Origin of the sequence: Ottowia oryzae, assembly GCF_003008535.1 — a bacterium.
Taxonomy (GTDB): domain Bacteria; phylum Pseudomonadota; class Gammaproteobacteria; order Burkholderiales; family Burkholderiaceae_C; genus Ottowia; species Ottowia oryzae.
In genome coordinates this window covers 2,466,940-2,697,625 of record NZ_CP027666.1, presented here as the reverse complement: position 1 = coordinate 2,697,625, position 230,686 = coordinate 2,466,940, and the positions used below count along the sequence as shown (strand labels likewise).

General features: G+C 66.1%; 196 protein-coding genes, 1 tRNA gene, 2 pseudogenes and 3 other annotated features (2 of these 202 running past the window's edge). Of the genes and pseudogenes, 108 read left to right on the top strand and 91 right to left on the bottom strand.

Annotation, left to right across the window (positions count from 1 at the left end):
- Positions 1-408 carry the 3' portion of an FMN reductase gene (gene msuE / locus C6570_RS12290; protein WP_106703472.1) on the top strand. 162 nt of this gene lie to the left of the window's left edge, so 408 of the gene's 570 nt are visible here — the last part of the coding sequence; the start codon falls outside the window, past its left edge; it ends in the stop codon at positions 406-408.
- 115 nt (positions 409-523) lie between these two features.
- Here the strand turns inward: msuE and C6570_RS12285 are convergent, their stop codons facing one another.
- The 4 genes from C6570_RS12285 to C6570_RS12270 form a co-directional block, all read right to left on the bottom strand.
- The gene (locus C6570_RS12285; protein WP_106704673.1) at positions 524-1,477 is read right to left on the bottom strand and encodes a CysB family HTH-type transcriptional regulator; all 954 of its coding nucleotides are present in this window, start codon (positions 1,475-1,477) and stop codon (positions 524-526) included.
- 257 nt (positions 1,478-1,734) lie between these two features.
- A tRNA-Ser gene (locus tag C6570_RS12280) sits at positions 1,735-1,825 on the bottom strand.
- 162 nt (positions 1,826-1,987) lie between these two features.
- Entirely contained in the window at positions 1,988-2,926 is a 939-nt protein-coding gene (locus tag C6570_RS12275; protein ID WP_106703471.1) for an SPFH domain-containing protein, read from the bottom strand.
- A gap of 72 nt (positions 2,927-2,998) precedes the next feature.
- Positions 2,999-3,430, bottom strand: a complete 432-nt coding sequence (locus C6570_RS12270; protein WP_106703470.1) for an NfeD family protein — start codon at positions 3,428-3,430, stop codon at positions 2,999-3,001.
- A 135-nt stretch (positions 3,431-3,565) separates the two neighbouring features.
- On the opposite strand from C6570_RS12270, the gene C6570_RS12265 reads away from it, so the two are divergent.
- Positions 3,566-5,920 carry an arginine/lysine/ornithine decarboxylase gene (locus C6570_RS12265; RefSeq protein ID WP_106704672.1) on the top strand — a complete coding sequence of 785 codons (2,355 nt, stop codon included), beginning with the start codon at positions 3,566-3,568 and terminating at the stop codon, positions 5,918-5,920.
- Positions 5,921-5,968: 48 nt separating this feature from the next.
- Positions 5,969-6,193 (top strand): HP1242/YdcH family protein, encoded by a 225-nt coding sequence (locus tag C6570_RS12260; protein WP_106703469.1) that lies wholly within the window; start codon positions 5,969-5,971, stop codon positions 6,191-6,193.
- Between the two features lie 179 nt (positions 6,194-6,372).
- Here the strand turns inward: C6570_RS12260 and C6570_RS12255 are convergent, their stop codons facing one another.
- Both C6570_RS12255 and fabI read right to left on the bottom strand, forming a co-directional pair.
- Positions 6,373-7,284, bottom strand: coding sequence for a DNA ligase (locus C6570_RS12255; RefSeq protein ID WP_245896184.1), 912 nt, complete (start codon positions 7,282-7,284; stop codon positions 6,373-6,375).
- A gap of 66 nt (positions 7,285-7,350) precedes the next feature.
- On the bottom strand, positions 7,351-8,142 hold the full coding sequence (gene fabI, locus C6570_RS12250; protein ID WP_106703468.1) for an enoyl-ACP reductase FabI: 792 nt from the start codon (positions 8,140-8,142) through the stop codon (positions 7,351-7,353).
- Between the two features lie 92 nt (positions 8,143-8,234).
- Here fabI and C6570_RS12245 point away from each other — a divergent pair, with 92 nt between their 5' ends.
- The 5 genes from C6570_RS12245 to C6570_RS12225 all read left to right on the top strand — a co-directional run bounded on the left by C6570_RS12245 (position 8,235) and on the right by C6570_RS12225 (position 15,345).
- The gene (locus C6570_RS12245) at positions 8,235-10,052 is read left to right on the top strand and encodes an extracellular solute-binding protein (protein WP_106703467.1); all 1,818 of its coding nucleotides are present in this window, start codon (positions 8,235-8,237) and stop codon (positions 10,050-10,052) included.
- A gap of 18 nt (positions 10,053-10,070) precedes the next feature.
- Positions 10,071-11,102 carry a microcin C ABC transporter permease YejB gene (locus C6570_RS12240; RefSeq protein ID WP_106703466.1) on the top strand — a complete coding sequence of 344 codons (1,032 nt, stop codon included), beginning with the start codon at positions 10,071-10,073 and terminating at the stop codon, positions 11,100-11,102.
- Positions 11,103-11,148: 46 nt separating this feature from the next.
- Positions 11,149-12,285: an ABC transporter permease gene (locus C6570_RS12235; RefSeq protein ID WP_245896183.1), complete on the top strand. Its 1,137-nt coding sequence runs from the start codon at positions 11,149-11,151 to the stop codon at positions 12,283-12,285.
- A 174-nt stretch (positions 12,286-12,459) separates the two neighbouring features.
- Positions 12,460-13,608, top strand: coding sequence for an acyltransferase family protein (locus C6570_RS12230; protein WP_164675539.1), 1,149 nt, complete (start codon positions 12,460-12,462; stop codon positions 13,606-13,608).
- 126 nt (positions 13,609-13,734) lie between these two features.
- Positions 13,735-15,345 (top strand): ABC transporter ATP-binding protein, encoded by a 1,611-nt coding sequence (locus C6570_RS12225; protein WP_106703463.1) that lies wholly within the window; start codon positions 13,735-13,737, stop codon positions 15,343-15,345.
- Positions 15,346-15,463: 118 nt separating this feature from the next.
- Here C6570_RS12225 and chrA read toward each other — a convergent pair whose 3' ends face one another.
- Entirely contained in the window at positions 15,464-16,747 is a 1,284-nt protein-coding gene (gene chrA, locus C6570_RS12220) for a chromate efflux transporter (protein WP_425437883.1), read from the bottom strand.
- Positions 16,748-16,915: 168 nt separating this feature from the next.
- Here chrA and C6570_RS12215 point away from each other — a divergent pair, with 168 nt between their 5' ends.
- From C6570_RS12215 to fabG, 6 genes are read left to right on the top strand one after another with little or no spacing between them, the layout of a single operon-like run.
- Positions 16,916-17,770, top strand: a complete 855-nt coding sequence (locus tag C6570_RS12215) for a polysaccharide deacetylase family protein (protein ID WP_106703461.1) — start codon at positions 16,916-16,918, stop codon at positions 17,768-17,770.
- Positions 17,767-18,633: a class I SAM-dependent methyltransferase gene (locus C6570_RS12210; protein WP_245896182.1), complete on the top strand. Its 867-nt coding sequence runs from the start codon at positions 17,767-17,769 to the stop codon at positions 18,631-18,633. Before C6570_RS12215 ends, C6570_RS12210 begins: the two co-directional genes overlap by 4 nt.
- A complete protein-coding gene (locus tag C6570_RS12205; RefSeq protein ID WP_106703460.1) occupies positions 18,630-19,844 on the top strand; it encodes a beta-ketoacyl-[acyl-carrier-protein] synthase family protein in 1,215 nt (404 codons plus the stop codon). The genes C6570_RS12210 and C6570_RS12205 overlap by 4 nt, the downstream gene beginning before the upstream one ends.
- Positions 19,841-20,713: a beta-ketoacyl synthase chain length factor gene (locus C6570_RS12200; protein ID WP_106703459.1), complete on the top strand. Its 873-nt coding sequence runs from the start codon at positions 19,841-19,843 to the stop codon at positions 20,711-20,713. Before C6570_RS12205 ends, C6570_RS12200 begins: the two co-directional genes overlap by 4 nt.
- Positions 20,710-21,195, top strand: a complete 486-nt coding sequence (locus C6570_RS12195; RefSeq protein ID WP_106703458.1) for a hotdog family protein — start codon at positions 20,710-20,712, stop codon at positions 21,193-21,195. Before C6570_RS12200 ends, C6570_RS12195 begins: the two co-directional genes overlap by 4 nt.
- Complete coding sequence (fabG, locus tag C6570_RS12190; RefSeq protein ID WP_106703457.1) at positions 21,192-21,947, top strand: 3-oxoacyl-ACP reductase FabG; 756 nt, start codon at positions 21,192-21,194, stop codon at positions 21,945-21,947. Before C6570_RS12195 ends, fabG begins: the two co-directional genes overlap by 4 nt.
- A 114-nt stretch (positions 21,948-22,061) precedes the next feature.
- On the opposite strand, the gene C6570_RS12185 is transcribed toward fabG, so the two are convergent.
- The 10 genes from C6570_RS12185 to C6570_RS12140 form a co-directional block, all read right to left on the bottom strand.
- Positions 22,062-22,886 carry a glycosyltransferase family 2 protein gene (locus C6570_RS12185; protein WP_106703456.1) on the bottom strand — a complete coding sequence of 275 codons (825 nt, stop codon included), beginning with the start codon at positions 22,884-22,886 and terminating at the stop codon, positions 22,062-22,064.
- On the bottom strand, positions 22,879-23,682 hold the full coding sequence (locus C6570_RS12180; RefSeq protein WP_106703455.1) for a lysophospholipid acyltransferase family protein: 804 nt from the start codon (positions 23,680-23,682) through the stop codon (positions 22,879-22,881). The genes C6570_RS12185 and C6570_RS12180 overlap by 8 nt, the downstream gene beginning before the upstream one ends.
- A gap of 282 nt (positions 23,683-23,964) precedes the next feature.
- Positions 23,965-24,636, bottom strand: coding sequence for a phosphatase PAP2 family protein (locus C6570_RS12175; RefSeq protein ID WP_123812258.1), 672 nt, complete (start codon positions 24,634-24,636; stop codon positions 23,965-23,967).
- Entirely contained in the window at positions 24,633-26,933 is a 2,301-nt protein-coding gene (locus C6570_RS12170; protein WP_211297594.1) for an MMPL family transporter, read from the bottom strand. The genes C6570_RS12175 and C6570_RS12170 overlap by 4 nt, the downstream gene beginning before the upstream one ends.
- A gap of 133 nt (positions 26,934-27,066) precedes the next feature.
- The gene (locus tag C6570_RS12165) at positions 27,067-27,552 is read right to left on the bottom strand and encodes a LolA-related protein (RefSeq protein ID WP_245896181.1); all 486 of its coding nucleotides are present in this window, start codon (positions 27,550-27,552) and stop codon (positions 27,067-27,069) included.
- An 85-nt stretch (positions 27,553-27,637) separates the two neighbouring features.
- Positions 27,638-28,426 carry a lysophospholipid acyltransferase family protein gene (locus C6570_RS12160; protein ID WP_245896180.1) on the bottom strand — a complete coding sequence of 263 codons (789 nt, stop codon included), beginning with the start codon at positions 28,424-28,426 and terminating at the stop codon, positions 27,638-27,640.
- Between the two features lie 128 nt (positions 28,427-28,554).
- A complete protein-coding gene (locus tag C6570_RS12155; RefSeq protein WP_106703451.1) occupies positions 28,555-28,857 on the bottom strand; it encodes an ApeI family dehydratase in 303 nt (100 codons plus the stop codon).
- A 14-nt stretch (positions 28,858-28,871) separates the two neighbouring features.
- Positions 28,872-30,224 carry an AMP-binding protein gene (locus tag C6570_RS12150; protein ID WP_106703450.1) on the bottom strand — a complete coding sequence of 451 codons (1,353 nt, stop codon included), beginning with the start codon at positions 30,222-30,224 and terminating at the stop codon, positions 28,872-28,874.
- Positions 30,214-30,804 (bottom strand): COG4648 family protein, encoded by a 591-nt coding sequence (locus tag C6570_RS12145; RefSeq protein WP_123812257.1) that lies wholly within the window; start codon positions 30,802-30,804, stop codon positions 30,214-30,216. The genes C6570_RS12150 and C6570_RS12145 overlap by 11 nt, the downstream gene beginning before the upstream one ends.
- Before the next feature lie 115 nt (positions 30,805-30,919).
- Positions 30,920-31,204 carry a phosphopantetheine-binding protein gene (locus C6570_RS12140; protein ID WP_106703448.1) on the bottom strand — a complete coding sequence of 95 codons (285 nt, stop codon included), beginning with the start codon at positions 31,202-31,204 and terminating at the stop codon, positions 30,920-30,922.
- Between the two features lie 248 nt (positions 31,205-31,452).
- On the opposite strand from C6570_RS12140, the gene rimP reads away from it, so the two are divergent.
- The 6 genes from rimP to typA all read left to right on the top strand — a co-directional run bounded on the left by rimP (position 31,453) and on the right by typA (position 39,834).
- Positions 31,453-32,019, top strand: coding sequence for a ribosome maturation factor RimP (gene rimP / locus C6570_RS12135; RefSeq protein WP_106703447.1), 567 nt, complete (start codon positions 31,453-31,455; stop codon positions 32,017-32,019).
- A gap of 79 nt (positions 32,020-32,098) precedes the next feature.
- Positions 32,099-33,583: a transcription termination factor NusA gene (gene nusA, locus C6570_RS12130; protein ID WP_106703446.1), complete on the top strand. Its 1,485-nt coding sequence runs from the start codon at positions 32,099-32,101 to the stop codon at positions 33,581-33,583.
- A 24-nt stretch (positions 33,584-33,607) separates the two neighbouring features.
- Positions 33,608-36,562: a translation initiation factor IF-2 gene (gene infB, locus C6570_RS12125; RefSeq protein WP_106703445.1), complete on the top strand. Its 2,955-nt coding sequence runs from the start codon at positions 33,608-33,610 to the stop codon at positions 36,560-36,562.
- A gap of 70 nt (positions 36,563-36,632) precedes the next feature.
- Entirely contained in the window at positions 36,633-37,010 is a 378-nt protein-coding gene (gene rbfA, locus C6570_RS12120) for a 30S ribosome-binding factor RbfA (protein WP_106703444.1), read from the top strand.
- The gene (gene truB, locus C6570_RS12115) at positions 37,007-38,008 is read left to right on the top strand and encodes a tRNA pseudouridine(55) synthase TruB (RefSeq protein WP_106703443.1); all 1,002 of its coding nucleotides are present in this window, start codon (positions 37,007-37,009) and stop codon (positions 38,006-38,008) included. Before rbfA ends, truB begins: the two co-directional genes overlap by 4 nt.
- Positions 38,005-39,834, top strand: a complete 1,830-nt coding sequence (typA, locus tag C6570_RS12110) for a translational GTPase TypA (protein ID WP_106703442.1) — start codon at positions 38,005-38,007, stop codon at positions 39,832-39,834. The genes truB and typA overlap by 4 nt, the downstream gene beginning before the upstream one ends.
- Before the next feature lie 362 nt (positions 39,835-40,196).
- On the opposite strand, the gene C6570_RS12105 is transcribed toward typA, so the two are convergent.
- Positions 40,197-40,616, bottom strand: a complete 420-nt coding sequence (locus C6570_RS12105; RefSeq protein ID WP_106703441.1) for a COG4315 family predicted lipoprotein — start codon at positions 40,614-40,616, stop codon at positions 40,197-40,199.
- A gap of 173 nt (positions 40,617-40,789) precedes the next feature.
- On the bottom strand, positions 40,790-41,269 hold the full coding sequence (smpB, locus tag C6570_RS12100) for an SsrA-binding protein SmpB (protein WP_106703440.1): 480 nt from the start codon (positions 41,267-41,269) through the stop codon (positions 40,790-40,792).
- 92 nt (positions 41,270-41,361) lie between these two features.
- Here smpB and C6570_RS12095 point away from each other — a divergent pair, with 92 nt between their 5' ends.
- Complete coding sequence (locus tag C6570_RS12095; protein WP_106703439.1) at positions 41,362-41,814, top strand: type II toxin-antitoxin system RatA family toxin; 453 nt, start codon at positions 41,362-41,364, stop codon at positions 41,812-41,814.
- Positions 41,811-42,239 carry an RnfH family protein gene (locus tag C6570_RS12090; RefSeq protein WP_106703438.1) on the top strand — a complete coding sequence of 143 codons (429 nt, stop codon included), beginning with the start codon at positions 41,811-41,813 and terminating at the stop codon, positions 42,237-42,239. The genes C6570_RS12095 and C6570_RS12090 overlap by 4 nt, the downstream gene beginning before the upstream one ends.
- A 240-nt stretch (positions 42,240-42,479) precedes the next feature.
- Here the strand turns inward: C6570_RS12090 and C6570_RS12085 are convergent, their stop codons facing one another.
- Complete coding sequence (locus C6570_RS12085; RefSeq protein ID WP_106703437.1) at positions 42,480-44,474, bottom strand: sigma-54-dependent Fis family transcriptional regulator; 1,995 nt, start codon at positions 44,472-44,474, stop codon at positions 42,480-42,482.
- A 318-nt stretch (positions 44,475-44,792) separates the two neighbouring features.
- Here C6570_RS12085 and C6570_RS12080 point away from each other — a divergent pair, with 318 nt between their 5' ends.
- Positions 44,793-46,646, top strand: coding sequence for a flavin-containing monooxygenase (locus C6570_RS12080; RefSeq protein ID WP_106703436.1), 1,854 nt, complete (start codon positions 44,793-44,795; stop codon positions 46,644-46,646).
- A 181-nt stretch (positions 46,647-46,827) separates the two neighbouring features.
- Here C6570_RS12080 and C6570_RS12075 read toward each other — a convergent pair whose 3' ends face one another.
- Positions 46,828-47,346 (bottom strand): DUF4124 domain-containing protein, encoded by a 519-nt coding sequence (locus tag C6570_RS12075; RefSeq protein ID WP_106703435.1) that lies wholly within the window; start codon positions 47,344-47,346, stop codon positions 46,828-46,830.
- 267 nt (positions 47,347-47,613) lie between these two features.
- Here C6570_RS12075 and guaB point away from each other — a divergent pair, with 267 nt between their 5' ends.
- The 5 genes from guaB to C6570_RS12050 all read left to right on the top strand — a co-directional run bounded on the left by guaB (position 47,614) and on the right by C6570_RS12050 (position 51,475).
- Entirely contained in the window at positions 47,614-49,083 is a 1,470-nt protein-coding gene (gene guaB / locus C6570_RS12070; protein ID WP_106703434.1) for an IMP dehydrogenase, read from the top strand.
- 20 nt (positions 49,084-49,103) lie between these two features.
- Positions 49,104-50,177: a ParA family protein gene (locus C6570_RS12065; RefSeq protein ID WP_211297593.1), complete on the top strand. Its 1,074-nt coding sequence runs from the start codon at positions 49,104-49,106 to the stop codon at positions 50,175-50,177.
- A 169-nt stretch (positions 50,178-50,346) separates the two neighbouring features.
- Positions 50,347-50,571, top strand: coding sequence for an AbrB/MazE/SpoVT family DNA-binding domain-containing protein (locus tag C6570_RS12060; protein ID WP_106703433.1), 225 nt, complete (start codon positions 50,347-50,349; stop codon positions 50,569-50,571).
- A 28-nt stretch (positions 50,572-50,599) separates the two neighbouring features.
- The gene (locus C6570_RS12055; RefSeq protein ID WP_245896179.1) at positions 50,600-51,019 is read left to right on the top strand and encodes a putative toxin-antitoxin system toxin component, PIN family; all 420 of its coding nucleotides are present in this window, start codon (positions 50,600-50,602) and stop codon (positions 51,017-51,019) included.
- A gap of 3 nt (positions 51,020-51,022) precedes the next feature.
- Positions 51,023-51,475 carry a DIP1984 family protein gene (locus C6570_RS12050; RefSeq protein WP_106703431.1) on the top strand — a complete coding sequence of 151 codons (453 nt, stop codon included), beginning with the start codon at positions 51,023-51,025 and terminating at the stop codon, positions 51,473-51,475.
- A 697-nt stretch (positions 51,476-52,172) separates the two neighbouring features.
- Here the strand turns inward: C6570_RS12050 and C6570_RS12045 are convergent.
- From C6570_RS12045 to C6570_RS11980, 14 genes are all read right to left on the bottom strand, one after another.
- Complete coding sequence (locus tag C6570_RS12045) at positions 52,173-52,682, bottom strand: hypothetical protein (RefSeq protein WP_123812256.1); 510 nt, start codon at positions 52,680-52,682, stop codon at positions 52,173-52,175.
- Positions 52,683-52,768: 86 nt separating this feature from the next.
- On the bottom strand, positions 52,769-53,905 hold the full coding sequence (locus tag C6570_RS12040) for a hypothetical protein (protein WP_106703429.1): 1,137 nt from the start codon (positions 53,903-53,905) through the stop codon (positions 52,769-52,771).
- Between the two features lie 311 nt (positions 53,906-54,216).
- On the bottom strand, positions 54,217-54,768 hold the full coding sequence (locus tag C6570_RS12035; protein WP_106703428.1) for a hypothetical protein: 552 nt from the start codon (positions 54,766-54,768) through the stop codon (positions 54,217-54,219).
- 328 nt (positions 54,769-55,096) lie between these two features.
- Positions 55,097-55,645 (bottom strand): (2Fe-2S)-binding protein, encoded by a 549-nt coding sequence (locus C6570_RS12030; RefSeq protein ID WP_106703427.1) that lies wholly within the window; start codon positions 55,643-55,645, stop codon positions 55,097-55,099.
- On the bottom strand, positions 55,642-57,888 hold the full coding sequence (locus tag C6570_RS12025; protein ID WP_106703426.1) for a xanthine dehydrogenase family protein molybdopterin-binding subunit: 2,247 nt from the start codon (positions 57,886-57,888) through the stop codon (positions 55,642-55,644). The genes C6570_RS12030 and C6570_RS12025 overlap by 4 nt, the downstream gene beginning before the upstream one ends.
- 12 nt (positions 57,889-57,900) lie before the next feature.
- Positions 57,901-58,701 (bottom strand): FAD binding domain-containing protein, encoded by an 801-nt coding sequence (locus tag C6570_RS12020; protein WP_245896178.1) that lies wholly within the window; start codon positions 58,699-58,701, stop codon positions 57,901-57,903.
- A gap of 3 nt (positions 58,702-58,704) precedes the next feature.
- A complete protein-coding gene (locus tag C6570_RS12015) occupies positions 58,705-59,226 on the bottom strand; it encodes a nucleoside deaminase (RefSeq protein WP_106703425.1) in 522 nt (173 codons plus the stop codon).
- A 21-nt stretch (positions 59,227-59,247) separates the two neighbouring features.
- Positions 59,248-60,012 (bottom strand): ABC transporter permease, encoded by a 765-nt coding sequence (locus tag C6570_RS12010; RefSeq protein WP_106703424.1) that lies wholly within the window; start codon positions 60,010-60,012, stop codon positions 59,248-59,250.
- A 56-nt stretch (positions 60,013-60,068) separates the two neighbouring features.
- Positions 60,069-60,842, bottom strand: coding sequence for an ABC transporter ATP-binding protein (locus tag C6570_RS12005; protein WP_106703423.1), 774 nt, complete (start codon positions 60,840-60,842; stop codon positions 60,069-60,071).
- A 96-nt stretch (positions 60,843-60,938) separates the two neighbouring features.
- Positions 60,939-61,928, bottom strand: a complete 990-nt coding sequence (locus C6570_RS12000) for an ABC transporter substrate-binding protein (RefSeq protein WP_106703422.1) — start codon at positions 61,926-61,928, stop codon at positions 60,939-60,941.
- 48 nt (positions 61,929-61,976) lie between these two features.
- A complete protein-coding gene (locus tag C6570_RS11995) occupies positions 61,977-62,795 on the bottom strand; it encodes an alpha/beta fold hydrolase (RefSeq protein ID WP_106703421.1) in 819 nt (272 codons plus the stop codon).
- A gap of 11 nt (positions 62,796-62,806) precedes the next feature.
- On the bottom strand, positions 62,807-63,778 hold the full coding sequence (locus tag C6570_RS11990; protein ID WP_106703420.1) for an isopenicillin N synthase family dioxygenase: 972 nt from the start codon (positions 63,776-63,778) through the stop codon (positions 62,807-62,809).
- 169 nt (positions 63,779-63,947) lie between these two features.
- On the bottom strand, positions 63,948-64,325 hold the full coding sequence (locus C6570_RS11985; protein ID WP_106703419.1) for a LysR substrate-binding domain-containing protein: 378 nt from the start codon (positions 64,323-64,325) through the stop codon (positions 63,948-63,950).
- An 85-nt stretch (positions 64,326-64,410) separates the two neighbouring features.
- Positions 64,411-65,628 carry an IS256 family transposase gene (locus tag C6570_RS11980; protein ID WP_106703418.1) on the bottom strand — a complete coding sequence of 406 codons (1,218 nt, stop codon included), beginning with the start codon at positions 65,626-65,628 and terminating at the stop codon, positions 64,411-64,413.
- Here C6570_RS11980 and C6570_RS11975 point away from each other — a divergent pair.
- Positions 65,627-66,861 (top strand): IS3 family transposase gene (locus tag C6570_RS11975; protein WP_106701051.1). Its coding sequence is split into 2 segments (ribosomal slippage): positions 65,627-65,915 and positions 65,915-66,861, totalling 1,236 coding nucleotides; the frame shifts between segments, so codons are not numbered across the junction. The genes C6570_RS11980 and C6570_RS11975 overlap by 2 nt on opposite strands.
- Positions 65,905-66,021, top strand: a sequence feature (AL1L pseudoknot). Its footprint overlaps the gene before it by 117 nt.
- On the opposite strand, the gene C6570_RS11970 is transcribed toward C6570_RS11975, so the two are convergent.
- From C6570_RS11970 to C6570_RS11945, 6 genes are all read right to left on the bottom strand, one after another.
- On the bottom strand, positions 66,853-67,563 hold the full coding sequence (locus C6570_RS11970) for a LysR family transcriptional regulator (protein ID WP_106703417.1): 711 nt from the start codon (positions 67,561-67,563) through the stop codon (positions 66,853-66,855). The two genes, C6570_RS11975 and C6570_RS11970, sit on opposite strands and share 9 nt — an antisense overlap.
- A 127-nt stretch (positions 67,564-67,690) precedes the next feature.
- A complete protein-coding gene (locus C6570_RS11965) occupies positions 67,691-70,528 on the bottom strand; it encodes a [protein-PII] uridylyltransferase (RefSeq protein WP_245896177.1) in 2,838 nt (945 codons plus the stop codon).
- Positions 70,529-70,600: 72 nt separating this feature from the next.
- Positions 70,601-71,425, bottom strand: a complete 825-nt coding sequence (gene map / locus C6570_RS11960) for a type I methionyl aminopeptidase (protein ID WP_106703416.1) — start codon at positions 71,423-71,425, stop codon at positions 70,601-70,603.
- Positions 71,426-71,508: 83 nt separating this feature from the next.
- Positions 71,509-73,008 carry a c-type cytochrome gene (locus C6570_RS11955; protein ID WP_106703415.1) on the bottom strand — a complete coding sequence of 500 codons (1,500 nt, stop codon included), beginning with the start codon at positions 73,006-73,008 and terminating at the stop codon, positions 71,509-71,511.
- Positions 73,009-73,020: 12 nt separating this feature from the next.
- A complete protein-coding gene (locus C6570_RS11950) occupies positions 73,021-74,808 on the bottom strand; it encodes a GMC family oxidoreductase (protein WP_106703414.1) in 1,788 nt (595 codons plus the stop codon).
- Between the two features lie 5 nt (positions 74,809-74,813).
- Positions 74,814-75,353 (bottom strand): gluconate 2-dehydrogenase subunit 3 family protein, encoded by a 540-nt coding sequence (locus C6570_RS11945; RefSeq protein WP_106703413.1) that lies wholly within the window; start codon positions 75,351-75,353, stop codon positions 74,814-74,816.
- Positions 75,354-75,850: 497 nt separating this feature from the next.
- Here C6570_RS11945 and purL point away from each other — a divergent pair, with 497 nt between their 5' ends.
- From purL to C6570_RS18165, 3 genes are all read left to right on the top strand, one after another.
- Positions 75,851-80,020, top strand: coding sequence for a phosphoribosylformylglycinamidine synthase (gene purL, locus C6570_RS11940; RefSeq protein ID WP_106703412.1), 4,170 nt, complete (start codon positions 75,851-75,853; stop codon positions 80,018-80,020).
- Between the two features lie 74 nt (positions 80,021-80,094).
- Positions 80,095-81,084, top strand: a complete 990-nt coding sequence (locus C6570_RS18170; RefSeq protein WP_164675538.1) for a hypothetical protein — start codon at positions 80,095-80,097, stop codon at positions 81,082-81,084.
- A 67-nt stretch (positions 81,085-81,151) separates the two neighbouring features.
- On the top strand, positions 81,152-81,721 hold the full coding sequence (locus C6570_RS18165) for a GNAT family N-acetyltransferase (RefSeq protein ID WP_164675537.1): 570 nt from the start codon (positions 81,152-81,154) through the stop codon (positions 81,719-81,721).
- Between the two features lie 296 nt (positions 81,722-82,017).
- Here the strand turns inward: C6570_RS18165 and C6570_RS11930 are convergent, their stop codons facing one another.
- The 4 genes from C6570_RS11930 to C6570_RS11915 form a co-directional block, all read right to left on the bottom strand.
- Positions 82,018-82,470 (bottom strand): universal stress protein, encoded by a 453-nt coding sequence (locus tag C6570_RS11930; protein WP_106703410.1) that lies wholly within the window; start codon positions 82,468-82,470, stop codon positions 82,018-82,020.
- Positions 82,471-82,605: 135 nt separating this feature from the next.
- Entirely contained in the window at positions 82,606-83,757 is a 1,152-nt protein-coding gene (locus C6570_RS11925; RefSeq protein ID WP_106703409.1) for a type II asparaginase, read from the bottom strand.
- Positions 83,758-84,192: 435 nt separating this feature from the next.
- Positions 84,193-86,178 (bottom strand): peptidase U32 family protein, encoded by a 1,986-nt coding sequence (locus C6570_RS11920; protein ID WP_106703408.1) that lies wholly within the window; start codon positions 86,176-86,178, stop codon positions 84,193-84,195.
- A gap of 272 nt (positions 86,179-86,450) precedes the next feature.
- Positions 86,451-88,604: an AsmA family protein gene (locus C6570_RS11915; RefSeq protein ID WP_106703407.1), complete on the bottom strand. Its 2,154-nt coding sequence runs from the start codon at positions 88,602-88,604 to the stop codon at positions 86,451-86,453.
- 203 nt (positions 88,605-88,807) lie between these two features.
- Between C6570_RS11915 and C6570_RS11910 the strand changes: the two genes are divergently transcribed.
- On the top strand, positions 88,808-89,761 hold the full coding sequence (locus C6570_RS11910) for a hypothetical protein (RefSeq protein WP_123812255.1): 954 nt from the start codon (positions 88,808-88,810) through the stop codon (positions 89,759-89,761).
- Positions 89,762-89,938: 177 nt separating this feature from the next.
- Positions 89,939-90,721, top strand: a complete 783-nt coding sequence (locus C6570_RS11905) for an acetyltransferase domain-containing protein (RefSeq protein ID WP_106703405.1) — start codon at positions 89,939-89,941, stop codon at positions 90,719-90,721.
- A 263-nt stretch (positions 90,722-90,984) separates the two neighbouring features.
- Here the strand turns inward: C6570_RS11905 and C6570_RS11900 are convergent, their stop codons facing one another.
- The 5 genes from C6570_RS11900 to C6570_RS11880 all read right to left on the bottom strand — a co-directional run bounded on the left by C6570_RS11900 (position 90,985) and on the right by C6570_RS11880 (position 94,619).
- Positions 90,985-91,803, bottom strand: a complete 819-nt coding sequence (locus C6570_RS11900) for a peptidylprolyl isomerase (RefSeq protein WP_106703404.1) — start codon at positions 91,801-91,803, stop codon at positions 90,985-90,987.
- A 69-nt stretch (positions 91,804-91,872) separates the two neighbouring features.
- Positions 91,873-92,148 (bottom strand): BolA family protein, encoded by a 276-nt coding sequence (locus C6570_RS11895; RefSeq protein ID WP_106703403.1) that lies wholly within the window; start codon positions 92,146-92,148, stop codon positions 91,873-91,875.
- Positions 92,145-92,714, bottom strand: a complete 570-nt coding sequence (locus C6570_RS11890) for a septation protein A (protein ID WP_106703402.1) — start codon at positions 92,712-92,714, stop codon at positions 92,145-92,147. Before C6570_RS11890 ends, C6570_RS11895 begins: the two co-directional genes overlap by 4 nt.
- A 13-nt stretch (positions 92,715-92,727) precedes the next feature.
- Complete coding sequence (gene msrB, locus C6570_RS11885) at positions 92,728-93,135, bottom strand: peptide-methionine (R)-S-oxide reductase MsrB (RefSeq protein ID WP_106703401.1); 408 nt, start codon at positions 93,133-93,135, stop codon at positions 92,728-92,730.
- The gene (locus C6570_RS11880; RefSeq protein ID WP_106703400.1) at positions 93,132-94,619 is read right to left on the bottom strand and encodes a protein adenylyltransferase SelO; all 1,488 of its coding nucleotides are present in this window, start codon (positions 94,617-94,619) and stop codon (positions 93,132-93,134) included. Before C6570_RS11880 ends, msrB begins: the two co-directional genes overlap by 4 nt.
- Positions 94,620-94,840: 221 nt before the next feature.
- Here C6570_RS11880 and C6570_RS11875 point away from each other — a divergent pair, with 221 nt between their 5' ends.
- The 17 genes from C6570_RS11875 (at position 94,841) to C6570_RS11795 (ending at position 115,198) form a co-directional block, all read left to right on the top strand.
- Positions 94,841-96,469 carry a 3-(methylthio)propionyl-CoA ligase gene (locus C6570_RS11875; RefSeq protein WP_106703399.1) on the top strand — a complete coding sequence of 543 codons (1,629 nt, stop codon included), beginning with the start codon at positions 94,841-94,843 and terminating at the stop codon, positions 96,467-96,469.
- Positions 96,470-96,601: 132 nt separating this feature from the next.
- The gene (locus C6570_RS11870; protein ID WP_106703398.1) at positions 96,602-97,834 is read left to right on the top strand and encodes a branched-chain amino acid ABC transporter substrate-binding protein; all 1,233 of its coding nucleotides are present in this window, start codon (positions 96,602-96,604) and stop codon (positions 97,832-97,834) included.
- A 165-nt stretch (positions 97,835-97,999) separates the two neighbouring features.
- A complete protein-coding gene (locus C6570_RS11865) occupies positions 98,000-99,034 on the top strand; it encodes a branched-chain amino acid ABC transporter permease (RefSeq protein ID WP_106703397.1) in 1,035 nt (344 codons plus the stop codon).
- A 4-nt stretch (positions 99,035-99,038) separates the two neighbouring features.
- Positions 99,039-100,346 carry a branched-chain amino acid ABC transporter permease gene (locus C6570_RS11860; protein ID WP_106703396.1) on the top strand — a complete coding sequence of 436 codons (1,308 nt, stop codon included), beginning with the start codon at positions 99,039-99,041 and terminating at the stop codon, positions 100,344-100,346.
- Positions 100,343-101,137 carry an ABC transporter ATP-binding protein gene (locus C6570_RS11855; protein ID WP_106703395.1) on the top strand — a complete coding sequence of 265 codons (795 nt, stop codon included), beginning with the start codon at positions 100,343-100,345 and terminating at the stop codon, positions 101,135-101,137. Before C6570_RS11860 ends, C6570_RS11855 begins: the two co-directional genes overlap by 4 nt.
- 2 nt (positions 101,138-101,139) lie before the next feature.
- On the top strand, positions 101,140-101,835 hold the full coding sequence (locus C6570_RS11850) for an ABC transporter ATP-binding protein (RefSeq protein WP_106703394.1): 696 nt from the start codon (positions 101,140-101,142) through the stop codon (positions 101,833-101,835).
- 303 nt (positions 101,836-102,138) lie between these two features.
- Positions 102,139-104,253 carry a 3-hydroxyacyl-CoA dehydrogenase NAD-binding domain-containing protein gene (locus tag C6570_RS11845; protein WP_106703393.1) on the top strand — a complete coding sequence of 705 codons (2,115 nt, stop codon included), beginning with the start codon at positions 102,139-102,141 and terminating at the stop codon, positions 104,251-104,253.
- Positions 104,254-104,310: 57 nt separating this feature from the next.
- Positions 104,311-105,486, top strand: coding sequence for an acetyl-CoA C-acyltransferase (locus tag C6570_RS11840; protein WP_106703392.1), 1,176 nt, complete (start codon positions 104,311-104,313; stop codon positions 105,484-105,486).
- Positions 105,487-105,671: 185 nt separating this feature from the next.
- Positions 105,672-106,154 carry a hypothetical protein gene (locus tag C6570_RS11835; RefSeq protein ID WP_106703391.1) on the top strand — a complete coding sequence of 161 codons (483 nt, stop codon included), beginning with the start codon at positions 105,672-105,674 and terminating at the stop codon, positions 106,152-106,154.
- Positions 106,155-106,314: 160 nt separating this feature from the next.
- A complete protein-coding gene (locus C6570_RS11830; protein WP_106703390.1) occupies positions 106,315-108,138 on the top strand; it encodes an acyl-CoA dehydrogenase in 1,824 nt (607 codons plus the stop codon).
- A 40-nt stretch (positions 108,139-108,178) separates the two neighbouring features.
- Positions 108,179-108,970 (top strand): SDR family oxidoreductase, encoded by a 792-nt coding sequence (locus tag C6570_RS11825; RefSeq protein ID WP_106703389.1) that lies wholly within the window; start codon positions 108,179-108,181, stop codon positions 108,968-108,970.
- Positions 108,971-109,052: 82 nt separating this feature from the next.
- On the top strand, positions 109,053-109,490 hold the full coding sequence (locus tag C6570_RS11820; RefSeq protein ID WP_106703388.1) for a PaaI family thioesterase: 438 nt from the start codon (positions 109,053-109,055) through the stop codon (positions 109,488-109,490).
- A gap of 86 nt (positions 109,491-109,576) precedes the next feature.
- Positions 109,577-110,593, top strand: a complete 1,017-nt coding sequence (locus C6570_RS11815; protein WP_106703387.1) for an NADP-dependent oxidoreductase — start codon at positions 109,577-109,579, stop codon at positions 110,591-110,593.
- Positions 110,594-110,608: 15 nt separating this feature from the next.
- Positions 110,609-112,255, top strand: coding sequence for an isovaleryl-CoA dehydrogenase (locus C6570_RS11810; RefSeq protein WP_106703386.1), 1,647 nt, complete (start codon positions 110,609-110,611; stop codon positions 112,253-112,255).
- A 42-nt stretch (positions 112,256-112,297) separates the two neighbouring features.
- Positions 112,298-113,203, top strand: coding sequence for an SDR family oxidoreductase (locus C6570_RS11805; protein ID WP_106703385.1), 906 nt, complete (start codon positions 112,298-112,300; stop codon positions 113,201-113,203).
- A 244-nt stretch (positions 113,204-113,447) separates the two neighbouring features.
- The gene (locus tag C6570_RS11800) at positions 113,448-114,395 is read left to right on the top strand and encodes a diacylglycerol/lipid kinase family protein (protein ID WP_106703384.1); all 948 of its coding nucleotides are present in this window, start codon (positions 113,448-113,450) and stop codon (positions 114,393-114,395) included.
- Complete coding sequence (locus C6570_RS11795) at positions 114,392-115,198, top strand: metallophosphoesterase family protein (protein WP_106703383.1); 807 nt, start codon at positions 114,392-114,394, stop codon at positions 115,196-115,198. Before C6570_RS11800 ends, C6570_RS11795 begins: the two co-directional genes overlap by 4 nt.
- Positions 115,199-115,216: 18 nt before the next feature.
- On the opposite strand, the gene C6570_RS11790 is transcribed toward C6570_RS11795, so the two are convergent.
- The 4 genes from C6570_RS11790 to C6570_RS18430 form a co-directional block, all read right to left on the bottom strand.
- Complete coding sequence (locus tag C6570_RS11790; protein ID WP_106703382.1) at positions 115,217-116,455, bottom strand: tetratricopeptide repeat protein; 1,239 nt, start codon at positions 116,453-116,455, stop codon at positions 115,217-115,219.
- 73 nt (positions 116,456-116,528) lie between these two features.
- Complete coding sequence (locus C6570_RS11785) at positions 116,529-118,331, bottom strand: DUF4384 domain-containing protein (RefSeq protein WP_245896176.1); 1,803 nt, start codon at positions 118,329-118,331, stop codon at positions 116,529-116,531.
- A 120-nt stretch (positions 118,332-118,451) separates the two neighbouring features.
- Positions 118,452-118,862 (bottom strand): hypothetical protein, encoded by a 411-nt coding sequence (locus tag C6570_RS11780; RefSeq protein ID WP_106703380.1) that lies wholly within the window; start codon positions 118,860-118,862, stop codon positions 118,452-118,454.
- A 75-nt stretch (positions 118,863-118,937) separates the two neighbouring features.
- Positions 118,938-119,948, bottom strand: a complete 1,011-nt coding sequence (locus C6570_RS18430) for a hypothetical protein (protein WP_245896175.1) — start codon at positions 119,946-119,948, stop codon at positions 118,938-118,940.
- A gap of 480 nt (positions 119,949-120,428) precedes the next feature.
- Between C6570_RS18430 and C6570_RS11770 the strand changes: the two genes are divergently transcribed.
- From C6570_RS11770 to C6570_RS11745, 6 genes are all read left to right on the top strand, one after another.
- Entirely contained in the window at positions 120,429-121,211 is a 783-nt protein-coding gene (locus C6570_RS11770; protein ID WP_106703379.1) for a LuxR C-terminal-related transcriptional regulator, read from the top strand.
- Between the two features lie 93 nt (positions 121,212-121,304).
- Positions 121,305-122,540 carry a sensor histidine kinase gene (locus C6570_RS11765; protein ID WP_164675536.1) on the top strand — a complete coding sequence of 412 codons (1,236 nt, stop codon included), beginning with the start codon at positions 121,305-121,307 and terminating at the stop codon, positions 122,538-122,540.
- A gap of 152 nt (positions 122,541-122,692) precedes the next feature.
- A complete protein-coding gene (locus C6570_RS11760) occupies positions 122,693-125,092 on the top strand; it encodes a Tex family protein (RefSeq protein ID WP_106703377.1) in 2,400 nt (799 codons plus the stop codon).
- A gap of 97 nt (positions 125,093-125,189) precedes the next feature.
- A complete protein-coding gene (locus C6570_RS11755) occupies positions 125,190-126,482 on the top strand; it encodes an alpha/beta hydrolase family protein (RefSeq protein WP_106703376.1) in 1,293 nt (430 codons plus the stop codon).
- Between the two features lie 55 nt (positions 126,483-126,537).
- Positions 126,538-127,191: a glutathione S-transferase N-terminal domain-containing protein gene (locus C6570_RS11750; RefSeq protein WP_106703375.1), complete on the top strand. Its 654-nt coding sequence runs from the start codon at positions 126,538-126,540 to the stop codon at positions 127,189-127,191.
- A 52-nt stretch (positions 127,192-127,243) separates the two neighbouring features.
- Positions 127,244-128,038, top strand: coding sequence for a hypothetical protein (locus C6570_RS11745; RefSeq protein ID WP_106703374.1), 795 nt, complete (start codon positions 127,244-127,246; stop codon positions 128,036-128,038).
- Positions 128,039-128,138: 100 nt separating this feature from the next.
- Here the strand turns inward: C6570_RS11745 and C6570_RS11740 are convergent, their stop codons facing one another.
- Both C6570_RS11740 and C6570_RS11735 read right to left on the bottom strand, forming a co-directional pair.
- Positions 128,139-128,795 (bottom strand): hypothetical protein, encoded by a 657-nt coding sequence (locus C6570_RS11740; protein WP_123812254.1) that lies wholly within the window; start codon positions 128,793-128,795, stop codon positions 128,139-128,141.
- A gap of 255 nt (positions 128,796-129,050) precedes the next feature.
- Positions 129,051-131,408 carry a heavy metal translocating P-type ATPase gene (locus C6570_RS11735; RefSeq protein WP_425437878.1) on the bottom strand — a complete coding sequence of 786 codons (2,358 nt, stop codon included), beginning with the start codon at positions 131,406-131,408 and terminating at the stop codon, positions 129,051-129,053.
- Between the two features lie 100 nt (positions 131,409-131,508).
- On the opposite strand from C6570_RS11735, the gene cadR reads away from it, so the two are divergent.
- The 7 genes and pseudogenes from cadR (at position 131,509) to C6570_RS11700 (ending at position 139,152) form a co-directional block, all read left to right on the top strand.
- The gene (gene cadR, locus C6570_RS11730; RefSeq protein WP_106704664.1) at positions 131,509-131,973 is read left to right on the top strand and encodes a Cd(II)/Pb(II)-responsive transcriptional regulator; all 465 of its coding nucleotides are present in this window, start codon (positions 131,509-131,511) and stop codon (positions 131,971-131,973) included.
- A 219-nt stretch (positions 131,974-132,192) separates the two neighbouring features.
- Positions 132,193-132,558: a DsrE/DsrF/TusD sulfur relay family protein gene (locus tag C6570_RS11725; RefSeq protein ID WP_106703372.1), complete on the top strand. Its 366-nt coding sequence runs from the start codon at positions 132,193-132,195 to the stop codon at positions 132,556-132,558.
- 175 nt (positions 132,559-132,733) lie between these two features.
- Positions 132,734-133,923: pseudogene (locus tag C6570_RS11720) on the top strand (phospholipase).
- 196 nt (positions 133,924-134,119) lie between these two features.
- Positions 134,120-135,769, top strand: a complete 1,650-nt coding sequence (locus C6570_RS11715; RefSeq protein ID WP_164675534.1) for a TolC family protein — start codon at positions 134,120-134,122, stop codon at positions 135,767-135,769.
- Complete coding sequence (locus tag C6570_RS11710) at positions 135,766-136,773, top strand: HlyD family secretion protein (protein WP_106703370.1); 1,008 nt, start codon at positions 135,766-135,768, stop codon at positions 136,771-136,773. Before C6570_RS11715 ends, C6570_RS11710 begins: the two co-directional genes overlap by 4 nt.
- A gap of 23 nt (positions 136,774-136,796) precedes the next feature.
- Positions 136,797-137,975 (top strand): ABC transporter permease, encoded by a 1,179-nt coding sequence (locus C6570_RS11705; protein WP_106703369.1) that lies wholly within the window; start codon positions 136,797-136,799, stop codon positions 137,973-137,975.
- Positions 137,962-139,152: an ABC transporter permease gene (locus tag C6570_RS11700; RefSeq protein WP_106703368.1), complete on the top strand. Its 1,191-nt coding sequence runs from the start codon at positions 137,962-137,964 to the stop codon at positions 139,150-139,152. Before C6570_RS11705 ends, C6570_RS11700 begins: the two co-directional genes overlap by 14 nt.
- On the opposite strand, the gene C6570_RS11695 is transcribed toward C6570_RS11700, so the two are convergent.
- Entirely contained in the window at positions 139,122-140,258 is a 1,137-nt protein-coding gene (locus tag C6570_RS11695; protein ID WP_106703367.1) for an iron-containing alcohol dehydrogenase, read from the bottom strand. The genes C6570_RS11700 and C6570_RS11695 overlap by 31 nt on opposite strands.
- Positions 140,259-140,319: 61 nt before the next feature.
- Between C6570_RS11695 and C6570_RS11690 the strand changes: the two genes are divergently transcribed.
- The 7 genes from C6570_RS11690 (at position 140,320) to C6570_RS11660 (ending at position 146,876) form a co-directional block, all read left to right on the top strand.
- Entirely contained in the window at positions 140,320-141,279 is a 960-nt protein-coding gene (locus C6570_RS11690) for a 2-keto-4-pentenoate hydratase (RefSeq protein ID WP_106703366.1), read from the top strand.
- A gap of 153 nt (positions 141,280-141,432) precedes the next feature.
- Positions 141,433-142,200, top strand: a complete 768-nt coding sequence (locus C6570_RS11685) for a DUF3011 domain-containing protein (protein ID WP_106703365.1) — start codon at positions 141,433-141,435, stop codon at positions 142,198-142,200.
- Between the two features lie 93 nt (positions 142,201-142,293).
- Complete coding sequence (locus C6570_RS11680) at positions 142,294-143,250, top strand: alpha/beta hydrolase (protein ID WP_245896174.1); 957 nt, start codon at positions 142,294-142,296, stop codon at positions 143,248-143,250.
- A gap of 114 nt (positions 143,251-143,364) precedes the next feature.
- The gene (locus C6570_RS11675; protein ID WP_106703364.1) at positions 143,365-144,234 is read left to right on the top strand and encodes a YbgC/FadM family acyl-CoA thioesterase; all 870 of its coding nucleotides are present in this window, start codon (positions 143,365-143,367) and stop codon (positions 144,232-144,234) included.
- A 341-nt stretch (positions 144,235-144,575) separates the two neighbouring features.
- A complete protein-coding gene (locus tag C6570_RS11670) occupies positions 144,576-145,388 on the top strand; it encodes an amino acid ABC transporter substrate-binding protein (protein ID WP_106703363.1) in 813 nt (270 codons plus the stop codon).
- A 68-nt stretch (positions 145,389-145,456) separates the two neighbouring features.
- Complete coding sequence (locus C6570_RS11665) at positions 145,457-146,107, top strand: amino acid ABC transporter permease (RefSeq protein ID WP_106703362.1); 651 nt, start codon at positions 145,457-145,459, stop codon at positions 146,105-146,107.
- Between the two features lie 16 nt (positions 146,108-146,123).
- Positions 146,124-146,876: an amino acid ABC transporter ATP-binding protein gene (locus tag C6570_RS11660; protein WP_106703361.1), complete on the top strand. Its 753-nt coding sequence runs from the start codon at positions 146,124-146,126 to the stop codon at positions 146,874-146,876.
- A gap of 79 nt (positions 146,877-146,955) precedes the next feature.
- On the opposite strand, the gene ygfZ is transcribed toward C6570_RS11660, so the two are convergent.
- Positions 146,956-147,948, bottom strand: a complete 993-nt coding sequence (gene ygfZ / locus C6570_RS11655) for a CAF17-like 4Fe-4S cluster assembly/insertion protein YgfZ (RefSeq protein WP_106703360.1) — start codon at positions 147,946-147,948, stop codon at positions 146,956-146,958.
- Positions 147,949-148,009: 61 nt separating this feature from the next.
- Here ygfZ and mltG point away from each other — a divergent pair, with 61 nt between their 5' ends.
- The 11 genes and pseudogenes from mltG (at position 148,010) to C6570_RS11600 (ending at position 158,049) form a co-directional block, all read left to right on the top strand.
- Positions 148,010-149,050: an endolytic transglycosylase MltG gene (mltG, locus tag C6570_RS11650; RefSeq protein WP_106703359.1), complete on the top strand. Its 1,041-nt coding sequence runs from the start codon at positions 148,010-148,012 to the stop codon at positions 149,048-149,050.
- Positions 149,050-149,706, top strand: a complete 657-nt coding sequence (gene tmk / locus C6570_RS11645) for a dTMP kinase (protein ID WP_106703358.1) — start codon at positions 149,050-149,052, stop codon at positions 149,704-149,706. The genes mltG and tmk overlap by 1 nt, the downstream gene beginning before the upstream one ends.
- Positions 149,703-150,746 (top strand): DNA polymerase III subunit delta', encoded by a 1,044-nt coding sequence (locus tag C6570_RS11640; protein ID WP_425437877.1) that lies wholly within the window; start codon positions 149,703-149,705, stop codon positions 150,744-150,746. The genes tmk and C6570_RS11640 overlap by 4 nt, the downstream gene beginning before the upstream one ends.
- A gap of 64 nt (positions 150,747-150,810) precedes the next feature.
- Positions 150,811-151,179 (top strand): PilZ domain-containing protein, encoded by a 369-nt coding sequence (locus C6570_RS11635; protein ID WP_106703357.1) that lies wholly within the window; start codon positions 150,811-150,813, stop codon positions 151,177-151,179.
- A 100-nt stretch (positions 151,180-151,279) separates the two neighbouring features.
- A complete protein-coding gene (locus C6570_RS11630; RefSeq protein WP_106703356.1) occupies positions 151,280-152,086 on the top strand; it encodes a TatD family hydrolase in 807 nt (268 codons plus the stop codon).
- Entirely contained in the window at positions 152,083-152,799 is a 717-nt protein-coding gene (locus tag C6570_RS11625; protein ID WP_106703355.1) for an ankyrin repeat domain-containing protein, read from the top strand. The genes C6570_RS11630 and C6570_RS11625 overlap by 4 nt, the downstream gene beginning before the upstream one ends.
- Positions 152,800-152,879: 80 nt before the next feature.
- On the top strand, positions 152,880-154,193 hold the full coding sequence (locus C6570_RS11620) for a sensor histidine kinase (protein ID WP_106703354.1): 1,314 nt from the start codon (positions 152,880-152,882) through the stop codon (positions 154,191-154,193).
- Positions 154,178-155,514, top strand: a pseudogene (locus C6570_RS11615) (sigma-54-dependent transcriptional regulator). Before C6570_RS11620 ends, C6570_RS11615 begins: the two are co-directional and overlap by 16 nt.
- A 186-nt stretch (positions 155,515-155,700) precedes the next feature.
- Positions 155,701-156,384 (top strand): hypothetical protein, encoded by a 684-nt coding sequence (locus C6570_RS11610; RefSeq protein WP_106703353.1) that lies wholly within the window; start codon positions 155,701-155,703, stop codon positions 156,382-156,384.
- 66 nt (positions 156,385-156,450) lie between these two features.
- Entirely contained in the window at positions 156,451-156,798 is a 348-nt protein-coding gene (locus C6570_RS11605) for a DMT family protein (RefSeq protein WP_106703352.1), read from the top strand.
- A 12-nt stretch (positions 156,799-156,810) separates the two neighbouring features.
- The gene (locus C6570_RS11600) at positions 156,811-158,049 is read left to right on the top strand and encodes an MFS transporter (protein WP_106703351.1); all 1,239 of its coding nucleotides are present in this window, start codon (positions 156,811-156,813) and stop codon (positions 158,047-158,049) included.
- Between the two features lie 156 nt (positions 158,050-158,205).
- Here the strand turns inward: C6570_RS11600 and C6570_RS11595 are convergent, their stop codons facing one another.
- A complete protein-coding gene (locus C6570_RS11595; RefSeq protein ID WP_106703350.1) occupies positions 158,206-159,225 on the bottom strand; it encodes an FHA domain-containing protein in 1,020 nt (339 codons plus the stop codon).
- Between the two features lie 358 nt (positions 159,226-159,583).
- On the opposite strand from C6570_RS11595, the gene C6570_RS11590 reads away from it, so the two are divergent.
- A complete protein-coding gene (locus tag C6570_RS11590; RefSeq protein WP_123812253.1) occupies positions 159,584-159,817 on the top strand; it encodes a hypothetical protein in 234 nt (77 codons plus the stop codon).
- 88 nt (positions 159,818-159,905) lie between these two features.
- Here C6570_RS11590 and C6570_RS11585 read toward each other — a convergent pair whose 3' ends face one another.
- The 7 genes from C6570_RS11585 to C6570_RS11555 all read right to left on the bottom strand — a co-directional run bounded on the left by C6570_RS11585 (position 159,906) and on the right by C6570_RS11555 (position 165,786).
- A complete protein-coding gene (locus C6570_RS11585) occupies positions 159,906-160,880 on the bottom strand; it encodes an LD-carboxypeptidase (RefSeq protein ID WP_106703348.1) in 975 nt (324 codons plus the stop codon).
- Positions 160,881-161,025: 145 nt separating this feature from the next.
- The gene (tadA, locus tag C6570_RS11580) at positions 161,026-162,483 is read right to left on the bottom strand and encodes a tRNA adenosine(34) deaminase TadA (protein ID WP_106703347.1); all 1,458 of its coding nucleotides are present in this window, start codon (positions 162,481-162,483) and stop codon (positions 161,026-161,028) included.
- Between the two features lie 72 nt (positions 162,484-162,555).
- Entirely contained in the window at positions 162,556-162,783 is a 228-nt protein-coding gene (locus C6570_RS11575) for a hypothetical protein (protein WP_106703346.1), read from the bottom strand.
- Positions 162,783-163,454 (bottom strand): FMN-binding negative transcriptional regulator, encoded by a 672-nt coding sequence (locus C6570_RS11570; RefSeq protein WP_106703345.1) that lies wholly within the window; start codon positions 163,452-163,454, stop codon positions 162,783-162,785. The genes C6570_RS11575 and C6570_RS11570 overlap by 1 nt, the downstream gene beginning before the upstream one ends.
- Positions 163,455-163,628: 174 nt before the next feature.
- On the bottom strand, positions 163,629-164,249 hold the full coding sequence (locus C6570_RS11565; protein WP_106703344.1) for a 2-hydroxychromene-2-carboxylate isomerase: 621 nt from the start codon (positions 164,247-164,249) through the stop codon (positions 163,629-163,631).
- A 175-nt stretch (positions 164,250-164,424) separates the two neighbouring features.
- Positions 164,425-165,183: an SDR family oxidoreductase gene (locus C6570_RS11560; RefSeq protein WP_106703343.1), complete on the bottom strand. Its 759-nt coding sequence runs from the start codon at positions 165,181-165,183 to the stop codon at positions 164,425-164,427.
- Between the two features lie 63 nt (positions 165,184-165,246).
- Positions 165,247-165,786: a GNAT family N-acetyltransferase gene (locus tag C6570_RS11555; protein ID WP_106704661.1), complete on the bottom strand. Its 540-nt coding sequence runs from the start codon at positions 165,784-165,786 to the stop codon at positions 165,247-165,249.
- Between the two features lie 398 nt (positions 165,787-166,184).
- Between C6570_RS11555 and C6570_RS11550 the strand changes: the two genes are divergently transcribed.
- On the top strand, positions 166,185-167,933 hold the full coding sequence (locus C6570_RS11550) for a Na+/H+ antiporter (protein ID WP_106703342.1): 1,749 nt from the start codon (positions 166,185-166,187) through the stop codon (positions 167,931-167,933).
- A gap of 67 nt (positions 167,934-168,000) precedes the next feature.
- Here C6570_RS11550 and poxB read toward each other — a convergent pair whose 3' ends face one another.
- The 3 genes from poxB to C6570_RS11535 all read right to left on the bottom strand — a co-directional run bounded on the left by poxB (position 168,001) and on the right by C6570_RS11535 (position 171,743).
- Complete coding sequence (poxB, locus tag C6570_RS11545; protein ID WP_106703341.1) at positions 168,001-169,728, bottom strand: ubiquinone-dependent pyruvate dehydrogenase; 1,728 nt, start codon at positions 169,726-169,728, stop codon at positions 168,001-168,003.
- A gap of 409 nt (positions 169,729-170,137) precedes the next feature.
- Positions 170,138-171,478 carry a type II toxin-antitoxin system HipA family toxin gene (locus tag C6570_RS11540; RefSeq protein WP_106703340.1) on the bottom strand — a complete coding sequence of 447 codons (1,341 nt, stop codon included), beginning with the start codon at positions 171,476-171,478 and terminating at the stop codon, positions 170,138-170,140.
- A gap of 1 nt (position 171,479) precedes the next feature.
- Positions 171,480-171,743: a helix-turn-helix domain-containing protein gene (locus C6570_RS11535; RefSeq protein ID WP_164675533.1), complete on the bottom strand. Its 264-nt coding sequence runs from the start codon at positions 171,741-171,743 to the stop codon at positions 171,480-171,482.
- Positions 171,744-172,002: 259 nt separating this feature from the next.
- On the opposite strand from C6570_RS11535, the gene C6570_RS11530 reads away from it, so the two are divergent.
- Positions 172,003-172,791, top strand: a complete 789-nt coding sequence (locus C6570_RS11530; protein ID WP_106703338.1) for a hypothetical protein — start codon at positions 172,003-172,005, stop codon at positions 172,789-172,791.
- A gap of 47 nt (positions 172,792-172,838) precedes the next feature.
- Positions 172,839-174,073, top strand: a protein-coding gene (locus tag C6570_RS11525; protein ID WP_106701051.1) for an IS3 family transposase whose coding sequence is annotated in 2 segments (ribosomal slippage) — positions 172,839-173,127 and positions 173,127-174,073 — 1,236 coding nt in all. Because the reading frame shifts where the segments join, the coding sequence is not laid out codon by codon here.
- Positions 173,117-173,233 (top strand) — a sequence feature (AL1L pseudoknot). Its footprint overlaps the gene before it by 117 nt.
- A 124-nt stretch (positions 174,074-174,197) precedes the next feature.
- On the opposite strand, the gene C6570_RS11520 is transcribed toward C6570_RS11525, so the two are convergent.
- Positions 174,198-174,518, bottom strand: a complete 321-nt coding sequence (locus tag C6570_RS11520; protein ID WP_106703337.1) for a helix-turn-helix domain-containing protein — start codon at positions 174,516-174,518, stop codon at positions 174,198-174,200.
- Positions 174,518-174,880 (bottom strand): type II toxin-antitoxin system RelE/ParE family toxin, encoded by a 363-nt coding sequence (locus C6570_RS11515; RefSeq protein ID WP_106703336.1) that lies wholly within the window; start codon positions 174,878-174,880, stop codon positions 174,518-174,520. Before C6570_RS11515 ends, C6570_RS11520 begins: the two co-directional genes overlap by 1 nt.
- Before the next feature lie 424 nt (positions 174,881-175,304).
- Between C6570_RS11515 and C6570_RS11510 the strand changes: the two genes are divergently transcribed.
- Both C6570_RS11510 and C6570_RS11505 read left to right on the top strand, forming a co-directional pair.
- Positions 175,305-176,564, top strand: a complete 1,260-nt coding sequence (locus tag C6570_RS11510; RefSeq protein ID WP_106703335.1) for a hypothetical protein — start codon at positions 175,305-175,307, stop codon at positions 176,562-176,564.
- Between the two features lie 102 nt (positions 176,565-176,666).
- Complete coding sequence (locus tag C6570_RS11505; RefSeq protein WP_106703334.1) at positions 176,667-177,086, top strand: helix-turn-helix transcriptional regulator; 420 nt, start codon at positions 176,667-176,669, stop codon at positions 177,084-177,086.
- Between the two features lie 450 nt (positions 177,087-177,536).
- Here C6570_RS11505 and C6570_RS11500 read toward each other — a convergent pair.
- The 7 genes from C6570_RS11500 to C6570_RS11465 all read right to left on the bottom strand — a co-directional run bounded on the left by C6570_RS11500 (position 177,537) and on the right by C6570_RS11465 (position 190,025).
- Positions 177,537-178,771 (bottom strand): IS3 family transposase gene (locus C6570_RS11500; RefSeq protein WP_106701051.1). Its coding sequence is split into 2 segments (ribosomal slippage): positions 177,537-178,483 and positions 178,483-178,771, totalling 1,236 coding nucleotides; the frame shifts between segments, so codons are not numbered across the junction.
- Positions 178,377-178,493: a sequence feature (AL1L pseudoknot), on the bottom strand. Its footprint overlaps the gene before it by 117 nt.
- A complete protein-coding gene (locus C6570_RS11490) occupies positions 178,671-184,958 on the bottom strand; it encodes a hypothetical protein (protein ID WP_211297592.1) in 6,288 nt (2,095 codons plus the stop codon). Before C6570_RS11490 ends, C6570_RS11500 begins: the two co-directional genes overlap by 101 nt.
- Positions 184,959-184,979: 21 nt before the next feature.
- Complete coding sequence (locus C6570_RS11485; RefSeq protein ID WP_106703333.1) at positions 184,980-185,504, bottom strand: helix-turn-helix transcriptional regulator; 525 nt, start codon at positions 185,502-185,504, stop codon at positions 184,980-184,982.
- Positions 185,505-185,508: 4 nt separating this feature from the next.
- Entirely contained in the window at positions 185,509-185,784 is a 276-nt protein-coding gene (locus C6570_RS11480) for a hypothetical protein (protein WP_106703332.1), read from the bottom strand.
- A gap of 206 nt (positions 185,785-185,990) precedes the next feature.
- Entirely contained in the window at positions 185,991-187,247 is a 1,257-nt protein-coding gene (locus tag C6570_RS11475) for a tyrosine-type recombinase/integrase (protein ID WP_106704660.1), read from the bottom strand.
- Between the two features lie 310 nt (positions 187,248-187,557).
- On the bottom strand, positions 187,558-189,174 hold the full coding sequence (gene guaA, locus C6570_RS11470) for a glutamine-hydrolyzing GMP synthase (RefSeq protein ID WP_106703331.1): 1,617 nt from the start codon (positions 189,172-189,174) through the stop codon (positions 187,558-187,560).
- Positions 189,175-189,389: 215 nt separating this feature from the next.
- Positions 189,390-190,025: a CDGSH iron-sulfur domain-containing protein gene (locus C6570_RS11465; protein WP_106703330.1), complete on the bottom strand. Its 636-nt coding sequence runs from the start codon at positions 190,023-190,025 to the stop codon at positions 189,390-189,392.
- 356 nt (positions 190,026-190,381) lie between these two features.
- Between C6570_RS11465 and C6570_RS11460 the strand changes: the two genes are divergently transcribed.
- On the top strand, positions 190,382-191,770 hold the full coding sequence (locus C6570_RS11460) for an NAD-dependent succinate-semialdehyde dehydrogenase (RefSeq protein WP_106703329.1): 1,389 nt from the start codon (positions 190,382-190,384) through the stop codon (positions 191,768-191,770).
- A gap of 40 nt (positions 191,771-191,810) precedes the next feature.
- Here C6570_RS11460 and hrpA read toward each other — a convergent pair whose 3' ends face one another.
- Complete coding sequence (gene hrpA, locus C6570_RS11455) at positions 191,811-196,178, bottom strand: ATP-dependent RNA helicase HrpA (RefSeq protein ID WP_106703328.1); 4,368 nt, start codon at positions 196,176-196,178, stop codon at positions 191,811-191,813.
- 122 nt (positions 196,179-196,300) lie between these two features.
- On the opposite strand from hrpA, the gene C6570_RS11450 reads away from it, so the two are divergent.
- The 3 genes from C6570_RS11450 to C6570_RS11440 all read left to right on the top strand — a co-directional run bounded on the left by C6570_RS11450 (position 196,301) and on the right by C6570_RS11440 (position 198,917).
- Positions 196,301-197,659: an NAD(P)/FAD-dependent oxidoreductase gene (locus C6570_RS11450; RefSeq protein WP_245896172.1), complete on the top strand. Its 1,359-nt coding sequence runs from the start codon at positions 196,301-196,303 to the stop codon at positions 197,657-197,659.
- 204 nt (positions 197,660-197,863) lie between these two features.
- On the top strand, positions 197,864-198,292 hold the full coding sequence (locus C6570_RS11445) for a cupin domain-containing protein (RefSeq protein ID WP_106703327.1): 429 nt from the start codon (positions 197,864-197,866) through the stop codon (positions 198,290-198,292).
- Between the two features lie 376 nt (positions 198,293-198,668).
- On the top strand, positions 198,669-198,917 hold the full coding sequence (locus C6570_RS11440) for a hypothetical protein (protein ID WP_106703326.1): 249 nt from the start codon (positions 198,669-198,671) through the stop codon (positions 198,915-198,917).
- A 258-nt stretch (positions 198,918-199,175) separates the two neighbouring features.
- Here the strand turns inward: C6570_RS11440 and C6570_RS11435 are convergent, their stop codons facing one another.
- On the bottom strand, positions 199,176-200,147 hold the full coding sequence (locus tag C6570_RS11435) for an NAD(P)H-dependent flavin oxidoreductase (protein ID WP_106703325.1): 972 nt from the start codon (positions 200,145-200,147) through the stop codon (positions 199,176-199,178).
- 413 nt (positions 200,148-200,560) lie between these two features.
- On the opposite strand from C6570_RS11435, the gene argA reads away from it, so the two are divergent.
- Complete coding sequence (argA, locus tag C6570_RS11430; protein WP_106703324.1) at positions 200,561-201,907, top strand: amino-acid N-acetyltransferase; 1,347 nt, start codon at positions 200,561-200,563, stop codon at positions 201,905-201,907.
- 259 nt (positions 201,908-202,166) lie between these two features.
- A complete protein-coding gene (locus C6570_RS11425) occupies positions 202,167-202,412 on the top strand; it encodes a GlsB/YeaQ/YmgE family stress response membrane protein (protein WP_106703323.1) in 246 nt (81 codons plus the stop codon).
- A gap of 56 nt (positions 202,413-202,468) precedes the next feature.
- On the opposite strand, the gene C6570_RS11420 is transcribed toward C6570_RS11425, so the two are convergent.
- From C6570_RS11420 to C6570_RS11410, 3 genes are all read right to left on the bottom strand, one after another.
- On the bottom strand, positions 202,469-202,720 hold the full coding sequence (locus C6570_RS11420) for a hypothetical protein (RefSeq protein ID WP_106703322.1): 252 nt from the start codon (positions 202,718-202,720) through the stop codon (positions 202,469-202,471).
- A 36-nt stretch (positions 202,721-202,756) separates the two neighbouring features.
- Entirely contained in the window at positions 202,757-203,281 is a 525-nt protein-coding gene (locus tag C6570_RS11415; RefSeq protein WP_106703321.1) for a disulfide bond formation protein B, read from the bottom strand.
- 343 nt (positions 203,282-203,624) lie between these two features.
- Positions 203,625-204,179: an NADPH-dependent FMN reductase gene (locus tag C6570_RS11410; RefSeq protein ID WP_106703320.1), complete on the bottom strand. Its 555-nt coding sequence runs from the start codon at positions 204,177-204,179 to the stop codon at positions 203,625-203,627.
- Between the two features lie 184 nt (positions 204,180-204,363).
- On the opposite strand from C6570_RS11410, the gene C6570_RS11405 reads away from it, so the two are divergent.
- The 3 genes from C6570_RS11405 (at position 204,364) to C6570_RS11395 (ending at position 207,272) form a co-directional block, all read left to right on the top strand.
- Positions 204,364-205,266 (top strand): IclR family transcriptional regulator, encoded by a 903-nt coding sequence (locus C6570_RS11405; RefSeq protein WP_245896171.1) that lies wholly within the window; start codon positions 204,364-204,366, stop codon positions 205,264-205,266.
- Between the two features lie 389 nt (positions 205,267-205,655).
- Positions 205,656-206,297, top strand: coding sequence for a superoxide dismutase (locus C6570_RS11400; RefSeq protein WP_106703318.1), 642 nt, complete (start codon positions 205,656-205,658; stop codon positions 206,295-206,297).
- 51 nt (positions 206,298-206,348) lie between these two features.
- On the top strand, positions 206,349-207,272 hold the full coding sequence (locus C6570_RS11395; RefSeq protein ID WP_106703317.1) for a ZIP family metal transporter: 924 nt from the start codon (positions 206,349-206,351) through the stop codon (positions 207,270-207,272).
- Positions 207,273-207,377: 105 nt separating this feature from the next.
- Here the strand turns inward: C6570_RS11395 and C6570_RS11390 are convergent, their stop codons facing one another.
- Entirely contained in the window at positions 207,378-208,382 is a 1,005-nt protein-coding gene (locus C6570_RS11390) for a bile acid:sodium symporter family protein (RefSeq protein ID WP_106703316.1), read from the bottom strand.
- Positions 208,383-208,568: 186 nt separating this feature from the next.
- On the opposite strand from C6570_RS11390, the gene C6570_RS11385 reads away from it, so the two are divergent.
- The 5 genes from C6570_RS11385 to C6570_RS11365 all read left to right on the top strand — a co-directional run bounded on the left by C6570_RS11385 (position 208,569) and on the right by C6570_RS11365 (position 214,530).
- Positions 208,569-209,483 carry a LysR family transcriptional regulator gene (locus C6570_RS11385; protein ID WP_106703315.1) on the top strand — a complete coding sequence of 305 codons (915 nt, stop codon included), beginning with the start codon at positions 208,569-208,571 and terminating at the stop codon, positions 209,481-209,483.
- Between the two features lie 85 nt (positions 209,484-209,568).
- Entirely contained in the window at positions 209,569-210,540 is a 972-nt protein-coding gene (locus C6570_RS11380) for an MBL fold metallo-hydrolase (RefSeq protein WP_106703314.1), read from the top strand.
- Between the two features lie 262 nt (positions 210,541-210,802).
- Entirely contained in the window at positions 210,803-212,566 is a 1,764-nt protein-coding gene (locus C6570_RS11375) for an FAD-dependent oxidoreductase (RefSeq protein ID WP_106703313.1), read from the top strand.
- Positions 212,567-212,577: 11 nt separating this feature from the next.
- The gene (locus C6570_RS11370; protein WP_106703312.1) at positions 212,578-212,802 is read left to right on the top strand and encodes a DUF2783 domain-containing protein; all 225 of its coding nucleotides are present in this window, start codon (positions 212,578-212,580) and stop codon (positions 212,800-212,802) included.
- A gap of 396 nt (positions 212,803-213,198) precedes the next feature.
- Positions 213,199-214,530: a hypothetical protein gene (locus C6570_RS11365; RefSeq protein WP_106703311.1), complete on the top strand. Its 1,332-nt coding sequence runs from the start codon at positions 213,199-213,201 to the stop codon at positions 214,528-214,530.
- A gap of 109 nt (positions 214,531-214,639) precedes the next feature.
- Here the strand turns inward: C6570_RS11365 and C6570_RS11360 are convergent, their stop codons facing one another.
- On the bottom strand, positions 214,640-216,163 hold the full coding sequence (locus C6570_RS11360; protein ID WP_106703310.1) for a rhomboid family intramembrane serine protease: 1,524 nt from the start codon (positions 216,161-216,163) through the stop codon (positions 214,640-214,642).
- A gap of 224 nt (positions 216,164-216,387) precedes the next feature.
- On the opposite strand from C6570_RS11360, the gene aspT reads away from it, so the two are divergent.
- Together aspT and C6570_RS11350 are read left to right on the top strand one after the other, a co-directional pair.
- Entirely contained in the window at positions 216,388-218,070 is a 1,683-nt protein-coding gene (gene aspT, locus C6570_RS11355) for an aspartate-alanine antiporter (protein WP_483870164.1), read from the top strand.
- A 213-nt stretch (positions 218,071-218,283) separates the two neighbouring features.
- Entirely contained in the window at positions 218,284-219,882 is a 1,599-nt protein-coding gene (locus C6570_RS11350) for a bifunctional aspartate transaminase/aspartate 4-decarboxylase (RefSeq protein ID WP_106703308.1), read from the top strand.
- 117 nt (positions 219,883-219,999) lie between these two features.
- Here C6570_RS11350 and C6570_RS11345 read toward each other — a convergent pair whose 3' ends face one another.
- Positions 220,000-221,298, bottom strand: a complete 1,299-nt coding sequence (locus C6570_RS11345) for an O-acetylhomoserine aminocarboxypropyltransferase/cysteine synthase family protein (protein ID WP_106703307.1) — start codon at positions 221,296-221,298, stop codon at positions 220,000-220,002.
- Positions 221,299-221,536: 238 nt separating this feature from the next.
- Here C6570_RS11345 and C6570_RS11340 point away from each other — a divergent pair, with 238 nt between their 5' ends.
- A complete protein-coding gene (locus C6570_RS11340) occupies positions 221,537-223,399 on the top strand; it encodes an NHL repeat-containing protein (RefSeq protein ID WP_106703306.1) in 1,863 nt (620 codons plus the stop codon).
- A 254-nt stretch (positions 223,400-223,653) separates the two neighbouring features.
- Here C6570_RS11340 and C6570_RS11335 read toward each other — a convergent pair whose 3' ends face one another.
- Together C6570_RS11335 and C6570_RS11330 are read right to left on the bottom strand one after the other, a co-directional pair.
- Positions 223,654-224,760, bottom strand: a complete 1,107-nt coding sequence (locus tag C6570_RS11335; protein ID WP_106703305.1) for a DUF6817 domain-containing protein — start codon at positions 224,758-224,760, stop codon at positions 223,654-223,656.
- A gap of 56 nt (positions 224,761-224,816) precedes the next feature.
- Positions 224,817-225,242, bottom strand: a complete 426-nt coding sequence (locus tag C6570_RS11330) for an MAPEG family protein (protein WP_106703304.1) — start codon at positions 225,240-225,242, stop codon at positions 224,817-224,819.
- A gap of 154 nt (positions 225,243-225,396) precedes the next feature.
- On the opposite strand from C6570_RS11330, the gene C6570_RS11325 reads away from it, so the two are divergent.
- The 3 genes from C6570_RS11325 to mnmC1 all read left to right on the top strand — a co-directional run bounded on the left by C6570_RS11325 (position 225,397) and on the right by mnmC1 (position 228,435).
- Positions 225,397-225,669 carry an oxidative damage protection protein gene (locus C6570_RS11325; RefSeq protein ID WP_106703303.1) on the top strand — a complete coding sequence of 91 codons (273 nt, stop codon included), beginning with the start codon at positions 225,397-225,399 and terminating at the stop codon, positions 225,667-225,669.
- Positions 225,670-225,695: 26 nt separating this feature from the next.
- Positions 225,696-226,133, top strand: coding sequence for a hypothetical protein (locus C6570_RS11320; protein ID WP_211297591.1), 438 nt, complete (start codon positions 225,696-225,698; stop codon positions 226,131-226,133).
- Positions 226,134-226,257: 124 nt separating this feature from the next.
- The gene (gene mnmC1 / locus C6570_RS11315; RefSeq protein WP_106703302.1) at positions 226,258-228,435 is read left to right on the top strand and encodes an FAD-dependent 5-carboxymethylaminomethyl-2-thiouridine(34) oxidoreductase MnmC1; all 2,178 of its coding nucleotides are present in this window, start codon (positions 226,258-226,260) and stop codon (positions 228,433-228,435) included.
- Between the two features lie 220 nt (positions 228,436-228,655).
- Here mnmC1 and C6570_RS11310 read toward each other — a convergent pair whose 3' ends face one another.
- From C6570_RS11310 to C6570_RS11300, 3 genes are all read right to left on the bottom strand, one after another.
- A complete protein-coding gene (locus C6570_RS11310) occupies positions 228,656-228,853 on the bottom strand; it encodes a hypothetical protein (RefSeq protein WP_106703301.1) in 198 nt (65 codons plus the stop codon).
- A gap of 433 nt (positions 228,854-229,286) precedes the next feature.
- Complete coding sequence (locus tag C6570_RS11305; RefSeq protein ID WP_106703300.1) at positions 229,287-230,420, bottom strand: branched-chain amino acid ABC transporter substrate-binding protein; 1,134 nt, start codon at positions 230,418-230,420, stop codon at positions 229,287-229,289.
- A 122-nt stretch (positions 230,421-230,542) separates the two neighbouring features.
- On the bottom strand, positions 230,543-230,686 hold the final stretch of the coding sequence (locus tag C6570_RS11300) for a hypothetical protein (RefSeq protein ID WP_106703299.1). The gene runs 237 nt beyond the window's last position; the window shows 144 of its 381 coding nt (coding positions 238-381); its start codon lies beyond the right edge, outside the window — the gene reads right to left on this strand; its stop codon occupies positions 230,543-230,545.

Genomic DNA, 230,686 nt, shown 5'->3' with positions numbered 1-230,686 from the left:
GCGGTGTATCGCAGCCACCTGAACGCCATCGCCGAAGCAGAGATCAGCGCCATCGAGTCTGCGGACATGCTGATTGTGGCCAGCCCTGTGTACCGCGGCTCGTACAGCGGCCTGTTCAAGCACCTGTTCGACTTCGTGGGTCAGGATGCGCTGGTGGACAGGCCCGTCCTGCTGGCCGCTGCGGGCGGAAGCCAGCGTCATTCGCTGGTGATTGACCACCAGCTTCGCCCGTTGTTCAGCTTTTTCAGGGCGCTGACGCTGCCCGTGGGCGTGTACGCCATCGACGCGGATTTCAGTGGCTACGAGATCACAGACCAGGCGCTGCTCGATCGCATTGCCTTATCGGTCGAAAAGTCCTTTCCATTCTTGCCCAACCGCGCGGCACTGCCGGAGGTGATCGGCTTGTAGGACAACGCGCTGGGCGGGCCGGCGCGGCGCAGCCCGTCATCGGTGGCCGTCGCGTTGACAGCGACCGCTGGGCCTGTGGCCCGAGCAATCGGCCGCCATCGCCGATCCGTCCGGATCAGATGTGGTCGCCCCAGGCGTCCGGGCCCTCGCTTCGTAACGCTTGCTCGACCAGAGCACGTGTCAGCGTAGGCACAAACAGCTCGATGAATTCATAGCCGTAGCCGCGCAGCCACGCGTCCCGGCGCAGCCCAAGGCGCGTGGTGTTGGTTTCGAACAGGTGGCGGGCATCCAGCGTCCGCAGTTGCCGATCGCGCTCGGGGTCAAAAGCGATCGCCGCGATGATGCCCACGCCCAGCTCAAGCTCCACATAGGTCTTGATCACGTCGGCGTCCAGGGCCGTCAGCACGATGTCGGGGCGAACGCCGGCACGCGCGAAGGCGGTATCGATGTGCGAACGCCCGGTGAAGCCAAGGTCGTACGTGATGATGGGGTGCTGTGCCAGCTGGGCCAGCGTGATCGGCGCTGTTTCGTTCAGCAGCGGGTGTGCTGGCGGCAACACCCGCACGTGCGTCCAGCGGTAGCAGGGTAGGGTGACCAGCCCGTCGAAGCCTGCCAGCGCCTCGGTGGCGACGCCGATGTCGGCGGCCCCCGAAAGCAGCATCTTCGCCACCTGATCGGGTGAGCCCTGGTGCAGGTGCAGCGCCACTTTGGGGTAGCGCACGCGGAAGTCGCGCACCACCGGCGGCAAGGCGTAGCGCGCCTGCGTGTGCGTGGCGGCGATGGACAGGCGCCCTTCCTGGCTGGCGCTGAAGTCCTGCCCCACACGGCGCAGGTTTTCGGCCTCCAGGAGCAGGCGCTCGACGACAGGCAGCAGCGTGGAGCCCGGTGGTGTCAGGCCCGTCAGGCGTTTGCCAGCGCGCACGAAGATCTCGATACTCAGCTCATCTTCCAACTCACGGATCTGGCGGCTTACGCCGGTCTGAGAGGTGTGCAGCGCCTCGGCCACTTCGGTCAGATTGAAACCACGGCGCGCGGCTTCGCGAACAGAACGCAGTTGTTGGAAATTCACAATCACCCGGAGAGTGCCAGCAATTGCATTCAAGGCGAACGATTGAATTGGCTTGAGCTTATGACCGCAGTGCGCAGTGAAGCGGCAGGGTCGAGCTGGCCGGTGAGAGTCGGCGCCCTGCAGCGCGATCAACCATGGATGCTGTCGCGCCACCGCGGAGGGCGGCGAGCGGGCGAACACCCTCTCGCAGACCAAGTTTGAAGGCCAGGACCAACAAGAAAAGCCCTAAGTAGATCGACTACTTAGGGCTTTGGTTTTGGCGGAGCAGGCGGGATTCGAACCCGCGGTGGGCTATTAACCCACACACGCTTTCCAGGCGTGCGACTTAAACCACTCATCCACCGCTCCGAAGCCGCGCATTGTAGCGGGTCTTGGCAGCGCTTTCGGCTCAGCGTGGATCGAACTGGCGACTGATCTCCGCTTTCAACCGATGGTTTTGAATGAAATGGGCTGCTAGCGCTGGACCCACAAGCGCTGACAGCTATCAAATACGTAGTAACTAACCCGCCGTCACAAGCGCCTCGCTGCATCCGCATCGCCGCCGCGGGTGGCTTGAACCATCTTCATTGCGGACGAGACGAGGGCAGACACCTCGGTCATGTTGCTGGGCACGACGAGGGTGGTGTTGGCGTCCTGCGCGAGGTTGGCGTAGGCGTCCACGGCCTTCTCGGCCACTTTCAGTTGCACGGCTTGTTCGCCGCCGGGCTCGCGGATAGACGCACCAATGCGTGCGATGGCCAGCGCGGTGGCGTTGGCCACTTCGGTGATGGCAGCGGCTTCGCCCTGGGCGGTGTTGATGGCCGCCTGCTTTTCGCCTTCGGATTTGGCGATAGCGGCCTGCTTCATGCCGTCGGCCAGGTTGATCTGCTCTTGCCGCTTGCCTTCGGAGGTGGCGATCACCGCGCGCTTCTCGCGTTCGGCGGTGATCTGCGCCTGCATCGACCGCAAGATTTCGTTGGGCGGCGTCAGGTCCTTGATTTCGTAGCGAAGCACCTTCACGCCCCAGTTCAGCGCGGCTTCGTCGATCGCCTCGACCACCTTGGCGTTGATGATGTCGCGCTCTTCAAAGGTCTTGTCCAGCTCCAGCTTGCCGATCACGCTGCGCAGCGTGGTTTGCGCCAGTTGCGTGATGGCGGTGACGTAGTTGCTGGAGCCGTAGCTGGCGCGCATCGGGTCGGTCACCTGGAAGTACAGGATGCCGTCCACCTGCAGCTGCGTGTTGTCGCGCGTGATGCAGACCTGGCTGGGCACGTCCAGGGGAATTTCTTTCAGGCTGTGCTTGTAGGCCACGCGGTCGATGAAGGGCACCAGAAAGTTCAAGCCCGGCGACAGCGTGGCGTGGTACTTGCCCAGCCGCTCGACCACCCAGGCGTTTTGCTGCGGTACCACCTTGACTGAACGCACGATGAAGATGGCCACGATGATGACGATGATGAGTGCAATTTCCAAAACAGGCCTTCCTTTCGGGGTGATGGGCGCTGGCCTTTGCCGGCGGGCCCAGGGGCAGGGTAAGCAGGGCGCTCAGAGCGGATCGACCAGCAGGCGGCTGCCCACCAGTTCGGCCACGCGGTGCGGGCCGGTGCGGGGCGCCACGCCCGGGCGGTGGATGGCCGTCCAGGGCGCGCCGCGGTAACGCACGCTGGCGGTGCCGTCGGCGTTCCAGCGGTCGATGTGCACGGTTCCGCCCACGTCCAGGTTCACGCTGCGCTGGGCGCGCGGTGAAGGGTCGCCAGGGCGCGGGCGGCGGATCAGGTAGCAGGCGACGACGGCCGCACCGCCTACGACGGCGGCGGCGATCAGCTGCGCGCTCAACGGCGCGCCCAGGTGCGCAGCGATGGCACCGGCGGCGGCGCCCAGCGCCAGCATGAGCAGGTAGAAGGTGCCCACCAGCAGCTCCAGCGCCACCAGCGCGCCGGTCACGATCCACCACCAGGTCGATTGGGAGAGGTCCATCTTTACCGAGTCCTTCAGGGTTTCTGGCCTATCACACGCCCATTGTGGTGCATTGCCCGCAGGCCTCCGCGTTGTGACATGCAGATTCCGTACACTTGCGCGCAGATCGCCGCCCGTCGGCAGGAGTGTGACCGCATGAAATTCCGTTTCCCCATTGTCATCATCGACGAAGACTACCGCGCCGAGAACACGTCCGGCCTGGGTATCCGCGCGCTGGCCCAGGCCATCGAGGCGGAGGGCTTCGAGGTGGTGGGCGCCACCAGCTACGGCGATCTGGCGCAGTTTGCGCAGCAGCAAAGCCGCGCCAGCGCCTTCATTTTGTCGATCGACGACGAAGAGCTGGGCAACGATCCCGAGGCCGACACGGCCGTGCAGAACCTCCGCACGTTCATCCAGGAAGTGCGCCGCAAGAACGCCGACGTGCCCATCTACCTGCACGGCGAGACCAAGACCAGCCAGCACCTGCCCAACGACGTGCTGCGCGAGCTGCATGGCTTCATCCACATGTTTGAGGACACGCCGGACTTTGTCGCCAAACACATCATTCGCGAGGCCAAGAGCTATCTGGAAGGCATCCAGCCGCCGTTTTTCAAGGCCCTGCTGGATTACGCGGACGACGGCTCCTACAGCTGGCATTGCCCTGGCCATTCGGGCGGCGTGGCCTTCCTGAAGTCGCCCATCGGGCAGATGTACCACCAGTTCTATGGCGAGAACATGCTGCGCGCCGACGTGTGCAACGCCGTGGAAGAGCTGGGCCAGCTGCTGGACCACAACGGTGCCATTGGCGAGAGCGAGCGCAACGCCGCGCGCATCTTCAACGCCGACCACTGCTTTTTCGTGACCAACGGCACCAGCACCAGCAACAAGATCGTGTGGCACCACACGGCGGCGCCGGGTGACGTGGTGGTGGTCGACCGCAACTGCCACAAGAGCAACCTGCACGCCATCATCATGACGGGTGCGATTCCCGTCTTTCTGAAGCCCACGCGCAACCATTTCGGCATCATCGGGCCCATCCCGAAGAGCGAGTTCGAGCCCGAGGCGATCAAGGCCAAGATCCGCGCCAACCCGCTGCTCAAGCACGTGGACGCCGACAAGGTCAAGCCGCGCATCCTGACGCTCACGCAATCGACCTACGACGGGGTGCTGTACGACACCGAGGCGATCAAGGGCATGCTGGATGGCTACGTCGACAACCTGCACTTTGACGAAGCCTGGGTGCCGCACGCGGCCTTCCACCCGTTTTATGGCACCTACCACGCCATGGGCAAGAAGCGCGCGCGGCCCAAGCAGTCGGTGGTGTATTCCACCCAGTCTATCCACAAGCTGCTGGCGGGCATCAGCCAGGCCAGCCAGGTGCTGGTGCAGGATTCGCAGAACGTCAAGCTGGACCGCTACCTGTTCAACGAGGCGTACCTGATGCACACCTCGACCAGCCCGCAGTACAGCATCATCGCCAGCTGCGACGTGGCCGCCGCCATGATGGAGCCGCCCGGCGGCACCGCGATGGTGGAAGAGAGCATCTCCGAGGCGCTGGATTTCCGCCGCGCCATGCGCAAGGTGGAGGCCGACTTCGGCAAGGGCGACTGGTGGTTCCAGGTGTGGGGCCCCGACAAGCTGGCCGACCAGGGCATTGGCCGCTCGGACGACTGGATCATCAAGAACGGCAGCAAGACCAAGAGCTGGCACGGCTTTGGCAAGCTGGCGCCGGGCTTCAACATGCTCGACCCGATCAAGGCGACCATCGTCACCCCGGGCCTGAACCTGGACGGCAAATTTGACAAGACCGGCATTCCCGCCAGCATCGTGACCAAGTTTCTGGCCGAGCACGGCGTGGTGGTCGAGAAGACGGGCCTGTACAGCTTCTTCATCATGTTCACCATCGGCATCACCAAAGGCCGCTGGAACACGTTGCTGACGGCGCTGCAGCAGTTCAAGGACGACTACGACCGCAACCAGCCCATGTGGCGCATCATGCCGGAGTTCTGCCAGCAGCACCGCCGCTACGAGCGCATGGGCCTGCGCGATCTGTGCCAGCACGTGCACGCCCTGTACGCGCGCTACGACATCGCCCGCCTGACCACCGACATGTACCTGTCGGAGCTGACCCCTGCCATGATCCCGGCCGATGCCTACGCCTGCATTGCCCGCCGCCAGGTCGAGCGTGTGGAGATTGACAAGCTGGAAGGCCGCGTGACCACCGCGCTGATCACGCCTTACCCGCCCGGTATTCCGTTGCTGATCCCGGGCGAGGTGTTCAACAAGAAAATCGTTGACTACCTGAAGTTCGCCCGCGATTTCGCCATTGAATGCCCTGGCTTTGAAACCGACATCCACGGCCTGGTGGAAGTCAAGGACGACGACGGCAAGGTGCGCTACTTCGCGGATTGCGTGGCCACGAACCACGCGCCCAAGGCGCTGGCGCCCGTGACCACGATCAACGACATGATCGAGACGGCCTCTGATTCGCCGTACCAAAGCAACTTTTAGTTAACCTATCGGGTCAATCCCACTGTTCAATCACTGAAAGGAGAAACGATGTTTCCTGAATACCGCGAGCTGATTACGCGTTTGAAGACGGAAGGAACCAACAACCGGTTCTTGCACCTGTTCGAGAAACACAACGAACTGGATCACAAGATCTCGGGGCTGGAAGCGCTGGACGCTGGCGGCGTGCACAGCGAAATCGAGGCGCTGAAGAAAGAAAAGCTGCGGATCAAGGATGAGCTGTACAACCTGCTGAAGCAAGAAGCCTCTGCCTGATCGTCGATGTAGCGCGCACCGCCACGGCGGTGTGCAGCCGCCTCATCGCTTGAAAGCCCACTTCGGTGGGCTTTTTGCTGACTGAATCGGCCGCCGGCGCCCGCTGATCCTGCGCTGGGCGCTATGAAAAATGTAGTTTTTGCCGCCGCATCCGCCGTGCCAGGGCCTTCGCAGGCGCTTCAGCGCGGGGCGCGGTACTGCGGCTCGTCCGCGCGCACGCGCACGAAGGTGGCAAAGCGCGGCAAGCCGCTGCCTGCATGCAGCCCGCGGTAGCGGTAAGTCACCCAGCTGCCGACCGGTGGCGGCGCTGCGCGCTGCGCATCGCTGAAGCCTGAGCCCAGGCGAAAGCGCTGGCCGTCTCGCGTTTCGACCAGCAGCGCGCCCATCATGCCTGCGTACTTGCCCTGGCCCGGCAGGTGGGCGACGACGCGCGCCTCGGCATCTTCGTGCGGCTTGAGCTTGAGCAGCTCGTCGCCGCGCCCGGTGCGGTAGGGCGAATCGGCCTTGTGCAGCATCAGCCCCTCACCGCCGCCGCGCACCACGGCGCGCAGCAGCGCCTGCAGTTGCGCGTCATCGACCAGGCGCTGCTGCGGCACGGCTTGCAGTGTCGCGGGGCGGTTGGCCTGGGCGATGGCGGTGTTCAGCGCCTTCAGCCGCGCGTCAAAGTCGCCGGGTTGCGCGGGCATGTCGAACACCATGAAGCGCATGCGGCGCCAGGCCGCGTCGTCGGGCTGCTGGCGCAGCACGGTGGATTGGGCGTGCTCAAACGCGCCGCGGCCCGCCCACAGCTCGCCATCCATCGCCTCGGTCGGCCAACCTGCGGTAAACCACGCCGGCGCGTGCACCGTTTCGCCGCCGCGCGTGCGCAGGGTGCGCCCGTCCCAGACGCCACGCACGCCGTCGTACTTTTCGCTGACCCAGTAGTCGCGCACATCCAGCCCGGCGCGCCAGCGCCCGGCCAGCTGCAGGGCGGGCGCCGAGGTGGCAGCGGGTTGGGTGGCGGGGTTGGCGGCGGATTGCGCGGCGCCGAGGGCTGGCAGCGCCGCCATACCCAAGCATGCCAGCAGCAGGGCGCGGCGCTGGATGCTCATGATTCAATAGCTGCCAGCGCTGGTGGGGCGGGCGCTGGCAGTCATTTCGGCTTGGAAAGCTGTCGGTCAGCCGACCATCTCGGCCGACAGGCCCGCCGTCTGGCTGAAGCCGCCGTCCACGTAGGTGATCTCGGCCGTGACACCTGCGGCCAGGTCGCTCAGCAGGAAGGCCGCCACGTTGCCCACGTCTTCAATGGTGACGTTGCGGCGCAGGGGCGACGCGCTGGCCACGTAGCCCAGCAGCTTGCCGAAGTCCTTGATGCCGCTGGCCGCCAGCGTCTTGATCGGACCCGCGCTGATGCCGTTCACGCGAATGCCCTGGCCGCCCAGCGCCTCGGCCATGTAGCGCACGCTGGCTTCCAGGCTGGCCTTGGCCAAGCCCATGGTGTTGTAGTTGGGAATGCTGCGCAGCGCGCCCAAGTAGCTCAGCGTGAGCAGGGAGGCCTTGTCGCTCAGGTAGGGCAGGGCCGCCTTGGCCATGCCGGGGAAGCTGTACGCGCTGATGTCGTGGGCGATGCGGTAGTTCTCGCGGCTCAGGCCGTCGAAGAAATTGCCCGCGATGGCCTCGCGCGGCGCAAAGCCGATGGCGTGCACGAAGCCATCGAAGGTGGGCCACACGGCCGACAGGTCTTTGAACATCGCCTCGATCTGCTCGTCGCTGCCCACGTCGCAGTCGAAGACCAGCTTGGAATCGAATTCGGCGGCGAAATCGGTGATGCGGTCCTTGAAGCGCTCACCCACGTAGCTGAAAGCCAGCTCGGCGCCCTGGTTGCGGCAGGCGCGCGCAATGCCGTAAGCGATGGATCGGTTGGACAGCACGCCGGTGATCAGCAGTTTTTTGCCGGTCAGAAAGCCCATGTGGTTCTTCTCGTTCGTTGCAGAAAGGGCCTGCCGCCGGCACCCGTTCGGCGCGGCTCTGTTGGGCAGGGCGATTGATGCAGAATTGTCGCATGCGGATTCTGTGGCTTTGGCTGGCGTTTCTGTCGGCGGCGCCGGCTTGGGGTGCCCACGCGTACGCGCAGTTTGGCGACATCAAGTACCCGCCAGGCTTCACGCATTTCGACTACGTCAATCCCAATGCGCCCAAGGGCGGCGAGTTCCGCATGGTGCCGCCTACGCGGCCCAGCAACTTCGACAAATTCAACCCCTACACGCTCAAAGGCAACGCGCCATACGGCCTGTCGTCCGGCGGGCTGGGCTATTCGCTCGTATTCGAATCGCTGCTGACCGGCAACAACGAGGAGCGCACCACCGCCTATGGCCTGCTGGCCGAAGACGTCACCTCGGCGCCGGACGACCTGTCGGTGACATTCCGGCTGAACCCGAAGGCCCGGTTCAGCAACGGGCAACCGGTGCTCGCTGCCGATGTCGTGCACTCGTTCCAGACGCTGACCAGCAAGTACGTCACGCCGTCCTACCCGGCGGTGCTGTCGCAGGTCAAGCGTGCCGTGGCGCTGGACCAGCGCACCGTGCGCTTTGACTTTGCCGCGCCAGACCGCACGCTGCCGCTGATCGTGGGTGGCCTGCCCATCTTCAGCCGCGAGTGGGGCAAGGGCAAGCCTTTCGACCAGGTCACCAATGAGCTGCCGATCGGCTCAGGGCCGTACCTGATTCCCACGCCAGCGCTCGGGCGCGACATCACCTACGTGCGCGACAAGAACTACTGGGGCGCCGACTTGCCGGTGCGCAAGGGGCAGTTCAACTTCGACCGCATCACCTTCAAGATCTACCTCGACCAGACTGCACAGTTCGAGGGGCTGAAGGCGGGCGAGATCGATTTCATGCGCGAGTTCACTTCCCGAAACTGGGCGCGCCAGTATTACGGCCGGGTGTTCGACCGGGGCGACGTGGTCAAGCGCGCCTTCGAGAACCAGAACCCCGCCATGTACCAGGCGACGCTCTTGAACCTGCGCAACCCCAAGTTCAAGGACATCCGCGTGCGCCGCGCGCTGGGGCTGGCCTTTGACTTCCAGTGGTTGAACCGGCAGCTGTTCTACGGCATTTACTCGCGCACCGAGGACTTCTTTCCGAACAGCGAATTCCAGGCCAAAGGGCTGCCCGGCCCGGACGAGCTGGCCCTGCTGGAGCCGTGGCGCGCCAAGCTGCGGCCCGAGGTGTTCGGCCCGGCGGTGGTGATGCCCAGCACGGACCCACCGTCCAGCCTGCGCGACAACCTTGTCAAGGCACGCGCGTTGCTGGCCGAAGCGGGCTGGACGTACCGCGACGGCGCCTTGCGCAACGCCAAGGGCGAGGCGTTCACCATGGAATTCCTGAACGACCAGCCCTCGTTGGCGCGCGTGCTGGCGCCCTACCAGGCGGCGCTGCGCAAGCTGGGCATCACGTTGAGCATCCGCACGGTGGACTACGCCCTGTCGCAGCAGCGCATGGACAACTTCGACTATGAGGTCACCAGCATCAACATGCCGCCGCTGGCCGACATGCCGGCCAGCACGCTGCGCGATGTGTTCGGCTCACAGGCGGCCAAGACCCCGGGCTCGTCCAACTACTCAGGCATCAGCGACCCGGTGGTCGATGCGCTGATCGTCAAGGTCGGTGCGGCGCGCACGCACGACGAGCTGACCGCTGCCATGCGCGCACTCGACCGTGTTTTGACGCACGGGTACTACACCATCCCGCAGTACTACGGCAAAGCGTTCCTGATCGGTTACCGTCCCCGGCCATTCGTGCTGCCGCCGACGGTGCCGCCGTACTACGAAGCCGACGGCTGGGCCATTGCCACCTGGTGGGCCAGCCCCAGCAATCCCTAGCGCCAGCGGACTGCCGCCATGTTCCAGTACATCCTCAAGCGACTGCTGCTGATGATCCCCACACTGCTGGGCGTGTTGACGGTCACGTTCGCCATCATCCAGTTCGTGCCCGGCGGCCCGGTTGAGCAGATGATGTCGCAGCTGCGTGGGCGTGGCGCGGGCGGTGAGGCGGGCATGGTCGCCTCCGACGTGCGCGGCACGCGCGACCTGAGCCCAGAGCGCGTGGCCGAGATCAAGGCGCTCTATGGCTTTGACAAGCCGGCACACCAGCGCTTCTGGCAGATGCTCAAGTCGTTCGCGCGCTTCGACCTGGGGCAGAGCTTTTACCAGCGCAAGGGCGTTTGGGATCTGATCAAGGAAAAGATGCCCGTCTCCGCCAGCCTGGGGTTATGGACTTTCTTCATCAGCTACTTCATCGCCGTGCCGCTGGGCGTGGCCAAGGCGGTGCGTGCCGGCTCGCGCTTTGACTTCGTCACCACGCTGCTGGTGCTGGTCGGCTATGCGATACCGGGCTTCGTGCTGGGCGTGGCCTTGCTCGTGGTCTTCGGCGGGCAGCTGCAATGGTTTCCGCTGCGCGGGCTGACCTCGTCCAACTGGGCGCAGCTGAGCTGGGGCGCGCGCATCGTCGACTACCTGTGGCACATCACGCTGCCCGTCATCGCCATGGTGCTGGGCAGCTTTGCGGTGACCGCGATGCTGACCAAGAACGCGTTCCTGGAAGAAATCCGCAAGCAGTACGTGCTGACGGCGCGCGCAAAAGGCCTGGACGAGCGCCGCGTGCTGTGGCGGCACGTGTTCCGCAACGCGCTGATTCCGATCATCACCGGCTTTCCGGCGGCCTTCATTGGCGCGTTCTTCACCGGCTCGCTCTTGATCGAAACGCTGTTCTCCCTGGATGGGTTGGGCCTGCTCAGCTATGAAAGCGTGATCCGGCGCGACTACCCGGTGGTGCTTGGCACCTTGTTTTTCTTCACGCTGATTGGCCTCGTGACCAAGTTGATCAGCGACCTGTCGTATGTGCTGGTCGATCCGCGGGTGAAGTTTGACTAGCGCCGCCACGCCCCCGAGCCCGCCCGTGCCGGATGAGGCCGGTAACTTGGCCGCAGCCGATCAGCCGGGCAGGGCGCAGTTGCCCGAAGCCGCCCCTGCCTCGCCCGGCCGTCGCGCCTGGCGGCGGTTTAGGCGCAACAAGCTGGGCTTTTACAGCCTGGTGGTCTTCTGCACGCTGGTGCTGCTGAGCCTGTTGGCCGAAGTGTTGTCTACCGACAAGCCGCTCATCGTGCGCTACGAGGGGCAGACGTACTTCCCGGTGCTTCAGGACTATTCTGAGAAGGTGTTTGGCGGTGATTTCGAAACGCCCGCCGATTACCTTGACCCGTTCATTCGCCAGCGCATCACCGAGGGCGACAACTGGGCCGTGTACGCGCCCAACCCGCACGGGCCACGCACACTGAACTACTTTGCCACCACGCCCAACCCGGCAGCGCCGTCGGCTGCGAACTTCTTGGGTACCGATGACCGCGGCCGCGACCTGCTCGCCCAGCTGATCTACGGCTTTCGCCTGAGCGTGCTGTTTGCCATGGCGCTGACCGCCATCGGCGTGGTGCTGGGCGTGGTCACGGGCGCCATCCAGGGTTACCTGGGCGGCAAGACCGATTTGGCTTTCCAGCGCTTCATCGAGATCTGGGGTTCGATGCCCGAGCTGTATCTGCTCATCATCTTCAGCGCCATCTTCGCGCCCAGCGTGGCCTTGCTGCTGGTGCTGCTCTCGCTGTTTGGGTGGATGGGCCTGTCCGACTACGTGCGCGCCGAGTTCCTGCGCAACCGCCAGCTGGACTACGTGCGCGGCGCGCGCGCCCTGGGCGTGTCCAACCTGCAGATCATGTGGCGGCACATCCTGCCCAACAGCATGACGCCGGTGGTTACCTTCCTGCCGTTTCGCATGAGCGCGGCCATCCTGGCGCTCACCTCGCTCGACTTCCTTGGCCTGGGCGTTCCGGCCGGCACGCCCAGCCTGGGCGAATTGCTCAATCAGGGCAAGGCCAACGTCGATGCATGGTGGATATCGCTTTCCACCTTCGCCGTGCTGGTCGTCACGCTGCTGCTGCTGACCTTCATGGGCGACGCACTGCGCGATGCGCTGGACCCGCGCAAGGCCGACGTCGGGCCGAAGGCAGACGACGCGCTTGCGCCCGCACCCAGTGAGAGCAGCCTGATGGTGTCCACCCGTTGAGCCAGCTGGCCACTGACCTGCACGGGCAGACGGCGCCACGCCAGCAGGCGGGCGCCGCGGGATGCGCGCAGGCGCACGCGGCTACTGCCAAGTTGCTGCACGCCGGGATCCCAGCAAGCCTGCGCCTGCCTTCGCAGCGCCCAACGCAGTGCGCCCTGCAGAGGGGGTACTACCGTGTCCGCTAGCCCGCCCACCACGGCCGCCGACCGACTGGTTGGCCTCGATACCTTGCGCACGATCGCCATCGTGCACGTGGTGCTGGCGCATGGCGCGATGACGTTCATGCCTGCGCTGCCCGGCGTGGGCGGCCGGGTGGTGTGGTGGTTGATTGCCGCCAACTTCGGTGTGCCCTTGTTCTTTGTGTTGAGCGGCTTTCTTATCACACGCCAACTGGCGGACGGCATGCCCACCGGCACTTTCTACCGCCACCGTCTGGCCAAGATCTACCCCACCTTTGCGCTGGCGGTGGTGGTCTTCGGGCTGATTGCGGGCGTGACCGATCTCAAGGCCTGGCTGCTGCACCTGACTGCGTTGCACAACTTTGCCTACAGCATGTCGGGCCGCATGTCTGGGCACCTTTGGAGCCTGGCGGTGGAGTTGCAGTTCTACGCGCTGGCCCCCTTGCTCTTCGCTCTGGGGTACCGGCGCTTGAGTGCGCCTCGCATGGCGGCATTGGTCGCGCTGGTCTGGGCCGCGCATGCCTGGCTGTTGGTCGGGGCGACGCCGCCGGTGCAGGCGGCGCGCTTGGCCGCATTGCTGAACATCTACCAGTACACCAGTTTCAACATCGTGGCATTGCTGCTCGGCGCGCTGCTCTACAAAGCCTACGCCACGGGCGCACGCTGGCCCGGTGCGGCCCCGCTGGGGCTGGCGGCGGCGTTGGGCATGCCCGCCATCTGCGCGATGGTGTTGCCCAGCCTGCAGGTCAACAGCGCGGACCTGACGCGCAATGGCGATGCGCTGGCGCTGCTGCTGCTGATCTGCCTGCCGCCGGTCGCTTCCGTCTGTCTGGGTCATCTGACGCTGCAACGGCAGTGGTTCACCGGGCCAGCTTGGCGCCGCTGGTCTGCTTTTTTCGCGGCGATCAGCTACCAGTGGTACCTGTGGCACCCCTTGGTGCTTTTGGGCTTTCACCGGGCAGCGACGCGCTGGGCTGGGGTGGATGCATGGGTGCGCGCCTGGCCCTGGCTGGCCTTGGCGGCGTATGGCGCTCTCTCTGCGTCGCTGGCGTGGCTGGCCTACCGCTTTGTGGAGCAACCGCTGCATGCGCGCTTACGGGCGTCGCTTGGCGGTCCGGGGCGGCTACCCGGGGCGAACGCATGAGGCTGACAGAATGACTGAAACGCTGCTGGATGGAATGCATGTCATGGATGGCGCTTTGACCACACGGGCAGTTGGCCTTCGCCATGCCTCAGCCACGGTTGCGGCGCCGGTTGCCGGGGGCTGCGCATGACGGCCCCGCTGCTGGATGTGCGCAACCTCACGGTCGCCTTTGGCCGCAAGACCGTGGTCGACCGCGTCAGCTTTCAGATCGCGCCGGGCGAAAAGCTGGCGCTGGTGGGCGAATCGGGTTCAGGCAAGACGGTGACGGCGTTCGCGCTGCTGCGTTTGCTGGAGGATGCGCGCCTGTCAGGCCAAGCGCAGTTCACCGCCGGGGGCACCACGCGCGACCTGCTCGCGCTGCCCGCGCGAGCAATGCGCGGCCTGCGCGGCGACGACATCGCCATGATCTTTCAAGAGCCGATGACGGCGCTGAACCCGCTGATGCCGGTGGGCGAGCAGATCGCCGAGGTTTTAAGGCTGAAAAGGGCATTCACGCCCGCCCAGTCAGCGCAGGCAGCTATTGAACTGCTAGCGAACACCGGCATCCCCGAGCCCGCCCGCCGCGCGGGCAGTTACCCGCACCAGCTGTCGGGCGGGCAGCGCCAGCGCGCGATGATCGCCATGGCGCTGGCGTGCGAGCCCAAGCTGCTGCTGGCCGACGAGCCCACGACCGCGCTGGACGTCAGCCTGCGCGGGCAGATCCTGTCGCTGCTGGAAGACCTGCGCCGCCAGCACGGCATGGCGGTGCTGATGATCACGCACGACTTGAACCTGGTGCGCCGCTTTGCCGACCGCGTGGCGGTGATGGAACACGGCCGCCTGGTAGAGCAGGGCGCCACCGAAGAAATCTTTGCCCACCCGCGGGAGGCATACACCCAAAAACTGATGGCCAGCCAGCCCGTGCGCGACGTGATCGAGGCGCCGGTGCAGCCCGACGCCGCGCCCGTCATGGCCGGGCAGGCGCTGGGCGTGACCTACCCCACGCCGCTTCCGGGCGTGCAAGGCTGGTTTCGCAAAGGCAGCTTTGTGGCGCTGAAAGATGCCAGCTTTGCGCTGCCGCCGGGGCGCACGCTGGGGGTGATTGGCGAATCCGGCTCGGGCAAGTCCACGCTGGCGCAGGCGGCGCTGGGCTTGCTGCCTGCGCGGCAGGTCAGCGGCAACCTGCTGGTCAACGGGCGCGGCTGGGCGCATCGGCACTCTGACGATCAGCCCTTGCGCCGCACCGTGCAGGTGGTGTTTCAGGATCCGTTTTCGTCGCTGTCGCCGCGCATGACGGTGGAAGAAATCGTGGGTGAGGGCCTGCGCGTGCACGCGCCCGAGTTGGACGCCGCCGCGCGCGCCACCCGCGTGCGCGATCAGCTGGCCGAAGTCGGGCTGGACGAAGCGCGCTTTCCGCAGCTGCTGTCGCGCTACCCGCACGAATTCTCGGGCGGGCAGCGCCAGCGCATCGCCCTGGCGCGCGCCTTGATCGTGCAGCCCGACCTGCTGGTGCTGGACGAGCCCACCAGCGCGCTCGACGTCACCATCCAAAAACAGGTGCTGGCCCTGCTGCAACGCCTGCAGCGCGACCGGCGCTTGAGCTACCTGCTCATCACCCACGACGTGGCGGTGGTGGGCGCCATGGCGCACGAGGTGATGGTGTTGAAGGATGGCGAGGTGGTCGAGTCTGGCCCCGTGGCCGACGTGCTGGGCGCGCCGCAACACCCGTACACGCAGCGCCTGCTGGCCGCGGCTTGAGGGCGGGGCACGCCGGGCAGCCTTTGTGTTCAAGCAAGCGACGGGAATCCGCGCGGTTGCGCTATCAACGCAGTAGCGGCGGGGCCAATACCGGCGCAGGCTCAGACCGTAATCTTCTTTACTGAGGCGCCCAGCCCGCCAGCGCCCCACCGGCCAGGGCACACCCCAGCGCCACCAGCCAGGGCGGTACGCGTGCGCCAATCAGCGCCAGCGCGGCCACCAGGGCAATCAGCACGTCGGCGGCGCTGCCGATGCTGGGCCGCAGCAGGCCCAGCCAGGTCGCCAGCAGCAGGCCGACCACCGCCGCGTTGACGGCGGCCAGCGCGCTGCGCGCGCGGGCCAGGTGACGCAGCCGGCTCCACGCGGGCAATGCCGCCAGCAGCACCAGCATGGCGGGCGCAAACACGGCCACCAAAGCCATCAGGCCGCCAGCCCAGCCGTTGGGCGCGACGGTCCGCGCCGCGCCGACGAACGCTGCAAACGTGAACAGCGGCCCCGGCACCGCCTGCGCTGCGCCGTAGCCCGCCAGGAAGGTGTCCAGATCCAGCCAGCCGCGCGGCACCACTTCGGCCTGCAGTAAGGGCAGCACGACGTGCCCGCCGCCGAAGACGAGCGCGCCAGCGCGATAGAACACCGCCACCAGTTCGGCGGCTGCACTGCCCGTCGCCCGCGCCAACACCGGCAGGCCGATCAGCAGCAGGATGAACGCGGCGAACCACCCGGCGGCGGCGCGCAGCGATTGGTGTGCGCCATTGGCCGGGCCGCGCGCGTCATTCGTCTCGGCAATCGCCTGGGCGCTAGGTTGGCCGGCGGCGTGTCCGATACGCCCCGTGGCACCCCACGCGGCAGCGGCAACGATCAGCCACCACTGCGCCCACGGCCCGCTCCAGGCCAGGGCGATGGCGGTGGCCAGCGCTGCCAAGGTGCGGCGCGGCGCATCCGGGCACAGCGTGCGGGCCATGCCCCACACCGCGTGGGCCACCACCGCCACGGCGGCCAGCTTGAGCCCGTGCAGGGCGCCGGCCAGGGCGGGCTGGCGCAGATCGAGCTGCGCCAGGCCCAGCGCCAACGCGATCAAGAGCAGGGCCGATGGCAGCGTGAAGCCCAGCCAGGCGAGCACCGCGCCCGCCCAGCCGCCGCGCTGCAGGCCAATGGCAAAGCCCACCTGGCTGCTGGTCGGGCCGGGCAAAAACTGGCACAGCGCCACCAGCTCGGCATAGGCCGTATCGGTCAGCCAGCGGCGGCGTTCGACGAATTCGGTGCGGAAGTAACCCAGGTGCGCCACCGGCCCGCCGAAAGACGTTACCCCAAGGCGCAAGAAGACCCCAGCGATGTCGGCCAGCGTACGCGGCGAGCGGCGCGGCGGGGGGGCCGTGTGGCTTGAATCAAACGGGTCGTACACCGGGGCAGGATAGCGCGCGTGTGTGACAGTGTGAAACGCGCTTGATCTCATCAAAAGTGATAGCTTGCAGCGCCGGTGGGGTCTGCGCTGGAGGCGCTTTTGCTTGTGAGGGGGTTGACCAGGTCAAGTGTCAGCCGCGCGTTACACCTGCTGCACCATAATCGCCCCATGGCTTTCCCGCTCCCACCCGCCACGCCGTGGCGGCCCAGCCTGTTTTTGCGCCTCAGCGCCGCTCTGCACGGGCTGGCGCTGCTTGCCGTGCTGGCTTGGCCAAGCCAGTGGCCGGTGTGGCTGGGCTGGGTGGTGGCCAACCACGTGATCCTGGCCACGGCCGGCCTGTGGCCGCGCAGCCGCCTGCTGGGCGCCAACCTCACGCGCCTGCCGCCCGAGGCCGCCGCGCGCGGCGAAGTGGCCCTGACTTTTGACGATGGGCCAGACCCGCTCGTCACCCCGCAGGTGCTGGCCCAGCTGGACGCCGCGGGCGCGCGCGCCACCTTCTTCTGCGTGGGCGATCAACTGCGCCGGCACCCCGATCTGGCGCGCGACATCGTGCGGCGCGGCCACCATATCGAAAACCACACCGACACCCACCCCAATCTTTTTGCCGCCATGGGCTGGCGGCGCATGGCCCAGCAGGTGGCGGGCGGGCAGGCGGCGGTAGAGGCGGTGACGGGCAGAGCGCCGCGGTTTTTTCGCGCCGTTGCCGGGCTGCGCAACCCTTGGCTTGACCCGATTCTGGCGCGGCAAGGCCTGCGCCTGGCCGCCTGGACGCGCCGCGGCTACGACACGCGCACCGGCGACGCCGAGGCGGTTTACCAGCGCCTCACACGCGGCCTGGCGGCGGGCGATGTATTGCTGATGCACGACGGCCACGCCGCACCCACGCCGAGCGGCCAGCCTGTCGTGCTGGCGGTGTTGCCGCGCGTGCTGGCGGCGTTGCAGGCCCAGGGCCTGCGCTGCGTACCGCTGGCGGACGCAGTGCCAGAGACAACAACTATGGAGTGGCGAGGGATCACCGTATGAACAACGAATACGGCGGCGCCGTAATGGGAGGCGGCTCCACCACCGTGTTTGACGCTGCGCCTGCGCGTGCGCGCCACGCCAGTCGCGGCGCACCCGCGGCGGGCTCGGCGCCGGTGCGCGCGCTGCAGCGCCAATTGGTCGATCTGGCCAGCCAGCGCTACCGCAGCAACGGCCGGTTTGCCTACCACTTCGCGCGCGGCAAGCTGGGCGGCGACCCGATGTTCATCGAGCTGCTGCGTCTGGGCGCTTTTTCAGGCCAGCGCGGCGTGGGCACGCGGTTTCTGGATCTGGGTTGCGGGCAGGCGGTGTTTGCGTCGTGGATGGTCGCTGCGCGCGACCTGGCCGATGAAGGCCGCTGGCCCGAGGGCTGGCCCGAGCCGCCCCGCGTGGCCACCGTCCGCGCGCTGGAATTGATGCCCGCCGACGTGGCGCGCGGGCAGGCTGGTTTTGCCGACGAGCCGCGCGTGCAGGTCGAGCACGCCGACATCTGCCAGGCCGATTTCGGCCTGGTGGATGTGGTCACCATCCTGGACGTTGTTCACTACATCCCGCCAGACGCGCAAGACGGCGTGCTGCAGCGCATCCGCACGGCGCTGGCGCCCGGCGGGGTGCTGGTGATGCGGGTGGGCGATGCCTCGGGCGGCTGGCCTTATCGACTGAGCCGCTGGGCCGATCAGACCATCACGCTGGGCCGCGGCCACGGCTGGGCGCGCCTGCACTGCCGGCCTGTCGCGGATTGGTCTGCCGCGCTGCACGCGCTGGGTTTTCAGGTGCACGCCGTTCCCACGCCGGGCGGCCTGCCTTTCGCCAATGTGCTGCTGATCGCCCACGTGCCCCATTCGCCCGCTGAGGGCGCGGCATGACCCAGCCATTGGTACTGAGCGCTTTCACCGCCACCACCGCTCTGGGTGTGGGCAACGCGCCGCTGCTGGCGGCACTGCAGGGCGGCACTTCGGGCCTGAAGCACTGTGACTTCGAAACTGCGCAGATCGCCACCTGGATCGGTGAAGTGCCGGGCGTGAACGGCGTGAAACTGCCGCCCGAGCTGGCCGCCTACGATTGCCGCAACCATCGCCTGGCGCTGCTGGGCTTGCAGGCCGACGGCTTCGAGCAGGCCGCGCGCGCGGCAATCCGCCGCCATGGCGCCGACCGCGTGGCCCTAATTCTGGGCACCAGCACCTCGGGCATCCTTTCGGCCGAAGCGGCGTACCACGAACGCGACGCCGACGGTGCGCTGCCCGCGTGGTTCGACTACCGTGCCACGCACAACACCGGTGCGCTGGCCAGCTTTGTGCGCGATGGGCTGGGCCTGCGCGGCCCGGCGTTCACCATTTCCACCGCCTGCTCGTCATCCGCCAAGGCGTTTGCGGCGGCCGACCGCCTGATCAGCGCCGGGCTGGCCGACGCGGCCATCGTGGGCGGGGTGGATTCGCTGTGCCTGACCACGCTGTACGGCTTTTCGTCGCTGGAGCTGACTTCGCCCGAGCCGTGCCGCCCGGGCGATGCGCACCGGCAAGGCCTGTCGATCGGCGAAGCCGCTGCCTTCGCGCTGCTGGAGCGCGCCGACGCGGCCCCTGAGCAACCCGGCCCCCGCATCGTGCTGGCGGGCTGGGGCGAATCCAGCGACGCGCACCACATGTCGGCACCGCACCCCGAAGGGCGTGGCGCGCGTGCGGCCATGGCGCAGGCGCTGCAGCGCGCGGCGCTGTCGCCCCAGGACATTGGCTACATCAACCTGCACGGCACGGCCACCCCGGCCAACGATTTGTCCGAAGGCCGGGGCGTGGCCGCCGTGTTTGCCGACCATCCGGCCGTGCCCAGCAGCTCCACCAAAGGCATGACGGGCCACACGCTGGGCGCGGCGGGCGCGGTGGAAGCGGTGGTCAGCGCGCTGGCGCTGCAACACGGCCTGCTGCCCGGGAGCGTGGGCATGCAAACGCCTGACCCGGCCATTCCGCTCAACATTGTTTCAGTGCCCCAGCGCTTGCCCAGCCTGCGCCACGTGCTATCAAATTCATTCGGCTTTGGCGGCAGCAACGCCAGCCTGGTGCTGTCGCGGCAGGAGGTGGCATGAATACCGATTGCCTCAGCGTCTGGGTGGAAGGTGTCGGCATCGTGGCGCCGGGCCTGAATGGCTGGCCCCACGCCGCAGCGGTGTTGAAGGGCGAGGAGGCGTACGTCGCCGCCGCTACCGTCTTACCCGCGCCCGAAGTGCTGCCCGCAGCCGAGCGCCGCCGCGCCAGCCGCATCGTCAAGGCCACGCTGGCCGCTGGCCTGCAGGCCTGCCAGATGGCTGGGCGCGACCCGGCCAGTCTGGCCAACGTGTTCGCCGCATCAGGCGGCGACGGCCACAACTGCCACGCGCTGTGCGAACAGCTGGCCAGCGGCGATGGGCAGATCTCGCCCACGCGCTTTCACAACTCGGTGCACAACGCGGCATCGGGCTACTGGTCCATCGCCACCGGCGCCACCCCCGCCGCGCAGGTGCTGGGCGCGTACGACGCCAGCTTTGGCGCGGGTTTGCTAGAGGCGATCGTGCAGGCGCACACCTCGCAGGCCCCCATCCTGCTGGTGGCCGGTGACAGCGAATACCCGCCGCCGCTGCATGCCAAGCGGCCTATTGCAGATACGTCAGCGCTGGCGCTGGTGCTGTCGCCCACGCGCGGCCCGCGCGCGCTGGCCGAGCTGCGCCTGCCGCGCCGGGGCGCACTGCGCGATGGCGAAGCTACCGCGCTGGCGGCTGTGTTGAGCGGCGCCAACCCGACCTTGGTGGCCGCCACCGCTGGCATACCGCCCTTGTTGGGCTTGCCCTTGGTGGCGGCGATGCTGCGCCCGGCAAATCAACCGCTAGAGGTCAACGTTGAATACCTGCCGCCGCAGGTGCTGCAAGTCACCGTAGTGCCGATGGCGGGCGCCGTGCATCCAGCACCTGCGCACGCATGAGCGCCGACACCGTTTTTGACGCCGCTGCCGGCCAGGGCCGCGACTGGATCGCAGCGCGCATCCCGCACCAGGGCCGCATGTGCCTGCTGGACCGGGTGGATCGCATGTCGGCGACCGAATCCGTCTGCAGCGCCATCAGCCACACCGACGCCGACAACCCGCTGCGCGAAGGCGGCCGCCTGGGCGCCGCCTGCGGCATCGAGTACGCCGCGCAGGCCATGGCGCTGCATGGCGCTCTGGCGGCGCAGGCGCGCCAGGTGCCTGCGCCCACCATGGGTTTTTTGGTCAGCGTGCGGTCGGTTGCGCTGCACGTGCCGCGCCTGGACGACGTGCCCGGCCGGCTGACTGTGCAAGCCCGCAGCGATGCCGACAACGGCGACCACAGTGTCTATACGTTCGCGATCAGCGCCGAGGATGGTCGCCCGCTGGTCGATGGCCGCGCCGTGGTCATGCTGGACGCTGCCCCTCTTGTTTCGTCATGACAGCTTCTGAACACCTCAAAGCGCCCGCGCGTCGCAAGGCCTTGGTCACGGGCGCCAGTGGCGCCCTCGGCGGCGCCATTGCGCGCACGCTGGCGGCAGACGGCTTTCATGTGCTGGCGCACGCCAACACGGGCCGCGCCGCGGTGGAGGCGCTGGTGGCCGAGCTGCAAGCGGCTGGCCACTCGGCCGAGGCGCTGGTGTTCGACGTGACCGATGCCGCTGCCTGCGCGGCCGCGCTGGCCGAGGTGTTGGCGCGCGGCCCGGTACAGGTGCTGGTGGCCAACGCGGGCGTGCACGACGATGCGGTTTTCGCGGGGATGACGCCGTTGCAATGGCAGCGCGTGATCGACGTGAACCTGAACGGTTTTTACAACGTGGCCCAGCCCCTGATGCTGCCCATGCTGCGCACGCGCTGGGGGCGCATTGTCGCCATCACGTCGGTGGCCGGGCAGGCGGGCAACCGGGGGCAGGTCAACTACGCGGCGGCCAAGGGCGCGCTGCACGCGGCCGTGAAATCGCTGGCGCTGGAATGCGCCAGCCGAGGCGTGACGGTGAACGCGGTGGCGCCGGGCATCATCGCCAGCGACATGAGCGCGGGTGCGTTCGACGCCGACGCCATCAAGCGCATGGTGCCCATGCAGCGCGCTGGCCAGCCGCAAGAGGTGGCCGATCTGGTGGCGTTTTTGGCTTCAGACCGCGCCGCCTACATCAGCGGGCAGACCATCGGCATCAACGGGGCGCTGTATCAGTAAGCGTGGGGCTGGCGCCGCTGCGGCGTGACGAACGTTTGACGCGAAGACAAACGAAGTTTGATGCTATTATATAAATAGCTGCCGGCGCTGGTGGGTAGGGCGCCAGAGCCGTTTTTAATGCTTCATGTTCGGCCGCTCTGAAGGCAGCAGGCGGCGCCCCAGCAGAACCGGCAGACGCACCAGAAAACCCAAAAACAGGCGCGCGTGCATCCATGTCAGCAAGGTGTTGTCGCGCAGGTATTTGAAGTGCGACACACCGCCTTCGTCGGCTGAAAAGTAGCGCACGCGCGCCGGCAGGTTGACCGGCGGCACGCCCGCCCATGCCAAGCGCACGGCGGCTTCGGGGTCAAAGTCAAAGCGGCGCATGAAGCGCTGGCCGCGCATCACGCGGATCAGCGGCGCGATGGGGTAGACGCGAAACCCGAAGAGCGAATCGCCAATGCCTGCGCCCAGCGTTTCCAGGTTAGCCCAGCCGTTCGACACCTTGCGCCCCAGCACGCGGATGCGCGGCGCCTCGGCACCGAATTGCGGCACGCCCAGCACCATGGCTTGCGGCGCTGCCTGCGACGCGTGCATGAACTGCTCGATCAGCTCGGCCGGGTGCTGGCCGTCAGAATCCATGGTCAGGGCGTGGGTGAAGCCTTCGCGAGCCGCCAGTTCAATACCATGCAGCACGGCCGCACCTTTTCCGCGGTTTTCGGGCAGCACGATCACGCGCAGCCCAGGGTCTTGCGCGGCCTGTGCGCGCAGCCAGTCGGCGCTGCCGTCGGTGCTGCCGTCCACCACCACCCACACGGGCGACCAGTGCGCGCGTGCAGCGTGCAGGGTGTCGCGCAACTTGACGCCTGGGTTGTAGCTGGGAATCAGCACCATGTGCGTGGCGGAGGCGGCTGGTGCCGCGCCTTCCGTCTGGGCCTTGGGGCGTTCAGGTTCAGCCATGGCCGTTGATTTCTTCGTTGATCGCAGCGTGCCCGGTGGTTTCGGGGGCGGTGCCCAGTGCACGGGCCAGCACGTCGCGCACGTCTGTGCCAAAGCGTTGGGCGTCGGCGGTGGCGATGTGCATCTGCCCCGCGTGGCGCACGCGCACGTGCAGTGGCAGCTGGGGCGGCCGGGTCAGCGGCCAGTGTTTGCCCAGGTAGGGCGAACTCATCTCGATCACGACGACATCAATGGGCACGTCCGCGCGCGCTGCAATCACGCCTGCGGTAGCCGCGCAGGGGCCGACCGGCGGCGCCGAGGTGCGCGTGCCCTCGGGAAAGATGATCAGCCGCGCGCCGTCGCGCAGTTCGGCAATGGCGCTGCGGATCATGGGCAGCGGCGCGTCGTTGACGATGTAGCGGGCCATTCGGGCGCCCGCGCCCAGGAACAGGTTGTGCATCAGCAGCGCCTTCATGATGCACACCGCGTTGGGCAGGTGCGAGACGAGCAGCACGGCGTCTAGCAGGGAAGGGTGGTTGGCCACCACGATCATCGGCCCGGGGCGGCGCGCCAGCTCGTCCAGCGCTTTGAGGTCAAAGCGGCAGCTGCAAAGCAGTTGTAGCAGCTCGACGTAAAGCCGAAACCCGGTTTGAATGGCGCGCCGGCCGATGCGCTTGCCAATGGGCTGTGGCAGCAGGGGGCCGAGCACCATGGCGAAGGGCGTCCACGTCAGGCAAATGACCGCCAGCAGGCCGAGGCCCAGCACCATGGCCGCACCTTCGGCAGCGCGGCGGAAAATCGCGAGGGGGCGGGTCATAGTGGCTGTGGCATGCCCAGGACTGCACAGGGCGCTACTTGCAGCGCGCACCCTCGGGCCCGACTCATTCCGACGCGGCACCCTCGTGTTGGGCGCCAGCGGGGCGGCGATCTGAAGCCCGTCGCGCGGCGCAGCCAACCACCACGCTGCGGCGGTCGCCACGCGGCAGTGAGGATGCGCCGATGAGGGCATGCGGAGAAAGACGGGTCATAGTGATCGGCCGGCGGGTGGCGCGGGCCGTTGCTCCTAGGGTTGCAATTGATTATTGCATCGCCACCCAGCTCAAACTGGCTTGGCGCGGCGCAACGAAGCCCAGCCGATGCCAATACCCAACGCCACACCGGCCAGCACATCCAGCAGCAAGTGCTGTTTGGTGGCCAGGGTAGAGAAGACAATGCCCAGGCACCACGCCACATTGACGGCATTCAGCCACGCTGGGGCGCGAACCTGCGTCAGGATGGCCTGGAGCCACATGCACGACATGACCGAGGCCGCCACATGCAGCGACGGGCATGCGTTGCCGGTGCTGTCGACGGCGTAGAGCATCGCAAACAGCCCGTTGCTGGCTGGCCGAACGCCCACGGCGTCAGACACCGAGGTGGGCCAGACCAAAAATACCAGCAAGGCGATCAGGCACAGCACGCTGATGGCGCCTGTGTAACGCAGCAGGCGAGGTTTGTCCGGTTGCAGCGCGACCGGCAGCGCGGTGTACACCCACAGGGACAGGTACAGGGTGATCGTCCATGGCTGAAAGCCGATCCAATCGTCCAGCGCCGTGGCGGGAATCTGAGTGACCGCAAACAGGGGGTTCTTTTGTAGCCACAGATACAGCTGGAAGAACACCACCAAAAACACGGTGTTGCCCAAGGCCTTGAGCCACCAGAGCGTGGCCACTCGGGTGCGAAGAGAGCGCAGCCAGCCGCGCGAATCGGCGCCGTATGGGGCGGAATTCAAGCGGCCACCTCAGGTGTGCGCCCCTCACGTGCGCCAGACCACGCCATCGCCAGCAGCAAAGCGAGCAGGGCGCCGGGCCCAACCGTGGCGCCGATAGCGTGCAGCACCGGCACTTGCGACCAGGCCAGAATGCCAAACCCGATCATGGTGGAAACGTTGGCCAGGGCCAGCGAAGCCAGGGCCGCGGCCTGCGTGCGGCTCAGGCCGCGCTGGAGCGCGCCTTGGGTCAAGGCCGAGGCAGGGCCGAAGCTCTGATCAAAGAAGAGCGCGTAGTTGGAGCCCACCGCCACGATCAGGAGGAGGCCCACCAAGTGCAACAGCGTCAGCGCCGTACCCGCCAGAACGTGCGCCGCCATCACGATCACCACAGCACCCACCAGTGGCATAAGCACCCGCGCGATCCGCGCCGGTTGCCGCAGTGCCAAGGCCAGCAGCAAAACCACACCGACTACGCCGGCCACCGAGAAGACCAGTGCCTCGTTCAAGTACTGGCCAAACATTTCGGTGGCCTGCCGGTCCATGTCCAGAAAGTAGGCTTGTTGACGCGGTTCTGCGTGGCCAAGGGCAGCTTCGATGGCTGATCGGGCCGCTTGTGCCTTGGCTGCGCCTTCTGGCAGGGCGACGGGCATCAGCACGGCCCAACCGCTGTCACGATGAAGCAGCAGCGACTGAAGCAGAAACTCGAAGCTGGTGCCCTTGAGCGTTTGCAGGGTAATGGGCGCCGCCGCCTTGGCCGCTTGAACATCCTCGACGAACGGCTGAAACCGATCTGCCTTGACGGGCAGCGCGGCCACCGCCTGCCGTAGGCGGTCAGATAGCTCGGCGCTGTCGGGCAGCGCACTGCGTCGGCTTTGCTGCGCGGCGGTGCTCGGCAGAAAGTGCGCGGGATTGTCGATGCGTGCGATGGTCCCGCTCTGTACGAGCGGCGCGAGGCTGGCCTCAACCTGTTCCCCAGCTTGCAGCGCCTGATCGGCCGTGGGCGCGGACACCACGAGCATGTGGCTCAAGTCGGGCGCACCCGCTTCGCGCCGCAGGCGTTCGTCGAGCTTTTGCAGATTCAGGGGCGCAGGGTTCAGGCCGGAGAGGCCCTTCGCCCAAAGGCGATCGTGGTTGACCAGAACGATGGCCAACGAAGCCACGGCCAACAGCGCGGCCAGCCACTTGAGCCGACGCACCTGCAGGCTTACGCCGGCCATCTTTCCGCCCAGCCAATGGATGCTGGAGTCCGGCACGGGGCGCGCCGGAAGCACGGGCAGCACGAAGCGGGTGACCGCCGCCGCAGTCAGCAGACCCGCGATCGAATACACCCCGAGCTGTGCCAGACCGGGAAAGCTGGAGAAGAGCAGCGCCGCAAAGCCGCAGATCGAAGTGGCCACGCCCAGGCGGATGGTCGGCCAGTATTCGCGTCGCCAGTTCGCGTTGTTGCCCGACTGCACAAGGTAGTAGATGCTGTAGTCCAGCGTTTCGCCCAGCAGGGTCGTGCCAAATCCCACGGTGATGGCGTGCACGGTTCCAAAGCCCAGCGACACCGCCACCACGGCCACCACAATGCCTGTCAGCACGGGGATCAGGCCGATGACCACGTTGCGAGCGGACCGATAGAAGGCCAGCATGATCGTGAGGATGGCCAGCCCGCCGACCAGCGAGAGGCGCTCAATCTCGGCGCGGATGGTGCGACGCGCATCGACCGAGAAGACGGGCGTGCCCGACATCAGCAGGCGCACGTCGGCGCCCTCGCGCGCCGCGTCAAAAGCCGAGCGGATGCGTGCCAGCACCTGCTCTTGTGCGTCGGTATCTGTCCCGGGCGCCGCCGTCATCGCCACCAGCAGGGCGATGTCGCCAGAGGCGGACGTCCACACGCCGTCTTGTGACGATGGCATGCGGCCGTTGGTCATGCGTTCGATCAGCGCCGGCAGTTCGCCCGTGGGGTCTTGCGGAAAGATGGCTTTCAGCAACAGACCGGCCGAGCCGCCCAATGCGTTGATGGAGCCCTGGATGGCGCCACGCAATCCCTCTGCACTGAAGCGCTCTGCCGTGACCCGCGGGCTGAGCAGGTAGCGCGACTGCATCAGGTAGTGTTGATCGAGCTCGCGGCTGGCGGCGTCACCATTGACCACGCTGGCGAAAGCGCCGTCGGCTCGCATCGCCTTGGCCAGGCGCTCGGATGTGGCGGCCCGGGTGGCCGAGTCGCCACCCTCGATACCCATCAACACCATGCGCGACAGGGCACCATCCTTGATCTGGTCGACCAGAAGGCGCTGATGCTCATCCGGGTTGCTTGGGAGAAACGCCGACATGTCGGTGCTAAGGCGTGCGCCTTTCAACACCCACAGGCTCACCACAACCAGGATCAGCCAGACAGCGATAACCGCGTACCGGGCTGGCGCGCTGACAGGTCGATCGAGGGGAAAGCCGGGCGATCCGGAACCTTCAGCGCGCATCGGGCGTGATCGCGATCACAGACTTGTCGCCATCCGCTTGCAAGGTCTCGACCGTGCTCAGCCCCTTGTCCGATCCTTGAACCTTGATCTGCTTGACCCAGCGTTTCATGCGGTCGTCCAACGGGGTCAGCACGAGGCGCCAGTCGCGCTCGGTACCGGACAAAGCCAGCGCGTAGTGCTGCTCCAGCAGACTGCGGTTGCCCACGAGGGTGCCCCGCAAGGCCTCGACGAAGGCCAGTACCTCGGGGTACTGTGGCAACCTGAGCTGCCGCTTGACGCCATCGCGCACCACAGTCAGATCATTGCCCCGAATGACCAACGACTCTGGAACGGGCTTGAGCGTGTTCTTCTCAAGCCGATCAGGCGGGCTGTAGATCAACTCACCGCTGCTGACCACGGGCTGGTCCAGCACGGACAAGGTCTTGGTTTCCGTGAAGTTGACGCGCCCGCCGGGGTGCTTGGCCAACTGCTGCATCAGCGATGAGATGTCCCACTCAGCCCATGCCGGCCCGCAGAGCGCCAAGGCCAGCGCAGTGATCGCCCAACGGCGGTCGAAAATTCTATGGCTTCCAAAAATCATAAAAATTGAACCAGTTCCAGGGGGCTTCAAGACATTTTTCCTGAAGCAGCTGCACATAGCGCGCCTGTGCATTGCGAATGGCGGCGTTGCGTTCAGCGGGCGGCACGTCTTGAAAATCAGCCACCGGCGCAAAGAAAAGATGGTACCGGTTGCCACCGAGGTAAACGCCCGCCATGAAAACCACGGGCGCCCGCAAAAGCGCGGCCAGCCGGAAAGGCCCTTCGGGAAACTCGGCCGGCGAACCCAGGAAATCCAGCGACGTGGTGCCGCCTTCTCCGGCGACGCTGCGGTCGGCCAGAATGCCGACGCACCCACCTTCAGCCAACTGGTCGCGCACCCGCAGGATGGAGTCAGACCGCCCCAGGGCAATCACGCTGTCCGTCAAGGCTGGGTTGATGGCCGCCAGAGTCTGCGTGACCATGCGCGCGTTGTCGGGGTACATCAGCATGCGCACGTTCAGGCCGTTGCGCTGACCGAGCACACGCAGCGCCTCAAAGCTGCCGAAATGGGCGCCCATGAAAATCACCCCGCGCCCGGCGGCCTGGTACGCCTGCACCATCGCCTCACCCGTGATGCGAATATCGAAGAGTTCGTGTTGATCGCTGAGCCAATAGACGCGGTCGTGCACGACCGAGGCGAACGACATGACGTGGCGGAAGCCGTCCTTGATCCGCGCTTCACGACCCAGCGCTCGCGTCAGATACTGCTTGCTTGCCCGCTTGGCTGCCGGCGCAAACAAAACAAAGTAGGCAGCGATGGGGTAAAGCACCCAGCGGCTGACGCGCCTGCCCAGGTTCAGCGAAAGCCAACGCATCAGGCGCATGACCGCGAAGGAGCTTCGCTCGGGGCGCTGCGCCCACTCGCTGGCTTGCCGCTCGTCTGGCGGCGACAGGGGGGTCAAGCTGCTGGCCCCAATGCGAGGGAGCCGGTGCACACCGTGCGCGTGCCGCTCGTCAAATCAAAGCGGACGGTCGCGCCAGTCACTGTCGCACGCAGGGCGAAAGCATCGTCCGGTAGCGCCGCATTCAGAAATTTCACCTGCTTGACCGCCAAGACGCGCTCGTGCATGGCGCCCTCGACTTCCAGGATGACCCTATCAAGCAACGCCGCACCTGGTACGACAACCTGCCGCAGGAAATGCCCGGCAAACCGTGCCGAGGCGTGTTGGCAAGTGAAATTGACGGTGAGCGTCTGATCCATAGGCGGTAATGCGCTCATGGTGCTGGCGCCGCGGCTCTGGCGCGTTGAAAAAGCGCTTGCAACTCGTTCGCGAGCACCTTACCCGTGGCGTTGCGCGGCAGCGCATCCACTTTCAGCAGCGGACGTGGCAAGAACGCCGGATCAACGGCATGGCGAAGGGCTGTGGTGATGTCGTTCACGCTCAACGCCGGTGCGACGACGAGCGCGGCCAAGCGTTGAATGCTCTCAGGCGGCGACGCGGATGACGCATGCGGCAACAGATAGCAAGCATCCACCACACCCGGCAACCCGCGCAAGGTGGCAGACAGCGCCGCCAGCGACGCGCGTTTACCAGCGATGTTCACCATGTCGCTGTGCCGATCGCCCAGCCGGAACAAATCGCCGCCAAGGTGTGAGATCTGGTCTGTCAGCGCGACGCGACCCTCGACATGCCCGCCACTGACCCAGGCGCCGCTCTCATCAGACGCCATGGAAAGGCCGGGAAGCAACTGCCAAACTGGGCCGGACACCGTGCGGCGGCTGGCGACTTGGCCGCTTTCAGTACAGCCATAGATCTCAAAGAGCGGGCTTGAAAACAGCGCCTCGGCCGTGGTCGCCAACTCGGTGGACAGTGGCGCCGTAGCGCACAGCAGCAGGTCGCACTCAGGCACTTCGGTGCCCGAGCCCACCAGGTTGGATAGGTGGTAGGGCGTGGTTACCAACATGCGTGGGCGTGGCGAAGCCGCCAGCGCTGCCGCAATGTCGGCTGGATAAAAAGGCTTGCCACGCCAAACGGATGAGCCTCCGTGCATTGCCAGCAGCACGCTGGATTCAAAGCCGTACATGTGCTGCGCTGGCACCGTAGCCACGATGGTGTGGCCTGCGGAGCCCAGCCGAGCGGCCTCAGAGGCGCCGTTGACGCAAAGGCGCCCCCAGGTCTTGGCGTGTGCGGTGGGTTCGCCCGTGCTGCCCGACGTGAAGACGATGGCTGCGATCTGGTTGACGTCGATCTCAGGGGCGGTCACCTCACCTGCGTCAAGTGGCTCTTGCGTGTCCGAAATGCGCCACTCGCGCAGGCCTTCGGCCCGTTGGGTGCCGTCATGAAGGCAAATGATGTCGGGATACCGATCTTGTATCTGCTGGAGCGTGCCCGCAGTGAAGCTGGACGGCATCAGCGTCGGTCTGCCGCTGATCAGCGCTGCCGCGAATCCCAGCATGAATAGGTAACGATCCTGGCAGGTGTTGACCACGTACCGGCTTGGCGGAAGCGATTGCGCGATCCGCACCACGCTGCGATAGAAGGCGTCGACGGTGACCGCGCCGCTTTCATCCCATGCCAAAGCGTCGCCATTGGTATGGCTGGTCAGTGGGCGTGTCTCAACACTCATGCCGTACCTTGCTCGGGGTGGGGGCTTTGCTCTGGGTACGGGCCTGGACTGCGCGCCATGTGCCAGCGAGCCCAACGCGATCCTTTGGCGGCAAAAAGCGACTTCTGCATAGGTTTTCAATCAAGAAGAAGCACGCCGTCAACGCCGGGCCGACCATCGTCGAGAAAGCAATCCAGGTCGTGAACTCCGCCAGCGCGAACAAAACAATAGAAGTCAGGACGATCAAACCAAAGAACAACGCCCAAGCCTTGGTGACCTGCCGGGTGTACCAAAGCAGTTGCGGGGTCATGTCTTCATGAACCCAACTGGCAAACTCGGTGCACAGCGGCGTTCGGCCCGGCAGCAGCGTTCTCGCAAAGAGCCAGCACAAGGTCGTATGCACACCCAGATGGTCCGCAAGGTAGACCAGGCGCACATTGTTGAGCAACGGCTGCCATGCAATGGCCAGAAACAATACGACAGCGACAAGCGGTAATGCGCGGACAACGCGTTGCACAACAGGCGCCTCACCTTGTACGGCCCCTTTGGCCACCACGGCGGTCAGCGAGACAAAGGGAACCGCCGCCAGAATGAGGGTCAACGCGGAGGGGTGTCTGCTGCTCCAGAACACCGCGATGGCGTACGCACAAACGCCAAGCCCTGTCAGAACAAGTGGCAGAGGCAACCCTGTACTGCTGGCACGGTGATGCATTGACTCAGGTTTTCCGGTGCGCAGCGATATGGCGCGCCAGATTGCGCAGTGAAGAATAGATGGCCTCGTTGTTCTCGTCGTCAGCACGGAGTTGAAACCCGTACTTCTTGGAGACTGCCAGTGCCACTTCAAGAATATCGATGGAATCCAGACCCAGCCCGTCGCCGTACAGCGGCGTGTCGGGAGCAATGTCTTCGGGCGCCATGTCCAGGTTCAGGGATGTGACCAAAAGTTGGGCAACTTCGCGGATGAGGAGGTCTTCAGAGGGCGCGGGCGCAGTGCTGTTCATGGGAATGTTGTCGTACTAACTTAAGCAAAATTATCGCCCAAGCGAAAAGGCAGTTCCGCTGCTTGCGCCTCTGACGGTATCAACAGACGCGAGCCGCGATGTACAGTCCTCGCCACACAGAAGCTTCGAGTGACATCAAGGCGCGTTTGTGGTAGAATAATCACAATTCACGACCAAATGGGCGGGTTTATACCGTCCTTTTTTTTGCCTGTCGTTTTTTGAGCGGCGGGCCGAGGTGGCTTCTTTCAGTGGCGCTGCAGCAGACAATAGACGATACCGTGCGGGGGTTGGGTTACGACCTGGTGGAAATCGAGCGTTCCGCCGGTGGATTGCTGCGCGTCACTATCGATTTCCCGTGGTCTGCGGACGCCCAGCCCGCCCCCATTACCGTGGAAGACTGCGAACGTGTCACACGGCAGCTGCAGTATGTGCTCGAGGTGGAGGGGGCCGATTACCGCCGTCTGGAGGTTTCGTCCCCCGGCATCGATCGGCCTTTGCGCAATGCGCAGGATTTCGAGCGCTTCACAGGCGAGGTGGTTGATCTGACGCTCAAGGCGCCCATCGGCACCAGTGCAGAGGGATTGGTCAGTGCCAACCGCAAGAAGTTTCGTGGCGCCTTGCAAAAAGGGGTGGATGGCGGCTGGCAGATCGTCTGGCGCGATGAGGCGCCGGTCAAGCCTGGTCAGCGCGTCAGCGCCAAGCGCCCGCAAGCGCCCGAGCAAGTGCTCGGCTTCACGTTGGACGAACTGAGTTCAGCGCGCCTGGCGCCGCTGGTGGATTTCAAGGGGCGCAAGCCTGCAGAAGGCCAATCCTGAGCGCGAGCAGGGTTCGCCTGTGGTTGAAGGCGCGTCAGGCGCTCTCATTTCAAGAGTTAAAGAACGAGTTGACAGACATATGAACCGCGAAATGTTGATGCTGGTTGAGGCAATCTCGCGCGAGAAAAACGTGGAGCGCGACGTCGTGTTCGGCGCCGTCGAAGCCGCACTGGCCCAGGCTGCCAAGAAGCTCTATCAGGGTGAAGTCGATATGCGCGTCGCGGTGGACCGCGACACGGGCGACTACGAAACCTTCCGCCGCTGGCACGTGGTGCCTGATGAGGCGGGCCTGCAGTTGCCCGAGCAGGAAATCCTGCTGTTCGAGGCCAAAGAGCAGATTCCCGACATCGAGGTGGACGAATACATTGAAGAGCCGGTGGAGTCCGTGCCCATCGGGCGCATTGGCGCGATGGCCGCCAAGCAGGTCATCCTGCAGAAGATCCGCGACGCCGAGCGCGAGATGCTGCTCAACGATTTCATGAGCCGTGGCGAGAAGATCTTCACCGGCACCGTCAAGCGCATGGACAAGGGCGACATCATTGTCGAGTCTGGCCGTGTGGAAGGGCGCCTGCGCCGAAGCGAGATGATCCCCAAGGAGAACCTGCGCAGTGGCGACCGCGTGCGCGCCATGATCATGGAAGTCGATCTCACCCTGCGCGGTGCGCCGATTCTGCTGTCGCGCTCGGCGCCCGAGTTCATGGTCGAGCTGTTCACTCAGGAAGTGCCTGAGATCGAGCAAGGTCTTCTCGAGATCAAAAGCTGCGCCCGCGACCCAGGCAGCCGCGCCAAGATCGCGGTGATCAGCCACGACAAGCGTGTCGATCCGATTGGCACTTGCGTTGGCGTGCGTGGTACGCGCGTCAATGCGGTCACCAACGAGCTGGCTGGCGAGCGAGTGGACATTGTGTTGTGGTCCGAAGACCCGGCTCAGTTCGTGATTGGCGCCTTGGCGCCTGCCAACGTGTCTTCCATCGTCGTGGACGAGGAAAAGCACGCCATGGACGTGGTTGTGGACGAGGAAAACCTGGCCATCGCCATCGGGCGTGGTGGGCAAAACGTGCGTCTGGCGTCTGATCTAACCGGTTGGAAGATCAACATCATGGACGCGAACGAATCGGCGCAAAAGCAGGAAGAAGAGACTTCTTCGCTGCGCAAGCTGTTCATGGAAAAGCTGGATGTCGACGAGGAGATCTCCGACATCCTGATCGAGGAAGGTTTCACCAGCCTGGAAGAAGTGGCCTATGTGCCTATTCAGGAAATGCTGGACATCGAGAGCTTCGATGAAGAGACCGTGAACGAACTGCGCGCACGCGCCAAGGATGCGCTGCTCACCCAGGAAATCGTGCGTGAGGAAAGCGTTGACTCGGTTTCGCAGGATCTGCGCGACCTGGAAGGGCTGACGCCCGAATTGATTGCCAAGCTCGCCGAAGCCGGCGTGCAAACCCGTGACGACTTGGCCGACCTGGCGGTGGACGAACTCACCGACATCACTGGCCAGTCCGAGGACGATGCCCGCGCCCTGATCGTGAAGGCGCGAGAGCACTGGTTCACGGACCAAGAGTAAAGATCATGGAGACTACGGAACCCTATGTCGAACACCACAGTTGCAGAACTCGCCAATGAACTGAAGCGCCCGACCGAAGCGCTGCTGGAGCAGTTGCAGGCCGCCGGCGTCAGCAAGCAATCCGCTTCCGACACCCTGACAGAGCAGGACAAGCAGCGGCTGCTGAGCCACCTTCAAGCCAGCCACGGCACATCCAGCGCCGCACGCAAGAAGATTGTCTTGACCAAAAAGTCAACCAGCGAGATCAAGCAGGCGGACGCCAGCGGCCGCGCACGAACCATCCAAGTGGAGGTGCGCAAGAAGCGCACCTTCGTCAAGCGCGACGACGAAGTCGCGACGGCGCCCGTTGCCGAACCGCCGGTAGCCGAGGTTGCGCCGCCGCCTCCACCGCCGCCTCCTGCACCCGCGCCCGCTCCCGTAGCACCGCCAGCGCCTGTCGAAGCGCCAGCACCGGCACCGGCCCCGATCCCTGCCGAAGTCGCGCCAGCGCCGGCTCCCGTTTCCATCATTGACGACGCTGAACGCGCCCGTCGCGAAGAGGAAGCGCGTCGCCACGCCGAGTTGCTGCGCCGTCAGGAAGAGGATGCGGCCGAACGTCGCCGTGCGCGTGAAGAGGCTGCCGAGCGCGCCAATGCCAAGGCTGCCAAAGATGTTGCCGCCACGCCTGCGCCTGCGCAAGCGCCCGCCACGCCCGCCGCAACTGCACAGGCTCAGGACGCTGCCGAACCTGCGAATGTTTCTGTGTCTTCCGCTTCCGCTCCCGCGGACGTGGCACCTGCGGCGCCGGCGCCTGTGACTGCCGCCGCTGCGCCCACCGAGGCTGAGGACGAAGCCGCCCGGGCCCGTGAGCAGGAGGCCAGCCGCCGCAAGGCGCTGGCCGAGGCCGAGGCCATTCGCGCCATGATGAGCGCGCCGCGCAAAGTATTGGTCGCCAAGAAGCCGGACGAAGCGAAATCCGCCGATGCCGCCAAAGGTACGGCTGCCAAGCCGGCGGCCGGTACTGCCGCCAAAGCGGGCGCGCCGGGCGCCGCCAAGGAAGTCAAATCCGCCAAGCTGTCTTCCAGCTGGGCAGGCGATCCCGCCAAGAAAAAAGGCATTCCCACCCGTGGCGACAGCTCGGGTGGTGTGGGCCGCAACAACTGGCGCGGTGGCCCGCGTGGCCGCCGCGGCGAGCGCGATCGCGATGACCGCCACGTCGCATCGGCGCCGGTCGAACACCGTGCCATCGAAGTGCACGTGCCCGAGACGATCACCGTGGCGGAGCTGGCGCACAAGATGTCGATCAAGGCATCCGAGGTCATCAAGGCGTTGATGAAGATGGGCCAGATGGTCACCATCAACCAGCCGCTGGACCAGGATACGGCCATGATCGTGGTCGAGGAAATGGGCCACACCGCCGTGGTTGCCGCTCTGGACGATCCCGAGGCATTCACCGACGAGGAAGTGCAAGCACAGGCGGCTGACGCTTTGCCGCGCCCGCCGGTCGTTACCGTCATGGGTCACGTCGACCACGGCAAGACCTCGTTGCTGGACTACATCCGCCGCGCCAAAGTGGCGTCGGGTGAAGCCGGCGGCATTACGCAGCACATCGGCGCCTACCACGTCGAAACGCCGCGCGGCGTGGTGTCATTCCTTGACACCCCTGGCCACGAGGCCTTTACGGCCATGCGTGCCCGTGGCGCTCAGGCCACCGACATCGTTGTCCTGGTCGTGGCTGCAGACGACGGCGTGATGCCGCAGACGAGGGAAGCCGTCAAGCACGCGAAAGCGGCTGGCGTGCCCATCGTCGTGGCCATCAACAAGATCGACAAGCCAGAAGCCAACCCGGATCGCGTCAAGCAGGAGCTGGTGGTTGAAGAGGTGGTGCCCGAAGAGTACGGCGGCGATTCGCCCTTCGTCTCCGTTTCCGCCAAGACCGGGCAGGGCGTTGATGATCTGCTGGAGCAAGTGCTGCTGCAGGCCGAGGTGCTGGAACTCAAGGCCCCGGTCGACGCCGCCGCCAAGGGTCTGGTGATCGAGGCCAGCCTGGACAAGGGCCGCGGCCCGGTCGCCACCGTGCTGGTGCAATCCGGTACGCTGAAAGTGGGTGACGTGGTGCTGGCGGGCCAGACCTCTGGCCGCGTGCGCGCCATGCTGGATGAAAACGGCCGACCGACCAAAGAGGCAGGCCCGTCCATTCCGGTGGAAATCCAGGGTCTGACCGAAGTGCCGCAGGCCGGTGACGACTTCATGGTCATGGTCGACGAGCGCCGCGCGCGTGAAATCGCCACCTACCGTGCAGGCAAGTTCCGCAACACCAAGCTGGCCAAACAGCAGGCTGCGAAGCTGGAGAACATGTTCACCGACATGACGGCCGGCGAAGTCAAGACGCTGCCGATCGTGCTCAAGGCCGACGTGCAGGGCTCGCAAGAGGCGCTGGCCGCTTCGCTGCTCAAGCTCAGCAACGACGAGGTCAAGGTGCAGATGGTCTACACCGGCGTGGGCGGCATCAGCGAGTCCGACATCAACCTGGCCATCGCATCGAAAGCCATCGTGATCGGCTTCAACGTGCGCGCCGATTCCGGTGCGCGCAAGCTGGCCGAAGGCAACGACGTCGACATCAAGTACTACAGCATCATTTATGACGCAGTGGACGAGCTGAAGACCGCCATGGCCGGCATGCTGGCGCCCGAGCGCCGCGAGGAAGTCATCGGCCACGCCGAGATCCGCACCGTGTTCGTCGCATCGAAGATCGGCACCGTGGCTGGTTCGTACGTGCTCGACGGCGTGGTGCAGCGCAATGCGCACTTCCGCCTGCTGCGCGACAACGTAGTCATCTACACGGGCGAGATCGAATCGGTCAAGCGCATGAAGGACGACGTCAAGGAAGTCAAGGAAGGCTTCGAGTGCGGTATCAAGCTCAGGAACTACAACGACATCAAAGAAGGTGATCAGTTGGAGATCTTCGAGATCAAGGAGATCGCCCGTACCTTGGCATGAAATCGGCTGCCAGCGCAGGTGCAACCAGCGCTGGCAGCTACTACTTTCATAGCTTTGGAGGCCTGAAGTCATGGCCCGTAAGAGTTCAGTTCCCAACCGGGGTTTTCGCGTCGCCGACCAGATCCAGCGCGATCTGGCCGAGTTGATCGCGCGCGAGGTCAAGGACCCGCGCGTGGGCATGATCACGCTCAACGCGGTTGAAGTCACGCCCGACTACGCGCACGCCAAGGTGTTTTTCAGCGTGCTGACCGGCGACCCGCAAGAGACCCAGGAGGCGCTCAACCATGCTGCGGGCCACTTGCGCAACCTGCTGTTCAAGCGCCTGCACATCCACACCGTGCCCACGCTGCATTTCATGTTCGACCGCACGACAGAGCGCGCATCGGACATGAACGCGCTGATCGCCAAGGCGGTGGCCTCTCGTTCGAAGGACGACGACGCGTCATGACCGCCACCCCACGTGCACGGGTGCAGCGGCGCCCGGTGCATGGGGTGTTGCTGCTCGATAAACCGCTGGGCCTGTCCAGCAACCAGGCGCTGCAAAAGGCCAAGTGGTTGCTGCGCGCTGAAAAAGCTGGGCACACAGGCACGCTCGACCCCTTGGCCACCGGCGTGTTGCCGCTGTGCTTTGGCGCGGCCACCAAGTTCAGCGGCCTGCATCTCGATGCCGACAAGCGCTATGAGGCCACGCTGCGCCTGGGCGTGACCACCACCACGGGCGATGCCGAGGGCGACGTCGTGCAAGAGCGCCCTGTGCCCTCCATCACGCCTGAGCAGCTGGATGCCGTGCGGGCGCGCTTCACCGGCGCCATCGGGCAGATCCCGCCGATGCACAGCGCCTTGAAGAAGGACGGCAAGGCTTTATACGAATACGCGCGAGCGGGCGTTGAAGTGGAACGCGCGCCGCGCCAGGTCGTCATTCATGCATTGAAACTGGCGCTGGCGCAGGACCACGCTGCGGCGCCAGCTATCATTATTGAAGTGACCTGCAGCAAGGGCACCTACATCCGCACGTTGGGCGAGGACATTGGCGCCGCGCTGGGCTGCGGCGGCCACCTGACGCGCCTGCGCCGCGTGGCTACCGGGCCCTTTATGCAATCGCAGTGCGTCACGCTCGAATCGCTTGAGGCGATGCCCGAGCCGCAGCGTCACGCTGCGCTGCAACCGCCCGAAGTGCTGCTGCCCGATCACACGGCCGTCACGCTCGGCAGCGAGGATGCCGGGCGCTTTCTGTCCGGCATGCGCCGGCGCGGTGCGTGGCCCGATGCTGCGCAGGTCGCCGTTTTTGGCGACAGCCCGCGTGCGCTGTTGGGCACCGCCCACGTCATGGCAGGCGAATTGATTCCCAACCGTTTACTCAGCCCTCTCGAAATCCAGCAGATCCTGCAAGCCGCCACGGCGCCACAAGCGCCCGCCGCGGCCCTTCACACAGAAACCTCCGTATGAGCAACCAGATTCGAAACATCGCCATCATTGCCCACGTTGACCATGGCAAAACCACCATGGTTGACCAGCTGCTGCGCCAGTCGGGCACCTTCGCCGACCACGAAAAAGTGGTCGATACCGTGATGGACAACAACGCCATCGAGCGCGAGCGCGGCATCACCATCCTGGCCAAGAACTGCGCCGTGAGCTGGGAAGGCACGCACATCAACATCGTCGACACCCCCGGGCACGCGGACTTCGGTGGTGAGGTGGAACGTGCGCTGTCCATGGTCGACGGCGTGGTGCTGCTCATCGACGCGCAGGAAGGCCCCATGCCGCAGACGCGCTTCGTGACCAAGAAAGCGCTGGCGCTGGGCCTCAAGCCCATCGTGGTGGTCAACAAGGTGGACAAACCCGGCGCCAACCCCGACAAGGTGGTCAACGCCGCGTTCGACCTGTTCGACAAGCTGGGCGCCACCGACGAGCAGCTGGATTTCCCCGTGGTCTACGCCTCGGGCATCAACGGCTGGTCTTCGCTGGAAGAGGGTGCGCCGGGCGAACAGTGGGGCCCCGACATGTCGGCCCTGTTCAACACGATCTTGAAGCACGTGAAGCCGCACGAAGGCTCGGCCGACGCGCCGCTGCAGCTGCAGATTTCCGCGCTCGACTACTCCAGCTTTGTCGGCCGCATCGGCGTGGGGCGCATCAACGCCGGCACGCTCAAGCCCATGCAGGAAGTGCTGGTGATGGAAGGCCCTGATGGCAAGCAGTTCAAGGGCCGCGTCAACCAGGTGCTGACGTTTGAAGGCCTGGACCGCGTGCAGGTCAAGGAAGCGCGCCCCGGCGACATCGTGCTGATCAACGGCATTGAGGAGATCGGCATCGGCGTCACCCTGACCGACCCGGCCAACCCGCAGCCGCTGCCGATGCTGAAAGTGGACGAGCCGACGCTGACGATGAACTTCTGCGTCAACACCAGCCCGCTGGCCGGGCGTGAAGGCAAGTTCGTGACAAGCCGCCAGATATGGGACCGCCTGCAAAAAGAGCTGCAGAGCAACGTGGCCCTGCGCGTGAACGAAACCGACGAAGAAGGCGTGTTCGAGGTCATGGGCCGGGGCGAATTGCACCTGACCATCCTGCTTGAGAACATGCGCCGTGAAGGTTACGAGCTGGCGGTGTCCAAGCCGCGCGTGGTCTTCCGCGACGTCGACGGTGAAAAGCACGAGCCCATCGAGCTGGTGACGGCCGACATCGAAGAAGGCCACCAGGGCGGCGTGATGCAGGCGCTGGGCGAACGCAAGGGCGAGCTGGTCAACATGGAATCGGACGGTCGCGGCCGCGTGCGCCTGGAATACCGCATCCCAGCGCGCGGACTGATCGGCTTCAGCAACGAATTCCTGAACCTGACGCGCGGCTCTGGCCTGATCAGCAACATCTTCGACAGCTATGAGCCGCACAAAGGCGACATTGGCGGTCGCAAGAACGGCGTGCTGATCTCGATGGACGACGGCGAGATCTTCACCTACGCGCTGGGCAAGCTGGACGACCGCGGCCGCATGTTCGTCAAGGCGAACGACCCGGTGTACGAGGGCATGATCGTCGGCATCCACAGCCGCGACAACGACCTGGTGGTGAACGCCACGCGCACCAAGCAGCTGACCAACTTCCGCGTGTCGGGCAAGGAAGACGCGATCAAGGTGACCCCGCCGATCGCGCTGACCCTGGAATACGGCGTGGAATTCATCGAGGACGACGAACTGGTCGAGATCACGCCCAAGAGCATTCGCCTGCGCAAGCGCCACCTGAAAGAGCACGAGCGCAAGCGCGCCAGCCGCGAATCGGCTTGAGCGGCATTTGAGGCAAGGGTTAGGCGGCGCGTGCAGGCGCGTTGCCGGCCGCCGGGGTGCCGCTGCGGCGTGGGCGCTTGGATTCGAGGTGCCTCGCTGTCTGATCGGGCCTCGTCTGAGTTGCGAGTCAAATACAGATCTGGCGCTCGTCCAGCCTGCGTGAGTAGCTCTGAAAAAATGAGTAAATCGTGCAGTGCCAGTTGACGAACTGGCGTCCCAGTGCCCAATGACACATCCCGTGATCAACGGGTGCCCAGCGCCACGCAAACACCAACGCGCACAACAAAAAAGCCGTGGCGAACCACGGCTTTTTTGTTGGCCGGGCCGCCCGGTCAAGGGCCCCGGCATTTCGGTGCTGCCGATCAGGGACGTGCCACGGCCCAGACGCCGCCCACACCCTGGCCGAGCTTGTCGCCTGGCTTGGCGTCTTTGGCGAAGTAGTACAGCGGCATGCCCTTGTAAGCCCACTGCTTGTTGCCATCGGCGCGGGTGATCACGGTGTATTCACCGATCGACTGCGCGGTGCTGGCCACGCCCAGCGGCGGCCAGTTGGCGGCGCACTGGTCCACGCATGCCGATTTGCCGCTGCCGCGCGCATCGCGCGAGTAGACGTACAGCGTGCGGCCATCCGGGCCGATCAGCGTGCCGTCGGTGGCCACGGTGGGCGTGCTGGGGGCGCCAGCGCCGGCCTTGGCCATGTCCGCGTTGGTTTGCGGTTGTTGGGTGGAGCAGCCTGCCAGCAGCGCGGCGGCAATGGCGGTGGCGGAAATCAGTGCCTTCATGAGCGGAACCTCCATGTACGGTGGAAAACCGGTCAAGTGTAGCCCCGCACCGCGCCAGCCCCTGTCGGACGAGGCGCCGGCAGCGGCTGCGCCGCAGGGCAGGGCGGCTTGTTCGCTGCCAGATCCGGCCGTCAAAAACGGCACTCGCGGCGAGCAAAACGCCGCCCCGCGCTTCAGCGGTGGCGCTCTTTCATCGCGCGTTCTACCTCGCGCTTGCCTTCGCGTTCTTTGATGGTGCTGCGCTTGTCGTGCGTGTCCTTGCCCTTGGCCAGGGCGATTTCGCACTTCACGCGGCCGTTCTTCCAGTGCAGGTTGATCGGCACCAGCGTATAGCCCTTTTGCTCCACCTTGCCGATCAGGCGCTGGATTTCCTCGGCGTGCAGCAGCAGCTTCTTGGTGCGCACGGAATCGGGTCGCACATGCGTGCTGGCCGTGCCCAGGGGGTTGATCTGCACGCCGATCACGAACAGTTCGCCGTTGCGGATCACCACATAGCCGTCGGTCAGCTGTGCCTTGCCCGCGCGCAGGGCCTTCACTTCCCAGCCTTCCAGGACCATGCCGGCCTCGTAGCGCTCTTCAAAGAAGTAGTTGAAGCCGGCTTTCTTGTTTTCGGCGATGACCGGGTTGGGCGACTTGGGTTTCTTGGTGGCCATCTTGGCAATATGGTGCGCGCGGCGCGCTTTGCAAGCGATTGCCCGGCAGGCAGCGACGACGGCACGCCTAGAATCGGGCAAACGCGCATTCTATGAAATCCGTCCACAAGTCCGTTCTGATCTGGTTCTCGGCGCAGGAGATGTTCGATCTGGTGATCGACGTTGCGCGCTATCCCGAGTTTCTTCCCTGGTGCAACAGCGCGCGGGTGCTGTCGCAGGACGAGCACGGCATGACCGCCGAGGTCGGTATCGGCTTCAAGGGCGTCACGCAGACTTTCACCACCCGCAACGATCATGTGCCCGGCCGCGAGGTGCGCCTGCACCTGGTCAGCGGGCCGTTTTCCAAGCTGGAAGGCGTCTGGACGTTCACGCCCGTGGGCGGCGAGGGCGAACGCGCCTGCCGCGTCGACCTGAAGATGGACTACGGCTTTTCCAACGCCTTGCTGGCGACCTTGGTCGGCCCGGTGTTCGACAAAATCGCCACCTCCATGGTCGATGCCTTCGTGCAGCGGGCCGAGCAGGTGTACGGCGCCTCCAAGGCATGAGCGCGAGCCCGTCGCCCGACGACCAGCCCGCCAGCGCGGCGCAGGGGGCGAGTGGCGCCGAGTCGTCTTGCGCACCCGCCATCAGCGCCGCACCGCTGAACATCACGGTGGCCTATGCGCCGGCACCGCGCGAGGTGGTTGAGGTGGCACTGCAGTTGCCGCCCGGCGCCACGTTGGCGCAAGCGGTGCAGGCCAGCGGCCTGGCCCAGCGCTTTGCTGATCTGGACTTGAGCCCGGGCCACGTCGGCATATGGGGCCGCAAGGCCGCGCCGGACCAGCCGCTGCGCGACGCCGATCGGGTGGAGGTTTGGCGCGCGCTGCGCGTTGACCCGAAACTGGCGCGGCGCGAGCGTTTTCGGGCTCAAGGCGCGGGGCAAGCGGGCTTGTTCAAGCAGCTTAGGCCGGGAGCCAAGTCCGGCTACTAGCGAGCAGCCTCGGGCGCACGAATGCGCTGGGTGCCCCGCAGGCCCAGACTTTTCGCCAAGGCTCTGGCGAAAAAAACATTTCTGATTTGCTGCACTATTGATAGCTGCTTGCGCTGGTGAGGCGGGCGCTAGCGGTCGATTCTTTATAGATGAATGGGGCGCTTGCGACAGCCTGGCGGTGCGCCGGCGTCTGGGCTCAGGTCGCCCATGCAGCGCGGGTATCAGCGCACACGGACCCGCTCAGCCCCCGTCGCCCCAATGCACTTGCCGCTGGCCCAGCATGCGCTGAATGCGCCGGTGCACGGTGGAGCGGTTCACGCCCAGCAGGCGTGCCACTTCCGAAACGTTGCCCTGGCACTGCGCCAGCAACTGCGCCAGCGCTTCCGGGTCGGCCGATTCGGTTCGCGCGGCGGCGTGGGGCGCGCTCAAGGGGGGCGTTGCTGGCGTGTCCTGGGCATCGCCAGCGGACGCCGATTGCAGCGCATCCGGCAGGTGCGACAAGGCGATGACCTGCGCGCCGCCGGGGTCCGCCGCATCGGGCTCGTGGCACAGCGCCACCGCGTAGCGCAGCACGTTGCTCAGCTCGCGCAGGTTGCCGGGCCAGCGGTGCGCCAGCAGGGCCGCGCGTGCGGGCTCGTCGAGGTGGTAGCCGCCCAGATCGGCCAGCAGACGGTCGAGCATGGCCGCCAGATCCTGGCGCTGGCGCAGTGGTGGCAGGTGCAGCTCGGCCGCGTTCAGGCGGTACAGCAAGTCCTGGCGGAACTGGCCGGCTTCCACCAACGTGGCCAGCGCCCGGTGCGAGGCCGACACCACGCGCAAGTCCACGTGGCGCGGCCCGTGCGCGCCCACGGGCGTCACCTGCGATTCAGACAGCACCCGCAGCAGTTTGGCCTGCAGGCCCACCGGCATGTCGCCGATTTCGTCCAGAAACAGCGTGCCGCCGTGCGCCGCTTCAATCAGCCCCTGTCGCCCCTTGCTGGCGCCGCCCGTCCACGACCCTGGCAGGTAGCCGAACAGCTCGCTTTCCAGCAGCGCTTCGGGGATGGCGGCGCAGTTGATGGCGATGAAGGCGCCTTCGCGGCCGCTGGCGGCGTGCAGCGCGCGCGCCAGAAACTCTTTGCCCGCGCCCGTCTCGCCCTGCACCAGCACCGGCAGGCTCTGCGGCGCCAGGCGGGCGGCCTTGTGCAGCAGCGCGTTCATTGCTGGGTCACCGGCCGTCAGCGTGCCCAGGGCTGGGGGCAGGGGCTGCGGCGCAGAGATCGTCAGGCTGCGCGCGGGGGCGCGCTGCGGTTCCATCGCGTGGGCGAAGAGGATGTTGCCGTCGCGCGCCCGCACGATGCGCTCTTGCGCGGGGCGGTTGCGTCGCAGCTGGGGCAAATGCGCCAGGTCGAAGTCGAAGAAGTGCTCCAGCGGCTGGCCGATCAACGAGGGGCGCTTGCGCCATTCCAGCCCGGCGGCGGCCACCAGCGCGCGGGCGCCGGCGTGGGTGGTGGCGCGGATGCGGCCACGCGCGTCGATGCTGATGGCCGCGTCCGGGTCCACGTCCAGAAAGTCGGGCGATTGCGAAAAGCGCAGCACCCAGTCGTTGCGCGACTGGGCCATCAGGTTGGCCAACTCTACGCGGCGCGCGGCGGCCACCACCAGGTTCAGCGCCAGGTTCTGGCTGGCGCGCTCAGCAGGCGACTTGAGCAGGGACAAGTCCAGCACCGCCGCCAGCTCGCCGCGCAGGTCGTAGATGGGCGCCGCCGTGCATGACAGCTGCGTGTGGGTGAAGTCGAAATGGTCGCTCTGGTGCACGACCAGCGCCTCGCCCGTGGCCAGGCAAGCGCCCACCGCCGACGTGCCCGCCCGGTCTTCGCGCCACTCTGCGCCCAGGTACAGCCCGGCATGCCGCAGGTCGGCCGCTTGCGCCTGGTGGCCCAGAAAATCCACCGCCACGCCGTGCCGGTCTGCCAGCAAGAGCACGTAGTCCAGCCCCTTGAGCTGTTGGTACAGCCGCTCCAGCCCGCTGCGCGCAATGCGGATCAGCGATTCGGATTCGTCCTGGTGAATCCGCAGCTGGCTTTCGGGGACGATGTAGGCCTCGCACGTCTGTGCTGGGTCCAGCCGATGGTGGTCGATGCAGCGGCGCCAGCTGCCCAGCACGGCCTGATCGCGCTCGCCCCGGCCCGTGGGGTAGCCCAGGCCAAAGGCTTCGATCTCCTGGGTGTGCGATGCGTAGGACTGAAGGGGCATGGCAAGGGGCCGCAACAAGCGTCAACGCAGGCATTCTGCGGGCAGGGGCGCCGGCGGCCAACATGGTTTACCCAAGACCGCGGTGGCCGGTGCGCGTTGGTCGGTGCAACACCTGTTGCATCGCGCGCGCCACCCGTCGCGCGGCGCAACGGCCGTGCGTGGGGTGTGCCCAACAGGGATTTCCCTCGCGTCGGCGTGCTAAGTCGTTGATTTGATTAGGGCTTGGCGCCTGTCGCCGGTGTGGCACAGGCCTTGCAAAAAGGCCGGCAGCCCGTTCGCCCAAGGCGCGGCGGGTTCCAACCCAAAAAAGGAGACGACATGACCGAAGCCCTTGCCACCCCGGCGCCTTCCGCTGCATCCACGGGCGAGCCTGACCCGGCCCGCGCCGGCGTGCAGGCACTCCTCGACCAGCTCAACCAGGCGCTGGCAGCGCGCGATGCCCAAGCCGCGGCGGCGCTGTTCGCCACCGAGTCGTATTGGCGCGACCTGGTGCTGTTCACCTGGAACATCAAAACCCTGGAAGGCCCTGCCGCGGTAGAGGACATGCTGAACGCCCAGTTCGCCGCCATCGAATCGGCGGTGTTCGGCATCGACCCCAACGAGCAGGTGGACGCCGCCGACGGCGTGACATCGGCCTGGATCACCATCGACACGGCGCACGCGCGCGGCGACGGCCACGTGCGCATCAAAGATGGGCGCATCTGGACGCTGCTGACGGCGGCCCAGGAACTCAAGGGCCATGAAGAGCCGATGAACGCGCGCCGCCCGATGGGAGCCGAGCACGGCATCCAGCGCGGCCGCAAGACCTGGCTGGAGCGCCGGCAGGACGAGGCCACCCGCCTGGGCACCGAAGAGCAGCCCTTCGTGCTGGTGATCGGCGGCGGGCAGGGCGGTATCGCGCTGGGCGCGCGGCTGCGGCAGCTGGGCGTGTCGCACATCGTGATTGACCGCTACGCCCGCCCTGGCGACCAATGGCGCAGCCGCTACAAATCGCTGTGCCTGCACGACCCGGTGTGGTACGACCACCTGCCTTACCTGCCTTTTCCGCCCAACTGGCCTGTTTTCGCGCCCAAGGACAAGATCGGCGACTGGCTGGAGATGTACACCAAGGTGATGGAGGTGAACTACTGGCCGTCCACCAACTGCGTGAACGCGCGCTACGACGCGGCCAAGCAGGAATGGGAAGTGACGGTAGAGCGCGACGGCCAGCGGCAGGTCATCCGCCCCAAGCACCTGGTGTTTGCCACCGGCATGTCGGGCAAGGCGAACGTGCCGCAGATCAAGGGGCAGGACATCTTCAAGGGCGAGCAGCAGCACTCGTCCCAGCACAGCGGGCCGGACGCCTACGCCGGCAAGAAGGTGGTGGTGATCGGCGCCAACAACTCGGCCCACGACATCTGCGCCGCCTTGTGGGAGCACGGCGCCGACGTGACCATGGTGCAGCGCTCGTCCACGCACATCGTGCGATCGGATTCGCTGATGGACATCGGCCTGGGTGATCTGTATTCCGAGCGGGCCGTGGCCAGCGGCGTGACCACCAAGAAGGCCGATTTGATCTTCGCCTCGCTACCCTACCGCATCATGGCGGACTTCCAGGTGCCGCTGTACGACCGCATCCGCGAGCGCGACGCCGAGTTCTACCAAAAGCTGGAAGACGCGGGCTTCATGCTGGATTTTGGCGACGACGACTCCGGCCTGTTCATGAAGTACCTGCGCCGCGCATCGGGCTACTACATCGACGTGGGCGCGTGCGACTTGGTGATCGACGGCAGCATCAAGCTGCAAGCGGGCAAGAACAAGGGCATCAGCCACCTGACCGCCGACAGCGTGGTGCTGACCGACGGCACCGAGCTGCCCGCCGATCTGGTGGTGTACGCCACCGGCTACGGGTCGATGAACGGCTGGGTGGCCGATCTCATCAGCCAGGACGTGGCCGACAAAGTGGGCAAGGTGTGGGGCCTGGGCTCTGACACCACCAAGGACCCCGGCCCATGGGAAGGCGAGCAGCGCAACATGTGGAAGCCCACGCAGCAAGAGAATCTGTGGTTTCACGGCGGCAACCTGCACCAGTCGCGCCACTACTCGCTGTACCTGGCGCTGCAACTGAAAGCGCGGCAGGAGCAGGTGCCCATGCAGGTCTACGGGCTGCAGCAGGTGCACCACCAGCGCTGACACGCTCAAAGGGCCGGCCGGCGCGCCAGCGGCATCGCGTGCTGGCGTGCACAGGCCCCCGGGCATAAAAAACGCGCCCTTGCGGCGCGTTTTCTAGTGGGTGACTGGCAGGTGATTGCTATGTTTAACGTAGCTGCCAGCGCTGGTCCAGCGGGCGCTGGAACCGGTTTTTATTGAAAGCTTACTTGCAGTCGGACTGGATGATGCCGTTGATGCGCTTCAGCTCGGCGGCGCGTTGGGTATCGTCCAGCACTTCGCGCTCGCCCTTCTCGTTGGTGCGCGCCATGCGCACGCCCGAATCCAGGGTGGCCTTGCCTTCGCGTGCGCGCTTGCAGTTTTCAGCGCGGGCCTGGGCCAGCTTTTGCTCTTCAGCTTTTTTCTTGGCGGCTTCAGCGGCCTCGGCCTGCTTTTTCTTCTCTTCCAGCGCCTTGTCCACCCCGGCGGTGGCCGGGCCGCTGGCGGGCGTGGCGGCGCTGGCGGCCGCAGTGGCGGGCGCTGCCTGGGCGGGCGCCTCGGTCACTGGCGCGCTGAGGCTGGAGCCACGCGGCTGCTTGAGGATGTTCTTGGCGGGGATGTCGGCGGGCGGCGCTACGTCGCTGTAGACGCGGCTACCGTTCTTGTCGATCCATTGGTACTGGGCGGCTGCCGTCAGGCTGGTTGCCATGGCAAGCGCGAAAAACAGGGCACGAGCGGATTTCATGGGTCAGAAGTGTAATGAGGCCAAAGGGCCGATTGGCGGCCCGCGCACAGCTTTATTTGCACGCCAGCGCGCCAGGGCCGCGCAAACGTGTCTTTTCCACGCCGCAGCCATGGTTGGGCCGGCGCCCAGGGTATCCGGCCTGTGTGACCCTCTGGCGTCCTATAGCGGACCCAGGCGCCCGCGCTACGGACCGCGTAGGGCATATGCCCCTACGCAGCCCCGACGGGCTATTCCGGCTGTTTACAATCTGGCTTTTGGAGCTTTCCCATGCGCCTACTCGGCAATGCGCTGACGTTTGACGACGTACTGCTCGTCCCCGCGTTCTCCCAGGTCCTGCCCAAGGACGTTGACCTCTCCACCCAGTTCACCCGCCAGATTCGGCTGAATCTGCCCCTCGTCTCGGCCGCCATGGATACCGTGACCGAGGCGCGCCTGGCCATCGCCATGGCGCAAGAGGGTGGCATCGGTATCGTGCACAAGAACCTCACCGCGCAAGAGCAGGCCGCGCAGGTGGCCAAGGTCAAGCGCTATGAAAGCGGCGTGCTGCGCGACCCGGTGGTCATCACCCCCGAGCACACCGTGCTGCAGGTGAAACAGCTGTCGGACGAGCTGGACATCAGCGGCTTTCCGGTGATTGACCAAGGCCGTGTCGTCGGCATCGTCACCGGGCGCGACATGCGCTTTGAAAGCCGCTACGACCTGCCCGTGCGCGAGATCATGACCCCGCGCGATCGCCTGATCACCGTGCCCGAAGGCACCGGCCTGATCGAAGCCAAGCGCCTGCTGAACAAGCACAAGCTCGAGCGCCTGCTGATCCTGGACGACCACGACCGCCTGAAGGGCTTGATCACCGTCAAGGACATCACCAAGCAGACCACCTTCCCCAACGCTGCGCGCGACGATTCCGGCCGCCTGCGCGTGGGCGCCGCCGTGGGTGTGGGCGCGGGCACTGAAGAGCGCGTAGAGGCGCTGGTCAAGGCAGGTGTAGACGCCATCGTGGTCGACACCGCCCACGGCCACAGCCAGGGCGTGATCGAGCGCGTGCGCTGGGTCAAGCAAAACTACCCGCAGGTGCAGGTGATCGGCGGCAACATCGCCACCGGCGCCGCCGCGCGTGCGTTGGCCGACGCGGGCGCCGACGGCGTCAAAGTGGGCATCGGCCCCGGCAGCATCTGCACCACCCGCATCGTGGCGGGCGTGGGCGTGCCGCAGATCACCGCCATCGACAACGTGGCCACCGCGCTGCAAGGCAGCGGCGTGCCCCTGATCGCCGACGGCGGCGTGCGCTACAGCGGCGACATCGCCAAGGCCATCGCCGCGGGTGCCAGCACCGTCATGATGGGCGGCATGTTCGCCGGCACCGAAGAAGCGCCCGGCGAAATCGTGCTGTACCAGGGCCGCAGCTACAAAAGCTACCGCGGCATGGGCAGCATTGGCGCCATGCAGCAGGGCAGCGCCGACCGCTACTTCCAGGAAAGCACCACCGGCAACCCCAACGCCGACAAACTGGTGCCCGAAGGCATTGAAGGCCGCGTCCCGTACAAGGGCAGCGTGGTCAGCATTTTGTTTCAGCAGGCCGGTGGGTTGCGCGCTTCGATGGGGTATTGCGGCTGCGCGACGATTGAGGATATGCGATCAACGGCGGAGTTTGTGCAGATTACGGCAGCGGGGATTCGTGAATCGCACGTGCATGATGTGCAGATCACGAAAGAGGCACCGAATTATCGGGCGGATTAAAATTTTTATGAAAGGCGTTTATGGGTGTCATTAGAAGCTACGCTCTGTGGAATAACAAAGGAGGTGTAGGGAAAAGCACTATTACTTTTCACCTTGCCTCCCGTTTCGCGGAGAAGAATAAGAATATTAATGTCGCGGTGATTGACCTATGTCCGCAGGCCAATTCCAGCATGATGCTCCTCGGAGGCGGTACTAAGGGTGAGCAAGCTGTGCTCGATCTGTGTACTGCGGCCACGCCTAAGACAGTCGTCGGATATTTGAGTGTGGTGATTGCTGGTGGCGCGGGCGCCCAATTGCCAAAGCCATCTAATTTCATGGTTAAAGTTCATGACCATAATTCTGAGATGCCGGATAATTTATTTCTTCTCTCTGGGGATGGAAATTTGGAGCCAATGGCTCCGGCAATATCAGCCGCTGCTGCGGCGCCCGCTTTGACACCGAGTTCGCAGCCTTGGAAATGGGTTCATGAGATATTTTTGAAATTTATTGAAAACATTGGTGCGAGTTCTAGTGAAAAGGATTGGATGGTTTTCATAGATACTAACCCGAGTTTTTCGATATATACTGAATTAGCGGTCTCGGCTGCTGAACGACTTATTACGCCCGTGAATGCCGACGACTCGTCTCGGGTTGCCGCAAATGCAATGTTCATTTTGCTTCATGGCCAAATACCACCACATCCGATATACGGATCGTGGACATATGCTGCGCAAGCGCAAAAGTATAAGCTACGCGTTCCGGAAATTCATGTGATAGTCGGTAATAGATTGACACAGTACGAAGGCGCAGCCACGGCATTTGAGGCATTGTCGGATGCAACTGCAGACACTTTGTTCGCGGCCTACCAAACCCATCCTAGTTACTTTACCCCGCGAACATCAAAGGCTAAGGACGTAAAATCTTTTCGCACTAATTACTCCGTTCCCTTGCGTGATTTTAATACTGCCGGCGTGGTATCCGCTCACCTAGGAAAGCCTTTATCGAAAATGCATCAGCAATACTATCCTGTTCATGGTGTGAACGTAAAAGTAAATGCTGATAAAGTTAAAGATTGTTCGGATGCCGTCGATAGCTTAATTAAATTCATTAACTAATGAAACTCGCCGAAGCCCTCCTCATCCGCGCTGATCAGTGGGGAAATTTGGGTCGGATCAAAATTTCCGAGATCACTGTTCCCACAGGGCGGTGCGAGCCCCAAGCGCTTTACCCACATCAAGGCCACAACCCTGCTAAAGTAAGGGTTCCTTTCTTCAAGGAATACCGATGCTCGCCAAGATGACCTCCAAGAACCAGATCACCCTACCTAAAGCCGTGGTCGCCCAACTGCCGCCTTCGGAATACTTCGAAGTGGAAGCGGTGGACGGACGCTTGATGCTGACACCGGTGCGCCTGCAGAAGGCCGACGCGGTGCGCGCCAAGCTGGCGGCGCTGGGCATTGGCGAAGACGATGTGCGCGACGCCGTGGCGTGGGCGCGCCAAGGTGCCTGAGGCACTTTCGTGCGGCCGCTGGCGGGTGGTGCTGGACACCAACGTGGTGCTTTCGGCGCTGCTTTTCGGCGCTGGCCGACTGAGTCCGTTGCGCGATCACTGGCAGACCGGGCAGATGGTGCCGCTGGTGAGCAAGGCCACGGCGCAGGAACTGCTGCGCGTGCTGGCCTATCCCAAATTTCGCCTGAGCGCGGCTGAGCGCGATGAGTTGCTGGCGGACTATCTGCCCTATGCCGAGACGGTGGCCGTGCCCGACGCATGGACGGATTTGCCCCTGTGCCGCGACCCGAAAGACCAGATGTTCCTGCTGCTCGCGCGTGCCGCAAGTGCGGACGTGCTTGTGACGGGCGATGACGATCTTCTTCAAATGGCGGGCACCGCTGCGTTGCCATTCGACATCTGCACGCCGGCCGCGTTGCTGGAGCGACTGGTGGCAGGCGACAATTGATCTATGAAACTCGCCGAAGCCCTGCTGATCCGCGCCGATCAGAAAAAGAAAATCCTCTCGCTGCGCGAGCGCATTGCGCAGAACGCGCTGGCGCAGGAGGGCGATTCGCCGCGCGAGGACATCGCCAAGCTGATTGCCGAATGCTTTGCCGTGATTGCCGAGCAGCAAGCGCTGGTCCTGAAAATCGACGCGGCGAATGTGGCGGCCAAGTTGCCCGATGGGCGGCCGTTGGCCGAGGTGCTGGCGGCGCGCGATGTGTTGATGCAGCAGCATGCCATTTTGAAAAGCGCGGTAGACGCCACGCACAAAGAGCCTGACCGTTACAGCGCGCGTGAAATCAAATGGGTGCCGCAGATCGACGTGGCGGCCACACAAAAGCAGATGGAAGACCTGAGCAAGAAAATCCGTCAGCTGAATGTGCAGATTCAAGAGACGAATTGGCGCGTGGAGATTTGACGCAGCGCGGCCTGCCGGTGAAGCGCTGCCGGCGTGCCCTTGGTTTGAGGCGCGCTTGCGGCACCGGGCAGCAGCGATACGCGGTGGGCATCGTTGCTCACTGCGCCGGACGCGAAGGCCCTTGAGGCAGGGGAAAGACTATAAAAGTCATAGCTTCTGGCGCAGGCTGCTCCAGCGCCAGAGGCCGATTTGACCACTAGAAAACACATTCTGGTTTTGGAGCGTACCGGGCGAGCCGTCAGACCCCGGCGTGGCCGCCAGGGGGTTGAAAACATACTGGGGGCCTTGGCCCGGCGCGAAGGGCGGCGCCACACCATCACCCAGTCCGCCCGACACCTCTGACACCGCACCTCGTACCCCGCACACCGCACTACCAGACGGCTGGCGGTACGCTCCTCCCTCTTGTCATTGCCGCCCGCTTGATGTTCGCGCCGCACTGGTTTGGGTGCGCGCGTCACTCGGTCAGGGTGGGGCGCATCAGGGCGTCAGCGCTTGCGGCGTCCACAACGTGGTGCGGGCAGGTCAAGGCAGCAAAACGCGACGAGAAGAACGCCGGCCTGGTCAGCCGGGCGCAGCGCGCTCGCCTCTGTAAACGCAGCCGAGGGCGTCAAATCGCTACAGATTGAATAGCTGCCAGCGCCCGCTGAGCCTGCGCTGGACCCCGAAATGTCTTGATAAACCGATGGGCCGGCGCTGGTCAGCCGCGCACCCATTTGCCGTAACGCCACCATGCCCAAGGCAGGTAGTGCATGGCGGCGCCTTCGCCCGTGCGGTGGTGGGCGTGCTGCTTGACCCAGTCTTCCACCTGCTGCCACCAGCGGGCAAATTCGGGGTCTCCGCCGTTGCCTGCGTCGGCCGGCAGGCCGCGCGACCAGTACAGGCGCCCCACGTCTTGCGCGGGGGTGGAGAAGGGGTGGCGCAGGTATTCGATGACGGGCGCGTGCAGCGTGTTGCTCACGCCGGTGTCGTGCGAGCGGCGCTGCACCTCGGGCTGCCAGGCAAAGGCCTTGTTCCAGAGGGCGAAGCGGCGCGACAGTGCATCGCCGCTTCGGCGCGGCGGAAAGTCATCGAGCCAAATGGAATCGGGCGACGGGCTGTCCAGCGCCAGCAGCTGCACGTCGGCCGTGCTGCGCAGAAAGCGGAGAAAGTCGCGCTCGTCGCGCTCGGTCATCGCGACGGCGATTTGCTTACCGGTTCGAGGGGCCATGAATTGATACTAAGCCCAAAGCGCGGGGCAGGGTGCGGGCCAGCCACGTCCCCGGCCCGAAACATCGAAGGCCACGCGGCACGTCCTCAGAACAGGCTTTTGATCCCGTCGAACAGGCCTTTGCCCGCAGCGTCGCCGGCCAAACCACCGATGATGCCGCCGACGATGCCGCCAACCAGCGTGCCTACGCCGGGTACCACCGAGCCAATGGCGGCGCCCGCTGCTGCGCCGCCCCAGGCGCCAGCGGCGCCGCCAACCAGGCCGCTGGCGGCGCGGCCAGTGTTCTCGCCAATGCGGTTGCCATCGTCGCGGAAAGCCTGGGCGACGTTCAGTGCGTCCAGTGCAATGCCAATGGGCCGCACCACGCGCCCGGCCTTGGCCAGCAGTTCGCCGCCGGCACGGACGGATCGGTTGTCCAGCAGCTGCGCCGCGTCCTTGGCCGCTTGCGCGCGCGTTCCGCTGCTGCCGCTGGTCGCGCCGGTTCTGCCCACTTTGGATTCGGTTTCGATGCGGGTGGCGTAGCGAGGGTCATTGGCTGGCACGTCGGCCACCACATCGACGATGCGCTGGCCACCCAGGCGGGGCACCTCTGTCTGCGTCGGCAGTCCCTGAGCGGAGAAGCGGTTGGCGATCGCATCGCGCGCCAGGCTGCCATTCAGGTTGTTGGCCTGTTGCAGGTTCAATCCGCGGGCGGCGGCCTGAGAGGCGTTGAGCGAACCCGGCGGCGGTGTATTGACGCCGGGCACCACGCTGATGCCGTGCGACTCAAGCAGCGTTTTGAGTGGCCCTGTAGGGCCGCCTTTGCTGGTCCATGCGCTTTGGGTGAACTCCCAGCGTTTTTCCAGGATAGGGTTGTTGATCAAGGTCCGGTCGCCCCGATTGGCAAGGTATTGCCCGGTGGCCCATTGACCGGATGGGGCTGGGACGTGATTGCTCTGCTCAGAGGGTTGTTGCGATGCGCTGACCACTTCGCGCGCGAAATTGCCGGCGTCGATGGGGTTCTGGTTTGCCAGCTCTGCCTCGATAGCCGCATACGCTTCAGAGGCGTTTTCTGGGTGGGTGCGCTGGGCGTCTACCGTCCATTGGGCGAGTTGTTGGGTGTCGACGGCGCCGGATCTGGGGTCGGTGGCTTGGCGTATCAGTTGGGTGGCTTGTGCGCGGTTGTCCTGCGCGGCGCCGGAAATCGGTGAATCCTGAACTCGGGATACGGCAAGCTGGCTCATAGCGGCAAAACGTGTGCAACGCCCGGAAAGCGTCAACACGCTGGGTGGTGTACGACGATGGTGACTCTAGCCATCGAAGAGCTGGCTCGCCAGTTGGTACGGTTCCCATTGGAAAGACTACTAGCGGTCTGCGCGGCAGACGCTGCGCCGCTTGCGCCGCGTGGTACAGCGGTCAATCACACGGCTGCCGTCTGCGCCAATGGCCGGGCTATGGGCCGCCGGCATCGCCACGCGACCCTGGTTTTTGCATGCTTCGCTGTGGCGCCACCTGTCTCGCAGACGTCTGGGTTACGTCGCAGCGGCGCTTGAAATCAGTGGCCCGGTACTGGCCATACCCAGTCGCCAGCTTCTTCGCCGCCCGGCGCTGCTGTCAGAACGGGCACGCCGGGTGTCAGCGGCTGGCCGTTCAAGGCCCAGCGGTGCCGGGTGGCGAACTCAAACCCGGCACTCGACTGGCGGCAGGCGATGTCCTGGGTGCGAAAGTCGGGCGCAAAGTCGGCACAGGGCACACCCGGGCTGAGGGCGTTGCTGCCTGAGGGCACGGTGGCCAGGCCGTCGGTGGCGGGCAGGTAGAAGGCGTGGGCAGTGCCGGCGCCGTCGCGCAGCACCAGCAGCTTGTAGCGGCCCGCCTCGGCGGCGGACACGCCGGGCGGCGGCAGCGGCGCGTCAGTCCATTTGTAGGCGCCGGGCGTGACGTCGGACACTCGCACATGCGGCGGCCGGTCGTCGGCAGGTGCGCCACCGATGAAGCGCCAGCCTACCCAAAGCAGCACGAGCGCCGCCCCCAGCGCCATGCCGCGCAGGGCGGAGGCCAGCACCTGGCGGGTCAACGCCAGCGTGTCAGGGGCAGGGTGGTGGGGCATGCGTGGACTTCAGGGCCGTGGCTGGTCTGGTGTAGAGGTTAGATATATAAACGCGCGCTGGCGCCGGTGTTGCCTGCGCGAGCAGCTACGGATAGTGTAGCGGCTGGCGGCCAGACGGCATCGACGGTGCACGTGGGCGAGCCATGTGGATACCGGGCCGAACGGTGGCGGAAGCTCCTACCGCCGCCGTGCCGGTGCTGAGTGAGCGGGGGCTCGCCAAGGCGATCCAAGGTGAGGATGTCGCTGCGCTGGGAAAGCGCTTCAGCGGCTGCTTTGCGCCGAACGTGTCACCCGCCGAGTCCGCGTGATCGAGTTCAGCTGGTTGGCTTCACGGGACGGGGTTCACGCTGTTGGGCTCAAGCGACTTCTCGCCGTCGGCCGGAAACAGCGCTCGCACCGCGCGCTGGATGCCCGCGTAGCCGGTGCAGCGGCACAGGTTGCCGCTCATCATTTCAATGGCTTCGTCGGCGCTGGGCGGGGGGTGCAGCTGGTGCAGCCAGGTCATGTTCATCACCATGCCCGCCGTGCAGTATCCGCACTGCACACCGCCGCAGCGCGCCAGCGCTTCGCGCACGGGCGCACTTTCGCTGGCAGCGGCCACCGATTCGATGGTGCGCACGCGCTGGCCGTGCAGCTGCCAGGCCATCAGCAGGCAGGCGTTGGCGGGTTCGCCGTTCAGCCAAACCATGCAGGCGCCGCAGCGCCCCACCTCGCAACCGCGCTTGGCGCCGGTCAGGTGCCAGCGCTCGCGCAGCAGGGTCAGCAAGCGTGTGTCGGGTGGGCAGCGCAGCTGAACGGGCTGCCCGTTCAGCTCAAACGCGACGTCCAGCTCAACGTCTGTGGGCAGCCCGGGGGTAACTGACAGGTCGTTGTTCATGTCGGGGACTGTTCCAACAAAGCGATCACGCGCAGCGGCGTCATGGGCAGGCGCGAAACCGGGCGCTGCAGCGCAGCGGCAAGCGCGTTGGCAATGGCGGGCACAGCTAAGTTGACGCTGATCTCGCCCGCGCCGCGCGGGCCGATCGGGTCGTTGGGCGGCAGGTTTTCAATCGCGATCAGCTGCATTCGCGGCGCATCCATGATCGAGGGGATGAAGTAGGCGTCCAGGTTGCGCGCGGTGTAGTGGCCGCCTTCGCATTCCAGCTCTTCCAGCAGGCTCATGCCCAAGCCCATCACGGCGCCGCCTTCCATTTGGCCCAGATAACCCTGGGCAGAGGCAACGGGGCCGAGCGCGGTGCACATCACCAGATCCTGCACCTGCACCATGCCGCTCCAGGTGTCGACACGCACCTGCGCCACGGCGGCGCAAGCGCCGAAAACGAAATGGGTGTCGTGCGCGTTGGTGGCAGGGTCTTCAGCGTGCAGTTCGATGTCGATGCAAGGGCGTGCGTCGCCCAGGCGCTGCGCCAGCGCGGCCAGGCTGAGCGATTCACCCCATTCGGCGCGGGCGCGGGCGATCAGGCTGTGCCATTCGTCCTTGGCTTGGGCCAGCGCGCGCCACACCAGCGTGGTGGCGCGCGACGCGGCCACGGGGCCTGAATCTGGCGTCAGCGCCGTATCGCCCAACACCGGGCGAACGTCGGAGGGCTGGCAGCCCAGCCACTGCGCGCACAGGTTGCGAATCGCGCCGCCGAGGTTCTGGCCCAGCTCGGTAAACCCGCAGCGCAGCTCGATCAGTCCGTCAGGCGCCAAAGCCAGCTGCATGCGGCTTTCGCTGGGGCCGCCTTTGCCGAAGCCGTCGCTGCGGTGAATCAGGGCCAGCCCGACGCCATAAGCGTAGCGGCCTTCGCCGTCGCGCCAGTGGTGCGGGCCCTGCCACAGCCCTTGCTGGCGCGCCACGTCCAGCGCGCGGTGCGGGCCGTCAAACGCCACGACGTGCTGGCCCAGCGGGCCTGGGGCATCAGGGGAGGCGAGGTTTATGGCCCGGAAGGCGTCAGGCGCCATGCCGGCAAGGGCGGCCAGCCGGTCCATGTGCTGTTCCAGCGCGAATTGCACCTGCACGGCGCCAAAGCCGCGGAATGCGCCGGCGATGCCGTTGTTGGTGTAAGCCAGCCGCGCCTGGATGCGCACGGCGCGGTACTGGTAGGGGCCGGGGGCGTGCTCGACCGCCGCGTCCAGGACTTCGGGGCCGTGCGTGGCGTAGGCGCCCGTGTCGGCAAGGATGTCGACCTGCTGGAACGTCAGGCGCCCCTGCGCGTCGATGCCGGTGCGCATGCGGATGCGCATGGGGTGGCGCTTGACGCCCAGGTCCACCGATTGCGGCCGCGTGAGGTGCAGACGCACGGGCCGCTGCGCCTTCCAGGCCAGCAGCGCCGCAATGGGCTGAATCGTCAGCTCGTCCTTGCCGCCGTACGACCCGCCGACGGGCGTGCCCACCGCCTGAACTTGGTCGGGGGCCAGGCCTAGCATGTCTGCAATAACTTGCCTTTCGCGCGCCGGGTTGTGGCCGCCAAAGAACAGGCGCAGGCCGCCGTTGCCGTCAGGCTCGGCCACGCCGCCTTCGGTTTCCAGGTAGGTGTGCATCTGGCGCGGCGTGTGGTAGCTGTCCTCCAGCACATGGGCGCTGGCGGCTTCGGCGGCGGCCATATCGCCGCGCTGGTGGTCGACACCGTGCAGCAGGTTGCCGCCGGTGTGGACGTGCGCGTCGGGGGCTAGGTCTTCCGCCAGGGCCGCTTCTGCGTCGTCCACCAGCGGCAGCGGCGCGTACGTCACCTCGATCAGGGCCAGCGCGGCGCAGGCGGTCTCCAGGTCAACGGCCGCAACGGCGGCGACCGGGTCGCCAACGCAGCGCACCTTGTCGTGGCAGAGCACAGGCCTGTCGACCTTGCGCAGGCCATAGTGGGCTACACCGCGAATGTCTGCGTGCGTGACCACGGCGATCACGCCTGGCAAAAGGCACGCCTTGCGGGCGTCGATGTGCAGGATTCGGGCGTGCGGATGCGGGCTGCCCAGAATCACGCCACGCAATTGCCCTGAGGCGACGCGGTCGGTCAGAAAGCCAGGGTTGCCGGTGAGTTTGCTGGCAACGTCGGGGCGGACGTCACAGTGTGCGTCCGCCAATGGCTCGCTGAGCGCGTGCGCTGAGCTGGGGGGCAGGAAATGCCGATCAAGTTCAGTCATGGCCAAGGTGGCTCACAGCAAGCGGCAGTGGCCGGCGATCAGGCGGCTGGTCATGACGGCCAGCGGTTCGGGCAGATCGCGCAGGCACGCGGCGCGCATATCCGCCAGCGTAGGGGCGGGCGTGCTGACCATCGCGGCTTCGACCGCATGCAGGCGGCGGATGGGCGTGCCGGGGGCGCCGGCAGCAGCGCGGACCAAGTGTTGGCCGCGTGAGGCGTCGGCCCAGCGCAGCGCCACGCGCACACGCGCGGGGGTGAAGGCGGCGCGGTAGCCCACCTTCTCAAAAGCCGTAGCCGGCGCACCATGCACATCCGTGCGCGGCAGATGGAAGGCCTGCATCAGCGGCCGGGCGTTGCGCGCCAAGGTATGGGCCAGTGGCTCCAGCGTGCCGTCGGCCAACTCGGCCAGCGCGTCCAGCACCAGCAGCACCGGGCCCGTGTCACCTACACCCCAGGCAATATTGCCGCCCAGAGTCCCAAGCCGCCTCACCCCGGCGGCGCCCAATTGGCCAATGGCTTCAACCAGCAGCGGGGCATGCGCGCGCACCAGCGGGTTTTGACGGACGGCCTCAAGCCGCACATTGGCGCCAATGCGCAGGTGCTCGCCTGCAAGAGAGACGGTTTGCGTCTGCGGCCATGCTTGCGTGTTGATGAAGCAGATGCCAGACGGGGCGCGTCGCACCACGCCTTCCCACTCCTGCTGGACGACCGTGCCGCCGGCGATGAAGCGCGCGCGCGCACCCATCTCGTCAGCCAGCGCTTGCGCGGCCTGTGGCGTGGGTGGCGTGACCAGATGCACTTTGCCGCTCGTCAACAATCAACGGGTGGTCCAAAACCGCTGCTGCAGCGCAGCGATTTCAGCTTCCATGGCGGGGATGGGGCCAATCAGATCGACCGGCTTCTGGCAATGGTCGAACACGTAGCGCGAAGACACGCTCATGGTCGGATTCTCGGCGTGGCTGCCTGTGCACTGCAGCAGCGCATGCTCTGTCATGCCGAACACCACCCGCCCGATGTTGGCCCAGTAAGCTGTGCCCGCGCACATGCAGCAGGGTTCTACCGTGGTGTACAGCGTGCAACCCCACAGGAAATCCGACGCGAAGTTGGTGGCCGCCACGCGCGCCAGGGTCGATTCGGCGTGGTTGACCGTATCGATATTGCACTGCTCCAGCAGCACGGTTTCTTGGTCCGGGCCGACCAGAATGGCGCCAAATGGATGGTGGCCCAGGCCGATGGCACGCTCTGCCACGCGCTGGGCGTGGCGCAGATGACGCTCGATCTGCTCAGGCGTCGGCTTTTTGCCCTGGTCGGGCAACGCAGTTGCGGGTGATTTGTCCATGGAAATTGGGGTGAATGAGCATCAAGCCGCGCTGACCTGGCTCCAGGGGAAGAACCGTTTGTAGACAAGCTGAACGGCGGCATAGAGTGCCAGGCTGCACAGCACCAGCAGGATCAGTGAAGCGAAGGCCACAGGCACCTTGAAGGACGATGTGGCAAACAAAATCAGGTAGCCGAGCCCTTTTTCTGCGGCCACAAATTCGGCAACCACCCCCCCCACGATCGCCAGTGTGATCGACACCTTCAGCGCTGAGAAAATGTAGGGAATGGCAAACGGCAGGCGAATCTGCCAGTACTGCCGACCCGTGGTGGCGCGCAGCGAGCGTGAGAGTTCGACCAGTTCGGCGGGTACCGAAGCCAGCCCGAGGGCGGTAGAGACCACCAGGGGAAAGAACGCGATCAAGGTGGTGATCACAACCCGCGGCAAAAGCCCCGCACCGAGGGAGACGACGATGATGGGCGCGATGGCCACGATGGGTGTCGACTGGATCACCACCAACCACGGCATGACGATGCGCGACAGCAAGGGCGACCGTGTGATCGCCACGGCCAAAGGCAGTGCGAGTGCGATGGCGGCGATGTAGCCCAACAACGCCACTTCCAGCGTGGCACGCAGGTGCTCGAGCCAGCGCGCCAGGCCCATCTCTTGCGCAGCCTGAAAAATAGCGCTGGGCGCGGGGATGATGTATTCCGGCAGCTTAAGCAGGCGGCATGCCGCCTCCCACACGCACAGTGCGGCCAGGAAGACGAGCAGCGAAGCGTGGCGCTGAAGAAATGAAGTCGACATCGTGGTGGGCGTGCGTAGGCAAGGGGGTTCGGCAGGCGCCTGGGTTGAATGAACGCCTAGGCGGGCTGGCGGCTGAACACCTGCACGCGGATGGCGTTGGCCATTTGCGTGAACACTGGATCGGCCAGCGTCGCCATGCTGCGCGGCCGGGGCAGCGGCACATCGATGATCTCGGCCACGCGGCCTGGGCGGGCGCTCATGACCACGATGCGGTCGGAAAGCAGCAGCGCTTCCTGAATCGAGTGGGTGACGAAAACCACGGTCTTGGGCCGCTCGTTCCAGATGCGCAGCAGCTCAAAGCTCATTTCATCGCGCGTTAGCGCGTCCAGAGCCGAGAAAGGCTCGTCCATCAACAGGATGTCCGGGTCGTGCAGCAGCGACCGGGCAATCGACACGCGTTGCTGCATGCCGCCGGATAGCTCGTTGGGGCGCTTGTGGGCGAAGTCCTTCAAGCCGATCATCGCGAGCAGTTCCTGCGCGCGTTGTTGCTCTTTTGCATCCACGCGGCCGAACTTGTGCCGCATGGGAAAGGTGATGTTGTCCAGCACGCTCAGCCAAGGCAGCAGCGTGGGCTTCTGGAACACGATGCCGATCTCATCACGGGGCTCCGTCACCACGTGGTCGAAGATGCGCACGGCCCCACTGGTTGGGCGCAGCAAGCCACCGATCAGGCGCAAGATCGTGGATTTGCCACAGCCCGAGGGGCCGATCAGCGAGACGAACTCATGCCGACGCAGATGCAGATCCACGTTCTGCAGTGCTGTGACGGGCATGCCGTCGCTGGATACGAATGTCTGGGTGACCTCGTCGAGGTCGATCACGTGGTGCATGGAACGGGCCGAAGGTGGTGGTGGCGCGCCGGTAGGGGTTGCTACCCGGCTGAGATCCGCGTTGTTGGCGGCCCCAGCCGCTGGCTGGGGCGCGGACTACTTGGACAGGAAGCTGCGGTCCACCAGTTGTTCGGGGTTGATCTTGGTGATGTCGTAGTTCATCGATTTGGCGACCCAGCCCCACGTCGCGGCGAGCAGCTTGGCGTCGTACGCGCCCATGCCTTCGCGCTGACTGATCTCATTCTTGAGCAGCGGGATAGAGGATTCAAACTCTGCCTTGACCACGGCAACGTCGGCTTCGGGCACCTGGGCCTTGAGCGCCTCGGCAGCTTTCTGGGGCTGCTCGATGGAAAACGCCAGCGACTTGCTCAGCGCCCGCAGGTAGCGCTTGAGCACATCGGGGCGATCCTTGATCGTCTTGTCGCTGGCCAGTGCGGACCACCCGTAGCCGTCCAGACCGAACTGGGTCCATGGCAGCACGGCCAGGTCTTTGTTGGCTTGTTTCAGAACCGCCTGGAACGCGGGTGCCACCGTCACCCAGTTGATGGTGGCGTCCACCCGACCTTGGGCCAGCATGGGCGCCAAGGTGGCGGGGTCGGTTTTGATCACCTTGATCTTGGCGGGGTCGACGCCGTTCTTCTGTAGCACCACCGGCCAGAGCGCGTTGGACGATGAGAACGTGGGCATGGCGACAGTTTTGCCCTCCATGTCCTTGAGTGTCTTGATCTGGCTGTCGACGCGGGTGAAAAGGGCGTCGGGCTGTTTGGAGTACAGCGACATGACGGCCTTTACGGGTACGGGCGACTTGCTTTCTGCCGCGGCCATCATCAATGCGGAAATCCCGCCGAAGCCGACGTCGGCCGCGCCGGAGGCGATCTTGGTGACGGCATCCGAAGAGCCGCGACCGGGAACGATCTTCACATCAAGGCCTTCTGCCTTGAAAAAACCCTGTTGCACACCTGCGTAGACGAAGGCTTTGTCACCCCCGGGCAACCAGTCGAGCTGTACTGTGAGCGAATCTGCTGCGTGAGCGGCTGTGACGCCGAAGGCCAGGGCAAGCGATGCGAGGAGCGGGCGGGTGTTCATGCGGGAGGTCCTGAAAGAAAAAATGAAAAGTAGGCTGAAGCAAGCAGATCAGGTGGGTGCAGTGGAGAAACTTCGATGCAGCGGAATGGCATTCAGCAATGGCATCAAACGCTCGGTCAGCAGCGCGGGGCAGGCAAGCTGGGGCACGTGGCCGCAGTCCAAGGTAACGCTGGACGCGCCAGGTGAAAGCTCCTGCATACGGCGCTGCAGTGGCAGGGCTATCGATCGATCCTGCGTGCATTCCACGTAGATGCGAGGCACTTGACCGTGGCGTGGCGCGCTGAATTGGTTGTGCATGGCTCTTCCGGTTTCGGGCTGCGGGGTCAGGCGCCCGGCGGCTGCCCGGGCGGCGTCTTGATCACAGTCTTGCAAGAACAGTGCCATGGCGGCGTCGGCAGGTACGCAGGTTCGGGTGCGCGTCTCATTCCAGATCAGGTGCGGGCCAATGCCGCTGAAGTCGCAGCCTGGCGTTGCCTGCTCTGCGTCGCGAACCAGATCGCGAAAGCTCATGCTGCTCGGCAACATCATCCCGGCCAGATAGACCAGCGCCCGCACGCGTTCGGGCGCAGCCTCGGCCACCTGGGTCGCCGTGATGCCGCCCCCGCTGTGCCCTACGATCGCGGCGGGCGCGTCCAGCGTTTCAAGAAGGGCCACCACGTGGTCGGTGTATCCCTGGAGGGTGGCGGGTCGGAGGTGGTCTGTGCTGTGGCCATTGCCGGGCAGGTCTACGGTGTGCACCTGCCACTGCTGGCGCTCAAGGAATGGCGCCCAGTTCGAAAACACCCAGCTGCCTTGCCAGGCGCCATGAATCAGCACGATGTGGGGCTTTGGCGCCGTTGCGCAGTCCGGGCGGTGGTTGCTCAGCATGGCAGCGCTTCTCACCCGTACGTCCGCCGATAGCATTCCACTTGATGCTCTTCGACGGTCACCACCGGATAAAGCGGCGCTTCTCCGTCACGCAGGCATGTCGGAATGCATTCGACGCGGTGCAGTGGGTTGCCGGTGAAGAAGAACGGAACGGAGTAGCGCTCCCGCCCCGAGACGTTGATTACCCGGTGCAGCGTTGAGACATAGCGGTTGTTGGTCCAGCGCGCAAACAGATCGCCGATGTTCACCACGTAGGTGCCAGCCACCGGTGGCGCGTCGATCCAGGTCTGCGTACGCACGTCGCGAACCTGCAAGCCCCCCATGGCGTCTTGCAGCAGCAAGGTGATGCCGCCAAAGTCGGTGTGCTCGCCGCAACCTTTTTCCCCCGGCAGGGGCTGGCCCGGTTGGGGCGGGTAGTGCAGCAGGCGCAGCGTGGCTGCCGCGTCCTGCAGGTAACCGTCGAAGTACGCCTCATCCAACGCCAGTGACAGAGCCAGCCCGCGAATCAGCGTCTGACCCAGCGCGTACGCCGCATCAAAGTAGCGCTGCATCACGTTGCGAAAGCCCGGCAAGCCTTGTGGCCATTGGTTGGGCCCCGTGTTGAAGCGCCCGGCCTGCACACGCGGGTCATCCAGCGCAACTTCACGGCCGATATAGAAGCTTTCCTTCAGGTCTGGCGGCGCACCGGTTTCGAGTGTTTGTGCGCGCAAGGGCTCGTAGCCGCGGTTGCAGGTGGAATGGCGCTTGTCGATGCGACGCTTCTCGGCCATGTCCTGCGCGAAGAAGATGCGGCTTTGCTCGAACACGGCGGCGATCAGCGCCTCGTCCACGCCGTGGCCCGAGATGTAGAAGAAGCCTCGCTGCTCACAGGCCTGGCGCAGCTGTTTCGCGACCGCGTGGCGCGCTGCGGTGTCGGCGCTGCGCAGCCCCGATATGTCGATCAGCGGAAGCTGCAGCGCAGCTTGGGAGGGTTCGATGCGCATGCCGTGGGTGGTTGAATCAGAACGATGCAGCGCAGTTTAGGAAGCATGCTGTGCTCGCGATAGCATGCTTTTTGACCAGGGGCGATGCCGAAATCAGCACGGCATACGGGCGCCCCGAATTCCCGGTTCGGCGTGGTGCGCTTTGCACCGATGTGGGGCGAAAGCCCGCTCACGGCTTGGGTAATCCAACCCTTTTTGGCGCTTTGAGGTGCTGCTCTTGCGCCTCACGGTGAGCGATAAGTTCGCTCGCGATCTGGATAAACGCGTCCAGCGCAGGGGGCAGGCTGCGCCCAGACCGGACATAAACACCCAGCTCGGAGTAGACCGGCTGCGGGGTGTCCAGCGGGACGTGGACCAGGCGGCGCTCGGCCAGCTCGCGCTCCAGGCCCAGGCGGCTCTGAAAGAACAGGCCCATGCCGCGCTCGACCAATTGCTTGGCCAATTCGATGGACGATGTTTCCATCACCACATTGAGCGGGCGCTTATGGTGAGCAATCACAGGCTGAAGCAGCCCATGCATCGACAAGTCGGGCGTGGGCAGCACCATGGGATAGGCGGTGCAGGTCACGAAATCGACCCGCGCCAGCCTGCCAATGGGGCGTGTCCGAATTTTTGTGTAAACGGTTCGGACTTCAATTGACGGAGATGCGGTCTCCGAACTGAATGGTAAAGCGGGTCAGCGCGGCCTTCCAATCGCGGATGGGCATGGTCCACTTCTGGCTGATGTTGCGCAGCGCCAGGTAGAACAGCTTGGTCAGCGCCTCGTCGCTGGGGAACAAGCCCCGGTTCTTGGTCAGCTTTCTCAAGCTCATGTTGACCGACTCGATGGCATTGGTGGTGTAGATGACCTTGCGGATTTCCGGCGGGTAATCAAAGAACGGGATGAGCCGGCTCCAGTTCCTGCGCCAGGACTGGCCGATGGGCAGGTACTCGGCATCCCATCGGGCCTCGAACTCTGCGAGCATCAGTTCGGCCTCCTCGGCGGTGGCGGCCGTGTAGATGCGGCGCAGGTCGGCTGCCACTTCCTTGCGGCGCTTCCACGAGACGTAGTTCAGGCTGTGGCGCACCATGTGCACGATGCACAGCTGCACCACAGCCTTGGGGAACACCGCCTCGATGGCATCGGGGAAGCCCTTGAGCCCGTCAACGCAGGCGATGAAGATGTCCTGCACACCCCGGTTGCGCAGCTCGGTGACCACCTGCAGCCAGAACTTGGCACCCTCGGTCTGCGCCAGCCACAGGCCCAGCACCTCCTTCTCGCCATTCATGTTGATGCCGATGGCCAGGTACACCGCCTTGACCCGCACCGCGCCCTCGCGCACCTTCACGTGGATGCAGTCCAGATAGACGATGGGGTAAATCGGCTCCAGCGGCCGGGCCTGCCAGGCCTTGACCTCGTCGGCCACGGCATCTGTCACCGAGGAAATCAGGCTGGGTGAGACCTCGGTGCCGTACATCTCTTCGAGGTGGGCCTGTATCTCGCGCACCGTCATGCCACGGGCGTACAGCGAGATGATTTTGTCGTCGAAGCCGGCCCAGCGGGTCTGGTGCTTGGGGATGAGCTGAGGCTCGAAGCTGCCATGGCGGTCGCGTGGCACTTCGATGGGCAATTCGCCGAACTCGCCCTTGAGGGTCTTCTTGCTCTTGCCGTTGCGGGTGTTGCCAGCGGGGTTGGCCACCGCCTCGTTGCGTTCATGGCCCAGGTGCTCAGTCAGCTCAGCGTCCAAAGCTCGCTCGACCAGCAGCTTGGTCAGTTGCTTGAGCAGGCCGTTCTCGCCGATGAGGTCTTCAGGCTTCTTGAACCGCCCCGTATTTTGAGGAGGCTCCAACACTTGAGAAGATGGAGCCATGAACAAGTCACCGAAGTTCTCCCCGGAAGTGCGCGAGCGCGCCGTGCGCATGGTGCAGGAGCACCGAGCCGACTACCCGTCGCTGTGGGCAGCCATTGAATCGATTGCTCCCAAGATTGGCTGCGCGCCGCAGACCTTGAACGACTGGGTCAAGAAGGCCGATGTCGACAGCGGCCAGCGCCCCGGCACCACCACTGCAGACGCCCTGCGCATCAAGGAGCTGGAGCGTGAGGTCAAGGAATTGCGCCGGGCCAACGACATCCTGAAGACGGCCAGCGCGTTTTTCGCGCAGGCGGAGCTCGACCGCCGATTGAAGTCGTGAAGGCCTACATCGACCGCCACCGTGATGACTACGGGGTCGAGCCCATCTGCCGGGTGCTGCAGATGGCCCCGTCGTGTTACTGGCGCCACGCAGCCCGACAACGCAACCCGCAACTGCGCAGTCAACGCGCCCAGCGTGACGAGGGCTTGAAGGCCGACATCCAGCGCGTGTGGCACGCCAACTGGCAGGTCTACGGGGCCGACAAGGTCTGGCTGCAGATGAACCGCGAGGGCATCGTGGTGGCGCGCTGCACGGTCGAGCGTCTGATGCGTGCCATGGGCTTGCAAGGGGCACGCCGTGGCAGGGCGGTGCGCACCACCACGCCGGATACCTCGGCCCCGTGCCCGCTGGACCACGTCAACCGGCACTTCAAGGCCAGCCGTCCCAACGAGCTATGGGTGTCGGACTTCACCTATGTCTCCACCTGGCAGGGCTGGCTGTATGTGGCCTTTGTTGTGGACGTGTATGCCCGGCGCATCGTGGGCTGGCGAGTCAGCCGCAGCATGCAAACGGACTTCGTGCTGGATGCGCTGGAGCAGGCGCTGTATGACCGCCAGCCAGCAGCCCATGCCTTGACGCACCATTCCGACAGGGGCAGTCAATACGTCAGCATCCGCTACACCGAACGGTTGGACCAGGCGGGCATACAGCCCTCAGTGGGCAGCAGGGGAGACAGCTATGACAACGCGCTGGCCGAGACCATCAACGGTCTGTACAAGGCCGAGTTGATTCACCGCCGGGGACCTTGGAAGACCAGGGAATCCGTGGAACTGGCCACCTTGCAATGGGTGCACTGGTTCAACCATGTCCGATTGCTCACGCCGATTGGGGGCATCCCTCCGGCAGAAGCTGAGGCAAACTACTGGAGGCAACTAGCCGTCAGCGACACCTCGGCAGAGGTGTCAACTTAAACCAAGCGGCCTCCTCGAAAGTCGGGGCGGTTCATCTTGTAGTTGGCCAGCAGGCCAGACAGCAGTTCTTCGGGTACGTTGTGTTTCTTGGTGCTCATTGTGCTTACGGACAGGCCGGCTTGCGTCGGCGTTGGATTGTCCGTTTACACAAAATTCTGCACACCCTCTGCCAATGGGATGGTCCGGCGGGACGACGGCGCCCAGCGCAAACTGCCCCAGCATGCACTGGTGCAAGGCTTCGTGCCGCTCGATCGCGAAGCCGATGCCGACGTCCGCATCACCTTGCGTCACTGCCTTGGCCACCTGCGCAGAACCGCAAGTCACCAGATGCACCCGAACGCCTGGGTAGCGCTCATGCATGTGTGTCAGCAGGGTGGGCATCAGGTCGGCGTTGACGCCTTCCACCGCGGCGACGCTGACCGAGCCGCGCCGCACGCCGCGCAGCATGTCAAGCTCGCTGCGCAGCCGCACCTCATCCTGCAACACAGTGATGACGTGCCTTGAGAACACTTCTCCGGCGGGGGTAAGCCGCAGGCCTTGCGTCATGCGCTCGAACAGCGGGGAACCGATTTCTTCTTCCAGCTGCAGCAGCTGGCGATTGACGGCCGAGGACGCGACGTGAAGCCGCCGCGCGGCCTCACGGATCGACCCGCTGCGGCGGATCATGTCAAAGTACTTGATGGCGCGGGCATGGATGTGCATGCCACGTGCACTGCATATTGGGTGCCAACGCGTGCATGCGCGCAGCGATCCGCGCGGGTGGTACCGAATCAACCTGCCGACTAAGGCAGCGCCTGGCCGGCGCGGCTGGGCGCTCCAAAGCGCCGAATCAAACCGCTTCCAGCACTTCCAGCAGCTCGTGCTCGATGGCCAGCTGCGTCTTGTTGTGCTGCAGTTGCGCGCCTTGCAGCAGGAACATGTCTTCCACGCGCTCACCCAGGGTGGTGACTTTGGCCAGTTCCACGTCGATCTGGTGGGCGGCCAGGATGCGGGCGATGCTGTAGAGCAGGCCGACGCGGTCGCTGGCGGTCACGGTCAGCAGCCAGTGCTGGGCCTTGTCGTCGGGCCGCAGGTCGATGCGCGGGGTGACGGGAAAGCTTTTGACCCGGCGCGACACGCGGCCCAGGCGGGGCGCCGCCAGCGCGTCGGTACTGGCGATGGCCTTGGGCATTTCGGCTTCGACCATGTGGATGAATTCGCGGTAGTGATCTACCTCCATCGTGCTGACGATCTGGAACGTGTCCAGTGCGTAGCCGTTGCGCGTGGTGTGGATCTTGGCGTCCAGGATCGAGAAGCCCGCGCGGTCGAAGTAGCCGCAGATGCGGGCGAACAGGTCGGGCCGGTCGTTGGCGTACACCAGCACCTGCAAACCTTCGCCGATGGGCGAAAGGCGGGCGCGCACGATGGTGATCGGCTTGAGATCGGCAGCGGCCTGCTTATCAGAAGAAAAATTGCCTCCAGCGCCCGCTGCACCAGTGCTGGCAGCTATGGATTGAGTAGCAACGGGCGGCTGGGCAGCGCCGGCGCCGGGTGCCTTCGCACCCGCATCTGCGCCCAAGGCGCTGGGCAGGGCAGAAGCCGCAGCCTTGCCGGCAGCTGCTGCAACTGGTGCCGCGCGCACGTGCCGCGCCAACTGGCGCGTGTGCCAGGCGATGTCGCCCGCGTCGTGCCGCATGAAGTAGCTGACGTCCAGCGTGTCCCACAGCGGCTTGTGGCTGTCGTGCCGTTCAGACGCCAGTGCCAGCTGCACCAGCGCCTCGCGCTTGCGCGCCTCGATGAGCGCGCCGGGGTCAGGGGCGCGCCCGCCCAGTGCACGCACGGTGAGCTTGTACAGGTCTTCCAGCAGCTTGCCCTTCCAGGCGTTCCACACCTTGGGGCTGGTGCCGCGCACGTCGGCCACCGTCAGCAGGTACAGCGCCGTGAGGTTGCGCACGTTGCCCACACGCTTGGCGAAGGCGGCGATCACGTCGGGGTCGCTCAGGTCTTCCTTCTGGGCGATCTGGCTCATCAGCAGGTGCTCGCGCACCAGAAACTCGATCAGCTGCGCGTCCGCGGTGTGAATGCCGTGCTGTTGGCAAAAGCGCCGCACCTCAACGGCGCCCAGCTCGGAATGGTCGCCGCCGCGCCCCTTGGCGATGTCGTGGAACAGCGCAGCCACGTACAGCAGCCAGGGCTTGTCCCAACCGGCGGCCAGCTGCGAGCAGAACGGGTATTCGTGCGCGTGCTCGGCCATGAAGAAGCGCCGCACGTTGCGCAGCACCATCAGGATGTGCTGGTCCACCGTGTAGACGTGGAACAGGTCGTGCTGCATTTGCCCCACGATGCGCCGGAACACCCACAGGTAGCGCCCCAGCACCGAGGTCTGATTCATCAACCGGAAGGCATGGGTGATGCCCTGCGGCTGCTGCAGGATGGCCAGGAAGGTCTTGCGGTTGACCGGGTCGATGCGAAACGCGTGGTTCATCAGCGTGCGCGCGTTGTACAGCGCCCGCAGGGTGCGCGCCGACAGGCCTTTCAGCCCCGGTGTCTTGGCGAACAGCAGGAAGGTTTCGAGGATGGCGTGCGGGTCGCGCTCGTACAGGTCGTCGCTGGCCACCTCGATCAGGCCGCTTTTGTCGTAGAAGCGGTCGTTGATGCGGCGCAACTCGGGCGCGGGCTCGCCGTGGCGGGTGCGCAGGTACTCTTCCATGCCCTGCAGCAGGATCTGGTTGAGCTGGGTCACCGCCTTGGCCGCCCAGTAATAGCGGCGCATCAACACTTCAGAGGCGCGCAGTGAAATGCGCCCGTTGTCGCCCACGCGGTGCGTCATGCCGAAGGATTCGGCCACCGCGTTCTGCAAATCGAACACCAGGCGGTCTTCGCGCCGTTTGGCGATCAGGTGCAGTCGCGTGCGGATCATGGCCAGCAGCGATTCGTTGTGGCGCAGCTGGCGCACTTCGTGGTGGGTGGCCAGGCCGGCACGGGCCAGGTCTTCCCAGCGGCTGCCGATGCCTGCGGCGCGCGCCGTCCACAGGATGATCTGCAGATCGCGCAGGCCGCCGGGCGATTCCTTGATGTTGGGCTCTAGCGCGTAGGGCGTGTCTTCGTATTTGGCGTGGCGCTGGCGCATCTCCAGCCGCTTGGCGGTGAAGAAATCCAGCGCGTCCAGCTGTGCGGTGAAGCGCTTTTGAAAGTCGCGGAACAGCTTGCGGCTGCCGGTGATCAGGCGCGCTTCGAGCAGCGCGGTTTGCACCGTCAGGTCTTGCTCGGCCATGGCCACGCACTCATCGGCGTTGCGCACACTGGAGCCGATGTCTAGCCCGGCATCCCAGCAGCTGCCGATGAAGCGCTCGATGCGCTCGCGCAGCGCGGCGTCGGCGGCCGGGTCCATGTTGCTGGGCAGCAGCACCAGCACGTCGACGTCGGAATAGGGGAAAAGCTCGCCCCGCCCGTAGCCGCCCACGGCTGCCAGCGCCATTTCGTCGTCCAGAGCCGCTTCGGCCCACAGCGCGCGCAAGGCGTCGTCGGCCAGGCGCGCCAGTTTGGCCAGGGATGTCCGAACGCCACGCACGCCAGGCGCGGCATTGCGCATGGTGTCCAACAGGGCCGACTTGTGCTGGCGGTATTGCTCACCCGCCTCCGCGGGCGCAGCGTGCGGTGCAGGTGTGTGTGCAGCGTCTGTCGGCATGGGCAGCGCGCCGGTGGCGTCGCAAAAAAGGAGGGTTGGACGAAACGGCGGCTGCGGTGGCGGCGGACGCCCTCAGGCCGGCAGTTCGTGCGGCATGCCCTGCACGAAGGCAGGAATGGGCGGGCTGCCAGCCGACAGCGTCAGCACCTCGTAGCCCGTGGGTGTGACCAGCACGGTGTGCTCCCATTGGGCGGACAGCGAACGGTCCTTGGTCACGATGGTCCAGCCGTCCGGCATCTCTTTGATGTCGCGCCGGCCGATGTTGACCATCGGTTCGATCGTGAACGTCATGCCGGGCACCAATTCGGTGCCTGTGCCGGGGCGGCCGTAGTGCAGCACCTGCGGGTCTTCGTGGAAGTTCTGGCCGATGCCGTGGCCACAGAATTCGCGCACCACCGACAGGCCGTGGCCTTCGATGAATTTCTGGATGGCGTGGCCGATGTCCCCCAGCCGCGCGCCGGGCTTGACCTGATCGATGCCCAGCCACATGGATTCGAAAGTCAGCGCGTTCAGGCGCTTGGCGGCAATCGAGACTTCGCCTATTTCAAACATGCGGCTGTTGTCGCCATACCAGCCGTCCTGGGTGATCACGGTCACGTCGACGTTGACCATGTCGCCCTTTTTCAGGGGCTTGTCGGCCGGAATGCCGTGGCAAACCACGTGGTTCACCGAAGTGCATACGTGGCCGGGGTAGGGCGGGTAGCCGGGCGGCTGGTAACCGATGGTGGCCGACCGCACGCCATGGCGCGCCATGCTTTCGGCGCTCAGCCGGTCAATTTCCAGGGTGGTGATGCCGGGGTGGATGTGCGGCGCGATTTCGTCCAGCACTACCGAAGCGATGTGGCAGGCCTTGCGCATGCCTGCAATGCCGGCTTCGTCTTTGATGGTGATGCTCATGCGCCGAATTATCCCACCCAGTGCGCTGCCGCGCAGGCGCTTGTCCCAGCGCCCACGCAACCAGCCCGCCTATGCGGCCGGCCCTACTTGCTCTCGTGTTCGCCGGTCTTGCGCACCTCGGCCACCGTGGCGGCGGTGACGGCAGGCGCCTGGTTGCCCCAGCCGGCGCGCACGAAGGTGGCGACGTCGGCCACTTCCTGATCCGACAAGCGCCACGCCAGTGAGGGCATGGAGAACGTGCTCGGCCGAGTGCGGGTCGCCGGCACTTGGTGGCCCCGCAGGATGACGGCGATCACGTTGTGCGGGTCGTGTGTCAGCACCACGCTGTTGCCCGCCAGCGCGGGAAAGACTTCGCCGTAGCCCTTGCCGTCGCTGCGGTGGCAGGCGGCGCAGCTGTCAAGGTACGTGGCGGCGCCGGGCTGGCGAACGTCGCCACGCCACAGTGCCTGCGCCGTCGCATCGTCGTAGCGGTAGGCCGGGCCACCTGGCTTGGCGGGCGACAGGCTCTTGAGGTACGCGGCGATGGCGTTCAGGTCGCCATCGCTCAGGTACTGGGTGCTGTGATCGACCACGTCGCGCATGCCGCCAAATACGGCGGTGTGCGGGTTGCGGCCGGTCTTGAGCAGGGCGGCGATGTCGGGTGCGCTCCAGCGGCCCAGGCCGTCGGCGTCGTCGCCCCGCAGGTTCTTGGCCTGCCAGCCGTCCAGCACCGCGCCGCCGGCCAAAAACAGGGGGTCGCTGCCGGTCAGGCCTTTTTCCTGCATCGTCAAGCTGGCGCGCGGGGTGTGGCAGGTGCCGCAGTGGCCCAGCCCGTCGACCAAATAGGCACCGCGCACCAGCGGGTCGGCTGTTGGGGCGGCTTGGTCTGCCGTGGCCTGGACTTTGGCGGGGTTGGGCGCGAACAGCGCAGACCAGATGCCCAGTGGCCAGCGCATCGACAGCGGCCACGGAATGTCGTTGTCGGGCACGGCCAGCTGCACAGGCTGTACGCCTTGGGTGAAGTAGGCGTACAGGTCGCGCATGTCGTTTTCACTGATGCGCGCGTACGAAGGGAATGGCATGGCCGGGTAAAGGCGGCCCTTGCCCTTGGCGTAGCCGTGGCGCACGGCCTGGTCGAAATCCTCGAAGCTGTAGCCGCCAATGCCGGTGGTGGCATCTGGCGTGATGTTGGTGGAATACACGGCGCCCAGCGGCGTGGGCATGGGCAGGCCGCCCGCGAAGGGCTTGCCGCGCGGTGCGGTGTGGCAGGCCACGCAGTCGCCAGCGCGGGCGAGGTAAGCGCCGCGCACCACGGGGTCGGTGCCGATGTTGGCCGGCAGGGGTGGCGGGGCGTTGTGTGGCGCGGCGGTGACCATGGCCTGCGGGCCCTTCAAGGCCGTGGCGGCCTTGGCTGGTGTGGCCTGCGCCGCCGTATTAATCTGGCCAAGAGCCCAGCCGCCGTAGCCTAGAAACCCCAGGCTGAGTAGCGCCGCACCGGCACGCACGCCGGCGCGCGAACGGCTGCGGGCGCGCTTTTGGTGGGCGGGCGGATGGGTCAGGTGCACTGCTTCTGCCGCGCTGGAGGGTGATCGCTGATCGGTCATGCTGCGATTCCTTCAGGCCTTGATGAGCGCGCCAGGGCTGCTCAGGTATTGCTGGCGGATGGCGCGGGCCGTCCAGTAGGCGAGGGCGGCGACCAAGCCGGTCGGGTTGTAGCCCAGGCCTTGCGGGAAGGACGAAGCGCCCAGGGAAAACACGTTGTGCACGTCCCACGACTGCTGGTAGCGGTTGACGGCGCTGGTCCGTGGGTCGGTGCCCATGATGGCGCCACCGTTGAGGTGGGTGGTCTGGTAGCTGCGCATGTCGAAGTGGGTGCCTTCCTTCTTGCCGTACACACCCACCGCCTTGCCGCCCATGGCACGGGCTACTGTGCCCAGCTTGTCCTGCATGAACAGGTTCATCTTGATGTCGTTGGGCTGCCAGTCGAAGGTCATGCGCAGCAGCGGCAGGCCGTGCGCGTCGCGGTACGTCGGGTCAAGGCTGAGGTAGTTGGCGCGGTAAGACTGGTGCGCGCCATGCGCGTCCATCGACACGTGGTGCGCGTAGTAGTCGGCCGTGGCGGCTTTCCACTGGCTGCCCCAGCCGGGCACGCCCGGCGGCGTGACCGAGGCAGATATGGGCTTGGTGCCCGCCTGGTTCACCCAGAACGGCGAGCCGCCCACGAAGCCTGCCGGGCCGTGGTCGAAGTTGTCGGCGTTGAAGTCGTCCAGCGCAATGCCGTTGCCGCCCGCACCGATGAAGGTGTTGGTGTAGTGCTGATCCTTGCCAAAGAACACCTTGAGCGTGGCCATGTTCTGGTACGCAAAGTTGCGCCCCACCACGCCGGTGTTGGCCACCGGGTCGTAAGGCTGGCCGATGCCCGAGAGCAGCAGCATGCGCACGTTGTTGAACTGGAACATGCACAGCGCCACGATGTCGGCGGGCTGGAATACCTCTTGCCCGACCGCGTCGATGTAGGTCACGCCGGTGGCGGTCTTGCCATCCGCCGCCAGATTCACGCGCGTGACCTGGCATTGCGCACGCAGCTCAAAACGTGGCTCCATGCGCAGCGCGGGCAGCACGTTCACGTTGGGCGAGGCTTTCGAATACATGTAGCACGCGTAGCCGCTGCAGAAGCCGCAGAAGTTGCACGGGCCCATCTGCGCGCCGTACGGGTTGGTGTACGGCCCCGACGTGTTGGCAGAGGGCATGTTGTAGGGGTGGTAGCCCAGTGATTCGGCGGCCTTACCAAACAGCGTGGCGGACACCGAATTCATCTGCGCAGGCAGCGGAAAGTCGTTTGACCGATCCGGCGCAAACGCGTTGCCTCCCTTGCCTTGGCCCACGTTCTGGCCCTTCACCGTCCAGGCGGTGCCCGAGGTGCCGAAGACCTTCTCGGCGAAGTCGAAGTGCGGCTCCAGCTCGGTATAGTCCACGCCGAAATCCTGGATCGTCATGCCATCCGGGATGAAGTTGCGCCCGTAGCGCTCTTCGTAGTGGCTGCGCAGCCGCAGCTCGACCGGGTCGACGCGAAAGTGCACGCCAGACCAATGCAGCCCCGCGCCGCCCACACCGGTGCCGGGCAGAAAGGCCGCCAGCTGGCGATTGGGGACGGCCACGTCGGCAGTGGTGTGCCGCACCGTCACCGTTTCGCGGGAGACGTCCACAAACAGCTTCTTGCGCGAGTTGTAGGTCAGCTCGTCCATCGTCTGCGGGTACACGCCGTCGGGGTCGGTATCGCGCGCGGGGCCGCGCTCTAGCGCGACCACGTTCAGTCCGGCTTCGGTCAGTTCCTTGGACAAGATGGCGCCGGTCCAGCCGAAGCCCACCACCACCACATCGGTTTTCTTGAGTGTCTTGGCCATGTCTTTCAGCCTTTCGCGCGCACGCCGTGGATCGAGACCGGCGGCAGTGGGTACTTCTCGTCGCGTTCGACCCAGTCCATGAAGTCGGCGCGCGCGCCGGGAAAGCCGATCAGCGTCCAGCCGACCATGCCCTTGTTGCCGCCGTGCAGCGGGTCGCTGAAAAAGCCTTCGCGCGTGTTGGTGAGCAGCAGTGAAAAGAAGGTGGCCGAGGGCAGGCTGCCGAAGCCGTCGATGCCTTTTTCCATCGCCGCCAGCGCCTTGTCTTGGTCAGCGGCGGGTAGGTCGGCCAAGGGCTTGCCCAAGGCCTTTTGGCACCAGCTGTTCGCGGCGGCAATGCCCAGGCGGTACAGCTCGCGCGGCGTGAGCTTGAGCTGGTAGCCCATCTCCGGCACGGCGTCGGGCACGAAGGGGCCTTGCATGTACCAGAGCGCGCCCGTAGCGTACGGGCTGTTCATCTGCCGGTCGATGAATTCGGGCACGCCGGCCTCCAGCGCGCCGGGGCCCCGGTCGTCGTTCGGAATCAGCCGCGCCACCGCCGCCTGCAAGAAGCGGTATTCGTCGGCGCTGAAAAAGCTGGGCGTGTAGCTGGCTGCGGCGCCCAGCTGCGGGTCGACGCGTGGCCGGGCACTTCGGGCAGGTGGTTGGCGGCGCTGCTGGCCACCGCAACGGCCCCGGCGCCACTGGCGGCCGCCAGCGTCGCTGGCACCAGCGGAATGGACCGCCGCAAAAAAGTGCTGCGCGACGGGTTGGCAGCGCCTGTCGATTTGTCAGGTTTCTCTTCGTGCCAAGGTGGGATATCGGCGGGAGTATGCGCGCCAGAGGCTGGTCGCTTTGTAAGGAATCTTCGGCTCAGCGGCCCTTGCGTCGGAGGACGCCCCCATTTGTATGCAGACGTCTTTTGCGGCGCCAATGTGCGAATGCCTTGCGCGGCCGGCCGCCAGAGCCCGTCCTCTACAATGCCACCCTCGTTTCTCCGTCCCGGCGCAGTCTGTTTGGCCCCCTCAGCAGCCGGGTCAGCCACCCGAACTTTCTGCCTGCCAAAGTGACCCTGCACATCACCACGTTCGAGGGCAGCAGCGCCCTGAGTAGCTTCCGCGCGCAACGGCTCCAGTCCGCACTGGAGGCGATTCACCCCCGAATCACCGGCATTGCGGCCCGCTTCGTGCATCTGGTCGCCACCGATGCCGCCCCCACCGCCGCCGAGCAGGCGCAGCTTGCAGCGCTTTTGACTTACGGCGACGCCTACGCCGGGCCTGCGGACGGCCCCGCCATCGTCGTCACGCCGCGCCTGGGCACCGTGTCGCCCTGGGCTTCCAAGGCGACGGACATCGCGCGCAACTGCGGGCTGCGCATCCGCCGCGTGGAGCGGCTGACGGAATACCGCCTGACGCTCAAGCCCGGGCTGCTGGGCGGCGCGCCTGAGCTGACGGCCGCGCAGCAAACGCAGATTGCCGACCTGCTGCACGACCGCATGACCGAATCGGTGGTGGCCGACCGCGCCGAGGCACACCAGCTTTTCACCGAACTGCCGGCCGAGCCGATGCAGCAGGTGGATGTGCTGCAAGGCGGGCGGGCCGCGCTGGAGCGGGCCAACACCGCCTGGGGCCTGGCGCTGGCGGCCGACGAGATTGACTACCTGGTCGACAACTTCACCAAGCTGGGCCGCAACCCCACGGATGTGGAGCTGATGATGTTCGCGCAGGCCAACAGCGAGCACTGCCGCCACAAGATTTTCAACGCGCAGTTCACCATCGACGGCGTGGCGCAAGACAAAAGCCTGTTCGGCATGATTCGCCACACCGAGCAGCAAAACCCCCAGCACACGGTGATTGCCTACGCCGACAACGCCTCGGTGATGGAAGGGCATCAGCAACAGGTTTTCCAAGCGCAATCGCCTGCTGGCGCAGGTGCGTCGGGCGCTGGCAGCTATCAAAAAGAAAGCGGATTGCGCCATGTGCTGATGAAGGTGGAGACGCACAACCACCCCACGGCCATATCGCCTTTCCCCGGCGCGTCGACGGGCGCAGGCGGCGAAATTCGTGACGAAGGCGCCACGGGCCGGGGCTCGCGCCCCAAGGCGGGGCTAACCGGCTTCACGGTGTCCCAACTGTGGCCGGATGAAGGCGCGGGCAACGGCGCCAACCCAAGCGTCGGCAAGCCCGAGCACATGGCCAGCGCGTTGCAGATCATGACCGAGGGGCCGCTGGGCGGCGCCGCGTTCAACAACGAGTTCGGCCGGCCCAACCTGCTGGGCTACTTCCGTGAATACGAGCTACCGGTAGGCGAGGGCGCCGATGCCGTCCTGCGCGGCTACCACAAGCCCATCATGATCGCGGGCGGCCTGGGCCACATCGACGCCCGGCTGACGAAGAAGATTGAATTCGGCCCCGGCGCGCTGCTGATCCAGCTGGGCGGGCCCGGCATGCGCATCGGCATGGGCGGCGGCGCGGCGAGTTCGCTGGCCAGCGGCGCCAACGCGGCCCACCTGGATTTTGATTCGGTGCAGCGCGGCAACCCCGAGATCGAACGCCGCGCGCAGGAGGTCATCACCGCCTGCCAGGCCATGGGTGACACCAACCCCATCCTGGCCATCCACGACGTGGGCGCGGGTGGCTTGTCCAACGCGTTTCCTGAGCTGACCAACGACGCCGGGCGTGGGGCCACGTTCGATTTGCGCGCCGTGCCGCTGGAAGAATCCGGCCTGGCGCCCAAGGAAATCTGGAGCAACGAAAGCCAGGAGCGCTACGTGCTGGCCATCGCGCCCGAGTCGCTGCCGCTGTTCGAGGCGATCTGCGTGCGCGAGCGCTGCCCGTTTGCGGTGGTGGGGCAGGCGACGGCAGAGCGCGAGCTGATCGTGACCGATGGCGCCTCTCCGACCGAGGCGCCCGCGCGCAGCGCCGGGCCGCCCCAAGCAAGCGAAGCGCCCTCGGGGGGCCGCGAACCACGCGCAGCGGGGAGCGTGGGGGCCCCAGTCGACATGCCTATGGATGTCTTGCTCGGCAAGCCGCCCAAGATGCACCGCGACGTGGCCACCGTGCAGCGCACGTTCACGCCGCTGAACCTGGAAGGCGTGGCCCTGCAAGACGCGGTGATCAAGGTGCTGAGCCACCCTACCGTGGCCAGCAAGCGCTTTTTGATCACCATCGGCGACCGTACCGTGGGCGGGCTGACGCACCGCGACCAGATGGTCGGACCCTGGCAGGTGCCGGCGGCCGATTGCGCCGTCACCCTGGCCGATTTCGCTGGGTTTGCCGGTGAAGCGATGAGCATGGGCGAACGCACGCCGCTGGCCGCGCTGGATGCCCCCGCCTCCGGCCGCATGGCGGTGGCCGAGGCCATCACCAACCTGTTGGCCGCGCCGATCGAGCTGCCGCGCGTGAAGCTGTCCGCCAACTGGATGGCCGCCTGCGGCGAACCGGGTGAAGACGCCGACCTGTACGCCACCGTCAAGGCCGTGGGCATGGAGCTGTGCCCCGCGCTGGGCGTGTCAATTCCCGTGGGCAAGGACAGCCTGTCCATGCGTACGCAGTGGACGGATGCGCAAGGCACGGCGCGCAAGGTGGTCTCGCCCGTCAGCCTGATCGTGAGTGCCTTCGCCACCGTGGCCGATGTGCGCAACACGCTCACCCCGCAGCTGGTGCGCGAGGGCGACACCACGCTGGTCCTGGTAGATCTGGGCAAAGGCCGCCACCGCCTGGCGGGCAGCGTGCTGGCGCAGGCGCTGGGTCAGTCCGGCAGCCCGTCGGTGGACGGCGTGCCCGATCTTCATGATCCGCAAGACCTTAAGAACCTGGTCGCCGCCGTGAACCAGCTGCGCGCCGAAGGCAAGCTGCTGGCCTACCACGACCGCAGCGACGGTGGCCTGCTGGCCGCCGCCGCCGAGATGGCCTTTGCCGGTCAGGTGGGCGTGGCGCTGAACGTTGATCTGCTGGTAACCGAGGGCGACGGCATCAGCGACAGCCGCGCCGAATATGGCGACGCCAAGAACTGGGCGCAGCAGATCAGCGCCCGCCGCGAAGAACTGACCCTGCGCGCGCTGTTCGCCGAAGAGCTGGGCGTGCTGCTGCAGGTGCGCACGGCCGAGCGCGATGCCGTCATGCAGGTGCTGCGCGCGCACGGCTTGTCGAAATGGAGCCACTACGTGGGCAAGACGCGGCCCGCGGATGCCCAGATCGACAAAGGCAAGGGCCAGCTGAGCGTGTGGCGCGACACGCGCGAGATCTTTGCCGCCAGCCTGCAGGATTTGCAGCAGGTGTGGGACAGCGTGAGCTGGAAGATCGCCCGCGAGCGCGACAACCCCGCCTGCGCCGACGCCGAACACGCCAGCGTGGGCAACCCGGCCGACCCTGGCCTGTCCATCGTGCTGTCGGCCGATCTGCAGAAGAATATGGCCCTGGCGCAGGCTGCACCAGCGCCGGCAGCTATGAATAATGTAGTGGTTGGCGGTGCCAGACCGCGCGTGGCCGTGCTGCGCGAGCAGGGCGTCAACTCGCACGTCGAGATGGCCTACGCCTTCACCGAAGCGGGTTTTGAAGCCTTCGACGTGCACATGACCGACCTGCAAACCGGCCGCGCCAAGCTCAGCAGCTTTGCCGGCATGGTGGCCTGCGGCGGCTTTAGCTACGGCGACACGCTGGGCGCGGGCATCGGCTGGGCACGCTCGATCACCTTCAACCCGGCGCTGGCCGAGCAGTTCAAGGCCTTCTTCGCCCGCCCAGACACCTTTGGCCTGGGCGTGTGCAACGGCTGCCAGATGTTTGCCGAGCTGGCCGACATCATTCCCGGCGCCGAGCACTGGCCGCGCTTCACCACCAACGTCAGCGAACGTTTTGAGGCGCGCCTGTCGCTGGTGGAAGTGCTCGATTCGCCCAGCCTGTTCTTCACCGGCATGGCCGGCAGCCGCGTGCCCATTGCCGTGGCGCATGGCGAGGGCTACGCCAACTTCAGCGTGCGCGGCGACGCGGCCCAGGCCATCGCCGCCATGCGCTACGTGGACAACCACGGCGCGGCCACCGAGGCGTACCCCTTCAACCCCAACGGCAGCCCCGGCGGCCTGACGGCGGTGACCACGGCGGACGGGCGCTTCACCGCCATGATGCCGCACCCCGAGCGGGTGTTCCGCAACATCCAGATGAGCTGGACCAGCCTGCCCCAGGGCGACTTCAGCCCCTGGATGCAGATCTGGCGCAATGCGCGCCGCTGGGTGGGTTAAGCCATAACAACGCCGCCAGGCCAGTGCCAACGCGGCTGTCCCGCCCACGCCAGGGCGGGTGTGAAGGAGGGAGCATGAGCCAACAGTTTTCAACCATCGCCCGGGCGCTGGCGGCGGCCGCCGCCGCAGCGCTGATCGCCGGTTGCGCTACCCCTGCGGGTGGCAGCGCGGGTGCCAGTACCCCACAACCGGCGGGGGCGCCCGTGCCAGCGCCGCAAGAGCCCAGGCCGCCCAAGGTGGTCAACCACACGCCCTTTGACCACCTGACGCTGGCGGGCGTCGACAAGTTTGGCGAATACACCTCGCTGGCGCTGAAGATCACCTACACGATCCAGGCCGACGGCAGCCTGCGCCCCACGACGAAAGACCAAGAGGTCTTCATCGATGAGCACACCCCTCACGCCGACGACTACGACTGCCGTCCGCATGGTGGTGGCTTCAACCAGCGCACCACCTGGTTCCCCGATACCGGCCTGTTCGTCGCGGGCGGCAGCCTGACCGCGCTGCGGGATAGCGCTGGCCAGCCGCGGCCTCTGCTGGGGCTGACCAAGGGCGATCGCGGCATCATGGGCTTCACCGGCCCGAAGGCGCGCACGTCCGAATACGTCTATCTGCCCTGCGTGGGGGCCCAGCGTGCCCGCGCCGGCTTTCGGACCATGGGCTACGTGCTGCCGGGCGACCGCCTGCAACTGCAACCCGCATCCGCCAACGCCAAGCCCGTCACCCTCACGATCCCGGCATACCCGCGCCCCTATGTGGCCTTGGAGTTTGCCGACCGCCAAGCCCGCGCGATCGCGCCCGCCAACCTGGTGCTGCTCACGGTGGATTTACCGCGCCGGCGCGTGGTCGCGCAGTACCAGGTCACGGTGGCGATGCAACCGCAGGTGTCACTGGCCGATTGGCTGGTGGTGCTGCCCACGCAGGCGCTGCCGCAAGACAAGCCGGAGATGCGAGCCATCAACGACGCGGCAGCCCGCTACATCGACACCTGTGAGCCACCCAACAAACCCATGGACCCGTGCACCAACCCGCACGGCCAGCTGCCCGAGATCCTTCGCAAGTGACGCGCCCCTTGCTTTTGGCCGGCGGCGCGCCAAGGCGACACCCGCGGGTCGCTGCGGTGGCGCAGTGGTGACGGCGCCTTCTGACGTGCTGGCGCAAATCGGTTACGCCCACCTGGCCGAGGTGATGGCCGTGCAGGCCCGCGCCTACGGCCCGCAGTTCCTGGAAGCCCCCGAAGTGCTGGGCAGCAAGCTGCGCGCAACCGGCGGCACCTGCTGGGGCGCATTCGTGGCGGCGCCGTCCGCAGAGAGCGCATTGCGAGACGCCAGCGGGGATTTGGATGCCCGCGCCAGCGCGCCCATCCTCTGCGCCTACGCCATCGCCCACACCGTGCCGCAGGGCGCGCCCCTGGCGCTGAACAAGGTGCTGGCCGCATCAGCAGCACCGCCCGGGCCCGCCGACTGGCTGTACGTGCACGACATCGCGGTTGACCCCGATTGGGCCGGTGCGGGCCTTGCCGGCAAACTGCTGGACGCCGTGCTGGCCGCAGGCCGGCGCCTGTCGCTGCGCCGGGCGATGCTGGTGGCGGTGCAGGGTGCCGACGGCTACTGGGCGCGCTATGGCTTCGTCGCCCAGCCGCCGCCGATGCCCGTGCAGGGCTTTGGCGAAGGCGCGGTGTGGATGTCGCGCGCGCTTTGAGATGCGCTGGCGCGTGAGCGCACCGGGTGGGTTGGGCGGATTTCTGCTGAGTCAGTTAGGGCTGGAGATCAACGAGGAGAGGTGCTGCGATACGAGCGTGTAGAAACGCGAGTAGCCACCTTGCTCATTCAAAAACCATAGCTGACAGCGCAGGAGCAGCGGGCGCTAGGGCCTGATTGAATACCTCATGCTTGCGGCCTATCCCTGGTTCGTACCCGTTGCGAAACGCAGGCCATTTTTGACCGCTGATGTGCGGCCCGATGGTTCAGCGGCCCCATCCAGTTTGGCGCGCACGCTTACTGCGGCGCGTCCGCATCCAGCGGCGGCGTGACCAGCAGCACCGGCACGGGTGAGTTGCGCACCAGCCGATCGGAGGTGGAGCCGCGTTCCAGCATGCGGCGGATGGGACCGAGGGCGCGCGTGCCCATGACGACCATGTCGCAGTGGTGCTCGCCGATCAGATCGAGGATGGCCTGGGCCGGGTCGCCCTGGGCGACGACGGATTCAAAGGGCACGCCAGCATCGCGCAGCAGGGCGGCGGTGGACGCCAGCAGGTCTTCGCCCGCTTCCAGTGCGGCGCCTTCGATCAGTTCAGGTTCGCGCGCGGTGACGAGCTCGTAGAAGCTGGCCGGCTCCTGCACGTTCACCAGCAGCAGGCTGGCCTGCAGGCCGCTGCGCATCAGTTGCAGCGCAAAGCGCGCTTCGTGCAGGGACAGGTAGGTGCCGTCAACGGGCAGGAGGATTTTCATGGCTGGGCCTTGCAAAAGGTTAACTCACTTCTGTTTTGATAGCTGCTGGCGCAGACTGCACCAGCGCCAGCAGCCATTCTGAACCACAACCGGGCCGGCGCCCCAGCTGGGTGCTTGCGCCGGCCCCTGGCAGCATCAGTATTCCCAGAAGATGCGCTGCAGGTCTTGCGCGGTGCGCGGCTGCGTCAGCGCCACCATCGCCAGGATGCGGGCTTTCTGCGGGTTCAGGTCGTGCGCGACCACCCAGTCGTATTTGTCGTCGGGCTGCTCGGCGTTGCGCAGCACAAAGCCCCCCTGGTTCACGCGCGAGCTGCGGATCACCTGCACACCGCCGCTGCGCAGTTTTTGCAGCGTGGGCACCACGCGGTTGGCCACCGAGCCATTGCCCGTGCCGGCGTGCACGATGGCCGTGGCGCCTTTGCCAGCGGCTTCGACCAGCTCGGCCGGCACGTTGCCGTAGCCGTAGGCGATTTCCACCTTGGGCAGCTCGGTGATGCGCTCGATGTCGAATTCCGACTGCACGGTGTGGCGCTTGACGGGGGCGCGGAACCAGTAGTTCTTGCCCTCGACGATCATGCCCAGCGGGCCCCAGGGGCTTTTGAACGCCTCGGTCTTGATGTTGACGGCCTTGGCCACGTCGCGGCCGCTCTGGATCTCGTCGTTCATCGTCACCAGCACGCCTTTGCCCTTGGCGTCCTGGCTGCCGGCGGTGGCGACGGCGTCGTACAGGTTCAGCGCGCCGTCGGCCGACAGCGCGGTGCCTGGGCGCATGGAGCCGACCACCACGATGGGCTTGTCGGTGTGCACCGTCAGGTTGAGGAAGTAGGCGGTTTCTTCCAGCGTGTCGGTGCCGTGGGTGACGACGATGCCGTCCACGTCGGGCTGCTTGGCAAGGGCCGAGACTTTGCGCGCCAGCGTCAGCAAGTCCTGGTTGGTGAAGCTTTCCGAGGCGATCTGCAAGACCTGCTCGCCGCGCACGCTGGCGATCTGGCCCAGCTCGGGCAGGCCGGCGATCAGCTTGTCCACTGGCACCTTGGCCGCGGCGTAGGTGGCGCTGTTGGCGGCCGATGCGCCAGCGCCGGCGATGGTGCCGCCCGTGGCCAGCACCACCACGCGCGGCAGGGCCTTGGCTGCGGGGGCAGCGGCCGTGGCGGGGGCCACCGGTGCCACGGGCGTGGCGGCGGCTGCGGTCGGCGCGTTGGGCGTCTGCGCGCAGGCGCCCAGCAGGCTCAGGCTGACGGCCAGGGCCAGCGCTTTAAGGGGGGTGGAAATGGATACGGATGTCATGCTTGAGTCCTCCTGACGATGAAACGTGGCCTCTGAACAGCGGCCTTGATCGGCAGCGCACGCGCGGATGCAGGCTTGCCGCCGCGCGCACGCTACCTCCTTGATCGGTCAACGCCGCGGGCGGTGAACCGTCGGCCGATGAAGAAGCAGTGATCGTGCCACATCGCAGGGCTGGGCTGGCATGAAACGCAAGCGGGTGCGGGCGCCAGCTGAGCGCTGCGCGGCGGGGGCGTGCCAAGGAGAGAGGCGGGCAGGACGGCAGATTCGCCCGGCGATGCGGCGCGCTGGCGCGGAGGTGGGCAGTCGCCGCTACCTCAATGACCGGAGTCGGTTGACCGCCATGGGCCTGCCGAGGGTTCAATGGCGATTGGGACGGGCAGGGCGCTGCGCTATCCCAGCCGCGCCATCACGCCCGCCGCAGCCAGCCCACGCCGCTCAGCCGTCCTGGCCCACGCCCGGCTTGGCGCGGTAAAAGCGCAGCGCCTGCGCTGCCGCTTCACGTGCGCCTTGCTGCAGCACGCTGCGTTTGGCGCGGCCAACGACGTGCATCTCGCACGGTTTGCAGTCAAAGCGCAGGGTCAGCTTTTCCTTGCCGTTGATCAGTTGCAGCGGCTCGGCCTTCACCGTGCCTTTCACGCCGATCACGCCCTTGGCCTGCTTGGGGCACAGGCTGAGCGAAAAGCGCACGCAGTGCTTGGTGATCATCAGGCTGACTTCGCCTTCTTCTTCCTGGCTTTCGTAGGCCGCGTCGATCACCTTCACGCCGTGGCGGGCGTAAAAATCGCGCGCCTTGTGGTTGAACACGTTGGCCAGGTAAGTCAGGCTGTCTTCGGGGTAGGGCGTGGGCGGCTGCACCGGCGTGGCGCGCGGCAGGCGCTGCCAGGCGGCGGCGCGGGCGCCTTCCAGCGCTTCGATGGCGCTGCGGCGCAGCGCGTTGGCCACGCTGGCGGGCACGAACCACGGGCGCGACCAGGCCAGCGCAATGTCGATGGGCGCGAAGATGGTTTCGCCCAGCTTAGCCAAAGAATCGCGCAGCTTGGCTTCGCCCGTTGCTTCATCTTTAGGAGCTTGCCACGCAAGCTGCACCTGCGCTGAGGCGGTGTTTCCTTCTTCATCGGTGGCCGTCAGCGCCAGGCCATCGGCTGTGTCAGACAGGTTCAACCAGACGCCGATGCGCCGGTCGGCGGATTTTTTCTCCAGCGTGCGCACCCAGTCCATGCTGCGGTTGCGGTGCACCGTGGTGCCCTTGCGCAAGTCGTGCAGCGCGGCCATGGCGTCTTTGGGGAACACGCGCCATGCGCCGTCGCCCAGCGCCTCGACGCGGTTCGCCTGCGCGCCCACCAGCTCTTTTTGCTGGTCCCAGTAGCACAGGCCGTCGCCGTTGGCCAGGGTAAGGGCCGGGTCGTCGGTGCGCAGATCAAAGTGGTCGGCCGCCACCTGGGTGACGAAGCCGATGGGCTGGCCGGGGTTCTTGGGCGTGTCGAAGGCGCCAATGTCTTGCTGGCGGCCGTTAACGAAGTAGTCGGTGAATTCGCGGTTGAAGTTCTGCAGCGGATCGGGCGAAAAGGTGAAAGTGGTGCGCCCGGCGCTGGCGCGGGCCAGCTCGGGCCGCTCGTCCAGCACTTCGTCGAACAGGCGGCGGTAGTGGGCGGTGATGTTCTTCACGTAGCCCATGTCCTTGTATCGACCCTCGATCTTGAAGCTGCGCACGCCCGCGTCGATGAGCGGGCGCAGGTTCAGGCTCTGGTTGTTGTCCTTCATGCTGAGCACGTGGGCGTCGTGCGCGACAAAGCGGCCCTGCGCGTCCAGCACCTGGTAGGGCAGGCGGCAGGCCTGGCTGCAGTCGCCCCGGTTGGCGCTGCGGCCGGTGTGCGCGTGGCTGATGTAGCACTGGCCGCTGTAGGCCACGCACAGCGCGCCGTGGATGAAGAATTCAATGCTGCAGCGCGCCGGGTCCAGCACGTCGCGGATGGCGGCGATCTGGTGCAGGTCCAGCTCGCGCGCGGGCACGATCTGGCTCAGGCCCGCGTCTTGCAGAAAACGCGCCTTTTCGGGCGTGCGGATGTCGGTTTGCGTGCTGGCGTGCAGCTGGATGGGCGGCAGGTCCAGCTCGAGCAGGCCCATGTCCTGCACGATCAGCGCGTCGGCGCCAGCCTCGTACAGCTGCCAGGCCAGGCGGCGGGCGTCTTCCAGCTCGTCGTCGCGCAGGATGGTGTTCAGCGTGACGAAGATGCGGGCGTTGAAGCGGTGCGCGTGCGCGGCCAGCCGGGCGATGTCGCGCACGGCGTTGCCCGCATCGGCGCGGGCGCCAAAGCCTGGGCCGCCGATGTAGACGGCGTCGGCGCCGTGGTTGACGGCCTCGATGCCGATGTCGGCGTCGCGGGCGGGGGAAAGCAGTTCGATCTGGTGCGCTTCGGGCATGGGGGCGGATTATCGGTTAAATCGGCCTTTGGCGCTTGTTCAGCGTGCGCTGGCAGCTATCGAATTGAGAGTGATTCAGCTGGGGGCGCGCGTCGGCGCTGGGGGCGACGAAGGAGAGGAGGGCGGCCGTACTCTGCATTCTTCACCGCCGATCTCATCGCTGGTGCGCGAGGGCAAGTCTGAGTTCACGCCCGCGCAGCCACGAGGCCGCCTGAGCGGCGCCAAGGCGCGCCGCTTCGCTGCCTGCGTGGTAGCGCATCACGCCAGCGCGGTCAACGCGATCCGGCCGACGATTCGCCCGCCGCAGGCATCACGGGCGCATTCGACGCGCGGGCGGCGCCCTGCTTGGCGGGCGCAGCGCTGGCGGGCGAATCCACCGAACGCGGGCGTCCGGCCTTGGGCGCCTTGCTGCCCTGCTTGAGCAGCGGGGCGCAGCTGGCGTTGTCGGATGCGCCGGGCACGGTGATGGGCGCCAGCACCAGCGCGCCGGGTGCCACGGCCAGCGCGGCCACTGCGGCGGCCGCGCGCACCACCAGCGGGCCAGGCTTGACGCCCACCTTGGGCGCGGCAAACGGGCCTTTCACCTCCAGCGGCGTGCGCAAAGAGAACAGCTTCAGCTCGTAGGCCTTGGGGTTGACGTCCATGTCCAGCTGCTCGGTGCGCAGGTTGGCGGTGCCAGTGATGTCGACCAGCGCATCGTCGGTGTTGATCTTCACGTCGCGCAGGTGCGCCACGCCGTCGCGCACGGGAATGTCGGCCAGCGCGCAGCGCAGGCGCACTTCCTTGTCTTGCCCGAACAGTTTGGACACCACCACGCTGCCCAGGTTGAGGCCCGCCAGGTCCAGCAGCTGCTGGCTCATCACGCCGTCGCGCACGTACAGGCGCAGCTCGCCATTGGCGGTGGCCGCCATTTGCGCCACCGACGCGCCGCGGGCATCTACCGCGATGCCGCCGTCCACATCGCCCAGGCTTTTCTTCATCAACTCGACCTTCGGGAACAGCGACGACAGCTTCAGGCCCTGCACGTCGCCGCGCACCGACACGGCCATGGGCTGCTTGCGCGGATCCATCTGCACCTGGGTCTTGAAGTGGCCGCCCGCCACGCCGAAATCCAGTGGCACCAGCTTGAGCAGCCCGTTTTCCAGCACCGCGTGCGTGCTGATGCTGTTGATCGGCACGGCCTGCGGGCGTTCGATGCGCTGGCCGGTGTAGCGCAGGTCCAGGTCCATCTTGTCCCAGCGGGCGGTGTCGAACGGGTCGTCGGGCAAGACCTTGCCCGTGCGCGGGGCCTTGTCGGGGTTGTTGGACTTGGCGCCCACGATGGGGCCGAGGTCTGCCAGCCGCACCAGCTTGGATCGCAGGGTGCCCGACAGGCGCGGGCGCGCCTCGGCCGAGGTGTAGGTCACCTCGCCCGCAATGTCGCTCTGGCCGATCGTGCCGGTGAAATCCTTGTAGTCCCACACCGCCTGCTTGGCCTTCAGCTGGCCGACCAAGTGCCCGTCGGTGGCGAAAGCGGGCGTGTCGGGTAACACAATGCCGGTGAGGGGGTACAGATCGGCCAGGCTGCCGCCGCGCAGGGCCACCTTGAAATCCACGCCCGACAGTTGCCGGGGGTTGGCGATCACGCCCTCGGCCGTGGCCGACACCCGCCCAGCGCGCGCCTGCAGCTGCAGCGGGAAATCCAGCCGCTCGTCTTTCAGCGACAGCAGCTCGCCCGCCTTGCCGCTGCCGCGCACCTGTGCCTTGGCGTGCCAGCCCGAGAACTCAAAGCCGACCCCGTAGCGCCCGCCGTCCGTTGCCTCCGGCGCCAGCGTATCCAGCGTGCCCGCCAAGCTCAAATCGCGCGGCGCATCGTCGTAGGCCAGGCGCCCGTCGCTCAGCACCACGCGGCCGATGGAAACCGACCAGCTGGAGCGGTCGCTGGATTTCGGGAAAGCCAGGGTCCAGTTGTCGCGGCCGTCCTTTTGGCGCTCCAGCCGCACGTCGGGCTCAGCCAAAGCCACGCGGCGGATGTCGATCGTGCGGCCCAACAAGGGCAGCAGGGCCAGGTCGGCGGACACCTGGCCGATGTGCGCCAAGTGCGGCGCGCGGCCTTCGTAGCCGGTGGGGTTGCCGATCAGCACATCCTGTGCATGCACCGTGGGGCCGGGCACCCAGCGGCGCCAGGTGGTTTCGCGCTGCTGAGGCCATTCCCACTCCAAATCGAGCGGCCCGCGGATGGCGAAGGGCCGGCCCAGTGCCTCGGAAACCTGCGCCGAAACCCAGGCGCGCGAGCGGTTCCAGTCGTTCCAAGTCAGCCAGGTGATCCCCATCACGGCAACCACGGCCAGCGCGAGGACGAGAGTCAGCACCCAGCGCAAGATCGACGTGCGCGGCGGGGCTTCGGTGGGGGATACGTTGGGGCGATAGACGGGTTCCGGGGACATGGTGGTGGGCGTGGCACCGGCCGACAGCTTTGGCTCGGGTGCTCTCTGGGCGATAGCAGTAACGCACCCATCCTAGGCCTTAACAGGCCGCTGTGGCGCCCAGGATTGCTGCTTTAGCCGCTTTCCTACACGGCCTTGCGCAGCTTGGGCACGCGTGGTTCGGCGAAGGCCGACACCAATCGCACCAGCCGCCCGATCCTTGGATGCGTGGCCTTATCTGCGTGCGCAGCGCTGCGCTGGCCGACCATTCGCCCAGGGCGGTCAAAGACACTGGAGGCGGTATATTTGCTGTTGCAGTAACACTTGACAGCAAATATCGCGATTTGCCACAACTTGCGGCAGCAATTGAAAGATTTGAGATGCAAAAGAAGCTAATCCTTCATCTGGCTGCCGCTCTGTGTATGGCATCCGGCGCCGCGGTGGCAGACAACGTGCTGCTCATCAACGGATCGGGCCGCACGCCCAGTCCGAGCACCACCACCGGCACCACCAACAACTGGTTGACCACATGCGGGGCGGGCCACACGGTGACCGTTGCCGATACCCCGCCAGCCAGCCTCGCGGGGTACCAGCAAGTCTGGGATTTGAGATTCGCAAATCAGAGCCCACTGACCACGGCAGACCAGGCAGCCTATCTGGCATATCTGCAGTCGGGCGGGCGGATGTTCGTGATGGGCGAGAACATTAACCTGGGCGCGCGCAACGCCACGGTGATTGACTTTATTGATACCGCAGGGGGCGGCGCGCTTACTTTCGTCGATCCCGGAAATGCGCAAGCCGTGACTGGCGTGCCTTTTACAGACGGTGGGTTGAGCACCATCGTCTGGTGGGCGGCGGGCGGCACCACGACCCCGGGCAGCGGCGTGTTTGCCGCGAGCAACGCGAATGGCGGTTCGGCCATCGTATGGCGTACGGGTACTCTGGCCAATGCACCCACAGGCACCCTAGCTGTTGTCTTTGACGTGAGTTTCATGGAGCCGCCGTCGCGAACGCCGAATGAAGATCAGTTCTTTCGCAATCTCTGTGCGTTCGGCAGCATGAGGGGGGGGGGCGCCGCGGTGGCCGTGCCGGCGAATTCGCCTTGGGCTTTGTGGAGCCTGGCTTGCGCTCTCGGTTTGGCGGCGATGGTCATACTGCGCAAGCGGCGGCACAATTGAGGCGTGTTCGGGCGGGATGGCCGCCCTTGGCACGCGTGGGCTTCATCACTGAGCCTGAGTTTTCGGCGTCGCCACGTCACTGCGTTTGAAACGCGGCGCGCGCCCTATCGATACCGTGGATTGGCCAGAAACCCGACCAACTTGCGTGCGCCTAGCCGAACGGTGGCGTCGACCACCATGACCGGCGCTGAGCGCAAGCGCGCAACGTCCCGCGCGCTGCCGCTAGACGCACTGCGCGGCCTGGCCATGGTGTGGATGACGGTCTACCACTTCTGCTTTGATCTCAACCACTTCGGCCTGATCCGGCAGGACTTTTATTTCGACCCAGTCTGGACCTGGCAGCGCACGGGCATCGTCAGCCTGTTTTTGATCGCCGCGGGCATGGGGCAGGCGCTGGCGGTTCAGGCGGGGCAGCGCTGGCCGCGTTTCTGGCGGCGCTGGGCGCAGGTGGCCGGGTGCGCACTGCTGGTCACGCTGGGCTCGTGGTGGATGTTTCCGCACAGCTGGATCAGCTTTGGCGTGCTGCACGGCATGGCGGTGATGCTGCTGATCACCCGCTGGGCCTTGCTGCGCGGCCTGTCGGGCGCGTGGCCTTGGCTGTGGGGCGCGTTGTTGGTGGCTGCTGGCCCGCTGGGCAGCGCCTGGCTACAGGCCAACGCGGGCGCGCACCCTGCGCTGGCTGCCGCGCTGGACAGCCGCTGGTTGAATTGGCTGGGCTGGGTTACCCACAAGCCGCCCACCGAAGACTTCGTGCCCCTGCTGCCCTGGCTGGGCGTGATGTGGTGGGGCGTTGGCGCAGCCCAGCTGCTTCGCGCGCACGCACCGGGTTGGCTGGCCCAGCCGGTAGGGCGCGCTGGCGGGGCGCTGGCCTGGCTGGGGCGCTGGAGCCTGAGCTACTACATGCTGCACCAGCCGGTGCTGATCGGCGCGCTGACCGCGTGGGCGGCCTGGGGGCGATAGGCGCCTCTGTAGCGGCCTTCGTCGTGACCCGATTGGCGGGCGGGTGAACGCCAAAAACGGGATGATGGCAAAGCCGACTCGATTGGGATGGAAGCGGCTGCGGGGCTTGGCGGCAGCCCTGAAAAGTACCAGTTAAAACGCCCTCCGGCGCCCGCCCCATCTGCGCTGGCTGCTATCAAAACTGAAATAAAAATGGGCAGACACCTTCACGGCGTCTGCCCTGTTTGGGTGCGGGCGGCGCGTGCGCCCGGCAACCGGAGCGATTACTCGATCTTGGCCTTGGCGCGCAGGTCTTCCTGGAACTTGGCCAGCTTCTGCTGTTCCATCTGCTGCTTGATCTGCGCTTTCACGTCGTCGAACTTCGGCGCTTCAGGCGCCTTGGCATCGCGAACGTCGTCCACGCGGATTACGTGGTAGCCAAATTGGGTTTTGACCGGCGTGTCGGTCATCTGGCCCTTGTGCAGCTTGCCCAGCGCTTGGGCAAATTCGGGCACGTAGCCTGCGGGGTTGGCCCAGCCCAGGTCGCCGCCTTGCGCGCCGGACCCCGGGTCTTTGGACTGCTTCTTGGCCAGGTCTTCAAACTTGGCGCCCTTCTTGATCTGGGCAATGATGGCCTTGGCCTCGTCTTCCTTCTCGACCAGGATGTGGCGCGCCTTGTACTCCTTGGCGCCGGCCGCGGGGGCCTGCGAGGCCACGAGGCGGTCGTATTCGGCCTTGGCTTCCTCGTCGGTGACGGGGTTCTTGGCCTTGTAGTCTTCGAACAGGGCGTTGATCATCACGCTTTGGCGCGCCATTTCCATGTTCTTGCGGTAGGCCTCAGTGCCTTGAACGCCGCGGCGCTCAGCCTCTTGCATGAAGATTTCGCGCGCGATCACTTCGTCGCGCAGCTGGTTCATCACCTCGGGCGGCACGGGCTGGCCCGTGCGCTGGGCCGTGGCCTTGACCTGCGCTTCCAGCGCTTCCAGGCGGGCTTTAGGAACCGGCTTGCCGTTGACGATGGCGACGTTCTGCGCGATGGCGGGCAGGGCCAGGGTGGCAGCCAGCGCGGCGGCCACGGAGACGGTCAGGATGTGTTTTTTCATGAAAGCGCGGGGTGGTGGTCAATCGACCGGAACTGCGGGCCTGCGCGGCCCATTGGGTGAAAGCTTGAATTATCGCGTTTCGATAGCGAGGGCATGAACCCCGTCGCGGTCGATGTAGCCCTGCAGCGCCTCATACACCAGCCGGTGGCGCGCAACGCGGTTCAGGCCGTCAAAGCGCGACGAGGCGATGCGCACGCGAAAGTGCGTGCCAAAGCCGGTGCCGTTGGCGCCCGCGTGGCCGGCGTGCTGCCAGCTTTCGTCGAGCACTTCAAGATCGGTAGGCGCCAGCGCGTCGCGCAAGGTGCCGGCCATGCGGTCGGCCAAGGGCATGTCTGGCGCGGTCATCCTGCGCTCCCGGGCGGTTGGTCGGGGTTGGCGGGCGCCGCGTCGTTCTGCATGTGGCGCGCCACGTAAAAGCCCTGACCGATGATGAAGGTGACGGGGAAGATGTAGCCCCACAGCTTGAAGTTGGCCCAGGCGTCGGTTGTCCAGTACGCCGCCACGTACCCGTTGATGGCGGCCATGAACAGGCAGTACAGCATCCAGGCCACGGTGAGGCGGTTCCACACCGGGTCTGGCAGGTTCAACTGGCTGCCCAGCATGATCTTGAGGAAGTTCTTGCGAAACCCCCACAGCGCCACGGCCAGCGCCACGGCCATCGCGGTGTACAGCACGGTGGGCTTCCACTTGATGAAGCGTTCGTCCTGCAGCACCAGGGTCAGCGTGCCGAAAATCAGGATCAAGGCCAGCGTGGCCTTGTGCATGGCAGACAGCTTTTTGTCAATGGCGTAGACGATCGCCATCTGCGCCGTGGTGGCCACCATCAGCACAGCCGTGGCGGGGTAGATGCCGTACAGCTTGTAGGCGCCGAAGAACAGGACGATCGGCAGGAAGTCGAGCAGGGCTTTCATCAGGCCGGGCAGTTTACTTGGCCTCGAAATCCAGCGCGGCCGAATTCATGCAGTAGCGCAGGCCGGTGTCGGTGGGGCCGTCGGGAAACACGTGGCCCAGGTGCGCGCCGCAGTTGGCGCAGACGGTTTCGACGCGCACCATGCCGTGGCTGACGTCGCGCCGCTCTTCAATGGCGCCGGGAATGGCCAGCGAGAAGCTGGGCCAGCCGCAGCCCGCGTCGAATTTGGTGTTGGCGTCGAACAGCTTGGCGCCGCAGCACACGCAGTGGTAGCTGCCGTCGGCCCAGTGCTGCTCGTACTTGCCGGTAAAGGGGCGTTCGGTGGCGGCGTGGCGGGTGACCTCGAAGGCGGCGGGCTCGGCGTGCTTGTCGGCCAGCAGTTGGCGCCATTCGGCGTCGGTTTTCTGGATGGGGTGGGTCATGATGAACAGCTGATCTGGATCTGGTCGGCCCAGTCCGGCGGAAAACCGGCCCAGGCGGCGTGCTGCGGGTGCTCGTCGTACGGGCGTTCCAGCACGGCGAGCAGGTCTTGGATCATCGAAAAGTCTTTTTGTTTCGCCAGCGCAATGGCTTGTTCAGCCAGGTAGTTGCGCAGCACGAAGGCGGGGCTGTGATTCAGTGCCAAATTGGCGTCTGGCGCTAGTCCAGACTGCGCTGTCAGCTCTTTTAATTGTAGCAATAGTTGGTCGATGGCGGCGCGGTCGTGAAACAGATCCTGCACCGTATCGGCCGGGGCGCCAGCAATGTGCTGCGCCAGGCGCCGCCAGGCGATGGTGAAGTCGGTGCGTTCCCTGGCCATCAGGCCCAGCCATTCGCCCGCCAGGGCGCGGCTGGAAGGCGTGGCGCTGGCCTGGCCCAGCTTGGCGGCGTGCAGGCGGGCCAGTTCGGCATCGAACTGCGGTTTGAAGCCGTGCAGCGCGGCCATGGCGTCGTCCACCTCGCCGATCAGCGGGAGCAGGGCCTGGCCCAGGGCGAACAGGTTCCAGTGCGCCACGCCGGGCTGGTTCTCGTACGAATAGCGGCCCGCGTGGTCGGAATGGTTGCAGATGTGCCGTGGGTCGTACGCATCCATGAACTGGAAGGGGCCGTAGTCGATGGTCAGCCCCAGGATGCTCATGTTGTCGGTGTTCATCACGCCGTGCATGAAGCCCACCGCCTGCCACTGCGCCACCATGGCCGCGGTGCGCCGCACCACCTCGGCCAGCAGTGCGGCATAGGGGTTGGCGGCGTCGCGGCAGGCGGGGTAGTCGCGGTCGATCACGTAATCGGCCAGGGTGCGCAGTGGGCCGGGCTGGTTGCCGTGGCTGAAATGCTCGAAATGGCCAAAACGGATGAAACTGGGCGCCACGCGCGTCACGACAGCGGCGGTTTCGATGGTTTCGCGGCGCACGGGCTGGTCAGACCCTGTGACGCACAGCGCGCGCGTGGTGGCAATGCCCAGGCCGTGCATCGCCTCGCTGCACAAAAATTCGCGGATCGACGAGCGCAGCACGGCGCGCCCGTCGCCCATGCGCGAGTAGGGCGTCAAGCCGCTGCCTTTGAGTTGCAGCTCTTGCGGGCCGCCCGGCGTGGCGACTTCTCCCAGCCACAGCGCGCGGCCGTCGCCCAGCTGGCCGGCCCATACGCCAAACTGGTGCCCGCTGTACACGGTGGCCAGCGGGGTGCTGCCTTGAATGAAGGCGCTGCCGCTCAGCGCTTCCAGCACGCCGGGCGCTTGCCACCAGACATCGCGCAGGCCCAGCTCGCGCGCCATGGCGGCGCTGCGGGCGATCCAGTACGGGTCGCGAATCGGGTCGGGCGAAAGGGGCGTGTAGAAATCGCTGCCCAGCGCTTGCAGGCCAGGTTGCCAGCGCAGGCCGAGATCGACCGCTGCAGCCTCGGCCATCGGGGTGTCGGGACTTGCCATCGGCGCATTGTCGCTTGCACCGCCCCCGCGCGCCTGCGCGGGCCCGCGAAGCCGCAGGCACGGCGAGGTTGCCCGACCAGCAGGCGCGGCGTGTCACCGAAGCCCCCCGGCCTGCTATTGAACAGAGGCGACTGTGGGGCGGCGGCCCAGCGCGCCCCGTCGATTAGGATGCGCGGGGGTCTTACACGACAGCCTAACCACCCTAAAAAAGAGGAGTACACATGCTTGGCTTGATGCAGAACCATCCCCTGTTGATTTCGTCGCTGATCGACTTTGCCGCGCGCCACCATGGCGACGGCCAGATCGTGTCGCGCCGGGTGGAAGGGGATATTCATCGTTACACCTGGAAGGACGTTCAGCAACGTGCCAAGCAGGTCGCGAACGCCCTGAACGCCGAGGGGCTGAACGCGGGCGACCGCGTCGGCACGCTCGCCTGGAACGGCTATCGCCACCTGGAGCTGTACTACGGGGTGAGCGGCTCGGAGCGGGTTTTGCACACCATCAACCCGCGCCTGCTGCCCGACCAGATCGCCTGGATCGCCAACCATGCAGAAGACCAGATCCTGTGCTTTGACATGACTTTCCTGCCGATCATTCAGGCGATTCATGCGCACTGCAAGACGGTCAAGAAGTGGGTGGCGCTGTGTGACGCCGACAAGCTGCCGCAAGACACCGGTATCCCGAACCTGGTGAGTTACGAAGACTGGATCGGCGCCCAATCGGCCAACTACAGCTGGCCGGTGTTCGACGAGAACACGGCTTCCAGCCTTTGTTACACCAGCGGCACCACGGGCAACCCGAAGGGGGCGCTGTACAGCCACCGATCCACCGTGCTGCATGCGTTTGCGGCTGTGCTGCCCGACGCCATGGGCCTGAGCGCCAGCGATTCCGCCTTGCCCGTGGTCCCCATGTTCCACGTCAACGCGTGGGGCATGCCGTATTCGGCCGCCATGGTGGGGGCCAAGCTGGTCATGCCGGGCCCGGCCATGGACGGCAAATCGATCTACGAGCTGATGGAAAGCGAAAAGGTCACCTTCGCGGCCGGCGTGCCTACGGTGTGGCAGATGCTGCTGAACTATGTCGGGCAGAACAATCTGAAGTTCTCGTCGCTCAAGCGCACGGTGATTGGCGGCTCGGCCTGCCCGCCGGCGATGATCACCGCCTTCCGCGAGAAGTACGGCGTCGACGTGCTGCACGCGTGGGGCATGACGGAGATGAGCCCGCTGGGCACGCTGTGCACGCTCAAGGAAAAGCACAAGTCGCTGAGTGAGGCCGAGCGCAACGCCATCCGGATGAAGCAAGGCCGCGCCATCTATGGCGTGGACCTGAAAATCGTCGGCGCCGACGGTACCGAGCAGCCCTGGGACGGTGCCACCTATGGCGATCTGTACGTGACCGGGCCGTGGATTCTGGCCAGCTACTTCAAGAACGAAGGCGGCGATCCGCTTGAAGACGGCTGGTTCCCCACCGGGGACGTGGCCACCATCGACGCCGACGGCTTCATGCAGATCACCGACCGCAGCAAGGACGTGATCAAGTCGGGCGGCGAATGGATAAGCTCCATTGATGTCGAAAACACGGCCATGGGCCACCCCGCGGTGGCCATGGCGGCCTGCATCGGCATGCCACACCCGAAATGGGACGAGCGCCCGATCGTCGCGGTGGCGCTCAAGCCGGGCGCCGAGGTCTCGCGTGAAGAACTGCTGAAGTTCTTCGAGGGCAAGATGGCCAAGTGGCAGATCCCGGACGACGTGGTCTTTGTCGATTCGATACCTATCGGTGCCACCGGCAAGATGCTCAAGACCAAACTGCGCGAGCAGCTGCGCGACTACAAGCTGCCCACGCTTTGACCCAAGGCAGCGTCTCCCCGAAACTCTGACGCCTAGGCGACTCTTTCGGGGAAATCCCGGCTTTCGTTTTGACTGCAAGCACTTACGCTGCGGGTTGTTCTAGCAATCGTCGCAACCGTAGGAGACAACTCAATGAAGTTCGCAGTGAAGATGCTGGCCGGCGCGGCCATGTTGGCAGCCCTGTCGTCGGTCTACGCCCAAAAGGGCGAGACCGTCAAAATTGCGTTGATCGACCCGCAGACGGGCTTGATGGGCCCGCTGGGCACCAACCAGATGCGCAGCTGGCAGTACTTCGCCGACGAGTTGAGCAAGAACAACCCGGCCGGCGTGAAGTTTGAGATCGTCGCCTTCGACAACAAGCTGAGCCCCGCCGACAGCGCCAACGCGCTGAAGGCGGCGATTGACCAGGGCATCCGCTATGTCGCGCAGGGCAACGGCTCTTCGGTGGCCGCGGCGCTGATCGACGGCATCACCAAGCACAACGAGCGCAATCCCGGCAAGGAGATGATCTACCTGAACTATGCCGCGGTCGATCCAGACTTCACCAACAGCAAGTGCAACTACTGGCACTTCCGTTTTGACGCCGACACGTCGATGAAGATCGAGGCGATGACGACGTTCATGAAAGACCAGAAGGACATCCACAAGGTCTACCTGCTCAACCAGAACTATTCGCACGGCCAGCAGGTGGCCAAGTTCGCCAAGGAAGCGCTCAAGCGCAAGCGCCCGGATGTGCAGATCGTTGGCGAAGACCTTCACCCGCTTGCCCAGGTGCGCGACTTCGCGCCCTACATCGCCAAGATCAAGGCCTCTGGCGCGGACACCGTGATTACCGGCAACTGGGGCTCTGACCTGGCGCTGCTGATCAAGGCGGCCAAGGAAGGCGGCTACGACGGCAAGTTCTTCACTTATTACACCGGTGTGACCGGCACGCCCACGGCGCTGGGCACCACCGGTGAAGGCAAGGTCTTCCAGGTGGCCTATTCGCACTACAACATGGGTGGCGAAATGGGTAAGTGGATGGAAGGCTTCAAGGCGCGCTTCAAGGACGACATGTTCACGGGGGCGATCCCCAGCGCGCTGGTCGGCCTGTCGCAGGCGATGGCCAACGCCAAGTCCACCGACCCGGCCAAGGTGGCCAAGGCCTTCGAGGGCCTGAAATGGAAGAACTACAACGGCGAAGTGGAAATGCGCAAGGCAGACCACCAGTTGCAGCAACCCTTGTACGTGACCGTGTGGCAAAAAGCCGGCGGCAAGTACCCCTACAGCCCGGAGAACACCGGCATGACGCTGGTGCCGGTGGCTGAATACCCGGCCTACGTTTCCAGCACGCCCACCAGCTGCGCCATGAAGCGTCCGTCCTGAAACGGGAATAGGGTAGAAGGGTTGCCGCGCTTCTGATCCGGGGCGCGGACACCACGGGCGCGCAAAGCGGGCGTTGGCCGCAATCAGGCCAGCGCTGAGCTTGGCGCGCTCTGGCGCGCCGGGCGCACACGCGGGCGCCGTCAAGTCAACAAGAGGGTTTTCAGGATGGAGTTTTTCATCATCTCCATGCTCAACGGACTGAGCTACGGCTTATTGCTGTTCATGCTCAGTTCGGGGCTGACATTGATCTTCAGCATGATGGGCGTGCTGAACTTTGCCCACGCCAGCTTCTACATGCTGGGCGCCTACATTGGGTACACGCTATCGGGCAGCATCGGCTTTTGGGCGGCGCTGGTGGTGGCGCCGCTGTTGGTGGGGCTGCTGGGCGCTGGGTTTGAGCGCTTCAGCCTGCGCAAGGTGCACAAGTACGGCCATGTGCCTGAACTGCTGGTGACCTTCGGGCTGTCCTACATCATCCTGGAGCTGGTGCAACTGATCTGGGGGCGCCCCGCGGTGGAATTCAACCCGCCGGCCATCCTGCAAGGCCCCGCGTTCACGCTGATCAACAGTTCAATCGACGGCATGCACTTGGTGTGGGGCGCGGCGCCTGACGGTGCTTGCCGCGCGGCCGATGCCGCGGTGCGCATCGTGTGCTCGCCGTTCCCGGCCACACGCGCCGCGATGATGCTGGTGGCCGTGCTGATGCTGGTCGGCATCTGGCTGATGCTGACGCGCACGCGCATCGGCTATGTCATCCAAGCCGCGCTGACGCACCCCGACATGGTCGAAGCGCTGGGCCACAACGTGCCGCGCGTGTTCATGCTGGTGTTTGGCGCTGGTACGGCGCTGGCCGGGCTTGCCGGTGTGATCGGCGGCAGCACGTTCGTGACCGAGCCCGCGATGGCAGCCACCGTCGGCTCGATCATCTTCGTGGTGGTGGTGGTGGGCGGCATGGGCTCCCTGGCCGGCGCGTTTGTCGCGTCGCTTCTGATCGGCGTGGTGCAGACCTTTGCCGTGGCCATTGACTATTCCTTCCTCACGTTGCTCTCGCAGCTTGGCCTGCCGATCAGCGATGCGCTGCGTGAAAACTCGATCGCGAAGCTGACGCTGTCGCAGGTCGCGCCCATCCTGCCTTACCTGTTCCTGGTGCTGATCCTGATCTTCCGTCCGCGCGGACTGCTGGGCGCAAGGGAGACATGAGCTTATGAATACCGCTGCAACTTCTACCGTCGCGCCGCCGCGCATGCCGCTGGGCCGGGTGTTGATCTGGGGCGCCTTCGCGCTGGTGCTGATCGTCGCGCCGCTGGTCTTCACCAGCAACCTGGGCGTGACCATGCTGGCGCAGATGGGCATCGCCATCATTGCCTGCCTGTCCTACAACATCCTCTTGGGCCAGGGCGGCATGCTGAGCTTCGGCCATGCCGTCTATTCCGGCCTGGGTGCCTACGTGGCCATCCACACCTTGAACGCGGTGTCGGCCGGGCGCTTTTATCTGCCGGTCAGCCTGATTCCGCTGGTAGGTGGCCTGGCTGGCGTGTTCTTCGCCGCGTTGTTCGGCTACGTGACGACCAAGAAGTCTGGCACCACGTTCGCGATGATCACGCTGGGCATTGCCGAGCTGGTGTTCGCCATGTCCTTGATGATCCCCGAGTTCTTTGGCGGCGAGGCGGGCGTGTCGGGCAACCGCGTGGTGGGCGAGCCGGTGCTGGGCATCACCTTTGGGCCGGCGCGTCAGCTTTACTACCTGATCGCGATCTACACCTTCGTCAGCGTGGCCTTGATGTTCGCCTTTACGCAGACGCCGCTGGGCCGCATGCTCAACGCCGTGCGCGACAACCCGGAGCGGGTCGAATTTATTGGCTACAGCAGCCAGCGCGTTCGCTACTATGGCTTCATCGTGGCGGGCTTTTTTGCCGGCATTGCGGGCGGTCTGGGCGCTTTGCAGTTCGAGTTGGTCACGGCCGAAGTTGTGGGCCCTGTGCGCTCGGGCAGCTACCTGCTGTTCACCTTCCTGGGTGGCGCCACGGTGTTTTTCGGCCCCATCATCGGCGGCATTCTGATGGTGCTGGCCACCGTGTTGCTGTCTGAGCTGACCAAGGCATGGCTGCTGTACCTGGGCCTGATCTTCGTTTTCATGGTGATGTATGCGCCCGGCGGCATTGCCAGCCTCATCATGATGAACGTTCGCGTGGCCCAGTTCGGCCGGCTCGGGCGTGTGGCGCCCAGCCTGGCCGTGATGCTGGTCAGCGGCATCGTCATGCTGGCCGGCGCAGGCGCCATGATCGAGATGATCTATCACCTGCAGCTCAACAGCGCCATGGGCGACGAGGTGCCGTTCGCTGGCGTGACCTTGCATGCTCGCAGCGCCATGTCGTGGGGCGTTTCGGCCGTGCTGCTCGCCGTGGGCGCCTTCGTGCTCGACCGCGCCCGGCGCCGCTACGCTGAGCAATGGGGTGAGGTGCAGTCTGAAATCGAGAATGCCGCACGCAAGTCAGAAGGGAGCGCGCCATGAATGCGGCCGCCACACATTCCGGCGCCTTTGCCGTCGAACTGAAGGACCTGCGCAAGAGCTTTGGCAAGACGCAGATCATCCGCGGCGCCAACCTGGCGGTGCGGCCTGGCGAGCGCGTGGCCATCATCGGCCCCAACGGCGCGGGCAAATCGACGCTGTTCAACCTCATCAGCGGCCGGCTGACGCCCACCAGCGGCGAGGTGCTGCTGAACGGCCAGCGCATCGACGGCAAGAAGCCCTACGAGATCAACCGCCTGGGCCTCTCGCGCAGCTTTCAGATCACCAACATATTCCCCAAGCTGAGCGTGTTTGAAAACCTGCGCTGCGCCGTGCTGTGGCAGCTGGGCTATCGCTACACCTTCATGCGCTTTCTATCGCGCATGCACGACGCCAATGCCCGCACCGAAGAGCTGCTGCGCATGATCCAGCTGGAGAGCAAACGCGATGTGCTGGCCATCAACCTGCCTTACGCCGAGCAGCGCGCGCTGGAGATCGGCGTGACCATTGGCGGCGGCGCCGACGTGATCCTGCTGGACGAACCGACGGCCGGCATGAGCAAGAGCGAGACCAAGCACTTCATCGACCTGATTCGCCATGTCACGCAAGGCAAGACGCTGCTGACGGTGGAACACGACATGGGCGTGGTCTTCGGCCTGGCCGACAAGATTGCCGTGGTGGTGTATGGCGAGGTGATCGCCTTCGACACGCCCGAGGCCGTGCGCGCCAACGCGCGCGTGCAAGAGGCGTACCTTGGTTCGTCGGTGGCCGACGCGCAGGCACAGGGGCATTGAATATGTTGAAAGTCCATGATCTGCATGCCTACTACGGCAAGAGCCATGTGCTGCACGGCGTTGATTTCGAGGTGCATCCCGGCGAGATCGTTGCGCTGCTGGGGCGCAATGGCTCGGGCCGATCCACCACCGCCAAGGCCATCATGGGCCTGGTACACGCGGAAGGCCAAATCGACTGGAATGGGAAAAGCCTGCTCAAGCGCAAGTCGTACGAGATCGCCCACATGGGGCTGGGCTACGTGCCCGAATCGCGCGACATCTTTCCGCGCCTGACGGTGCACCAGAACCTGATGTTGGGCGAGAAGAGCGGCAAGAAAGCCAGTCGCTGGAGCTACGACGACATGTACGCCATGTTCCCGCGCCTGCAAGAGCGCCAGAACACCGAGGCGGGCGTGATGTCCGGCGGCGAACAGCAGATGCTCACCCTGTGCCGCACGCTGATGGGCGACCCGGACCTGATCATCATCGACGAGCCCACCGAAGGCCTGGCACCCAAGATCGTCGAGCTGGTGGGCGAATACCTCAAGCGGCTGAAGGATCGCGGGGTGTCCGTCCTGCTGATCGAGCAGAAGCTGACCATCGCCATGCAAATCTCCGACCGCGCGCTGGTGATGGGCCACGGCAGCATCGTCTTCGATGGCACGCCCGACCAGCTGCGCGCCGACGCTGGCGTACGCAAGGAATGGCTGGAAGTCTGAGCGCTGGCCAGCTGGCTGCGTGGCGCTTGATTGCGGCGCTGCGCTGGCTGGCCCCATGCGGCAGCTTCATACCATTCTTTTGCAATTAAATTGATAGCTGCCAGCGCTGGTGCCGCCTGCGCTAGAGGGTGATTTGACTTGCATATCAGCGGGCGATGGCGCCAGGTGCCGCGCAAGGTTTGTCCCTGTGGAGACAATGCGCGTTGCGGCACCCCCGCCCATCTCCCACAATTGCAGATTGTTCTCGTGCCCCGCTAGCGCGGCGCACTTCGCTTGTTGCACCAACCAGAGGAATACGCATCCATGACCGCTGAGTACAAAGTCCAAGGAGACGTGGCCGTCATCACCCTGAACAACCCGCCGGTCAACGGCCTGGGTTACGACACCCGGTTGGGTATCACCAACGCGCTGGAAAAAGCCAACGGCGATCCGGCCGTCAAGGCCATCGTGCTGACCGGGGCGGGCAAGGCGTTTTCGGGTGGCGCGGACATTCGCGAATTCAACGACGCCAGCCGCGCCATGCGCGAGCCGAACCTCAACTCCGTCATCGCCGCGCTGGAGAATTCCCGCAAGCCGGTGGTGGCCGCCATCCATTCCGTCTGCATGGGCGGCGGGCTGGAACTGGCGCTGGGCGCGCACTACCGCATCGCCGCACCGGGCACGAAGGTGGCGCTGCCTGAAGTCAAGCTGGGGCTGATCCCTGGCGCGGGTGGCACCCAGCGCCTGCCGCGTGTGCTGGGCGTGGAAACCGCGCTGAACATCATCGTCAGCGGCGAAGCCATCAACAGCGAGATGCTGGCCGGATTGCCGGGCCAGAAACTGTTCGACCAGCTGGCCGCCACGCCCGAAGCGCTGCTGGACGAAGCCGTATCGCTGGCGCAGAAGGTGGCCGCCCAGCACGCCGACGGCGCGCCGCTGCCGTTGGTGCGCAACCTGCCGTGCAGCCACCCCAACGCCGAGGCGTACTTCCAGTTCGCGCGCAACATGGTCAAGGGTATGGCCAAGAACTTCCCGGCGCCCGCCAAGTGCGTGGACGCGGTCGAATACGCCACCAAGCTGCGCTTTGACGACGGGATGGCCAAAGAGCGCGAAATCTTCGTCAACCTGATGCAGACGCCCGAGTGCAAGGCCCTGCGCCACATCTTCATGGCCGAGCGTGCAGCCTCGAAGATTCCGGACGTGGGCAGCGACGTGAAGCCACGCGACGTGAAGACAGTGGGCGTGATCGGCGCGGGTACCATGGGTGGCGGCATCGCCATGAACTTCCTGAACGCGGGCGTTCCGGTCACCATCCTGGAAACCAAGCAGGAAGCGCTGGACCGCGGCGTGGCCACGATCCGCAAGAACTACGAGGCGCAGGTCAAGAAGGGCAAGCTCAAGCAGGACAAGTACGAGCAGCGCATGGCACTGCTCAAGACCACGCTGAGCTACGACGACCTGAAAGACGCCGACCTGATCATCGAAGCGGTGTTTGAAGAACTCGGCGTCAAGGAAGCCGTGTTCACGCAACTGGACAAGGTGGCCAAGCCCGGCGCCATCCTGGCGTCCAACACCTCCACGCTGGACGTGGACAAGATCGCCGCCTTTACCCAGCGCCCGCAAGACGTGGTCGGCATGCACTTCTTCAGCCCGGCCAACGTCATGAAGCTGCTGGAAGTGGTGCGCGGCAAGGCCACCGCCAAGGACGTGCTGGCCACCGTGATGGGCGTGGCCAAGAAGATCAAGAAAACCGCCGTGGTCTCGGGCGTGTGCGACGGCTTCATCGGCAACCGCATGATCGAGCAGTACAGCCGTCAGGCCGGCTTTTTGCTGGACGAAGGCGCCACGCCGCAGCAGGTCGACAAGGCCATCGAGAAGTTCGGCTTTGCCATGGGCCCGTTCCGCATGGGCGACCTGGCCGGCAACGACATCGGCTGGGCCATCCGCAAGCGCCGCGCCGTGGAAAAGCCAGGCATGAAATACAGCGCCACGGCCGACAAACTGTGCGAGTTGGGCCGCTTTGGCCAGAAGACCGGAGCAGGGTGGTACGACTACCAGCCCGGCAAGCGCGACGCCATCCCGAGCGAGGTGGTCACCAAGCTGATCGAAGACCACCGCAAGGCCCTGGGCATCACCCCGCGCAAGATCAGCGACAAGGAAATCGTTGAGCGCCTGGTGTTCTCGCTGGTCAACGAAGGCGCGCACATTCTGGAAGACGGCATTGCCAGCAAGGCGGGCGACATCGACATGGTGTACCTGACGGGCTACGGCTTCCCCATCTGGCGCGGCGGCCCGATGCAGTACGCGGACCAGGTCGGCCTGTTCAGCGTGGCCGAGGCGATGAAGCGATTTGCGCAGAACCCGAACGACGACGCGGCCTTCTGGGAGCCGGCACCGCTGATCAAAAAGCTGGTCGCCCAAGGCAAGACTTTTAACTAAATACGCCTCCAGCGCCCATCCAATAAGCGTGAGCAGCTACCAATTCAGGAGTATTCAATGACATCGGCCGTTATCGTTTCCACCGCCCGCACCCCGTTGACCAAAAGCTGGAAGGGTGCCTTCAACATGACCCACGGCGCCACGCTGGGTGGCCACGCCGTGCAGCACGCCATCGCCCGCGCAGGCATTGATGCCGGCGAGGTCGAAGACGTCATCATGGGCTGCGCCAACCCCGAAGGGGCCACCGGCGCCAACATCGCGCGGCAGATCGCGCTGATGGCAGGCTGCCCGATCACCGTCTCGGGCATGACCGTCAACCGCTTTTGCTCGTCCGGGCTGCAGACCATCGCCCTGGCGGCGCAACGCATCATCGCTGGCGAAGGCACGACCTACGTCGCGGGCGGCGTCGAGAGCATTTCCTGCGTGCAGCAAGAGATGAACCTGCACATGATGAAAGACCCGGCCCTCGAGGCCAAGGTGCCCGCCATCTACTGGAGCATGCTGCAAACGGCCGAACAGGTGGCCAAGCGCTACCACATCGGCCGCGACGCCATGGACGAGTACGGCGCGGCCAGCCAGCAGAAGGCCGCGGCGGCGCGCGCGGCAGGCCTGTTCGACGCCGAGATTGCCCCGATCACCGTCACCATGGGCGTGGCCGATCCGGTGATGGGCTTGCGCACCAAGGAAGTGACGGCCACGCAGGATGAGGGCATCCGCGAAGGCACGACGAAAGAAGGCATCAGCGGCATTCGCCCGGCATTGCCCGGCGGGCTGATCACCGCGGGCAACGCCAGCCAGTTCTCGGACGGCGCGGGCGCCTGCGTGGTCATGCACGAGGACGAAGCCGCGCGCAAGGGCCTCAAGCCCCTGGGCCGCTTCCTGGGTTTTGCGGTGGCCGGTTGCGAGCCCGATGAGATGGGCATCGGCCCTGTGTTTGCCGTGCCCAAGGTGTTGAACCGCCTGGGCCTGAAGGTCAGCGACATCGACTTGTGGGAGCTGAACGAAGCCTTCGCCGTGCAGGTGCTGTATTGCCGCGACAAGCTGGGCATTCCTGCCGACAAGCTCAACGTGAACGGCGGCGCCATCGCCGTGGGCCACCCCTACGGCGTGAGCGGCCAGCGCCTGACCGGTCACGCGCTGATCGAAGGCAAGCGCCGCGGCGCCAAGCGCGTGGCGGTGACCATGTGCATCGGCGGCGGCATGGGTGCTGCCGGCATTTTCGAAGTGCTGTAAGCGCAAGCGTATCGCCCGCGTGCCCACGGCATGCGCGCCCCGCCAAGGCCTTGCGCCCTGGCGGGGCGCGTTGTTTCTGGGAGCTTCCCGCAGTTGCGCTGGCAGCCCCAGAGGCCCAGGGGACCCAATAGAACGGTGCGATGATCCGCGTCGACCATTGATCAGAACCAAGAGAGGGAGAGCCCATGATTTCGCACAAGAAAAAACTATCGCTGCGCGCCGCCTGCGCCGCGATGTGCCTGGCTGCCGCCGGCGCAGCCCACGCCCAGACGTACAAGCTCAACCTGCCCATGGACGATGACCCGGACACCGTGCTGCAAACGATTGCGGTGCTGGCGAAGGAAACGCGCATCACGCTGCTGTTGAAGAACACCAGCGACGACGATGTGGGCGTGTGCGTGCATCCAGCAGGCGCGGCCGACGCGTTCACGCTGCGGGCGCTGGACACGGGTGATGTGCTGCAGCAGACGGCGTTCAGCGGCGTTTCCGATTGCAGCGTGAGGCGCGACACCGTTCGGCCAGGCAAGCAAAAAACACTGCGCCTGACCTTTCCCCGGCTGCCCAAAGGCGCCACCCGCCTGCAACTGGGCGAAAACGACTGCCAGCCCAACGCCGACTCGGACGTTCAGAACTGGTGCTTTCGAGACATTGAGTTGACCGCGCCCTGATCTGCGCCCGATCGGCGCCAAGACCGCTTCGCCCGCCCGCGCGGCGGGATGAGGCCTTTTTTGGGGCGCCAGACAGGGCGCCGGATGTCATCTTCGCGGCAGTGGCGCGCGCGGCTTGCCGCTAAAGTGTGCTTCGCCAAGCGACATCCGATGAAGACCCATGCGCCCCTTTCTTGATTTCCTGCTTAACGACTGGCTGAACGCCGAAAGCCTGACCCAGCGCCCCCGGTTTGCCGAGCATTCACGGGAAACCTTTGACGCGGTGCTGGACACCTGCGAGCGAATCGCTCGTGAGAAATACGCGCCGTTCAATCGCCTGGTCGACACCGAAGAGCCGCGCACCGAAGCGAACGCCGATGGCAGCCTGCGTGTGGTGTTGCCGCAAGCCACCTACCGCGCGCGCGAGGCGTACGCCGAATCCGGCATGCTGGCCGCCGCGCAAGACTACGAACACGGTGGCATGCAGCTGCCTTACCTGGTCGAAGCTACCGCCAATGCCTTCTTTGGCAAGGCATCCATCAGCATCGGCGCCAACCTTCTCACCGTGGGCAACGCCAACCTGCTGATGGCGCACGGCACCGATCTGCAAAAGCAGGTCTTCGCCGCCAACGAATTCAACGGCCGCTGGGCCGGCACCATGTGCCTGAGCGAGCCGCAGGCCGGGTCTTCGCTATCGGACATCGCCACACGCGCCGTGCTGGAATCCGCTGACGACCCGCTGGGCCCGCGTTACCGCCTTAAGGGCAACAAGATGTGGATCTCGTCCGGCGAGCACGAGATGACCGAGAACATCGTTCATTTGGTGCTGGCCAAGATTCCCGGTGCCGACGGCAAGCTGGTGCCCGGCGTGAAGGGCATTTCGCTCTTCATCGTGCCCAAGAAGCTGGTCGACACGCAAGGGCAGCTGACCGGCGTGCGCAACGACGTGGCATTGGCCGGGCTGAACCACAAGGTGGGCTGGCGCGGCACCACCAACACGCTGCTGAATTTTGGCGAAGGCCAGTTCCCGGTGGGGGGGCAAGCGGGCGCCGTGGGCTACCTCGTTGGCCAGCCGGGCGAGGGCCTGAAGTGCATGTTCCACATGATGAACGAGGCGCGCATCGGCATCGGCATGGCGGCCACCATGCTGGGCATGGCGGGCTACGAAGCTTCGCTGGACTACGCCAAGACCCGCACCCAGGGCCGCCCGGTCGGCCCCGCCGGCAAAGACCCCGCTGCGCCGCCCGTGCCGCTGATCGAACACGCCGACATCCGCCGCATGCTGCTGGCGCAGAAAAGCTACTGTGAAGGTTCTTTGGCGCTGCTGCTGTACTGCGCGCGGCTGGTCGATGAGCAGCACACCGCGGATGCGGCCGCTGCCGACGAAGCGCGCCTGCTACTGGAAGTGCTGACGCCCATCGCCAAAAGCTGGCCCAGCGAGAACTGCCTGGAGGCCAACAGCCTGGCGATTCAGATCCACGGCGGCTACGGCTACACGCGCGACTTTCCGGTGGAGCAGTACTGGCGCGACAACCGCCTGAACATGATCCACGAAGGCACGCACGGCATCCAGGCGATGGACCTGCTGGGCCGCAAGGTGCTCATGGAAGGCGGGCGCGGCCTGAAGCTGCTGGCCGGGCGCATCAACGCCACCATCGAGCAGGCGCTGCAGCGGCCCGAACTGGCCGCGCACGCCAACGCGCTGGCGCAGGTGCTGGAGCGCGTGGGCGGCGTCACCAAGGCCGCCTGGGCCACGGGTGAACCCGCGCAGGCCCTGGCCAACGCCGTGCCGTACATGCAGGCCTTTGGCCACATGGTGCTGGCGTGGACCTGGCTGGATCTGTCGCTGAAAGCCGTTGCTATTGAAAACGCAGCGCTTGCCGCAGGTGTGGCGGGCGCCACCACCTATTTCTTTCACTATGAGTTGCCCAAGGCAGAGCCCTGGCTGCGCGTGGTGGAGCAGCGCGACATGACCTGCGCCGAACTGCCGGTGGACGCGTTTTGAGCAACCGCGTCCCCTGAACCCAGATTGACCGAGGAGACCTATGACACGCAGCATCCAACAACTGTTTGACCTCAAGGGCAAGAACGCCCTGATCACCGGCGGTTCGCGCGGGCTGGGCTTGCAAATGGCCCACGCGCTGGGCGAGGCGGGCGCGCGCGTCATGCTGAGCGCACGCAAGGAAGACGAGCTGGAAAGCGCGATGGCCGAGCTGCAGGCGGCCGGCATCGACGCCCGATGGATCGCCGCCGACGCGGCCAAGGAAGCCGACATCCACCGCCTGGCCGACGAAACCCTCGAACGCATGGGCGACGTGGACATTTTGGTCAACAACGCAGGCGCTGCCTGGGGCGCGCCGGCCGAAGACCACCCCCTTGAAGCGTGGGACAAGGTGATGAACCTGAACGTGCGGGGCTATTTCCTGCTGAGCCAGCGCCTGGCCAAGAAAAGCATGATCCCGCGCCGGCAGGGCCGCATCATCAACATCGCCAGCATCGCCGGGCTGGGCGGCAACCCGCGCGGCATGGAAACGATTGCCTACAACACATCCAAGGGCGCTGTGATCAACTTCACTCGTGCATTGGCGTGCGAATGGGGCGAGCACGGCATCACCGTCAACGCCATCTGCCCGGGCTTCTTCCCGAGCAAGATGACGCGCGGCACGCTGGAACAGCTGGGCGAAGAGAAGATGGCCTCGCAAGCGCCGCTGCTGCGCCTGGGCGACGACGAAGATTTGAAAGGCACCACGCTGCTGTTTGCCAGCGATGCGGGCAAGCACATCACCGGCCAATGGCTGGCGGTGGACGGCGGCGTCAGCGTGATCACGGGCGGTTGATGGCCGCGGTGCCGCCAATGCGCCCAGGGGTTGCGCGCCGCACGGCGGTCGCAGCGCGCCGCGCTGTCACCGGGGGACGGGCATGAGCCTTGATTTCGGGGTGGTCATCCCTTTTGTCGACCACCTGGGCATGACGCTGGAGCGTTTCGACGGGGGCGAAGCCACGTTGCACCTGCTGCCGCGGCCTGAGCACCGCAATTCGCACGGCGTGGTGCACGGCGGCGTGGTGATGACGCTGCTGGACGTGGCCCTGGCCACGGCCGCGCGCAGCGTGGACCCGAGCATGGGCGTGGTCACGATCGAGATGAAGACCAGCTTCGTGCGCCCCGCACCGGCCGACGAGGCGCATGCGCTGGTCGCCCACGGCAAGCTGCTGCACCGCACGCGGTCGATGGCGTTTGTCGAAGGTTCGGTGCTGGACGCGCAAGGCCAACTGTGCGCGCACGCCACCGGCACCTTCAAGTACGTGCCGAGCAGGGCAGCGCAACAAGGCGGGGCAGGGCGGATATCCACCGACTGACCATGCCCGTATTTCAAGCGGAAAAGCGCTCTAGCGCCCGCTACAACTGCGCAAGCAGCTATTTAATTCAGAGCAAAGGAGCAACCATGGCCACCAACCGACAAATCGTTCTGGACAACCGCCCCGATGGCGAGGCGACCACGTCCAACTTCAAACTCGTCACCTCTGAAACGCCGGCGCTGGCCGACGGGCAGGTGCTGGTGCGCCACCACTACCTTAGCCTGGACCCGTACATGCGCGGGCGCATGAACGAAAGCAAGAGCTATGCGGCCAGCCAGGCGCTGGGCGAAGTGATGATTGGCGGCACCGTGGGCGAAGTGGTCGAGTCGCGCAGCCCCAAGTTCAAGCCGGGCGACCAGGTCGTCGGCATGGGCGGCTGGCAGGAATACAGCGTGGTGGACGCCGATGCGCCCGGCATGCTGCGCAAGGTGGACACCACGCACGTGCCGCTGTCGTACTACCTGGGCGCCGTTGGCATGCCCGGCGTGACGGCGTGGTACGGCTTGGTCAAGATCATCAACCCCAAGCCGGGCAGCACGGTGGTGGTGAGTGCCGCGAGTGGCGCGGTGGGCAGCACCTACGCCGCGCTGGCCAAGGCGCGCGGTTGCCGCGTGGTGGGCATCGCTGGCGGGCCTGAGAAATGCCGCTACGCGGTCGAAGAGCTGCACTTCGATGCCTGCATCGACTACCGCGTGCACGGCGACGTGAAAAGCATGTCCAAGGCGCTCAAGGAAGCCTGCCCGGACGGCATCGACGGCTATTTCGAGAACGTGGGCGGATACATCCTCGACGCCGTGCTGCTGCGCACCAACGCCTTCGCGCGCATTGCTGTGTGCGGAATGATCGCGGGCTACGACGGCGCGCCCCTGCCGCTGCAGAACCCCACGTTGATCCTGATCAACCGCCTGACTATTGAAGGCTTTATCGTCTCCGAGCACGTGGAAGTCTGGCCCGAGGCGCTGAAAGAGCTGGGCACGCTGGTGGCGCAGGGCAAGCTCAAGCCGCGCGAGTCGGTGGCGCAGGGGCTGCAGGCCGCGCCCGAGGCATTTCTGGGCTTGCTCAAGGGCAAGAATTTCGGCAAGCAGTTGGTCAAACTGATCTGACATCAGGAGATGGCAATGGGTGCAACGCACGAGGTTTTCAACCAGCCGCTGCCACTGGCGGACATCAATCTGTTCAACACCAACCGGCCCCTGCAAGACGCGGTGCGCTTCAACGCGCGGGGTGCCGATCTGGCACGCCTGAAGGCGGTGGGCGCGTTGGCTGGCAGCGCCACCATGCAAAACGAGGCGCGCCTGGCCAACGCGCACCTGCCGCAGCTGCGCACCCATGACCGCTACGGCCACCGCATCGATGAGGTGGAGTTTCACCCCGGCTACCACGCGCTGATGCGTGGAGCCACCGAAGCCGGGCTGCACGGCACGCCGTACGCCGCCGCCGAGCAGGGCAGCGGCCATGCGCACGTGCAGCGCGCGGCGGCCTTCATGATGTTCACCGAACTCGAGCCGGCCATCCTGTGCCCCATCTCGATGACCTACGCCGTGGCGCCCGCGCTGCGCGACAACCCGGCCATCCACCGCGACTGGGCGCCCAAGCTGGAGGCGCGCGCGTACGACCCGGTGCTGAAAGTCTGGCGCGACAAGCCCGGCGTGACCATGGGCATGGGCATGACCGAGAAGCAAGGCGGCTCGGACGTGCGCGCCAACACCACCCAGGCGGCACACGACGGGCGCGACGACTGGGGCGAGCGCTACCGCCTCACCGGCCACAAGTGGTTCTTCTCGGCACCCATGTGCGATGCGTTTCTGGTGCTGGCGCAGGCGCCGGGCGGGCTGTCGTGCTTCTTCCTGCCGCGCATCCTGCCGGACGGCACGCGCAATGGCCTGCGCATCCAGCGGCTGAAAGACAAGCTGGGCAACAAGGCCAATGCCAGCTCTGAAGTCGAGTTCGACGGTGCGACCGCCTGGCTGGTGGGCGAGGAAGGGCGCGGCGTGCCGCAGATCCTGGCCATGGGCACCATGACGCGGCTCGACTGCTCGCTGGGCACCAGCGGCCTGATGCGCCAGGCGCTCAGCCAGGCGATTCACCACACCGACCAGCGCATGGCCTTCGGCAAGCTGCTGGCCGATCAGCCGCTGATGCAGAACGTGCTGGCCGATCTTGCTATTGAAAGCGAAGCGGCTTGCGCACTAGCGATGCGCGTTGCAAGGTCTTTTGACCAACAAGACGATGCGCGCGAACAGCTGCTTTCGCGCGTGCTCACGCCCATCTCCAAGTTCTGGATCTGCAAGCGCGGCAGCCTGTTTGCGCAGGAAGCCATGGAATGCCTGGGCGGCAACGGCTATGTGGAAGAAGGCGGCGCGGGCATCCAGGCGCGCATCTACCGCGAAATGCCGGTCAACAGCATCTGGGAGGGCGCGGGCAACATCATGGCGCTGGACGTGCTGCGCGCCATGCGCAAGGGCGACGTGACCGACGCGTTGATGCAGGAGCTGGCGCCCGCGCGCGGCCAGCATCCCGCGCTGGACCGCATGATCGACGCCGTGCCCACGCTGCTGGACGTACAGGCCACCGAAACCACGGCCCGATCGCTGGCGCGCGATGTGGCGCTGACGGTGCAGGGTGCGTTGCTGGCCCAAACCGCGCCAGCGGCGGTGGTGGGCGCGTTCTGCGATTCGCGCCTGACCACCCGCCACGACGTGTTTGGCACGCTGGGCGCCGGCGCCGACACCCACGCCATCCTGCAGCGCGCCCGCCCGGCCTGACGCCGGCGCGCTGGGCACCGAAACGAATCAAGGAGACACGCGATGAAAGAATTCAAGGGCAAGACCGCCGTGCTGACGGGCGCCGGCTCAGGCTTTGGGCTGGAGTGCGCGCGCATCGCCGCGCGCCGGGGCATGAACGTGGTGCTGGTCGATATCCAGCCCGACGCGCTGGCCGCCGCCGAGGCCGAGATCCAGGCGCTGGGCGCCAAGACGCTGTCGCGCCGCGTGGACGTCAGCCAGCCGGCCGTGATGGACCTGCTGGCCAAGCACGTGCATGAAGAGTTTGGCGCGCCGCACTTCGTCTTCAACAACGCCGGCGTGGGCGCGGGCGGCCTGATCTGGGAAAACACCGTCAAAGACTGGGAATGGGTGCTGGGCGTCAACCTGTGGGGCGTCATCAACGGCGTTCGCGCCTTCACCCCGATGATGCTGGCCGAGGCGCGCCGCAACCCCGCCTACCAAGGGCACATCGTCAACACCGCCAGCATGGCAGGGCTGCTGACGCCGCCCAACATGGGCATCTACAACGTCAGCAAGCACGCCGTGGTGGCGCTGAGCGAGACGCTCTACCAGGATCTGAAGCTGGTCACCCACCAGATCAGCGCCAGCGTGCTGTGCCCGTACTTCGTGGCCACCGGCATCACGCGCAGCGAGCGCAACCGGCCCGACGACATGCCTGCCGAGCAGCTCACCGCGTCACAGCAGATCAGCTACGCGCAGACGAGCAAGGCCGTCAGCAGCGGCAAGGTCACCGCACCCGAGGTGGCGCAGAAGGTCTTCGACGCCATTGAGGCGGACCAGTTCTACATCTTCAGCCACCCCAAGGCGCTGGGCAACGTGCAATCGCGCATGGACGCCATCTTGGCCATCCACAATCCGCCCGACCCGTTTGCCGAGCGGCCAGAGATCGGCGAGGGCCTGCGCGCCGCTTTGCGTGCCAGCAGCTGAAGCAGCGGGTAGCTGGCTTGGGTGGGAGGGCGAGCGCGTTGTGGGAGCGCGCCTTCTTTCGGCAACGCCTCGGATGGATGCCCCTAAGCCCGCCGCGCCATTCTGCGCGATTGCTCTGATATTGATAGCTGCCGGCGCTGGTGGGGCGGGCGCTAGAGGCCCATATGGCATTGATTAGGCCATTGCAGTCAATTGACGGCATCCACCGACAAGGCCGGCGCGGGCAAGCCGCTAAAGTGGCTGGATGGCTTCATCCTTGCCACCCCTGTTCATCGTCTTCAACGCCGCTTCCGGCTCTGCCGACAGCGACCGCGCCATGGCGCGCGTGCATGAGCTTCTGAACGCCGCGGGCCAGCCGCACGAAATACGCGCCGTGCGCGGCAACGACGACCTGACCCGCACCGCCGTGCGCGCCGTGCACGCCGCCCGCGAAGCGCACGGCTGCGTGGTCGCCGCCGGCGGCGACGGCACGCTGAACGCCGTGGCGCAAGTGGTCTGGAACGCCGATCAGCTGATGGGCGTGTTGCCCCAGGGCACGTTCAACTACTTCGGCCGCACGCACGGCATGCCTGCCGATCTGGACGACAGCGTGGCCGCCTTGTTGACGGCGCGCGAACAACCCATCACCGTGGGGTTGTTGGGCGAGCGTGTGTTCCTGGTCAACGCCAGCGTAGGCCTTTACCCGCGCCTGCTGGAGGAGCGCGAGGCGGCGAAGCGGCGCTTTGGCCGGCACCGCGTCGTGGCCCTGCTGTCGGGACTTGGCACATTGCTGCGCGGCCGCAGCGTGCTGACGCTGGAGCTGAGCTTTGAAGGCCAGACCCGCGTGATTCGCACCCGTACGCTGTTCGTGGGCAACAACCCGCTGCAACTGGCCGCGTTGGGGCTGCGCCATGCCACGGATGTGGAACAAGGGCGCCTGGCCGCCATCACGCTGCAGCCCCTGTCGGGCCCGCGCACGCTGTGGCTGTTGCTGCGCGGGGCACTGGGCCGGCTGGACGGCGCGGAAGGCGTGGACAGTTTTGCCTTTGACGAACTGGTCGTGCGGCCGCGCAAGGGCGCGCGCCGCGCCAAGGTGGCGATGGACGGCGAGGTGCTGCGCATGCCGCCCCCGCTGGTGTTTCGCACTGCGCCGCGGCCGCTGCGCTTGCTGGTGCCATCCGCGGCGCCGGGGCAGGGGGACGCCCCCGCATGATCCTGCACCTGACGGACCCGCATTTCGGCACCGAGCGGCCCGAAGTGGTTCAGGGCCTGCTGGCCTTGGCTGAGCATCGGCGCCCACGGCTGATCGTGGTGTCTGGCGACATCACGCAGCGTGCCCGAAGCGGTCAGTTCGCGGCCGCGCACCGGTTTTTGAACCAGCTGTGTGCGGCGTCTGGCGTTGATCCGCGCGCGGGCATGCTGGTAATTCCCGGCAACCACGATTTGCCGCTTTTCAACCTGCCCATCCGCCTGGCCGACCCGTACGGCCCGTACGCGCGGTGGTTTGGCAGCCAGCTTGAGCCAACCGTGGCGGGTGACGGGGTCTGCCTGCTGGGGGTGAACGCCACGCGGCCGTGGCGGCACAAGCACGGCGAGCTTTCCAGCGCGCAGATCGCCCGCGTGGCGGACAGGCTTGGCCGATGTGACGCCAACGCCTTGAAAGTTATCGTCACCCACCAGCCACTGTTCGCCGTCGAGGCCGACGACCTGAATGACCTGGTGCGCGGGCACTGCGTGGCGCGCCGGCGCTGGGCCGAGGCGGGGGCGGATCTGCTTCTGGCGGGCCACACGCACCAGTCGTTCGTTGCTCCTTTGCCAGCGCCACTGAATGGCACCTGGGTGGTGCAGACCGGCACAGCCGTGTCGCGCCGCACGCGCGACCGGGTGCCCAACAGCGTGCACCTGATCCGCCACCGCGACATGCCCGCCGGGCAGCGGGCGTGTGTTGAGCGCTGGGATTGGGACGGCGCCACGGCGTTTCAACCCACGGCCGAGACGGTGATTCCGGCGCGTTGAAACGCGCACTCTGGCGCGCTAGCGCGAAACCTGCGCCATTTGGCTGCGCCAGAACGGCGGCAGCAGATCGAACACCGGCGTCGGCTCTCGGTGCAGCAGATGGGTGGTGCCCAGCACGCCCACGGTGGGAATGACGGTGGCCACGTCCACGTAGGCCAGCTGTTGCATCCAGGCGGGGTTGAAGCCGCCGCCCGGTATGGGCCGCGAGCTGATCAGCGCCAGCATGCGCTGCGCCTCCACGCTGCCGCGCGCGGCGGCCAACTGGTAGTAGCGAATCGCCTCGACGAAGTTGGCGGGCACGCCTTGGCCGCGGTGGTACTTGCGCGCGCTGGCCAGCGCCTCTGCGGCGGCGGGGCTGAGGGTGGGCGAGGCGGGCGGCTGGATCGGGCTGCTGCCGCGCAGCGCCAGCTGCTCCAGGTTCTGCCTGGCCGCCAGCGAATGCGGCGCCGCACGGCGGAAGTACTGCGCGGCCTGGTCGAACTGCTCGCGCGAGACGGCGTCCATGCCCAGCTCGATATTGGCGTGCATGTCGCCTGCGGCGGCGGCGCGCTCAAGCAGCTGGCGCTGGGGCAGCTCCAGCACCTGATCCTGGTTGGCGCCCGGCTTGGCGATCTGCAAAGGCGTTTGGCGTTTGAGCAGCACCCATTGCAGGAAATCGGCGCGCGCGGGGTAGCGCGGCCGCAGCGCTTCAATGGCGCGCGCCGCTGCTGCGGCGTCCGGCGGCCCGGTGCAGCCATCCAGTGCGCACCACGCCAGCCCTGCGAAGGCCAGCGGCTGGCGGCCGTAGCGCGCCGCTTGTTCAAACCAACGCTGCGCCAGCGCCGGATCGCGCCGAACGCCCGCGCCATGCAGGTAGATCAGCCCCAGCGTCCAGGCGGCCTGGGCGGATGCGACCGTGCTGCCCACGGCGCGGGGTGCTTCGGCAGCGCGCGTCAGGCGGCGAAGTTCGCGATCAACGGCAACCGCCGATGCACCTTCGCGGGGCGCTATCGAATCGCGGTTGATCGGGGGCGAGACGATGCGGGGTTGGTCGCGCAGCGGCCGCGGTGCCACGGTAGGCGCCGCGGTCGGTGCCGCATCCAGCCGCGGCAACTCGGTAGGCGCGGGTTCGAGGCGTTCCTGCGCGGGGGGCGGCGCCTGCACATCATCCACGCCGGTGGCGCGGGTGCGTGCGCTGGCGCCTTGGCTGAATGCCGCGCACGCCAGCAGCGCAAGCGCAATCGCGGTGAAGGCGGCGGCAGCTTGGGGCGGCTTCATGCGGGCTCCACGGGTGTGCAGTGGCCAATGGGCTATGCGGGCGATGCGGGCGGCTCGCAAGCGGGGTGGCCGCCTAGCGCCGATCCGGTTGGGGCGGGCGCTGCTGCGCAGCCGCCGCGCCCGCCATCGTGGCCGATGCGCCCGCACCGGTGCCCGCGCCTGCACCAGCACCTGGGGCCGCCATGGGCGCCGGGGGCGGCGGGCGGCGCGGTTGCACCGTCCACTGGATGACCTGCGACACATGGCCGTTCGGCCCCGCCGCGGCGGCAAACCCTTCCAGTACGCCTTGCGTGCCCGCCACGTTCTTCAGCGGGGTGAGGGCGCTGGCCTGCAGTTCTGCGGGCAGCATGGGGGCCACGTCTTGTTCGGTGGCAATGCAGATCACGCCCTCGGTGCCTGGCCGGCCCGCGTCCAGGATGAAGCCGGGGCTGGGCGCCATCCAGTCCGGAATCCGGATCGCCTGGTTGGCCGACACCAGGGAATGCGGCTGCAGCGCGTTGGGCAGCAGGCGCATCACGCCGCCGGCCGCGTCCGCGTAGTAGCAATACAGGTGCGAAGCCTTGGTGACGGTGGCCGACAGGAAAATCTGCTCGCCTTCGGTGAACGCCGGGCGCTCGCCCGCTGGCTGCGGGTTTTCGATCTGCAGATCAATCAGCCAGGGCGCGGCGGTGGTCAGGCCGATGGCGGGCGCGGTAGTGCCGTCGGCGGTGGCCACGTGCTGCGGGCCGCTGCTGGTCCAACCGATGCGGGTGAACGCGCCCGTGTCGTCCAGCGCCACGAAGCTGTTCAGGGCCGCTTCATAGGTGGGGAAGTCGATCACGCCATTCACCGCCAAGCCGTGATCGGCCTGGAACCGGCCCAGCGCCCGCCGCATGAGCGGATGCGTGGCAGACATGGCTTCGGACTCTCGGGGCACATAACCCTGCGCCACCAGCGACGCCTTGACCAGTTGAAACTGCCCGCTGGCGCCGCTTTCGGCGTACCAGTCCTGCATGACGCGCTGGAAGTGCGGGTGGGCCTGGTCCAGCGTCAGGCATTGCCAGTAGGGCACGCGCGCCCATTTGCCCACGATCTCGATCATGGCCAGATCCACCAGCGTGCGCAGTGCCGCGCCGGTGCCGATGACGTAGTCGCGCCCCACGTTCAGCTTCACCCCGTAGGTGCCGATGCGCCCGCCCACGTCCACGCCCTGGCCGCCGCTGCCGGTGGTCACTTCGTTGGCGGAATCCAGGCCGGGGATCAGCGTGCGCGTGCGAAAGTCGCCCAGGTGCACCTCCAGCCCGATGATGGTGGCGGTGCGCGACCGGCTGTAGCCCAGATCCACGCGCGGGCCAGACAAGCCGGCGTCGTTGGTGTTGCTGATGACGGTCTGGTCGACAAACGCAATCGCGCCCGACACGTACAGCGCAGGGCGCTGCAGTTGCATCTGGTTGTTGTTGAGCAGGATGGTGGTCAGGTTCTGCACCGTGTCCTGGCGGGCGATGTCCACCTCGAAGTCGACGAAGCGAAAGGCATTGCTGAGCCGCGACATCTGCGACAACGCGGTGGCGATCATGTCCTTGGTGGCCACCGGCACCTTGCCGGAGAAATCGATGAACTGCTTGCTGGTGATCAGCGTGGTGGGCAACTGCGCCTCGCGCAGCATGCGGTCCATGCAGGTCAGTGATTCTGAAAAGCTAGACACCGAGCGCGTGGGCCGCACCACCGGATGGTTAGCGACGGCGGCGTTTTGCTGGTAGGCCGTGTCCTTGCGCGCGTCCAGTGGCGTTGCGCAGCCGGCGAGGGCGGCCAGAATGCCCAGCGCGGCCAGCAGTCTTCGCCCGCGGGAAGGCGTTGAAGTGGTCTCTGGCTCTGGCGAAGCAAGGTGCGATCTCATGGCCATCCCCTCGGATTGTTCTGACGGCGGTGGACAGGCAAGCGCTGTCTACTCTCAAAAGAAGAGCAGGCAGCCCGCGCCGGTGGGGCGCAGGAGGGCTGCCGGCTATGTCAACGCAGCTCAGCGGCAGATATTGACCAGGTCGCCGCGGATCACGACCACCTGGTCCTGCCCCATGCCGCCGCCCGGTTGCGGTGCGCTGGGTTGAATCGACTGAACGCAGGTCGTTGCGCCCATGCTGTTGGTCTGGACGCTGGAGACCACGTCCTTGTTGGTTTTGACATTGCCGGTGTCGGCCGAATAGGACCTGGCAACGTAGTGCGCAATCTTGGCTTTGGCGTCGTCTGGCATGCCGGTGCGGTAGACGATGCCGCTCGAGACGGAGCGGGGCGCCGTGGGCATCTGAAGGTAGCTGACGCGGCTGCCGATGTGCACCGGGTCCTCTCCCGGTGCGCCCTGGGCGTAACCGAAGCTGCTGGCCAGCAGGGCCGTGGTGAGTACGCAGATGGCGCGCGCGGTTTGGCGTTTCATGGCTGTCCCTCCTTGCGTGAAGCCTTGGGCAAAAAAGCCCCGGCCGGCCTTAGCCGACCAGGGCGTTGCAGTGCGTCAGAGCCTGGAGCCCCAGCCGCAGTAGCCTGTGGGGCAGTCGGGCAGCTTGAACTTGGGCGGATCGCACGCGTCGTTGGACGACAGGTTCTGCACCGCCAGGCTGCGATAGCCGTTGGCCTTGTTCGTCACCGTGCCGGCCACGTAGGTCAGTTGCGTGGACTTGCCGGAGATCGTCACGTCACCGAAGTTGGACGACAGGTTCTGGAAGGCCTGGGCGTAGCGGCCAGTGGCTTCGTTGCTGATCGTGCCGCCGTCGCCAACGACGGTCTGGGTGGATTGGCCGCCCTTCGCGATCGTCACGCCGTCGTAGTTGCTGGCCAGGTTCTGCACCGCCGTGGTGTCCGCGCCGTTGGCGTGGTTGGTGACGGTGGTGCGGGTCAGGTTGACGGTTTGCGAGCTCTTGCCCTCGACGTCCACTTTGCCGACATTCGATGCCAGCGACTGGATCGCCACCGCACCCGCGCCTTGGGCCTTGTTGCCCACGGCACCGCCGGCGATGGACGTGCTCTGCTTGCTTTCGCCGCCGACGGTCACGTTGCCGACGTTGCTCGACACGCTTTGCACCGCCAAGGCTGCGTCTTCGCAATCGTTGCCACAGCTGCTGGGCGAGCCAGCGCCCATGGCATCGTTAGACAGGGTGCCGGCGATGGTGGCCGACTGGGTGGACGAGGCGCCTTTCTTGACCTCGACCTTGCCCACGTTCGACGCCACGCTTTGCAGCGCGATGTCACCGGGGTTCCACGCCTTGTTCGACACGTTGCCGCCGGCTTTCACCGTGGTGCTCTGCTTGGAGTCACCCGCGATCGTGATGTCGCCCTTGTTGCTCGACAGGTTCTGCACCGCCGTGGCGTAGGCATTGGCCTGGTTGGATACCGTCGCTTCCTTGGCGACGCTGGTGGACTGCGACGAATCGCCGCTGATGACGATCTTGGCCGCCGGGCTGGAGCCGGCCGCAAGCACCGACGCGGATGCGACGGCCGTCAGGGTGAACAGTGCAAGCGCTTTCATGGTGACATTCCTCCAAAGGTTGTCGAGACCGTTTACCGCCGGCAGGCCAGGCGCCTGCAACGGCAGCGACGCTGGCTGCCCGGTAGCGGAATTGCCACCGTTTCCAGATGCGTCACAGCCAGTTTCAAGCGCTTGCGCTGTTCACCCAATCTCCTGCTGTGGATACCTAGTAGGGTCTAGACCATTTGAGGGATGGCGGCCCATGAGATGCCCGCATAGCATCGTGGCTTCTGCGATGGATGCTATCGAGTAGAGAGCAAGCACCCGTGAAATGCGCGGTAGTAACGAGATGTGTGACAAGAAACGCTTAGAAAAGCGAGCCAACAAATTCACACATGTCGCACCAGAAACGCCTAATGTTGCATTTGGGCGCTTTTTGGGACCACTTCGTTTCGTGACCCCAGTCACCTCCGTCAAGCTGGCAGAACGCGCGCGATTCCAGGGTTGAATGCCTTACCGGCCATATTTGGGAGCCACACCATGAGCGTTAACGTCAACGCCGCCGTCACGCACGGCCTGCCAGCCAGCTCTGCAGCCCACCTGTCGATCCCCGGCAACATCCCCTGGCCTGACTTCCTGATCGGCCAGCCCGATCAGCCCGTGCGCGTGCTGCTGATTGACGACGACCCGCACATTCGCCGCGTGATTGCGCAAGAGTTGCTGGCCGACCCCCGGGTGATCCTGGTTGGGCAGGCCAGTTCCATGCGCGAGGGCAAGCGCCTGGTGTCGCAGCACGCCTTCGATGTGATGCTGGTGGACCTGAACCTGGGCGACGGCACCGGCTTTCAGTTGATCGAGTTCATGAAGTCCATCCGCCCGGTGGCCGAGGCGGTGGTCGTATCGGCCATGGAAGACGAAGAGCACGCGATTCATGCGTTCGAGCTTGGCGCGACCGGCTACCTGATCAAGAACTCCTGGTTCGGCAACTTTGCGCAGGCGGTGCTGCAAGTCGTCAACGGGGGCGCCTCGGTCACGCCCAACCTGGCGCGCCGCCTGCTGCGCCGCCTGGACAAGGACGGACCCGGTGCCCGCCACGGCTGCTTGAGTGCGCGATCATCCGGCGGGCTGGAAGCGCTTTCGGCGCGTGAGCGCGAAATCCTTCGCCTGGTCGCGGTGGGCCATACCAGCTCAGAGATCGGCGTGCGGCTCAGCATCAGCGCGCAGACCGTCAATTCGCACATCAAGAACGTGTACCGCAAGCTGCAGGTCCGCAGCCGCGCGCAGGCGGTCACGTTGGCTTCGACCTACGGCATCCTTTACTGAACGCCGGGTACGTGCGAAGCATTGCTGTTGGAGCCCCTCATGCACCCGTTCCATGCACTTTCGCCGCCGGCGAGTCATGGTGCCGCTGGTGTCATGCCCGCCGAAGCTACTTCGGTGGGACGGATCGGCCGGGTGGACTGGGCCTTTGGGCTGGCGGCGTGCAGCTGGGCCGCGCTGTTGGCGCTCGCCGTTTGGCAAGAGCATGCCGAGAAAACCTCCAACCTCACCACGGTGGTGCTGATCCAACTGTGCCTGCTGGCGGCCGAACGGTTCTTTCTGCTGGTGTCCGGCTGCTGGCGCGGGTGGGGCCGCATGGTTTGGGTGGCGCACTGCGTTGCCTTGGTGGCCTGGGCGACCTGGCTGCCGCACAGCGGCTCGGGCGCAGCGGAGAAGCATGTTCCGCTCGGGCTCTTGGGTGTGAACGTGGCCTTCGTGCTGGCGTTGGGCATCGTCATGGGCTTGCGCGCGTGGCGAAGCGGCGCCCTGCGGGCCTGGGCGGCGCTGCTGGTGGCGGTGCCGCTGTCCTTGATCTTGCTGGGCGAATTGCGGCAGGCGGCCGCCGCGCCTCCTGGCGTGCCCAGCGCGCTGCTGCCCGTGGTGGGCCTCCAGCTGGGTTTGCTGTGGCTCGCCGTGCGGCGGGCCGCGCATTGGCGCGCTGCTGCCGAAAGCCCCGGCGATGAGGCTGCCGGGGCCGCATCGGCCCAACAAAGCCGGCTGGCGCAGGACTTGCACGACGGCGTGGGCTCTCACCTGACGTCCATCATCGCTTCGCTGGACAACGGCACGTTGGAGCAGCGGCAGACCGCCGCTTCGCTGCAGCACTGCCTGCTGGAACTCAAGCTGCTGGTCGACGGCGCCGACTTCGACGGCTCTGTGCTGGGTCACCTGGCCAACCTGCGCTACAGAACACAGCCCCTGCTGGACGCCGCAGGCATCACCCTGCGCTGGGACGTGCAGGAAGCCGAGGCGCTGGAGCAACTGCCGCGCCACGCCGCAGTGCAGGTACTGCGCATCGCGCAAGAAGCGCTGGCCAATGTGATTCGCCATTCCGGCGCCCGCTCGGTGCTGGTGCGCTGCCGCCTGCGCGGCGAAGCTGGCCGTGAAGTGCTGGCGCTGGATGTCCTGGACGATGGGCAGGGCATGCCGCGGCGCCCGAAGGCGGCGGCGCCATCGGCCGGCGCAAGCCGACCGGGCCAGGGCTTGCGCAGCATGCACACGCGCGCGGCGCGGCTGGGTGGGCGCCTGCGCGTGCAGTCGGTGCGGGGGCAGGGCACGTGCGTGCAACTGCGGCTGCCGCTGGCCGCACCCGAAGGCGCCTCGGGCTTCTAGGCGCGCGCTGCCGGTCGCGGTGCGCGGAGCGCGGCCAAAGCGCACCACGCCGCAGCCATGCGCCACCGCCGGGCCGGCCGGGTGCCTATGGCAAACTCGCCCCCTTTTTGGGGTGCCGGTGGCCGTGGCCGGCGCGGCACCCAGTCTTGCCGATGTACCAGCTGACCATTCCCGCCCAGATCGCCGCCGAACTCAAGGTGCGCGAAGCCCAGGTTCAAACCGCCATCGATTTGCTGGACGGCGGCGCCACGGTGCCCTTCATCGCCCGCTACCGCAAGGAAGCTACCGGCGGCCTGGACGACGTGCAGATGCGCGAGCTGGAAGCGCGCCTGGCCTACCTGCGCGAGCTGCATGACCGCCGCGCGGCCGTGCTCAAGAGCATCGACGAGCAGGGCAAGCTCACGCCTGAGTTGCGCGCTGCCATCGAAGCCGCGCCCACCAAGCAAGAGCTGGAAGACCTGTACCTGCCTTACAAGCAAAAGCGCCGCACCAAGGGCCAGATTGCGCGCGAATTCGGCATCGAGCCGCTGGCCGACCAGCTGTTTGCCAACCCGTCGCTGGACCCGAACGAGGCTGCCAAACCCTTTGTGAAGGCCGAAAAGGGCGAGGGCGGCGAAGACTTCACCACCGTGCCCGCTGTGCTGGACGGTGTGCGCGACATCCTCAGCGAACGCTGGGCCGAAGACGCGCAGCTGGTGCAAGGCCTGCGCGAATGGCTGTGGGCCGAGGGCCTGCTGCAAAGCAAACTGGCCAGCGGCAAGAACGAGAACGACCCCGAAGTGGCCAAGTTCCGCGACTACTTCGACTACGACGAGCCCATCGGCCGCGTGCCCAGCCACCGTGCGCTGGCCGTTTTCCGTGGCCGGCAGCTGGAGATTCTGGATGCCAAACTGGTGCTGCCCGAGGCAGATACTGCGCCAGCAGCTACCAAAACCGCAGCAACGCCCAGCCTGGCCGAAGGCCGCATCGCCCTGCACCTGGGCTGGAGCCACGCAGGCCGCCCGGCCGACGACCTGCTGCGCAAATGCGTGGCCTGGACGTGGCGCGTCAAGCTGTCTTTGAGCACCGAGCGCGACCTGTTCGCCCGCCTGCGCGAAGACGCCGAGGCCGTCGCCATCAAGGTGTTTGGCGACAACCTGCGCGATTTGCTGCTGGCCGCCCCCGCCGGGCAAAAGGTGGTGATGGGGCTGGACCCCGGCATCCGCACCGGCGTGAAAGTGGCGGTGGTGGATGCCACCGGCAAGTTGGTCGAGACCGCCACCGTCTTCCCGCATGAGCCGCGCAAGGACTGGGAAGGCAGCCTGCATACGCTGGGCAAGCTGGTCGCCAAGCACGGCGTGCAGCTGATCGCCATCGGCAACGGCACCGCCAGCCGCGAAACCGACAAGCTGGCGGGCGACCTGATCAAATTGGTGCAAAAAATGGCTGCAGCGCAAGCTGGAGTATCGCTGCCAGCTATCGAAAAGGTAGTGATCAGCGAAGCCGGTGCATCCGTCTATAGCGCCAGCGAATACGCCAGCCAAGAATTGCCGGACGTGGACGTCAGCCTGCGCGGCGCCGCCAGCATTGCCCGCCGCCTGCAAGACCCGCTGGCCGAGCTGGTGAAGATCGACCCGAAATCCATCGGCGTGGGTCAGTACCAGCACGACGTGAACCAGAGCGAGCTGGCGCGCCAGCTGGACGCCGTGGTCGAAGACTGCGTGAACGGCGTGGGCGTGGACCTGAACACCGCCAGCGCGCCGCTGCTGGCGCGCGTGTCGGGCCTGTCGGGCACCGTGGCCAAGGCCGTGGTGCGCTGGCGCGAACAGCATGGCGCGTTCGACAGCCGCCAGCAGCTGCTGGAAGTCAGCGGCCTGGGGCCCAAGACCTTTGAGCAGAGCGCGGGTTTTTTGCGCATTCGCGGCGGCAGCAACCCGCTGGACGTGACCGGCGTGCACCCTGAGACGTACCCGGTGGTTGAACAAATCATCGTCAGCACGGGCAAGCCCATCGACCAGATCATGGGCCGCGCCGAGCTGCTCAAGCCGCTCAAGCCCGAGCAGTTCGCCACGCCACAGTTTGGCGCGGTGACGGTGAAGGACATCCTGGTCGAGCTGGAAAAGCCCGGCCGCGACCCGCGCCCGGATTTCAAGGTGGCGCGCTTCAACGACGGCGTGGAAGACATTGCCGATCTGCGTGAAGGCATGGTGCTGGAAGGCACCGTGAGCAACGTGGCGCAGTTTGGCGCGTTCGTCGACCTGGGCGTGCACCAGGACGGGCTGGTGCACGTCAGCCAGCTGGCCAACCGCTTCGTGAGTGACGCGCGCGAAGTGGTGAAAACCGGCCAGATCGTGAAGGTGAAGGTGCTGGAGGTGGACGCGCCGCGCAAGCGCATCAGCCTGACCATGAAGCTGGACGCGCAAGCGCCGCGCCGTGACGCGCCGCGCGAAAACCGCTTTGAAGGCGCCGGGCGCAACCAGCGCAGCGGGCAGGGCGGGCGCCGCGACAGCGCCCCCGCTGCCGACAACCAGATGGCCGCCGCCTTCGCCAAGCTGCAAGGTTTGCGGAAATAGGGCACGCGCAGCGCTGGTTTTTGCTGCGAAAGGGCCGCGCGACTTGGCGACAATCGCGCGTCCCTTTTGAAACCATTGCTCACCTATTTGCTTCGCCATGCTGTCCAGCCGCTACGAATGGAGATCGCTCAGCCGCCTCATCGCCTTTGCGCTGGGCGGCGTCATGGTGGTGTGGATGTTGTGGGGCATGGTGGGCCGGATGCAGCGCGGCGCACCCGGCGCCGAGCGCGACCAGGCTGTGTGCTACGGCAACAAGCTGGGCACAGCAGCGGCGCGTGAAAAGGCCATCGACCAGGGTTACGCCATCGACCGCAGCCTCGACTGCATCAGCCGCGCCAGTTACGTGGCCATGCAGGCGCGTGAAGAGGCGCAAAAAGCCGAGCAGCGCCGCCGCACCATCGACGAAGAACTGGCCGCACGCCGCGAGGCCGAGCGCGCCGCCCAGGCGTCTGAACGCCAGACGCTGAGCGACGTGCGCCGCACCTTCATCACCCAGGTGCACGTGGCCAACCCGCAGCCGCAGCCCCTGCCCAAGCCGCCCCGCACTCTGTATGAGCGCAGCGACTACACCAGCGGCCCCTATACCCTGGCGGCCTACGTCACGCCCAGCCCGCGCGACCGGGTACTGCACCCGGCCATCATCTGGCTGACCGGGGGCGACAGCAACACGCTGGGCGATTTCTGGGTACACGGCCCCGCGGGCAACGACCAATCGGCCCAGGCTTTTCGCGACGCGGGCGTCGTGATGATGTTTCCCACCCTGCGCGGCGGCAACACCAACCCGGGCCAGCGCGAGCTGGGGCTGGGCGAGGTGGACGACGTGATCGCCGCTGCAGAGCATCTGGCCAAGCTGCCTTACGTGGACCCGCGCCGCATCTACCTGGGCGGGCACAGCACGGGCGGCACGTTGGCGCTGCTGGTGGCGCAAAGCACGCCACGCTTTGCTGCGGTGCTGGCGCTGGGCCCCGTGGGTGAAATGGGCGACTATGGCCCGTCGTACGCGCGAGTGGACTGGCGTTCTCTGCCGCCGCAGGAGCTGGCCGTGCGGTCGCCCGGCCGCTGGCTGGACAGCATCCGCTCGCCCACCTACCTGATCGAGGGCCAAAAGCCGCCCGGCAACCTCAGCAGCCTGACCAGCATGTGCCAGAAGGCGCAGGCGCATCCCATGGTGCGCTGCCTGTCGGTGCCGGGTCACGACCACTACAGCGTGGTGAGCGCCGTGGCGCGGGTGGCGGCCGCGCAGATCGTGGTGTCGACGGGTGAGGACTTCGACCTGCGCGTCGACCAACTCACGGCTCTGCCGGCCCCGGCCCCGGCCCCCGCAACCGCAACCGCAACCGCAACCGCACCCGCCGCCAGCGCCACGCCCGCCGCCGACGCAGAGCGCTGAGCCGCGTGGCAGAGGCGCGGGGGTAGGCGTGGGCCAGCCCGCTAAAGTGCGCGCCATGCCCCAGCCCTTGCTCTACACCTTTCGCCGCTGCCCGTACGCGATGCGGGCGCGCTGGGCCATTCACGTGGCGGGCGTGGCCGTCGATCAGACCGAAGTCAGCCTGCGCGCCAAGCCGCCCGCCATGCTGGCCGCATCGCCCAAAGCCACCGTGCCGGTGCTGGTGCTGCCCGATGGCGCCGTGATCGACCAAAGCCTGGACATCATGCTGTGGGCGCTGCAGCAGAACGACCCCCAAGGCTGGCTGAGCCCCCAGAGCGGTTCATTGGCCGACATGCTGGCCTTTATCGCAGCCTGCGAGCGCGAATTCAAACCGCACCTCGATCGCTACAAGTACCCCAGTCGTTACACCAGCGAATGGGCGCCAGGCCAGAGCGAGGCGGCGTTCTCTGACCAGCATCTGGCGTGCGCCATCGCATTTTTGCAGCGGCTCGCCGCACGCCTGGCCGGGCCTGGCGCGCAGGCCTACCTGTTCGGCGCACCGCCGGCGCTGGCGGATTTCGCGCTGGTGCCTTTCGTGCGCCAACTGGTTCGGCATGATCGGCCGCGTGCGGTGGCGGTGGTGCCGCCAGCGGTCATCGCCTGGACGGACCCGCTGCTGGCGCGCCCGGATTTCGATGCCATCATGCGCAAGGCGCCCGGCGCCGGCTGAAGCGGCAGCCGGAAGAGGCGAGTCAACAACCAATCAGCGGAGGAAAACCGGCATGGGTACCTGGGGCACCGGCATCCTGGAAGACGACACCGCGTTGGACATTCATGGCGACTTCATCGAGCGATTCGACGACGGCGAATCACCCGATGCGGCCCGCCAGGCGGCGATCCGGCGCTATTACGACCAGTTTCTTGACGAAGAAACCAATGCCGCCGTCTGGTTGGGCTTGGCGCAGGCCGAATCGGATGTCGGCGCACTCCAGCCCGACACCCTGCAGGCCATCGAACAGATTGTGGCCACCGGCCAGGATCTCGCGCGCTGGGACGGCCCCGACCGGGATCAACGGCAAGCCGTGCTGCAAGCGTTCGTAGAGACTTTGCGCACACCGCGTGAGACGCCGCGCGTACCCACGCCCATCGTCGCCAAGCCCGCGGTGGCGCAGCCGGGCACCTGCTTTGCCGTCAAGCTGCTGGATGGCCAAGGCTGGGGTGCCGGCGTCGTGCTGGCGTTGACGGGCAACAAGTACGACACCTACCACCTGCTGGCCGGCCTGCGCGGCGTCTATCCCGCGCCGCCCCCGCTCAGCGTGTACGAACGGCGCGATTGGCTGACCCTGACGCACCACAACTTCAAGGGCGATCTGTGCTTGACTGCCGCAGGGGCAGAAGGCTTCGCCAAGGACCGCGATACCTACGGCATCGTGATGGTCGGCCAAATGGCCTTACGGGCCGACGAGCCCGTGCCGCCGCTTGGCATCATGGGCTGGGAGGGCAGCGGCGTGTCTTCATGGGGCTGGATCGAGTGCCAGGTGCGCCTGCAGCACCGGTGGGACACGGAAGGGCACTGAGCCGGCGGCGCAGCAACCTCAGCCCATGGCCCGCCACCAGGAGGCTGGGGGCCATGTCGGCGAAAACGGCCGTGCTATGCTCGGCCGCAGGCCATGGCGACTACCGTATCACGATAGCCTGTTCGTCGATCTTGACAGGGCCGCTGGTCGGCACGACCGCCCGGACACGCGAGTAGCGGGATACCGGGCGGGACACGTAATAGTCCAGTTCAGTGCCGTGGGACGTTTTTCGCATCTTCGGCGCCACATCCGTAGCGCCAGCGGCTGCCAGGTCTTCTGCTCGCGACTTGTCATTTGCTTCAATGACTTGCGGTAAGAGGGCATCGGTGTAGCGAGATATCACCTGCGCCCAGGTGGCGGCATCTTCTGGTATGCAGGTTCTCAACAGATTCGCCAAACCGACCAAGTCACCGGTCTTGGCCATCAGACGACCTTCGGTGTCCAGCGCAAACATTACCAGGCCGGCGCCCGGTATTTTCGTGTTGCGTACGGTATACAGCTTGCACTGGGGAGTCGATGGCGTATCCGCATCAGGCTCGACCTTCGCGTCGGCTCGATCCCAGGCGGTACCGACCAGCACGGTGCGGACGATGGGTTCGGAGGGCAACTTTGAATTCATCGATATCTCGGCGAGCGCGTTATGGGGGGTGAAGACGAGCATGAACGCCAAGGCCGCGGCAACTGAACAACGTGCCGCTGGATCGGTAAAGCAAATCCTGGTGCGGTCGCGACGCACAGGCAGTTTGACGCCGGTCATCGACTATCGGTGATCCGAAGACGTGGGCATCCGAGCTGGCAAGGACGGAGCTGAGCCGGGGGTAGTGGCGAAGTGGCGCATGGCGTGTGGTATCTGAAAAGCCAAGCCGATTGAGCCGGAGGCAGATGTGCCGGTCAATAGGGACCGTTACCAGCGGTCAGTCTTGCCAGTCCCGCCGGAGGCAGCGCACTTCGCGTCCTGGACGCATGCAGCCGCAAGGCAGGCTCGGGGGCAGCGAGCCCCCACGCGCTGCCCTCAAGCGTCGGTCGCAGGTGTCGAGGGCAGGGCGCCGGAGGCTGGCTGGCGCAGCATCCGCAGCCCATTGCCCACCACCAGCAGGCTGGCGCCCATGTCGGCGAACACTGCCATCCACATCGTCGCGCTGCCCGCCACGGCCAGCACCAAAAACACGGCCTTGATACCCAGCGCCAGGCTGATGTTTTGCCAGAGGATGCCGTGGGCGCGCTTGGAGAGGCGCACGGTCTCGGGCACGCGGCGCAGGTCGTCGTTCATGATGACCACGTCGGCCGCCTCGGTGGCGGTGTGCGTGCCGGCCTGGCCCATGGCAAAGCCCAGGTGCGCGGCGGCCAGGGCGGGCGCGTCGTTGATGCCGTCGCCCACCATGCCGACGGCCAGCGGCTTGGCTTGCGTGGCCGTGTCGCCCGACGCAGCAATGGCGTGAATCGCCTCCAGCTTCTGCTGCGGCAGCAGGCCCGCCTGCACGTTCTCAATGCCTGCCTGATCGGCGATGGCGCGCGCGGTCAGCGGGTTGTCGCCGGTCAGCATCACGGGGGTGATGCCCATGGCTTTCAGCTCTTGCACCGCGGCCTGAGAGCTGGGTTTGATCGCGTCGGCCACGGCGAACACGGCCAGCACGCCCTCGTCATCGGCCAGCAGGCTGACGGTGCGGCCTTGCGCCTCATGCGGCTGCATGCGCGCCTCCAGCTCGGGCGAGCACTGCTGGCGCTCTTCGATCCAGCGGTGGTTGCCCAGCACCAGGTTGCGGCTGCCGGCCCGGGCGCGCGTGCCGCGGCCAGCCTCGGCGCCGAAATCGTCCAGCGCGGGCAGGGCGTTGCCGTCCACCGGCAGGCCAGCGGCAATTGCGCGCGACACGGGGTGGTCTGACCGGCCGGCCAGCGCGGCGGCCAGCGCCTGCACCTCTGCCGCATCGGCGCCGGGGCGCACCACTTCATGCGCGACCAGGCGCGGCTTGCCTTCGGTCACGGTGCCGGTCTTGTCCAGTGCGATGTGCGTCAGCTTGCGCGCTTCTTCGAGGTAGGCGCCGCCTTTGATCAGGATGCCGCGCCGCGCCGCCGCCGCCAGGCCGCTGACGACCGTCACCGGGGTGGAAATCACCAGCGCGCACGGGCAGGCGATGACCAGCAGCACCAGCGCCTTGTAAACCGCCGTCAACCAAGGCCAGCCCGCCAGCCAGGGGCCCAGCAGGGCCACGGCCAGCGCAATGGCGAACACGGCGGGCGTGTAGACGGCGGCAAATTTGTCCACGAAGCGCTGCGTGGGCGCACGCGAGCCCTGGGCCTGCTCCACCGCGTGGATGATGCGCGCCAGCACCGTGTCGGTAGCGGGCGCGGTCACTTCAAATTCCAGCGCGCCCTGCTGGTTGACGGTGCCCGCAAACACCTCGTCGCCCGGGCCTTTTTCCACCGGCACGCTTTCACCGGTGACCGGCGCCTGGTCGATGCTGCTGTGCCCGGCGGTCACGCGGCCGTCCAGCGCCAGGCGCTCGCCCGGTTTGACGCGCACCACGGCGCCCACCGGAATCTGCGCCGGCGGCGTGCCGGCCCAGCTGCCGTCGGGCTGGCGCATTTCGGCCAGCGAAGGGGCCAGATCCAGCAAGCCCTTGATGGCGCCGCGCGCGCGTTCTACCGCCCGCGCCTCGATCAGTTCGGCAATCGAATACAGCGCCATCACCATGGCGGCCTCGGCCCACTGGCCGATCACGAAGGCGCCGGTGACGGCCACCGTCATCAGCGTGGTGATGCCCAGCTCGCCCCGCGCCAGCGAAGCCAGCCCCTTGCGGTACACGCCCAGGCCCGACAGCGCAATGGCCAAGGCGGCAATCGCCATGCTGACGACTTGCCAAAGCCGCGTTTCCGGCGCGAAGAAGTGCACCGCCTCGGCGCCGATGGCCAGGGCCAGTGCTGCGCCCAGGCGCCAGGCTTCGCGGCGCTGGCGCTCGGCGGTTTCAGCGGCGCTGACGGGCTGAGTCAGGCGCTCCGTGGCCAGGCCGGCGCCCTGGATGGCGCGCTCCACGCCGTCCCACGCATCGGGCGGTGCGTCCACGCCCAGCGTGCGGGCGGTCAGGTCAAACCTCAGGCTGCGCACGCCGGGCTGCGATTCCAGCGCGCGGCGGATGGTGCTTTCTTCCACCGCGCAATCCATGCCGGGCACGCGCAGCAGCAGGCCGCCTTCGATGGGCGGCGTGGCGGGCTGCATGGCGATGGGCGTGTTGGCCGTGCTGCAGGCGCTGCCGCCGCAGTCGGCGTGATCGTGCGAGTGGTGGCCGTGGTCATGGCCGTCTGCGCCGTGGTCATGGCTGTGGCCATGATCGTGGTCGTGGCGCTCGGCGCCAGTCAAGGCGTTTTCAGACATGGGGGGAACAAGGTTTTTGGTCATTGACTAGCATTGGAAACCCTGAAGTGACTCCAGAGTCAAGCGCCCACGGCGATTGACCAAGGTCAAGGAGAAAGCCATGAAGATCGGCGACCTCGCCACCGCCTCCGGCACGCCGGTGGACACCATCCGCTTTTACGAGCGCGAGGGCCTGCTGCCCGCACCCGCGCGCAACGAAGCCAATTACCGCCAGTACGAAGCCGCGCACCTGGAGCGCCTGCAGTTCATCCGCGCCAGCCGCAACCTGGACATGTCGCTGCAGGAAATCCGCGCGCTGCTGCAGGTGCGCGACGACCCCGACGCCGACCCCCACGCCGCCGACCGCGTGCTGGACGCGCACATCGAGCATGTCAGCCACCGCATCCGCGAGCTGCGCGCGCTGGAGCGGCAGCTGAAAGCGCTGCGCGCGCGCTGCGCCAGTGGCGCCCATGCCGACGAATGCGGCGTGCTGACCGGGCTGGCCGAAGCCGCGCCCGATCTGCCCGACACCGCCCGCAGCGCGGCGCGCCACCTGGCCGAGGTGCACGGCGCCGGCCGCAACTGATGCGCTGGCATGCCCAATACTTGATGCCAAAATGGGTCTTGGCGCAGGCGCACAGCGCGCCAGCAGCTATGAAATGAAGAGCAACCTGCTAACGCTGCCCTGAGCTGAGCTGCCCACCCTCGCAGGTTGCACAATGCAAGCGATGGCCTTCACGGGCCTGCCTCAGCGCGCCGCCGGCCCAGCGCTGGCTGCGCATCTTGATCCCGTACGCTCCACCCCATGAACAGCCCGCAAAAAATCCTCCTCATCGTTCACGCGCCGCCGTATGGCAGCGAGCGCTGCCTGTCTGCCCTGCGTCTGGCGCTGGCCCTGGCCGCGCGCGAGGGCGACAAGCCGCTGCTGGATGTGTTTCTGATGTCCGACGCCACCGTGCTGGCGCTGCCCGGCCAGCAGGATGCGTCGGGCCACACGCTGCAGGACATGCTGGAGCAGCTGGTCGGCCACGGCGTGCCCGTGCGCCTGTGCAAGACCTGCGCGGCCAACCGGGGGCTGTTGTCGCTCCCGCTGATCGGCGGGGTGAGCATCGGCACGCTGGCCGAACTGGCCGAGGCCACGCTGCAGGCCGACAAGGTCATCACGTTTTGACGCACGCGCTGCGGCAGTGACGCCGTGGGCGAGCGGCGCGCTGCCCATGGGCCCGCCACGCGCAGCCGGCCTGCCGCCGATATGCTTCGCTATTCATAGCTGCCAGCGCTGGTGCAGCCTGCGCTGGCAGCACTTTTTATACAAAAACAAGCGCCCAACCCAATCCTGCCGCGCCATGCCCGAACCCGCTCTTGCCCTCTACGCCGGCCCCGCCGCGCGCCGCCATATCGAGCGCCATGGCCTGTCGCCCGCCGACGTGGCCACCGTGCCCGCCGCAGCGGGTGGGCCCAAGGGGCTGATCCTGGGGCCGCTGGACCGCTTCATCTTCGGCCAATGGCTGCCGCAGGCAGCCCAGCCCGTGGATCTGGTGGGCGCCTCCATCGGCGCGTGGCGCATGGCCGCCGCCTGCATGGACGACCCGGTGCCGCCTTCCAGGCGCTGGAGACGGGCTACATCCACGGCGACATGAAGGCCCCGCCGGGGCGCAAGCTGCCGCTGCCGGAGCAGGTCAGCGCCACCTTCGCGCAAAACCTGCGCACCATGTTCGAGGGCCACGTGCCCACGCTGCTGGCCCACCCGCGCTATCGGCTGCACGTGGTGGCCTCGCACGGGCGGCACGTGCTGGCGCGCGAAGGCCGCTGGCGCACCCCGCTGGGCTACCTGGGCGCGGCCCTGACCAACGTGGCCAGCCGCCGCGCACTGGGCGCGTGGATCGAGCGGGTGGTTTTCTCCGCGCCCACGCCCACGCCCACGTCCGCAACCAATGCGACCACCGAGGCCATCGCGCCGCTGCCCCGCCTGCCGTTCAACCCCGGGGACCTGCGCACGCAGCAGGTGCCGCTCACGGTGCAGAACTTCTACCCCGCGCTGCAGGCCAGCGGCTCCATCCCCTTCATCCTCCAGGCCGTGCACGACATTCCCGGCGCGCCGCGCGGCGCGTACTGGGACGGCGGCATCACCGACTACCACCTGCACCTGGCTTACAACGCTACCACTTCCATAGCTGCCAGCGCTGGTGCGGCGGGCTCTGAAGGTGGATTTGATGAACTATCTCGCCCAAACGGCAGCATCGTGCTGTACCCGCACTTCCAGCAAGCCGTGGTGCCCGGCTGGCTCGACAAGGGCCTGAAATGGCGCCACGGTGCCACCGCGCGTCTGAGCCACATGCTGGTGCTGGCCCCACGGCCCGAATGGGTGCAAAGCCTGCCCGGCGCCAAGCTGCCTGACCGCACCGACTTTCAGCGCCTGACGCACCCCGAGCGCGTCAAGGCCTGGACGGCGTCGGTGCAGGCCGCGCGCCAGCTGGCGGACGAGTTTCAGGCGTGGCTGGACAAGCCGGAGGCGGCGCGGCTCACGCCGCTGTGATGCTGATGTGATACCGCTCTGATGCTGCCGTAAGCCCGCCAAGGCGCCGCTGACGCCCTTGCGCCGCAGACACGCCCCGGAAACGCCGCTGAAAAGCAGATGACAGGCCCCGGCTCCGGCCCCGATCAAGCCCGGCGTCGCGCCCGCATCAGGGGGCGGCACAATGCTTGTCATGAATACCGAGGGGGCAGTGTCTATGAGTGAGCGATCCGGCCAGCGCGGCCCGCTGGCGGCAGGCGGCGTACTGCGGCCCCTGGCTTGCGCAAGCCTGCTGGCGCTGGCCGCGCCCACCGCCTGGGCGCAGAGCGGCGCGGTGGGCGGGCAGGGCGCACAGGCGTTGCCGGTGCCGCCCTTGTCGGCGCCAGCCTCACCGGCTGTCTCGGCCAAATCAGCCAAATCGGCCGCATCAGCGGTCCGCCAGCCGATGGCACTTTCGTTCGCGCAGGCGGCAGCGCTGCAGCGCGAGGGCTCGCCGCTGCTGGCGGGGCGCGATGAGGCCGTGCGCGCTGGCGAGGCGGGCGCGCGCGCCGTGCGCCACGTCGGCGGGCCCATCGTGTCGCTGTCGGCCAACTGGCTGCGCTACCAGAAGTCGCTGTCGGTGGACCTGGCCTCGGCCCGCGGCGATGTGCAAAACCGCATCGACGAGTTTCTGGGCACCTTGCCGAGCCAGTTTCCACCCGCACTGCAGCCGGCGGTGGGGCAGGCCGGTTCGCTGGTCAGCGGCGCCTTGCCCGGCCTGCTCGGCGCCTTGCCTGACAGCCTGAATTACACCGCGCGCCAGTCGGTCTTTCGCCCTTCACTGACGGCCGTGTGGCCGTTCTACACCGGCGGGGCCGACGCCGCCGTGCGCAAAGGCGCCGAGGCGCAAGTCGCCCTGGCACAGGCCGCGCGCAGCGGCGCGGCGTCGCTGTCGCAGCTGGACCTGGCGCGGGCGTACTTCGGGCAGCAGGCCGCGCTGCAGTTGCTGGCGACCAATGAGGCGCAACTGACCGCGCTGCAAGCCCACGCGCACAACGCCGAACGCATGGTGGCTGCGGGCGTGCTGGCGCGCTCGCGCATGCTGGAGGTGGGCGTGGCGCGCGACGCTGCCCAGCGCGGCGTGGACCGTGCGCGGCTGCAGCTGACCAACGCGCAGGACGATCTGTCGCGCCTGCTGGATGTGCCGGGCAGCGTGGCGCCCACCACGCCGCTGTTCGTGCGCGCCGACCCGCTGCCGCCACTGGAGCAGTTTCTGGAATCGGGCGCCGCGCAGCGCCCCGAGGTGCGTGCGGCCGAGGCGGCGCGCGTGGGCGCCAGCGCCGCGCGCGACTTGGCGGCGGCATCGCTCAGGCCCAACGCGTTTTTGTACGGCACCTACAACTTCAACCGCCGCCACGCCATGCCGGTGGACCCGGACTGGGTGGTGGGCGTGGGTGTGCAGTTCACGCTGGTGTCGAACATCGACCGGCGCGACATGCTGCAGGCCGCCGAATCCCGCGAACGCGCGGCAGACCGCGCCAAGCAGGCGGCCGAGCGCGACGCCCGCCAGCAGATCACCCGCGCCTGGAACCAGACCGAGCTGGCGCGCCAGACCTTCCTGTCGCTGGATTCCAGCCTGGTGGCCGCGCGCGAGAACCTGCGCGTGCAGCAGCTGTCTTTCCGCGAAGGCGTAGGCACGGCCACCGACGTGATCACCGCGCAATCGGCGTTGTCGCTGGCCGAAGGGCAGCGCGTGGCCGCCGCGCTGGAGTACGACCTGTCGCTGGCCGCCTTGCTGGCCGCCAGCAGCCGCGACGACGAATTCACCCAACACATGGCGCAGGCCGAATACCGCCTGGCGCCAGCCTCTGCAGGGAGCCTGCCATGACCACCACCCGTTCTGCCGCGCCGGGCCGCTGGCGCCTGTACCTTCTCTGGCTGGCCCTGATCGTGATCGCCATCGCGCTGGGCATCGGCCTGTGGCTGTCGGGGCGCACCAAGGCCGAAACCCTGCAAGGCACGGTAGAGGCCGAGCAGGTCAACGTATCGACCAAGGTGATGGCGAGGGTGGACAAGCTCAACGCGTCACTGGGGCAATCCGTCAAGGCTGGCGAAGTGCTGGCGGTGCTGTCCAGCCCTGAGCTGACGGGCGTGCGCGACCAGGCCGCCGGCGCGCTGGCCATCGCCGAGGCGCAGCGCAAGGTGGCGGACGACATCGCCCGGCCCGAAGACATTGCCGCTGCCCGCGCGGTGTGGGACGCCGCCAAGGCGCAGGCCGATCTGGCTGCGGTATCGGCCAAGCGCGCCGACACCCTGTTTGCCGAAGGCGTGATCGCCGCCCAGCGCCGCGACGAGGCGCACGCCGCCCGCGTGTCCACCGCACGCGCAGCCGATGCGTCGCGCGCGCAGTGGCAAAAACTGGTGGCCGGTGCGCGGCCCGATGTGCGCCACGCCGCCCAGGCGCGCGAAGACGTGGCCCGCTCAGCCCTGCAGACCGCCGAGGCGATCAACCAGGAAACGCGCTTGGTCACCCCCGTCAGCGGCGAGGTGGCTGCGCGGCTGGCCCAGCCCGGCGAAATCGTTGGCCCGCTCAGCCCGGTGTTCCAGGTGATTGATCTGGACCATGCCTGGGTGCGCCTGGCCCTGCGCGAGGACCAATACCAAGGCATGGCCAAGGGCAAGGTGCTCAAGGGTGATGTGCCGGCGCTGGGCGCCAAGGCGGTGGCCTTCACCGTGACCGCCATCGCGCCCATGGGTGAATTCGCCACCTGGCGCGCTACACAGCAGTCGTCGGGTTTTGACGTGCGCACGTTTGAATTGCGCCTGTCGCCCAGCGCGCCGGTCGAGGGCCTGCGCCCCGGCATGAGCGTGCTGTTTGCCTGGCCGCAGTGAACCGGCGGGGCGGGGCAGGGGCCATGCGTTCGTTCTGGCGTGCCTGGGTGGCCGAATGGCGGCATTTGCTGCGCAGCCCTGCCGATCTGGCGCTGCTGACGCTGTTCCCGCTGGCAACCATTGCCATTGTCGCCAGCATCTTCGTGGGCGGCGTGGCGCGCCAGCTGCCGGTGGCCGTGATCGACCAGGACGGCAGCGCCTTCAGCCGCGAGCTTGCCAGCGCACTGGCGGCTTCGCCCACCCTGAAAGTGGCCATCACCACGCCCGACGCGGCGGCGGTGCTGAAGGCCCTGCGTGGCGGCCAGGTGGTGGCCGCGCTGCAGATTCCGCCAGGCGCTGCCCAAGGCCTGGCGCGCGCCCAGTCGCCGGTGCTGACCGTGTACTACAACGCCAGCTTTCTGTCGGTGGGCAAACTGGCCGAAAGCGCCATTGAAGGTGCGGTGACGGCCACGGCCACCCCGGCGCTGCTGGCGCACGAGCTCAATGCGGTGCTGCCGGCGGTGCGTCGCACGCTGCCCACGGTGCAGACCAGCGTGCTGTTCAACCCGCAGGCGTCGTTTGAGGGCTACCTGGAAGCCATGGTGCAGCCCGCGGTGCTGCATCTGGTGGTGGCCTGCGCCACCGTGATGGCCCTGGGGCGCGAGTTGCGCCGCGGCAGCCTGCGCGGGTGGGCGCGGCGCCAGCGCAACCTGCCAATGGCGCTGGCCGGCAAGATGGGCCCCGCGGTGCTGCTGATGGGCTTTTGGGGCGCCGTGTGGCTGATCTGGCTGGCGGGCGTGCGCGACTGGCGCCCGCAAGGCAGCATCGCCCTGGCGTGGCTGGGGCAGGTGCTGCTGTTCATGGCCACGGCGGCGATTTCGGCCCTGCTGGTGGCGGGCGCCAAGCGCGTGGGCACGGCGCTGTCGCTGACGGCCATCTACGCGGGATCGGCTCTGGCGTTTTCTGGGGGTACGCTGCCGCTGAATGGCGCATCCTGGCTGGCCGTGGGCTGGAGCGCCGTGCTGCCATACCCGCATTACCTGGCGCTGGCGATGGACCAGGCCCTGGGCTCGCCGCCCGCGCTGGCGCTGCGGCCCGGCGCGGTGTTGCTGGGCTATGTGCTGATCGCCGGCGGAGTGGCTTGTGCGCTGATGGCGCTGGCACGCCGCCCGCAGCCCCGGCCTGCGCCCAACACCCACGAGGCGGCGCATGCGGCACCCTGATTGTTCGGCTGACGGCGCCGCCGTGCAGCCATCCAGCGGCTTTGGCGCGGGATGGGCCGGCACGCTGCTGCAGATCGCCACCACGCGCGACCTGGTGCTGACCATGGTGCTGGCCGTGGTGTTCTACGCCTTCTATTACCCGCTGCCTTACCGCCAGCAGGCCACCCTATCGGTGCCGGTGATCGTGGTGGATGAAGAAAACACGCCCGCCACACGCGCGCTGGCACAGGCCCTTGGCGACACGCGCGAGGTGGCGGTGGCCGGCACCGTGGCCGACTACGCCAGCGCCGTGCAGGCCGTGAAGCAGCGCCAGGCCGACGGCATCGTGCTGCTGCCTGCCGGGCTGACACGTGCGCTGGCGGCGGGCGAGGCGGGTGCTGGCGTGGGCGTGTGGGTGAACGGCGCCTACCTGACGCGCGCCAGCGCCATTGGCACGGCCATCAAGGGCGTGGTGCTGGACGCCGTGCGGCGCCAGGCCGGGCCGCTCACTGATCAGATTCATCGCCAAGCACCGGCCGAGCTGGTGGTGCGCCCGCTGTTCAACCCGGTAGAGGGGTACGCCAGCTACGTGTACCCGGCCGTCAGCCTGCTCATCCTGCAGCAAACCTTGCTGTTTGGCAGCGCCATGTTGATCGCCACCCGGCGGCGTGCGGGGCGCCTGGCGTGTACGCCGGGCTACTTTCTGGGCACGCTGTCGGCGCTGGTGTGCGTGGGCACGGGCGCGGCGGCGTTCTTCTTCGGTTGGGCCTTTTGGGCGGAAGACATGCCACGCACGCTGCAACTGGGCCATCTGGCGTGGATGGTGCCCCTTTACGCGGCCACGGTGGCCAGCCTGGGCATGGCGATTGGCAGCTACATGCCCGCGCCGGAGCGCGCCATGATGTGGCTGGCGCCCACGTCCATCGTGTTGTTCTTCATGACGGGCGCCGCCTGGCCGCTGGACCAGATGCCGCGCCTGACCGCCTGGCTGGCGCAGCTGTCACCCGCCACGGCGGGGGTGCAGGCCTTCGTGCCCATCAACCAGATGGGCGCCAGCCCGGCCGACGTGGCCCGCTGGTTGACGCTGCTGGCGGCGCTGTGCGCGGTGTACGGCGCCTGGGCGTCTTGGCGGCTGTGCAGCGGGCGGCGGGCACTGCCGCCCAGCGGTCACATCGATTCAACCAGCATCGCGCGGTAGTCTTCGGGCGAGGCGATGCGCGGGTTGGTCTTGTGGCAGTGGTCGAGCAGGGCGTGCTCAATCACGGCGTCGAACAGGTCTTCTGTGACCCCCATCGCACGCAGGCCGGTGGGCAGGCCCAGGCGAGCCGTCATGTCGTGCACGGCTTGCGCCACGTCGGTGCCTGAATCGAGCCCCATCGCTTGTGCCATGCGCGCCAGGCGCTCTTCTTTTTGAAGCGATTCAGCCCCTGCGTTGAAGCGGATCACCGCCGGCAGGAACACTGCGTTCAGCGTGCCGTGGTGCAGCTTGGGGTTGACCCCGCCCAGGCTGTGGCTGAGCGAATGCACACAGCCCAAGCCCTTCTGAAAGGCCATCGCGCCGTGCATGCTGGCGGCCATCATGTCCAGGCGCGCGGCGCGGTCGCTGCCGTCGCGCGTGGCGCGCTCGATGGCAGCCCAGCCGCGGCGCAGGCCTTCCAGCGCAATGCCGTCGGCAGGCGGGTTGAAGGCGGGCGCCATGAAGGTTTCCATGCAATGGGCGATCGCGTCCATGCCGGTGGCGGCGGTCAGCATGGGCGGCAGGCCCAGCGTGAGGGCCGGGTCGCAAATGGCGGCCTTGGGCATCAGGTGCCAGCTGTGAAAACCCAGCTTGCGCCCGTCGTCGACGATGACGATGGCGCCGCGCGCCACCTCGCTGCCCGTGCCGGCCGTGGTGGGTACGGCAATCAGCGGGGCCACGGCTTCGGTGATTTTGGGCGAGCCGCCTTCGATGGTGGCGTAAGTCTTCAGCGGCCCGGGGTGCGTGGCGGCGATGGCCACGCCCTTGGCGCAGTCGATGGCGCTGCCGCCGCCCACGGCGATCAGGCCGTCGCACTGGTGCTGCTGGTACAGCGCCGTGGCGGCGCGCACGGCGGCTTCGGTCGGGTTGGAGGGCGTGGCGTCGAACACGGCGTGGGGCAAGTCGCCCAGCGCGGCCAGCACGGGTTGCAGCACGCCGGCGGCGACGACGCCCGCGTCCGTCACGATCAACGGACGGGTCATGCCCACGCGGGCGCAGTGCTGGGGCAATTGCGCCACCGCACCGTAGTCAAACTCGATCTGGGTCAGGTATTGGATAAGTGCCATGGCCGATGTGAACGTTAGGATGAGCGCTGACATTATTCATACAAGCACCGAGGAGACGCCGATGACCGCCCACCGCCCCGCCCAACGGCTTACGGCAAGCTTGCCCGCCAGGCGCATCACCGCCCGCGCACCAGCCGCCCTGGGCGTGCTTGCGGCCGCGCTTTGGCTGGCGGGCTGCGCGAGCAGTTCCGCCCCGGTGGTGGCCAACACGCCGGGTTGCCTGGACGATGTGGCCGTCAACCGGCTGGTGGCCGACTACAACGCCCGCAAGCCCGCCGCCGATCTGCCCGCCACCCTGACCAGCGCCGACGCGAAGTGCACGCGCAGCAAATTTCAGCAGCGCCTGGCCGGGCAGGACGGACGCCTGGCGGGCTACAAGGCGGGGCTGACGAACCCGGCCGTGCAAAAGCGCTTCAACACCGACCAGCCGGTGTGGGGCGCGCTGTACACCAGCATGCTGGTGGGCAACTTCGCGTCGGTCGACGCGGCGTTTGGCGCCCGCCCGTTGTATGAAGCCGACCTGCTGGTGCGCGTGAAAGATGCCGCCATCAACAACGCCAAGACGCCCGCCGATGTGCTGGCCAGCGTTGATCAGGTCATCCCGTTCATCGAGCTGCCCGATTTGACCGTTGAAACGCCGGCCAAGCTCAACGGCACGGCGCTGGAGGCCATTAACGTAGGCGCGCGGCTGGGCGTGCGCGGCTCGCCGCTGATGGTGCCCACCGATGCGGCGGGCCGGGCGCAGTTGCTGGATCAGTTGCGCGACATGAACGTGCGCTTGGTGGATAGCGACGGCGCGGCCTTGGGTGGCGGCAAGGGCTCTGACGTGCTGGGCCATCCGCTGAATGCCGTGGTGTGGCTGGCTGGCGCGCTCAAGGCGGACGGGCTTTCGCTTAAACCGGGGCAACTGATCAGCCTGGGGTCGTTCTCGGCCCTGCTGCCGCCCAAGTCGGGCCTGCGCGCCACCGTCCATTACGACGGCGTGCCCGGCCTGAAGCCGGTGACGGTGTCTTTCCGCTGACAGGCAGGCACAGGCAGGCAGGCAGACGGGCGGTTTCCGTCATCGCCACGCCCGATGCATCAAGTAAAGTCGATCGCTGAAACGCCGTCGGCCCCGCGCGGGGCGCGGGCGTTATCCACCTTCACAACAACATCGAACCGCAGGAGTTTTTCCATGAAGACAGGCCTACGCCTTGCACTGTCCGCCGTCGCCGCCGTTGTGCTGGCGGCACCGCTGTCCGCCCAGGCGCAGCCGGGCTACGGTGGCAATACCGTGACCTGCGAAAGCCAAGACGGCAGCTACCGCGAATGCCGCGCGCGCTTTTACAACGCCCCGGTGCTGGTGGAGCAGTTGTCGTCCACCCAATGTGTTGAAGGCCGCAACTGGGGCAGCCGCGGCCCGGGCTCGGTGTGGGTGTCGGGTGGCTGCCGCGCCCGTTTTGCCGACGCGCAAGGCGGCGGCGGCTTCTACCCGCCCGGCTACAACCCGGGTTACAACCCCGGCGGCAACGTGGTTCGCTGCGAGAGCGTGGACGGCCGCCACGCGGAATGCCGCGTCGGCTGGCGCGCGCGCGTATCGCTGGTGCGTCAGCTTTCAGACTCGCCGTGCATCGAAGGCCAGACCTGGGGCACCAGCCGCGGCAGCGTTTGGGTTCGCCAAGGTTGCCGTGCAGAGTTTTCGGTGGGGCAGGGCGGCGGTTACCCCGACCAAGACGGCGGTTATCGCCCGGTCTACCCCGTTGGCCCATCCGGCCCCACCATCACCTGCGAAAGCCAGGATCGCCGTTACAGCTCGTGCGCGTGGGATTCGCGTTGGGGCTGGCCGCGCCTGGTGGAAGAACTGTCGCAGTCCAGCTGCCGCGAAGGCAGCAGCTGGGGCTACGACGGCCGTGGCCTGCTGTGGGTTGACCGCGGCTGCCGCGCGCGCTTCACCGCCCGCTGAGGCACCCGCCCCGGCTGACCGGCGCTCGCTGCGGCGCCGTGCCAGCGCTCTGCTTGCGCGCCGGCCGGCCGGCGCCCGTCAACACGACTTGCCATGTCCGCCAGCCCCGAGATCCTTGCCCAGCTGACCCCCGCCATGCGCCTGCTGGTCCAGCGCATGGCGCAGGCGCCGTACCCGCCCATGCACACGCTGACGCCGCAGCAGGCCAAGCTGGCGTACGCGAAGTCGGTTGGCGTGCTGGACGTGCCCAAGCCAGAGCTGGCGTGCGTGCAAGACCTCAGCATTCCGGCGCGCGACGGCGCTGCGCTGCAGGCGCGCCTGTATGCGCCCACCGAAGCGAAAGGCCTGCCGGCGCTGCTGTTCACGCACGGCGGCGGCTTCACCATTGGCAGCGTGGATTCGCACGACATCTTCTGCCGCGTCCTCAGCAGCCTGAGCGGCGCGGCCATCGTGTCACTCGACTACCGGCTGGCGCCCGAGTGGCGCTTTCCCACCGCCGTGTTCGACACCTGGGACGCGCTGGGCTGGCTGGCGGGCGAGGGCGGCCGCGCGCTGGAGCTGGATACGACTCGCCTGGCGGTGGGCGGCGATTCGGCCGGCGGCACGCTGGCGGCCGTGGCTGCACTGCACGCGCGCGACCAGGGCATCCCGCTGGCCCTGCAGCTCTTGATCTACCCCGGCACCACCGACCACCAGGACACGCCTTCGCACGCCCGCTATGCCGACGGGCCGGTGCTGGACAAGGCGCTGATCGACTGGTTCTTTGCCCAGTACATCGACGAGGCGGACCGGTCGGACTGGCGCTTTGCACCGCTCAAAAGTGCGGACGTCGATGGCGTGGCCCCCGCCTGGGTGGGCCTGGCCGAGTGCGATCCGCTGGTGGACGAGGGCGTGATGTACGCCGACAAGCTGCGCGCCGCCGGCGTGCCGGTCGAGCTGGAGATCTACCGCGGCGTGACCCACGGCTTCATCACCATGGGCCGCGCGATTGCCGAGGCGCGGCAGCTGCACCACGACGCGGCGCAGGCGCTGCGCCAAGCGTTCTCTTAAGAAAAACACGATCTAGCGCCGGTGCAGACTGCGCTGGTAGCTAGCTTTTATATAGCAAATTTGCCCCTGGCTTGCGCGACGCTGCGCAGGCACCCACCTCACCGGCCCCCAACCATGCAGCCCAACCAATTCCGCTTTCACCATGCCCTGCGCGTGCGCTGGGGTGAGGTGGACGTGCAGCAGATCGTGTTCAACCCGCACTACCTGATGTACTTTGACGTGGCCATGTCCGAGTACTGGCGCGCGCTGGCCCTGCCGTACGCCGCGACGATGGCGCGGCTCAACGGCGAGATCTACCTGCGCAAGACCAGCGTGGAATTCAACGCCTCTGCCGTGATGGACGACCGGCTGGATGTGGCCATGCGCTGTGAACGCATCGGCACGTCGTCCATGAGCTTCGTGGGCGGTATTTTTCGCGGCAACCAGCTGTTGGTGCAGGCTGAGCTGATCTACGTGTTTGCCGACCCGGCCAGCAAAACCAGCCTGCCCGTGCCCGCACCTTTGCGTGCTTGGATCGAGGCGTACGAAGCAGGCCAGCCCGTCACGCAGGTGCGGCAGGGCGACTGGGCGGCGCTGGGGGCCGAGGCCAGCGCCGTGCGCACCGCCGTGTTCATTGAAGAGCAGGGCATTGCCCGCGAAGACGAGTGGGATGCGGCCGACGCCACGGCCGTGCACGCCGTGGTGGCCAACCACCTGGGCATGCCGGTGGCCACCGGGCGCCTGCTGCGCGAGGGCGAAGCCGGCAGCGCTGTGTCGCGCATCGGCCGCATGGCGGTGCTGCAACCCCTGCGCGGCGGCGGCGCCGGCCGGCAGGTGATGCAGGCGCTGGAGCAGGCCGCCCGCGAGCGCGGCGACCGCGAGGTGATCCTGAGCGCCCAGCGCAGCGCCGAGGGCTTTTACCGGCGCCTGGGTTACGCGGCATCGGGCGATACCTACCTGGACGTGGGCATTCCGCACGTCGACATGCGGCGCCCGCTGGGCTGATCGGCGCGGCGAAAGGGGGCGGGCGGCTGGCCCGGCGCATCGGCGGCTGATTTGCAGCGCTGGCTGTGCGGCGTTCAGGCAGCGTCGGTTTCGTGGCGTTTGCGGGTATCGGCCCCAACCAAGCAATGTGGGCGACCGCGAGTCACCCCCGCGCCACCGAGGCAGAGCGACAGGGCGGCACTGCGGCACAGCGGTTGTCACGATGGTTGGCAGCGCCCGAGCCTGCGCAGGGCAGCATGGCGCAGCACCCCCATCCGGCTTGGTACCATCAATGGTTTGCCGAAAAGCGCCGCCCCGGTGGCGCGGCCCGGCCTGTTCAGCCTTTTATCCGGATCGATTTCATGCCCGCCTTTTCCCGCCGCACCCTGGTGGTGGCCTTGTCCGCCGTGGTCCTTGCCGCCTGCAGCAAAACCGATAGCAATGCGCCCGTGGCCGCCGCTTCGGCGCCCGCCGCACCGGCTTTGCCTGCCAAGATCGTCGTGGGCTTGGACGACAACTTCCCGCCTATGGGTTTTCGCGATGAAAAAGGCCAGCTGGTCGGCTTCGACATCGACCTGGCCAAGGAAGCGGCCAAGCGCCTGGGCGTTGAGGTGGAATTCAAGCCCATCGACTGGAACGCCAAAGAGGCCGAGCTGTCTGGCAAGCGCGTGGACGCGCTGTGGAACGGCCTGACCATCACCGACGAGCGCAAGAAGAACATCGCCTTCTCGGCGCCGTACATGGAGAACCACCAGATCATCGTGGTCAAGGGCGGCTCGCCCATCAAGACCAAGGCTGACCTGGCCGGCAAGCTGATCGGCGTGCAGGACGGCTCCAGCGCGGTGGACGCCATCGGCAAGGACGAGGCCACGGCCAAGTCGTTCAAGGACATGAAGAAGTACGGCGACAACGTGACGGCGCTGATGGACCTCAGCACCGGCCGCGTGGACGCCGTGGTGCTGGACGAGGTGGTGGGCCGCTACTACACCAGCAAGAAGCCGGGCGAGTACGTGGTGCTGGACGACAACTTCGGCACCGAGGAATACGGCGTAGGCCTGCGCCTGGAAGACAAGGACCTGTTGGCCCGCGTGGACAAGGCCATGGCCGACATGAAGGCCGACGGCAGCGCGGCGAAGATCTCCGAGCAGTGGTTCGGCAAGAACATCGTCAAGTAAGCCGCAGCCGCCTTCTGCTATCAACTAAGTAGCTGCCAGCGCCCGTCCCACAAGCGCTGCAGGCCAAAATGGACTACATCATTAGCCTACTGCCGCCGCTGGCGCAGGGCTCGCTGGTCACGCTCAAGCTGTTCGCCATCACCTTGGTGCTGGCGCTGCCGCTGGGCCTGGCGCTGGCGTTGGCGCGCCTGTCGCGCTGGCGGGCGCTGCACCACGCGGTCAGCGGGTTCATCTGGCTGATGCGCGGCACGCCGCTGATGCTGCAGCTGCTGTTTGTCTACTACGCGCTGCCTTTTGTGCCCTACGTGGGCATTCGCCTGCCTGACTTTCCGGCGGCGGTGGTGGCTTTCGTGCTGAACTACTCGGCTTACTTTGCCGAGATTTTCCGCGCGGGCATCCAGTCGATCGACCGGGGTCAGTACGAGGGCGCCAAGGCGCTGGGCATGAGTTACCCGCAGACCATGCGGCGCATCGTGCTGCCGCAGATGCTGCGCCGATCGCTGCCGCCGCTGGCCAATGAGACCATCACGCTGGTCAAAGACACCTCGCTGATCTACGTGCTGGCGCTGAACGATCTGCTGCGCGCCGCGCGCGGCTTTGTGCAGCGCGACTTCACCATCACGCCGTTCGTGGTGGCGGCGGCGTTCTATCTGCTGATGACGCTGCTGCTCACGTGGATTTTCCAAAGGCTTGAGAAGCGCTATGCAGAGCAGGACTGATTCCGCCGCCGCGCCCATGGTCAGCGCCGCGGGCGTGCACAAGCGCTTTGGCGCGCTGCACGTGCTGCGCGGGGTCGACCTGGAGGTGGCGCGCGGCGAAGTGGTGGCGGTGCTGGGTGCGTCAGGCTCGGGCAAATCGACGCTGCTGCGCTGCCTGAACCACCTGGAGACCGTGGACCGCGGCACCATCCGCATCGCCGGCGAAACCCTGGTCGCCGACGACGGGCAGGGCGGGGTGCGCTACCCGGCCGAGGCCGAAGTGCGCCGCGTGTGCCGGCACACCGGCATGGTCTTCCAGCACTTCAACCTGTTTCCGCACCTGACGGTGTTGCAAAACCTGATCGAAGCGCCCGTCACTGTCAAGAAAATGCCGCGCGCCGACGCCGTGGCGCTGGCCGAATCGCTGCTGGGCAAGGTGGGCCTGGCCGACAAGCGCGACGTTTACCCCAACCGCCTGTCGGGCGGGCAAAAGCAGCGCGTGGCCATCGCCCGCGCCCTGGCCATGCAACCCGAGGTGCTGCTGTTCGACGAACCCACCAGCGCACTCGACCCGGAGCTGACCGGCGAAGTGCTGCGCACCATGCGCGAGCTGGCCGCTGAGCACATGACCATGCTGGTCGTCACGCACGAAATGGCGTTTGCACGCGAAGTGGCGCACCGCGTGGTGTTCATGGACGGCGGCCTGATCGTGGAAGACCGCCCGGCGCGCGAGTTCTTCGCCAGCCCGCGGCACGAGCGGGCGCGGGCGTTCTTAGAGCACATGTTGTGATGGGCCGCTGAGCTGGTGCTCAGTTGGCACACCAAGGCGCGTGCCAGCGCTGGGGCCGAGAAATCTTCGGCCGGGCCGCTCAGATGTCCGTCAACAAGGCAAACGGCAGTTGCAAGCCCGCCAACCGGGGGCCATCCGCAGCGCCCACGCGCAGGTCAGCCGCAAGTTCGGCCGACAGTTGCAGCGACACAATCACCGCCGCGCCGCCACCCGGCGCCGGCGCGGCCTGGGCGATCAGGCCCACGGGCTGGTCTGGCGCGCTGGTGTCAAACACTTCCTGGCCGGCTTCGGCCGCGCCCGCCACGTGGGCGACGAAGGCCCGGCGCTTGATGGCGCCGCGAAACTGGCTGCGCGCCACCACTTCCTGGCCGGGGTAGCAGCCTTTCTTGAAGCTCACGCCGTCCACGCTTTCGTAGTTCAGCATCTGCGGCACGAAGGCTTCGACCACCGGCGGCACCACGCGCGCCACGCCTGCGCGCACCTCGGCCCAGCGCCAGTCGGCTTCGGTCAGCACAGGGCCAGCAGGCGCCGCAGCGTCCGTGGGCAGCAGGCACAGGGCGCGGGGCGCGCCATCGGCAGGGGGCAGGGCGATGACCACGGGTTGGGCATCATTTTGGCTGCCGGCGCTGGCTGCACCAGCGCTGGCAGCTATGGATTGCGTAGCACCTTGCAGCAGCGCCTGAGCCGCCTCGCCCATCGCGCCATAGATAGCGAAGTCGCCGCTGGCGTCGCTCAGCTTCACCTTGGCGCGCATCACGAACATGGTCAGGCGCTTGAGCGTGGCCGGCAGCGTGTCGATGCTGGTGACCAGCAGCAATTCGTCCGCGCAGCGCTTGTAGGCGCGAAAGCTGGCCAGCATGCGGCCCTTGGGGTTGCAGAACGCGGCCAGCCGGCTGCTGCCCACGGGCAACAGCACCACGTCTTGCGTCAGCTGGCCCTGCAGGAACTGCGCGGCCTGCTCGCCCTGCGCGCGGATCACGCCCAGGCCGCTGATGCGGGCAACCCCGTTCAGTTGGGCTGCAGTGGTGGCGCTGGGGTCGGAAAAAGTGGGGGTGGCGGGGTCGAGGGACATGCCTGAATTATCATGGCCGACCCTTTTCCTTGGCTGTTGAAGCGCCTTTCGGCGCCCCGTTTTGAGAACCCTTTTCAAACTGTTGATCTGGCTGGCCGTGTTGGCGGCCGGGCTTGCCGGCGGCGCGTGGTGGTGGCTGCAGCAGCCGCTGCAGCTGAGCGCGCCGAAGCTCGAAGTGGCGGTGCCCAACGGCGCGTCGCTGCGCACGGCGGCCAATCGGGCGGTGCAAGGCGGCGTCAAGCTGCCGGCCGACGTGCTGTATGCGTACTTTCGGCTGAAAGGCGCCGAGCAAACCATCAAACCCGGCGACTACGAGATCACCCAAGGGATGACCGCCAATGACCTGCTGGACAAGCTGGTGCGCGGCGACCGCATCGTGCTGACGGTGACGCTGGTCGAGGGCTGGACGTTCAAGCAGGTTCGCGCCGCGCTGGCCAGGGCGGACAACCTCAGGCCCGACACCGAGGGCATGACGGGCGAGCAGATCATGAAGGCCCTGGGCCGGCCCGGCGTGTCGCCCGAAGGCCGGTTTTTCCCGGACACGTACAACTACGCCAAGAATTCGGGCGATTTGGCCGTGCTGCGCCAGTCCATGCAGCTGATGGACCGGCGCCTGCAGGCCGCCTGGGACGCGCGCGCGCCCAACCTGCCGCTCAAGAACGCGGATGAGGCGCTGACCCTCGCCAGCATCGTTGAAAAAGAAACCGGGCAGGCCAAGGACCGGCCCGAGATCGCTGGCGTGTTCATCAACCGCTTGCGCATCGGCATGCGCCTGCAGACCGACCCAACGGTGATCTACGGCTTGGGCGACAGCTTTGCGGGCGACCTCAAGCGCAGCCACCTCACGGCCGACACGCCTTTCAACACCTACACCCGCGCCGGGCTGCCGCCCACGCCCATCTCGATGCCGGGCAAGGCTTCGCTGATCGCGGCGGTGCAGCCCGCGCCCACCAAGGCGCTGTACTTTGTGGCGCGCGGCGATGGCAGCAGCCATTTCAGCCCGTCGCTGGACGAGCACAACCGCGCCGTCAACCGCTACCAGCGTGGCGGTGGCGCGGGCGCGGCGGCGCCAGCCGCTGGCGTTGCGGCAGGAGGCAACTGATGGCGGCACCGGGTTTGTTCATCAGCTTTGAAGGCATCGACGGCGCAGGCAAGTCGACCCACATCGACGCACTGGCCGCCGCGTTTCGCGCCGCGGGCCGGCAGGTCACCCTCACGCGCGAGCCCGGCGGTACGCCGCTGGCCGAGAAGATTCGCGCCCTGGCGCTGCACGAGCCCATGGACGCGCTGACCGAGGCGCTGCTGATGTTCGCCGCGCGCCGCGACCACCTGCGCCAGGTGATCGTGCCCGCGCTGGCGCGCGGCGACGTGGTGCTGTGCGACCGCTTTACCGACGCCACCTTCGCCTACCAGGGCGGCGGGCGCGGGTTTGACTGGCAATCGCTATCAATACTAGAGCTGCTGGCGCAGGATGCGCCTGCGCTGGGGGCTGATTTCGTTCAAAAAACCTTGCTGCAGCCGGACCTGACCCTCTGGTTCGACATTCCGCCCGCCGTGGCGGCCGAGCGCCTGGCCGGCGCGCGCGTGCCGGACAGGTTCGAATCGCAGCCCGTGGCGTTCTTCGACGCCGTGCGCGCCGGCTACGCCCGCCGCGCCCAGGCAGAGCCGCAGCGCTTTGCCCGCATCAACGCCGACCAGCCGCGCGAAGCCGTCGCCGACGAAGTGCGCGCCGCGCTGGACGGCCGGGGCTGGCTGTGAGCGCCACCGCAGCCACCGCCGGGCAGGGCGCCCAAGTGGCACCCACGCCGTTGGCCCCGTGGCTGCAGCGCCAGCTGGATGCGCTGCTGGCCCAGCGCGGGCATGCTTGGCTGCTGCAGGGGCCGTCGGGCCTGGGGCAGTTCGAGCTGGGCCTGGCGATGGTGCGCGCCTGGTTGTGTGATGCGCCCACCCCGCACGGTGCCTGCGGCCACTGCGCCAGCTGCCACGCCATCGACGTGCACACGCACAGCGACCTCACCGTGCTGATGCCCGAAACCGAAGCCGTCGCGCGCGGCTGGCCGCTGCCTGACAAGGCGCAGGCCGAAATCGACGACAAGAAGCGCAAGCCCAGCAAGGACATCCGCGTGGATGCCATGCGCGACACGATTGAATTTGCCCAGCGCACCAGCGGCCGTGGACGCGGCAAGGCGGTGCTGATCTACCCGGCCGAGCGCATGAACGCCGTGACCGCCAACGCGCTGCTCAAGACGCTGGAAGAGCCGCCGGGCGACGTGCGCTTCGTGCTGGCCACCGACGCGGCGCAACTGCTGCTGCCCACCATCCGCAGCCGCTGCCTGACCCATACGCTGGCTTGGCCGGGGCGCGACGAAAGCCTGGCCTGGCTGGCGGCGCAAGGCTTAGGCGCGCAAGAGGGCGCTGCGCTGCTGCGCGCGGCAGGCGGGCGCCCCGACGACGCGGTTGCCCTGGCCGAAGCCAAACTCAACGCCAGCCAGTGGGCCGCTCTGCCCAAGGCCATGGCGGCGGGCGACGTGGCTGCCGTGGCGGGTCTGGCCCTGCCCGAAGTCGTAGAGCGACTGCAAAAGCTGTGTCATGACCTCGTCGCCTTGCAGGTAGGCGCGGCGCCGCGTTACTTTGAAGCGGCCGACTTGCCGAGCCGCGCCTTGCCCATGGCCGCGCTGACGCGCTGGTGGGGCGTGCTGACGCAGGAAGCGCGCAGTGCCGAACACAGCTTAAACGCCGGTTTGGCGACAGAATTCCTCGTCAACAGCGCGCGTCAGGCCCTAAACTCGAAGGGCTGAGGCCATCCCCTGCTGGCTTGTTGCCCGGCCTCATTGTTGTACGCCCACGAATCGCCTTGCGCCCATGTCCACCACGCAGAACGCTCCCCTCACGCCGCGCCCCAGCGTCATCCAGCTGGCCATCAAGGAAAAGGCCGCGCTGTACGCCGCCTATATTCCGATGTTCAAAGACGGCGGCATCTTTATCCCTTCTGCGCGCGAACACCGCCTGGGCGACGACGTGTACGTGCTGATCACCCTGCCGGACGATCCGCAGCGCTATCCGGTGGCGGGCAAGGTCGCCTGGATCACCCCGGCGCGCGCCTCGGGCAACCGCACACAGGGCGTGGGCGTGCGCTTTCCCAATGATGAGAAATCGCAGCAGCTGAAGATCAAGATCGAGCAGATTCTGGGCACGGCGCTGGGCTCGGACAGGCCGACGCAAACCATCTGATCGGCGACGGCCGCTCGCCGGGCAGGGCGGCGGCGCGGCCACCACGCTGCGCCGAACCGCGTGATAGCATCAATTTCGCTGTGTTTCAGCCGGTCGCCGCATGTTCACCGATTCCCACTGCCACCTCACTTTTCCTGAACTGGCCGCCGACTTTGCGGCCGTGCGAGCCGCCATGGCTGCGGCCCAGGTCGATCGGGCGCTGTGCATCAGTACCACCATGGAAGAGTTTCCCGGCGTGCAGGCGCTGGCTGCACAGTACGACGGCTTGTGGGCCAGCGCTGGCGTGCACCCCGACAGCGAGGATGTGCACGAACCGACCGAGGATGAACTGGTGGCCGCCGCTGGGCTGCCCAAGGTGGTCGCCATCGGCGAAACCGGGCTCGACTACTACCAAATGCAAGAGCGCAAGGGCGGCCGCACCGTGGCCGACCTGGAATGGCAGCGTGACCGCTTTCGCACCCACATCCGCGCCGCGCGCCGCGCAGGGCTTCCGCTGGTGATTCACACGCGCTCGGCGTCGGACGACACCCTGGCCATCCTGCGGGAGGAGGGCGAGCAAGGTGGTGCAGGCAGCGCGGGCGGGGTGTTCCACTGTTTTGCAGAAACGCGCGATGTGGCACGCGCGGCCCTGGATCTGGGCTTTTATGTGTCGATGTCGGGCATCGTGACCTTCAAGAACGCGCATGAGCTGCACGAAGTGGCCAAGCTGGTGCCCGAAGATCGTCTTCTGATCGAAACCGATTCCCCCTATCTGGCGCCGGTGCCTTTTCGCGGCAAGATCAATACGCCCGCCTACGTGCCGCACGTGGCGGCCCGGGTGGCCGAGTTGCGCGGCGTGAGCGTCGAGCAGATCGCCCGGGCCACCAGCGACAATTTCACCCGTTTGTTCCCGAAAGTGGTCGCATGAAAACGTTTACGACTTCGGCCTTGGCCGTCTGCCTGGCCTTGGCGTCGCATGCCGCGCTGGCCTCGGATGATGCCGCTGGCTTTACCCGCGCTATCAAGCAAGACAACGATTTGGCGATGCGCGGCATGCTCTCGCGCGGGTTTGACCCCAATTCACGCACCGAAAACGGCGCGCCCGGCTTGTTCACGGCCTTGCAGGAAGGCTCCATGAAGGTGGCAGGCATCCTGCTGGATTCGCCCAAGCTGAAAGCCGAAAGCCGCAACGCCGCCGACGAAAGTCCGTTGATGATGGCCGCGCTGAAAGGGCAGCTGGACGTGGTCAAGCGCCTGATCGCTCTGGACGCCGACGTCAACAAGCCAGGTTGGACGCCGCTGCACTACGCTGCCACCAGCGGGCAGACCGAAATCATCCGGGTGCTTCTGGAGAACAACGCGTTTATCGACGCGCAGTCGCCCAACGGCACTACACCCTTGATGATGGCCGCTTCTTACGGCAGTCCTGAAGCGGTCAAGCTGCTGCTGGAATCTGGCGCCGACTTCACCATGCGCAATCAAAAGCAGATGACGGCGATGGATTTCGCGCGGAATGCCTCGCGGCCTGACGCGGTCGAACTGCTGACTCAGGCGGAGCGGTTTCGCGCGCAACAGCCTGCGTCTTCCAGAAGCTCGGCATCGCCTGCCGCGCCAGCCCCCGCCGCCAAAGGGCAGTGGTAAGGCGCGTGCGTTGGGCACGCGCTTGACAGCCTCGCCGGAGAGCTTTTCTGACACTGCAGGCCTCCATCCGGCGCGATCTGCTGGTGCTTTGGCTGGCCATCGCGGCCGTATCTCTGGTGCTGGCTGCGCTGCTGCTGGTATTGATTCGGCAAGGTGCAGGCCCCCAGATCACCCGAGCGACGCACCAGGCGGCCGTCAGCTGCGAAGCCTTGCGTGCGGGTGGCGAGCGCGTGGCGCAAGCCGCGCCCGATAGCTTTGCTTCTACCGCCCAGGCCATTTTGGATCTGGCGCTGCGTGACCAGGCTGGTACCGAGGGTGGCTTTTGGCGCAGCGGCGCCGGTGTCGTGGCCTACGCTTTTCCCACGTACGACGGCACAGGCATCAAGCGCGACCCGCCCAGCGCCGAGCTGGAGCGCATCGGCTCGACCGCCCAACGTGCACTGGACAGCGCCAGCCTGGTAACCGACGTGCGCCCAGGGTTGCGCGAGGCGGTGGTGTTTTCTGCATGCCCGGTCAGCGCGCCGCAGCGCGGTTTGGCGGCATGGACGCTGGTGCGCGTGCCCCTGATCGGCGCGGACGTCATCAACCCTCTGATTCTGGCGGTGAGCCTGCTGCTGTGCACCGTGGTGGTGTCGGGCGCATGGTTGGGCCGCCTGCTGGCGCGCTGGCGCCGCAAGTCCGAAGCGCTGCAACAACAATTGGCGCAGTCGGAAAGACTGGCAACACTGGGGCGCGTGTCGGCCGGCCTCGCGCACGAGATCCGCAACCCGCTGGGCACCATGCGCATGAAGGTCGAGAACGCCATGGTGGCGCCGGCTGAAGTGCGTGAGGCCCGCGTGGTCAGCGCATTGGAATCGGTGCTGGCACAAACGGGCCGGCTGGAGGGGTTGGTGTCCAGCCTGCTTTCGCTTACCCAGCCATTCGCCATCGAACGCCAGCGCCTGAATCTGCAGGCGTTTCTGGAAGAACAAATCAAGACACATGCCCCTGCCGCGGCAGCTGCCGACGTTCAGTTGCGGCTTGCGTTGGCCCCCTCACTGGAGGCCAGCGCACGGCCCCTGGCGTGGTTCGACCCGGTGCAGATGGCGCGCGTGCTGGACAACCTGGTATTGAACGCGCTGGCGCATACGCCCGGTGGCGGCGCCATTGAGCTTGGCGCGGCGCGATCGCCCAGCGGCAAGCTGCTTTTGTGGGTGGCTGATGACGGCAGCGGTGTGCCAGGCGATCTGCGCAGCACCTTGTTTGAGGCGTTTGCCACCGGGCGCACGGGTGGCTCGGGTCTGGGCCTTGCGCTGGTGCGCGAGATAGTGCAGGCGCACGGCGGCCAGATTGCGCTGGCGGAAAGCGCGCGGGGCACTCGCATGGAGATGGAGTTGCCATGGCCCACATCCTGATCGTTGACGACGACGCCGCCTTTCGGGGCAGCCTGGGCGAAACGCTTCAAGATTTGGGGCACACAGTGCTCCAGGCCGCCAGCACGGACGCGGGCTTGCATCGACTGCGCACCGAGCCGGTGGACGTTGCCATCGTCGATCTTCGCATGCCCGGCGAGGATGGCCTGGCCTTCCTGCGCAAGGCCGCAGGTATCTCCAGCGCGCGCCCTGCATCATGCTGACGGCGTACGCCAGCGGCGGTAACACCATCGAAGCCATGCGGCTGGGCGCTTTCGATCACCTGACCAAACCGGTGGGCCGCGCCACATTGGTTCAGGCCTTGCAGCGCGCACTGGACAGCGCACAGGCTTCGGCCGCGCCGACCAGCTTGGGTGAAGCAGCGGCGTCGCAAGACGATACCGAGCTGGTCAGCAGCAGCGAGGCGATGCGGGAGGTGTTCAAGCGCATCGGTATGGCCGCTGCCAGCGACGCCACCGTGCTGGTGCTGGGCGAGACCGGCACGGGCAAAGAGCTGGTCGCCCGTGCCTTGCACCGCGCCAGCCCGCGCGCATCGCGGCCTTTCGTGGCGGTCAATTGCGCTGCCATTCCTGCCGAGTTGATGGAAAGCGAGTTGTTCGGCCACGTGAAAGGCGCTTTCACTGGCGCCACGTCGGATCGGGCAGGGCGCTTTTGCGAGGCCGATGGCGGCACGCTTTTCCTCGATGAGATCGGTGACATGCCCTTGGCCACGCAGGCCAAGATTCTGCGCGTGCTGCAAGAACGCGAGATCACGCCCGTGGGCGGCACGCGGGTGGTGCCGGTGAATGTGCGCATCGTCGCCGCCACCCACCGGGACCTGCCTGAGGCCGTTGCGCAAGGGCGCTTTCGCGAAGACCTGTGGTATCGGCTGCAGGTGGTGCCCCTGGTCTTGCCACCGTTGCGTGAACGCTTGGGCGACGTGCTGCTGCTGGCCGAGCACTTCCTGCGCCGCATGGGTGGCCCGAAGCCCAAGCGCCTGAGCGCGGCGGCGGCGCAAACGCTTGTGGCCCATCGATGGCCCGGCAACGTGCGGGAATTGCGCAACGCGATGGACCGTGCAGCCATCCTTTCTCACGGCAATTTCATCGAGCCGGAGCACATCGGACTGCAGGCACCTACGGCGTCGACGGGCGTGGAGATCGCTTGGGACGGCAGCCTGGCAGATGCGGTTGGCCAAGTTGAGCGAGAGATGATTCGCCGTGCACTGGCACACGCTGGTGACAACCGGGCGGAAGCCGCGCGCAGGCTAGGGCTGTCGCGGCAGCAGCTGTACCGCAAACTGGCTGAATACGGGCTTGGTTGAGCCGTGGCGCAGCGCGTGATTCGGCGCTGCGGCGCATAGGTGTCCGCTTTTGTGACGCGTGGGCGTCCGCAGTCGGACACTTCTCGTTTTGCTAAGAACTTAAGTTCTTGATTTAATTGATGTTTTAGGTGGCATGGGGTTTGCACCTTACTGAGGGCATTCAATGACCTCTCAAGGAGATTCACCATGTCCAGAAACGTCCTGTCCGCCATGGCCCTCGCCGCCGCATTGGTCGGATCCGTCGCCCACGCCGCGCCTCCTGGCCCGGCCCGCGGCGAGCTGCTCCCAACGCCACCACCACCTGCCGCGCCAGCATTGGCCGGCCAAGCGGTAGCCCAGGGCACCGTGCAGCGCATGCTGATCAACCCCTATGGCGAGGTGGATGGGCTCCGCTTGGCCGATGGCACGGTGGTGAAGTTCGCTCCGCATATGGGCGACGCGCTGGCGAACGCCGTCAAGACGGGCGATACCGTGCGCGTTATTGGGCGCCCAGAGGCACGTGGCACCGTCCGCGCCGACGCGATTGTCAACGCTGCCAACGGCCAAACCGTGTACGACCAGCCCCCGCCGCTGGGGGAGGGCCGTCCGCTGCCTCCGCACCTGCGTGCACAAAAGCTTCAGCAACAGCAGGTACAAGGCAAGGTCGACACGGTGCTGACCGGCCCGCGCGGCGAGGCCAATGGCGTGATCCTGACCGACGGCAGCATCGTCCGCTTCCCGCCGGAGAGCCTGCGCCAATCGGTGCAACCGGGTGCACCGTTTGCAGCGTCTGGACTGGGTACGCGCAACGCCGACGGCACGTCGCTGGAAGCCGTGAGCCTGGGCACCAGCCTTTCTGCATTGCAGCCCTTGTACGACGGCGCCCGCTAAGCTGCACCGCCGTCGCCTTGAGCCAAGGGCGGCGGCGCTTCACTCGACCAACGACCTTCCAACACCATGTCTCCCAAACTGCTGCCCATCGTTCTACTTTCGATCTCCAACGTGTTCATGACCTTCGCTTGGTATGGGCATCTCAAGTTCGAGAACAAGCCGTTGTGGATGGTCATTCTGGTGAGCTGGATGATCGCGTTGGCCGAGTACTGCTTTGCCGTGCCAGCGAACCGCTTCGGCCACGAGGTCTACAACGCAGCTGAGCTCAAGACCATGCAGGAAGTCATCACGCTCACCGTATTCGCCTTCTTTTCGGTGTTTTACCTTGGCGAGCGGCTCACCCTGAACCATCTGGTCGGGTTCGGATTCATCGGCTTGGGCGCGTTCTTCGTGTTCAAGGGCCCGCTGCATTAACGAGGCGCCTCGATGGGTAAGCAGACGCTTTCCGGGTCGCAGCGGTGGCTTTGCGGCCTGAACTTCTTCGCTTCCGATGTGCGAGACGGGCTAGGGCCCTTTCTCGGCGTTTTCCTCATGGCGCACGGCTGGCAGGCCGATGGCATCGGCTACGTCATGAGCGCGGCCGGGATCGCCGGCATGCTGGCCACGATGCCGCTGGGCGTGTGGGTCGACGGGTCGCGCTACAAGCGCGCACAGCTGGCTGGCGCGACAGTGCTGCTGATGGTCAGCACCCTGGCGCTGTGGGCGTTTCCTTCGCCGATCGTGACCACCGCGACGCAGGTGCTGGCGGCGGTCGTGGGGGCGCTTTTCGGCCCGGCGATCATGGGGCTGTCGCTGGGTTTGGTCGGTCCTCAGGGCCTGGCGCGGCAGCTGGGACGCAACGAGGCGTGGAACCACGCCGGAAACCTGACGGCGGCCGCCTTGGCAGGCGCTGCAGGCTACCGCTGGGGATTGCCGGCGGTATTCGTCTTGATGATGCTGATGGGCGTCGGCGCACTGTTCTGCGTGTGGCGAATCCGTGATCAGGACATTGACCACGACATGGCACGCGGTATGGGGCCGACTGAGGCAACTGATCAGACCGATGAGCCCGCCCAACCCCGATCAATATGGCGCGTGCTCACCGGTTCGCGCGATTTGCGCATGCTGGCCATCACCATGATGCTGTTCCACCTGGGCAACGCCGCGATGCTGCCTCTGCTGGGCCAGGCCGTGGTGGCGCGGAGCCGGGCAGACCCGAGCGCCTTCACCGCGGCCACCATCGTCGTGGCGCAACTGGTGATGATTCCCGTCGCCTTGTTGGCCGGGCGCTATGCCGAGCGGCACGGCTACGGTTGGCTGGTGACGGTAGCGCTCGCGGCACTGCCGCTACGCGGAGCCGTCGCTGCGCTGTGGCCGTCGCCGTGGGCGGTCATTCCGGTGCAGGTGCTGGATGGCGTGGGCGCCGGCTTGCTCGGCGTGGCGTTGCCTGGTCTGGTCGAACGTTCCATGCGCGGCAGTGGGCACGTGAATGCGGGGCTGGGCGCGGTGATGACCATCCAGGGCATCGGCGCATCGTTAAGCCCAGCCTTGGGCGGATGGGTTGCGCATCGCTTCGGTTACGGTACCGCGTTTGGGTTGCTGGGCGCTGCGTCTGCCTCGGCTTTGGTTGTCTTCGTTCTGGCAAAAATGGCGGCGCCATCGCGGGGCGCTACGGCGGCAGCTTGAGTGTTGCAATCTCTGGAGCTGTTGGTTGCCGATGATGTCTAGTCAGAGGTGCCTGAAGAGGCCCAAGAGAGGCTCAAGAGACCCGCAACAATGACTTTATACGATGTGTATTATGTTAATAGTAAGATGGATGCGCTAAGAGGTCGAGCCCTGAAGTTAGGCAGCGTGCCGCGCCGTGGCCGCTGGCGACGAAGCGCCCTTCGCCAGCGAGACGACCCGGAATGCGGCAACCGGCGCGCTGAAATCGTCAAAGCCGGAGCCCAGCGAGATCTCGCCCGCACCGTACAACAAACACTCATTGCGTCGCAACGCAATGTCAGTGGCCGGATTGTCAGAAAAGCGCACCCAGGTACCAAAGCTGCTGAGGTCGGTCACGACCACCGAATTGCTGACTTGCTCGATGCGCGCATGAACGCGCGAAACGCGCTGGTCGCCTACGACAAAGTCACAGTCGGGAATGCGGCCGATGGTCAGAGGCCCGCTACCCAAGACAAAGGTCTTGCTAAAGCCAAGCCACGCGAGCGCGATCTCGGTTTGGGGCTGATCCTCCGCCTGGGCGTTGCTGCCTTCCGACTGCAGCAAGGCTTGAACCGTCATCAAGTCGGTGGTGACGTCCTCAGACCACTCGATCTGAAAAACCGACTGGGGCTGTGCCAAACCACGCACCGGAACAACGCCCAACGCGCGGTAGCGAATGCCGTCCAGTCCAGAGACATGGGCATCCTGCGGGCCGAGTGGCCCCGACGAGGTGCGCGCATTGAGGGTGGAGATGACGGACTCGGATGTCCAGATGCCGTGCTCGCCCGCCATGTCCGACAGGCGTGACGCCAAATTGACCGCATCGCCATACGCGTCACCGGCCATTTCGATGACCGCGCCCGTGGCAATACCTATCTTGAGACCCATGCGCAGAGGCTCGGGCCACTTGCGCAGGCGTTCGGTGTGGTTCTGCTGGAGAAAAACCGCCGCTTGGATGGCTTTGCCCCCGTCCTTGAACTGGGCAAGAACGCCGTCGCCGAGAAACTTGACGGTCCGGCCGTCATGCGCTTCAACAACCCTGTGAATCCATTGAGTCACCTTGGTAACGACATCCGCGACCTGCGCATTGTCAAGGGCCTCGAAGGTAGATGTGCTGCCCGCGAGATCCACAAACACCATGGTTTGGGCCAAATTCATAGCTACCTCGGTAGAACACGCGCTGCGAGGATACAACCGCCTTGTGGGCTGCTGCGCATTGACCTCAACGGGATCCCCCCTCCTCCTTGTTCTTTGCCTAATCGCAATTATTTACCGGTTACTGCATTTGAATACCGACGCGTGAGGCGGTATGTGGCACTTATGCCACGAATGACTCTATGCAGTAAACCGAAATGATCTATGATGGTTCGTAACCAAATTCATCTTTCCTGTCTTCTGGTTACCCGTTATGCGTAGGACTGCAACCAATGTTTTATCTGGGCTGGTCGCGCGATGGTCGGGCCACAAGCCCGATCCGGAACGTGTGGCGCACCGGCTGGAAGACATCCGCGTGGCCATGCTGGACATGCTGGGCGAAGAAGGCGCCAAGCGCCACCCGCAAGTGGCGCGCCGCATTCGCTTCGGCGGTGACGCGCAGGCGCTTTGGTATGCCCGTGCAGACCTGATGGCGGCGCTGGCCAGCGAGTCCGGCGAGCGCTCTGCCCGCGCGCGAACCGAGAGCCTTTCGGTACTTTTCGACGGAATGCTGCCCAAAGGTTTGATGTCGCGACCCACCACCCTGCGCTCCTGAATTACGGGGCGCCACCGCGGCGCCGACCAATCCAGCGCCCTCGCCCCCATAGGCACCGGCTGCCCGACGCGCGCCGGCTTGGCGCACCTCAGTGCGCGTGACCCCACAGCAGCATCGCGTCGCCCTCTTCCACCAGCAGATCCACCTTGCGCCCCACGGGCAGCAGCACTTTGGTAGGCACATGGCCGAAAGGCAGGCCGGTCAGCACGGGCACTTTCTTCAATTCGCTGCGCAGCCGCTCGATGACCTTGGCCAGGCTGAAACCCTTGTCGTGCGGGCCCAGCTTGTATTCGGTGAACTGGCCAAAGACGATGGCTTTTTGCTGCGCCAGCACACCGGCTTGCAGCAGCTGCAGCAGCATGCGCTCGATGCGGTAGGGGTGCTCGCCCACGTCTTCGAGGAAAAGCACGCCGCCTTCTACCTCGGGCCACCAGGGCGTGCCCAGCAGTGAGGTGACCATTGCCAGGTTGCCGCCCCACAGCGTGGCGCCGTGCGCCAGGTGGCCGTCGCGGCGCTTGGCCAGCAGGTCTCGGTCGGCCTTGGGCAGGCGCCAGCCGGTGCCCTCGCCGATGCCGCTGACCATGTCGTCAAAGCAGGCCAGCATGATGTCGTCCGGCTGGCCTGAGGATGGGCCGCCATGGCCGTCGGCGCGGTCGCCAGAATCGGCGGCGCCAAAGCCTTCGCACAGTGCCGGTCCGGCCCAGGTGGGCGTGCCCGTCTTGGCCAACAGTGCCAGTTGCAAGGCCGTGAAATCGCTGATGCCGACAAAGCGCGTGCCCTTGCCCACGGCGCGCTGCAGCGCCTTGTAGGGCAGCTTGGGCAGCAGGCGGCTGATGCCGTAGCCGCCGCGTGTGGTCAGCGCCACGTCCGCCCCGCTGGCGGCCGCGCGGCCGATGGCGGCCAGGCGGGTGGCGTCGTCGCCGGCAAAGCGCTCGAAGCTGGCCAGCGCGTCTGCGTCGATCTCCACCTCATGCCCCATTGCTTGCAGGCGCTTCACGCCGCGGCGGAAGGCAGCGCGGTCGCGCACCGCGCCGGAAGGGGAATACACGTAGATGTGTGCCATGGTCGCTTTCTGAGTTCTGTGTGCCAAATTGCCCGCCAGCGCTTGATGCACCTGCGCCAGCAGCTATCAAATTTGTAGATATTCTAGCCTGATGGTGCCAGCAGCCACCTCAGGCGCTGCCGCCTCTGGCGGACCGGGAAGGCCATCAAACGTCGGCAAAATGCGCCAGCGCGCGCTGCGCCAGCACGGCCCCGGCTTGGGGCACGAAGTGGCCAATGTCGGGCAAAACCCAGGGCGGCGGGCAGCCGCGCAGGTCGGCGTGCAGTGCGCGCATCACAGGCTCGCCCAGCACCGGGTCTTGCGCGCCGATGGCCATGAGGCTGCGGCCTGCCCAATCGTTACGCCAAAAATCACGCGCCTGGCGGGCGATGGGCGCGCCGTCAGCCTCTGCCGACTCGGCCACCATGCCCGGAAAGGCGCGGGTGGCGGCGCGGTGGCCTGCGTCTGGAAACGGCGCCGCATACGCCGCGCATTCGGCCAGCGTGAGCGGCGGGTGGCTGCGCGCCATCAGCCGCGCGATGTCGTAGGCGGGCTTTTGGCGGCCCACCTTGCGCCAGTCCAGAAAGGCGGGCGGCAGCGGCGCGTCGCCCGTGGGCAGCAGCGTATTCATGGCCAGCAGGCCAGCGTAGCGGTGGGGCGCGGCCAGGGGCAGCGTCAGCCCCAGCGCGCCGCCCCAGCCGTGCACCACCAGGATCACGCGGCGCAAATCCAGCCGCTCGACCAGCTCCAGCAGCACCTGGCGGTGCCACGTGAAGCTGTGCGCGCCCTCTTTCTTAGGCTTGTCGCTTCGGCCAAAGCCGATCAAGTCGGGCGCGATCACGCGGTCGCCGGCCGCCAGCCAAACCGGGATCTGGTGACGGTACAGGTAGCTCCAGCTCGGGTTGCCGTGCAGGCACAGCCAGGTGCGCTGGGCTGGGCGCGCTTCACCTGCCCCCGCGCCCTGCCCTTCGTCAATGCGCGCGGCGCCCTCATCAAGGTAGTGCATCCGCAGGCCGCCCAGCGCAGGCAGGTCGCTGCTGTAATTTGGCGCCCATGGGTAATCCGGCAGCTTGGCAAAGCGCGATTCGGGCGTGCGCAGCGCGTCTTCGCGCAGCGGCGCGGTGTTGACGCGGCGCGGCTGGAAAAAGCTGCGCAGCAGCGCCGCGCATTCGCCCGCCAGCACGCCGCCTTGCACTTGCGTCTGGTGGTTCAGGCGCGGGTCGGCAAACGGGTTCGCCACCGACCCGGCGGCGCCGGTCTTGGCATCGGCCGCGCCGTAGACCACGCGGGCCAGTCGCGCGTGCAGCATGGCGCCCGCGCACATGGTGCACGGCTCCAGCGTGACGTACAGCGTGCAGCCGTCCAGCCGGTAGTTGCCCAGCGCGGCCGCACCGGCGCGCAGAGCGGCGATTTCGGCGTGGGCCGTGGGGTCGTGCCCAGCGATGGGCGCGTTGCGGCCGGTGGCGATCACCTGGCCGCCCCGCACCAGCACGGCGCCCACCGGCACTTCGCCCGCCGCAGCGGCCAAGCGGGCCTGCTCGATCGCCAGGCGCATGAAGTGCGCGTCGTCGACAGCGACGCCCTGGCTGGGGTCGATTACGGGGCATTTTGCTTCGGAATTCATAGCTGCTGCCGCTGGTGGCACGGGCGCTGAAGGCCGATTAGGCTTGTCACCCTGCCGACTGCGCTTGCGCGCTCACTTGGCGTCGTCCAACTCAGGGCGCGGCTGGTTCACCGCGTCTTCCAGCGCTTTCTTGTACTGCTGCTGGATTTGCTGGCTTTGCTCACGCCCGTTGCCTTGCGGGGCCGAAGCGGGCACGCCGATGACGTTGGTGGGCGCGTGAATGACCGCGGTTTGCCGGCTGGCCAGCAGGCCGACGATGAGCAGCACGATCACCAGTGCCAACAGACTCAGGCCTCGCATCAGATTTCTCCTTGGGGTGTGGCGGTAGCTACGTCGTTGGCCGGGGCCATCTGCAGGCGTTGCATCCAGGCGGCCAGCGCCTGTTCATCGGGCGTGCCTGCGGCGTACTGCGCGTGCATGGCCGCGTGCGCTTCTTTGCGGTGCTGGTTCAACTTGAGCTTGCACTGCCAGTCGGTCACCGTCAGCTCAAACGCGGCAATGCCTTGCAGCAGCTTGCCCGCCAGCGCTGGGTCCATGGCGCGCCACTGCGCGGCGTAGGCCGGCTCGTGGTCGCCGATCAGGCTTTTGAGCAGCGCGTCTTTGCCCGCGGCGTCGTCCGCGTCCAGCAGGCGGGCGCTGACGGTGGCGTGCACGGCCAAGTAGCTCCAGGTGGGCACGCGCGCCAGGTCGGGGTACACGCTGGGCGACATATACGCGTGCGGCCCCAGGAAGGTGACCACCGCGCGCGGGCGCGCCTGTAGGTGCCGCCACTGCGGGTTGGGCCGCGCCACATGACCCAGCAGGACGAAGTCGCCCGTGTCGGCGCCCTGCTCTTGCACGTGCAGCGGCAAGTGGGTGACGAAAGGCAAGCCGTCGTCTTCGGTGGTGATCAGGCTGGCGAAGGGGTGTTCGCGCATCAGCCGCGCCGCGTGGGCGGGTTGGCGGCTGGCGAAGTACGGGGGCAGATACATGGTGGCTGCGCGGCGCCGGTCAGGTGGCGTGGCTGGGGCGATTTTGGCGCAAGCGCCCTCGCCCGCGTGCAGCGCACGCCGTTTGCTATTTATGTGATAGCTGCCAGCGCTGGTGGCGCCTGCGCCAGACGGCGATTTGACCGCCCATCGCTGCCGCGCTGGGCAGCGGCCCGATCAGGACGAGGTGAGCGCGTCGCGCACCCAATCCAGCCGGTCTTGCCCCCAGAAGATCTCGCCGCCGACGAAGATGGTGGGCGCGCCGAACACGCCGCGCTCCACCGCCACATCGGTGACCGATTTCAGCCGGGCCTTGACCTGCGGGTCTTCGATCAGGCCCTGGATCAGCTCGGGCGAATACCCGGCCTTGGCCAGCGTGGCGCCGGCGATGGCCGGGTCATTGAAGTTCAGCGCATGCACCCAAAGCGCCTCGAACACGGTGTGCGTGAAGGGCAGAAAGCGGTCGGGGTGATGCATCTGCATGCCGGTGATGGCGCGCATCAGCGGCAGCGTGTTGATCGGGAAATGCGGGTTGCGCTGCAGCGGCACGTTGTAGCGGCGCGCGTAACGCTCCAGATCGCGGAAGGTGTAGTCGCCCTTGGCGGGCACGGCGGCAGGCGACGCATTACCCGTGGCCTGAAACACGCCGCCCAGCAGCATGGGCTGGTAGACGACGCTGGCGCCGGTGTCGCGCTGGATGGATTCCAGCTGCGTCCAGGCCAGGTACGACGCGGGGCTGCCCACGTCAAAGAAGAATTCCACCTGGCGGTCGCTGTCGACGGGGGGGATGTGGCTCATGGTCTGCGTTCCTGGTTGATGAAGTGGGGATTGGGCGCGATTCAGGTTGAATCGGGTTACAGATCAAATGGGGTTCCAGCCCCCGCGCCACCTGCGCAAGCAGCTATGGCTTAAATAGCAAAAGGCGGTACTGGCTGGATGTTGGTTGTGGGGCGACCGCGTGGGCCGGGGGCGCCTACCAAGTCTCCATATAGGGGCGCAAGTCCAGCTCGAAAGTCCAGGCGTCGCGCGGCTGCTGGTGCAAATACCAGTAGTTCTCGGCGATGTGATCGGGGTTGAGGATGCCGTCCTGGTCCTTGAGCGCATAGCGCTCGGGGAACTGCGTGCGGATGAATTCGGTGTCGATGGCGCCATCCACCACCACGTGGCCCACATGGATGCCGCGCGGCCCCAGCTCGCGCGCCATGCTTTGCGCCAGCGCGCGCAGCGCGTGCTTGGCCCCGGCGAAGGCGGCAAACCCCGCCGCCCCGCGCGTACCGGCCGTGGCGCCAGTGAACAAAATCGTGCCGCGCCCGCGCTGCACCTGGCGTTTGGCCACTTCGCGCGCGTTCAGGAATCCGCTGAAGCAGGCCATTTCCCAGATCTTGAAGTACTTGCGCGCCGTCTCTTCCAGGATGCTGCAAGGCACGTTGGCGCCGATGTTGAACACCAGCACCTCGATGGGGCCCACTTCGCGCTCGATCTGCTCGATCAGCGCCACCACGTCTTCTTCCTTGCGGGCGTCGCTGGCAAAGCCGCGCGCTTGCCCGCCGGCGGTGGTGATTTCGTCGACCAGCGGCTGCAGCTTGTCGGCCGAGCGCCGCGTGACGCAGGCCATGTAGCCCTCGCGTGCGAAACGTTTGGCAATGGCGCCACCGGTGGCGTCGCCCGCGCCGATGATCAAGGCAACGCGTGCAGCGGGCGGCACTGGCGAGGTGAAGGGGGTATCGGTCATGGCAGCCATTGTGGCGCAGCCGCGCGGGGTGCTGGCGCGCCTCAGCGACGTGGCCGGTCTGATTCAGCTCGCCTGCTGGCGCTGCCATTCGTGGTGCAGCAAGGCGTACTGCAAGGTGTTTTCGTAGATGGGTGCGCCCGCCTCGTCGTTCTTGAACGACACGAATTCCTTGAAGGCGCCTTCCTGGCGCATGCCCAGCCGCTCGCACAGCTTTTGCGACGAGGTGTTCGTGTCCTCTACGTACGCATACAGGCGGCGTGCCGCGCGGCGGGTGAAAAGATCGGCAAAAAGCGCCGACGCGGCCTCGTGCGCGTAGCCGCGGCCCGCGAACTGCGGGTTGAAGTTCCAGCCGACCGAGAAGGTGTCACCCTCGGGCTCGGCAAACAGGTCGCCGATGAGCTGGCCGGTCGAGCGCAGGCACACGGCGATGCTTTTGTCGTCCGCGCCGCGCTCGGCCACCATACGGGCCGCATCGTTCAGATCGGCCAGCGTCAGCGACAGGAAGCAGCTGGCGATGGGCGCTTGCAGGTAGGCGAAAAGACCCGCAGCGTCTTGCGGCGCAAAGCGCCTGAGCACAAGGCGTTCGGTTTCGATGGTGTTCATGGGTTTCAGGGGTGCAAAGCGTTCAAGCACCGTAGGCAGATCCAACAGTTTGTTGCGAATACTGTAGCGCCTGCCGCAAGAGCGGCGCGCGCCAGCGGCAGATTCGACGCGGTACGGCGCCAGCCAGACCGATTGCCCGACCACCCATCTGCGCGATAGCGCCCGCGCCACGACGGGCTTGCCCAGGTAGCGCAAAATCCACGCTGGTGACCTCTTAGAGGGCACGGGTATGAGACGGCCGCAGCGCGGCGCCATGGGGTTGACTGGCCATTCTGACCAGCTTGCGTTGATGGCGCTGGCGAGCAGCGCGACCTTCAAACTTCAGCCGACTTCGCGGCGCAGTCGCACGTTGTGGTTTTGAAGCCCGGCCCACAGAGCGCCACCGCAGATTTACACCCATGCACACTGTTGAAACTGTTCTCTTGGTCCTGATGCTGGGGGCGCTGACGGGCATCGCCGCCCGCTACGTGCGCGCCATTCCGCTGCCGCTGATCCAGATCGCGATGGGCGCGCTGCTGTCCTGGCCGCAAAAGGGCCTGCACATCGCCTTCAACCCGGATCTTTTCCTGCTGCTTTTCATTCCGCCGCTGCTGTTTGCCGACGGCTGGCGCATCCCCAAGCGGGAGTTCTTCGCGCTGTACAAGCCCATCCTGAAGCTGGCGCTGGGCCTGGTGCTTTTCACGGTGATCGGGCTGGGCTACCTCATCCATTGGATGATTCCCGAGATTCCGTTGACCGTGGCCTTCGCGCTGGCTGCCGTGGTGTCGCCCACCGATGCGGTGGCCGTGTCGGCGATCACGCGCAACCTGGGCATGCCGGCGCAAACCATGCACGTGCTGGAGGGCGAATCGCTGCTCAACGACGCATCGGGCCTGGTGGCGCTAAAGTTCGCCGTGGCGGCCACGCTCACGGGCGTGTTCTCCTGGACCGATGTGGCCAAGGATTTCATGTGGATGGCGCTGGGCGGCCTGGGCGCGGGGGCACTCATCGGCTGGGGTTTTGCCGTGGCGCGTGACAAGGTGACACGTAGCCTGGGCGATGTGGCGGCCACGCAGATGGTGCTGCTGCTGGTGCTGCTGCCGTTTGCCGCCTACATCCTGGGCGAGCGGATCGGCGTGTCGGGCATTCTGGCAGCCGTCGCCGCAGGCATCACCACCAACTTTGCCGATCTCAGCCGAAGCGACTTCGTGTCTGAGCGCTTGCAGACCGAAGGCACCTGGGCCATGGTGGAATCGGCCTTCAACGGCGCGATTTTCCTGATGCTGGGGCTGCAGTTGCCGTCCATCATCGGCGAGACGCTGCAGGAGGCGGGCCGCCACTGGTGGGTGTTGGCGGGGTACGCACTGGCCATTTCGCTGGCCTTGCTGGCGTTGCGCTGGATCTGGCTGACGCTGGGTGTCCAGGGCAGCCTGTGGCGCGCCCACCGCGAGGGCAAGATGGCGGAAAAGCCCTCGTACCTGTTGACGCTGGCCACCACGCTGGCGGGCATCCGCGGCGCTGTCACGCTGGCGGGAGCGCTTTCGGTGCCGCTGCTGCTGAACAACCACCACCCCTTCCCCAGCCGCGACCTGCTGGTTTTCCTGGCCACCGGCACGATCTTGCTGACCTTGGTCATTGGCAGCGTGGGGCTGCCGCTGGTCTTGCGCCGGCTGCCACCGCCCGGCGAGCCGGCCTCAGCCCGCGAGGAGCGCCACGCCCGCCTGGCCGCCTGCCAGGCCGCCATCGCCGGCATGGCGCTGGACAAAGAGCAGGCGGCGGCGGCCGATCCGCAATGGCTCGCCCAGTACCAGGAATCGGCTGGCCGGCTGACGCAGGAATACCGCCGGCGCATTGATTTGCTAGAAGACCCAAGCACCCCGGCCACGCCAGAAGCGCACGCCGAGGCGCCGGAGGTCGTGCGCCAGCGCCAGCAGCGCTACGTGGTGGAGCTGCAGTTGCGGCTCAAGGCGCTGCATATCGAGCGCAACACGCTCTACGCCGAGCGTCACGCTCACCGGATCAACGACGAGTCGCTGCGCAATGTCGTCGCCGAACTCGATCTGGCGGACATCGCCCTGCGCAAACGGCTGGCCGTGGCGCAGCGGACGGTGGCGGCGCACGACCGCCCGGCGGCTGCGGCAAATACTCCTGCGGACGACGCCGAATGAGTTGCGGGGCTGAGGCCCAGCACACCGCGCCGCGCCTCGCCGCGCCTTGCGCCGCCGGGGCTGGCTTTCAGCGCAGCAGGTTAGTTTTGGCGAGCTCGACCACTTCGTCGCCACGCCCGCTGATGATGGCCTTCAGCAGGAAAAGGCTGAAGCCCTTGGCCTGCTCCAGCTGAATCTTGGGCGGCAGAACCAGCTCTTGCTTGGCCGTCACCACATCCAGCAGCGCGGGGCCGTCATGCGTCAGCACGGCGCGAATGCCCTCTTCCAGATCGGCCGGATCTTCGACACGCACGCCCTTGATGCCGATCGCCTCGGCCATGGCGGCGAAGTTCGGGTTGTCGAGGTCTGTGCCGGTGTCCAGGTAGCCGGCCGCCTTCATCTCCATCGCCACGAAGCCGAGCGAGCCGTTGTTGAACAGGATGATCTTGACGGGCAGTTTCAGCTGCTTGAGCGACAGGATGTCCCCCATCAGCATCGTGAAACCACCGTCGCCCGACAGCGAAATGACCTGGCGCCCTGGGCAAGCCGCCTGCGCGCCAAGGGCCTGCGGCATGGCATTGGCCATCGAGCCGTGGTTGAAAGAGCCGATCAGGCGCCGCTTGCCATTCATGCGAAGGTAGCGCGCTGCCCACACGGTGGGCGTGCCCACGTCGGCCGTGAAGACGGCATCGGCGTCGGCCAGCTCGCTCACCAGCCGGGTGAGGTGCTGCGCATGGATGAGCCGGTCGCCCGCGCGGGGGTGGGCCAGCTCATCCAGTTCGGTGCGGGCGTTCGCGTAATGGGCCTGGGCGCGCTCGATGAAGCTGCGATCGGTGCGCCGCTGAAGCCGTGGCAGCAATGCGCCAATGGTCGACTTCACATCGCCCACCAGGCCCACATCGACCGGCGTGCGCTTGCCTATCGCTTCGGGGCGGATGTCGATTTGCACCACCTTGGCTTCGGTGGGATAGAAATTGCGGTACGGAAAGTCGGTGCCCAGCATCACCAGCGCGTCGGCGTTGCGCATTGCGTGGTAACCCGACGAGAAGCCGATCAGCCCCGTCATGCCGACGTCATAGGGGTTGTCCCACTCGACATGCTCCTTGCCGCGCAGCGCATGCACCACCGGCGCGCCCAGGGCATCGGCCAAAGCCACCACCTCATCATGGGCGCCCGCGCAGCCACTGCCGCACAGCAGCGTCACCGCCTTGGAGGCATCCAGCAGCTCGACGACGCGGTCGATATCCGCCGCCGCAGGCACCACGCTGGGCGGCGATGTGGGCGCCCAGCGGATTTCGGCATGGGCGGGCGCTGGCTGCAGCGCGACGTCGCCGGGCAACACGATCACCGCAACGCCGCGTTTGCCGATGGCGGTGCGGATAGCCGTTTCCAGCACGCGCGGCAGCTGTTCGGCGTTGCTCACCAGCTCCACGTAATGGCTGCATTCGCGAAACAGCTCTTGCGGGTGCGTCTCTTGGAAGTAGCCCAGCCCGATCTCGGACGATGGAATATGTGCCGCAATCGCCAGCACCGGCACATGGTTGCGGTGGCAATCAAAAAGCCCGTTGATCAGATGCAGATTACCAGGGCCGCAACTGCCCGCGCAGACGGCCAGCTGCCCCGTGGCGGCCGCCTCGGCGCCCGCGGCAAACGCGGCCACCTCCTCGTGCCGCACCGGCATCCAGGCAATGCTGCCCAGGCGGCGCAGGCTGTCGCCAAAGCCATTCAGGCTGTCGCCGGTCACCCCCCAGATGCGCTGTACGCCGACTTCGTTCAACGTGCCGGCGATCAGGTCGGCGATGGTGGTCTTGGCCATGTATTTGATCCTTAATTGATGAGCCCAAGCGCAATGGCTTGGCTTGACAACGGGCGTATCAGGTCGCGCGCACCCTTCGGGACCGGACAGGCATGAAGGCAGCGAGAAGCGCCCCGCTAAACAGATGGTAAATGCGCGACGTTGAAGCCAAATGACAGTTGATCGCCACGAATGCCGTCAACTCACTCCCACTCGGTCATCAATGAGACTCGCAAGTCCGTGTGGCTAAAGGGATTTTCAGTGATCGAAATGTGGCCTTTCCGTCGCTTTTACCGTCTGCATTGGACACCTTTTGCTGGCGCGGGAGATGGCACGATTGGCAGCGCATCGACACTTTCGGCCCTATTGTCAATCGCGATACATCTTAGCGCGCTTAATCCAGCCTTGGAACGATAGAATTTTCTCTCGCTTACGGCACCATCCCACCAAGTGCCCTTGCTGCCTGCTCGAGCCCACCCATGACGGCATCAGCGACACGCGGTGAGAAATCTTGCGGTAACTCGGCTTGCACTTCGGCAATGGCCGCTGGAGTCCGAGCAAGGATTTCTTCGATGATCGGCTCGGCGGTCGGGGCATAGCCGACCTTCTGCGCCGTGCTGTTGAAGTGCCTGCGCTGGATACCTTGTATCTCGTAGTGCCGGTTCTTGCCCAGCAAGGCCATCGCCAACTTGATTTCATACGGCGACCACTGGTTGGGACCGTTACCCAACACGGGATAGACCGACATCACGTCATATAGCGGGGTCAATTGGAAACGCCCGCGTGGCAAAAGCTGGATGCTAAAGTTCTTGGCATGGCCATCAGGCGCTCGCAGCATCCAAAACAGCACCTGGGTCGCCATCAACGTCTTCATGTCGGCCTCGGCGTTCACCGATTGCCGCAGCGTGCCGAACAACGCCTTGAGCCCTGGACCGCCTTCGCTCTCGTATTTGCGCCATGGTGAGCAGCCCTCGATCTGGCAAAAATCCTCCTGCGGCAGACGCATGAGCCACTGCCCATTGGGCGCGACGCGTCGGTCGAAACGCTCTACCACCAGCACGCGCTGCCGGCCGAAGGTCGCGATGCGGGCGTCAGCCACGGGCAATCCGTAGGCTTTCAGCAGCCGCAGGCACAGCCATTCATTGTCGACGGACGTGCTGAAGTCCGCCTGCCGCCCCCCCATCAGGCCAAGCGGGAGCTTGAAGATGTGGCTCGTCGGCGTGGCGCCACGCGGAGCAAGCCATTGCCCGCCCCACCACAGGAAGGCCGTCTTCTCTTGAGCGCCGGCCAGCGAGATGCGAAAGTCTGCATCCGGGTCTCGGCCCGCAGCGAAGGCCTGCGGCGAAACGGTTTCGATCAGGTGCCGCTCGATATCCTCCTCGGACAGGGGTACGCCCTCGATGCGATCGAAGTCGGTGGGCACCTCGTCCTCATCCAGTATCTGGACGGCGCCCACGCAATCGCGCCCGATAGCCTTCAGCAAGTCAAACGGCTCAGTAGAACCCGTCCGGAAGCGCCCGGCGACACGGCGTCGGATTGCGTCACTGTCTGGAAGCAGGTTGTCAAAGTAGTTGGCAACCTTCTCGCCCTTGACCGGCAAGTTCTGCAGATTGAACGGCAGCGACAAAGACAGCGGCCGACCCATATCGGAAGCAAGCCAATCCACGTCGTACTGCAACTCCATCTCGCCGCGGGCAGGAGTGGTCCACCGCCCCACGCGGACACCGTTGGTCCAGACGGACAGGCTGCGGCTGTGCGATCGACGTCCCATATCACCAATCCGTGGTCGGCGTCATGGACACCGCAGCGCTGTCCCGGATCCCGACGGCCAACTCCAGGCCCAGTGCGGCGCACCATGCCAGAAGTTGCTCCACGCTCAGTTCGTGGGCATTGAGTTCCAAATGGGAGACCCGCGACTGGCTCAAGCCGATGCGAGCAGCCAGCGCCGACTGAGTCAGCCCCTGCGTCTTGCGTGCTGCTTGCAGCATCGCCCCCAATTGACCAGGAGTAACCAGTGGATGTGATGACGGCGGCATAGCAGCTACTCGGGATTCAGATAAACGCAAGATAGCTGAAAAACAGATATACGTCAAATATCCGGAATACAACTAAACGACTGCTACGCTGTGCTAGCCGCGCCATCCTCATCCACCCGACTCAACGGCGACTCACGGCCGAAGCCATGAGGGAACAGTTTCGGGAGGATATGTGGGAGTACCACCCAGAGCTTCTGGAAGCTGAGCTGTTGGCCGTCCGCCAGGAGCCCATCGCGCAATCTGCTGCGGCCCCAGCACCATGAGCGCAAGTACCATCGCAAATGACTTGCTGACCAAGCTGCTGCATGCAGGCAACAAGCACGCTGCGGGTGCGCGTGCGCGCTCGCCTGCACTGACAGCCAGGCACTTGAAACCCTATAGCGACCTCAGGAGCTGGCAGCAAAAGCAGGAATGCGACGAGGCGTTTCTGGCCGCTCAAGACGTAGGCGCCGTCACTTTGCAGCGTGACAAGCTGAATCCGAAGGATGGATTGATTGAGCGCATTGATCTAGTGGACGTACAGGCACTGGCTCGATTCCTGGGGCATAGCACCTATGCGGACCAGTTGGCCCAGACCATTGGGCAACTGGAGCAGCTGAAAGCAGAGTTCCCAGTGATCCTGGAAGTAATTGCGCGCTGGAGCAGCATGGCCAAAGTGCGGAAACTGGACCCTCAAGATTCGGATACCTGGATCGATGCAGCCAAAATCATCCGGGCCTGTGCTGCGCGCAGCCAAGAGGCGATTGCTGCCCCGGTGCGTGAATTCAGTGCGCGACTGTTTCTTGACAGTAAGCGGATTGAAGCACTCACACCTCAACTCGACATTCTGCTGAGTGGCAGCATTGAGGACAGCCCAAGGGCTGCGGCCCAGGTTTGGCAGGAGCTGGGGCTATTCCGGGAAGAGCATCCCGTTCTGTTGGCCGGGCACGTGCACATTGCGCGGGATCGCTCGACCAGCTTGATTGACGCGCCCTACATGGGACTACCGGCGGCAGCCATTCTGGGGGCACTCAGCTTGGTCACTGAGGTCATCACCATCGAGAACTGAACCGCCCCGTATTTTGAGGAGGCTCCAACACTTGAGAAGATGGAGCCATGAACAAGTCACCGAAGTTCTCCCCGGAAGTGCGCGAGCGCGCCGTGCGCATGGTGCAGGAGCACCGAGCCGACTACCCGTCGCTGTGGGCAGCCATTGAATCGATTGCTCCCAAGATTGGCTGCGCGCCGCAGACCTTGAACGACTGGGTCAAGAAGGCCGATGTCGACAGCGGCCAGCGCCCCGGCACCACCACTGCAGACGCCCTGCGCATCAAGGAGCTGGAGCGTGAGGTCAAGGAATTGCGCCGGGCCAACGACATCCTGAAGACGGCCAGCGCGTTTTTCGCGCAGGCGGAGCTCGACCGCCGATTGAAGTCGTGAAGGCCTACATCGACCGCCACCGTGATGACTACGGGGTCGAGCCCATCTGCCGGGTGCTGCAGATGGCCCCGTCGTGTTACTGGCGCCACGCAGCCCGACAACGCAACCCGCAACTGCGCAGTCAACGCGCCCAGCGTGACGAGGGCTTGAAGGCCGACATCCAGCGCGTGTGGCACGCCAACTGGCAGGTCTACGGGGCCGACAAGGTCTGGCTGCAGATGAACCGCGAGGGCATCGTGGTGGCGCGCTGCACGGTCGAGCGTCTGATGCGTGCCATGGGCTTGCAAGGGGCACGCCGTGGCAGGGCGGTGCGCACCACCACGCCGGATACCTCGGCCCCGTGCCCGCTGGACCACGTCAACCGGCACTTCAAGGCCAGCCGTCCCAACGAGCTATGGGTGTCGGACTTCACCTATGTCTCCACCTGGCAGGGCTGGCTGTATGTGGCCTTTGTTGTGGACGTGTATGCCCGGCGCATCGTGGGCTGGCGAGTCAGCCGCAGCATGCAAACGGACTTCGTGCTGGATGCGCTGGAGCAGGCGCTGTATGACCGCCAGCCAGCAGCCCATGCCTTGACGCACCATTCCGACAGGGGCAGTCAATACGTCAGCATCCGCTACACCGAACGGTTGGACCAGGCGGGCATACAGCCCTCAGTGGGCAGCAGGGGAGACAGCTATGACAACGCGCTGGCCGAGACCATCAACGGTCTGTACAAGGCCGAGTTGATTCACCGCCGGGGACCTTGGAAGACCAGGGAATCCGTGGAACTGGCCACCTTGCAATGGGTGCACTGGTTCAACCATGTCCGATTGCTCACGCCGATTGGGGGCATCCCTCCGGCAGAAGCTGAGGCAAACTACTGGAGGCAACTAGCCGTCAGCGACACCTCGGCAGAGGTGTCAACTTAAACCAAGCGGCCTCCTCGAAAGTCGGGGCGGTTCAATGGCTTGGTTTCGGCGCAGGCCGAGCGAGGGCGCATGTTCTGCGACAGGATCGGCGCGCAGGCGGCGATGGCTGGGGTGTTCATAGTGGTCAAACGGCCACCAGGATGCCCGGCCCATGCGCGCGCCGCGCGGGCTGCACCACGATCTTGACCTGTTGATCCAGCGACACCAGCGCCTGCATCAGCCGCTCCAGCGAAATGTTCTGGAGCTTGTAGCGGCGCACCTGCGACACCTTGGGTTGGGTCATGCCCGTGATTGCCGCCGCCTCGGTCTGGCTCAGGCCGCGCTGGTCGATCAGGGTATTGAGCTTGAGCGCGAGCGCGGCCTTGGCCGTCAGTTCCTCGGCATCGTCAAAGCCCAGATCCATCAGCACGTTGTCGGTGCCTTGGGGATGCTCATTGCGAATCATCACTTTCTCCCGCTCGCCCCGTGACGGGCCAGCACTGCTTTCAGCCACTTCTCGATTAACTCCACGCCCGGCTGCGGAGTGGCGATGCCGGACTTGGATTTCTTCTGAAACGCATGCAGCACATGCACCGCGTCGCCCACCTTCACGGTATAAACCGCCCGGAAGGTATCGCCCCGGTGGTCTTCCACCAGTTCGTACACGCCAGAGCCCAGCCCCTTCCAGGGCTTGGCCGAATCCGGCGTACGGCCCAACTGGACGACGAACAGCGCTACGCCCATATCCTTCTGTACGTCGATGGGGAACTTCTTGAAGTCCTTTTTCGAGGAGCCCTCCCAGTACAGCAGCTTTCGTTTCTGCTCCATAATTATATCCGTTCAGATATATACGGCAAGGGTCCGAATTGTCGTGACAGCGGCACGACAATTCGGGCTGGCTGCTAGGCGGTTGATGAATGCGCAGTTCATGATGAACTCCTGCAAGGATGCCGAGCGGAATTACCCAGCCCCTCCGGGGCACGGCGCAGCGCAAGCAGTCAGGGGTCCACGACGGCCGCCAGGACGCAAGCGCCAGTGGCGCGCAGTCCTTGACGACGAGAACGCCGTGGCACGATGAGGAGAGCAGCAAGCCGCCTACCCGCTACCTCAGGCCTCCAGCATTTAGGCAAGCGAAGCGGCAGGCCGGAGTCCGTTCCGGAGGCGTCAGCCGACAGGCAGCGCGGACTGGCACTCACAGCTTCGCGCTCATTTCAATCAACTCGATCTCACAGATTCACCCTAAGAGAAGTTCATGCTCGATGCCCCGATTACTGACGCCCTGTTGTCCGCCCTTCTCAACGGTGATAAGGCCGCACTCGACGCCATTCAAACACACCGCGCCGCAGAATGCGCATCCATTCGTACTATCATTTGTACTGACGCTTCGGGGGCAGTCGACCTGGATCTCGGACTCAGTGTGTCCTCCAGCGACTATATGACCTCATTTTTTGAGGGGCCTCGCGCGTTTTTCATGTCAGCAGGAGCAAGCGTCCAGGCCCGCCTGACGGGTGGCAGATCGAACGTGCTGATCGACTTCTCTCTGAGCTTCGACTCAAATTTCGCTGAGAAGCTACGCGCAGCAATCGCCGGCGAGAACATTCAGCAGGCGGATCGAGATAGGGTTCTCGAAATTCTCATGCTCAAGGCTCGAAACCGGCACGTGCAATTCGACGTGATGCCATTTCTCATCGAGAACACGCGGCTGGCTCGCAAGGAGCCTTCCAACGAACGCCCTCTGAATACGTTGATCGCCTTCCGTATGCTCGACCACCTGGATTGGGATACCTTCCAGAACGACCCTGGCCGCTTCGTCTTCAGTGCTTCATCCGAGGACCTGAAGGCACAACTCCGCCCTGATGCCAAAGCCTTCCTGGCTGAACTCCAAGCCAGCGCAGAGATCAGCCATCAAGAAGCCAAGAGCGCTGGAACGCAGGCGCTGCTACTGAGGTTCGCGCGACTTTGGCATGAGGAGCGCAAACCGAACAGAAATCGCATCCTGCGTGAACTCATCCGTTTCAGTATTCATAAGCTACGGGCAATTCCGCTCACCGAAATACGGTTGATCTGGAGCGGCATGACCTCTAACCAGGGCTCACCGTTCTTCGGCCCCATCATGGGTCGGTCCCCTGACATGGTGCAGAAGATTCGCGGCATGGCCTGGGACATGACACTGCTCCGCGTCATGGAGCAGATCGCCACAGCCAGCCAAGTCGGCTCCTTCTTCATTCCCTATTTCGTGTCGATGGATCGCCGCTGGCGCCACTTGCTGCGTCTAAATCCAGTGCGACTGATGGTGATTGACGACGCGCATCGCCGCGTGATCTTCGCCCGCACCAATGAGCTGGAATTCCAGCGCGTGCTGGGAGAATGCACGCAGACCGAATTTCAGTCTGAGATGACACCTGAAAAAATCGAGGCTCGCCGCATGTCAGCGCAGGCTATTAAATTGGATGCGATGCAAGAACTCGTCATTGAAGAAGAGCGCCATTGGCACGCTGCAAGCGCTGAGTGAATCCAGGCAACCTTACAACAGTGTGTCAAGTTCTCTCTTCTACGCCACAACAAGTTGTCCCGATAGGCGCTGAACCTCACCATGTCTCCATACAGAAAATACATGGAGCCCGAGGTGGAACAGCTATCGCAAGCCCCCAACACCGCCGGCATCGATGCCAGCCAGCCCCTCCCCTTGCCGGGTACGGAAGGCTATGAGGCACTGCCGCAATTTCCGAAGCGCAGCGCCCTTCCCTTCCGACGCACCATCCGCCGCCAGGAACTGCGGCAGATCGTCCCACTGGCCGAAACGACGATCTACGAAATGGAGCGCCGCGGCGAGTTCCCCCGCCGCTTCAACCTGACGCCACGCTGCGTCGTATGGGACTTGGCCGAAGTGGAAGCGTGGGTCGAAGCACGCAAACAAGCCCCTCGCGCCAGCATCTCGAAGCCGGATGTCCACCAACGAAAAACCCGCCCTGTGCGGGAGGGTTCGAGTGAGGGGCGGAGCCGTCCCCTTATTCGGATGATAGACGCTCGATGATTATTCGGTACTGCTCCTCGCTAATCGGTGGATCATTACGCCGAGATAGCCATTCATCGGGCAGGCCAGCGATCGCGCGGAACCGTGGATAGAAATCGCGCCGCCGATCGGCTTCGAGCGTCGCAAGAGTCCCCTTGGCTTGCCGAGAGAGGCCTCGCGGCGACCAAATTTGGCCGCGCTCGTCTATGACGACTATCAGCGACCGATGGGTAAAGGCGCTGGTATCCCCTGCACGTCCGATCGGCTTCCTTTTATGGTACTTCTGGAGCTTGAGTACGACGACAAGACTGCGCTCGGACACCTTAAGCAGGGAAAGCAATGCGCCACGGCCGACGAGCAAGCGGTATCCAGTCTCGCTCCAGGCATGCTCACCCCGTCCGCCCTCCGCCCCCCAAGCTTCGGCGCGATAGGCTGTTTGAACCGCCCCGACTTTCGAGGAGGCCGCTTGGTTTAAGTTGACACCTCTGCCGAGGTGTCGCTGACGGCTAGTTGCCTCCAGTAGTTTGCCTCAGCTTCTGCCGGAGGGATGCCCCCAATCGGCGTGAGCAATCGGACATGGTTGAACCAGTGCACCCATTGCAAGGTGGCCAGTTCCACGGATTCCCTGGTCTTCCAAGGTCCCCGGCGGTGAATCAACTCGGCCTTGTACAGACCGTTGATGGTCTCGGCCAGCGCGTTGTCATAGCTGTCTCCCCTGCTGCCCACTGAGGGCTGTATGCCCGCCTGGTCCAACCGTTCGGTGTAGCGGATGCTGACGTATTGACTGCCCCTGTCGGAATGGTGCGTCAAGGCATGGGCTGCTGGCTGGCGGTCATACAGCGCCTGCTCCAGCGCATCCAGCACGAAGTCCGTTTGCATGCTGCGGCTGACTCGCCAGCCCACGATGCGCCGGGCATACACGTCCACAACAAAGGCCACATACAGCCAGCCCTGCCAGGTGGAGACATAGGTGAAGTCCGACACCCATAGCTCGTTGGGACGGCTGGCCTTGAAGTGCCGGTTGACGTGGTCCAGCGGGCACGGGGCCGAGGTATCCGGCGTGGTGGTGCGCACCGCCCTGCCACGGCGTGCCCCTTGCAAGCCCATGGCACGCATCAGACGCTCGACCGTGCAGCGCGCCACCACGATGCCCTCGCGGTTCATCTGCAGCCAGACCTTGTCGGCCCCGTAGACCTGCCAGTTGGCGTGCCACACGCGCTGGATGTCGGCCTTCAAGCCCTCGTCACGCTGGGCGCGTTGACTGCGCAGTTGCGGGTTGCGTTGTCGGGCTGCGTGGCGCCAGTAACACGACGGGGCCATCTGCAGCACCCGGCAGATGGGCTCGACCCCGTAGTCATCACGGTGGCGGTCGATGTAGGCCTTCACGACTTCAATCGGCGGTCGAGCTCCGCCTGCGCGAAAAACGCGCTGGCCGTCTTCAGGATGTCGTTGGCCCGGCGCAATTCCTTGACCTCACGCTCCAGCTCCTTGATGCGCAGGGCGTCTGCAGTGGTGGTGCCGGGGCGCTGGCCGCTGTCGACATCGGCCTTCTTGACCCAGTCGTTCAAGGTCTGCGGCGCGCAGCCAATCTTGGGAGCAATCGATTCAATGGCTGCCCACAGCGACGGGTAGTCGGCTCGGTGCTCCTGCACCATGCGCACGGCGCGCTCGCGCACTTCCGGGGAGAACTTCGGTGACTTGTTCATGGCTCCATCTTCTCAAGTGTTGGAGCCTCCTCAAAATACGGGGCGGTTCAGTTGTCCCGTCAACTGACCAGTGGCGGACCACCTCATCATCCGCAATAGTCCCCAACGGGTCTCGCGTCCAATCCGATGGGAAAGGCCTGTCGAGTGCAGTGGCGGCACCATATGGATCATGCCGATCGAGCTGACGCTCAGTGTTCGGGGTCTTTGCGACCCACGGCTGAATCGTGTGACCATCTCCGCCGCAGTGACGGGCAATCTCATCTTCATCGTCAGGTAACCATCTAAAGAAAGCTTCCTCTGACAGCACGGCCATGACCACCGATCGCGCATCTCCAGCATTTGCCAGCACGCTTTGAAGCGTGACCGTTGTGTCTCGCCCGATCGACCAACGTCCTGCGACGGGGAGCCAATCCGCCGCCACCTTGCCGTCCAATAATCCGAGCAACGGCGCCAGCAAATTGCGGTCTTCGCGGACAGTGCCTCTCTCACCGCTCTCCGGCATAGGCATGTCCGCCTCCTTGGTAAGGTCGAGCGGAAACGGATCGGTGAGATCGGCAAGCCAGAGACCATCGCTTCTTGACAGCGTGTATTCCTTAAGAAACCCGGCCCAGGCGTCACCATTCCAGTCCTCGCCGACAACCGCCCGTGTCGCCAACAGCTCACCGGCAACAAGCATGAGCGCATGCCATCCGAGATATCCCCCATACCGATCTCGGTTCGGAACATATCCCGACGACCACGATTCGTCATAACTGCTGCTACGTGGGCAATCGTGCATTCCTCGGACGGTTGTATCCCAGCGGCGCACCCATGCGCTGATGCGGTCTTTCACTTCCCAGCCAGGACAAGCGAAGACGTGGCATAAGCGCTCGACCTGATATTTGTTGAAGTCGTAGTCGAGGTGAAAGCCATCCTCCTGTCGCGGCGAGGCATCTGGCCTAGGGGCATGCCGGAACTCGTGATAGTCGCTTCTGGGGGCCGAGGGGAAGGGTGACTGATTTGCGAGGTCGAGCTTGTCGATAAGAGCCTCTCGCTCTTCGGGTGCCAGTGCATATGCAAGCTCGCGAAGTATGTCTATCGAGACCGCGCGCATGACGACGTGCGGAAACTCGGCAGAAAAGGCGATCCGCTCGAAGAACGCGCGATGGGAGGAAAATGCAGGAGCAGCGTCTTTCGCTGCCCGAGCGAGCGCTATCAACAACCATAGCTGCGCGTGCATTACATAGAAAGGCAGCTTCGCATCGCCGAAAGGCAAATTCTGAGCAGACCCAAAACGCTCAATCAGTCGTTCAACGACATCGCAGCGTCCGGCCACCACCAAGCGCCGCAACGCATGGGCTGCGCGCCAACGCATTGCGGCGATGGGATGGCCGAGCCTCGCCCACACGAGCCCCGCCACGAATGTCGCTTCATCGGAGGGAACCGCAAAACGAGTGTCCCACGGCCCGTCCCCAACTTCGGACGGCAGCTTTTCATCTGTGCTCGCCAGAAACCGTTCGAGGCCTTCTGCAATAGCGTTGGCACTGACGTCAGATGCCAGTCTCGCGGCGAGTGCGAGCCACGCATTACCACCAAGACTGTCCGCGGCGCTCCGGAGCGCCGCGACTACGCGCTCGACAAGGGTTGCGCGATCAGCATGAAAGTGCTCCTCCAGCCCCCGCCAGTAGCCCCACGCGCCCGTGCTTGAACTGGCGAGTTCGGAGGCGTACTTGGTCGCCAGGCGCAGTCCCAAGTCAGGCAACGCATCACGCATAGCCGCCGACGACTTTCCCCACTCTTCCAGGTAGTCGTCGAGAGCGTGGATCTTGTCGGCAAGCGTGGGAGCTGTTGCTTCAACAACCGCGCGGACGAACCCGAGGCGCTCGGCTGGAGAGTTTGCTTGCTTGGCCAAATCGGTCAATGTTCGCACCGGCCAGCGCCGCCCCGACCGGTCAAGCTCCTGGCTGAGTATTTGACGGTCAATGTCGTCTGAGTCCGTGAGGTCCACTGGGAAGACGTGCATTTCCGACGCGGTCGACGCGGGCATGACCATTCCCGATTCGGCTTGAGGTCCAAGGCGAGCAAGCAGGCCCTCTATTCGTGTTCGAGCATGAGAAGCGGAGGGAAGACTGCGCTCAGCAAGGTCATGTAGCCGTTCGATCGTCTCCCGTGCCGGAGACAGTTGATCTTCGCGATCGATCTCGACCAGAATGAGATCGAAGAACCATTCCCGTCGCTCTTGAGGCAGACGGCCAATGACCTCTGACACGAAGTCCGAAATGTGCCACGTCCAGGTTTCGATTGGAGCAACCAAGCCAAACAGAGCGACGGCGGCTTCAACTGAGAGCTTCGATTCACGAACGAGAACAGTTAACGCCGGGCCGAGCGACAGTCCGAGTCGAGCAGCGTCACGGTCGTCCAGCCGTGCCAACGTAGCCAACGTCGACCGCCCAGCAATCGGCACCATCGATTTCGCGTATTCAGTCCAAGGGAATTTGCCATCCTCGTTCTGATTCAGTTCGAGGATACGCGCCAGGGTATGTGCCGCCGCCGGCGAAAGTTCGGGGCCCGAATAGTGGGCGGTCAGCTCCAGCAAGTAATTGGTACGATCGAAGTCATCCGATCCAATGGCCTCGGCAAGATCGAGCGCACGTCGAAAATAGGCCGCAGCCTCGTCGGTGCTCACTCGCCAGGCTGCGCGAGCAAGGTCACCATAGGATGAAATTCGGGATCCGACATCGGTATCGAGTTGGATCTTGCGCTCGACGTGGCCAGCAAGGAGTAGCGCAGCATCATGGCACTGTGGGAGGCACGATAGTCGAGCAACCGCCTGGGTAAGTTCCGGCGTGAATAGGCCCGGCGCGCTCGCTGCCCACTCGACCATGCGCTTCGCCATCGCGGCATTGAGCGCACCTAACGCGTCTGCAAGGTCGAAAATGACTCGGAAACCGTTCCGTGCGAGATACGCCTTCCCGTCCCGATACGGATAGTTGGATGACTGCTCGACATCACGGACAAGTCGGTCAAACGACGCGGCCACCATTTCGTCCCGTGCCTTTCCACGCGGCGGACGAATGATGTCGGCGACATCCTGCGCATAGTTCAACAGCGGCAAGATCCGGCTGCTAAGCACGCGCGAATAGTCCGATCGCTTCTCCTTATCGAGTCCGCCACGCCTCTTCCGCCGGTGCCGAGTGCCATCGAATTTCGGAGCGGCCAGTTTCTGGTTGAGTACCCGACTGAAGCTCGCTGCGCCCCGCGATCGAGCACCTACGGGGACCAATCCGATGAATTCCGCCGGTGCCATGTCAATCAAGGCTGCGCGCTTCCGGTTCAAGGCGGCTCGAACACCGGCGGCCAGTACGGTCACGTGGATCGCGCGGTCGCTCGGGTAGTCACTGGAATAGTCATAAACGCTTGGCGGTGTAAGTGCCGCTCCAGCGAGGATGCTTGCTGCCTCTCTGTCCATGCCGAGCTCTATCGCCAGAGCCGATGCCAGCACGCAGCCCATCGCCAAGCCTTCGCTTTTACCATTCGCAGAAGATGCGACAGCAAGCGCCGTGATGAGTCTTCTGGCGTGGAATGGGTCACGACCGACGAATGGAAGCGCGGCGGCGTAGAGTGCGCGAGAAGGCAGTCGGCAACGCAACAGCCTCGTTGCAATGCGCGTCTTGGGCGGATGCGCTGATTGCTGGTGTCGATCTAGAAGTTCGAACAAGTCCCGAAATTTGGCGAAGGCCACGCCATCGTCTCGACGGGCGAAGAACTCCGCAACGCGCACGTCGTTGCCCGCCAACATCTCGACATAGGCGAAGCCAATATCGTCCCACTGCCTTGAGATGCTCGATTCGCTAAAGCGTGCGCTGCGTTTGGTATGTGCGGCCCAATTGTGCCAATCGATTGATCGCCGGGCGTGGCGACGGGCCTCGTCTCGGTCGCCAGCGAAAGCGTTCGCAAGTGCAAGCGCAGCGTGTTTCCCCCCAGGCCAGCCAACATTGGTCGCGGAAAGCCGTCGCAAAGCTTCGGGGTCGCCTGACACTGCGACGAGATCGGGATGCTCGTACAGGAAGCGGTCGGATCGTTCATGTCCCGCGGCGACGAGCGATGCTTCCAACAGCAGACGCAAAAGATCGTCGCGCCGATTCAGCTCTCCGACCAGTGCTATTGCGGCAGTAATCCGCGATAGGCGGATATCGCGTACGCTTACCTGTGAAGCGCCTCGGGGAACACGCAGGTCGAAGGCCAGTTGGATAAGCTGATCAGCATCGCGTAGCGAAGTGAGTAACGCTGGCAGTGCCCGGGCTGCATAGTTAGAGGTCAGTTGGCGTTCTTGGAGAGCGGCGATAACGCGATCTCGACCAGCCTGGCTTGCGCCGTAGCTCGATCGAATCAGGGTCTCGGTCGGCTCATCGCGGAACATCAGGCCGTGTGGCGTTCGCTCAAGCAAGGGGGCGAGATCGGCCGCGAAGCTTTCAACCTGCTCCGCGATCAAGCCATGAGCCGCAGCAAGCTCTTCAATGGGAACTGGGGGCGCCAGCAAGGCGATGCCGGTGAGCAGGAGGTCAATGTCCGCATCGCTTGCACCACGAGCGCGTGCGGTTTCGCGCGCTTCGGATAGACGCTTGCGAAGCAGCACGTCGAGCAGATCTTGCGGCTCCCCCGGGGCGTCAGGGAAAGACACGGGATCAAACGGCCGTCCTGTCGTAATCAAGTTGTCGAGACAGCGTGGGTTGCGACCTGACCGAGTCAGCAGAGCAGCGATCTCGTCGGCCGAAGCATCAGGCACGCGCCGCTCGATGAGGGCACGTACTTCCGCGTCAGTGAACAGCGGAACCGTGAAGGAACGGTGCGAGGCACCGCCCGTCGCCAGCGCGAGCCGTTCGGTTCGGCACGATGCGACGATGCGAACGCCGTCGATTGGATCGACGCTAATGCTACGCATGAGAAGATGTGCGAACGATGATGTCGCGGTGTCCTGCGCGGCAAGGCCGGCGTGATCGATTGCATCGAGCACCAGTGAAACACATGCATCGCTGCGAGTTCGCCGAGCCGTCTCCACCGATTGGGCAAGCCGTCGGCGGAATGCCCTCACCAAGCCCGTTACGTCCGCCAGTGGCAACAGGATGTCACACAGGCCCTGCCCAGCCATAAGATTGGCAAGGTGCACAAGCGTCCTTTCCGGGAGATGCCGACCGTCGGCCGGATCACGCCAGCGACCGGCACCGAAGCCATCGAAGAGCACCACAGGTCCATCGGCTCGCAATCGATCCGCGAGGCCTTGCATCAAGACCGTCTTGCCCATCCCACCTGCAGCATGAACAACGAGAGGAAAGCCAACTTCACGGGCGAGGGTTGCAATGCCGCCAAGAACGTCGCGCTGAATGACGACCTCAACCTCGGGAAACGCGTCAGGCGTGGGATACAGTCGATCTTCGTGCTCCACTTCTAATTCAGCCAGAATCGCTATCCGATCAACGCGTTTGTCCGTTTCGCTACCGGGACCGGCCTTGATCCTGATGAGATTTCGCAACTTGAGCAGGCGCTTCTCCGCATCCGGATCGCCTGGCTCACTCCATGCGGCGAGCGTCGTCGATATCGCACGCTCAGCCTCGGTCAAGCTTCCCTTGCTGCCGACCAACTCCAATCGCCGCAGCAGGTCAGCAGAGGGATGAGGATAGTCTTTCAGGGCTTGCGCGATCTGGCCTGCTTGGCGGGCAACATCACCGGTTTCTTGCGTGCCCGCGACAACCGCTGAGATCGCCTTCCCTAGTTTCTCGTGGATGGGCCTGTTCGTCGCAAATTCATAGCGGACCACGGCGAGAACATGATCGTCGCCATGAGTCGCCCGAAGCTCGGCATCGGTCGCTGCAAACTTGGCAAGAGTTGATGCCAGGTCAGCAGCTCGAACTGCCGTGTCGGCGCTTGCAATCGAGTATTTGAACTGAACGACCGTGACTCGATGCGCTCGGGCAACATCGGTGGCGCCGTGATACCGAACAAGATCGGCAATCTCGACCGCGCCAGTTCCCAAATTCTGCTCGTCCTGTTCGTCGAATCCCTCAAGCGTGATCGCTGTAAGGTCAGTAGACGGCGGCAGGAGTTCAAGAGCGGTGCGCGCGGCCCAAGCTTCATGAAAGGCATGGCCTGCCTTTGATGCTCGAACTTTGTCGATTTCTATCGGCGTTGTGCCAGTATCGTCATCACTCATGGTCGGCTTGTCGTACCTGCGTTATCCAACTAAGGCTTTCAGTGCCTTGGACGCCGAGCGCGGCAAGCGCCGCCCCTCCTTCGCTACGTTGACCTGCAAGGCTACCCGCGCCACGTCAAATACGTCCTTGGCCAATGCATAGCTGCCCTTGGCCTGCAACCAGGCCAGCACGTCTGCCAAGTGCCAGAGCGACGCACTGCCCTCATGCACCGGTGCAGGAAAGCTGCCCGGATGGGCCAGCATCAGCTTGCGCATATTCTGTCGCGACACGCCCACGATGTCGGCCACATCGGTGAGCCCGACCAGATCCGGCGCCACCTCGATCAGCTTGGCCGAAGGTGTGGCGCGATTCACATCGGCCAGCGCACTACGCACGGCCTCGTCCGCATCAGCCGCCTCGCGGGTGAACTCCAGCGCCAGTCGCCCAGGCTGACCAAGGCCGACCAAAGCATCATCACAGCCAGCTTCGCCCAGCCGCTCGACCAGTACATCAGGGTCGCAGTCATCATCGGCGAGCTGATATTTCAGGGTGAAGGTGTATTCCATCGCGCTACTCCTTGGCACCGTCGTCAGCCTCGTGTTGCTGGCGGTGCGTGGTGCAGTTGTCCACGACGCGCCGCAAGGCGCGGGCGTGGTTGCCGGGGTTCTTCGGCGTGCTCCAGACACTGGTGATGCAGAACTCGCCGCAGCGGCATGCCTCATCGTTGTATGGGCAGTAAATTCGCCCCCAGGCATGGCTGCCGCCGACTTCGATGCGCCAACCCTGCCCTTCGGCATACCTGAGAGCTTCCTCGACCTCTTTCTTGGGATGCGAGTGGCGAGCCATCAGTAGCCTCCAGTATCCGCACAAGCCACAGGGTTGTCAAGTGACAACCTTGCCTCCGCAGAATTGACCCGCATATCGCGCGACTCGACGATTAGAAACTTCAGATTTCCATGTTTTCGATCACTCAGAGTGATCGTTTCCTCGAAAAAATGAACCTGACGCAACCCAGCAAAGACCGATCCAAAGCAAGCCATGATGCGGCCCTCCTACGCAATCGCGCTCAACGCCGGCACGACCACGTTCTCCGGTATCAGCTTCGGCATGTAGGTCTGTCCACCGCCCCAGGCATCGACCAAATGCGCCCACTCTTGCAGCATGTGGCGCCGCTGCTCGGCGTATTCGGCCTTGTTGTAGACCGAGCGCGAGGAACGCCCCTCCTCGTGCGCCAAGCATTTCTCGATCCAGTCGCGATTGAAGCCGATCTCGTTCAGCAGAGTTGAGCCGGTGCGGCGCAGGTCGTGGACGGTGAACGACTGCAGCGGTAGTCCTTTGACCTTGGCGCCCTCCACGATGAGCTGCGTGATCCGATTCAAGGTCGCATTGGACATGCACCGATCCGGATCGTAGCGAGAAGGAAAGACGAACCTTGAACCTGCCGCGCAGGCGTGCAGCGTGACGAAGATGTCGAGCGCCTGACGCGACAGATACACCACATGCGGATTGCGTCCCTTCATCCGCTGCTTCGGAATCGTCCACGTCGCGTTCTCGAAATTGACCTCATCCCAAGTGGCCTGGATCAGTTCGCTCTTGCGCACCAGCGTCAGTAGGATCAGGCGCAACGCCAGCTTGATGGTCGGATAGGTCGCCACCGTTTCCAACTGCTGTACCATCAGCCGGATTTCCAGCGGCGACAGGGCGCGATCCTTCGGCACGAAGGTGGCGATCGAGGACGGTCCCACGCCGTCGGCCGGGTTGACCACCTTTTCGCCGTGGGCGATGGCGTAGACGTAGACCTGCTTCACGATGTCCCGGATCTGAACCGCAGTGGCTGGCGCTCCGCGCTCCTTGACCTTGTTGCACAAGATCCGGAGGTCTTCGGCCTGGATTTCGGTCAGTAGGCGATTCTGGAAGACCGGCAGGATGTCCCTGTCGATGATGTGCTTGCGCATGGCGCGGGTGCTGTCGGCCAGCCTTGCGTTGGCCAGCCACGTCTCCATCGCCGCGCCGAAGGTCTTGATGGCGACCACCCGGCGTTTCTCACGCTGCTTCTCCAGCGCGGGCGAGACACCCTTGAGAACGGCTTTGCGCGCGTCCAGCAGCAGTTCGCGCGCCATTGCCAGCGAGATGCCACCAGGGCCATAGCGTCCGAGGGTCAGCGTCTCGCGGCGGCCGTGGAGCCGGTAGTCGTAGCGGAACGTGATCGTTCCGCCAGGCGATACCGTCACGTACATCCCGTCTCGGTCAGAAGCCTTATAAATCTTGGACTTAGGTTTGAAATTGCGTAGTGCAGCGTCGGTCAGCATCGAGGTTTCCTCCGGCATGTGACGGATTTACCGTCAGGTTTTACCGTCAGGGACTTGGAGACCTGCTGATGCCCGGAAAGCCCCATAAAACAAGCTTTCCCGAGAAGGCTTTTACCGTCAAAGACGGTAAAAGTCTGAATAGTGAACGAGAGTGTCTTAATCCGGCCTCGATTTTTACCGTCAGCTCTACCGTCAACTTTTTCTGCTGGCCGGCGATAGCTACCGATAGCTGGTGCGACGTATTTTCTTCTAAATCAACACGTTACGTCAGTTTTTCGATAGCTGGCGATAGTCCTCGAAGGACGTCAATTCACTCCCACTCGATCGTCGCTGGCGGCTTGCTGCTCACGTCGTACGTCACGCGGTTGATGCCGCGCACTTCGTTGATGATTCGGCTGCTGACTTTCTTGAGCAGGCTGTAGGGCAACTCGGCCCAGTCGGCGGTCATGAAATCGCTGGTCTGCACCGCGCGCAGGGCCACCACGTAGTCGTAGGTGCGGCCGTCGCCCATCACGCCCACGCTTTTGACGGGCAGGAAGACGGTGAAGGTCTGGCTGGTCAGGTCGTACCAGGTTTTGCCGCTGTGCGGCTCAACGGTGGAGCGCAGCTCTTCGATGAAGATGGCGTCGGCCGCGCGCAACAGGTCGGCGTATTCCTTCTTGACCTCGCCCAGAATGCGCACGCCCAGGCCGGGGCCGGGGAACGGGTGGCGGTAAACCATGTCGTGCGGCAGGCCCAGGGCCACGCCGAGTTCGCGCACTTCGTCCTTGAACAGGTCGCGCAGCGGCTCCAGCAGCTTCAGGCCCAGCTGCTCAGGCAAACCGCCGACATTGTGGTGGCTCTTGATGACCACGGCCTTCTTGCTCTTGGCGCCTCCGCTCTCGATCACGTCGGGATAGATGGTGCCTTGGGCCAGCCACTTTGCTCCGTTTTTAGAAGCGCCCGACGCCGTCAGTTTGGCGGCTTCGGCCTTAAACACTTCAACAAACTCGCGCCCGATGATCTTGCGCTTTTGCTCAGGGTCGCTCACGCCCTTCAGGTGCCCCAGGAACTGATCGCTGGCGTCGACGTGCACCACCTTGGCGTGCAGCTTGCCGGCGAACATGTCCATCACCATCTGGCCTTCGTTCAGGCGCAGCAGGCCGTGGTCCACAAAAACGCAGGTCAGCTGGTCGCCAATGGCGCGGTGGATCAGCGCCGCAGCGACGGACGAGTCGACGCCGCCAGACAAGCCCAGGATCACTTCCTCATCACCCACTTGCTCGCGGATGCGCGCCACGGCTTCGTCGATGTGGTCTTTCATGATCCAGTCGGGCGTGGCGCCGCAGATCTCGCGCACGAAGCGCTGCAGCATGGCCGCGCCCTGGATGGTGTGCGTCACCTCGGGGTGGAACTGCACGCCGTAGAAATGGCGCGCTTCGTCCGCCATGCCGGCGATGGGGCAGCTGGGCGTAGAGGCCATCAGCTTGAAGCCGGGCGGCAGCTCGGTCACCTTGTCGCCGTGGCTCATCCACACCTTCAGCATGCCGTGGCCTTCGGGGGTGTGAAAGTCTTCAATGCCCTTGAGCAGCTCGGTGTGCCCGCGCGCGCGCACTTCGGCGTAGCCAAACTCGCGGTGGCTGCCGCCTTCTACCTTGCCGCCCAGTTGCTGCGCCATGGTCTGCATGCCGTAGCAGATGCCCAGCACGGGGATGCCCAGCTCAAACACCGCCTGCGGGGCGCGGTCGTCCACCTCGTACACGCTGGCGTGGCTGCCCGAGAGGATCACGCCCTTGAGATGCCCATCTTTGGCGTACTCGCGCACCCATTCGTCGGTCACGTCGCAGGGGTGTACTTCGCTGTAGACATGCGCCTCGCGCACGCGGCGGGCGATGAGCTGCGTAACCTGAGAGCCGAAATCGAGGATGAGGATTTTGTCGTGGGCCATGGCAGTGACGGGCATAAAACGCAAACGCCCCGGCACACAGGCCGAGGCAAAGCGCTATTTTAGTGATTTTCAAGCCCGGCGCTGTAGGCACTAGCGCCAGCAGCTATCAAATTTGCAGCAATCGACCCGACGACACGGAGCGGGTAGCAGCGTAGGGGCCCGGCATGCGCCGCCCACCCAACGTGCGCCTGCGCCCCGTCGCCCGCTGCCGCCACTCAATCGGCCACGAACCCGATCTTGGCGTGCGTGCCGTCGCAATACGGCTTGTTGGCCGAGTGGCCGCAGCGGCACAGCCACGCGTCCGTCATGCGGTTCAAAGTCCGGCCGGTGCCAGACACCAGCTCCATATCGCCCGTCACGTGCAGCGGGCCGTTGTGGGTAGGCTCGACCTGAAGGGGGCCGTTGCGCTGTGCCAGCGGTTCAGATGGTGTGGTGGCCGGCTCGCCCGTGGCCACGAAGCCGCTGGTGGCGTGGCTGCCGTCGCAGTAAGGCTTGTTCTTGGATGCGCCGCAGCGGCACAGCGTGGCGCGGTAGCCGTCTGGCGTGTCGCCGATGGTCAGCGGCGCGTGAAACGCCAGCGGGCCGTTTTCCCGTACGCGCACGGTATTGACTATGGGCGCCTTCTCCATGGCTGTGCCGTCGGGCTTTTGCACCTGGATGGCGCCTGACGGGCAGTTGTGCGCAATCTCCAGCACCTCGTCGGCGCTGACGCGTTCGGGGTGAATCCAGGCGCCCTGCACGTTCGGCACGAACACGTCGGGCCGGTCCAGCACGCAATTGCGCGAATGAATGCAGCGGGTGCCGTCGAACACGATGGTGACTTCGGCATCCGAGACGATTTCCTTGCTCATCGGGGTTCCCTCTTCGTGGGTCAGGTTGTTATGAAACTTTCGCAGGGACGCCCGCAATTTAGCGCCGCGTGGCAACGGCTGATGCGCACGCCGCAGAGGCCGAGGCGAACAGTCGGGATCGGCCGCAGATCGCTACACCCTTTGCCGTGCGGGTGGCAGCACGCCATCGCTTTGCCCGACTGGCCCGCGCGGGCTTGCCACAGGCATCGCTGGTCGGCGTAAGCTCTTGCGTTGCCACCCGGCGGGCTGGCCCCGAATGCACGCCATTGGTGCAACGGTGCGGCTCGCCGCTGCAGCGCCTCATCGCGACCGCGATAGACGGCGTCCGATTCACCCCTGTCACACCCAGAAGCACCATGGCTTACCAAACCACCAACCCCTATACGGGCGAAACACTCAAAACCTTTCCCAACACGACCGACGCGCAAGTCCAGCAGGCGATTGAAAGCGCCCACACTGCCTTCTTGAGCTGGCGCGACACGCCCTTCTCGCAGCGCGCCGCCGTGCTGACCAAGGCCGCGCAGCTGCTGCGCGCCAGCAAGCTGGATTTCGCCAAGATCCTGACGCTGGAGATGGGCAAGCTGCTGGCCGAAGCACAAGCCGAGGTGGAGCTGTCCGCCGAAATCCTGGATTACTTTGCCGCGCACGGCGAGGCCTTCATGCAGCCCGATACGCTGCCCGTGTCCAAGGCCAACGGCCGCGCCATCGTCGCGCGCGAGCCGCTGGGCGTGCTGCTGGCCGTCGAGCCCTGGAACTTCCCTTACTACCAGGTGGCGCGCATCCTGGCGCCGCAGTTGATGGCCGGCAACACGCTGCTGCTCAAGCACGCGTCCAACGTGCCGCAAAGTGCGCTGGCGTTTGAAAAGCTGATGCGCGACGCGGGCCTGATCGACGGCGCGTTCATCAACCTGTTCGTCAACCACACGCAGATCGAGACCATCCTGAACGACACGCGGGTGCACGGCGTGGCGCTGACGGGCTCGGAAGGCGCGGGCGCCGTGGTGGCCGCCGCTGCCGGCAAGGCGCTGAAAAAATCGACGCTGGAGCTGGGCGGCGCCGACGCCTTCGTGGTGCTGGAAGACGCCGATCTGCCCAAGACGGCCAAGTGGGGCGTGTTTGGCCGCCACTGGAACGCGGGCCAGGTCTGCGTGTCGTCCAAACGCATGATCGTTGTGGACGCCGTCTTCGACGAATACCTGCGCCTGTACACCGAAGGCGTGGCCGGCCTCAAGGCGGGCGACCCGATGGACCCGGCCACCACGCTGGCGCCGCTGTCCTCGCAAGGCGCGGCGGACGAGGTCAAGGAAAAGATCCGCCAGGCGGTGGCCCACGGCGCCACCGCCACCGAAGTCGGGCCCAAGGTGCCTGAGCAAGGCGCTTTCGTTCAGCCCACCATCCTGACCAACGTCACGCCGGACAACCCGGCCTACCACCAGGAATTCTTTGGCCCCGTCTCGATGATCTGGCGCGCCAAGGACGAGGCAGATGCCGTTCGCATCGCCAACGATTCGCCCTATGGCCTGGGCGGATCGGTGTTCACGCGGGATGAAAAGCGTGGCGAAGCCGTGGCGCGCAAGATCTCCACCGGCATGGTGTTCATCAACCAGCCCACCCGCGTGAAGGCCGACATGCCGTTTGGCGGCGTGCGCCGGTCCGGCTACGGGCGCGAGTTGATCAACCTGGGCATCAACGAGTTCGTCAACCACAAGCTGATCAACGTCGTCGACATCGACGCACCGTTCTAAGCGCCCCGGCGAGCCGCTTCGGCGGCCGCCTTGGCCTCGGTCAGTGGGCCAGTTGCGCCCACACCTTCTCCAGCCGCTTCACGCTCACGGGCTGCGGCGTGCGCAGCTCTTGCGCGAACAGGCTCACGCGCAGTTCTTCCAGCAGCCAGCGCAGCTCTTGCAGGCGCGCGTCCTGCTGGCCCTTGCGCTCGGCCAGCAGGCGGGCAAAGCGCTGGTCTTGCGCGCGCACCTCGGCCATGCGCTGGGCGTCTCGGGCGGGGTCGGCACGGTATTTGTCCAGCCGCAGCGTGATGGCCTTCAGGTAGCGCGCAAAGTGCTGCAGCGCGGGCCACGGCGTGTCGACCAGAAAGCGCTTGGGCATGAGGCGCTGCAGCTGTTCGCCCGCGTCTTTGGCGGCGTCTGGCGCGGCCTTGGTGTTGTCCTTGATCTTGCGCGCCGCGGCGGCGTATTCGGTCAGGATGACGCCCGCCATGCGCGCCACCTCGTTGGCGATCAGCGTCAGGCGCGCCCTGCCCTCGTCCACGCGGCGGGCAAAGTCCGCCTCGCTGGCGGGCAAGGGCTCGATCAGGAAGGCGCGGTCCAACGCCACGTCGATGATCTGCTGGCGCAGCTCTTCGGACGTGCCCAGCGCCATGTACGCCACCGACATCTTTTGCAGGTCGGGGATGTTCTTCTCGAGGTACTTCAGCGCGTCTTTCACCTGCAGCGCGAACAGGCGGCGCAGGCCCGTGCGGTGGCGGGCGGCGGCCACTTCGGGTTCGTCAAACACCTCGATCGTGACAGCGTCGCCCGCGTCGATCAGCGCCGGGAAGCCCACCAGCACCTGCCCCTTGCGGCGGATTTCCATCAGCTCGGGCAGCTCGCCAAAGTCCCATTGCGTGTGGCGGGCGTCGGATGCCGCAGCGGATTTTGCTTCTTTTTTAGTAGCTGACGGCGCTGGTGCAGCCTGCGCTGAAGGCTGTTTTTGCTCTGAATCGCTTTCACCGCCGCCCACCAGCTCGGCCTTGGCCGCCTTCAGCCCGGCCAGCGCCTGGAAGGCGCCGCGCGCCGCGCCGCCCAGCTCGGCCTTCAGCGCGGGCAGGTTGCGCCCTATGCCGCGCTGACGGCCGTTCTCATCGGCCACGCGGAAGTTCATGAACAGGTGCGCGGGCAGCATGTCCAGCTTGAAATCGGTGCGCTTCACGTCCAGGCTGGTCGCGTCGCGCACTTGCTTGAGCAGCGCGTCGGTCAGGCTGCCGTGGCCAAAGGCTTGCGAGCTGCCCAGCAGCGCGGTCAGGCGCGCGGCGCTTTCAGGCAGCGGCACGAAGCGGCTGCGCGGCTTTTGCGGCAGGCTTTTGAGCAGCGCCTGGATCTTGTCCTTCAGCATGCCGGGCACCAGCCATTCGGCGCGCGCCTCGCTCACCTGGTTCAGCACGAACAGCGGCACCGTCACCGTCAGGCCGTCCTTGGCGTCGCCCGGCTGGTGCAGGTAGGTGGCGGCGCAGTCCACGCCGCCCAGGCGAATCACCTTGGGGAAGGCGTCGGTGGTGATGCCTGCCGCTTCGTGGCGCATCAGCTCTTCGCGCGACAGGCGCAGCAGGTTCGGGTTGCCCTGGCTCGATTCGCGCCACCACTTTTCAAAGTCGCGCCCGTTGGTGATGTCTTGCGGAATCTGCTGGTCGTAGAAGGCGTAGATCAGCTCGTCGTCCACCAGCACGTCCTGGCGGCGGCTTTTGTGCTCCAGCTCTTCGACTTTGGCGATGGTTTTTTCATTGGCGGCCAGGAAAGGCAGGCGGCGCGCCCATTCCTCGGGCCACTCACCGCCGACCAGCGCTTCGCGGATGAAGATCTCGCGCGCGGCATGGGCGTCCACTGCGCCAAAGCTCTTGCGGCGCCCGCTGTACACCACCAGGCCGTACAGCGTGGCGCGCTCCAGCGCCACCACGTCCTGCGCTTTTTTCTCCCAATGCGGGTCGAGCAGCTGCTTCTTGAGCAGGTGGCCGCCCAGCTCTTCCAGCCACTGCGGCTCGATGGCGGCAATGCCGCGGCCAAACAGGCGCGTGGTTTCCACCAGCTCGGCGCACACGATCCACTTGCCGGGCTTCTTGCTGAGGTGCGCGCCGGGGTGGCGAAAGAACTTGATGCCGCGCGCGCCCAGGTATTCGCCGCTTTGCGCGTCGTCGCCTTCCAGCTTGCTGCCGATGTTGCCTAGCAGGCCGGCCAGCAGCGATTTGTGAACGGCCTCATACCCTGCAGGAGCAACTGGCCCCCACGCTCCGCGCTGCGCGTCTGCGCTGCCCCCCGAGGGGGCTCCGGCCGCCTTGGGGCGGCCCGGCGACGGCCGGTGGGTGCTTTCCAACCATCCTTGCTCGGCCACCACGGTGTGCAGCTGCGTGTGGATGTCGCGCCATTCGCGCACGCGGCGGATGTTGATGAAGTTCTGGCGCAGCAGGCTTTCCCACTGGCGGTTGCTGAGCTTGTGGCTGGCAGATTCGTCAGGGTGATGGGCCTGAACAGCTTCCAGCGCCCGCCCAGACTGCGCGGGCAGCTTCTCATTCGATAGCGCCTGGCGTGCCTGCGCCAAGGCCAGCGCCGCGCGCTGTGCCACCGGCAGCGCGGCCACGTTGACCGGCTGGCGGCGGGGGCCCTGCCCTTGCGCGGCTTCTTGAGCCGCCATTTCACGGCGCGTCATCGGCACCGATATCCGGCCGGCGCCGGGCCGCCCCAAGGCGGCCGGGGCCCCCTCGGGGGGCAGCGCAGCAGCGAAGCGCGGAGCGTGGGGGCCCGTTCCGCCACGAGCGTCGTGCAGCCATTTCCACAGGCGCAGGTAGCCGCTGAACTCGCTTTTCTCGTCGTCGAACTTGGCGTGCGCCTGGTCGGCCTGGGCTTGCTGCTCCAGCGGGCGGTCGCGCACGTCTTGCACGCTCAGCGCGGCGGCGATCACCAGCACTTCGCGCAGCGCGCCGCGTTCGCGCGCTTCCAGAATCATGCGGCCCACGCGCGGGTCCAGCGGCAGGCGGGCCAGCTCGCCGCCCAGCGGGGTGATCTGCTGCGCGTCGTCCACCGCACCCAGCTCGTTCAGCAGCTGGTAGCCGTCGGCAATGGCGCGGCCCGAGGGCGCGTCGATGAAGGGAAAGTCCTCCACGCGCCCGCCTTCGCCGCCCAGGTGCAGGCTTTTCATGCGCAGGATGACGCTGGCCAGCGATGAGCGCAGGATTTCCGGGTCGGTAAAGCGCGGGCGGCCGTTGAAGTCTTTCTCGTCGTACAGCCGGATCGCAATGCCTTCGGACACGCGCCCGCAGCGCCCGGCGCGCTGGTTGGCGGCGGCCTGGCTGACGGGTTCGACCAGCAGCTGCTCCACCTTGCTGCGATAACTGTAGCGCTTGACGCGCGCCGTGCCTGCGTCAATCACGTATTTGATGCCCGGCACCGTGAGCGAGGTTTCGGCCACGTTGGTGGCCAGCACGATGCGCGGCGCGCCGTGCGTGTCGAACACGCGGTCTTGCTCGGCCTGGCTGAGGCGGGCGAACAGCGGCAGCACCTCGGCGCCGCGCGTCAGCGCGCCCTGCGCCAGGTGCTTGCGCAGGTGGTCGGCGGCTTCGCGGATTTCGCGCTCGCCCGGCAGGAAGACGAGGATGTCGCCGCCGGGGCGCCCCACCCACAGTTGATCCACCGCATCGCCAATGGCGTCGTTCAGGTCGCGCTCGCGGCTTTCCTCGAACGGCGTGTAGCGAATTTCGACCGGGTAGGTGCGCCCCGACACCATCAGCACCGGCGCAGGCCGAAACTCGCCCCCACGCTCCCCCACTTCGTGTGGTGCGCTGCCCCCCGAGGGGGCCGCGCCCGGCTGGGGGCGGCCCGGCGCCGGGCAATAGCTTCCAAAGTGCTTGGCGAACCGGTCGGCGTCGATGGTGGCCGAGGTGACGATCACCTTGAGGTCGGGCCGGCGCGGCAATATCTGCTTGAGGTAGCCCAGCAGAAAGTCGATGTTCAGGCTGCGCTCGTGCGCCTCGTCGATGATGATCGTGTCGTAGGCCTTGAGCAGCGGGTCGGTCTGCGTTTCGGCCAGCAAGATGCCGTCCGTCATCAGCTTGACCGAGGCGTCCTTGCCCAACCGGTCGTTGAAGCGCACCTTGTAGCCCACCACATCGCCCAGCGGCGTATTCAGCTCTTCGGCGATGCGCTTGGCCACGCTGGTCGCGGCGATGCGGCGCGGCTGGGTGTGGCCGATCAGGCGGCCGCGCTCGCCGGGCTTGGCGTTCAGGCGCCCACGGCCCATCGCCAAGGCGATCTTGGGCAGCTGCGTGGTCTTGCCTGAGCCGGTTTCGCCGCAGACGATGATGACCTGGTGCGCGTCGAGCGCGGCCATGATCTCGTCCTTGCGAGCGGAAACGGGCAGGTTGTCGGGAAAGTCGATCCGTAACGGCATGGGGGCGTGATTATCCAAGGTGCGGCCAGGCGGCGCATTCACAAGCGATGGCGCGCTGGTCATGGCCGGTCGCGGGCTGCTGTGGGTGCGGGCTGCGCACCGCCGCTTGGCAAAATCGCTGCATGTCCGCGCCCATGAATGCTGCTGCACCCTTATCGACCCCCACGGGTGCCACGCCAGCCGCCAGCCCCGGCGCACCGCGCCACGTGGTGGTGGCAGGCGCGGGCTTCATCGGCCTGGCCAGCGCGATCGAGCTGCGCGGCGCTGGTTGGGATGTGACGCTGGTGGACCCAGGCCCGTCCGGCGGCGAACAGGCCGCCAGCTACGGCAACGCCGGCTGGCTGTCTTCGCACTCCATCCTGCCGCCCGCCAGCCCGGGTGTATGGCGCCAGGTGCCGGGCTGGCTGATGGACCCACTGGGGCCGCTGGCGCTGCGCTGGTCGTACCTGCCGCGCGCCCTGCCCTGGCTGTGGCGCTATCTGGAGTCGGCCAGCACGCAGGCCAAGGTGCGGCGCACCGCCCACGCGCTGCGCAGCCTGCTGCAAGGCGCGGCGCTGCTGCACCAGGATCTGGCGCAGCGCGCCGGGGCCAGCCATTTGCTGGCGCACCAGGGCGTTTTGCACGTCTACCGCAGCCGCGCCGATTTCGTCGCCGACGCCTTCGCCTGGGACGTGCGCCGCCAGGAAGGCATAACCTGGACCGAATGGGACGCCGACACGCTGCGCACGCGCGAGCCCGATCTGGCGCCCGACTACGGCTTTGCCGTGCACGTGGCCGAGGCCGGGCACTGCCGCAACCCTGGCGCGTACGCCGCGGCGCTGGCCGCGCACGCGCAGGCGATCGGCGTGCGGCGCATCACCGCGCGCGCCACCGGGCTGCGCGCCTCGGGCGGTCGCCTGCAGGCGGTGCAGACCGACCAGGGCGACATCGCCGCCGATGCGCTGGTGATCGCCGCCGGCGCCTATTCGCTGCCGCTGGCACAGGCGGCGGGCGACCGCGTCAGCCTGGATGCCGAGCGCGGCTACCACGTGACGCTGGCGCCCGTGGACGATGCGGCCGCCCAGCCCGCCCCGCGCACCCCCATGATGGTGATGGACCGCAAGCTGATCGTGCACCGCATGGATTGCGGCCTGCGCGTGGCCGGGCAGGTCGAGATTGCAGGCAACGACGCCCCGCCCGACTGGCGCCGCGCAGAAGTGCTGCGCCAGCACCTGGGCGCGCTGTTCCCCGCGATCAGTGACGAGCAGCTGAATGGCGGGCGCGTCTGGATGGGCCGGCGCCCCTCCACGCCCGACGGCCTGCCCTGCATCGGCCTGGCCAGCGGCTGCCAGGGCGTGGTGCACGCCTATGGGCACGGGCACGTCGGCCTGGGCAGTTCGGCGCGCACGGGCCGGCTGGTGGCACAGCTGCTGCAAGGCGCCACGCCAGACATCGACCTGGCCCCGTTCAGCCCGCAGCGCTTTGCGGCGCGCGCCGCGTAGGTCAAGCAGCCACGTCAGACGATTCGGCCTTCGGGCCGAAGGCGGCCTTTGCAGCCTTTGCTGTCTCTGCGTGACTGCGGGAATGTCCCAAGCCGCACGCGGCCGCCACGGCGCGCTCAGCCGCTAGCATCCTGAACGCCGCGCGCCAGGCCCGTCGATCTGGCTGCGGCACTTCAACCCGCTTTCGTTTTGTGAGGAGACACCATGCACTTTCGCTCCCTGATTTCCCTGGCCGCTGCGGCCGCCTTGCTGGGCGGCTGCGCCAGCGCGCCCGACGTGCGCCAGGTCACCGCGCCTGAAAAGAACGCTGGCATTGGCGGCAACACCCCCGCCGGCACGGTGGACTTGGCGGCGCACAAGCTGGCTGGCGCGCCGGGCGACTACGAGTTGCGCGCCCGCCTGCTGACCATCGCGCCGGATGGCGGTGCCGCGGCGCACCCGCACGCCGGGCAGCCCGGCATCGTGCGCGTGATCAAAGGCACCATCGTCGAAGGCCGTGGCAGCGCCCAGCGCGTGTTGAAGGCGGGCGATTTCTGGATGGAAAACGCCGACACCACGCACTGGTTCCGCAACCCCAGCCAGACCGAACCTGCCGAGCTGTGGGCGGTGGACATCGTGCCCAAGAAGAAGTGACGGCGCGCACGGCTTGAGTGCAGCCGTGCTATGAACAAAATAGCTGCCAGCGCTGGTGCATCGTGCGCTGGCGGCCATTTTCACTCGTGAAGGCGTGGCGGGCGCGCCACAACCATCTTGGCAAACCGCGCCTGCGTGCGCACAATCCGCCCCTTCCTTTTCCTGGCCAGTCCAGCCGCCCGCAACGAACGACCTTGCGGGCAACGCAACCCTCCAGGAGGTTTTGAAAGATGACCTTGATTCATTTCTCGCACACCTGACGCACTCCCATTTCAGCCCCGGCTGGGAGTGAGCGTCTTCGCCCCCCAGCCGCTGGCCTAGCAAAAGCCCTCGGCAGCCTGATCGACGCCGGGGTTTTTTTGCTTTTGGAGTGCACATGAGTGCCAAAACCTTCTCGCGCGCCGCCAGCGGTGTCGCGCGGGCCAATCTGAAACAACTCGGCCGCATGCGCGCGCCATTGGCGCTGCAACTGCCACCGCCGCCGCCCCGCAACCACGTGGCGCAAGCCCTGGCCGCACGCAGCGCCAGCAGCGCCGCTGGCCGCCACATCCGCAGCCAAGGTGCCCAGCGCCGCGCGGACCGCGTGGCCCTGCAAAAGGCCATGCGTCAGAACTGGGGTGATTGACGTGGATTGGACTGACACCCGCCAGCTGCCGCGGGAAGCGCTGAACGCACCACTGGCCGAGCGCGGGCTATCCGTGGCGGCGTTCTGTACGCGGCGGCGACACTCAGCGCAGCGCGATGGCGTGACGCCGCAGCGCCGCCCTCGCCCATCCAGACGAGCTGGTCGCTATCGTAAAGCTAGCTGCCAGCGCAGGATGGGCGGGCGCCAGAGCCTGATTTGACCCTCAACGCCCAATGACGCGCTTCACGCCCGGCGGGCTCACACCATGCCCGCCAGGCGCTGCCGCACGATCTGCTGCGCCTCGGCCATGATGCGGTCGATCAGCTCTTTCACCGTGGGGATGTCGTGGATCAGCCCGGCCACCATGCCGCACGACCAGGCGCCCGCATCCATCTCGCCGTGCTTCATCACCTTGGGGTACACGCCGCCCACCTCGTCGATGATGTCGGCAAAGCTGATTTGGTCGCCCAGCGCCTTTTCCTTGGCCAGAAGGCGCTCTACGCCCGCGTTGTTCAGCACGCGTTCGGTGTTGCGCAGCGGGCGCATCACCAGGCGCGTGTCCAGCTCGCTGGCGGCCAGGATGGCCTGCTTCACGTTGTCGTGCACCGGCGCCTCTTGGGTGGCGATGAAGCGCGTGCCCATGTTCATGCCCTCGGCGCCCAGCGCCATGGCTGCCACCAGCGAGCGGCCATCGGCCATGCCGCCCGATGCGATGAAGGGGATCGTCAACTGCTCGGCCGCGCGCGGCAGCAGGATGAAGTTGGGCACGTCATCCTCGCCGGGGTGGCCGCCGCATTCAAAGCCGTCCACGCTCACCGCGTCGCAGCCAATCGCCTCGGCCTTCAGCGCGTGGCGCACCGAGGTGCATTTGTGCACCACCTTGATGCCCGCTTCTTTCAGCATCGGCATCCATTGCTGCGGGTTGTTGCCCGCCGTTTCCACCACCTTGATGCCGCCTTCGATGATGCTGCGCACGTAGCCGGGGTAGTCAGGCGGGGTGCGCGCCGGCAAAAAAGTGAGGTTCACGCCAAAAGGCTGATCCGTCATGCTGCGGCAGCGGGCGATTTCCTCGGCCAGCGCAGCGGGCGAAGGCTGCGTCAGCGCCGTCAAGATGCCCAGACCGCCCGCGTTGGACACGGCCGAGGCCAGCTCGGCCAGGCCGACGAAGTGCATGCCGCCCTGCACGATGGGGTAGCGGATGCCAAGCAGTTCGGTGATGCGTGTGCGCATGGGGTTCCTTGGGTTGCCAACGGGTTGAGACACTTCGCGCGCATTGTGGCCAAAGCCTTGATGGGGGCCAGCACGCAGGCGACACGGGTTGGATCCGCTAACGCGAGGCGGCGGCGCGGATGGGCGTGGCCAGCCCACACGCGCTGAAGTGAAGTGCAACGCTGGCCAGGTCACGGTGGTGGCCCGTCTTCGCCGCGCCAAGAATGGCGGTCATTTTGGCTTCCAGCGCTGGCCGGTAGTGCGCCGGCAGCTATCAATAACAGAGTGTGCGGGTATGGCGGCGCGGCCCGCCTTGCGTGGTGGGCGTCGTTAGAATCGCGCCAACCCCGCGCCAACCCCGCGCCACTGCGCTGCGCCGCGCCCTGCTGGCCGGGCCGCCCTCTCGCCCACCCTGAATCCCCCAACCCACGCCGATGTCCGCTGTTTTCAACTTCACCTTCGTGCCCTGGTTTCGCGCCGTCGCGCCGTACATCCACATGCACCGTGGCAAGACCTTCGTGGTGGGCCTGACGGGCGAGGCGATTGCGGCGGGCAAGCTGGCCAACATCGCCACCGATCTGGCGCTGATCCAGAGCATGGGCGTGAAAATCGTGCTGGTGCACGGCTTTCGTCCGCAGGTCAACGAGCAGCTGCGTGTCAAAGGGTATGAGCCGCGCTATGCCCAGGGCCACCGCATCACCGACGAGGCGGCGCTGGACGCCGCGCAAGAGGCCGCGGGCCAGCTGCGCTACGAGATCGAAGCCGCCTTCAGCCAGGGCCTGCCCAACACGCCCATGGCGGGCAGCAAGGTGCGGGTGATTTCGGGCAACTTCATCACCGCGCGGCCCATGGGCATCATCGACGGGGTGGATTTCAAGCACACCGGCGTGGTGCGCAAGGTGGATACGGCGGGCATCAGCCATTCGCTGGACACGGGTGCGCTGGTGCTGATCTCACCCTTCGGCTTTTCGCCCACGGGCGAGGCGTTCAACCTGGCGATGGAAGAAGTGGCCACGTCGGTCGCTATCGCGCTGCAGGCGGACAAGCTGATTTTTCTAACCGAAAAGCCGGGCATCCGCGTGCACCCGACCGAGCCAGAGTCGGACGACAACCCGATCGACACCGAAATCCCCCTGGCTGAAGCGCAAGCCCTGCTGTCGCGCCTGCCGCCGCCCGAGTTGCCGAACGACGTGGGCTTTTACCTGCGCCACTGCGTCAGCGCCTGCCTGCACGGCGTGGAACGCAGCCACATCCTGCCCTTCGCGGTGGACGGTTCGCTGCTGCTGGAGGTGTACGTGCACGACGGCATCGGCACGATGGTGGTCGATGAAAAGCTGGAAAGCCTGCGCGAAGCCACGCACGACGATGTGGGCGGCATCCTGCAGCTGATCGAGCCTTTCGAGAAGGACGGCACGCTGGTCAAGCGCAGCCGCACCGAGATCGAGCGCGACATCGAGAACTACACCATCGTCGAGCACGACGGCGTGATCTTTGCCTGTGCCGCGCTGTACCCCTACCCCGAGGCCAAGACGGCCGAGATGGCGGCGCTGACGGTGTCCCCGCAAAGCCAGGGCCAGGGCGACGGCGAGAAGATCCTCAAGCGCATCGAGCAGCGCGCGCGCGCCATCGGCCTGCAGAGCATCTTCGTGCTCACCACCCGCACCATGCACTGGTTCATCAAGCGCGGCTTTCAGCCCGTGGACCCGGAATGGCTGCCCGAAGCCCGCAAGCGCAAGTACAACTGGGATCGCAAGAGCCAGGTGCTGGTCAAGAAGCTTTGACGCGGGCTGTTGGCTGAGCAGCGGTCTCGGGCGCGCTGCTGCGCCGAGCGTGTTTTTCAGGCGGCCGCTGCGTCAGGCGGCACCCGCTGGCGTACCCTGACGCCAGCTCGCCGCCCCTGACATGGACTTCTGTCATGGGGGCGGCCCCTTCTCCTACGGTGCAGCGCGGCCAGTCTGCCTAAAGTAGCTTCCATCGTGCCCGGGCAGGCACCCGCGCTGACAGGTCCGGGCGAAATCTCTGGCTCAAGGGAGTCGCAAGATGGAAATCGTTTGGTTCTTGATCGTCGGCCTGATCGCCGGCTGGCTGGCCAGCATGCTGGTCAAGGGTGGCGGCTATGGCCTGCTGGGCGACATGGTCGTGGGCGTGCTGGGCGCGTTTCTCGGCGGCTTCCTGTTCGGCACCTTGGGTTTCGCTGTGGATGGCGGCTTGCTGGGCAGCATTCTGGTGGCCACGGTGGGCGCCGTGACCCTGATCATCCTGCTGCGGGTGATCAAGCGGGTGTGAGCCGCCTAGGCGGGCGCCGCCGCTGAATCAGGTCGGCACGCTGCTGACGACGGCGATCAGCGCCAGATGAGCCAGAGCCATAGCACCATGAAAACGAGCAGCGCAGCGATGGCCACCCGCTGGACCTTGCCCGCTCTGCGCTGCAAGGCCAAGGATTGATCCACCGCCACCTTGGCCTGCGCCCGATCGTCCAGCGCCTGGCGCTGAAGGCGCAGGCGCTCGCTTTGAAGGTCGCGGATTTCCGTCAGCAGCCGGACGATTTCGGCGGAATCAGCGCTTCGGTCGCCCGATGTCGGCTGCGGGTTCAATGCGGTCTCCAGGTGCCTAGGGTGTGCGAGCCGCGCTCAGGCCGGCATGGCGCCGTTGCGCTGGCGCGGCAGTTTCAGCAGCGTGGCGATGATCACCACGATGAAGATCACGAACCACACGAACGACCAGTTGGCGATGGTGCCGCCCAGGAATGTCCAGTCGATGGCGCTGCAGTCGCCGCTGCCCTTGAAGATCATCGGAATGGCGCGCTGCAGGGGGAAGGATTCGATCATCCCGTAAAGGTCGCGCCCGCAGGTGGCGAATTCAGGCGGGTTCCACTGCAGCCAGCTCTGGCGTGCAGCGGTGAAGGCACCAAAGCCCGCCACGCCGACAGACAGCAGCCCCCAAAAGCGCCAGGCCGACGGTTTGCCGGTGAACGCCGCGATGGCGCAGAACACGCCGACGATGATCAGCGCGTAACGCTGCACGATGCACATCGGGCAAGGCTCAAGCCCCACCACGTTCTGCAGATAGAAGATGCCGAAGGCCAGCATGGCGGCGCACAGCACGGCGATGCTGCCGAACACGCGGCGCGGGTGAGACAAGATGGTGTTGATCAAGAGATTCCCCTGGAAGCGGATAAGCGCGGTCTGCGCGGCCCCCACTGGACAGTGGGCGCTGCCCGGCGGTTCCCGCCTGCCGACGCGCGGTGTTTTGCACACGGATGAGCGGCGGTTGCAATGGACGGGCCATTTATCAGGCGGGCCATTTGCTATCTAAAAGCTAGCTTTCAGCGCAGACTGGACGGGCGCTGGAGCCCTATTCTATGCGATACGGCAGCGCATGGCCGTAAACCGCACCCCGCAGTGCAGCGCCACGCGGCAAAGCCCACAAAGCACTGCAGGCGCCGAAGCGCCTGACCGGAGCTGGCCCGCCGCTGGCGCGGGCCTGATTGCCTGCCGCTTACTTCTTCGCGGTCTGCTTCACCCAGGCGATGAAGTTGTTCATGATGTTCTGCGCGAACTCCTTGCTGGCGGGGCCGACTTCGCCGTTCACCACCAGGCCGTCTTTCCACTGGATGAACGCCTCATTGCCCGGCAGCGTGGGCATGTTCAGGTAGGCCAGCACGTTGTGCAGGTGCTGCTGCGCCATGGCGGTGCCGATGGCGCCGACCGACACGCCCAGCACGGCGGCGGATTTGCCCGACCACACGCTCTTGCCCCAAGGGCGCGAACCTTGGTCGATGGCGTTTTTCAGCACGCCGGGCACCGAGCGGTTGTATTCCGGGGTGAAGAACAGCACGGCGTCGGCGGCCTTGATCTCATCGCGCAGGCGCGCCACGGCGGGCACGGGGGCGGCCGCGTCGCTGTCCTGGTCGTACAGAGGCAGATCGTCAATGCGGATGAAGTTGAACTTCACATCCTGGGGCGCCAGCTTGACGAAGGCTTCGGCGAACTGGCGGTTGAACGATTCTTTGCGGATGCTGCCAACCACAACGGCGATCTGAATCTGGCTCATGAGTAAAACTCCTCTGTGAATGAAAGAAAGGGAACAGGCAAAAAGCATACTGCGGCGGCCCCAAGGGGCTGAAACCCGGGTGCCACCGCTATCGCCGCGCATCTTGCGCCCTTTTCAAAAGCCCCGCCGATGCGGGTAAACCCTCAATTGGTGTAGCGCGCGGGCGCATGCTCATAATGGGTTGATGGTCACTTCTGCGCCTTCCGCACGCCTTTCCCACCCCGACGCACCGGACGAAGGCATGGTGCCGTTGGCGGCTGGCGTCCCTGCGGACGGGGCTGAGGCCGATGGCCCGGGCTCGCCCAAGCGCCAGCGCCGCATCCAGTCGATTGACGTGGGCATGCGCGTGCTGCAGGCGCTGACGGAACAGCGCCGCCCGCTGCCGCTGAAAGCGCTGGCGCAACTGGCGGGTATGCCGCCCGGCAAGGCGCACCCCTACTTGGTCAGCTTCATGGCCGCCGGCATGGTCAAGCAAAGCCCGCTCACGGGCCACTACGAGCTGGGACCGATGGCGCTGCAGATGGGCCTGGCCGCGCTGCAGCAGCTGGACCCGCTGACTGAAGCCAGCCAGGAGGCTGCGCTGCTCGCCGCGCGCGCCGATCTCAGCGTGGCCCTGGCCGTGTGGGGGCACCTGGGCCCCACCGTGGTGCGACTGGACGAGCCGCGCTACCCGCTGCACGTGAACCTGCGCGTGGGTGCCGTGATGTCGCTTTTCAACACCATCACCGGCCGCGTGTTTGCCGCCTACCTGCCCGAAAAAATGGTGCGCACCATGCTGGAGGACGAGCACCGCCGCGTGGTGGGCGGCGGTTCGGCCTCATTCGATGCGCCCGAAGTGCAGCAACTGCTGGCCGACATTCGCGCCACTGGCATGGGCCGCGGCGTATCCATGCCGCAGCCTGGGGTCAACACTTTGTGTGCGCCGGTGTTCGATGCTGGCGGGCAGCTCGCGCTGGTCATGACCATGATCGGCCCCCAAGGCATCTTTGACGCCGATGTGCACGGCCCTGCAGCGGCCCTGCTGCGCGAACACGCGGGGAATGTGTCGCGGCGCTTGGGGTATCAGGTGGGCGCGGGCTCGGCCTGAGATTGCCTAGGGTGGCGCTGATGGCACGCGCAACATCCGCCGCAGCGCGATCCGGCGTAGGCTTTCGGTTCGCGGTGTGATCGAAGACGGGTTGATTGGCGTGCGCGCCGGCAACCGGGCAGCTCAGCCCCGTGTCAGGCGCGCCGTTGCAGGCCGATCGCCCTGCGCGCGTTGATGCCCTGTCAATCGTGAAGAAGCGGGCGGCGGAGCACAGCGGGGCGGGCAGCGCCATTCTCAACGTGTGATTGCCACCGTTTTTCTAGCCCTTCAATCGCCCCGGCAAAGCCACCACGGCCCGTGTGCCCATCTTGGGCCACGTCGCCATGTTTTGACCTCTCGCAATACTATTGCGAATCATACGCATTTGCGTTTGTATTAAAGGAGCAAGCATGGCCTATACCCTACCCCCGCTGCCGTACGCCTACGACGCGCTGGAGCCGGACATCGACGCACGCACGATGGAGATCCATTACACCAAGCACCATCAGGCCTATGTCAACAACCTGAACGCGGCGGTGGAAGGCACTCCGTTCGCCGACGAGCCCGTCGAGGCGCTGATCGCCAAGCTGGACCGCCTGCCCGAAGCCACCCGCATCGCGGTGCGCAACAACGGCGGCGGCCACGCCAACCACAGCCTGTTCTGGACGGTGATGGCACCCGCCGGCCAGGGCGGTGGCGTGCCGACGGGCGCGTTGGCCGCAGCCATCGATGCCGATCTGGGCGGGTTCGACGCGTTCAAGGACGCCTTCACCAAGGCCGCCATCTCGCGCTTCGGCAGTGGCTGGGCGTGGCTGGTGGTGAACGCGCAAGGCCAGCTGGCTGTCGAAAGCAGTGGCAATCAAGACAGCCCGCTGATGCGCGGCATTGGCTCCGGCGCCACGCCCATCCTGGGCCTGGACGTGTGGGAGCACGCGTACTACCTGAAGTACCAGAACCGCCGCCCCGAATACATCGCCGCGTTCTACAACGTGGTGAATTGGCCCGAAGTGGCCCGTCGCCACCAAGCGGCCCTGGCGCAACCCACCAAGTAAGGCGCCGCACCCGATCCATTGCCTGCCGTCCCCAGTTTCTGGAGGCCTTGTATGAACACCCACCGCATCTCTGACCGCGTACCCCCTCGCCTCCAACTGAAAGCCCGCGAATGGCTGGGCCTGGCCATCGTCGTGGCGGGCGCACTGGTGCTGGGCGCCGAGTTTTGGCAGTACGTGACGGCGCGGCCCGTGGTGTGGAATGCGTTCGTGGGCGGCTCCGTAGCCGCACTGGCCACTGCGCTGGGCACGCTGCCGGTGGTGTTTTCGCAAACCCTGTCAGAGCGCGTGCAAGACACGCTGTTTGGCTTTGGCGCGGGCGTCATGCTGGCGGCTTGCGCGTTTTCGCTGATCCTGCCTGGGCTGGATGCGGCGCGCGCCCTGGGCATTGGCGGAGGCAGCGGCTGGGCGGCCGGTGGTGTGGTGGGCGCGTCCATCTTGCTGGGCGGCGCAGCGCTGATGCTGATGGACAAGCTGCTGCCGCACGAGCATTTCATCAAAGGCCGCGAAGGGATGGACGGCGAAACCGCCCGCAAGCTGCGCCGCACCTGGCTGTTCGTCTTCGCCATCGCCCTGCACAACCTGCCCGAGGGGCTGGCCATTGGCGTGGGCTACGCGGGCAACGACGGTCTGCGGGGCAACGCGCTGGCCACCGGCATCGCCATTCAGGACGTGCCCGAGGGCCTGGTCGTCGCCGTGGCGTTGCTGGCCGCGGGCTACCGCCGCAGCCTGGCGGTGGGGCTAGGCATGGCGTCGGGCCTGGTGGAGCCCTTGGGCGCCGTGCTGGGCGCGGCCGTGGTGGGCTGGTCGGCCAGCCTGCTGCCCTGGGGCCTGGGCTTTGCGGGCGGCGCGATGCTGTTCGTGATCAGCCACGAGATCATTCCCGAATCGCACCGCAAGGGCCATGAGGCCTTCGCCACCAGCGGACTCATGATCGGCTTCGTGATGATGATGCTGCTGGACACGGCGCTGGGTTGATCTGGCCTAGCTGGCGCGCCGGTGGCAAGAAAAAAAGGCCTCTGGCGCAGGCTGCACCAGCGCCGGCAGCTATCATTTTTGATTGAATCTGGCGCAGGCGGGGCGTCAGCCGCGCGCTGGCTGCGCATCGGCCGCGTCATCCTCCGTGGCGGGTCGGCGTGCGTAACGCTGGGCCAGCACGGCGCAGACCATCAGCTGAATCTGGTGAAACAGCATCAGCGGCAGCACGATCGCCCCCACCTGCGATGCCGGAAACAGCACCTTGGCCATGGGCACGCCGCTGGCCAGGCTCTTCTTGGAGCCGCAGAAGACGATGGTGATCTCGTCCGCCTTGTCAAAGCCCAGCTTGCGCGCAGCCAGGGTGGTCAGCGTCAGCGCCAGCGCCAGCAGCACGGCGCAAACCACCAGCAGCCCGCCCAGCGCTTCTAGCGGCACCTGCTTCCACAGCCCTTCAATCACCGCCGCGCTGAAGGCGGTGTAGACCACCAGCAGGATCGAGCCCTGGTCGACAAACTTCAGCACCGCGGCGTTGCGGCGCACGAAGTCGCCAATCCACGGGCGCAGCAGGTGCCCGGCGACAAACGGCAGCATCAGCTGCAGCAGGATGCGCCCCACCGAATCCAGCGACACGCCCGCCCCGCCGTGCGGCAGCACCACGGTATTGACCAAGAGCGGCGTGACAAACACGCCCAGCAAGGTAGAAGCCGACGCACTGCACACGGCGGCCGGCACATTGCCCCTGGCCAAAGACGTGAAGGCGATGGCCGACTGCACGGTGGCCGGCAGCACGCACAGATAAAGCACGCCCACGTACAGCGCCGGCGTGACCAGCGGCGCCAGCACCGGCTTGAGCGCCAGTCCCAGCAGCGGAAACAGCACAAACGTGGCGCAAAACACCAGCAGGTGCAGGCGCCAGTGGGTGATGCCGTTGAGGATCGCCTCGCGCGACAGCTTGGCGCCGTGCAGAAAAAACAGCAGCGCGATGGCCAGCGTGGTCAGCCCATCGAAAAACTGCGCCGCGCGCCCGCTGGCGGGCAACAGCGTGGCCAGCAACACGGTGGTGAGCAGCGCCAGGGTGAAGTTGTCGGGAAGAAAGCGGGAACGTGCCATGGGCGCAATTGGGCCCGTTTGGCATTGAAAAGTAAAATGTATTTATCTGATAGATATATTCATCAGAATCATGATGTACCCAGATTCACGCGATGACGCCGGGCTGCGCGGCAGGCGCGGAGCCCTGCCCCACGCGCGCCCCAGCGCTTGCCCACCACCACCCACCCCATGCCCGCACCGCGCCCGATGAACGTCACCCTGCGCCAGCTGCGCGTGTTCCGCGCCGTCGCGCTGGAGCGCAACTTCAGCCGCGCCGGTGACAGCGTCGGCCTGACGCAGCCGGCCGTCAGCCGCTCGGTGGGCGAGCTGGAATCGCAGCTGGGCCTGAAGCTGCTCGACCGCACCACGCGCGAAGTGGCCTTGACCGAGGCTGGCCATTCGCTGGCCGCCCGGCTCGACCGCCTGCTGGACGAGCTCGATCAAACCCTGCAGGACGTGGGCGGCATGGCGCAGGCGCGGCGCGGCAAGGTGCGCGTGGCCAGCAGCCCCACTCTGTCGGCCAACCTGATGCCCGCGTGCATCGCCGCGCTGGCGCAGGCCGAGCCCGACATCCAGCTGGTGCTGCTCGACCGCATCCAGCAGGATGTGCTGGGCAGCGTGCACGCGGGCGAGGTGGACTTCGGCGTGGTGATCGAGCCTTCCGCCACCGACGACCTGCACTGCGAAAGCATCATGCGCGACCCTTTCGTGCTGGTGGCGCCGGTCGGCCACCCGCTGACCCTCAGCGGCGCGGTGCCGTGGCAGGCGCTGGACGGGCAGGCGTTGGTGCTGCTGGACCACGCCTCGGGCAGCCGCCGCCTGATCGATGCCGCGCTGGCGCGGCACGGCGCGCACTGCACCGTCGCGCAAGAAGTGGGCCACCCGACGACGGTGTTCCGCATGGTTGAGGCGGGCATCGGCATCAGCGTGATGCCCGCGCTGGCGCTGCCCCCGCAGGAGCTGGGCCACCTGGCCATCAGCCCGCTGACGCCCACGGTTGAGCGCGACATCGTGCTGGTACACCGCCGCAACCGCGCACCCTCGCCCCTGGCGCAGCGCGTGTGGGCGCTGGTGCGGCAAGCGGCGCCAGCGCGCGGCTTAAACGGCGGCCCACAAAATTAGTTATTTGCGAATTCGTTGACTGTTATTTAATTTGAACCCACAATCCGGCCACATTGCCCAAGAATCACCCACGGAGACAAAGCGCATGGCCGAAAAGAAATTCGCCTCCCAGGCCGACCTGGAAGCCAAGAAGATCAGCTGGGAACGCCTGAGTGACAACGCCTACGCCTACACGGCCGAGGGCGACCCGAACACCGGCGTCATCATTGGCGACGACGCGGTGATGATCATCGACGCCACCGCCACGCCCGTGGCGGCGCAAGGCGTGATCCAGAAGGTGCGCGAGATCACCGACAAGCCGATCAAATACGTGGTGCTGACGCACTACCACGCCGTGCGCGTGCTGGGCGCCAGCGGCTACCAGGGCGAGGGGCTGCAGCAGATCATTGCCAGCCAGGACACGCGCGACTTGATCGTCGAGCGCGGCCAGCAAGACATGGACTCCGAGATTGGCCGCTTCCCGCGCCTGTTCCAGGCCGTGGAAAGCGTGCCCGGCCTGACCTGGCCCACGCTGACCTTCCAGGGCGAGATGACGCTCTGGCTGGGCCAGCTGGAAGTGAAGATCCAGCAGATTGGCCGCGGCCACACCAAGGGCGACACCATCGTCTACCTGCCCAGCCAGAACATCTGCTTCTCGGGCGATCTGGTCGAGGCCGACGCCGCCTGCTACACGGGCGATGCGTATCTGGCCGACTGGCCGCAAACGCTGGACAAACTGGCCGCCTTCGGCTTCGATAAGCTGGTGCCGGGCCGCGGCCCGGCGCTGACCACGCCCGCCGCCGTACAAAAAGGCCTGGCCTACACGCGCGACTTTGTCAGCACCCTGTACACCAGCGCGCAAGAGGCGGTCGCCTTGGGGCTGGACCTGAACGCCTGCATGAAGCACACGCGCAAGGCGATGGACCCGAAGTTCGCGCAGGTCTTTATCTACGAGCACTGCCTGCCCTTTGACGTGACCCGCGCGCACGACGAGGCCAGCGGCATCCGCGACCCACGCATCTGGACGGCCGAGCGGGATACGCAGATGTGGCATGAACTGCAGAAGGAAACCCCCTGAGGCGCTGACGCGCCTTCCCCCTTTTGCTTCGCTAGGGGGACAACGCCAGTTCCCGGCGCAGGTCCGGGAACGGCGCTCACTGGTGACGGCGCGCGCTTCGCACAGCGATGGGGCGGTGGCGGTCGGGCGGTGATCTACGGCGCGGTTCAAGCCGGTGGTAACTACTGATTTGATAGCTGCTACCGCACTGTGCATGGGCGCCAGAGGCCCAAAACACTTATAAAAAAAGCGACGGCATTGACCGGTCGCAGGAGACAAGCAGGTGCAAAAAACGTTCACCTACCCCAAGTTTGAGTACGTCACGCCGCCAGAGCTGGCGGGCGCGGGCGCGGCGCCGGGGCATTACCCGGTGGTCGTGGTCGGCGCGGGCCCGGTGGGCTTGGCCACGGCGATCGATCTGGCGCAGCAGGGGCAGCCGGTGCTGCTGCTGGACGATGACGACACGGTGTCCATCGGCTCGCGCGGGGTGTGCTACGCCAAGCGCACGCTGGAGGTGCTGGACCGCATCGGCTGCGACAACCGCTTCGTGGACAAGGGCGTCAGCTGGGACGTGGGCCGCACCTTCTTTGGCGAGGGTGAGGTGTTCAACTTCAACCTGCGCCCGCAGGCTGGGCACCTGCGCCCCGGCATGATCAACCTGCAGCAGTACTACCTGGAAGAGTTCCTCATCCAGCGCAGCGATGAGCTGCCCGCGCTGCAAAAACGCTTCAAGAACAAGGTGACCGCCGTGACGCCCGGCGCCGACCGCGTCACGCTGCAGGTGGATACGCCCGACGGCCCCTACGCCCTCACCACCGACTGGCTGGTGGTGGCCGACGGCGCGCGCAGCCCCATCCGCACCCTGCTGGGCCTGGACATCGAGGGTCAGGTGTTCAAAGACCGCTTCCTGATCGCCGACGTGGTGATGAAGGCCGACTTTCCGGCCGAGCGCTGGTTCTGGTTCGACCCGCCTTTTCACCCCAACCAGAGCGTGCTGCTGCACAAGCAGGCCGACAACGTGTGGCGCATCGACTTCCAGCTGGGCTGGGACGCCGACCCGGTGGAAGAGAAAAAGCCCGAGAACGTGATCCCGCGCATCCGCGCCATGTTGGGCGATGACCGTGAATTCGAGCTGGAATGGGTCAGCGTCTACACCTTCCAGTGCCGGCGCATGAACCGCTTCACCCACGGGCGCGTGCTGTTCGTGGGTGATGCGGCGCATCAGGTGTCGCCCTTCGGCGCGCGCGGCGCCAACAGCGGCATTCAGGACGCAGACAACCTGGGCTGGAAGCTCAAGCTGGTCATGACGGGCCAGGCCCCCGCCACGTTGCTGGACACCTACCACCACGAGCGCGCCTTCGCGGCGGATGAAAACCTGCTGAATTCCACCCGCTCCACCGACTTCATCACCCCCAAAAGCGCCACCAGCAAGCTGTTTCGCAATGCCGTGCTGCAGCTGGCCGGGCGCTACCCGTTTGCCCGCGCGCTGGTCAATTCGGGCCGCCTGTCGGTGCCCACCTGGCTGGTCGACTCGCCACTGAACACGCCCGACAGCGATGAAGGCGCGCACGCGTTCTCTGGCCAGATGATGCCCGGCGCCCCGCTGGCCGACGCGCCCGTGCGCACGGCGGCCGGCGCCGAAGGCTGGCTGCTGCACCGGCTGGGCAACGGTTTTCACCTGTTGTACGCCGCGCCCGACGCCAGCGCGTTGGACGATGCCACGGTGCGCGCCCTTACCGCCCTGGCCGCCCTTAACGCCCTGGCCACGAGTGACTCCGCCGCGCCCATCGCCATCACCCCCATCGTCATTGCCGCCACCGGGCAGGCGCCGGCGGGGCTGACCACCTTGCACGACACAGCCGGCACCGTGGCCGAGCGCTGCGACCTGCGCCCTGGCAGCGCTTACCTGATCCGCCCCGACCAGCACGTGGCCGCGCGCTGGCGCAGCCTGGACGTGGCCAAGGTGCAAGCCGCCCTCGCCCGCGCCACCGGCCGCGCCCTGGCCGCGCAGACCGAACAGGGCGCAGCCAGCGCCTTGGCCGCCTGAAGGAAACCGCCATGCCCCTGAACACCGAGCCGAACTTTCACGAAGCCGGGCGCCGCTACTTCCAGGCCTACTCGCCAGGCGACGATTTCTACGAGCTGCTGATCGACACCCACCGCGACCTGACCGACGCGCAAAGCGCCCAGCTTAACGCCCGCCTGATCCTGCTGCTGGCCAACCACATCGGTGACATCGCCGTGCTGCGCGAAGCGCTGCAGGCCGCGCGCGACGGCGCTTGATCGGGCGTTCGGCTGGCGCGCGCCAGCCAAGCCGCGGGCACCCAGCGGGTGGTGCCCTGCGGGCGCCACCCCGGCAGGGCGCAAGGGTGCATCGTTTACTATCTATTTGATAGCTGCCAGCGCACAATCCACCTGCGCTAAGACGCGATTTCTTCTGCAATCACACCGGCGCACAGCGCGTGAAAGCCATGCGCGGCCGGGCGGCATGCCCCGCCCCAGTACCGCCAACGCCAAAGAGCCGACGCCAGGTAATCAAGCCCAGACAGGCGGTACTCCAAGGCGTTTCGTTCTGACACAATTGGGCGCAACCATGAGAAGGGGCACGGGGCGCTGTGCGGCCTGCCCCGTCTCAGCTTCTTGCCGACCCCGCTGTAACGCTGTAACACCCGCACTGCCATGGCCGCTCCGCTGACCGCTCCCACCTCTTTGCAAGACGACGACGGTGATCGCCCGGGCGCCATCGCGCCTTTCTGGCGGCGGCTGAACAGCTTCTTCCTCTTTCCCCTGCAGATGGAGCCGCTGATCTTCCTGCTGCTGCTGTCGGCGGGCAGCTATCTGCTGTTTTTGCCCATCATCGGGCGGATCTTTGCGGTGTTCGGTCTGGCCCTGGGCGCCAGCCGGTATGCCTTCAAGGTAGCGGCGCTGGCATCGCGCGGTGTGCTGCACAGCCGCGACTACACCAATGCGCTGACCGATCCCGACTGGAAGGTGCTGCCCTGGAAGTTCTTCGTGGTGCTGGTGATCCACACCCTGGTCGTCGGCTTTCTGGCCAGCCGCAACGAATGGCTGGGCCTGCTGGGCATGCTGGCGTCGTCGCTGGCCATGCCAGCCACGCTGATGGTGCTGATCCAGTCGTCCAGCCTGCGCGCCGCGCTGAACCCGTTCGAGCTGCTGGGCACCATGGCCGACATCGGCGCGCAGTACCTATTGCTGTGCCTGTTCCTGTTTTTGCTGCAGGCAGGTTTTCCCAAAGCCGTGCAGCTGCTGCTGCCCATCACGCCCAGCTGGATGCTGCTGCCCATGCTGGTGTTTTGCGCCGTCTACTTCCTGTGGGTGATGGCCGCGCTGATCGGCTACGTGATGTACCAGCACCACGGCGCGCTGGACATCGACCTGCTGCGCGAGCCCGAGGACGAGCCCGAGGTGACTGCCCAGCGCCCCGTCAAAACGCAGGCGCAGCTGCGCGACAGCGAGATCGCCGAGCTGGTGCAAAAAGGCGATCTGCAAGGCGCGATTGCGCAGGCGCGCGAATGGGCGCGCACCGGACACGACAACGTGGCCGACCAGCGCCGCTACCACCGCGTGCTGCTGCTGGACGTGCCCACCTCCGGCCGCCTGCAGCTTCACAGCCAGACCTATCTGCCGCTGCTGCTGTTGCGCAAATTGGGGCCCGAGGCGCTGGACGCGCACACCGCGGTGCTCAAGGTGCTGCCCGAATTCGACGCTGGCAAGCCCGACGTGACCCTGGCCCTGGCCGAGCAGGCCTGGAAGCGCATGGACGCCAAGCACACCCTCATGCTGCTGCGCGCGTTTGACAGGCGCTACCCCGGCGTGGTGGAAATTCCGCGCGCATATGAGCTGATCATCCGCGCCCTCAAGCAAGGCCAGGGCAAGGGCTACAAGGCCATGCCGGTGCTGCAGGCGATGCAGCGCCGGTACCCCGATCACCCCTCCACGCAGGAAGCGGCCTGGGTGATGCGCGATGAAGTGAACGCGCCAGCTGCGTGACGGCCCAGCGCCAGCGCGGCCGCGCGCCGACTGGCGCCAAATACTATGGATTAGATAGCTGCCAGCGCTTGTCCAGCGGGCGCTGGAGGCCGTTCAGACGTTCAAAGGTTTATGCCGAAGTGTGCGCCGCCAGGCGCCGCGTCAGCGCGTCGTGCGGCGCGCGCTGCTCCAGCACCGGCAGCCAGGCCTGCGCGTCCTGCGCGCGGCCGGATTTGAGCAAGGCGTTGATCAGCAAGTCCATCGTGTCCACCCAGCCTTCGGGCAAGGTGCTGCTGGCGGCCAGCGCGCGCGCCAGTTGCTCGGCGTCCTTGAATTCACCTTCCAGCACGAAGCTGCGCACCAGCTGCTGCAGCGTGGCGGGGCTGATGCGGATGGCCGGCTTGGCGCGGTCCAGGTACACGCGGTAGCTTTCCACCTGCAGCTGCCGGTGCGCCGCGTGCCGGGTCGACAGCTTGAAGATCTGCCGCGCGGCGGCGTGAAAGCTGTCGCTGGCCGGGTCGTGGCGGGCGCTGTCGAACCAGGCGCGCAGCACGGTCAAGTCCGTCGGCGCCAATCTTGCGGCGCGTTGCCAGACCTGCGCGGCATCGCCAAAGCGCAGGCTGCGCGTCAGCGCGCGGGCCTTGTCGGCCAGCTGCTTAAGCTCGCCCTGGCGCTCGGCCTGCTGCGCATCGGCCGGGCTCGGGGCGGCGGCGGTGGGTGCCTCAACGCGCCTGATCTGCATGACCAGTGCCATCAACACCGCGCCGGTGGCCAGCCCGCCCAAGTGCGCCATGTAGGCCACTTGCGCGCCCCCCAGCAGGTGCTGAATCAGCTCGAACGCCATCCATACCGGCAGCATGATCAGCGCCGGCCAGCGCGCGTAGTTGAAGTAAAAGAAGAACATGTAGAAAAACGGGATGCGCCGCAGCCGGTACAGCACCACGTACATGCCCATCAGCGCCGACACCGCGCCTGACGCGCCCAGGCCCAGCCCGCCCATGCCGGCGTACATCCACGCCGCGAAGGCCGACGCGCCGATGCCGCCCAGCAGGTAGCACACCAGGTACAGGCTGCGGCCCAGCGCCATCTCCAGCGTGAAGCCGAAGAGGAACAGGAACACCATGTTGCCCACCAGGTGACCCAGGCTGCCGTGCAGGAAGGTGTTGGTGAGCCAGGTGATGGGCCGAAAAGGGGCGTCGGCGTCATGGTCTTGCGACCAGCGCTCGGTGAAACGGTCGGGCTCGCGCGGGGTGAAACGGTCGCGCTCGGCGCGCCATGCGGCGTACTGCGGGCTGCCTGGGCGAATCACTTCGTCGGCCAGCAAGCGGCTGCGGAAGTCGTTGTCGTGCCACATCGCCTGGTAGATGGCCGAATACGCCTTGGCTTTCAGCGCCTGGGCCAGCAGATCGGCACGGTCGCGGTCGCGCCGGCGGCGGCTCTGGCCGGCACGCGCCTGCACGTCCTTCACGTAAACCGGCAGCTCCAGAGCGGGCAGCGTGCTCTGCACGTAGGCATCCGCCATGCGCCCCACGGCGCGCTCTTCCGGCATCTGCCAGCCGATGTACACCCAGCAATTGATGGCGATGAGCAGCAGCGTCACCCACGGTGGCGAGCGCCAGGACGGCCTGGTTTCCAGCGGGATGGCGATGAACATGCTGCAAAGGGGGGCGGGTGGTCGGCGCGCAGCATGCCCGGCACCACCGCCTCAGCAACAGCGCAGTGATTGCGGCTGCATCGCGGGACATTGTCCTACAGGAATCTCACATCCCCCCATTTGAGGGGGTGTAGAGTCAAAGGCCGTCGAATATTTTTCACGTTCGGATCGGTCGGAAAGAATAATCCGCTGCGGCCCGAACCCCTTGGAGGAAGTGCACGATGTTGCAATGGCTGCAGGATGGCCTCAGGCATTCACCTGAGATTCTGATATTTCTCTCGCTGGCCATCGGGTACTGGATCGGCCAGATCCATCTGGGCAAATTCCAGCTCGGCGGCGTCGCCGGATCGCTGCTGGTGGCGGTGCTGCTCAGCCTGCTGGGGGTGCCGATCGACAATGGTGTCAAGTCGATCCTGTTCGCGCTGTTTATCTACGCCGTTGGCTTTGAAAGCGGACCGCAGTTCTTCAAGTCGCTGGGGCGATCTTCCATCCGCGAGATCATTCTGGCGGCATTCATGGCGCTGTCGGGGCTGGCCACGGTGCTGGTCATGGCCAAGCTGTTTCACCTCGACAAGGGCTTGGCTGCAGGCTTAGCGGCGGGCGGGCTGACCCAGTCGGCCATCATCGGGACAGCGGGCGACGCGCTGTCCCGCCTCGGTCTGGCGCCGGCGGAGCTGCAGAAGTTGCAGTCCAACGTCGCGATCGGCTATGCCGTCACGTATATCTTTGGCTCGCTGGGCGCGATCATCGTGTGCGTCAACCTCCTGCCGCGCTTCATGGGCCGGGATATCCGCGACGATGCGCTGAAGGCCGAAGCGGCGCGCCTAAAAGGCGCGCTGGTGCTCGGGCCCGGTGAGAGCACTGCCACGCCCGAGATCGTCGGGCGGCTTTACCGCATTGGTTCGGCAGCGGCCGGCACCACATTGGCAGCGCAGGAAGCTACCTACCCGGGAATCACGTTCGAGCGCCTCAAGCGCAGCGGAAAGCTGCTCGACACAGCACCAAGTACGGCGCTAGCGGCCGGCGACATCGTGCTGGTGGTGGGCCGGCGCGACGCCGTGGTGCCCGCCGCTGCCGCACTGGGCGACGAGATCGAAAGCGAGCCCGGCATGGAACTGGTGATGGACACGCTGGACGTGGTGGTGCGCAACCCCGAATTCACCGGCAAGCCGCTGTCCGATCTGGCTCGTGCCAACGACACGCTGCGCCACGGCATCTACGTACTGGCCATCCATCGCCTGGGCGAGCCAGTGGCGCTGAACGGCCAAACCGTGCTGCAGTCAGGTGACGTGGTGACGAGCTACGGCGCCGATAGCGACCTGCGCCGCGTGGCCGCGCGCGTGGGCGGCGTGATGGCCGTCAGCAACAAGACCGACTGGGTGTTCCACGGCTTCGGCCTGGTGCTGGGCCTGCTGATCGGCCTGCTGGTGCTGCGCGTGGGCGGCATTCCGCTCACGCTGGGCGCGGGCGGCGGAGCCCTGCTCTCGGGCCTGCTGTTCGGCTGGCTGCGCACGCGCCACCAGAGCGTGGGCAACATGCCCACCGCGGCGGTGCAGCTGCTCAAGGACCTGGGCCTGGCCGGCTTCGTGGCCGCGGTGGGCCTGCAGTCGGGCCTGCAGGCGATCGACACCGTGCGCAGCAGCGGCCTGTCGCTGTTCATGATCGGCGTGGTCGTCACCCTGGTGCCGCTGGTGCTGTCGATGCTGTTCGGGCGCTACGTGCTGCGCTACGACAACACGGCCGTGTTCGCCGGCGCGCTGTCCGGGGCGCGCAGCGCCAACCCGGCCTTCGGCGGCGTGCTCGACAAGGCCGGCAACTCGGTGCCCACGGTGCCGTTCGCCATCACCTACGCGCTGGCCAACGTGTTTCTCACCCTGCTGGGGCCGCTGGTGGTGGCCTTCGCCTGAGAAGGTGTGAACGAGGACCCGACATGCCCGCTCGTCCCGCCAAAACGCACGCCCTCGGCGTTGCAAATGCTCGCCATAGCCCGAGCTATGGCTGCGCTTTGCGCCTGGATGGCGCACGTTTTGGCGACCCGCTCGGACACGCCGGATTCATTCGCACCTTCTGAGCGCACGCTCTCTCCCATTGTTTTCACTTCGCTTCAAGGATCCTCCGACATGGCCAAGACCGATTATTCGCAATACACCCAGCTGAGTCCGTTCGAGCTCAAGGACAACCTCATCGCGCTGGCGCAGTCGCACGCCGACCGCACCATGCTCAATGCCGGGCGGGGCAATCCCAACTTCATGGCCACGGTGCCGCGCCGGGCCTTGTTCCAGCTGGGGCTGTTCGCGGCCGAGGAGTCGGAGATGTCCTTCTCCTTCCTGTCCGAAGGGGTGGGTGGCTTTCCGCTGCAAGACGGACTGACGGAGCGCTTTCAGGGCTTCCTGCGCCGCCACGCCCAGTCCCCGGGCGTGGCCTTTCTGGCCCGGGCGCTTTCCTACGTGCGCGATCAGCTGGGGCTGGACGCCGACACTTTCGTGCGTGAAATGGTCGAGGGCGTTCTGGGCTGCAACTACCCCGTCCCCGATCGCATGCTGCTCACCAGCGAAGCCATCGTGAAGGAATACGTGCTGCGCGAGATGGGCGCGAGCACCCTGGACCGCGACGGGCTGGACCTGTTCGCGGTGGAGGGCGGCACCGCGGCGATGGCCTACATCTTCAACTCGCTGCGCGAAAACGGTCTGATCGCGCCAGGCGACAAGATCGCCATTGGCTCGCCCACCTTCACGCCTTACCTCGAAATTCCCCACCTCAACGACTACGAGCTGGTCGAGGTGCTGATCGAAGCCGATCCCGATCTGGGCTGGCAGTACCCCGAGGCTGAACTGCGCAAACTCGAAGACCCGGCGGTGCGCGCCTTCTTCGTGGTCAATCCCTCCAACCCGCCTTCGGTCAAGATCAACGACGCCGGCCTGCGCACCATTGCCGACATCGTGGCCAAGCGGCCCGACCTGATTTTGCTGACCGACGACGTGTACGGCACCTTTGCCGACGACTTCCGATCGCTGTTCGCCATCTGCCCGGCCAACACCATCCTGGTGTATTCGTTCTCGAAGTACTTCGGCGCCACCGGCTGGCGCCTGGGCGTGATCGCCACTACGCGCGACTCGGCCGTGGACCGGCAGATCGCCGCCCTGCCGGCCGACACCCGCGCGGCGCTCGACAAGCGCTACGCCTCGCTCACCACCGAGCCGGCCAAGATGAAGTTCATCGATCGCCTGGTGGCCGACAGCCGGGCGGTGGCGCTCAACCACACCGCCGGCCTGTCGACACCGCAGCAGGTGCAGATGGTGCTGTTCGCGCTCTTCAACATGATGGACGCGGGCGGCAGCTACAAGTCGGCCCTCAAGTCGATCATCCGCCGGCGCGACGCCGCGCTGTACCGCCAACTGGGTGAGCAGCACCGCGACGATGAAAACAGTGTGGACTACTACACCCTCATCGATCTGCAGCAAACCTGCCGCGCGCTGCATGGCGACGCGTTTGCGGCCTGGGTACTCAAGACGCAGAACCCCATCGAGCTGCTGTTCCGCATCGCCGACGAAACCGGCGTGGTGTTGCTGCCGGGCAAGGGCTTCGGTGTGCTGCACCCCTCGGCGCGCGCCTCGCTGGCCAACCTCAACGAATACCAGTACGCGGCGATCGGAAGTGCGCTGCGCAAGCTGGTGGATGAGTATTTCGCGCAGTTCAAGGCGTCGGCTGGCAAGTCCTGAGCCACCCGTCCCATCGTGGCAAAGCGGCAAGCCTCTGGTTGCCGCTTTTTTTATAGCTGCCGGCGCTTATGCACAAAGCGCCAGCACCCGTTTTGGCTTGCAATGTCGCGGCCGCCGTCACACCTTCGCCAGCGCTTGATCCAGGTCGGCCAGCAGGTCGTCGATGTGCTCGATGCCGATGCACAGGCGCACGGTTTCTTCCTTCACGCCGGTCTTGGCCAGCTCTTCAGGCGACAGCTGGCGGTGCGTGGTGCTGGCCGGGTGCGTGGCCAGGGATTTGGTGTCGCCGATGTTGACCAGGCGGGTGAACAGCTGCAGCGCGTCCAGAAAGCGCGCGCCCGCCGCTCGGGCATCGTCACCCGCTGCGGATTTCACGCCGAAGGTGAACAGGCCAGAGGCGTTGCCGCGCAGGTACTTTGCCACCAGCGCGTGGTCGCGGTGGTCTGGCAGCCCGGCGTAGCTGACCCAGGCCACCTTGGGGTGCTTTTGCAGCCACTGCGCCACCTTCAGCGTGTTTTCGCCGATGCGGTCCATGCGCAGCGCCAGGGTTTCAATGCCTTGCAGGATCTGCCAGGCGTTGAAAGGCGACAGCGCCGCACCCATGTTGCGCAGCGGCACCACGCGCGCGCGGCCGATGTAGGCGGCAGGGCCCAGCGCCTCGGTGTAGATCACGCCGTGGTAGCTGACGTCCGGCTCGTTCAGGCGCGGAAAGCGCGCCTTGTGCTCAGCCCAAGGGAACTTGCCACTGTCCACGATCACCCCGCCGATGGTGGTGCCGTGCCCGCCCATGTACTTGGTCAGCGAATGCACCACGATGTCGGCGCCGTGCTCGAACGGGCGCAGCAGGTAGGGCGTGGCCACCGTGTTGTCCACGATCACCGGCACGCCGTGCCGGTGGGCGATGGCGGCCACCTTGGCGATGTCGGTCACGTTGCCTGCCGGGTTGCCGATGGATTCGACATACACCGCCTTGGTGCGCGCGTCGATCAGCTTCTCATAACTCTCGGGATCGTTGTGGTCGGCAAAGCGCGTGGCAATGCCGTACTGCGGCAGCGTGTGGGCAAACAGGTTGTACGTGCCGCCGTACAGCGCCGTGCTGCTGACGATGTTGTCGCCGCTTTCGGCAATCGTCTGAATGGCATAGGTGATGGCCGACTGGCCCGACGCCACGGCCAGCGCGGCGATGCCCCCCTCCAGCGCGGCCACGCGCTTTTCCAGCACGTCATTGGTGGGGTTCATGATGCGGCTGTAGATGTTGCCGGGCACCTTCAGATCGAACAGGTCGGCGCCGTGCTGCGCGCTGTCGAACGCGTAGGCCACCGTCTGGTACAGCGGCACCGCCACGGCCTTGGTGGTGGGGTCTGGGCTGTAACCGGCGTGTACGGCCTGGGTTTCAAACTTCCATGCGTCGGACATCGGCGTCTTCTCCTTCGTTTTCAGTATTGATTTGATAGCTGCCAGCGCTTGTCGCACGAGCGCCAGAGCCTGTTTTGGCTTGAAGCCCGGCGCGCGCTATGGCGCAGCGAGCGTGGCTACGCTGCAGTCTAGCCGCCGGGCGCCGCGGCTTGGCGCCGCGCCTTCGACTCTTTGGCGATGAGCTTATGCCCGCAGACCGCCACTTACACTTCGCCCCAGAACTGAGGGAAGTCAAACAATGAGTGAGGTGGGGTATCGAGCGGCGCTGAAAGCCGTGATCGGCGTGATGGCCGCGCTGGTGCTGGCCTTTGTGCTGCGCGGCACGCTGTGGCCCCACCAGCTGGGCCCGCGCCTGCCCGCCGCGTTTGACCAGCACATCTGGCTGGTCAGCCAGGACGCGCTGCAGCAGTTCGACGCCCAGGGCCAGCGCCTGCAATCGCTGCCGCTGCGCGAGCTGGGCATTGGCAGCACCGTCAGCAGCCTGCAGTTCACCGCGCCCGACGTCGCCTTTGTGCACGACGCGCAAGGCGTGCGCCGCTGCCTGATCAGCCAGAAGACATGCACCACGCTGGCCCTGCCCGGCCTGCAGGCCACGCCCGGCTTTCGCTGGGTGCGCGTGGCGGCGGACGAGGGCGAAATCGTCGTGTCCGACACTGCGGCGCACCGCATCCTGGTGTACCGCCGCCCTGCGGCTGGGGCGCCCTACGCGCTGGCGCGCACCTACGACCAGGGCCTGCGCTTTCCCAACCAGACCTTGCCGGGCGAGGGGCGCCTGTGGGTGGCCAACACCAACCGCCATGAGGTGGCTGCGCTGGACGCCACGGGCGCCAGCCCCACGCCGGTGGTGCACCGGGCGGTGGATTTTTCCGGCCTGCGGCCGGGGCGCCGGTATCCGTTCGCCATGCAGCGCGATGGCGACCAGGGCCGCTGGGTGCTGGTGGCCGACCCGGCGATGCGCAACGCCGATCTGCTGCGCATGGATGGCGAATTCAAGCCCCGCCAGGTGGTGGCGCTGTCGCCCGACCAAGACCCGAACGGCTTGCTGTGGACGGGCGGGCGCCTGTTGGTGACCGACGCCACGCAGTTCCAGGTGCACCAGGTGACGGCCGACGGCAAGGTGCTGCAGCCCTTTGGCGACGCCGTTTTCCAGGCTGAGCTGCAGGCGGGCCGGTCTGCCTATGTCTGGGGCCAGCGCCTGCCCTCGCTGCTGATGGGCGCCATTGCCGCGCTGATGCTGCTGGCGGTGTTTCTGGGCTGGAAGGCTGGCGAATTCAAGCGCCTGACTGGCACGCGCTGGCGCGCACCCGGCGATGAAAAAGGCGATAGAAAAGTCGCCGCCAAAGGCAAGGCGACTGGCGAATCAGCGGGCGACGCCAGCGGCCGCGCGGGCCAGCCGCAGGCCGAAGTGCAGCCGACCGCCCCGGTCGCCAAAACCCGTTTGCGCGCCCAGGTAGCACCCCGTGCCGCAGGCCTGCGCGCGCCGCAACCCGGCAGCGTGACCAAAGTGCGCGCCCTGCCCGGCGCCACCGCCACGCGCCGCCGCTGGCTGGTGGGCCTGGGCGTGCTGTTCGTGGGTTTGCTGGTGGCGTTGATGGTCGGCTTCTGGCCCGGCTACTTCCAAGGCGACTGCGGCCCCGATCTGCCTTGCAACCTGCCCCGCATCGTGCGCTGGCTGGCGGGCATCACCACGGTCTTCATCGTGATCGTGTACGCCACGGCTTGGAACATGCTGCGCCGCTGCGAATCGCTGCGCATCGCCACCGACGGGCGGCGCGTGGCCGTGCAATGGGCGGGTGGCAAGGTGGCCAAGGCGCCCGCCGAGCAAGTGACGTGCACGCGCCAGCACCTGCTGATCGGCGCGCACACGGTGCCGCTGCGCATCAACGGCAGCCCGTTGTTTGACGAGGCGGCGTTTCGCCGCGACATCCTGGGGCGCCTGCCGCAGCTGAACGTGCTGGACGGCCCGTTCGATTTCGGCTGGCTGCGGCACATGCTGCGCCACGGCGGGTGGAAGGGGCGGGTCACGGCCGTGGTGGTGATCGCGCTGGTTTTGCTGGCGCTGGGCCGGCTGGTGGCCGTGGCCTGGCGCCACCTGGGCTGACAAGGTCAGCGCAACCTGAACAACGGTTACGCTTCAAACTTGATAGCTGCCAGCGCTTTCTGTACCAGCGCTGACGGCCGATTTGATACCAAATTGCGTTCAATCCGTCAGAAACCGTTCGCACTGAGCCTGTCGAAGTGCATGCACCGCGCAGGGCTTCGACAGGCTCAGCCAGAACGGTTCTTATATTTTTGAGGGCGGATTCGTATGAATCAAATTCAGGCCTTGCGCGCCGACCAGGGCCCGCCGCCGTCTCAGGCCGCCTCGCGCAAGGCCAGGTTGTTCAACTTGTCCAGCCGCTCGGGCCAGGCGCCGGGGCCATCGGCAGTGGCGCCCTGAAGCAGGATGCGCGTCCAGGCGACCCAGGCGTCCCACTGCACGCGCTTGTCCCAGGCGTTGCCCCAGCTGCAAAAGGCTTGCAGGGCGCTGGTGGCGGCGCGGGCGGCGTCTTCGCGGCGACCGGCGCTCAGGTACAGCTGGGCCAGCACCATCTGCGGCTCGCCCACCCAGGGGTTCAGGCGCACGGCCTGTTCCAGCACGCCGGTGGCCACGTCGAGGTCGACCAGCGGCTGGTCTTGCTGGATGACCGACCAGTACAGCGACGCGGCGGCCGCGTCGTCGCTGGCGCCCAGCGGCGCGGTGCAGGCGTTGAACACCGGCGGCATGGGCAGGCGATCTTTCAGCGCCGGGTGCTGCAGCGCCAGGCCCAGGCGGTTGATCTGGTGCAGCATGCGGCCGCTGGGGCGCATGGGGCCGGGCCAGAGCGAGGCCATCCAGTGCACGGGCTGCTGGCGGGTGGTGTCGGTGTCAGGAAAGCGCGAATAAATGTCGTCCTGCCAGCTGAACCACTGCTCGATGGTGTCGGCCATGCTGACGATGATGAAGGCGGCCACCACATCGGGCGCCAGGGTGATGGCCTCGCCCTGGTTGGTGTGCAGCGGCAGGCTGCCGTCGGCCTGGATCTGCCCGGCCAGCACTTTCTGCACGAATTCGCGGCGCGAGGCGGTGCAAAACAGGTAGACCAGCTCTTCCTCGGCCTGCCCGACCAGCGCCTGCAGGCGGCTGCGCTCGGTGGCCGCGTCAAACTTCACCAGATCGACAAAGGCGTTGCCGTACACGCTGTGCAGCAGGCCCAGCAAGCGCACGTGGCGCGGCTGCTGCCACAGCGCCAGGCTGCGCGCCACGCCCACCAGGTGGTGCCGGAAGGTGCCGGCCTTGTGCCAGTCCTGCCCGACGCCACGCGCGAGCACGGTGGGCAGCACGGGCGCCAGATCGGCATCCTTGGTCAGCCATTCGTCGTCCAGCAGGGCCTGGGCGCGGGTGAACAGGTCGGGGTTCAGGGCTTGGAAAGGCAGGTTCATGGCCAGCGGGCTTGTCTCGTCGAATGGGTATGGAGGGCGCATGGGCGCCAGCGGGGTCAGCGCAGCTGCCAGAGCAGCCGCACCAGCATAGCGCCCAGCACGACATTGCTGGCAGCAAACACCGCCAGCCGGTGCGTCACGCGGTTGTAGCCCAGATGGATCAGGCTGTGCAGCAGGCGCAGCGCCACGTAAGCCCACGCCAGGCGCAGCGCCCACGCGTCGGTGCGGCCCGCCAGCGCCACGCCAAGGCAGACCACGTAAAACAGCACCGGGATTTCCAGCAGGTTCATCACCGCGCGGTTGGGCACGCGCGCCTCGGGCGGCACGCGGAGCGATTCGCCGTGGCGAAAGTCGTCCCAATCCAGGCCATGGCGCCGCATGGCGCGCCAGCGGACCCAGGGCACCAGCAGCAAGACCAGCAGCGTCCAGCAGGCCAGCACCAACATGGGGCGCAGGATGAGCAAATCTTGGGCAGCGGGCATGGTGGGGCGCACGAAGGATTTCGCACCAGTGTGGCATAGCCCGACTTGCCAGCGGCTTTGGCAGTCTTGCTAAAGTCAGGCCTTGAACGGGCGGCGCCACGGCATGTGGAGGTACAGCCCGGCCCACGAATTCTGGATAAAAAAAGGACATCCCATGGCACGCATAGTCAACTGCATCAAACTGGGTCATGAAGCCGAAGGGCTGGACCTGCCGCCCTACCCCGGCGATCTGGGCCGGCGCATCTGGGAAAACGTGAGCAAGCAAGCCTGGCAGGACTGGCTCAAGCACCAGACCATGCTGGTCAATGAAAACCGCCTGAACCTGGCCGACCAGCGCGCACGCGAGTACCTCAAGCGCCAGATGGAAAACCACTTCTTCGGCGGCGGTGCCGATGCCGCCGCCGGCTACGTGCCGCCAGCTGCTTGAGCCCCACCGCCCTGCGCCCAGTCACCATGAGCGCGGTGCCCGCGCCCAGTGAACGCGGTGCGGCGCTGCGCGGCTTGCGCCGCCCATGCCACTTTCGCCCCGGCCCCAACGGCGTGCGCGCCTGGGATGTGCACCGGCAGATTCGCCTGTCGCACGGCCTGCCCGTGCAGGCCGTGCAGGGCGTGCCATTGGGCGACATCGCCGAGCTGAACAAGAACGGGTGGTTTGAACACGCCGACGAAATGCCCAAGCCCCGCGCCATCATCGATCACGTGCGCCTGATGGACGCGGCCGATTTGCGCCGGCCGGTCATCCTCAGCGCCGACGGCCGTGTGATGGACGGCATGCACCGCATCGCGCAGGCGCTGCGCCAGGGGCGCACGCACATCGCCGCCGTGCGCTTTGCGCAAGACCCGCCGCCCGACCATGTGGGCGTCGATCCGGCAGCGGTGCCCTACGACTGAGGCGCAGGCACGGCGGGCGGCGCCGCGCCCCTGATGCATGCCGTCTCGGCAACTGGCGTTTGGAGCAAAATAGGCCTCTGGCGCTGGTGTGACCTGCGCCGCCAGCTCATCTATTCATAGCAAAATGACCCAGCCAACGGTGCAATGGCGCGACGACGGCACGCCCGTCAGCCCGCGCTTTGGCGATATCTACCGCAGCCTGAGCGGCCTGACGCAGGCGCGCGAGGTGTTCTTGCGCGGGTGCGGGCTGCTGCCCGGCGAGCCAGCGCGTGTGGCACGCACGGCGAATGCGGGCGATGTGCCGCCACTGCCGGCAGCGCGGCAAGCACCCGAATCGACTGCCCCAGGTGTTCTCATCACCACGGCGCCCGCTGAAGCGCCACCGGCCGATCCGGCGCCGCCATCCCCCAGCGCCTGGGCCCACGCCGCCAGCTGGGCGGTGCTGGAAACGGGTTTTGGCCTGGGCCTGAACTTTCTGGCGACGTGGCAAGCCTGGCGCGAAGACTCAGCGCGCCCCCAGCGCCTGTTCTACAGCGCCGTAGAGGCCTGGCCGCCCGACGCGGCCGACCTGTTGCGCAGCGCCGCCCCCTACTCCGCGCTGCGCCCGCTGGCCAAAGCGCTGGCCGAGCAGTGGCACGGTCTGCTGCCCGGCCTGCACCGCATCCGCCTGGACGAAGGCCGCGTCCAACTCACCCTGGCGGTGGGCGACGTGCGCGCCATGCTGGCTGAGCTGAGTGGCCGCTTCGACAGCATCTACCTGGACGGGTTCGACCCCGCCCGCAACCCCGACATGTGGGGGCTGCCCGTGCTCAAGGCCGTTGCACGCCTGGCGCGCCCCGGCGCGCGCGCCGCCACCTGGAGCGTGGCCGCCAGCGTGCGCGAAGGCCTGACCACCTGCGGCTTGGTGGTCGAACGCGTCCCCGGCCCGCCCCCCAAGCGCAGCGTGCTGCGCGCGACCCTGGCGCCGCACTGGTCGCCCAAGCGGCGCCCCACGCCCGACGCACCGGTGCAAGCCGCCGCGCCCGGCCACTGCGTGGTGGTGGGCGCGGGCCTGGCGGGCGCCTCGGTGGCGTACAGCCTGGCCCAGCGTGGCTGGCAGGTAACGGTGCTGGACCAGGCCGACGAGCCGGCCACGGGTGCATCCGGCCTGCCCGCCGGCGTGGTGGCGCCGCACGTATCGCCCGACGACCGCCCCGTGTCGCGCCTGACCCGCGCCGGCGCCCGCGCCACCCTGGCGCGCGCTGCCGCGTTGCTGCAAGACGGCGTGGACTTTGCCGCCACCGGCGTGCTGGAACGCCACGCACCCGGCGAGCGCCGCCTGCCGGCCGACTGGCTGGCGGCGCTGGCCAACGCCGCGCCCACGCCACCAGCCCAAGCCACAGCGCCCGAATCCTGGCCAGACACCGACCCGCGCACGCAACAGCGCGCCCAGGCCGCAGGCGTGCCGCTGGACGACGAGCACCGCGCCCTGTGGCACGCGCACGCGGGGTGGATTCGGCCCGCCGCGCTGGTGCGAGCCATGTTGGGCGCGCCCGGCATCAGCTGGGTAGGCCGCGCCAAAGTCACCGGCCTGCGCGCCGGGGGGCCACGCTGGCAGGTGCTGGGCGAACGGGCCAGCGCCCCCGAGGCCGTCGCGCCCGCCCAAGCCCTGCCCCCGCCCCTGCCCCTGCACGCGCTGCGCGGTCAGGTCGCATGGGGCCCCATGCCGCCGGCGGGCGACTTAGGCGGCTCGGGCCATACCAGCGCGGCCGGCCTGGTCGATGCAACGGCGCTGCCACCGTTTCCGGTCAACGGCCACGGCAGCCTGATCGCGCATGTGCCCGCCGATACGTGCGCCCCGTTGTGGGTCACCGGCTCTACGTTCGAGCGCGGGCAAGCCCAAACCGTGCTGCGTGACGAAGACCACGCGCACAACCGCACGCGCCTGGGCGAGCTGCTGCCCAACGCTGCCAAAGTGTTGGACACCCAATGGGCCGACGGCCGCGCGCGCCCTTGGGCAGGCGTGCGCGCCACCTTGCCGGATCGCCTGCCCGCAGTCGGCGCCTGGGCGACAGGCATTGCGCTGGAAACCGAATCAAATCCGCCCCCAGCGCAGCAGCCACCAGCGCCGGCAGCTATTACTTCTGCAGCAAATCAAGGTCTGCTGCCCGTGCATGTGTTGACAGGCCTGGGCGCGCGCGGCCTTACCTTGGCGGTGCTGTGCGGCGAAATCGCCGCCGCGTGGCTGCACGATGAACCGCTGCCGGTTGAAGCCACGTTGGCGCGCAAGCTGCGCGCCGGGCGATTTGGGGGTAGTGATTAGCGATGCCGCCTGAATCGCCCCCGTCGTATCGCGCTCGCAGAAACGCGACCACCGCAGCTGGAAAATCCGCTGGGCAAGTCAAGTGCCGCTACTTTCGCGGCCAATGCCATGGAAATTAGTCAAATAGAAGATTTTTTGAATGCGCAAGCACGCACCATTTAGCGCCATAGCAACTTGTCTTCTGTTTGCATTCGTTCACGCGGCAGGCGCATGCAGTCTTTCAGACCGGCAAATCACGGTCAATTTTGACGAAGGTAGCGCTGGGTTGGGCGCCCGCAATGCCCGCGTCTTGGCAGAATGGTTTATTCAGTGGCGCGATGGGCTTGGTATTGAGTCGATTATCGCGGCTGCTCCAGCGGTGAAGCGCCAACGCCAGCTGGCCGAAGAGCGCCTTCGGCACGTCGCGCGGTTGCTTCATGGACTTAATACGGGCAATGCACCGATTTCGTATGAGGTTGAAGACAGGCCAGTCGGGTTTTCAGACAAAAGGTACTTGAATTCCCTCGACTTGAATGTGCAGCCGGCCTGTATTTCGTCGGGCACCTGTTGCAGACACGAAAGTCCTTGATTAAAAGCTGTCCTTTCCGGGCGCATACGAATTCGATCTATTTCGCCCGCGGTCGGATCACTTCCCAAAATCGCAAACCTTCGCGCGTTGAGCAGCGATGCCGATGAGCCAATCATTGACCTCACGCCGGCGTCGGGCTTTCGTGTTCTTTGAGTGTGAAGATGTCAATTAGGGTCGAGGGATTTTGTCAATTTCACCACCCCAAACAAAAAGCCACCCAAGCGGGTGGCTTTTTTCAGGAGCGTTGACGACGGCGCGCAAGGCACCGTCGTCTCAAGCGCCATCAGTTCAGCGGCGTTTTTTTGCCGTCTTTGTAGACGTACAAAGTGATGGCCGCGTTTTTCAGTTCGCCGTTGGGCTCGAACTGAATGTTGGAAGTCACGCCCTTGTAGTTGGATTCCTTCAGTTTGGGGATGTAAACCTTCGGATCCCAAGAGTTGGCGCGCTTCATCGCGTCGGCCAGCAGCATGGTGGCGTCGTAGGTATACGGGCTGTAAACCTGGAACTGGTTGGGGTACTTGGCGTCGTACTTGGCCTTCCAGGCGGTGCCGCCAGGCATCTTCTGGATCGAGGCGCCGCCTTCGGCGCAAACCACGTTGCCCAGCGTCTTGGCGCCGCCGGCCAGCTTGGCGATCTCGGTCGTGCAGATGCCGTCACCGCCGAAGTACTTCACGTTGGCCATGCCCAGCTGTTCCATCTGGCGCAACATCGGGCCGGCTTGGGGATCCATACCGCCGAAGAAGATGCCGTCGGGGTTCTTCGATTTGATGGCGGTCAGGATGGCCATGAAGTCGGTGGCTTTGTCGGTCGTGAACTGCTCGTCCACGATCTGAACGCCGGCTTTCTTGGCGGTGTTCTTGAACACGTCGGCCACGCCTTGGCCGTAGGCCGTGCGGTCGTCGATGACGGCGATGCGCTTGAGCTTCAGTGCGTCAGCGGCATAGTGCGCCAGGCCAGCGCCCAGGGCGTTGTCGTTAGCGATGATGCGGAACGTGGTTTTGTAGCCGGGCTTGGTCAGTGCGGGGTTCGTCGCAGCGCCGGTGACGTGGGGAATGCCGCAGTCGTTGTAAACCTTGGAGGCGGGAATGGTGGTGCCCGAGTTCAGGTGGCCGACCACGCCGGCAACTTTGGCGTCGCACAGTTTCTGGGCGGCGGCCGTGCCTTGCTTGGGATCGGCGGCGTCGTCTTCAGCCTGGATTTCCCACTTGATCTTCTTGCCGTTGATGACGATGTTCTGGGTGTTCAACTCATCAATGGCCATGCGTGCGCCATTTTCGTTGTCTTTGCCGTAGTGAGCCTGAGGGCCGGAAACCGGGCCAACGTGGCCGATCTTGATGACTTGCGTGTCCTGTGCCATCACCGCGCCTGCCACCATGGCCAGGGCTGCGGCAGCCGTCAGTTTCATTTTCATCTGCATATCGAAATCTCCTGAAAAGGAATGAGTTGAGTTGTATGAGAGTAGGCTCAACGGGCACGAAAGTTAACGCAATTCATGTGCCAAGACATCAGGGAACACGATAGTGTTGGCGGCGCACCAAATTAGGGGTTTTTACCGACATCCGACACGTGCGCACCACGAGTGTGCGCCGTAGCGACGGCTTCGCGCACCACTTCGGCAACGGCTTTTTGCACGCGGCCGTTCAGCCCCAGCAGTTGCTCATGCAGCACGCGGCCGATGGCCTC

Bases quoted from the DNA above. Each gene is read 5' to 3' on its own strand.
- C6570_RS12270 (WP_106703470.1), bottom strand. From the start codon at position 3,430: ATGGACCTCTCCCAATCGACCTGGTGGTGGATCGTGACCGGCGCGCTG.
- C6570_RS12265 (WP_106704672.1), top strand. From the start codon at position 3,566: ATGAAATTCCGTTTCCCCATTGTCATCATCGACGAAGACTACCGCGCC.
- C6570_RS12260 (WP_106703469.1), top strand. From the start codon at position 5,969: ATGTTTCCTGAATACCGCGAGCTGATTACGCGTTTGAAGACGGAAGGA.
- C6570_RS12255 (WP_245896184.1), bottom strand. From the start codon at position 7,284: ATGAGCATCCAGCGCCGCGCCCTGCTGCTGGCATGCTTGGGTATGGCG.
- fabI (WP_106703468.1), bottom strand. From the start codon at position 8,142: ATGGGCTTTCTGACCGGCAAAAAACTGCTGATCACCGGCGTGCTGTCC.
- C6570_RS12245 (WP_106703467.1), top strand. From the start codon at position 8,235: ATGCGGATTCTGTGGCTTTGGCTGGCGTTTCTGTCGGCGGCGCCGGCT.
- C6570_RS12240 (WP_106703466.1), top strand. From the start codon at position 10,071: ATGTTCCAGTACATCCTCAAGCGACTGCTGCTGATGATCCCCACACTG.
- C6570_RS12225 (WP_106703463.1), top strand. From the start codon at position 13,735: ATGACGGCCCCGCTGCTGGATGTGCGCAACCTCACGGTCGCCTTTGGC.
- C6570_RS12215 (WP_106703461.1), top strand. From the start codon at position 16,916: ATGGCTTTCCCGCTCCCACCCGCCACGCCGTGGCGGCCCAGCCTGTTT.
- C6570_RS12210 (WP_245896182.1), top strand. From the start codon at position 17,767: ATGAACAACGAATACGGCGGCGCCGTAATGGGAGGCGGCTCCACCACC.
- C6570_RS12205 (WP_106703460.1), top strand. From the start codon at position 18,630: ATGACCCAGCCATTGGTACTGAGCGCTTTCACCGCCACCACCGCTCTG.
- C6570_RS12200 (WP_106703459.1), top strand. From the start codon at position 19,841: ATGAATACCGATTGCCTCAGCGTCTGGGTGGAAGGTGTCGGCATCGTG.
- C6570_RS12195 (WP_106703458.1), top strand. From the start codon at position 20,710: ATGAGCGCCGACACCGTTTTTGACGCCGCTGCCGGCCAGGGCCGCGAC.
- fabG (WP_106703457.1), top strand. From the start codon at position 21,192: ATGACAGCTTCTGAACACCTCAAAGCGCCCGCGCGTCGCAAGGCCTTG.
- C6570_RS12185 (WP_106703456.1), bottom strand. From the start codon at position 22,886: ATGGCTGAACCTGAACGCCCCAAGGCCCAGACGGAAGGCGCGGCACCA.
- C6570_RS12180 (WP_106703455.1), bottom strand. From the start codon at position 23,682: ATGACCCGCCCCCTCGCGATTTTCCGCCGCGCTGCCGAAGGTGCGGCC.
- C6570_RS12170 (WP_211297594.1), bottom strand. From the start codon at position 26,933: ATGTCGGCGTTTCTCCCAAGCAACCCGGATGAGCATCAGCGCCTTCTG.
- C6570_RS12165 (WP_245896181.1), bottom strand. From the start codon at position 27,552: ATGCAGCAGTTGGCCAAGCACCCCGGCGGGCGCGTCAACTTCACGGAA.
- C6570_RS12155 (WP_106703451.1), bottom strand. From the start codon at position 28,857: ATGGATCAGACGCTCACCGTCAATTTCACTTGCCAACACGCCTCGGCA.
- C6570_RS12150 (WP_106703450.1), bottom strand. From the start codon at position 30,224: ATGAGTGTTGAGACACGCCCACTGACCAGCCATACCAATGGCGACGCT.
- C6570_RS12140 (WP_106703448.1), bottom strand. From the start codon at position 31,204: ATGAACAGCACTGCGCCCGCGCCCTCTGAAGACCTCCTCATCCGCGAA.
- nusA (WP_106703446.1), top strand. From the start codon at position 32,099: ATGAACCGCGAAATGTTGATGCTGGTTGAGGCAATCTCGCGCGAGAAA.
- infB (WP_106703445.1), top strand. From the start codon at position 33,608: ATGTCGAACACCACAGTTGCAGAACTCGCCAATGAACTGAAGCGCCCG.
- rbfA (WP_106703444.1), top strand. From the start codon at position 36,633: ATGGCCCGTAAGAGTTCAGTTCCCAACCGGGGTTTTCGCGTCGCCGAC.
- truB (WP_106703443.1), top strand. From the start codon at position 37,007: ATGACCGCCACCCCACGTGCACGGGTGCAGCGGCGCCCGGTGCATGGG.
- typA (WP_106703442.1), top strand. From the start codon at position 38,005: ATGAGCAACCAGATTCGAAACATCGCCATCATTGCCCACGTTGACCAT.
- C6570_RS12105 (WP_106703441.1), bottom strand. From the start codon at position 40,616: ATGAAGGCACTGATTTCCGCCACCGCCATTGCCGCCGCGCTGCTGGCA.
- smpB (WP_106703440.1), bottom strand. From the start codon at position 41,269: ATGGCCACCAAGAAACCCAAGTCGCCCAACCCGGTCATCGCCGAAAAC.
- C6570_RS12095 (WP_106703439.1), top strand. From the start codon at position 41,362: ATGAAATCCGTCCACAAGTCCGTTCTGATCTGGTTCTCGGCGCAGGAG.
- C6570_RS12090 (WP_106703438.1), top strand. From the start codon at position 41,811: ATGAGCGCGAGCCCGTCGCCCGACGACCAGCCCGCCAGCGCGGCGCAG.
- C6570_RS12085 (WP_106703437.1), bottom strand. From the start codon at position 44,474: ATGCCCCTTCAGTCCTACGCATCGCACACCCAGGAGATCGAAGCCTTT.
- C6570_RS12080 (WP_106703436.1), top strand. From the start codon at position 44,793: ATGACCGAAGCCCTTGCCACCCCGGCGCCTTCCGCTGCATCCACGGGC.
- C6570_RS12075 (WP_106703435.1), bottom strand. From the start codon at position 47,346: ATGAAATCCGCTCGTGCCCTGTTTTTCGCGCTTGCCATGGCAACCAGC.
- guaB (WP_106703434.1), top strand. From the start codon at position 47,614: ATGCGCCTACTCGGCAATGCGCTGACGTTTGACGACGTACTGCTCGTC.
- C6570_RS12065 (WP_211297593.1), top strand. From the start codon at position 49,104: ATGGGTGTCATTAGAAGCTACGCTCTGTGGAATAACAAAGGAGGTGTA.
- C6570_RS12060 (WP_106703433.1), top strand. From the start codon at position 50,347: ATGCTCGCCAAGATGACCTCCAAGAACCAGATCACCCTACCTAAAGCC.
- C6570_RS12050 (WP_106703431.1), top strand. From the start codon at position 51,023: ATGAAACTCGCCGAAGCCCTGCTGATCCGCGCCGATCAGAAAAAGAAA.
- C6570_RS12045 (WP_123812256.1), bottom strand. From the start codon at position 52,682: ATGGCCCCTCGAACCGGTAAGCAAATCGCCGTCGCGATGACCGAGCGC.
- C6570_RS12040 (WP_106703429.1), bottom strand. From the start codon at position 53,905: ATGAGCCAGCTTGCCGTATCCCGAGTTCAGGATTCACCGATTTCCGGC.
- C6570_RS12035 (WP_106703428.1), bottom strand. From the start codon at position 54,768: ATGCCCCACCACCCTGCCCCTGACACGCTGGCGTTGACCCGCCAGGTG.
- C6570_RS12030 (WP_106703427.1), bottom strand. From the start codon at position 55,645: ATGAACAACGACCTGTCAGTTACCCCCGGGCTGCCCACAGACGTTGAG.
- C6570_RS12025 (WP_106703426.1), bottom strand. From the start codon at position 57,888: ATGACTGAACTTGATCGGCATTTCCTGCCCCCCAGCTCAGCGCACGCG.
- C6570_RS12015 (WP_106703425.1), bottom strand. From the start codon at position 59,226: ATGGACAAATCACCCGCAACTGCGTTGCCCGACCAGGGCAAAAAGCCG.
- C6570_RS12010 (WP_106703424.1), bottom strand. From the start codon at position 60,012: ATGTCGACTTCATTTCTTCAGCGCCACGCTTCGCTGCTCGTCTTCCTG.
- C6570_RS12005 (WP_106703423.1), bottom strand. From the start codon at position 60,842: ATGCACCACGTGATCGACCTCGACGAGGTCACCCAGACATTCGTATCC.
- C6570_RS12000 (WP_106703422.1), bottom strand. From the start codon at position 61,928: ATGAACACCCGCCCGCTCCTCGCATCGCTTGCCCTGGCCTTCGGCGTC.
- C6570_RS11995 (WP_106703421.1), bottom strand. From the start codon at position 62,795: ATGCTGAGCAACCACCGCCCGGACTGCGCAACGGCGCCAAAGCCCCAC.
- C6570_RS11990 (WP_106703420.1), bottom strand. From the start codon at position 63,778: ATGCGCATCGAACCCTCCCAAGCTGCGCTGCAGCTTCCGCTGATCGAC.
- C6570_RS11985 (WP_106703419.1), bottom strand. From the start codon at position 64,325: ATGGTGCTGCCCACGCCCGACTTGTCGATGCATGGGCTGCTTCAGCCT.
- C6570_RS11980 (WP_106703418.1), bottom strand. From the start codon at position 65,628: ATGGCTCCATCTTCTCAAGTGTTGGAGCCTCCTCAAAATACGGGGCGG.
- C6570_RS11970 (WP_106703417.1), bottom strand. From the start codon at position 67,563: ATGCACATCCATGCCCGCGCCATCAAGTACTTTGACATGATCCGCCGC.
- C6570_RS11965 (WP_245896177.1), bottom strand. From the start codon at position 70,528: ATGCCGACAGACGCTGCACACACACCTGCACCGCACGCTGCGCCCGCG.
- map (WP_106703416.1), bottom strand. From the start codon at position 71,425: ATGAGCATCACCATCAAAGACGAAGCCGGCATTGCAGGCATGCGCAAG.
- C6570_RS11955 (WP_106703415.1), bottom strand. From the start codon at position 73,008: ATGACCGATCAGCGATCACCCTCCAGCGCGGCAGAAGCAGTGCACCTG.
- C6570_RS11950 (WP_106703414.1), bottom strand. From the start codon at position 74,808: ATGGCCAAGACACTCAAGAAAACCGATGTGGTGGTGGTGGGCTTCGGC.
- C6570_RS18170 (WP_164675538.1), top strand. From the start codon at position 80,095: ATGAGCCAACAGTTTTCAACCATCGCCCGGGCGCTGGCGGCGGCCGCC.
- C6570_RS11930 (WP_106703410.1), bottom strand. From the start codon at position 82,470: ATGAAAATCCTCCTGCCCGTTGACGGCACCTACCTGTCCCTGCACGAA.
- C6570_RS11925 (WP_106703409.1), bottom strand. From the start codon at position 83,757: ATGACATCCGTATCCATTTCCACCCCCCTTAAAGCGCTGGCCCTGGCC.
- C6570_RS11920 (WP_106703408.1), bottom strand. From the start codon at position 86,178: ATGCCCGAAGCGCACCAGATCGAACTGCTTTCCCCCGCCCGCGACGCC.
- C6570_RS11915 (WP_106703407.1), bottom strand. From the start codon at position 88,604: ATGTCCCCGGAACCCGTCTATCGCCCCAACGTATCCCCCACCGAAGCC.
- C6570_RS11910 (WP_123812255.1), top strand. From the start codon at position 88,808: ATGCGTGGCCTTATCTGCGTGCGCAGCGCTGCGCTGGCCGACCATTCG.
- C6570_RS11905 (WP_106703405.1), top strand. From the start codon at position 89,939: ATGACCGGCGCTGAGCGCAAGCGCGCAACGTCCCGCGCGCTGCCGCTA.
- C6570_RS11900 (WP_106703404.1), bottom strand. From the start codon at position 91,803: ATGAAAAAACACATCCTGACCGTCTCCGTGGCCGCCGCGCTGGCTGCC.
- C6570_RS11895 (WP_106703403.1), bottom strand. From the start codon at position 92,148: ATGACCGCGCCAGACATGCCCTTGGCCGACCGCATGGCCGGCACCTTG.
- C6570_RS11890 (WP_106703402.1), bottom strand. From the start codon at position 92,714: ATGAAAGCCCTGCTCGACTTCCTGCCGATCGTCCTGTTCTTCGGCGCC.
- msrB (WP_106703401.1), bottom strand. From the start codon at position 93,135: ATGACCCACCCCATCCAGAAAACCGACGCCGAATGGCGCCAACTGCTG.
- C6570_RS11880 (WP_106703400.1), bottom strand. From the start codon at position 94,619: ATGGCAAGTCCCGACACCCCGATGGCCGAGGCTGCAGCGGTCGATCTC.
- C6570_RS11875 (WP_106703399.1), top strand. From the start codon at position 94,841: ATGCTTGGCTTGATGCAGAACCATCCCCTGTTGATTTCGTCGCTGATC.
- C6570_RS11870 (WP_106703398.1), top strand. From the start codon at position 96,602: ATGAAGTTCGCAGTGAAGATGCTGGCCGGCGCGGCCATGTTGGCAGCC.
- C6570_RS11865 (WP_106703397.1), top strand. From the start codon at position 98,000: ATGGAGTTTTTCATCATCTCCATGCTCAACGGACTGAGCTACGGCTTA.
- C6570_RS11860 (WP_106703396.1), top strand. From the start codon at position 99,039: ATGAATACCGCTGCAACTTCTACCGTCGCGCCGCCGCGCATGCCGCTG.
- C6570_RS11855 (WP_106703395.1), top strand. From the start codon at position 100,343: ATGAATGCGGCCGCCACACATTCCGGCGCCTTTGCCGTCGAACTGAAG.
- C6570_RS11850 (WP_106703394.1), top strand. From the start codon at position 101,140: ATGTTGAAAGTCCATGATCTGCATGCCTACTACGGCAAGAGCCATGTG.
- C6570_RS11845 (WP_106703393.1), top strand. From the start codon at position 102,139: ATGACCGCTGAGTACAAAGTCCAAGGAGACGTGGCCGTCATCACCCTG.
- C6570_RS11840 (WP_106703392.1), top strand. From the start codon at position 104,311: ATGACATCGGCCGTTATCGTTTCCACCGCCCGCACCCCGTTGACCAAA.
- C6570_RS11835 (WP_106703391.1), top strand. From the start codon at position 105,672: ATGATTTCGCACAAGAAAAAACTATCGCTGCGCGCCGCCTGCGCCGCG.
- C6570_RS11830 (WP_106703390.1), top strand. From the start codon at position 106,315: ATGCGCCCCTTTCTTGATTTCCTGCTTAACGACTGGCTGAACGCCGAA.
- C6570_RS11825 (WP_106703389.1), top strand. From the start codon at position 108,179: ATGACACGCAGCATCCAACAACTGTTTGACCTCAAGGGCAAGAACGCC.
- C6570_RS11820 (WP_106703388.1), top strand. From the start codon at position 109,053: ATGAGCCTTGATTTCGGGGTGGTCATCCCTTTTGTCGACCACCTGGGC.
- C6570_RS11815 (WP_106703387.1), top strand. From the start codon at position 109,577: ATGGCCACCAACCGACAAATCGTTCTGGACAACCGCCCCGATGGCGAG.
- C6570_RS11810 (WP_106703386.1), top strand. From the start codon at position 110,609: ATGGGTGCAACGCACGAGGTTTTCAACCAGCCGCTGCCACTGGCGGAC.
- C6570_RS11805 (WP_106703385.1), top strand. From the start codon at position 112,298: ATGAAAGAATTCAAGGGCAAGACCGCCGTGCTGACGGGCGCCGGCTCA.
- C6570_RS11800 (WP_106703384.1), top strand. From the start codon at position 113,448: ATGGCTTCATCCTTGCCACCCCTGTTCATCGTCTTCAACGCCGCTTCC.
- C6570_RS11795 (WP_106703383.1), top strand. From the start codon at position 114,392: ATGATCCTGCACCTGACGGACCCGCATTTCGGCACCGAGCGGCCCGAA.
- C6570_RS11790 (WP_106703382.1), bottom strand. From the start codon at position 116,455: ATGAAGCCGCCCCAAGCTGCCGCCGCCTTCACCGCGATTGCGCTTGCG.
- C6570_RS11785 (WP_245896176.1), bottom strand. From the start codon at position 118,331: ATGAGATCGCACCTTGCTTCGCCAGAGCCAGAGACCACTTCAACGCCT.
- C6570_RS11780 (WP_106703380.1), bottom strand. From the start codon at position 118,862: ATGAAACGCCAAACCGCGCGCGCCATCTGCGTACTCACCACGGCCCTG.
- C6570_RS18430 (WP_245896175.1), bottom strand. From the start codon at position 119,948: ATGAAAGCGCTTGCACTGTTCACCCTGACGGCCGTCGCATCCGCGTCG.
- C6570_RS11770 (WP_106703379.1), top strand. From the start codon at position 120,429: ATGAGCGTTAACGTCAACGCCGCCGTCACGCACGGCCTGCCAGCCAGC.
- C6570_RS11765 (WP_164675536.1), top strand. From the start codon at position 121,305: ATGCCCGCCGAAGCTACTTCGGTGGGACGGATCGGCCGGGTGGACTGG.
- C6570_RS11760 (WP_106703377.1), top strand. From the start codon at position 122,693: ATGTACCAGCTGACCATTCCCGCCCAGATCGCCGCCGAACTCAAGGTG.
- C6570_RS11755 (WP_106703376.1), top strand. From the start codon at position 125,190: ATGCTGTCCAGCCGCTACGAATGGAGATCGCTCAGCCGCCTCATCGCC.
- C6570_RS11750 (WP_106703375.1), top strand. From the start codon at position 126,538: ATGCCCCAGCCCTTGCTCTACACCTTTCGCCGCTGCCCGTACGCGATG.
- C6570_RS11745 (WP_106703374.1), top strand. From the start codon at position 127,244: ATGGGTACCTGGGGCACCGGCATCCTGGAAGACGACACCGCGTTGGAC.
- C6570_RS11740 (WP_123812254.1), bottom strand. From the start codon at position 128,795: ATGACCGGCGTCAAACTGCCTGTGCGTCGCGACCGCACCAGGATTTGC.
- C6570_RS11735 (WP_425437878.1), bottom strand. From the start codon at position 131,408: ATGTCTGAAAACGCCTTGACTGGCGCCGAGCGCCACGACCACGATCAT.
- cadR (WP_106704664.1), top strand. From the start codon at position 131,509: ATGAAGATCGGCGACCTCGCCACCGCCTCCGGCACGCCGGTGGACACC.
- C6570_RS11725 (WP_106703372.1), top strand. From the start codon at position 132,193: ATGAACAGCCCGCAAAAAATCCTCCTCATCGTTCACGCGCCGCCGTAT.
- C6570_RS11715 (WP_164675534.1), top strand. From the start codon at position 134,120: ATGAGTGAGCGATCCGGCCAGCGCGGCCCGCTGGCGGCAGGCGGCGTA.
- C6570_RS11710 (WP_106703370.1), top strand. From the start codon at position 135,766: ATGACCACCACCCGTTCTGCCGCGCCGGGCCGCTGGCGCCTGTACCTT.
- C6570_RS11705 (WP_106703369.1), top strand. From the start codon at position 136,797: ATGCGTTCGTTCTGGCGTGCCTGGGTGGCCGAATGGCGGCATTTGCTG.
- C6570_RS11700 (WP_106703368.1), top strand. From the start codon at position 137,962: ATGCGGCACCCTGATTGTTCGGCTGACGGCGCCGCCGTGCAGCCATCC.
- C6570_RS11695 (WP_106703367.1), bottom strand. From the start codon at position 140,258: ATGGCACTTATCCAATACCTGACCCAGATCGAGTTTGACTACGGTGCG.
- C6570_RS11690 (WP_106703366.1), top strand. From the start codon at position 140,320: ATGACCGCCCACCGCCCCGCCCAACGGCTTACGGCAAGCTTGCCCGCC.
- C6570_RS11685 (WP_106703365.1), top strand. From the start codon at position 141,433: ATGAAGACAGGCCTACGCCTTGCACTGTCCGCCGTCGCCGCCGTTGTG.
- C6570_RS11680 (WP_245896174.1), top strand. From the start codon at position 142,294: ATGTCCGCCAGCCCCGAGATCCTTGCCCAGCTGACCCCCGCCATGCGC.
- C6570_RS11675 (WP_106703364.1), top strand. From the start codon at position 143,365: ATGCAGCCCAACCAATTCCGCTTTCACCATGCCCTGCGCGTGCGCTGG.
- C6570_RS11670 (WP_106703363.1), top strand. From the start codon at position 144,576: ATGCCCGCCTTTTCCCGCCGCACCCTGGTGGTGGCCTTGTCCGCCGTG.
- C6570_RS11665 (WP_106703362.1), top strand. From the start codon at position 145,457: ATGGACTACATCATTAGCCTACTGCCGCCGCTGGCGCAGGGCTCGCTG.
- C6570_RS11660 (WP_106703361.1), top strand. From the start codon at position 146,124: ATGGTCAGCGCCGCGGGCGTGCACAAGCGCTTTGGCGCGCTGCACGTG.
- ygfZ (WP_106703360.1), bottom strand. From the start codon at position 147,948: ATGTCCCTCGACCCCGCCACCCCCACTTTTTCCGACCCCAGCGCCACC.
- tmk (WP_106703358.1), top strand. From the start codon at position 149,050: ATGGCGGCACCGGGTTTGTTCATCAGCTTTGAAGGCATCGACGGCGCA.
- C6570_RS11635 (WP_106703357.1), top strand. From the start codon at position 150,811: ATGTCCACCACGCAGAACGCTCCCCTCACGCCGCGCCCCAGCGTCATC.
- C6570_RS11630 (WP_106703356.1), top strand. From the start codon at position 151,280: ATGTTCACCGATTCCCACTGCCACCTCACTTTTCCTGAACTGGCCGCC.
- C6570_RS11625 (WP_106703355.1), top strand. From the start codon at position 152,083: ATGAAAACGTTTACGACTTCGGCCTTGGCCGTCTGCCTGGCCTTGGCG.
- C6570_RS11610 (WP_106703353.1), top strand. From the start codon at position 155,701: ATGTCCAGAAACGTCCTGTCCGCCATGGCCCTCGCCGCCGCATTGGTC.
- C6570_RS11605 (WP_106703352.1), top strand. From the start codon at position 156,451: ATGTCTCCCAAACTGCTGCCCATCGTTCTACTTTCGATCTCCAACGTG.
- C6570_RS11600 (WP_106703351.1), top strand. From the start codon at position 156,811: ATGGGTAAGCAGACGCTTTCCGGGTCGCAGCGGTGGCTTTGCGGCCTG.
- C6570_RS11595 (WP_106703350.1), bottom strand. From the start codon at position 159,225: ATGAATTTGGCCCAAACCATGGTGTTTGTGGATCTCGCGGGCAGCACA.
- C6570_RS11590 (WP_123812253.1), top strand. From the start codon at position 159,584: ATGCTGGACATGCTGGGCGAAGAAGGCGCCAAGCGCCACCCGCAAGTG.
- C6570_RS11585 (WP_106703348.1), bottom strand. From the start codon at position 160,880: ATGGCACACATCTACGTGTATTCCCCTTCCGGCGCGGTGCGCGACCGC.
- tadA (WP_106703347.1), bottom strand. From the start codon at position 162,483: ATGAATTCCGAAGCAAAATGCCCCGTAATCGACCCCAGCCAGGGCGTC.
- C6570_RS11575 (WP_106703346.1), bottom strand. From the start codon at position 162,783: ATGCGAGGCCTGAGTCTGTTGGCACTGGTGATCGTGCTGCTCATCGTC.
- C6570_RS11570 (WP_106703345.1), bottom strand. From the start codon at position 163,454: ATGTATCTGCCCCCGTACTTCGCCAGCCGCCAACCCGCCCACGCGGCG.
- C6570_RS11565 (WP_106703344.1), bottom strand. From the start codon at position 164,249: ATGAGCCACATCCCCCCCGTCGACAGCGACCGCCAGGTGGAATTCTTC.
- C6570_RS11560 (WP_106703343.1), bottom strand. From the start codon at position 165,183: ATGACCGATACCCCCTTCACCTCGCCAGTGCCGCCCGCTGCACGCGTT.
- C6570_RS11555 (WP_106704661.1), bottom strand. From the start codon at position 165,786: ATGAACACCATCGAAACCGAACGCCTTGTGCTCAGGCGCTTTGCGCCG.
- C6570_RS11550 (WP_106703342.1), top strand. From the start codon at position 166,185: ATGCACACTGTTGAAACTGTTCTCTTGGTCCTGATGCTGGGGGCGCTG.
- poxB (WP_106703341.1), bottom strand. From the start codon at position 169,728: ATGGCCAAGACCACCATCGCCGACCTGATCGCCGGCACGTTGAACGAA.
- C6570_RS11540 (WP_106703340.1), bottom strand. From the start codon at position 171,478: ATGGGACGTCGATCGCACAGCCGCAGCCTGTCCGTCTGGACCAACGGT.
- C6570_RS11535 (WP_164675533.1), bottom strand. From the start codon at position 171,743: ATGCCGCCGTCATCACATCCACTGGTTACTCCTGGTCAATTGGGGGCG.
- C6570_RS11530 (WP_106703338.1), top strand. From the start codon at position 172,003: ATGAGCGCAAGTACCATCGCAAATGACTTGCTGACCAAGCTGCTGCAT.
- C6570_RS11520 (WP_106703337.1), bottom strand. From the start codon at position 174,518: ATGATTCGCAATGAGCATCCCCAAGGCACCGACAACGTGCTGATGGAT.
- C6570_RS11515 (WP_106703336.1), bottom strand. From the start codon at position 174,880: ATGGAGCAGAAACGAAAGCTGCTGTACTGGGAGGGCTCCTCGAAAAAG.
- C6570_RS11510 (WP_106703335.1), top strand. From the start codon at position 175,305: ATGCTCGATGCCCCGATTACTGACGCCCTGTTGTCCGCCCTTCTCAAC.
- C6570_RS11505 (WP_106703334.1), top strand. From the start codon at position 176,667: ATGGAGCCCGAGGTGGAACAGCTATCGCAAGCCCCCAACACCGCCGGC.
- C6570_RS11490 (WP_211297592.1), bottom strand. From the start codon at position 184,958: ATGAGTGATGACGATACTGGCACAACGCCGATAGAAATCGACAAAGTT.
- C6570_RS11485 (WP_106703333.1), bottom strand. From the start codon at position 185,504: ATGGAATACACCTTCACCCTGAAATATCAGCTCGCCGATGATGACTGC.
- C6570_RS11480 (WP_106703332.1), bottom strand. From the start codon at position 185,784: ATGGCTCGCCACTCGCATCCCAAGAAAGAGGTCGAGGAAGCTCTCAGG.
- C6570_RS11475 (WP_106704660.1), bottom strand. From the start codon at position 187,247: ATGCTGACCGACGCTGCACTACGCAATTTCAAACCTAAGTCCAAGATT.
- guaA (WP_106703331.1), bottom strand. From the start codon at position 189,174: ATGGCCCACGACAAAATCCTCATCCTCGATTTCGGCTCTCAGGTTACG.
- C6570_RS11465 (WP_106703330.1), bottom strand. From the start codon at position 190,025: ATGAGCAAGGAAATCGTCTCGGATGCCGAAGTCACCATCGTGTTCGAC.
- C6570_RS11460 (WP_106703329.1), top strand. From the start codon at position 190,382: ATGGCTTACCAAACCACCAACCCCTATACGGGCGAAACACTCAAAACC.
- hrpA (WP_106703328.1), bottom strand. From the start codon at position 196,178: ATGCCGTTACGGATCGACTTTCCCGACAACCTGCCCGTTTCCGCTCGC.
- C6570_RS11450 (WP_245896172.1), top strand. From the start codon at position 196,301: ATGTCCGCGCCCATGAATGCTGCTGCACCCTTATCGACCCCCACGGGT.
- C6570_RS11445 (WP_106703327.1), top strand. From the start codon at position 197,864: ATGCACTTTCGCTCCCTGATTTCCCTGGCCGCTGCGGCCGCCTTGCTG.
- C6570_RS11440 (WP_106703326.1), top strand. From the start codon at position 198,669: ATGAGTGCCAAAACCTTCTCGCGCGCCGCCAGCGGTGTCGCGCGGGCC.
- C6570_RS11435 (WP_106703325.1), bottom strand. From the start codon at position 200,147: ATGCGCACACGCATCACCGAACTGCTTGGCATCCGCTACCCCATCGTG.
- argA (WP_106703324.1), top strand. From the start codon at position 200,561: ATGTCCGCTGTTTTCAACTTCACCTTCGTGCCCTGGTTTCGCGCCGTC.
- C6570_RS11425 (WP_106703323.1), top strand. From the start codon at position 202,167: ATGGAAATCGTTTGGTTCTTGATCGTCGGCCTGATCGCCGGCTGGCTG.
- C6570_RS11410 (WP_106703320.1), bottom strand. From the start codon at position 204,179: ATGAGCCAGATTCAGATCGCCGTTGTGGTTGGCAGCATCCGCAAAGAA.
- C6570_RS11405 (WP_245896171.1), top strand. From the start codon at position 204,364: ATGGTCACTTCTGCGCCTTCCGCACGCCTTTCCCACCCCGACGCACCG.
- C6570_RS11400 (WP_106703318.1), top strand. From the start codon at position 205,656: ATGGCCTATACCCTACCCCCGCTGCCGTACGCCTACGACGCGCTGGAG.
- C6570_RS11395 (WP_106703317.1), top strand. From the start codon at position 206,349: ATGAACACCCACCGCATCTCTGACCGCGTACCCCCTCGCCTCCAACTG.
- C6570_RS11390 (WP_106703316.1), bottom strand. From the start codon at position 208,382: ATGGCACGTTCCCGCTTTCTTCCCGACAACTTCACCCTGGCGCTGCTC.
- C6570_RS11385 (WP_106703315.1), top strand. From the start codon at position 208,569: ATGAACGTCACCCTGCGCCAGCTGCGCGTGTTCCGCGCCGTCGCGCTG.
- C6570_RS11380 (WP_106703314.1), top strand. From the start codon at position 209,569: ATGGCCGAAAAGAAATTCGCCTCCCAGGCCGACCTGGAAGCCAAGAAG.
- C6570_RS11370 (WP_106703312.1), top strand. From the start codon at position 212,578: ATGCCCCTGAACACCGAGCCGAACTTTCACGAAGCCGGGCGCCGCTAC.
- C6570_RS11365 (WP_106703311.1), top strand. From the start codon at position 213,199: ATGGCCGCTCCGCTGACCGCTCCCACCTCTTTGCAAGACGACGACGGT.
- C6570_RS11360 (WP_106703310.1), bottom strand. From the start codon at position 216,163: ATGTTCATCGCCATCCCGCTGGAAACCAGGCCGTCCTGGCGCTCGCCA.
- C6570_RS11350 (WP_106703308.1), top strand. From the start codon at position 218,284: ATGGCCAAGACCGATTATTCGCAATACACCCAGCTGAGTCCGTTCGAG.
- C6570_RS11345 (WP_106703307.1), bottom strand. From the start codon at position 221,298: ATGTCCGACGCATGGAAGTTTGAAACCCAGGCCGTACACGCCGGTTAC.
- C6570_RS11340 (WP_106703306.1), top strand. From the start codon at position 221,537: ATGAGTGAGGTGGGGTATCGAGCGGCGCTGAAAGCCGTGATCGGCGTG.
- C6570_RS11335 (WP_106703305.1), bottom strand. From the start codon at position 224,760: ATGAACCTGCCTTTCCAAGCCCTGAACCCCGACCTGTTCACCCGCGCC.
- C6570_RS11330 (WP_106703304.1), bottom strand. From the start codon at position 225,242: ATGCCCGCTGCCCAAGATTTGCTCATCCTGCGCCCCATGTTGGTGCTG.
- C6570_RS11325 (WP_106703303.1), top strand. From the start codon at position 225,397: ATGGCACGCATAGTCAACTGCATCAAACTGGGTCATGAAGCCGAAGGG.
- C6570_RS11320 (WP_211297591.1), top strand. From the start codon at position 225,696: ATGAGCGCGGTGCCCGCGCCCAGTGAACGCGGTGCGGCGCTGCGCGGC.
- mnmC1 (WP_106703302.1), top strand. From the start codon at position 226,258: ATGACCCAGCCAACGGTGCAATGGCGCGACGACGGCACGCCCGTCAGC.
- C6570_RS11310 (WP_106703301.1), bottom strand. From the start codon at position 228,853: ATGAAGCAACCGCGCGACGTGCCGAAGGCGCTCTTCGGCCAGCTGGCG.
- C6570_RS11305 (WP_106703300.1), bottom strand. From the start codon at position 230,420: ATGCAGATGAAAATGAAACTGACGGCTGCCGCAGCCCTGGCCATGGTG.